The organism is Constrictibacter sp. MBR-5, assembly GCF_040549485.1.
Lineage (GTDB): Bacteria > Pseudomonadota > Alphaproteobacteria > JAJUGE01 > JAJUGE01 > Constrictibacter.
In genome coordinates this window covers 1-219,533 of the sequence record NZ_JBEPTK010000004.1, presented here as the reverse complement: position 1 = coordinate 219,533, position 219,533 = coordinate 1, and the positions used below count along the sequence as shown (strand labels likewise).

General features: G+C 64.2%; 229 protein-coding genes, 1 tRNA gene and 1 other RNA gene (1 of these 231 running past the window's edge). 95 read left to right on the top strand and 136 right to left on the bottom strand.

Going from position 1 to position 219,533, the window contains the following annotated elements; translation table 11 throughout:
• The 6 genes in view from phnL to phnG are tightly spaced (at most 3 nt apart) and all read right to left on the bottom strand, a layout consistent with a single transcriptional unit that may run on beyond the window.
• Positions 1-110: the 5' end (the start) of a phosphonate C-P lyase system protein PhnL gene (gene phnL / locus ABIE65_RS11105; RefSeq protein ID WP_354077732.1), read on the bottom strand. Its footprint begins 598 nt before the window's first position; only the first 110 of its 708 coding nucleotides appear in the window; the start codon lies at positions 108-110; its stop codon lies off the left edge, out of view.
• A complete protein-coding gene (gene phnK / locus ABIE65_RS11100; protein ID WP_354077730.1) occupies positions 107-898 on the bottom strand; it encodes a phosphonate C-P lyase system protein PhnK in 792 nt (263 codons plus the stop codon). The genes phnL and phnK overlap by 4 nt, the downstream gene beginning before the upstream one ends.
• Positions 895-1,806: an alpha-D-ribose 1-methylphosphonate 5-phosphate C-P-lyase PhnJ gene (locus ABIE65_RS11095; protein WP_354077729.1), complete on the bottom strand. Its 912-nt coding sequence runs from the start codon at positions 1,804-1,806 to the stop codon at positions 895-897. Before ABIE65_RS11095 ends, phnK begins: the two co-directional genes overlap by 4 nt.
• Positions 1,803-2,903 (bottom strand): carbon-phosphorus lyase complex subunit, encoded by a 1,101-nt coding sequence (locus ABIE65_RS11090; protein ID WP_354077728.1) that lies wholly within the window; start codon positions 2,901-2,903, stop codon positions 1,803-1,805. Before ABIE65_RS11090 ends, ABIE65_RS11095 begins: the two co-directional genes overlap by 4 nt.
• A 1-nt stretch (position 2,904) precedes the next feature.
• On the bottom strand, positions 2,905-3,513 hold the full coding sequence (gene phnH, locus ABIE65_RS11085) for a phosphonate C-P lyase system protein PhnH (protein WP_354077726.1): 609 nt from the start codon (positions 3,511-3,513) through the stop codon (positions 2,905-2,907).
• A gap of 3 nt (positions 3,514-3,516) precedes the next feature.
• Complete coding sequence (gene phnG / locus ABIE65_RS11080; protein WP_354077725.1) at positions 3,517-3,993, bottom strand: phosphonate C-P lyase system protein PhnG; 477 nt, start codon at positions 3,991-3,993, stop codon at positions 3,517-3,519.
• Between the two features lie 91 nt (positions 3,994-4,084).
• Between phnG and phnF the strand changes: the two genes are divergently transcribed.
• From phnF to ABIE65_RS11065, 3 genes are read left to right on the top strand one after another with little or no spacing between them, the layout of a single operon-like run.
• A complete protein-coding gene (gene phnF / locus ABIE65_RS11075; RefSeq protein ID WP_354077723.1) occupies positions 4,085-4,870 on the top strand; it encodes a phosphonate metabolism transcriptional regulator PhnF in 786 nt (261 codons plus the stop codon).
• A gap of 26 nt (positions 4,871-4,896) precedes the next feature.
• Entirely contained in the window at positions 4,897-6,039 is a 1,143-nt protein-coding gene (locus ABIE65_RS11070) for an alpha-D-ribose 1-methylphosphonate 5-triphosphate diphosphatase (RefSeq protein ID WP_354077721.1), read from the top strand.
• The gene (locus tag ABIE65_RS11065) at positions 6,032-6,616 is read left to right on the top strand and encodes a SixA phosphatase family protein (protein WP_354077719.1); all 585 of its coding nucleotides are present in this window, start codon (positions 6,032-6,034) and stop codon (positions 6,614-6,616) included. The genes ABIE65_RS11070 and ABIE65_RS11065 overlap by 8 nt, the downstream gene beginning before the upstream one ends.
• Here ABIE65_RS11065 and ABIE65_RS11060 read toward each other — a convergent pair.
• Entirely contained in the window at positions 6,586-8,040 is a 1,455-nt protein-coding gene (locus tag ABIE65_RS11060) for a CHAD domain-containing protein (RefSeq protein ID WP_354077717.1), read from the bottom strand. The two genes, ABIE65_RS11065 and ABIE65_RS11060, sit on opposite strands and share 31 nt — an antisense overlap.
• A 273-nt stretch (positions 8,041-8,313) precedes the next feature.
• Here ABIE65_RS11060 and ABIE65_RS11055 point away from each other — a divergent pair, with 273 nt between their 5' ends.
• Positions 8,314-9,345 carry an OmpA family protein gene (locus ABIE65_RS11055; protein ID WP_354077716.1) on the top strand — a complete coding sequence of 344 codons (1,032 nt, stop codon included), beginning with the start codon at positions 8,314-8,316 and terminating at the stop codon, positions 9,343-9,345.
• A 106-nt stretch (positions 9,346-9,451) separates the two neighbouring features.
• On the opposite strand, the gene ABIE65_RS11050 is transcribed toward ABIE65_RS11055, so the two are convergent.
• On the bottom strand, positions 9,452-10,162 hold the full coding sequence (locus ABIE65_RS11050; protein ID WP_354077715.1) for a hypothetical protein: 711 nt from the start codon (positions 10,160-10,162) through the stop codon (positions 9,452-9,454).
• A gap of 194 nt (positions 10,163-10,356) precedes the next feature.
• Here ABIE65_RS11050 and ABIE65_RS11045 point away from each other — a divergent pair, with 194 nt between their 5' ends.
• Entirely contained in the window at positions 10,357-11,409 is a 1,053-nt protein-coding gene (locus ABIE65_RS11045; protein ID WP_354077714.1) for an OmpA family protein, read from the top strand.
• A 102-nt stretch (positions 11,410-11,511) separates the two neighbouring features.
• Here the strand turns inward: ABIE65_RS11045 and cysQ are convergent, their stop codons facing one another.
• Both cysQ and ABIE65_RS11035 read right to left on the bottom strand, forming a co-directional pair.
• Complete coding sequence (gene cysQ / locus ABIE65_RS11040; protein WP_354077713.1) at positions 11,512-12,309, bottom strand: 3'(2'),5'-bisphosphate nucleotidase CysQ; 798 nt, start codon at positions 12,307-12,309, stop codon at positions 11,512-11,514.
• The gene (locus ABIE65_RS11035) at positions 12,306-14,642 is read right to left on the bottom strand and encodes a xanthine dehydrogenase family protein molybdopterin-binding subunit (RefSeq protein WP_354077711.1); all 2,337 of its coding nucleotides are present in this window, start codon (positions 14,640-14,642) and stop codon (positions 12,306-12,308) included. Before ABIE65_RS11035 ends, cysQ begins: the two co-directional genes overlap by 4 nt.
• Before the next feature lie 206 nt (positions 14,643-14,848).
• On the opposite strand from ABIE65_RS11035, the gene ABIE65_RS11030 reads away from it, so the two are divergent.
• From ABIE65_RS11030 to ABIE65_RS11020, 3 genes are all read left to right on the top strand, one after another.
• The gene (locus ABIE65_RS11030; RefSeq protein ID WP_354077709.1) at positions 14,849-15,499 is read left to right on the top strand and encodes a flavin reductase family protein; all 651 of its coding nucleotides are present in this window, start codon (positions 14,849-14,851) and stop codon (positions 15,497-15,499) included.
• A gap of 55 nt (positions 15,500-15,554) precedes the next feature.
• Complete coding sequence (locus ABIE65_RS11025; protein ID WP_354077707.1) at positions 15,555-16,694, top strand: mandelate racemase/muconate lactonizing enzyme family protein; 1,140 nt, start codon at positions 15,555-15,557, stop codon at positions 16,692-16,694.
• A gap of 291 nt (positions 16,695-16,985) precedes the next feature.
• Positions 16,986-17,723, top strand: coding sequence for a PhoH family protein (locus tag ABIE65_RS11020; protein ID WP_354077706.1), 738 nt, complete (start codon positions 16,986-16,988; stop codon positions 17,721-17,723).
• Positions 17,724-17,754: 31 nt separating this feature from the next.
• Here the strand turns inward: ABIE65_RS11020 and ABIE65_RS11015 are convergent, their stop codons facing one another.
• The 3 genes from ABIE65_RS11015 to ABIE65_RS11005 are packed head-to-tail and all read right to left on the bottom strand — an operon-like array spanning position 17,755 to position 19,430.
• Complete coding sequence (locus tag ABIE65_RS11015) at positions 17,755-18,555, bottom strand: sulfite exporter TauE/SafE family protein (RefSeq protein WP_354077704.1); 801 nt, start codon at positions 18,553-18,555, stop codon at positions 17,755-17,757.
• Between the two features lie 6 nt (positions 18,556-18,561).
• Entirely contained in the window at positions 18,562-19,074 is a 513-nt protein-coding gene (locus tag ABIE65_RS11010; protein WP_354077702.1) for a rhodanese family protein, read from the bottom strand.
• On the bottom strand, positions 19,062-19,430 hold the full coding sequence (locus ABIE65_RS11005) for an ArsR/SmtB family transcription factor (protein WP_354077700.1): 369 nt from the start codon (positions 19,428-19,430) through the stop codon (positions 19,062-19,064). Before ABIE65_RS11005 ends, ABIE65_RS11010 begins: the two co-directional genes overlap by 13 nt.
• A gap of 78 nt (positions 19,431-19,508) precedes the next feature.
• Between ABIE65_RS11005 and ABIE65_RS11000 the strand changes: the two genes are divergently transcribed.
• Together ABIE65_RS11000 and ABIE65_RS10995 are read left to right on the top strand one after the other, a co-directional pair.
• Entirely contained in the window at positions 19,509-20,417 is a 909-nt protein-coding gene (locus tag ABIE65_RS11000) for an MBL fold metallo-hydrolase (RefSeq protein ID WP_354077698.1), read from the top strand.
• Between the two features lie 72 nt (positions 20,418-20,489).
• Positions 20,490-21,719 carry a winged helix-turn-helix domain-containing protein gene (locus tag ABIE65_RS10995; protein WP_354077696.1) on the top strand — a complete coding sequence of 410 codons (1,230 nt, stop codon included), beginning with the start codon at positions 20,490-20,492 and terminating at the stop codon, positions 21,717-21,719.
• On the opposite strand, the gene ABIE65_RS10990 is transcribed toward ABIE65_RS10995, so the two are convergent.
• The 10 genes from ABIE65_RS10990 to ABIE65_RS10945 all read right to left on the bottom strand — a co-directional run bounded on the left by ABIE65_RS10990 (position 21,720) and on the right by ABIE65_RS10945 (position 30,741).
• Positions 21,720-22,433, bottom strand: coding sequence for a M48 family metallopeptidase (locus tag ABIE65_RS10990; protein ID WP_354077695.1), 714 nt, complete (start codon positions 22,431-22,433; stop codon positions 21,720-21,722).
• Entirely contained in the window at positions 22,417-22,890 is a 474-nt protein-coding gene (locus ABIE65_RS10985; protein WP_354077693.1) for a YcgN family cysteine cluster protein, read from the bottom strand. Before ABIE65_RS10985 ends, ABIE65_RS10990 begins: the two co-directional genes overlap by 17 nt.
• Positions 22,877-23,161, bottom strand: a complete 285-nt coding sequence (locus ABIE65_RS10980) for a DUF983 domain-containing protein (protein ID WP_354077691.1) — start codon at positions 23,159-23,161, stop codon at positions 22,877-22,879. Before ABIE65_RS10980 ends, ABIE65_RS10985 begins: the two co-directional genes overlap by 14 nt.
• Before the next feature lie 179 nt (positions 23,162-23,340).
• Positions 23,341-23,772 carry a gamma-glutamylcyclotransferase family protein gene (locus tag ABIE65_RS10975; RefSeq protein WP_354077689.1) on the bottom strand — a complete coding sequence of 144 codons (432 nt, stop codon included), beginning with the start codon at positions 23,770-23,772 and terminating at the stop codon, positions 23,341-23,343.
• Positions 23,773-23,783: 11 nt separating this feature from the next.
• Entirely contained in the window at positions 23,784-25,172 is a 1,389-nt protein-coding gene (gene pgmG, locus ABIE65_RS10970; protein ID WP_354077687.1) for a phosphoglucomutase/phosphomannomutase PgmG, read from the bottom strand.
• A gap of 40 nt (positions 25,173-25,212) precedes the next feature.
• On the bottom strand, positions 25,213-26,085 hold the full coding sequence (gene galU / locus ABIE65_RS10965) for a UTP--glucose-1-phosphate uridylyltransferase GalU (RefSeq protein ID WP_354077685.1): 873 nt from the start codon (positions 26,083-26,085) through the stop codon (positions 25,213-25,215).
• A gap of 102 nt (positions 26,086-26,187) precedes the next feature.
• Positions 26,188-26,895, bottom strand: a complete 708-nt coding sequence (locus ABIE65_RS10960; RefSeq protein ID WP_354077683.1) for a DnaJ domain-containing protein — start codon at positions 26,893-26,895, stop codon at positions 26,188-26,190.
• Between the two features lie 40 nt (positions 26,896-26,935).
• Positions 26,936-27,676, bottom strand: coding sequence for a vWA domain-containing protein (locus ABIE65_RS10955; protein ID WP_354077681.1), 741 nt, complete (start codon positions 27,674-27,676; stop codon positions 26,936-26,938).
• 110 nt (positions 27,677-27,786) lie between these two features.
• Positions 27,787-29,661 (bottom strand): TRAP transporter permease, encoded by a 1,875-nt coding sequence (locus ABIE65_RS10950; protein WP_354077679.1) that lies wholly within the window; start codon positions 29,659-29,661, stop codon positions 27,787-27,789.
• A gap of 123 nt (positions 29,662-29,784) precedes the next feature.
• Positions 29,785-30,741, bottom strand: coding sequence for a TAXI family TRAP transporter solute-binding subunit (locus tag ABIE65_RS10945; RefSeq protein ID WP_354077677.1), 957 nt, complete (start codon positions 30,739-30,741; stop codon positions 29,785-29,787).
• Positions 30,742-30,962: 221 nt separating this feature from the next.
• Between ABIE65_RS10945 and ABIE65_RS10940 the strand changes: the two genes are divergently transcribed.
• From ABIE65_RS10940 to ABIE65_RS10915, 6 genes are all read left to right on the top strand, one after another.
• Positions 30,963-32,078 (top strand): NAD(P)/FAD-dependent oxidoreductase, encoded by a 1,116-nt coding sequence (locus tag ABIE65_RS10940; RefSeq protein WP_354077675.1) that lies wholly within the window; start codon positions 30,963-30,965, stop codon positions 32,076-32,078.
• A gap of 136 nt (positions 32,079-32,214) precedes the next feature.
• Positions 32,215-33,861 carry an acyl-CoA synthetase gene (locus ABIE65_RS10935; protein ID WP_354077673.1) on the top strand — a complete coding sequence of 549 codons (1,647 nt, stop codon included), beginning with the start codon at positions 32,215-32,217 and terminating at the stop codon, positions 33,859-33,861.
• Positions 33,862-33,875: 14 nt separating this feature from the next.
• Positions 33,876-34,502 (top strand): 2-hydroxychromene-2-carboxylate isomerase, encoded by a 627-nt coding sequence (locus tag ABIE65_RS10930; protein WP_354077672.1) that lies wholly within the window; start codon positions 33,876-33,878, stop codon positions 34,500-34,502.
• Between the two features lie 26 nt (positions 34,503-34,528).
• Positions 34,529-35,131 (top strand): 2-hydroxychromene-2-carboxylate isomerase, encoded by a 603-nt coding sequence (locus ABIE65_RS10925; RefSeq protein ID WP_354077671.1) that lies wholly within the window; start codon positions 34,529-34,531, stop codon positions 35,129-35,131.
• Positions 35,132-35,156: 25 nt separating this feature from the next.
• Entirely contained in the window at positions 35,157-35,498 is a 342-nt protein-coding gene (locus ABIE65_RS10920) for a carboxymuconolactone decarboxylase family protein (RefSeq protein ID WP_354077669.1), read from the top strand.
• 133 nt (positions 35,499-35,631) lie between these two features.
• On the top strand, positions 35,632-36,660 hold the full coding sequence (locus ABIE65_RS10915) for a uroporphyrinogen decarboxylase family protein (RefSeq protein WP_354077668.1): 1,029 nt from the start codon (positions 35,632-35,634) through the stop codon (positions 36,658-36,660).
• A gap of 36 nt (positions 36,661-36,696) precedes the next feature.
• On the opposite strand, the gene ABIE65_RS10910 is transcribed toward ABIE65_RS10915, so the two are convergent.
• The 5 genes from ABIE65_RS10910 to ABIE65_RS10890 form a co-directional block, all read right to left on the bottom strand.
• Positions 36,697-37,527, bottom strand: a complete 831-nt coding sequence (locus tag ABIE65_RS10910) for a TIGR00282 family metallophosphoesterase (RefSeq protein WP_354077666.1) — start codon at positions 37,525-37,527, stop codon at positions 36,697-36,699.
• On the bottom strand, positions 37,524-38,096 hold the full coding sequence (locus tag ABIE65_RS10905; protein WP_354077665.1) for a 5-formyltetrahydrofolate cyclo-ligase: 573 nt from the start codon (positions 38,094-38,096) through the stop codon (positions 37,524-37,526). The genes ABIE65_RS10910 and ABIE65_RS10905 overlap by 4 nt, the downstream gene beginning before the upstream one ends.
• A 76-nt stretch (positions 38,097-38,172) precedes the next feature.
• Positions 38,173-38,330, bottom strand: a non-coding RNA gene (ssrS, locus tag ABIE65_RS10900) — 6S RNA.
• A gap of 8 nt (positions 38,331-38,338) precedes the next feature.
• Positions 38,339-38,668, bottom strand: a complete 330-nt coding sequence (locus ABIE65_RS10895) for a cell division protein ZapA (protein WP_354077663.1) — start codon at positions 38,666-38,668, stop codon at positions 38,339-38,341.
• Entirely contained in the window at positions 38,669-38,911 is a 243-nt protein-coding gene (locus tag ABIE65_RS10890) for a hypothetical protein (RefSeq protein ID WP_354077662.1), read from the bottom strand.
• Positions 38,912-39,106: 195 nt separating this feature from the next.
• Here ABIE65_RS10890 and ABIE65_RS10885 point away from each other — a divergent pair, with 195 nt between their 5' ends.
• Together ABIE65_RS10885 and ABIE65_RS10880 are read left to right on the top strand one after the other, a co-directional pair.
• Entirely contained in the window at positions 39,107-39,412 is a 306-nt protein-coding gene (locus ABIE65_RS10885; protein WP_354077661.1) for a hypothetical protein, read from the top strand.
• A 136-nt stretch (positions 39,413-39,548) separates the two neighbouring features.
• A complete protein-coding gene (locus ABIE65_RS10880) occupies positions 39,549-40,688 on the top strand; it encodes a TAXI family TRAP transporter solute-binding subunit (protein WP_354077660.1) in 1,140 nt (379 codons plus the stop codon).
• Between the two features lie 173 nt (positions 40,689-40,861).
• Here ABIE65_RS10880 and ABIE65_RS10875 read toward each other — a convergent pair whose 3' ends face one another.
• Positions 40,862-42,892, bottom strand: a complete 2,031-nt coding sequence (locus ABIE65_RS10875) for a TRAP transporter permease (protein WP_354077659.1) — start codon at positions 42,890-42,892, stop codon at positions 40,862-40,864.
• 405 nt (positions 42,893-43,297) lie between these two features.
• On the opposite strand from ABIE65_RS10875, the gene ABIE65_RS10870 reads away from it, so the two are divergent.
• Positions 43,298-43,783, top strand: a complete 486-nt coding sequence (locus ABIE65_RS10870) for a cupin domain-containing protein (RefSeq protein ID WP_354077657.1) — start codon at positions 43,298-43,300, stop codon at positions 43,781-43,783.
• On the opposite strand, the gene ABIE65_RS10865 is transcribed toward ABIE65_RS10870, so the two are convergent.
• Positions 43,774-44,454 carry a COQ9 family protein gene (locus tag ABIE65_RS10865; protein WP_354077656.1) on the bottom strand — a complete coding sequence of 227 codons (681 nt, stop codon included), beginning with the start codon at positions 44,452-44,454 and terminating at the stop codon, positions 43,774-43,776. The two genes, ABIE65_RS10870 and ABIE65_RS10865, sit on opposite strands and share 10 nt — an antisense overlap.
• A complete protein-coding gene (def, locus tag ABIE65_RS10860) occupies positions 44,451-45,017 on the bottom strand; it encodes a peptide deformylase (protein ID WP_354077655.1) in 567 nt (188 codons plus the stop codon). The genes ABIE65_RS10865 and def overlap by 4 nt, the downstream gene beginning before the upstream one ends.
• A 141-nt stretch (positions 45,018-45,158) precedes the next feature.
• Here def and rpsU point away from each other — a divergent pair, with 141 nt between their 5' ends.
• Positions 45,159-45,362 (top strand): 30S ribosomal protein S21, encoded by a 204-nt coding sequence (gene rpsU, locus ABIE65_RS10855; protein WP_354077653.1) that lies wholly within the window; start codon positions 45,159-45,161, stop codon positions 45,360-45,362.
• A 72-nt stretch (positions 45,363-45,434) separates the two neighbouring features.
• On the opposite strand, the gene ABIE65_RS10850 is transcribed toward rpsU, so the two are convergent.
• The 3 genes from ABIE65_RS10850 to ABIE65_RS10840 are packed head-to-tail and all read right to left on the bottom strand — an operon-like array spanning position 45,435 to position 47,497.
• Positions 45,435-46,064, bottom strand: a complete 630-nt coding sequence (locus ABIE65_RS10850) for a flavin reductase family protein (RefSeq protein WP_354077651.1) — start codon at positions 46,062-46,064, stop codon at positions 45,435-45,437.
• 9 nt (positions 46,065-46,073) lie between these two features.
• On the bottom strand, positions 46,074-47,105 hold the full coding sequence (locus tag ABIE65_RS10845) for a dienelactone hydrolase family protein (protein ID WP_354077649.1): 1,032 nt from the start codon (positions 47,103-47,105) through the stop codon (positions 46,074-46,076).
• Positions 47,105-47,497 carry a RidA family protein gene (locus tag ABIE65_RS10840; protein WP_354077647.1) on the bottom strand — a complete coding sequence of 131 codons (393 nt, stop codon included), beginning with the start codon at positions 47,495-47,497 and terminating at the stop codon, positions 47,105-47,107. Before ABIE65_RS10840 ends, ABIE65_RS10845 begins: the two co-directional genes overlap by 1 nt.
• Before the next feature lie 121 nt (positions 47,498-47,618).
• On the opposite strand from ABIE65_RS10840, the gene mscL reads away from it, so the two are divergent.
• On the top strand, positions 47,619-48,053 hold the full coding sequence (gene mscL, locus ABIE65_RS10835) for a large conductance mechanosensitive channel protein MscL (RefSeq protein ID WP_354077645.1): 435 nt from the start codon (positions 47,619-47,621) through the stop codon (positions 48,051-48,053).
• Between the two features lie 18 nt (positions 48,054-48,071).
• Here mscL and ABIE65_RS10830 read toward each other — a convergent pair whose 3' ends face one another.
• Together ABIE65_RS10830 and ABIE65_RS10825 are read right to left on the bottom strand one after the other, a co-directional pair.
• The gene (locus tag ABIE65_RS10830) at positions 48,072-49,085 is read right to left on the bottom strand and encodes a TAXI family TRAP transporter solute-binding subunit (RefSeq protein ID WP_354077644.1); all 1,014 of its coding nucleotides are present in this window, start codon (positions 49,083-49,085) and stop codon (positions 48,072-48,074) included.
• A gap of 120 nt (positions 49,086-49,205) precedes the next feature.
• The gene (locus ABIE65_RS10825) at positions 49,206-50,237 is read right to left on the bottom strand and encodes a glycosyltransferase (protein WP_354077642.1); all 1,032 of its coding nucleotides are present in this window, start codon (positions 50,235-50,237) and stop codon (positions 49,206-49,208) included.
• A gap of 148 nt (positions 50,238-50,385) precedes the next feature.
• Here ABIE65_RS10825 and ABIE65_RS10820 point away from each other — a divergent pair, with 148 nt between their 5' ends.
• Positions 50,386-52,152: a hypothetical protein gene (locus ABIE65_RS10820; RefSeq protein ID WP_354077641.1), complete on the top strand. Its 1,767-nt coding sequence runs from the start codon at positions 50,386-50,388 to the stop codon at positions 52,150-52,152.
• Between the two features lie 14 nt (positions 52,153-52,166).
• Here the strand turns inward: ABIE65_RS10820 and ABIE65_RS10815 are convergent, their stop codons facing one another.
• From ABIE65_RS10815 to ABIE65_RS10800, 4 genes are all read right to left on the bottom strand, one after another.
• Positions 52,167-52,964, bottom strand: a complete 798-nt coding sequence (locus ABIE65_RS10815; protein ID WP_354077640.1) for an enoyl-CoA hydratase-related protein — start codon at positions 52,962-52,964, stop codon at positions 52,167-52,169.
• 93 nt (positions 52,965-53,057) lie between these two features.
• Positions 53,058-53,777 (bottom strand): SCO family protein, encoded by a 720-nt coding sequence (locus tag ABIE65_RS10810; RefSeq protein WP_354077639.1) that lies wholly within the window; start codon positions 53,775-53,777, stop codon positions 53,058-53,060.
• A gap of 2 nt (positions 53,778-53,779) precedes the next feature.
• Positions 53,780-55,093: a methanethiol oxidase gene (mtoX, locus tag ABIE65_RS10805; RefSeq protein ID WP_354077638.1), complete on the bottom strand. Its 1,314-nt coding sequence runs from the start codon at positions 55,091-55,093 to the stop codon at positions 53,780-53,782.
• Position 55,094: 1 nt separating this feature from the next.
• A complete protein-coding gene (locus tag ABIE65_RS10800) occupies positions 55,095-55,394 on the bottom strand; it encodes a DUF4242 domain-containing protein (RefSeq protein WP_354077636.1) in 300 nt (99 codons plus the stop codon).
• Between the two features lie 109 nt (positions 55,395-55,503).
• Between ABIE65_RS10800 and ABIE65_RS10795 the strand changes: the two genes are divergently transcribed.
• Positions 55,504-56,580, top strand: a complete 1,077-nt coding sequence (locus ABIE65_RS10795; protein WP_354077635.1) for a GlxA family transcriptional regulator — start codon at positions 55,504-55,506, stop codon at positions 56,578-56,580.
• Here the strand turns inward: ABIE65_RS10795 and ABIE65_RS10790 are convergent.
• Both ABIE65_RS10790 and ABIE65_RS10785 read right to left on the bottom strand, forming a co-directional pair.
• A complete protein-coding gene (locus ABIE65_RS10790) occupies positions 56,544-57,614 on the bottom strand; it encodes an adenylate/guanylate cyclase domain-containing protein (RefSeq protein WP_354077634.1) in 1,071 nt (356 codons plus the stop codon). The two genes, ABIE65_RS10795 and ABIE65_RS10790, sit on opposite strands and share 37 nt — an antisense overlap.
• A 7-nt stretch (positions 57,615-57,621) precedes the next feature.
• A complete protein-coding gene (locus ABIE65_RS10785) occupies positions 57,622-57,984 on the bottom strand; it encodes a group I truncated hemoglobin (protein ID WP_354077632.1) in 363 nt (120 codons plus the stop codon).
• Positions 57,985-58,180: 196 nt separating this feature from the next.
• Between ABIE65_RS10785 and ABIE65_RS10780 the strand changes: the two genes are divergently transcribed.
• Positions 58,181-59,362: an LLM class flavin-dependent oxidoreductase gene (locus ABIE65_RS10780; RefSeq protein ID WP_354077631.1), complete on the top strand. Its 1,182-nt coding sequence runs from the start codon at positions 58,181-58,183 to the stop codon at positions 59,360-59,362.
• A 117-nt stretch (positions 59,363-59,479) separates the two neighbouring features.
• Positions 59,480-61,087 carry an inorganic phosphate transporter gene (locus ABIE65_RS10775; protein ID WP_354077630.1) on the top strand — a complete coding sequence of 536 codons (1,608 nt, stop codon included), beginning with the start codon at positions 59,480-59,482 and terminating at the stop codon, positions 61,085-61,087.
• Between the two features lie 6 nt (positions 61,088-61,093).
• Here ABIE65_RS10775 and ABIE65_RS10770 read toward each other — a convergent pair whose 3' ends face one another.
• Positions 61,094-61,810 (bottom strand): acetoacetate decarboxylase family protein, encoded by a 717-nt coding sequence (locus tag ABIE65_RS10770; protein WP_354077628.1) that lies wholly within the window; start codon positions 61,808-61,810, stop codon positions 61,094-61,096.
• A gap of 22 nt (positions 61,811-61,832) precedes the next feature.
• Positions 61,833-62,456, bottom strand: a complete 624-nt coding sequence (locus tag ABIE65_RS10765) for a HupE/UreJ family protein (protein WP_354077627.1) — start codon at positions 62,454-62,456, stop codon at positions 61,833-61,835.
• 244 nt (positions 62,457-62,700) lie between these two features.
• On the opposite strand from ABIE65_RS10765, the gene ABIE65_RS10760 reads away from it, so the two are divergent.
• The 5 genes from ABIE65_RS10760 to ABIE65_RS10740 all read left to right on the top strand — a co-directional run bounded on the left by ABIE65_RS10760 (position 62,701) and on the right by ABIE65_RS10740 (position 66,838).
• Complete coding sequence (locus tag ABIE65_RS10760) at positions 62,701-63,201, top strand: YciE/YciF ferroxidase family protein (RefSeq protein WP_354077626.1); 501 nt, start codon at positions 62,701-62,703, stop codon at positions 63,199-63,201.
• A 150-nt stretch (positions 63,202-63,351) separates the two neighbouring features.
• The gene (locus ABIE65_RS10755) at positions 63,352-64,587 is read left to right on the top strand and encodes a molybdopterin-dependent oxidoreductase (protein WP_354077624.1); all 1,236 of its coding nucleotides are present in this window, start codon (positions 63,352-63,354) and stop codon (positions 64,585-64,587) included.
• Between the two features lie 30 nt (positions 64,588-64,617).
• The gene (locus ABIE65_RS10750; protein ID WP_354077622.1) at positions 64,618-65,670 is read left to right on the top strand and encodes a molybdopterin dinucleotide binding domain-containing protein; all 1,053 of its coding nucleotides are present in this window, start codon (positions 64,618-64,620) and stop codon (positions 65,668-65,670) included.
• Positions 65,667-66,500, top strand: coding sequence for a formate dehydrogenase accessory sulfurtransferase FdhD (gene fdhD / locus ABIE65_RS10745; protein WP_354077621.1), 834 nt, complete (start codon positions 65,667-65,669; stop codon positions 66,498-66,500). Before ABIE65_RS10750 ends, fdhD begins: the two co-directional genes overlap by 4 nt.
• 149 nt (positions 66,501-66,649) lie before the next feature.
• Complete coding sequence (locus tag ABIE65_RS10740) at positions 66,650-66,838, top strand: DUF3008 family protein (protein ID WP_354077620.1); 189 nt, start codon at positions 66,650-66,652, stop codon at positions 66,836-66,838.
• Between the two features lie 94 nt (positions 66,839-66,932).
• Here the strand turns inward: ABIE65_RS10740 and ABIE65_RS10735 are convergent, their stop codons facing one another.
• The gene (locus ABIE65_RS10735; RefSeq protein WP_354077619.1) at positions 66,933-67,322 is read right to left on the bottom strand and encodes a glyoxalase superfamily protein; all 390 of its coding nucleotides are present in this window, start codon (positions 67,320-67,322) and stop codon (positions 66,933-66,935) included.
• Positions 67,323-67,449: 127 nt separating this feature from the next.
• Between ABIE65_RS10735 and dusA the strand changes: the two genes are divergently transcribed.
• The gene (gene dusA / locus ABIE65_RS10730; RefSeq protein WP_354077617.1) at positions 67,450-68,436 is read left to right on the top strand and encodes a tRNA dihydrouridine(20/20a) synthase DusA; all 987 of its coding nucleotides are present in this window, start codon (positions 67,450-67,452) and stop codon (positions 68,434-68,436) included.
• On the opposite strand, the gene ABIE65_RS10725 is transcribed toward dusA, so the two are convergent.
• The 6 genes from ABIE65_RS10725 to ABIE65_RS10700 form a co-directional block, all read right to left on the bottom strand.
• The gene (locus ABIE65_RS10725) at positions 68,437-69,420 is read right to left on the bottom strand and encodes a radical SAM/SPASM domain-containing protein (RefSeq protein ID WP_354077615.1); all 984 of its coding nucleotides are present in this window, start codon (positions 69,418-69,420) and stop codon (positions 68,437-68,439) included. It lies immediately after the preceding gene.
• Positions 69,413-70,609: a glycosyltransferase gene (locus tag ABIE65_RS10720; RefSeq protein ID WP_354077614.1), complete on the bottom strand. Its 1,197-nt coding sequence runs from the start codon at positions 70,607-70,609 to the stop codon at positions 69,413-69,415. The genes ABIE65_RS10725 and ABIE65_RS10720 overlap by 8 nt, the downstream gene beginning before the upstream one ends.
• 36 nt (positions 70,610-70,645) lie before the next feature.
• Complete coding sequence (locus ABIE65_RS10715) at positions 70,646-70,786, bottom strand: hypothetical protein (protein ID WP_354077612.1); 141 nt, start codon at positions 70,784-70,786, stop codon at positions 70,646-70,648.
• Positions 70,787-70,865: 79 nt separating this feature from the next.
• A complete protein-coding gene (locus tag ABIE65_RS10710) occupies positions 70,866-71,180 on the bottom strand; it encodes a PqqD family peptide modification chaperone (protein WP_354077611.1) in 315 nt (104 codons plus the stop codon).
• On the bottom strand, positions 71,177-71,914 hold the full coding sequence (locus ABIE65_RS10705) for a putative GTPase (protein ID WP_354077610.1): 738 nt from the start codon (positions 71,912-71,914) through the stop codon (positions 71,177-71,179). Before ABIE65_RS10705 ends, ABIE65_RS10710 begins: the two co-directional genes overlap by 4 nt.
• 176 nt (positions 71,915-72,090) lie before the next feature.
• The gene (locus ABIE65_RS10700; RefSeq protein WP_354077609.1) at positions 72,091-72,795 is read right to left on the bottom strand and encodes a hypothetical protein; all 705 of its coding nucleotides are present in this window, start codon (positions 72,793-72,795) and stop codon (positions 72,091-72,093) included.
• Between the two features lie 172 nt (positions 72,796-72,967).
• Here ABIE65_RS10700 and aspS point away from each other — a divergent pair, with 172 nt between their 5' ends.
• The gene (gene aspS / locus ABIE65_RS10695; protein ID WP_354077608.1) at positions 72,968-74,752 is read left to right on the top strand and encodes an aspartate--tRNA ligase; all 1,785 of its coding nucleotides are present in this window, start codon (positions 72,968-72,970) and stop codon (positions 74,750-74,752) included.
• A gap of 2 nt (positions 74,753-74,754) precedes the next feature.
• Here the strand turns inward: aspS and ABIE65_RS10690 are convergent, their stop codons facing one another.
• The 9 genes from ABIE65_RS10690 to rph form a co-directional block, all read right to left on the bottom strand.
• Positions 74,755-75,549, bottom strand: a complete 795-nt coding sequence (locus tag ABIE65_RS10690; RefSeq protein ID WP_354077607.1) for a hypothetical protein — start codon at positions 75,547-75,549, stop codon at positions 74,755-74,757.
• Entirely contained in the window at positions 75,546-76,262 is a 717-nt protein-coding gene (locus ABIE65_RS10685) for an ABC transporter ATP-binding protein (protein WP_354077605.1), read from the bottom strand. The genes ABIE65_RS10690 and ABIE65_RS10685 overlap by 4 nt, the downstream gene beginning before the upstream one ends.
• Complete coding sequence (locus tag ABIE65_RS10680; RefSeq protein WP_354077604.1) at positions 76,259-77,440, bottom strand: FtsX-like permease family protein; 1,182 nt, start codon at positions 77,438-77,440, stop codon at positions 76,259-76,261. Before ABIE65_RS10680 ends, ABIE65_RS10685 begins: the two co-directional genes overlap by 4 nt.
• A complete protein-coding gene (locus ABIE65_RS10675) occupies positions 77,437-78,435 on the bottom strand; it encodes an efflux RND transporter periplasmic adaptor subunit (protein WP_354077603.1) in 999 nt (332 codons plus the stop codon). The genes ABIE65_RS10680 and ABIE65_RS10675 overlap by 4 nt, the downstream gene beginning before the upstream one ends.
• A 37-nt stretch (positions 78,436-78,472) precedes the next feature.
• Positions 78,473-79,108 (bottom strand): hypothetical protein, encoded by a 636-nt coding sequence (locus ABIE65_RS10670; protein WP_354077601.1) that lies wholly within the window; start codon positions 79,106-79,108, stop codon positions 78,473-78,475.
• Positions 79,105-80,469, bottom strand: a complete 1,365-nt coding sequence (locus tag ABIE65_RS10665) for a cytochrome P450 (RefSeq protein WP_354077599.1) — start codon at positions 80,467-80,469, stop codon at positions 79,105-79,107. Before ABIE65_RS10665 ends, ABIE65_RS10670 begins: the two co-directional genes overlap by 4 nt.
• Positions 80,470-80,597: 128 nt before the next feature.
• Positions 80,598-81,767, bottom strand: a complete 1,170-nt coding sequence (gene hemW / locus ABIE65_RS10660; RefSeq protein ID WP_354077597.1) for a radical SAM family heme chaperone HemW — start codon at positions 81,765-81,767, stop codon at positions 80,598-80,600.
• 5 nt (positions 81,768-81,772) lie between these two features.
• Complete coding sequence (gene rdgB, locus ABIE65_RS10655) at positions 81,773-82,372, bottom strand: RdgB/HAM1 family non-canonical purine NTP pyrophosphatase (RefSeq protein WP_354077595.1); 600 nt, start codon at positions 82,370-82,372, stop codon at positions 81,773-81,775.
• A gap of 57 nt (positions 82,373-82,429) precedes the next feature.
• Complete coding sequence (rph, locus tag ABIE65_RS10650; protein WP_354077593.1) at positions 82,430-83,149, bottom strand: ribonuclease PH; 720 nt, start codon at positions 83,147-83,149, stop codon at positions 82,430-82,432.
• A gap of 145 nt (positions 83,150-83,294) precedes the next feature.
• Here rph and hrcA point away from each other — a divergent pair, with 145 nt between their 5' ends.
• Complete coding sequence (gene hrcA / locus ABIE65_RS10645) at positions 83,295-84,350, top strand: heat-inducible transcriptional repressor HrcA (protein WP_354077591.1); 1,056 nt, start codon at positions 83,295-83,297, stop codon at positions 84,348-84,350.
• 21 nt (positions 84,351-84,371) lie between these two features.
• Positions 84,372-85,001, top strand: a complete 630-nt coding sequence (grpE, locus tag ABIE65_RS10640) for a nucleotide exchange factor GrpE (protein WP_354077589.1) — start codon at positions 84,372-84,374, stop codon at positions 84,999-85,001.
• Positions 85,002-85,031: 30 nt separating this feature from the next.
• On the opposite strand, the gene ABIE65_RS10635 is transcribed toward grpE, so the two are convergent.
• The gene (locus ABIE65_RS10635) at positions 85,032-85,253 is read right to left on the bottom strand and encodes a carbon storage regulator (protein ID WP_354077588.1); all 222 of its coding nucleotides are present in this window, start codon (positions 85,251-85,253) and stop codon (positions 85,032-85,034) included.
• A gap of 166 nt (positions 85,254-85,419) precedes the next feature.
• On the opposite strand from ABIE65_RS10635, the gene flgB reads away from it, so the two are divergent.
• From flgB to ABIE65_RS10600, 7 genes are read left to right on the top strand one after another with little or no spacing between them, the layout of a single operon-like run.
• On the top strand, positions 85,420-85,821 hold the full coding sequence (flgB, locus tag ABIE65_RS10630; RefSeq protein ID WP_354077586.1) for a flagellar basal body rod protein FlgB: 402 nt from the start codon (positions 85,420-85,422) through the stop codon (positions 85,819-85,821).
• Between the two features lie 14 nt (positions 85,822-85,835).
• Positions 85,836-86,246, top strand: a complete 411-nt coding sequence (flgC, locus tag ABIE65_RS10625) for a flagellar basal body rod protein FlgC (protein ID WP_354077585.1) — start codon at positions 85,836-85,838, stop codon at positions 86,244-86,246.
• Between the two features lie 14 nt (positions 86,247-86,260).
• The gene (gene fliE, locus ABIE65_RS10620) at positions 86,261-86,566 is read left to right on the top strand and encodes a flagellar hook-basal body complex protein FliE (RefSeq protein WP_354077584.1); all 306 of its coding nucleotides are present in this window, start codon (positions 86,261-86,263) and stop codon (positions 86,564-86,566) included.
• 60 nt (positions 86,567-86,626) lie between these two features.
• Positions 86,627-86,893 (top strand): flagellar biosynthesis protein FliQ, encoded by a 267-nt coding sequence (fliQ, locus tag ABIE65_RS10615; protein WP_354077583.1) that lies wholly within the window; start codon positions 86,627-86,629, stop codon positions 86,891-86,893.
• Positions 86,894-86,897: 4 nt separating this feature from the next.
• Complete coding sequence (gene fliR, locus ABIE65_RS10610) at positions 86,898-87,653, top strand: flagellar biosynthetic protein FliR (protein ID WP_354077581.1); 756 nt, start codon at positions 86,898-86,900, stop codon at positions 87,651-87,653.
• Between the two features lie 3 nt (positions 87,654-87,656).
• Positions 87,657-88,721, top strand: coding sequence for a flagellar biosynthesis protein FlhB (flhB, locus tag ABIE65_RS10605; RefSeq protein WP_354077579.1), 1,065 nt, complete (start codon positions 87,657-87,659; stop codon positions 88,719-88,721).
• The gene (locus ABIE65_RS10600; RefSeq protein WP_354077577.1) at positions 88,718-91,288 is read left to right on the top strand and encodes a PAS domain-containing protein; all 2,571 of its coding nucleotides are present in this window, start codon (positions 88,718-88,720) and stop codon (positions 91,286-91,288) included. Before flhB ends, ABIE65_RS10600 begins: the two co-directional genes overlap by 4 nt.
• 9 nt (positions 91,289-91,297) lie before the next feature.
• Here ABIE65_RS10600 and ABIE65_RS10595 read toward each other — a convergent pair whose 3' ends face one another.
• Positions 91,298-91,624 (bottom strand): DUF1491 family protein, encoded by a 327-nt coding sequence (locus tag ABIE65_RS10595; protein ID WP_354077575.1) that lies wholly within the window; start codon positions 91,622-91,624, stop codon positions 91,298-91,300.
• A 156-nt stretch (positions 91,625-91,780) separates the two neighbouring features.
• Here ABIE65_RS10595 and ABIE65_RS10590 point away from each other — a divergent pair, with 156 nt between their 5' ends.
• Both ABIE65_RS10590 and ABIE65_RS10585 read left to right on the top strand, forming a co-directional pair.
• Positions 91,781-91,987 (top strand): cold-shock protein, encoded by a 207-nt coding sequence (locus tag ABIE65_RS10590; protein WP_354077573.1) that lies wholly within the window; start codon positions 91,781-91,783, stop codon positions 91,985-91,987.
• A gap of 210 nt (positions 91,988-92,197) precedes the next feature.
• Positions 92,198-95,005 carry a PAS domain S-box protein gene (locus tag ABIE65_RS10585; protein WP_354077571.1) on the top strand — a complete coding sequence of 936 codons (2,808 nt, stop codon included), beginning with the start codon at positions 92,198-92,200 and terminating at the stop codon, positions 95,003-95,005.
• Here the strand turns inward: ABIE65_RS10585 and ABIE65_RS10580 are convergent.
• Complete coding sequence (locus ABIE65_RS10580) at positions 94,986-95,402, bottom strand: HPr kinase/phosphorylase (RefSeq protein WP_354077570.1); 417 nt, start codon at positions 95,400-95,402, stop codon at positions 94,986-94,988. The genes ABIE65_RS10585 and ABIE65_RS10580 overlap by 20 nt on opposite strands.
• 126 nt (positions 95,403-95,528) lie before the next feature.
• Between ABIE65_RS10580 and ABIE65_RS10575 the strand changes: the two genes are divergently transcribed.
• The gene (locus tag ABIE65_RS10575; RefSeq protein ID WP_354077569.1) at positions 95,529-95,804 is read left to right on the top strand and encodes a hypothetical protein; all 276 of its coding nucleotides are present in this window, start codon (positions 95,529-95,531) and stop codon (positions 95,802-95,804) included.
• A gap of 18 nt (positions 95,805-95,822) precedes the next feature.
• Here the strand turns inward: ABIE65_RS10575 and polA are convergent, their stop codons facing one another.
• From polA to ABIE65_RS10545, 6 genes are all read right to left on the bottom strand, one after another.
• Positions 95,823-98,654: a DNA polymerase I gene (gene polA / locus ABIE65_RS10570; protein WP_354077568.1), complete on the bottom strand. Its 2,832-nt coding sequence runs from the start codon at positions 98,652-98,654 to the stop codon at positions 95,823-95,825.
• Positions 98,651-98,830 (bottom strand): zinc-finger domain-containing protein, encoded by a 180-nt coding sequence (locus ABIE65_RS10565; protein WP_354077567.1) that lies wholly within the window; start codon positions 98,828-98,830, stop codon positions 98,651-98,653. The genes polA and ABIE65_RS10565 overlap by 4 nt, the downstream gene beginning before the upstream one ends.
• 166 nt (positions 98,831-98,996) lie before the next feature.
• Entirely contained in the window at positions 98,997-99,146 is a 150-nt protein-coding gene (locus ABIE65_RS10560; RefSeq protein WP_354077565.1) for a hypothetical protein, read from the bottom strand.
• 116 nt (positions 99,147-99,262) lie between these two features.
• Positions 99,263-99,712, bottom strand: coding sequence for a host attachment protein (locus tag ABIE65_RS10555; protein WP_354077564.1), 450 nt, complete (start codon positions 99,710-99,712; stop codon positions 99,263-99,265).
• Positions 99,713-99,769: 57 nt separating this feature from the next.
• The gene (locus tag ABIE65_RS10550) at positions 99,770-100,465 is read right to left on the bottom strand and encodes a CBS domain-containing protein (RefSeq protein ID WP_354077563.1); all 696 of its coding nucleotides are present in this window, start codon (positions 100,463-100,465) and stop codon (positions 99,770-99,772) included.
• A gap of 281 nt (positions 100,466-100,746) precedes the next feature.
• Entirely contained in the window at positions 100,747-101,058 is a 312-nt protein-coding gene (locus ABIE65_RS10545; RefSeq protein WP_354077562.1) for a c-type cytochrome, read from the bottom strand.
• Positions 101,059-101,292: 234 nt separating this feature from the next.
• Between ABIE65_RS10545 and ABIE65_RS10540 the strand changes: the two genes are divergently transcribed.
• The 3 genes from ABIE65_RS10540 (at position 101,293) to ABIE65_RS10530 (ending at position 104,132) form a co-directional block, all read left to right on the top strand.
• A complete protein-coding gene (locus ABIE65_RS10540; RefSeq protein WP_354077560.1) occupies positions 101,293-102,939 on the top strand; it encodes a GMC family oxidoreductase in 1,647 nt (548 codons plus the stop codon).
• A 206-nt stretch (positions 102,940-103,145) separates the two neighbouring features.
• Entirely contained in the window at positions 103,146-103,457 is a 312-nt protein-coding gene (locus ABIE65_RS10535; RefSeq protein ID WP_354077559.1) for an NIPSNAP family protein, read from the top strand.
• A 78-nt stretch (positions 103,458-103,535) separates the two neighbouring features.
• Entirely contained in the window at positions 103,536-104,132 is a 597-nt protein-coding gene (locus tag ABIE65_RS10530) for a peroxidase-related enzyme (protein ID WP_354077558.1), read from the top strand.
• Positions 104,133-104,823: 691 nt separating this feature from the next.
• On the opposite strand, the gene rutA is transcribed toward ABIE65_RS10530, so the two are convergent.
• The 11 genes from rutA to ABIE65_RS10475 form a co-directional block, all read right to left on the bottom strand.
• Positions 104,824-105,894 (bottom strand): pyrimidine utilization protein A, encoded by a 1,071-nt coding sequence (rutA, locus tag ABIE65_RS10525; RefSeq protein WP_354077557.1) that lies wholly within the window; start codon positions 105,892-105,894, stop codon positions 104,824-104,826.
• Between the two features lie 71 nt (positions 105,895-105,965).
• The gene (locus ABIE65_RS10520; RefSeq protein ID WP_354077556.1) at positions 105,966-106,760 is read right to left on the bottom strand and encodes a methyltransferase domain-containing protein; all 795 of its coding nucleotides are present in this window, start codon (positions 106,758-106,760) and stop codon (positions 105,966-105,968) included.
• Between the two features lie 112 nt (positions 106,761-106,872).
• Positions 106,873-107,652: an enoyl-CoA hydratase-related protein gene (locus ABIE65_RS10515; protein ID WP_354077555.1), complete on the bottom strand. Its 780-nt coding sequence runs from the start codon at positions 107,650-107,652 to the stop codon at positions 106,873-106,875.
• 10 nt (positions 107,653-107,662) lie between these two features.
• Complete coding sequence (locus ABIE65_RS10510; protein ID WP_354077554.1) at positions 107,663-108,196, bottom strand: NADH-quinone oxidoreductase subunit B family protein; 534 nt, start codon at positions 108,194-108,196, stop codon at positions 107,663-107,665.
• 17 nt (positions 108,197-108,213) lie between these two features.
• Positions 108,214-109,743, bottom strand: coding sequence for a hydrogenase large subunit (locus tag ABIE65_RS10505; RefSeq protein WP_354077553.1), 1,530 nt, complete (start codon positions 109,741-109,743; stop codon positions 108,214-108,216).
• A 60-nt stretch (positions 109,744-109,803) separates the two neighbouring features.
• Entirely contained in the window at positions 109,804-111,258 is a 1,455-nt protein-coding gene (locus ABIE65_RS10500; protein ID WP_502918521.1) for a hydrogenase 4 subunit F, read from the bottom strand.
• The gene (locus ABIE65_RS10495; RefSeq protein ID WP_354077551.1) at positions 111,255-111,917 is read right to left on the bottom strand and encodes a hydrogenase-4 component E; all 663 of its coding nucleotides are present in this window, start codon (positions 111,915-111,917) and stop codon (positions 111,255-111,257) included. The genes ABIE65_RS10500 and ABIE65_RS10495 overlap by 4 nt, the downstream gene beginning before the upstream one ends.
• Positions 111,917-112,873, bottom strand: coding sequence for a respiratory chain complex I subunit 1 family protein (locus tag ABIE65_RS10490; RefSeq protein WP_354077550.1), 957 nt, complete (start codon positions 112,871-112,873; stop codon positions 111,917-111,919). Before ABIE65_RS10490 ends, ABIE65_RS10495 begins: the two co-directional genes overlap by 1 nt.
• 4 nt (positions 112,874-112,877) lie before the next feature.
• Positions 112,878-114,890 carry a hydrogenase 4 subunit B gene (gene hyfB, locus ABIE65_RS10485; protein ID WP_354077549.1) on the bottom strand — a complete coding sequence of 671 codons (2,013 nt, stop codon included), beginning with the start codon at positions 114,888-114,890 and terminating at the stop codon, positions 112,878-112,880.
• 115 nt (positions 114,891-115,005) lie between these two features.
• Positions 115,006-116,988, bottom strand: a complete 1,983-nt coding sequence (locus ABIE65_RS10480; protein WP_354077548.1) for a sensor histidine kinase — start codon at positions 116,986-116,988, stop codon at positions 115,006-115,008.
• A gap of 7 nt (positions 116,989-116,995) precedes the next feature.
• Positions 116,996-117,748, bottom strand: a complete 753-nt coding sequence (locus ABIE65_RS10475) for a rhomboid family intramembrane serine protease (protein ID WP_354077546.1) — start codon at positions 117,746-117,748, stop codon at positions 116,996-116,998.
• Between ABIE65_RS10475 and dapA the strand changes: the two genes are divergently transcribed.
• Positions 117,747-118,964, top strand: a complete 1,218-nt coding sequence (gene dapA, locus ABIE65_RS10470; protein ID WP_354077544.1) for a 4-hydroxy-tetrahydrodipicolinate synthase — start codon at positions 117,747-117,749, stop codon at positions 118,962-118,964. The two genes, ABIE65_RS10475 and dapA, sit on opposite strands and share 2 nt — an antisense overlap.
• A gap of 9 nt (positions 118,965-118,973) precedes the next feature.
• On the opposite strand, the gene ABIE65_RS10465 is transcribed toward dapA, so the two are convergent.
• From ABIE65_RS10465 to ABIE65_RS10445, 5 genes are all read right to left on the bottom strand, one after another.
• The gene (locus tag ABIE65_RS10465) at positions 118,974-119,747 is read right to left on the bottom strand and encodes an ABC transporter permease (RefSeq protein ID WP_354077543.1); all 774 of its coding nucleotides are present in this window, start codon (positions 119,745-119,747) and stop codon (positions 118,974-118,976) included.
• Between the two features lie 4 nt (positions 119,748-119,751).
• Complete coding sequence (locus tag ABIE65_RS10460) at positions 119,752-120,648, bottom strand: ATP-binding cassette domain-containing protein (protein WP_354077542.1); 897 nt, start codon at positions 120,646-120,648, stop codon at positions 119,752-119,754.
• A gap of 136 nt (positions 120,649-120,784) precedes the next feature.
• The gene (locus ABIE65_RS10455; RefSeq protein WP_354077541.1) at positions 120,785-121,906 is read right to left on the bottom strand and encodes a C4-dicarboxylate TRAP transporter substrate-binding protein; all 1,122 of its coding nucleotides are present in this window, start codon (positions 121,904-121,906) and stop codon (positions 120,785-120,787) included.
• Between the two features lie 75 nt (positions 121,907-121,981).
• A complete protein-coding gene (locus ABIE65_RS10450; protein ID WP_354077540.1) occupies positions 121,982-123,289 on the bottom strand; it encodes a TRAP transporter large permease in 1,308 nt (435 codons plus the stop codon).
• 62 nt (positions 123,290-123,351) lie between these two features.
• Positions 123,352-123,870 (bottom strand): TRAP transporter small permease, encoded by a 519-nt coding sequence (locus ABIE65_RS10445; RefSeq protein WP_354077539.1) that lies wholly within the window; start codon positions 123,868-123,870, stop codon positions 123,352-123,354.
• A 185-nt stretch (positions 123,871-124,055) separates the two neighbouring features.
• Between ABIE65_RS10445 and ABIE65_RS10440 the strand changes: the two genes are divergently transcribed.
• A complete protein-coding gene (locus tag ABIE65_RS10440; protein ID WP_354077538.1) occupies positions 124,056-125,693 on the top strand; it encodes an acyl-CoA synthetase in 1,638 nt (545 codons plus the stop codon).
• Between the two features lie 2 nt (positions 125,694-125,695).
• Positions 125,696-126,298, top strand: coding sequence for a UbiX family flavin prenyltransferase (locus ABIE65_RS10435; protein ID WP_354077537.1), 603 nt, complete (start codon positions 125,696-125,698; stop codon positions 126,296-126,298).
• 83 nt (positions 126,299-126,381) lie between these two features.
• Here ABIE65_RS10435 and ABIE65_RS10430 read toward each other — a convergent pair whose 3' ends face one another.
• Both ABIE65_RS10430 and ABIE65_RS10425 read right to left on the bottom strand, forming a co-directional pair.
• Entirely contained in the window at positions 126,382-126,852 is a 471-nt protein-coding gene (locus tag ABIE65_RS10430) for a MaoC family dehydratase (RefSeq protein ID WP_354077536.1), read from the bottom strand.
• Positions 126,853-126,881: 29 nt separating this feature from the next.
• Positions 126,882-128,030, bottom strand: coding sequence for an acyl-CoA dehydrogenase family protein (locus ABIE65_RS10425; RefSeq protein WP_354077535.1), 1,149 nt, complete (start codon positions 128,028-128,030; stop codon positions 126,882-126,884).
• A 182-nt stretch (positions 128,031-128,212) separates the two neighbouring features.
• On the opposite strand from ABIE65_RS10425, the gene ABIE65_RS10420 reads away from it, so the two are divergent.
• The 5 genes from ABIE65_RS10420 (at position 128,213) to fliP (ending at position 130,784) form a co-directional block, all read left to right on the top strand.
• Complete coding sequence (locus ABIE65_RS10420) at positions 128,213-129,022, top strand: enoyl-CoA hydratase/isomerase family protein (RefSeq protein WP_354077534.1); 810 nt, start codon at positions 128,213-128,215, stop codon at positions 129,020-129,022.
• A gap of 77 nt (positions 129,023-129,099) precedes the next feature.
• Entirely contained in the window at positions 129,100-129,396 is a 297-nt protein-coding gene (locus ABIE65_RS10415) for an EscU/YscU/HrcU family type III secretion system export apparatus switch protein (protein ID WP_354077533.1), read from the top strand.
• Positions 129,396-129,716: a hypothetical protein gene (locus ABIE65_RS10410; RefSeq protein WP_354077532.1), complete on the top strand. Its 321-nt coding sequence runs from the start codon at positions 129,396-129,398 to the stop codon at positions 129,714-129,716. The genes ABIE65_RS10415 and ABIE65_RS10410 overlap by 1 nt, the downstream gene beginning before the upstream one ends.
• Before the next feature lie 7 nt (positions 129,717-129,723).
• Positions 129,724-130,038 (top strand): flagellar biosynthetic protein FliO, encoded by a 315-nt coding sequence (locus ABIE65_RS10405; RefSeq protein ID WP_354077531.1) that lies wholly within the window; start codon positions 129,724-129,726, stop codon positions 130,036-130,038.
• Positions 130,035-130,784 (top strand): flagellar type III secretion system pore protein FliP, encoded by a 750-nt coding sequence (fliP, locus tag ABIE65_RS10400; protein WP_354077530.1) that lies wholly within the window; start codon positions 130,035-130,037, stop codon positions 130,782-130,784. Before ABIE65_RS10405 ends, fliP begins: the two co-directional genes overlap by 4 nt.
• A 12-nt stretch (positions 130,785-130,796) precedes the next feature.
• Here the strand turns inward: fliP and ABIE65_RS10395 are convergent, their stop codons facing one another.
• On the bottom strand, positions 130,797-131,222 hold the full coding sequence (locus ABIE65_RS10395) for a hypothetical protein (protein WP_354077529.1): 426 nt from the start codon (positions 131,220-131,222) through the stop codon (positions 130,797-130,799).
• A gap of 253 nt (positions 131,223-131,475) precedes the next feature.
• On the opposite strand from ABIE65_RS10395, the gene ABIE65_RS10390 reads away from it, so the two are divergent.
• Positions 131,476-131,784: a hypothetical protein gene (locus ABIE65_RS10390; protein ID WP_354077528.1), complete on the top strand. Its 309-nt coding sequence runs from the start codon at positions 131,476-131,478 to the stop codon at positions 131,782-131,784.
• A 10-nt stretch (positions 131,785-131,794) separates the two neighbouring features.
• On the opposite strand, the gene ABIE65_RS10385 is transcribed toward ABIE65_RS10390, so the two are convergent.
• Both ABIE65_RS10385 and ABIE65_RS10380 read right to left on the bottom strand, forming a co-directional pair.
• Positions 131,795-133,117, bottom strand: coding sequence for a DUF2254 domain-containing protein (locus ABIE65_RS10385; protein ID WP_354077527.1), 1,323 nt, complete (start codon positions 133,115-133,117; stop codon positions 131,795-131,797).
• Positions 133,118-133,187: 70 nt separating this feature from the next.
• Entirely contained in the window at positions 133,188-133,946 is a 759-nt protein-coding gene (locus ABIE65_RS10380) for an SDR family oxidoreductase (protein WP_354077526.1), read from the bottom strand.
• Positions 133,947-134,165: 219 nt separating this feature from the next.
• On the opposite strand from ABIE65_RS10380, the gene ABIE65_RS10375 reads away from it, so the two are divergent.
• The 5 genes from ABIE65_RS10375 (at position 134,166) to ABIE65_RS10355 (ending at position 138,724) form a co-directional block, all read left to right on the top strand.
• Positions 134,166-134,474, top strand: a complete 309-nt coding sequence (locus ABIE65_RS10375) for a hypothetical protein (RefSeq protein WP_354077525.1) — start codon at positions 134,166-134,168, stop codon at positions 134,472-134,474.
• Between the two features lie 21 nt (positions 134,475-134,495).
• Complete coding sequence (locus ABIE65_RS10370) at positions 134,496-135,806, top strand: pilus assembly protein TadG-related protein (protein WP_354077524.1); 1,311 nt, start codon at positions 134,496-134,498, stop codon at positions 135,804-135,806.
• Positions 135,807-136,303: 497 nt separating this feature from the next.
• Positions 136,304-136,657 (top strand): iron-sulfur cluster insertion protein ErpA, encoded by a 354-nt coding sequence (gene erpA / locus ABIE65_RS10365; RefSeq protein ID WP_354077523.1) that lies wholly within the window; start codon positions 136,304-136,306, stop codon positions 136,655-136,657.
• A 16-nt stretch (positions 136,658-136,673) separates the two neighbouring features.
• Positions 136,674-137,471, top strand: a complete 798-nt coding sequence (gene xth / locus ABIE65_RS10360; protein WP_354077522.1) for an exodeoxyribonuclease III — start codon at positions 136,674-136,676, stop codon at positions 137,469-137,471.
• A 179-nt stretch (positions 137,472-137,650) separates the two neighbouring features.
• Positions 137,651-138,724, top strand: a complete 1,074-nt coding sequence (locus tag ABIE65_RS10355; RefSeq protein ID WP_354077520.1) for a calcium-binding protein — start codon at positions 137,651-137,653, stop codon at positions 138,722-138,724.
• A gap of 75 nt (positions 138,725-138,799) precedes the next feature.
• On the opposite strand, the gene ABIE65_RS10350 is transcribed toward ABIE65_RS10355, so the two are convergent.
• The gene (locus ABIE65_RS10350; RefSeq protein ID WP_354077519.1) at positions 138,800-139,714 is read right to left on the bottom strand and encodes a glycosyltransferase family 2 protein; all 915 of its coding nucleotides are present in this window, start codon (positions 139,712-139,714) and stop codon (positions 138,800-138,802) included.
• Between the two features lie 148 nt (positions 139,715-139,862).
• Here ABIE65_RS10350 and ABIE65_RS10345 point away from each other — a divergent pair, with 148 nt between their 5' ends.
• Positions 139,863-141,914: a PhoX family protein gene (locus ABIE65_RS10345; protein WP_354077518.1), complete on the top strand. Its 2,052-nt coding sequence runs from the start codon at positions 139,863-139,865 to the stop codon at positions 141,912-141,914.
• Between the two features lie 87 nt (positions 141,915-142,001).
• Here the strand turns inward: ABIE65_RS10345 and ABIE65_RS10340 are convergent, their stop codons facing one another.
• From ABIE65_RS10340 to ABIE65_RS10315, 6 genes are all read right to left on the bottom strand, one after another.
• The gene (locus ABIE65_RS10340) at positions 142,002-142,574 is read right to left on the bottom strand and encodes a DJ-1/PfpI family protein (RefSeq protein ID WP_354077517.1); all 573 of its coding nucleotides are present in this window, start codon (positions 142,572-142,574) and stop codon (positions 142,002-142,004) included.
• Between the two features lie 239 nt (positions 142,575-142,813).
• Positions 142,814-144,019 (bottom strand): argininosuccinate synthase, encoded by a 1,206-nt coding sequence (locus ABIE65_RS10335; RefSeq protein WP_354077516.1) that lies wholly within the window; start codon positions 144,017-144,019, stop codon positions 142,814-142,816.
• Between the two features lie 101 nt (positions 144,020-144,120).
• A complete protein-coding gene (gene tatC / locus ABIE65_RS10330; RefSeq protein ID WP_354077515.1) occupies positions 144,121-144,927 on the bottom strand; it encodes a twin-arginine translocase subunit TatC in 807 nt (268 codons plus the stop codon).
• Positions 144,924-145,325: a Sec-independent protein translocase protein TatB gene (tatB, locus tag ABIE65_RS10325; RefSeq protein WP_354077513.1), complete on the bottom strand. Its 402-nt coding sequence runs from the start codon at positions 145,323-145,325 to the stop codon at positions 144,924-144,926. Before tatB ends, tatC begins: the two co-directional genes overlap by 4 nt.
• A 43-nt stretch (positions 145,326-145,368) precedes the next feature.
• The gene (tatA, locus tag ABIE65_RS10320; protein WP_354077512.1) at positions 145,369-145,599 is read right to left on the bottom strand and encodes a twin-arginine translocase TatA/TatE family subunit; all 231 of its coding nucleotides are present in this window, start codon (positions 145,597-145,599) and stop codon (positions 145,369-145,371) included.
• 111 nt (positions 145,600-145,710) lie between these two features.
• Entirely contained in the window at positions 145,711-146,829 is a 1,119-nt protein-coding gene (locus ABIE65_RS10315) for an ABC transporter ATP-binding protein (protein WP_354077511.1), read from the bottom strand.
• Positions 146,830-147,001: 172 nt separating this feature from the next.
• On the opposite strand from ABIE65_RS10315, the gene ABIE65_RS10310 reads away from it, so the two are divergent.
• Positions 147,002-147,769, top strand: a complete 768-nt coding sequence (locus tag ABIE65_RS10310; RefSeq protein WP_354077510.1) for an RMD1 family protein — start codon at positions 147,002-147,004, stop codon at positions 147,767-147,769.
• 17 nt (positions 147,770-147,786) lie between these two features.
• Here ABIE65_RS10310 and ABIE65_RS10305 read toward each other — a convergent pair whose 3' ends face one another.
• From ABIE65_RS10305 to ABIE65_RS10295, 3 genes are read right to left on the bottom strand one after another with little or no spacing between them, the layout of a single operon-like run.
• Positions 147,787-148,629: an SMP-30/gluconolactonase/LRE family protein gene (locus tag ABIE65_RS10305; protein ID WP_354077509.1), complete on the bottom strand. Its 843-nt coding sequence runs from the start codon at positions 148,627-148,629 to the stop codon at positions 147,787-147,789.
• Positions 148,630-148,680: 51 nt separating this feature from the next.
• Positions 148,681-149,715, bottom strand: coding sequence for an LLM class F420-dependent oxidoreductase (locus ABIE65_RS10300; protein WP_354077508.1), 1,035 nt, complete (start codon positions 149,713-149,715; stop codon positions 148,681-148,683).
• 45 nt (positions 149,716-149,760) lie between these two features.
• The gene (locus ABIE65_RS10295) at positions 149,761-150,183 is read right to left on the bottom strand and encodes a PaaI family thioesterase (RefSeq protein ID WP_354077507.1); all 423 of its coding nucleotides are present in this window, start codon (positions 150,181-150,183) and stop codon (positions 149,761-149,763) included.
• A 94-nt stretch (positions 150,184-150,277) separates the two neighbouring features.
• Here ABIE65_RS10295 and ABIE65_RS10290 point away from each other — a divergent pair, with 94 nt between their 5' ends.
• On the top strand, positions 150,278-150,868 hold the full coding sequence (locus ABIE65_RS10290) for an exopolysaccharide biosynthesis protein (protein WP_354077506.1): 591 nt from the start codon (positions 150,278-150,280) through the stop codon (positions 150,866-150,868).
• A 60-nt stretch (positions 150,869-150,928) separates the two neighbouring features.
• On the opposite strand, the gene ABIE65_RS10285 is transcribed toward ABIE65_RS10290, so the two are convergent.
• Entirely contained in the window at positions 150,929-151,198 is a 270-nt protein-coding gene (locus ABIE65_RS10285; protein ID WP_354077505.1) for a hypothetical protein, read from the bottom strand.
• Positions 151,199-151,356: 158 nt separating this feature from the next.
• Here ABIE65_RS10285 and ABIE65_RS10280 point away from each other — a divergent pair, with 158 nt between their 5' ends.
• A complete protein-coding gene (locus ABIE65_RS10280) occupies positions 151,357-152,061 on the top strand; it encodes a glutathione S-transferase family protein (RefSeq protein ID WP_354077504.1) in 705 nt (234 codons plus the stop codon).
• A gap of 10 nt (positions 152,062-152,071) precedes the next feature.
• Here the strand turns inward: ABIE65_RS10280 and ABIE65_RS10275 are convergent, their stop codons facing one another.
• Positions 152,072-154,144 (bottom strand): ABC transporter ATP-binding protein/permease, encoded by a 2,073-nt coding sequence (locus ABIE65_RS10275; RefSeq protein ID WP_354077503.1) that lies wholly within the window; start codon positions 154,142-154,144, stop codon positions 152,072-152,074.
• 168 nt (positions 154,145-154,312) lie between these two features.
• Between ABIE65_RS10275 and ABIE65_RS10270 the strand changes: the two genes are divergently transcribed.
• Positions 154,313-155,797 (top strand): M81 family metallopeptidase, encoded by a 1,485-nt coding sequence (locus tag ABIE65_RS10270; RefSeq protein WP_354077502.1) that lies wholly within the window; start codon positions 154,313-154,315, stop codon positions 155,795-155,797.
• On the opposite strand, the gene ABIE65_RS10265 is transcribed toward ABIE65_RS10270, so the two are convergent.
• Both ABIE65_RS10265 and ABIE65_RS10260 read right to left on the bottom strand, forming a co-directional pair.
• On the bottom strand, positions 155,781-156,425 hold the full coding sequence (locus tag ABIE65_RS10265; protein ID WP_354077501.1) for a 2-hydroxychromene-2-carboxylate isomerase: 645 nt from the start codon (positions 156,423-156,425) through the stop codon (positions 155,781-155,783). The genes ABIE65_RS10270 and ABIE65_RS10265 overlap by 17 nt on opposite strands.
• The gene (locus tag ABIE65_RS10260; RefSeq protein WP_354077500.1) at positions 156,422-157,393 is read right to left on the bottom strand and encodes a sugar kinase; all 972 of its coding nucleotides are present in this window, start codon (positions 157,391-157,393) and stop codon (positions 156,422-156,424) included. Before ABIE65_RS10260 ends, ABIE65_RS10265 begins: the two co-directional genes overlap by 4 nt.
• Here ABIE65_RS10260 and eda point away from each other — a divergent pair.
• On the top strand, positions 157,392-158,051 hold the full coding sequence (gene eda, locus ABIE65_RS10255) for a bifunctional 4-hydroxy-2-oxoglutarate aldolase/2-dehydro-3-deoxy-phosphogluconate aldolase (protein WP_354077499.1): 660 nt from the start codon (positions 157,392-157,394) through the stop codon (positions 158,049-158,051). The genes ABIE65_RS10260 and eda overlap by 2 nt on opposite strands.
• A gap of 30 nt (positions 158,052-158,081) precedes the next feature.
• Positions 158,082-158,648, top strand: coding sequence for a septation protein A (locus ABIE65_RS10250; RefSeq protein ID WP_354077498.1), 567 nt, complete (start codon positions 158,082-158,084; stop codon positions 158,646-158,648).
• A 52-nt stretch (positions 158,649-158,700) separates the two neighbouring features.
• Here ABIE65_RS10250 and ABIE65_RS10245 read toward each other — a convergent pair whose 3' ends face one another.
• From ABIE65_RS10245 to proV, 4 genes are all read right to left on the bottom strand, one after another.
• Positions 158,701-159,756 carry an energy transducer TonB family protein gene (locus ABIE65_RS10245; RefSeq protein WP_354077497.1) on the bottom strand — a complete coding sequence of 352 codons (1,056 nt, stop codon included), beginning with the start codon at positions 159,754-159,756 and terminating at the stop codon, positions 158,701-158,703.
• A gap of 101 nt (positions 159,757-159,857) precedes the next feature.
• Positions 159,858-160,745, bottom strand: coding sequence for a glycine betaine ABC transporter substrate-binding protein (locus ABIE65_RS10240; RefSeq protein ID WP_354077495.1), 888 nt, complete (start codon positions 160,743-160,745; stop codon positions 159,858-159,860).
• A 91-nt stretch (positions 160,746-160,836) separates the two neighbouring features.
• The gene (locus ABIE65_RS10235) at positions 160,837-161,772 is read right to left on the bottom strand and encodes an ABC transporter permease (RefSeq protein ID WP_354077494.1); all 936 of its coding nucleotides are present in this window, start codon (positions 161,770-161,772) and stop codon (positions 160,837-160,839) included.
• A gap of 3 nt (positions 161,773-161,775) precedes the next feature.
• Entirely contained in the window at positions 161,776-162,969 is a 1,194-nt protein-coding gene (proV, locus tag ABIE65_RS10230; protein WP_354077493.1) for a glycine betaine/L-proline ABC transporter ATP-binding protein ProV, read from the bottom strand.
• Between the two features lie 519 nt (positions 162,970-163,488).
• Here proV and pepN point away from each other — a divergent pair.
• Positions 163,489-166,140, top strand: coding sequence for an aminopeptidase N (gene pepN / locus ABIE65_RS10225; protein ID WP_354077492.1), 2,652 nt, complete (start codon positions 163,489-163,491; stop codon positions 166,138-166,140).
• Positions 166,141-166,293: 153 nt separating this feature from the next.
• Here the strand turns inward: pepN and ABIE65_RS10220 are convergent, their stop codons facing one another.
• Positions 166,294-167,574 carry a DEAD/DEAH box helicase gene (locus ABIE65_RS10220; protein ID WP_354077491.1) on the bottom strand — a complete coding sequence of 427 codons (1,281 nt, stop codon included), beginning with the start codon at positions 167,572-167,574 and terminating at the stop codon, positions 166,294-166,296.
• Positions 167,575-167,968: 394 nt separating this feature from the next.
• Here ABIE65_RS10220 and ABIE65_RS10215 point away from each other — a divergent pair, with 394 nt between their 5' ends.
• Positions 167,969-168,388, top strand: a complete 420-nt coding sequence (locus tag ABIE65_RS10215; protein WP_354077490.1) for a hypothetical protein — start codon at positions 167,969-167,971, stop codon at positions 168,386-168,388.
• 4 nt (positions 168,389-168,392) lie between these two features.
• Here ABIE65_RS10215 and ABIE65_RS10210 read toward each other — a convergent pair whose 3' ends face one another.
• On the bottom strand, positions 168,393-168,755 hold the full coding sequence (locus ABIE65_RS10210; RefSeq protein ID WP_354077489.1) for a nitrile hydratase accessory protein: 363 nt from the start codon (positions 168,753-168,755) through the stop codon (positions 168,393-168,395).
• A 149-nt stretch (positions 168,756-168,904) separates the two neighbouring features.
• Here ABIE65_RS10210 and ABIE65_RS10205 point away from each other — a divergent pair, with 149 nt between their 5' ends.
• The 4 genes from ABIE65_RS10205 to ABIE65_RS10190 all read left to right on the top strand — a co-directional run bounded on the left by ABIE65_RS10205 (position 168,905) and on the right by ABIE65_RS10190 (position 172,142).
• Positions 168,905-170,101 (top strand): acyl-CoA dehydrogenase family protein, encoded by a 1,197-nt coding sequence (locus tag ABIE65_RS10205; RefSeq protein WP_354077488.1) that lies wholly within the window; start codon positions 168,905-168,907, stop codon positions 170,099-170,101.
• 127 nt (positions 170,102-170,228) lie between these two features.
• Positions 170,229-170,915 (top strand): tRNA (guanine(46)-N(7))-methyltransferase TrmB, encoded by a 687-nt coding sequence (gene trmB / locus ABIE65_RS10200; RefSeq protein ID WP_354077487.1) that lies wholly within the window; start codon positions 170,229-170,231, stop codon positions 170,913-170,915.
• Between the two features lie 54 nt (positions 170,916-170,969).
• Positions 170,970-171,638 carry a UdgX family uracil-DNA binding protein gene (locus ABIE65_RS10195; protein WP_354077486.1) on the top strand — a complete coding sequence of 223 codons (669 nt, stop codon included), beginning with the start codon at positions 170,970-170,972 and terminating at the stop codon, positions 171,636-171,638.
• 63 nt (positions 171,639-171,701) lie between these two features.
• The gene (locus ABIE65_RS10190; RefSeq protein WP_354077485.1) at positions 171,702-172,142 is read left to right on the top strand and encodes an MmcB family DNA repair protein; all 441 of its coding nucleotides are present in this window, start codon (positions 171,702-171,704) and stop codon (positions 172,140-172,142) included.
• A 10-nt stretch (positions 172,143-172,152) separates the two neighbouring features.
• Here the strand turns inward: ABIE65_RS10190 and ABIE65_RS10185 are convergent, their stop codons facing one another.
• The 4 genes from ABIE65_RS10185 to ABIE65_RS10170 all read right to left on the bottom strand — a co-directional run bounded on the left by ABIE65_RS10185 (position 172,153) and on the right by ABIE65_RS10170 (position 177,533).
• Positions 172,153-172,920 (bottom strand): metallophosphoesterase, encoded by a 768-nt coding sequence (locus ABIE65_RS10185; protein WP_354077484.1) that lies wholly within the window; start codon positions 172,918-172,920, stop codon positions 172,153-172,155.
• A gap of 42 nt (positions 172,921-172,962) precedes the next feature.
• Positions 172,963-173,520 (bottom strand): ActR/PrrA/RegA family redox response regulator transcription factor, encoded by a 558-nt coding sequence (locus tag ABIE65_RS10180; protein ID WP_354077483.1) that lies wholly within the window; start codon positions 173,518-173,520, stop codon positions 172,963-172,965.
• Entirely contained in the window at positions 173,517-174,830 is a 1,314-nt protein-coding gene (locus ABIE65_RS10175; protein ID WP_354077482.1) for an ActS/PrrB/RegB family redox-sensitive histidine kinase, read from the bottom strand. Before ABIE65_RS10175 ends, ABIE65_RS10180 begins: the two co-directional genes overlap by 4 nt.
• Before the next feature lie 78 nt (positions 174,831-174,908).
• The gene (locus ABIE65_RS10170) at positions 174,909-177,533 is read right to left on the bottom strand and encodes a PAS domain S-box protein (RefSeq protein WP_354077481.1); all 2,625 of its coding nucleotides are present in this window, start codon (positions 177,531-177,533) and stop codon (positions 174,909-174,911) included.
• Positions 177,534-177,751: 218 nt separating this feature from the next.
• Between ABIE65_RS10170 and ABIE65_RS10165 the strand changes: the two genes are divergently transcribed.
• Positions 177,752-179,152: an amidase gene (locus tag ABIE65_RS10165; protein ID WP_354077480.1), complete on the top strand. Its 1,401-nt coding sequence runs from the start codon at positions 177,752-177,754 to the stop codon at positions 179,150-179,152.
• Between the two features lie 16 nt (positions 179,153-179,168).
• Here the strand turns inward: ABIE65_RS10165 and ABIE65_RS10160 are convergent, their stop codons facing one another.
• From ABIE65_RS10160 to ABIE65_RS10110, 11 genes are all read right to left on the bottom strand, one after another.
• Entirely contained in the window at positions 179,169-179,351 is a 183-nt protein-coding gene (locus ABIE65_RS10160; RefSeq protein WP_354077479.1) for a hypothetical protein, read from the bottom strand.
• A gap of 610 nt (positions 179,352-179,961) precedes the next feature.
• A complete protein-coding gene (locus ABIE65_RS10155; RefSeq protein WP_354077478.1) occupies positions 179,962-180,777 on the bottom strand; it encodes a capsid assembly protein in 816 nt (271 codons plus the stop codon).
• Positions 180,774-181,010 (bottom strand): hypothetical protein, encoded by a 237-nt coding sequence (locus ABIE65_RS10150; RefSeq protein ID WP_354077477.1) that lies wholly within the window; start codon positions 181,008-181,010, stop codon positions 180,774-180,776. The genes ABIE65_RS10155 and ABIE65_RS10150 overlap by 4 nt, the downstream gene beginning before the upstream one ends.
• Positions 181,011-181,026: 16 nt before the next feature.
• On the bottom strand, positions 181,027-182,622 hold the full coding sequence (locus tag ABIE65_RS10145; RefSeq protein ID WP_354077475.1) for a portal protein: 1,596 nt from the start codon (positions 182,620-182,622) through the stop codon (positions 181,027-181,029).
• Between the two features lie 240 nt (positions 182,623-182,862).
• The gene (locus ABIE65_RS10140) at positions 182,863-183,303 is read right to left on the bottom strand and encodes a hypothetical protein (protein ID WP_354077474.1); all 441 of its coding nucleotides are present in this window, start codon (positions 183,301-183,303) and stop codon (positions 182,863-182,865) included.
• A complete protein-coding gene (locus ABIE65_RS10135) occupies positions 183,300-185,279 on the bottom strand; it encodes a phage tail protein (protein ID WP_354077472.1) in 1,980 nt (659 codons plus the stop codon). Before ABIE65_RS10135 ends, ABIE65_RS10140 begins: the two co-directional genes overlap by 4 nt.
• A gap of 12 nt (positions 185,280-185,291) precedes the next feature.
• Positions 185,292-185,870 (bottom strand): phage connector family protein, encoded by a 579-nt coding sequence (locus ABIE65_RS10130; RefSeq protein ID WP_354077471.1) that lies wholly within the window; start codon positions 185,868-185,870, stop codon positions 185,292-185,294.
• Positions 185,871-185,964: 94 nt separating this feature from the next.
• Positions 185,965-186,780, bottom strand: a complete 816-nt coding sequence (locus ABIE65_RS10125; protein WP_354077470.1) for a phage capsid protein — start codon at positions 186,778-186,780, stop codon at positions 185,965-185,967.
• A 1,455-nt stretch (positions 186,781-188,235) separates the two neighbouring features.
• Entirely contained in the window at positions 188,236-188,688 is a 453-nt protein-coding gene (locus ABIE65_RS10120) for a hypothetical protein (protein WP_354077469.1), read from the bottom strand.
• Positions 188,689-188,731: 43 nt separating this feature from the next.
• Positions 188,732-188,947: an Acb2/Tad1 domain-containing protein gene (locus ABIE65_RS10115; RefSeq protein ID WP_354077468.1), complete on the bottom strand. Its 216-nt coding sequence runs from the start codon at positions 188,945-188,947 to the stop codon at positions 188,732-188,734.
• A gap of 351 nt (positions 188,948-189,298) precedes the next feature.
• Positions 189,299-189,838, bottom strand: coding sequence for a glycoside hydrolase family 108 protein (locus tag ABIE65_RS10110; protein ID WP_354077467.1), 540 nt, complete (start codon positions 189,836-189,838; stop codon positions 189,299-189,301).
• 1,045 nt (positions 189,839-190,883) lie between these two features.
• On the opposite strand from ABIE65_RS10110, the gene ABIE65_RS10105 reads away from it, so the two are divergent.
• Entirely contained in the window at positions 190,884-191,222 is a 339-nt protein-coding gene (locus tag ABIE65_RS10105; protein WP_354077466.1) for a Rap1a/Tai family immunity protein, read from the top strand.
• A 141-nt stretch (positions 191,223-191,363) separates the two neighbouring features.
• Here ABIE65_RS10105 and ABIE65_RS10100 read toward each other — a convergent pair whose 3' ends face one another.
• From ABIE65_RS10100 to ABIE65_RS10090, 3 genes are all read right to left on the bottom strand, one after another.
• Positions 191,364-194,099, bottom strand: a complete 2,736-nt coding sequence (locus tag ABIE65_RS10100) for a hypothetical protein (protein WP_354077465.1) — start codon at positions 194,097-194,099, stop codon at positions 191,364-191,366.
• Positions 194,100-194,297: 198 nt separating this feature from the next.
• The gene (locus ABIE65_RS10095; protein WP_354077464.1) at positions 194,298-194,789 is read right to left on the bottom strand and encodes a hypothetical protein; all 492 of its coding nucleotides are present in this window, start codon (positions 194,787-194,789) and stop codon (positions 194,298-194,300) included.
• Positions 194,786-194,944 carry a hypothetical protein gene (locus tag ABIE65_RS10090; RefSeq protein ID WP_354077463.1) on the bottom strand — a complete coding sequence of 53 codons (159 nt, stop codon included), beginning with the start codon at positions 194,942-194,944 and terminating at the stop codon, positions 194,786-194,788. The genes ABIE65_RS10095 and ABIE65_RS10090 overlap by 4 nt, the downstream gene beginning before the upstream one ends.
• A gap of 437 nt (positions 194,945-195,381) precedes the next feature.
• On the opposite strand from ABIE65_RS10090, the gene ABIE65_RS10085 reads away from it, so the two are divergent.
• The 6 genes from ABIE65_RS10085 to ABIE65_RS10060 are packed head-to-tail and all read left to right on the top strand — an operon-like array spanning position 195,382 to position 206,113.
• Positions 195,382-195,903, top strand: a complete 522-nt coding sequence (locus tag ABIE65_RS10085) for an HNH endonuclease (protein WP_354077462.1) — start codon at positions 195,382-195,384, stop codon at positions 195,901-195,903.
• Positions 195,904-195,950: 47 nt separating this feature from the next.
• Complete coding sequence (locus ABIE65_RS10080; protein ID WP_354077461.1) at positions 195,951-196,445, top strand: hypothetical protein; 495 nt, start codon at positions 195,951-195,953, stop codon at positions 196,443-196,445.
• Positions 196,446-196,466: 21 nt separating this feature from the next.
• A complete protein-coding gene (locus ABIE65_RS10075) occupies positions 196,467-199,223 on the top strand; it encodes a lysozyme family protein (RefSeq protein WP_354077459.1) in 2,757 nt (918 codons plus the stop codon).
• A gap of 3 nt (positions 199,224-199,226) precedes the next feature.
• Positions 199,227-201,023, top strand: coding sequence for a hypothetical protein (locus ABIE65_RS10070; protein WP_354077458.1), 1,797 nt, complete (start codon positions 199,227-199,229; stop codon positions 201,021-201,023).
• 2 nt (positions 201,024-201,025) lie between these two features.
• Entirely contained in the window at positions 201,026-203,509 is a 2,484-nt protein-coding gene (locus tag ABIE65_RS10065; RefSeq protein ID WP_354077457.1) for a hypothetical protein, read from the top strand.
• Positions 203,510-203,545: 36 nt separating this feature from the next.
• A complete protein-coding gene (locus ABIE65_RS10060) occupies positions 203,546-206,113 on the top strand; it encodes a hypothetical protein (protein WP_354077455.1) in 2,568 nt (855 codons plus the stop codon).
• 187 nt (positions 206,114-206,300) lie between these two features.
• On the opposite strand, the gene ABIE65_RS10055 is transcribed toward ABIE65_RS10060, so the two are convergent.
• The 4 genes from ABIE65_RS10055 to ABIE65_RS10040 all read right to left on the bottom strand — a co-directional run bounded on the left by ABIE65_RS10055 (position 206,301) and on the right by ABIE65_RS10040 (position 210,862).
• Positions 206,301-206,738 (bottom strand): hypothetical protein, encoded by a 438-nt coding sequence (locus ABIE65_RS10055; RefSeq protein WP_354077453.1) that lies wholly within the window; start codon positions 206,736-206,738, stop codon positions 206,301-206,303.
• 78 nt (positions 206,739-206,816) lie between these two features.
• Positions 206,817-208,376, bottom strand: a complete 1,560-nt coding sequence (gene terL / locus ABIE65_RS10050; protein ID WP_354077452.1) for a phage terminase large subunit — start codon at positions 208,374-208,376, stop codon at positions 206,817-206,819.
• Positions 208,369-208,827, bottom strand: coding sequence for a hypothetical protein (locus tag ABIE65_RS10045; protein WP_354077451.1), 459 nt, complete (start codon positions 208,825-208,827; stop codon positions 208,369-208,371). The genes terL and ABIE65_RS10045 overlap by 8 nt, the downstream gene beginning before the upstream one ends.
• 535 nt (positions 208,828-209,362) lie before the next feature.
• Positions 209,363-210,862: a DUF6538 domain-containing protein gene (locus tag ABIE65_RS10040; protein ID WP_354077450.1), complete on the bottom strand. Its 1,500-nt coding sequence runs from the start codon at positions 210,860-210,862 to the stop codon at positions 209,363-209,365.
• A gap of 76 nt (positions 210,863-210,938) precedes the next feature.
• On the opposite strand from ABIE65_RS10040, the gene ABIE65_RS10035 reads away from it, so the two are divergent.
• Complete coding sequence (locus ABIE65_RS10035; RefSeq protein ID WP_354077449.1) at positions 210,939-211,385, top strand: HNH endonuclease; 447 nt, start codon at positions 210,939-210,941, stop codon at positions 211,383-211,385.
• Between the two features lie 107 nt (positions 211,386-211,492).
• On the opposite strand, the gene ABIE65_RS10030 is transcribed toward ABIE65_RS10035, so the two are convergent.
• The 4 genes from ABIE65_RS10030 to ABIE65_RS10015 form a co-directional block, all read right to left on the bottom strand.
• Positions 211,493-211,590: transfer RNA gene (locus ABIE65_RS10030), tRNA-Sec, on the bottom strand.
• A 72-nt stretch (positions 211,591-211,662) separates the two neighbouring features.
• A complete protein-coding gene (locus tag ABIE65_RS10025; protein WP_354077448.1) occupies positions 211,663-212,112 on the bottom strand; it encodes a hypothetical protein in 450 nt (149 codons plus the stop codon).
• Positions 212,113-212,155: 43 nt separating this feature from the next.
• On the bottom strand, positions 212,156-213,310 hold the full coding sequence (locus tag ABIE65_RS10020) for a site-specific integrase (RefSeq protein WP_354077446.1): 1,155 nt from the start codon (positions 213,308-213,310) through the stop codon (positions 212,156-212,158).
• Positions 213,303-213,926: a hypothetical protein gene (locus ABIE65_RS10015; RefSeq protein WP_354077445.1), complete on the bottom strand. Its 624-nt coding sequence runs from the start codon at positions 213,924-213,926 to the stop codon at positions 213,303-213,305. The genes ABIE65_RS10020 and ABIE65_RS10015 overlap by 8 nt, the downstream gene beginning before the upstream one ends.
• A 125-nt stretch (positions 213,927-214,051) precedes the next feature.
• On the opposite strand from ABIE65_RS10015, the gene ABIE65_RS10010 reads away from it, so the two are divergent.
• The 12 genes from ABIE65_RS10010 to ABIE65_RS09955 all read left to right on the top strand — a co-directional run.
• Entirely contained in the window at positions 214,052-214,240 is a 189-nt protein-coding gene (locus ABIE65_RS10010; protein ID WP_354077443.1) for a helix-turn-helix domain-containing protein, read from the top strand.
• Between the two features lie 172 nt (positions 214,241-214,412).
• Complete coding sequence (locus tag ABIE65_RS10005; protein ID WP_354077441.1) at positions 214,413-215,174, top strand: hypothetical protein; 762 nt, start codon at positions 214,413-214,415, stop codon at positions 215,172-215,174.
• Complete coding sequence (locus tag ABIE65_RS10000) at positions 215,083-215,931, top strand: hypothetical protein (protein ID WP_354077440.1); 849 nt, start codon at positions 215,083-215,085, stop codon at positions 215,929-215,931. The genes ABIE65_RS10005 and ABIE65_RS10000 overlap by 92 nt, the downstream gene beginning before the upstream one ends.
• Before the next feature lie 10 nt (positions 215,932-215,941).
• Positions 215,942-216,139 carry a hypothetical protein gene (locus ABIE65_RS09995; protein ID WP_354077439.1) on the top strand — a complete coding sequence of 66 codons (198 nt, stop codon included), beginning with the start codon at positions 215,942-215,944 and terminating at the stop codon, positions 216,137-216,139.
• 499 nt (positions 216,140-216,638) lie between these two features.
• Entirely contained in the window at positions 216,639-216,935 is a 297-nt protein-coding gene (locus tag ABIE65_RS09990) for a P27 family phage terminase small subunit (RefSeq protein WP_354077438.1), read from the top strand.
• Between the two features lie 4 nt (positions 216,936-216,939).
• Positions 216,940-217,149 (top strand): hypothetical protein, encoded by a 210-nt coding sequence (locus ABIE65_RS09985; RefSeq protein ID WP_354077437.1) that lies wholly within the window; start codon positions 216,940-216,942, stop codon positions 217,147-217,149.
• 61 nt (positions 217,150-217,210) lie between these two features.
• Entirely contained in the window at positions 217,211-217,744 is a 534-nt protein-coding gene (locus ABIE65_RS09980) for a hypothetical protein (protein ID WP_354077436.1), read from the top strand.
• Positions 217,741-218,421, top strand: a complete 681-nt coding sequence (locus ABIE65_RS09975; protein WP_354077435.1) for an ATP-dependent Clp protease proteolytic subunit — start codon at positions 217,741-217,743, stop codon at positions 218,419-218,421. Before ABIE65_RS09980 ends, ABIE65_RS09975 begins: the two co-directional genes overlap by 4 nt.
• Positions 218,418-218,597, top strand: coding sequence for a hypothetical protein (locus ABIE65_RS09970; protein WP_354077434.1), 180 nt, complete (start codon positions 218,418-218,420; stop codon positions 218,595-218,597). Before ABIE65_RS09975 ends, ABIE65_RS09970 begins: the two co-directional genes overlap by 4 nt.
• Entirely contained in the window at positions 218,587-218,790 is a 204-nt protein-coding gene (locus ABIE65_RS09965) for a hypothetical protein (RefSeq protein ID WP_354077433.1), read from the top strand. The genes ABIE65_RS09970 and ABIE65_RS09965 overlap by 11 nt, the downstream gene beginning before the upstream one ends.
• Complete coding sequence (locus tag ABIE65_RS09960; RefSeq protein WP_354077432.1) at positions 218,787-219,149, top strand: hypothetical protein; 363 nt, start codon at positions 218,787-218,789, stop codon at positions 219,147-219,149. Before ABIE65_RS09965 ends, ABIE65_RS09960 begins: the two co-directional genes overlap by 4 nt.
• Before the next feature lie 13 nt (positions 219,150-219,162).
• Positions 219,163-219,533: hypothetical protein (locus ABIE65_RS09955; RefSeq protein WP_354077431.1), on the top strand; the 371-nt coding region annotated here is incomplete at its 3' end.

Genomic DNA, 219,533 nt, shown 5'->3' with positions numbered 1-219,533 from the left:
GGCGCGATGGTGAGGTCGATGTCGCGCAGCACGGGCAGGGTCGTGCCCTGGATGTGCAGCGTGAAGGTCTTGCTCAGTTCCCGGACGATGAGGGAAGGGGGCAGGGTCATGGCTGGAGCACCGAGGAGACGAGAAGCTGGGTGTAGGCGTGATGCGGATCGTCGAGGACCTGGTCGGTCAGGCCGGTCTCGACGACCTCGCCGCGATGCATGACGAGCATCCGGTGCGACAGCATCCGCGCCACCGCGAGGTCGTGCGTCACGATGATCGCCGACAGGCCGAAGTCGGCGATGAGTTCGCGCAGCAGGTCGAGCAGTCGCGCCTGGACCGAGACGTCGAGCCCACCGGTCGGCTCGTCCATGAAGATCAGGCGCGGCTTGGTGACGAGGTTGCGGGCGATCTGCAGCCGCTGGAGCATGCCGCCGGAGAAGGTGCGCGGCATGTCGTCGATGCGGCCCACGTCGATCTCGACCTTGCCCAGCCAGTCGGTCGCCTCGCCGCGGATGTCGCCATAGTGCCGGGCGCCGAGCGCCATCAGCCGTTCGCCCACATTGGCGCCGGCCGAGACCCGCATCCGCAGGCCCTGGCGCGCGTCCTGATGGACGAAGCCCCAGTCGGTGCGCATCAGCATGCGGCGCGATGCCTCCGACATCCGATAGATGTCCTGCAGCCCGTCGGTGCGGCTGTTGTAGCGCACCGTGCCGGCCGTCGGCTCGAGCTGGGCGGACAGGCAGTTCAGCAGGGTGGTCTTGCCGGAGCCGGATTCGCCGACGACCGCGATCACCTCGCCGGGCCAGAGGTCGAAGGATATGTTGCGGCAGCCGAGGTTGGCGCCGTGGTAGCGCGCCACCTCGCGCACCCGCAGCAGCGGAAGTTCGCGCGCGTCCATGCCGCTCATTCCGCCGCTCCCTTCCAGGGTGCTGCCGTTTCCGTCTGCTGCGCGGCCTGCCGTTCGCCGCAATGGTGGCTGTCGGAGCAGACGAACATCCGCCCGCCCCTGTCGTCGACGACGACCTCGTCGAGATAGGTGTCGGTGGCGCCGCACAGCGTGCAGGCCTCGTCCCATTTCTGCACGGTGAAGGGATGGTCCTCGAAGTCGAGGCTGGTCACCGTCGTGTAGGGCGGGATGGCGTAGATGCGCTTCTCGCGGCCGGCGCCGAACAGCTGGATCGCCGGGTTCATGTGCATCTTCGGATTGTCGAACTTCGGGATCGGCGACGGTGCGGTCACGTAGCGGCCGTTCACCTTGACCGGATAGTCGTAGGAGGTCGCGATGCGGCCGTGCTTGGCGATGTCCTCGTAGAGCCGGACGTGCATGGCGCCATATTCCTGCAGCGCATGCATCTTGCGCGTCTCGGCCTCGCGCGGCTCCAGCCAGCGCAGCGGCTCCGGGATCGGCACCTGGTAGACCAGGATCTGCCCCTCGCGCAGCGGCTTCTCCGGGATGCGATGGCGGGTCTGGATGACGGTCGCCTCGTCCGTCGCCTCCGTGGTGGCGACGCCGGCGGTGCGGGCGAAGAAGCGGCGGATGCTGACGGCGTTGGTGGTGTCGTCGGCGCCCTGGTCGATGACCTTCAGGACGTCGTCGGGGCCGATGACGCTCGCCGTCACCTGGATGCCGCCGGTCCCCCAGCCGTAGGGCAAGGGCATCTCGCGGCTGGCGAACGGTACTTGGTAGCCGGGGATGGCGACCGCCTTCAGGATGCAGCGGCGGATCATCCGCTTCGTCTGCTCGTCCAGATAGGCGAAATTGTAGCCGGGATCGGTCGTGGTCGTGGGCGCGGACGATGTGGTCGCGGCGCTCATTCCGCTGCCTCCTTCGCGCTGTTCTCGCGTTCGGCGATTTCCCGGCGCATGCCGCGGATCATCTCCAGCTCGCCCTGGAAATCGACATAGTGGGGCAGCTTCAGATGCTGGACGAAGCCCGAGGCCTCGACATTGTCGCTGTGGGACATGACGAACTCCTGGTCCTGCGCCGGCGCCGTCGGTTCCTCGTCGAGTTCGGCGGCGCGCAGCGCGCGGTCGACCAGGGCCATCGCCATCGCCTTGCGCTCGCAGTGGCCGAAGGTCAGGCCGTAGCCGCGGGTGAACTGCGGCGGCTGGGTCTTCGAGCCCTTGAAGTGATTGACCATCTGGCACTCGGTCACGGTGATCTCGCCGATCTCGATGGCGAAGCCCAGTTCCTCCGGCACGAACTCGACCGCCACCTCGCCCAGGCGAACCTCGCCGACGAAGGGATGGTTGCGGCCATAGCCGCGCTGGGTCGAGTAGCCGAGGCTGAGCAGGAAGCCCTCGTCGCCACGCGCCAGGTTCTGCAGCCGCGCGCCGCGCGGCGCCGGGAAGCGCAGTGGGTCGCGGGTGATGTCCGGCACGTCCCGCTCGTCGGGTTCGGGACGTTCGGATTCGATCAGGCTCTGGCTGTCGAGGATATCGGTCACGCGCGGCATCGCGTCTTCGATGGGCGTCGGTGCGGTCGGCGCGGCGGCCCGATCGGCGGTGCCGGCCAGGCCGAAGTCGAGCAGGCGGTGGGTGTAGTCGAAGGTCGGTCCCAGCACCTGTCCGCCAGGAAGATCCTTGAACGTCGCCGAGATCCGCCGGCGGATCGCCATGTGGCCGGTGTCGACCGGCTCGGAGGCGCCGAAGCGGGGCAGGGTCGTGCGGTAGGCGCGGAGCAGGAACACCGCCTCGATCACGTCGCCGCAGGCCTGCTTCAGCGCCAGGGCGGCGAGATCGGGATCGTAGAGCGAGCCTTCCGTCATCACCCGGTCGACCGCGAGGCCGAGCTGTTCGCGGATCTGCGCCAGGGTGAGTTCGGGATGGGCGGTGTCGCCCCGCCGGGTCTCCTCCAGCAGGCTGTGGCTGTTCAGGATGGCGCGCTCGCCGCCCTTTACCGCGACATACATGTCAGATCTCCACCTTCACGGTGCGGGGCAGTGCGGCGAGCCGGTCACCGCAGGTGAGGATCAAATCGACCCCGCCCGGAAACAGGACGCGGTTTTCGCGCCACTGATCCCAGATCCGCGCCGGCAAACCGTCCACCGCGAGGTGTGCTTCGCCCAGGATGCCGGGACCGACGAGACGCACGCCGCCAGTAGACTCCAGACCGGCGACCTCGATCACCAAGGTGGTCGAGCGATCGGGATACTCGTCGGTGCCAGGGTCGAAGGCGGACAGCGGCAGCATCGCGGTCGGGTCGGCGACCAGTGCGAAGCGGGCCGCGGCCGGATCGGCGACGACTGGGCAGCCGCAGTGGAAGCGCAGCCAGTCGCGGGCCGGACGCCCCGTGGCGTCGAGCCAGACGGGCGTCTCGTAGTCGGCGAGTGCCAGGAACGCGGCGGCCGCGGCTCGCGACAGCGGTGCGGGCGCGGCCGCGAGCGTGCCGGCGCCGACGATCCGGCCGGGATAGCTCATCGCCTCCAGCAGGCGGCGGAACATGTCCTGGCTGTCGAAGACCGGGTTCGCGAACCCCGGGGCCATCGCCGGAGCAGCGAGGGGGGAGGCGGTGGGACCCATGGATCAATCCTCGCCGCGGACCATGGTGAAGAAGTCGACGCGCGTCGCCGCGGCCTTGGTCGATGCGGTGCGGCGCCGGTCGCCCTGGGCGGTCCGGAGCGGCTCGATCACCGAGGCAATGAGGGCGTCCCGCCGGGTCTCGTCCTGCAGCATGGCGTCGAGCACCGCCGCGAGTTCGGCATGGCGCTTGTCGCGGCCAGCGACGTAGCCGTAGCCGATGCCGCCGTCTGCGACCTGCACGGCGCAGCGGGTCACGGTCATCTCTCCGAGATTGAAGCGCTCCCCGGTGCCGCCGGCGCGCCCGCGCACCATGACCATGCCGATCTCGGGGCGGCGCAGGAAGGCGTAGGCGGGCGGGGCATCGATCCCGGCGAAGGCCGTTTCGACCTCGGCCGGCAGCGCCTTGGCGAGGACTCCGATCCAGTCGGCCCGTCCGGGCGGTGCCTCCGCCGGGAACGCCCCCGCTGCCATGTCCAGCATCTCGCACCTCAAATTCGTCTAGACATCCGAATGTCTGGTGAGCTAGAAACTAGGGCAGGGACAGCCGGGATGTAAAGCGGAGTTCGGTGACATGTTCGTGACGGAAGCCGGCGCTCTCGCCGATGCGGCGGCGGACGGTGCCGACGAGGCCGGGCGCGGCCTCGAGCGTGGCGGCGGCTTCGCGCTCTGGCGGCAGATCGCCCGCACCCTGGAGGAGGAGATCGCGCGCGGCGACCATGCGCCCGGGGCGCGCCTGCCGACCGAGGCGGATCTCGCTGCGCGGTTCCGCGTGAACCGGCACACGCTGCGCCGGGCGGTCGCCGAACTGGCGGCGCGCGCCCTCGTCCGCGTGGAACAGGGCCGCGGCACCTTCGTCCAGGAGAACGTCATCGACTATGCCGTCGGACGGCGGACGCGATTCAGCGAGAATGTCGCGCGCGTCGGTGGCGCACCCGGCGGACGCCTGCTGCGCGCCGCGACGATGCCGGCACCCGCACCGGTCGCTGCCGCGCTCGACCTCAAGCCGGGCCGGCCGGTGACGCTGATCGAGCGGGTCGGCGAGGTGGACGGCCGGCCGGTCAATATCGGGCTGCATTATTTCTGCGCCGAACGCTTTCCGGCGATGATCGATTCCTACCGTGCGACCCAGTCGATCACCGCCTCGCTGGCGCGGCTGGGCGTCGCCGACTATGTCCGCCGGGTGACGCGGGTGACGGCGCGGATGCCGAGCCAGGACGAGGCCCATATCCTGCAGCAGCCGGCGACCCGGCCGCTGCTTCAGACGGAATCGATCAACACGGATACCGACGGAAGCCCGGTCGAATACGGCATCTGCCGCTTCGCGGGCGATCGCATGCAACTCGTCTTCGAGCCTTGAGCCGGACGGACAAGAGGGAGCATCGGATGCGGCAGAGACTCGTCGGCGGGCGCGTGCTCGTCGCAGGCGGCGGCCTGGAGGAAACGAGCGTCGAAGTGCAGGACGGTCAGATCGCTGGGGTCGGCGGTTCGGGTGACGGCGCTGCCGCCGAGATCGACGTTGGCGGCGCCCTGGTCCTCCCGGGCATCGTCGACTTCCACGGCGACGCCTTCGAGCGTCAGGTCATGCCGCGGCCCGGCGTCCGGGTGCCGATCGACATCGCGCTGCTCGACACCGATGCGCAGCTCGCGGCCGCCGGCATCACCACGGCGTTCCACGGCATCACCTGCTCGTGGGAGCCGGGGCTGCGCAGCGTCGCGACCATGCGCGAGCTGTTCGACGGCTTCGCGCGGCTGGCGCCGACCGTTCTGGTCGATCACCGCGTGCACCTGCGCTACGAGGCCGACAATCTCGATGCGGTCGACGAGGTCGCCGAGGGGATGAGGGCGGGCCGCATCCACCTGCTGGCGCTCAACGATCACACCCCGGCGATCGCGTCGCGGCTCGACCGGCCTGATGCGCTGGCGAAGTACACCGACCGGGCCTGCGTCTCCGCCGAGCGGTTCCGGGAGCTCTGCCTCGCAGCGATGGAGCGGCGGCGCGAGGTGCCGGCGGCGATCGAGACGCTGACGGGCGTTGCGCGCGAGGCGGGGGTGCCGATCGCGGCGCACGACGAGACCTCCGTCGCCCAGCGGCGGCACAATCGCGCCCTCGGGGCGATGGTCTGCGAGTTCCCCATGGACCGCGGCGCCGCGGTGGATGCCGCGGGCGCCGGGGAGTTCGTCGTGATGGGCGCTCCCAACGTCGTCCGCGGCGGCAGCCATCTCGGCAATGGCGGGGCCGCGGACTATGTCGCCGAGGGGCTCTGCGGCATCCTCGCCTCCGACTATCACTACCCGTCGCTGTTCAATGCGCCGTTCAAGCTCGCGACGACCGGCAAGGTGAGCTTCGCGGACGCATGGCGGCTCGTTTCGGCGGCGCCGGCCGCTGCGGTCGGGCTGCACGACCGGGGCGAGATCAGGCCGGGCGCGCGGGCCGACATCCTGGTCGTCCGCGACGGCGGCGTGGTGCCCCGGCTCGCGCGCGTCATGGTCGGCGGGTCTACCGTCTACGCGACCGGCCATGGCTGAGGGCCCCCGCAGACTCTGCCTTCTGCGTCACGCCAAGTCGAGTTGGGAGGATGCGAGCCTGCCGGATTTCGACCGGCCGCTGGCGCCGCGCGGGCGGCAGGCGGCGCCGCTGGTCGCCGCCTGGCTTGCGGACGCAGGCCTGCGCCCGGACGTGGTGCTGTGCTCGCCCGCGCTGCGCACCCGGCAGACATGGGACATCGTGGCGCCTTTCCTGGACGGGCCGCCGGAGGCGCACTATCCGCGGAGTATTTACGAGGCCCCGTGGGTCCGGTTGCTGAAGGTGCTGCGCGACCTTCCGGAGACGGCCGGAACGGCGATGCTGATCGGGCACAATCCGGGGATGGAGGATCTGGCCTGCCGACTGGCGCGTGGGGATTCGGACGCCGACGCGCTCGCCCGCCTGCGCCGGAAATTTCCGACGGCGGCGCTGGCGGTGTTCGAGTGCAGCGAGGGCGCCTGGGCCGATCTCGGCACCGGCGCGGCGCGTCTCACGGCGTTCGTTCGCCCGAAGGATCTCGCACGCTTCGCGGACCTTGCCGACCCGGATCAGGTCCAGAAGCGCGACAGGCCGGCATAATCCTTCCAGACGCCCGCGAAACGCGTGCGCTCGCTTCCGGTCTTCGCCAGCTGCCAGCCCCGGATCAGGCCGGCGGCCTCGCCGACCAGCGCCGGATCGACGTTCGCCTCGCGCAGGCGATGCGTGAGGACCGCGACATGGTCGGCAGCGACGGCGGCATCGTTCACCACGCCCAGGGCATCCTGTACCGCCTTCACCCGCTTCAGGAAGCGCTTCTGCTTCTTGCGCGGGTGCAGACTGCCGAAGAATTCGATGGCGTAGCGGAGCTTCTTCGCCTGGATGCGGACGTTGTGCAGCACCTCCGGCGCCGCTTCGGCGTGCTCGCGACCGCGCCGTTTGAGCTTGCGGTGCTGCTTCGAGAGGATCCGCGCGGCGAACGGGCCGATCGGCTCTTCGGCCTCAGGCAAGTAGGAGCCGGGTGCGAGGATCCATGCGGCCGTGTCGAGGATGAGGGCAGCGAATGAGGGCGCCTGAACCGCCGCCGCCGCCGCCGCATGCGCGACCTCCCGCTCGGCGAGTGCCGCATCGCGGGCGTGATCGAGGGCGTCCGCCTCGGGTACCTGCTGAGCGAGAGGTTCCAGCAGTTCGGCGATGAACACGTCCCATTCGCGCATGGGGCCGAGCAGCTTCTGGAAGTCGGACAGCGACTCCTTCTTTTCCGCGTGCGCGATCGGCTCGAAGACGGGCGCGAAGAGGCTGAGCAGTGCCCGCAGGCGGCGCACGCCGACTCGCATCTGGTGCACGCCCTCTGCCGCGCCCTCCACCACGCCCGCACGATTGGCGACGATCTGGTGCAGGCAGGAGAGTGCCATCGCACGGAAGGCGTCGGCGGAAGTCTCTGCCTCGTCGAGATCGATGGGCGAGGAGACGGCCGTCTCGTCGGTCGGCCATGCGATCGGGAGGCCGACCGCCTCATGGAGGCGGAGGCCGAAGCGCAGCAGCATGTCGGCATGCGCGACGTCGGCCATCAGTTCGATGCGGCGGCGACCGTCCACCAGCGGGTGCGTGACGCAGACCATGGCCACGCCTTCGTAGGTAAAGGCTGTTTCGGTGCGCGTCGTGGCGAACGGCACGCCGTCGGTCATCGCTGCGGGCAGGTCGTCGATCGCATGCGCGACCTTCAGGCCGGCGAGCATGAAGGGCCAGTCCAGATCCGCGCTGCCGGCGGGCGCCGACATCCGTCGCTCCTGGACGAGCGGAAACCTTCCGGCTTCACGCAGTATGAGGAGGGTCGCCCGCTGGCGCGAGACGACGCCGATTTCCACCGGGGCACCCTTCGGCTGCGGCAGGCGGACAAGATGCCCCTCCCGGCGGCGCCGTCGGGGGCTGTCTGCGGCAGCGATAGCCTGCAGCGCGGCGTTCACCTGCGCGGCTTCCGCGCGGCTGGCGTCGAACCCGAGGATCGCCGATTCTTCGAAGGGCACGATGACTGTTTCCCGCTGTCTGTCGGTGTCAGGCCTACGACACGTCCGCGGCCGGCATCCACCGCGCCGCAGCACAATCGGCACACCTGTGTCGGTTGGGCCACAAAGGGTATCCCCGCCGCCGACATCGACGATTTTAGGGGTGCGTGCCCAATGGTCGCCGCGTATCGTGTGATCGTCGCCGGGGGGCGTGCGCGACTGGCACGGCGACGCGACCTTGAATGAAATGGGGCCTCCGCCAGTTTCCCCGCTCAATTTTAGGAATCGCGCTCGATGATCCGAAAGGCAGGCCTTCTTCTCGGGGCAGCGGTGGTCGTGCTGCCCGCTGCGGCGGCACTCGCGCAGCAGGCCGAGAACAGCGGCTTCTACGTCGGTGCCGGCGGCGCCTACAACTTCAAGCCCGATGCCGACGTCAAAGGTGATGTCGACGGCAAGATCGAGTACGGCTCCGGCTGGGGCGCCACCGTGACCGCGGGATACGCCTTCGGCGGCCCCCGTCTCGAGCTCGAAGGCGGCTACCGCGAGAACAAGGGCGACGACTGCCCTGTGGCCGGCTGCGACAAGGGCACGATGACGAACTGGAGCGCGATGGTGAACGCGCTCTACGACTTCAACACGGGTACGCCGATCACGCCCTACGCCGGCGTCGGCGTGGGTGCCGCCCGGACCAAAGTGAAGGACGTCGACAGCAAGACGGTGTTCGCCTACCAGGGGATCCTCGGCGTCGCATACGACGTGACCCCCGAACTGAAGGCTTTCGCCGACTACCGCTACTTCGCCACCGAAGACATGAAGGGCACCACGGACGGTGGTCTCGACGTGGAGGTGGAGAACGAGAACCACACCGGCATGATCGGCGTGCGCTACATGTTCGGTGCGCCGCGGCCGGCCGAGCCCGAGATGGTGCGCCCCGCGCCGCCGCCGCCGCCGCCGCCGCGGATCAGCGACACGCCGGCACCCGCGCCCGAGCCGGTGGTGCGCTCCTATCTCGTGTTCTTCGAGTTCGACAAGACGGCTCTCACCCCGGACGCCCGCCGTATCGTCGAGACGGCAGCCCGGAGCGCGGCCAGCGTCGACGTGACGCGCATCGACGTGACCGGTCATACCGACCGCGCCGGTTCGGCTGCCTACAACACCAAGCTGTCGCGCCGCCGGGCTGAGACGGTGCGCAACGAACTGATCCGCAACGGCGTGAAGGCCGACGACATCGCGATCTACGCCAAGGGTGAGAACGAGTTGCTCGTTCCCACCAGCGACGGGGTGCGCGAGGCGCAGAACCGCCGGGTCGAGATCGTCATCCAGTAGGCGCTGCGGCGCATCTGCGGCACGGAAAAGGGCCGGGAGATCTGATCTCCCGGCCCTTCTCACGTTTGCCGCACTTTTCCGACGACCCGCGCTTCCCGCGGCGAGGCTATTTTTTCGTGGATGCCATCTGCGCCGGCTCGCAACTCTCATAGCCGTGGAGCTTTGCGAAATCCTGTGTGGCGGCGAAGGTGGAAAGCTCGCGCGGCGGCAGTTGCAGCACCGCGTCGAACCGCTTCACGGCATCGCCGCAATAGTCGCCCTGGTAAGCGATCGTCCGCTGGGACGCCTCGTTTGCGAGTTCCGTCACGAAGGCGTTCAGCCGACGAGTCGAATCCTTGCCATAGATCCGCTGGAAGAACGCTTTCAGCCCCTGGCCGCCGTCGCCGATTTCCCCTTTGAAGCGGTTCACGAAGGCGTTGTATCGCGACCGTTCGTTGCAGCTGAGGGCGGCGACGACCAGGTCGGTCTGCAGCATGCGCGTCTCGAGGGCGGTGCGATCCTTCGCAGACGCGCACACCGCTGCATACGCCGGAGCGGCCCCGGTCCCCCCGAGCGCCAGGGCGAGGGCCAACGAACGCACCATGCCGAAGGACGAGTTCTTCACTTTCGCAACCCCGCGTTCCGTGAGAAAGCGCAGGCACTCTGCCACCCACGACAGGCGGCGACAAGCGCCGACGCAAGCGATTCGTGTCGCTTCGTGCACAACGTCGCGACATGTGGCATATCGAACGGATTCAGCATCGTGCAGCCAGTTCTTGATATGGTGGTTGGGCCGCGGCCGGCTCTCGCTGCTCTCGCGCCGGGCCAGCCGCGGCATGCAGATCCGTCACTATCGCTGTTGCGAAACAGCAACGGTTCGAGGCGATTCGGTTCGGTTGCAGACCCCATTCCAGTTTGCCGCGTTCTCTGCACATGCCGCGGGACTAAATTGGATGCTACACGGTCCGCGGTTAAGAATTGATAGTTTCGATGAGGGGCTGGATGGCCCCGCAACCGAAGGGGTTGAAGGCAATGAGGTTCAAGACACGCTATCTGATCGGCGCGATGGCGGTGATGCTGCCAGCCGCTGCAATGGCGCAGACGACGACGGCGCAGAACACCGGCTTCTACGTTCAGGGCGGTCTCGGTGCCGACTGGGCGATGGATGCCGACTTGAACGCGCCTCCCGGCGGAAACGAAGTCACGTTCGACAACCCCGGCTGGTTCGGCGCCCTGTCGCTCGGTTACGACTTCGGCTGGCCTCGCGTCGAACTCGAGGGCAATTTCCGCAGCAACAATCCCGACGGTGACTCCACCTGGGAGAGCGCAAACAAGCGTGCCCACCGTAACATCGACACGTACGGCCTCATGGCGAACGTGATCGTCGATCTCGACTTCGGCTTCCCGGTGGTGCCGTATGTCGGTGCCGGTGCCGGTGCCGCCTATGTCGACACCTCGTTCGGCAGCAACACCAACTTCGCCTATCAGGGCATCGCCGGCCTCGGTTATGCGATCACGCCGAACATGACTGCGTTCGTCGACTATCGCTACTTCGTCGTCGACGGCTTCAAGATGACCCAGGAGAACCCGGGTCGCGACGTTCAGATCGACGACGATCTGGAGCATCATAGCGTCCTGGCGGGTATCCGCTACACGTTCGGCGCCCCCGCCCCGGCACCGACGCGCGCTGCTGCGCCGCCGCCGCCGCCGCCGCCGCCGCCGGCCCCCGCGCCCGCGCCTGCACCGCAGCAGGTCGTCCGCTCCTACCTGGTGTTCTTCGACTTCGACCGGTCGAACCTGACCAGCGAAGCCCAGCGGATCGTCCGTACGGCCGCGCAGAACGCGCAGTCGGCTCGTGTCACCCGCCTGAACGTCACGGGTCATACCGACCGCTCCGGCTCGCCGGCCTACAACCAGCGTCTGTCGCAACGTCGCGCGCAGGCCGTTCGTGCGGAACTCATCCGCAACGGCATCAGCGAGCGTGACATCGCCGTCTTCGCCAAGGGCGAGAGCGATCCGCTCGTCCCGACGGCCGACGGTGTCCGCGAGCCGCAGAACCGCCGCGTCGAGATCGTCCTTCAGTAATCGGACGGTTCATCGAAATGAGGAAGGCCGGCGGAGTAACCCGCCGGCCTTTCTTTTTGCGCGGTCAGCGAGGACCGCCGCTCATTCGGTGAAGCTGCCGGGTCAGTCCCGTCGTCCCCAGGCGATGAAGTCCGGATTGCTGAAGCGCGGCTTCGCATAGTCCAGTTCCGCCGTATCGTCGGTGTCGGTGACCGATCCGCCGGCGGCGGTCAGGACGGCGTGTCCGGCGGCCGTATCCCATTCCGAAGAGCCGCCCCAGCGCGGATAGATGTCGGCCTCGCCCCGCGCGATGAGGCAGAACTTGATCGAACTGCCCGCCTCGATCTGGCCGGTGACCTTGTAGTGCGAGAGGAACGTCGACAGCTTCGTACCTCTGCCATAGGTGCGGCTGACGGCGACGGTGACCGCATTCGTGTCGATGCGTCGCGCGCGGATCGACCGCCGGCCTTCGCCGGCCGCCTCCATGAAGGCGCCGACGTCGATGCCGCCGCCGTACAGCTCGTCTGCCGCCGGCACGTAAACCGCCCCGAGCACCGGGCGACGGTCCTCGACGAGCGCGATGTTGACCGTGAACTCGGGGCGCTTCGCCACGAACTCCTTCGTGCCGTCGAGGGGATCGACCAGCCAGAAGCGCCCGCCGGAGACGTCGGGGATGCGGCCCGCCGCGACCTCCTCCTCGGCGACGATGGGGATGTCGGGTGTCAGCGCCGTCAGGCCGGCGAGGATGACGGCCTCGGCCTCCTCGTCGGCGACGGTGACCGGCGATGCGTCCGCCTTGCGGCGCGTCGCCAATTCCGGGTCGCGGAAGTAGGGCATGATCACCTCGCCCGCCTGTCGCGCCATGGCGCAGACCGCGTCGAGAAGCCGGGCCCGCTCGTCCGCGGTCGTGCGGATGGTCACGCCGCCTGCGCCCGACCCGCGTTCACGATCGACCAGATGCGCGCCGGCGTCGCCGGCATGTCGATGTGCGACACGCCGTAGTCCGTCAGCGCATCGACGACGGCATTGATCACCGCCGGCGGCGCGCCGATGGCACCGGCTTCGCCCGCCCCCTTCACGCCGAGCGGGTTCCGGGTGCAGGGCACCTCATTATACGAAAAGTCGATCTGCGGCAGGTTGTCGGCGCGCGGCATGCAGTAGTCCATGAAGGACCCGGTCACCATTTGGCCGTCCTCGTCGTAGATCGTCTCCTCCAGCAGGGCTTGGCCGACGCCCTGGGCGATGCCGCCATGGACCTGTCCGGCCAGCATCATCGGGTTCATGACCCGGCCGAAATCGTCGACCACGGTATAGCGGTCGATCAGGACGATGCCCGTCTCCGGGTCGATTTCGACCTCGACCAGATGGCAGCCGTTTGGATAGGTCGCCTCCGCCGGCATGAAGCGGGCGGTCTCGTCGATGCCGGGATCGATCTCGGCGATGTCGACCTTGTTCGGCATGTACGACGATTTGGCGATCTCGGTGATCTCGACCGAGCGGTCGGTGCCGGCAATGGTGAACCTGCCGTCGGCGAACTCGATGTCGGCCTCCGCCGCCTCCAGTTGCCGCGAAGCGATCTTCTTGCCGACGGCGATGACCTTCTCGGTCGCCTTCAGAACGGCCGATCCGCCGACCGGCAGGGCGCGCGACCCGCCGGTGCCGCGGCCGAAACCGTAGCGGTCGCTGTCGCCCTGGAAGACGGTGATCTGCTCCATCGGGATGCCGAGCTGGTCGGCGACGATCTGGCTGTAGGCCGTCTCGTGGCCCTGGCCGTTCGACTGGCTGCCGACATGCACGGTGACGTGGCCGCTCTCGTCGAAGGTGATGGTGGCGTTTTCGTCTGCACCGCCGCCGCAGGCCTCGATGTAGCTCGCGAGGCCGATGCCGCGCAGCTTGCCGCGCTTGGCCGAGTCCGCCTTGCGTGCTTCGAAGCCGTCCCAGTCGCCGCGGGCGAGGGCGTCCTCCATGTTCTTCAGGAAGTCGCCGCTGTCGTATTCGGAGCCGAGGCAGGTGGTGTAGGGCATCGCCTCCGGCCGGATGAAGTTCCGGCGGCGGATCTCGGCGGGCGAGAGGCCGACCTCACGCGCGGCCGCGTCGACGAGGCGCTCTACGGCATAGGCCGCTTCGGGCCGCCCGGCGCCGCGGTAGGCGTCGACGGGGACGGTGTTCGTGAAGACGCCCTTGACGTGATAGAGCACGGCCGGCGTGGTGTAGACGGCCGCGTAGAGCTTGGCGCCCGCCATCGTCGGGATGAACGGCCCGAAATTCGACAGGTAGGCGCCGAGTGCGGCGGTCGTCGAGAAGCGCATGGCGAGGAACTTGCCGGCGGCGTCCAGCGCCAGTTCCGCCGTGGTGACGTGGTCGCGGCCCTGGGTGTCGCTGGTGAAGGCCTCGGCGCGGTCGCCGGTCCACTTCACCGGGCGTCCGATCTTCTTCGCCGCCCACATGACCAGCGGCTGCTCGGGATAGAGGAAGATCTTCATGCCGAAGCCGCCGCCGACGTCGCGGGTGACGACGCGGATCCTGGCGTTTGGCACCTTAAAGATGTTGCTCGCCAGCTGGCGCTGCAGGCCGTGCACGCCCTGACTCGACGTGTAGAGCACCATCTTGTCGTCGTTGCGGTCATAGTCGCCGATCGCGTTGCGCGGCTCCATCGAGTTCACGACGATCCGGTTGTTGACCAGATCCACCTTGGTGACGTGCGCGGCGGCAGCGAAGGCGCTGTCGACGGCCGCCCGATCGCCCATCTCCCAGTCGAAGCAGAGATTGCCCTTCGCCTCGGGCCAGACCTGCGGCGCGCCGGCGGCGAGCGCCGCCGCCGTGGAGGCGACGGCGGGAAGCATCTCGTAGTCGATCTCGACCAGTTCGGACGCGTCGCGCGCCTGGTCCAGCGTCTCCGCGACGATCATCACCACCGCGTCCCCGACGTGCTTGGTCGCTCCCTTGGCCAGCAGCGGGCGCGGCGGCGCATACATGCGGCTGCCGTCGGTGCTCTTGATGGGCACCAGGCAGGGAATGCCGCCGATGCCGTCGGCCTCCAGGTCGTCGACGGTATAGACGCCGAGTACGCCCGGTGCCGCCTTCGCGGCGGACACGTCGACACTGGCGATGCGCGCATGCGCGTAGGGCGAACGCAGCATGTAGGCATAGGTCTGGCGCCCGAGCGTCATGTCGTCGGTGTAGCGCCCACGCCCCGTGACGAGCCGCACGTCCTCGACGCGACGCACCGCCTGTCCGAAACCGAACTGTCCCATGGCGACACATTCCCTAATGACCGGAGACGGCGCGCCCGAGGCGCCGACAATCTGATAGCCCGATAATAGGCGAGCCCCGGTAGCCCACCAACCCCGGCCATGCCAGTTCGGGGCCACGCGGCCATGCTCATAAGGCCGATGTCGTTGTGCTGCGGTAGCCCGTGGGGCACACTCGCGGACAATCAAACGCAGTGGACAGGTTGGGCATGTTCTACGACGATCCGAAGAAGCACGGCCTGAAGTTCAATCCGCTGAAGGCGCTGGTGGCGCCGCGGCCGATCGCCTGGGTCAGCAGCCACAGCGTCGACGGGGTGCTCAACCTCGCGCCGTACAGCTTCTTCAATGCCGTGGCCGAGTTCCCGCCGACGATCGTCTTCGCGCCGAACGGGCCGCCGCCGGCGGGTGGGGTGAAGGACACGCTGTCGAATATCGAGAAGACGAACGAGTTCGTCGTCAACCTGTGCAACTACGACCTGCGCGAGCAGATGAACCTGAGCTCGGCGCATGTCGGGCCCGAGGTGGACGAGTTCGCGCTCACCGGACTGACGCCGGTGCCCTGCGTGCACGTGAAGGTGCCGCGGGTGAAGGAAGCGCCGGTCAGCCTGGAATGCGTCTTCATGCAACGCGTCCGCCTGCCGAGCACCAGCCCGAAGGTCGAGAACAACGTCGTGTTCGGCCGTGTCGTCGGCGTTCACATCAGCGACGACATCATCGTCGACGGGCGGGTCGACATGATGAAGTACCGGCCGATCGCCCGCATGGGCTACATGGACTACACGGTCGTCGACAACGTCTTCTCGATGGACCGTCCGGACGACGACATGGACACCGTCGCGGCGCGGCATAAGGCCGTGTGACGCGCGCGGCGCCCGAAGCCGCCGGCAGTGCGGCGCGGGCAGGGGAGGAGATGCGATGAAGATCACCGACGTGGTCACGCACCAGCTGTCCGTCGACGTGGACGAACCGTTCACCTCGTCGCGCGGCTGGTACTACAAGACCAAGGGCGCCTGTCTGGTCGAGATCCGCACCGACGCCGGCATCACGGGCTGGGGCGACTGCTACGGTCCGGCCGCCGTCAACAAGACGATCGTCGACAGCCTCCTGAAGCCGTCCGTCGTCGGCCGCGACCCGTTCGACGTCGAGGTGATCTGGGAAGCGCTCTACAACAAGGTGAAGGACTATGGCCTGACCGGCATGACCATCTCCGCGATCAGCGGGGTGGACATCGCGCTCTGGGACATCATCGGCAAGGACTGCGGCAAGCCGGTGCACAAGCTGCTGGGCGGCTGCTTCCGGGACACGGTGCAGGCCTATGCGACGGGCCTCTATTTCCGCGACTTCGACAGGATCGTCGAGGAGGCGGTGGAGGAGGCGCAGGGCTACGTCGCCGACGGCTTCGGCGCGATCAAGATGAAGATCGGCCTGGGCGATCCGCGCGGCGACATCGCGCGCGTCGCCGCGGTGCGCGAGGCGATCGGCGACGACGTGCTGCTGATGGTCGACGCCAACCACTGCTTCACCGTCCCGCAGGCGATCAATATCGGACGCGAGTTGGAGAAGCTGGGCGTCCACTGGTTCGAGGAGCCGATCTCGCCGGAGGACATCGACGGCTATGTCGAGGTCTCCCGCGCACTCGACATGGCGGTTGCGGGCGGCGAAAACGAGTTCACCCGCTACAGCTTCCGCCATCTGATCGAGCGGCGGGCGATGGACGTGATCCAGCCGGACGTCTGTGCCGCGGGCGGCCTGACCGAATGCAAGAAGATCGCGGCGATGGCGCAGGCGCACTGGGTCGAACTGGTGCCGCACGCTTGGGGAACCGCCGTCGGCATGGCCGCCACGCTGCATTTCCTGGCGTCGCTGCCCGACTGCCCGCCCTGCCTGAAGCCGATCCCGCCGCTCCTCGAATACGAGCAGACGTTCAACCCCTTCCGCGATGCCCTCGCGGGTGCGCCGCTGGCCCATGATCGTGGTGTCGTCAAGATCCCGACCGGGCCGGGCCTCGGCATCGAGATCGACCGGAGCGTGATCGATCGCTACAGGGTCGCGTGAAGGCGCGCCGCATCTGGTAGGTTCAAGGAACCGTCACACAAAAACTGGTGCCAATCCCCGCATGCTGCGCTAGGCTTTCCTCGGGAGCTTATGGGGGACTGGGCAGCGGTGGCATCCGCATCATCCTTCCGAGATCAGACGGGTCGGGGCCAGGCAGGCCCCGGTTCTGCCGATGAGGCAACGGGACTGTCCGCAGCGCGGGCAGCCGGGGCCGGCTCCGACGACGGCGGCGTCTTCCCAGCGGAAGGCGCCGTTTTTTTGTCCGTTCCTTCCTCAGCGACAGAGGTCCCGATGGCAAAGCGTTCCAGCCGTGCCGGCGCAGCCGTGCGTCTCGACGACCACCGCAACCAGCTGACCCCGATCGAGGGGGGCCTCTGGAACCCGATCGACGCCCAGCGTGACCAGAGCTTCGTGCGCCATGTCCGGCCGCAGAGCATCGGCCAGAAACGCCTGATGGAGGCGATGGCGCGCAGCCATCTGACGCTGGCGCTCGGACCGGCGGGAACCGGCAAGACCTACCTCGCGGTCGCCGCCGCGGTCGAAGCGTTCGAGGCGGGCGAGGTTGCGCGCATCGTCCTGTCGCGCCCGGCGGTGGAGGCGGGCGAGAGTCTCGGCTATCTGCCGGGCACGATGGAGGAGAAGCTGCATCCCTATCTGCGGCCGCTCTACGACGCGCTGGGCGACAGGCTGGGCGGCAAGCGCCTCAAGACCCTCATGGCAGACGGGTCGATCGAGATCGCGCCGATCGCCTATATGCGCGGCCGGACGCTCAACAACTGCTTCATCGTGATCGACGAGGCGCAGAACTGCACCTACGGCCAGATCAAGATGCTGCTGACCCGACTGGGCTGGCACTCGACCATGGTGATCACGGGGGACCCGGACCAGTCCGACCTGCTGCCGGAACTGTCCGGCCTCGGCGAGATCGCGGGCCGGCTGGAGGCGATGCCCGGCATCGACGTCGTCCGCCTGGCGAAGCAGGACGTGGTCCGGCACCCGCTGGTGGCGGAGATGCTCGAAGTCCTCTGAGGCGGGGGCGCCGCCGCCGCGGCCGCCTTCGTCAGGCGGCCAGCAGCGGCGGCAGCGCGCGTGCCACCACGTAGACGCCCACGATGATCACGACGCCGGCGAAGATGAAGCCGAGGGTGCGCTTCTGCCGGGCGAGGCGGCGGCCGAGCGTCGTTCCGGCGAGACCGCCCAGGATGCCGCCCGACACGAACAGAGCCGCGACCCGCCAGTCGATCAGCCCGGAGACTGCGTAGCTCGACGCTGTGGTCGCACCGAAGCCGGTGACGCTGACCAGGGACGAGCCGATCGCGTAGCCGATGGGCATGCCCGTCGACAGCATCAGGCCCGGCACGATCAGGAACCCGCCGCCGATCCCGAAGAAGCCGGACAGGCTGCCGACGCCGAAGCCGCCGGCGGTGAGGCGCGGCAGGAGCCTGCGCGCATTCTCGCGGCAGAGCGTCACGGCCGGATCGCCGTCACCCGCTCCGCGCCGCAGCATCATGATGCCGACGACGAGCATCAGGACACCGAACAGGACCAGCAGCTTCTGTCCGTCGATCATCTTGGCGATCATGGAGCCGCCGACGGCACCGAGCGCCCCGGCGACGGTGAAGACCAGGGCGCAGCGCCACTTCACGTTCCCGGCGCGTGCGTGCATCAGCAGGTTGGCGAGGGCGCTGACCGCGACGGCGATGGCGCTCGTCCCGATCGCGACGTGGGCGGACTTGATCCCCACGACATAGACGAGCAGCGGCACCGCGAGGATCGACCCGCCGCCGCCGACCAGGCCGAGTACGAGGCCGACGAGCGACCCGGACGCCCCGGTCAGGGCGTCCACAGCAAGATGGTCCATGAAGTCTCACGCAGCCGCGGAGCGGTTCCAGGGGGCGAGCATCAGGAGGCGTGCCATGCCGCACCACCCCGTGACCCCCGCAAAGATCAGGCCAGCCCCGACGAATCCGGACAGGAGGTGGAAAAGGGGATCCACGGCGAAGCCGAGAATGGCTCCCGTCAGCGCGAGCGATCCGGCCGCGATCTGCACCTGCCGCATCAGTTCGAGCGGCCGGCGCGTGTCGACCTCAATGGGGAGGCCGGCGCGCTTCCAGGCCTCGAGGCCACCCTCGAGGAGATAGGCCTCGCCACCCGCCGCCGCCGCCAGGCGACCGGCACTGGCGGCGGTGCGCGCTCCGGAGCGGCAGAGGAAGACGAGCGGCGCGCCGGACGGCAGCGCCTGAGAGTCGATCCGCGATAGCGGTGCGAGGTGCGAGCCCGGAATGTGCTCGCGTGCATGTTCGTCGGGCTCGCGAACGTCGATCAACAAGGCGCCCTTCTGCATCAGGGCGTTCGCCTGGGCGGGTGTCACCGGCTGCATGGCTTCGATACTTCCGTTTCGGATGCGGGACGGGAGGAGGGGGTGCAGTAGAGGCGATAGAGTTCCGCCATGAGGTCGGCGATGCGCGGGTCGCCGATGCGATACCAGAGGGTCTGCGATTCGCGCCGGAAAGCGACCACGTCCTCCTGGCGCATGCGGGCGAGATGCTGGGAGAGGGCGGACTGGCTGAGCCCGATCGCCTCCGTCAACGCACCGACCGTCGACTCGCCCACCTCGGCCAGATGGCAGAGGATGGCCAAGCGGTGCGGGTTGGCCAGCGCCTTCAGGACGCCCGCCACCTGCGACGCTTTGGCAGCGAATTCGGCCGGCGAGAGATCGTGTGCGATCTTGCGCATCACCTTCCTATAAATTAGATTTCACTAAATTAGGTTCGCCTAATGTAATCGTCAAGCTTCGAGCACAGGAGACGATCGATGTCGGTTCAGTCCGGTCCCGCGTCCCGTCCAGAGATCCGCGCCTTCTTCGACGAGCCCACCAACACGGTGAGCTATCTCGTCGCCGACCCCGAAACGCGGGAGGCGGCGGTCATCGATCCGGTGCTCGACTACGATCACAAGGCGGGCGAGGTCGACACACGGTCGGTGGAGGCCATTCTTCGCGCGGCGGCCGCGGAGGGATGGCGGATCGTCTGGGCGCTGGAGACCCATGCGCATGCCGACCATCTCTCCGGCGCCCCCTACATCAAGGGCAGGACGGGCGCGCGTGTCGGCATCGGCGCGCATATCCGCGACGTGCAGCGGATCTTCAGGCCGATCTTCAACATGCCGGAAGGGGAGGCCGAGGCCAGCGACTTCGATGCCCTGTTCGACGACTGTCAGCGGTTCCACATCGGTGCGCTCGAGGTCGAGGTGCTGCACACGCCCGGGCATACGCCGGCCGACATCAGCTACAGGATCGGCGATGCCGTCTTCGTCGGCGATACGCTCTTCATGCCCGACTACGGGACAGCGCGCGCCGACTTTCCCGGCGGCGATGCGCACCAGCTCTTCCGTTCGATCCGGCGCCTGCTGAGCCTGCCGCCCGAGACGCGGCTGTTCATGTGCCACGACTACAAGGCGCCGGGCCGCGACGCCTATGCCTGGGAGACGACAGTGGCGGCACAGCGCGCCGGCAACGTGCATGTCCGCGACGGCGTGGACGAGGACGCGTTCGTCGCCATGCGGACCAAGCGCGACGCGACGCTTTCGGCTCCGACGCTGCTGCTGCCCTCGATCCAGGTGAACATCCGCGCCGGTCATTTCCCGAAGGCGGAAGCGAACGGCGTCCACTATCTGAAGATCCCGGTCCGTGCAAAGGCCGGCGCGGAGGCAGCGCTCGCCTGAGGCGGAAGCCGGGTTGCGCGGGAAGTCGGCAGCCGGCGAAGATGTCCGCCCTGCCTCTTCCCGACCGAGCCCATGGACAGCGGATACGACACGGCCCGCCGCATCGCGCCCGAGACGATCTCGGCCGCCGAGGCGCGGCGGGTCGCCCTGGCGGCACAGGGCTTCGCCGACCGGCGGCCCCCCGCGCCGTCGGCGCGGCACATCCGGCGTGTGTTCGATCGGGTCGGCCTGATCCAGATCGATTCGGTCAACGTGCTGGTGCGGTCGCACTACCTGCCGGGCTTCTCGCGACTCGGCGCCTACGATCCGGCGCTGCTGGACGGTGCCGCATATGGGCGGCGGCGGCAGCTGTTCGAGTATTGGGGGCACGAGGCGTCGCTGATTCCGCTCGACCTGCAGCCGTCGCTGCGCTGGCGGATGGAGCGGGCGGTGCGCGGCGAGGGCATCTATGGCGGGCTGGCGCGGTTCGGGCGGGAGCGGGCCGACTTCATCGAGACGGTCTACGAGGAGTTCGTCCAGCGCGGGCCCATGGGGGCGGGCGAGATCACCGAGGGCGGCAAGGGCGAGGGCGGCTGGTGGGGCTGGAGCGAGGGCAAGCGCGCGGCGGAGTTTCTGTTCTGGGCCGGCCGGATCACGACGGCGACGCGCCGCGGCTTCGAACGCGTCTACGACCTGACCGAGCGGGTGCTGCCGGCCGAGATCGTCGATCGCCCGACACCGCCGGTCGACGAGGCGCAGCGCAGCCTGCTGAAGGTCGCCGCCGCGGCGCTGGGCGTCGCGACCGAGCGCGACCTGCGCGACTATTTCCGCCTCGACGTGGCGGAGACGAAGCTGCGGCTGGCCGAGCTGGAAGAGGCCGGCGAACTGATCCCCGTGACCGTGAAGGGCTGGGAGCGGCCGGCGTGGATGGCGCCCGACGCGCGGGTGCCGCGGCGGATACGCGCGCAGGCCCTGCTGTCGCCGTTCGATTCGCTGGTCTGGGAGCGTGACCGGGCCGAGCGGCTCTTCGGCTTCCGCTATCGGCTGGAGATCTACACGCCGGCCGAGAAGCGGGTGCACGGCTACTACGTGCTGCCATTCCTGCTCGGCGACGGGCTCGTGGCCCGGGTCGACCTCAAGGCGGATAGGGCAGCGGGGCTGCTGCGTGTCATGGGCGCGCACCCGGAGGCGAAGGCGGATCAGGGCGCGGTCGCGGAGGCCCTCGCAGAAGAACTGCGGTCGATGGCCGTCTGGCTGGGATTGCGGGATGTGGCGGTGCAGGAGCGCGGCGCCCTCAGCACGCGCCTCGCCGCGCTGTTCTGATCAGCCGTATCGGTGGAGCGCCGCGCCGTTCGCCTTGAGCCAGCGGCGGGCGGGGGCGTGATCCGGCATCAATTCGGCCACCAGCCGCCAGAAGCGGGGGCCGTGATTGAGTTCGCGCAGATGCGCCACCTCGTGCACGACGACATAGTCGAGCACATGCTCCGGTGCGAGGACGAGGCGCCAGCTGTAGGAGAGGGCGCCGGTTGAAGAGCAACTGCCCCAGCGGCTGCGCGTGTCGCGAACCGTAACCTTGGCGACGGTGCTGCCGATGCGGGCGGCGGCGGCCTCGCTGCGCGGCACCAGCATGCGACGCGCCTCGGCCCGCAGCCAAGTCGTCACTTGCCGTTCGAGCAGATGCACTGGCCCGCCGACACGGATCTCGCCGTCGGCGACCGCAAGGAGACTGCGGCCGGCCGGGAGATGGCGCAGGGTATGCGGGGTGCCGCGGACGGGTATGACGGCGCCGTCGGCGAAAGAGACGCGGTCGGGCACGCGCGCGACGCGACTGAGGATCCAGCCGGCGCGGCTCTCGGCGAAGCGCAGCCCCTCGGCGCGCATGCGCCGCGATGGCAGAACCAGGATTACCCCGCCGCGGACGGGATCGACGCGCAGGCTGAGGCGGCGGGCGCGGGCGCTGATTTGGACAGCGATCTCGACCGAACGCCCGCCGCCTGCGTCGATACGGACGAGATCCGGCTCAGAGCTTCCAGTCAACGATCCAGTCCTGGAGTTCGTCGCCCGCTTCGTCCTCGGAGATGGTGCGTTGGCGAATGGAAATGCCCGCTTCGTGCACTGTCTCTGCGCTGCCGGAAACGAGCGGATGCCACCAGGCCAGCGCCTTGCCCTCGGACAGCAGGCGATATGCGCAGGTCGAAGGCAGCCAGGAGAGATTGTCGACCATCGCCGCGGTGAGCTGGATGCAGTCGGGGACGTGGCGCTTGCGGTCGGCATAGTCCGAGCAGCGGCAGGTGTCGCGGTCGAGCAGCTTGCACGAGACGCTGGTCGGGAAGACCTCGCCGGTGTCCTCGTACTCGACCTTCAGCAGACAGCACTTGCCGCAGCCGTCGCAGAGCGATTCCCACTCCGCCGCCGTCATCTCCGCCAGGGACTTGTGCCGCCAGAACGGCTCGTCGATGTCGGCGGTCGCCTTCCGGCGCTTACTGATGCTCATCCCCGCGCAGCCGCAGTGCCCAGAAGATGCCGATGGCGGCACCCTTCACGTAGGGCAGCATAGCGAGCGACAGGATCGCGGTCACCGTCGGCCAGAGCGTCATCTGCATCCACAGCGGCGGCGACGACGCCTTCTCGAGCATCAGCGCGAGCGGCACGACGATGTGGCCGACGATGAAGATCGTGAGATAGGGCGGCAGGTCGTCCGCCCGGATGCTGCCGAGCGCCTCGCCGCAGACCTCGCAGTCCTTGGGCTTCAGATAGCCGCGCATGCTGTGGCCCTCGCCGCATGCGGGGCAGCGGCGCCTTAGGCCGCGCATGATGGCGGGCCACAAGGCGCGGGGCGCGGAGGCGCCGGTAACCGGGGCAGCGGCTCGGACGATATGGGGCACGGACGGCGCTCCTCGGAGGACCTGGGCGACTTCTGTATCTAGCAATGGGGGCGGCGGGCTCACCTGTCCAGGGGAGCGCGACCGCGCGCCGCGGCAACCAACCCGTCGCGGCGCAGGTAGGGGCGCTTGTGCCGCACCCGCCAGGAGGCGAGCGTCCATGGCCCGCCCGTCGCGACACCGGCGTCCTTCGGCACGAACACCGCGGCACTGACAATGCCGCCGTCGGCACCGCGGACGGTCAGACGACGCTCGCGGTAGGACGGCCCCTCGTATTGCCGCAGCAAGCGCGCGCCCTCGAGATTCACCCCAGCGAACACCATGCCGTCCACGGTGGAACCTCGGGCGGGCCGGATGACCGGATAGCAGTCGCCGCGAACGAAGACGCGGCGCCAGCCGTCCAGCGCGGCCGGCATGCCAGCCTCTGTTGCGGTACCGAGCACGGCGCGGCGGACGTCCGGGTCGAGCAGGGTCCCGTAGAAGAAGAACCGCAACGATGACCGGGTCAGAAGGCCGGTACCGCCACACCCGTCGCCGCGAGTTCGTTCGCCAGGGCCGTCTTCAGGCGTGCCAAGCCCGCTTCGTCCTTCGCCTCGCAGCGGGCGACCAGGACGGCCTGGGTGTTGGAAGCGCGCAGGAGCCACCATCCGTCGGCCGTCTTCACCCGCACGCCGTCGATCCCGTCGACATCCGCCCCCTCGGCCGCCAGATGATCGCGCACCTCGGCGACGACGGCGAACTTGCGGGCTTCCGGGCAGGGGAAGCGCAGTTCCGGCGTGTTGACGAGGGCGGGCAAGCTGTCGCGGAAGTCGGCGAAGCTGCTGTCCGTGGAGGCCAGGATGGAAAGGGTCCGGACGGCAACGTAGAGCGCGTCATCGAAACCGTACCAGCGGTCGGCGAAGAAGATGTGTCCGCTCATCTCGCCGGCGAGCGGCGACTTCGTCTCGGCCATCTTGCTTTTGATCAGGGAGTGGCCGGTCTTGTACATCAGCGGCTTGCCACCGGCGTCGGCGATCGCGTCGAACAGGATCTGGCTGGCCTTCACGTCGGAGATGATCGTCGCGCCGGGATGGTCCTTCAGCACGGAGCGCGCCAGAAGGATCAGCAGCTGATCGGCCCAGACGATACGGCCCTGGCCGTCGACGACGCCGATCCGGTCCGCGTCGCCGTCGAAGGCGATGCCGATGTCGCAGCCGTTCTTCGTGACCGCCTCCTGGATCTGCTCCAGGTTCTCGGCGACGGTCGGATCCGGGTGGTGCGCCGGGAAGGTGCCGTCGATCGTCTCGTTCAGCAGGATGTGCTCGCCGGGGAGGCGCGCCACCATCGCCTGCAGAACCTCGCCGGCGGAGCCGTTGCCGTTGTCCCACGCGACCTTGAGCGGCTTCTTGCCGGCATAGGCCTCGATCAGCTTGTCGAGATAGGGGTCGACGACGGCGACGCTCTCCTCGCCGCCCTTGCCGTCGACAAAGTCGCCTTCGGCGGCGATGCGGCCAATCTCCTGGATCTGCTCGCCGTAGAACGGCTTCTTGCCGAGCATCATCTTGAAGCCGTTCTGGTCGGGCGGATTGTGCGAGCCGGTGATCATGATTCCGGCGTCTGCACCCAGGTGCCAGACGGCGAAGTACAGCATCGGCGTCGGTCCCCGGCCGATCCGGAGCACTTCGCAACCGCTCTTCACCAAGCCGTCGACCAGCGCCAGCTCCAGTTCGGGGGAAGAGACGCGGCCGTCATAGCCGACGGCGACGCGCCTGCCCCCGGTGCGCGACAGCACCTTTGCGAAGGCCCGGCCGATGGCGCGCGCGTCGACCGCGCTCAATGTCTCGCCGATCGTGCCGCGAATGTCGTACTCGCGCAGGACGGTCGGGTCGAAGCGGTGGGCGTCGAGCTTGCTCATCTTATCCTCGTGATGGTCGGCCGCGGCAGGGTCGAGACGGTCAGCGCGCGTAGCGGGGCAGGAACGAGCGCACGGAATCGCCCAGGTCGGGCCGCTCCAGTGCCAGTGCGAGGTTGGCCTCGAGCCATCCGGCCTTGTCGCCGCAGTCGAAGCGGCGGCCCTCGAAGCGCAGGCCGTGGAAGGGCTTCTGTCCGATCATCCGCGCCATGCCGTCGGTCAGCTGGATCTCGCCGCCGGCGCCGCGCTCCTTGCGTGCCAGATGCTCGAACACCTCGGGCAGCAGGACATAGCGTCCGATGATGGCGAGGGTGGACGGCGCCTTGTCGGGCGACGGTTTCTCCACCATGCCTTTCGCCTCGAACAACGGGCCCTCGCCGTCGCCGGTGTCGAGGATGCCGTAGCGCGACGTGTGCTCGCGCGGGACGTCCATCACCGAGATGACGTTGCCGCCGGTCTGCTCGTGGGCGCCGATCAGCCCGGCCATGCAGGACGGCTCCGACAGGGTCAGTTCGTCCGGCAACATGACCGCGAAGGGCTCGTCGCCGACCAGATCGCGGGCGCACCAGACCGCATGGCCGAGACCCAGCGGCTCCTGCTGGCGCACCGAGGAAATGGCACCGGGCGGCAGGGTCGCCGCGTCCGCGACCTTGAGTAGGTCCATCTTGTCGCGCGCCCTCAGCGCCGCGTTAAGCTCGTAGGCCATGTCGAAATGGTCTTCGAGCATGCTCTTGCCTCGCCCGTTGACGAAGACGAAGCGTTCGATGCCCGCGGACCGGGCCTCCTCGATGGCATACTGGATGATCGGCTTGTCGACGACCGGCAGCATCTCCTTCGGCATGACCTTCGTCGCCGGCAGGAAACGGGTGCCGAGGCCGGCGACGGGGAGAACCGCTGTGCGGACACGACGTCTCATTGGCCAGACCTTCGCGGTGGACGGTTTCGTTGTGCCATGCCCCCGTAGGGTCGACAAGACACGGCGTTACCGCATGAACGCTGCAGTACGATGAACGGTTTCTCAGCCGCCGAGAAGTAGTGCTTTCGCTTCGTTCACGCGCGCCGCCAGCCATGTGGAGCCGCCGCGATCGGGGTGGAGCCTCTGCATCAGCGCGCGGTGGGCAGCCTTGATCTGTTCCGGTGAAGCCCCCGGCTCCAGCCCGAGGATGCGGAAGGCTTCCTCGCGCGTCATGGTGCCGTCCGAGGCAGGCCGTTCCCGGGATTCACCGCCCGTTCCGCCGGCTGCCTGCCGCCATTCGGGCCTGATGCGGTCCAGGTAGGCCTCGAGCAGCGCGGCCGACTCGGCATCTTCCACCCGCAGGGCGTGCAGCAGATCGATCTGCTCGGCCTCGGTGAGCTCCTCCAGGCTGCGGCCCCGGTACTCGCCTTCCAGCACGGTGCCGGACATGGCCCCGGTGTCGTGGTCCAGCGTCATGCGCAGGCAGCGCGTGCTGACTTCGGAGCGCTGCCCGGAGGACGGGCCTGTGGCATTGCGCCACATCTGCCGCAGGTTCCGCAGCCGCAGGAAAAGCGGGAGCAGCGCGCCGACGAGCATGGTGGCATAGGCCAGGCGCCCGGTGACCGCCAGCACCAGCACGACGCTGCCGCCGACGATCAGCGCGAGCACCCGGAGCACCGTCGCCGCCTGCGCCGGCGTCGCCTGGACGAACCAACGCGTGAGCAGCAGGCCGCCGAACAGGAGCAGAATGCCGAGCAGGAACCAGGGCATCAGCTGGGCTCTGTGTCGTACAGGTCGACCGGGCCAGCTGTCACCGGCGACCCGGCAGGGCGCGCAGCTGCCCGGAGAGCCGCGCGGCCTCTCCGCCCGCGCGGTGGCCATAGTCTTCGAGCGCCTTCATGCCGCCGGCCGCGAAGACCGCGACCGCGGCGAGCAGCGCCTTGAGCTGCTCGGCGCTCGACCCATCGAAGCTGCAGCAGGCGCCGCCGGACAGCCGTGCCACCTGCTCGAAGGCGTTGCGCGCGACCGGATCCGGTCCCTCGTGGAACATGAAGGCCGGCATGCCGAGGAGGCCGAGTTCGCCGGCCTGGGCGCAGACGGCATCGATGTCCTCTTCGAACGCATCGCCCACGAACACCAGGGCGTTCACGCGCTTCGCCCGGCACTCCTTCGCCGCGTGAGCGAGAACGCGGCCGATCTGCGTCCTGCCGCCGAGACAGGAGACGCCGGTCATCTTGCGCGCGAGCGTGGCGGCGTCGGAAACCCAGGGGCTGGCCTTGCACTCGCCATAGCCCCGGTAGAAGACCAGTTGCACGTCGAGGCCGCCGATCGTGCTCGTCGCGTGAAACATTTCCGACTGAATGTGACAGGCGCGGTCCCAGGCGGGCTGGCGGCTGGCGGTCGCATCCATGGCGAACATCAGCCTCCCGCGCGAGCCGCCGGCCGCCGGGGCCGGCGCCGCTGCCACCTTCCGGAGGAAGGCCTGAACATCGCCCGAGGTCTTCGCCGTCTCTACCGGACGAACCGGTCTGTCGTTCCGCGTTGCGGCCATCTCGCCCTCCAGATCATCAGATAGGCTGAAGGTGGCTGGCTGACAAACCCCAGGTACCGCGTCGCCGCCCGCCCGCTCCGGCGGGCGGCTCACGCAGGTCAGGCAGGCGGCTATTGGCCGGCGACCGCCGGCTGCGGCTCGGGCGCGCGCAGGTACTTCTGCGAGACGATGACGAAGACGAGTAGGGCGAGCCCGATGCCGTCGGTGAGCAGGCCCGGCTTGATCAGCACGAACGCCGCGGCGACCATCAGCAGCCGCTCCCACCAGGTCGACGTCCGGATGAAATAGCCGTGCAGCCCGGCTGCAAGCAGGATCACACCGAGCAGGGCCGTCAGGCTCGTCGTGACGATCGCGTCCCACTCGCCGATGAGCAGGAGCGAGGGGCCGTAGACGAACATGAAGGGGATGATGTAGCCGGTCGCGCCCAGCTTGATCGCCGCGATGCCGCCGTTCCAGAGGCCGGCCCCCGACAGGCTGTTTGCCGCGTAGAGGGTGATCGCGACGGGCGGCGTGATGGCCGACAGGCAGGCGAAGTAGAGCACGAACATGTGCGCCGCCTCGACCGTCACGCCCAGCTTCACCAGGGCCGGGACGAGGAGCGCGACCTGAACGATATATGCCGGCGTCGTCGGCAGGCCCATGCCGAGGACGATACCGGCGAGGGCCGTCAGGATGAGCGCCAGGATCAGGCTGCTCTGCGAGAGGCCGATCACGAAGGCCGAGAAGACGACGCCGACGCCCGTCAGCGAGATGACGCCGATCACGATGCCGGCGCACGCCGTGGCGGCGACGACCTGGAGAGAATTCTGGATGCCGGAGATGAGGCCGTCCAGCACGGCGGCCGGGGTCACTTCCTCCCGGGTGGACTTCCGCAGCATCGCGATCGGCACCACCGAGAGCAACCCGATCGTCGCCGCATAGGCGGCGCTGAAACCCGCGACGAGGACGCCGACGATGATGAACAGCGGCAGGAACAGGTGTCCGCGCTGGAGCAGCACCTCCTTCATCCGCGGGAGGTCCGCTTTCGGCAGGCCCTTCAGGCCGAGCCGCTTCGCCTCGAAATGCACGGCGACGAAGACCGCGATGAAGTAGAGCAGCGCGGGCAGAAGCGCGATGAGGATGACGGTGAGGTAGCTGACCGCCAGGAATTCGGCCATGACGAAGGCGGCCGCGCCCATGATCGGCGGCAGGATCTGGCCGCCCGTCGAGGCGACGGCCTCGACGGCACCGGCGAAGGGCGGCTTGTAACCGAGCCGCTTCATCAGCGGGATCGTGAAGGCCCCCGTGGTCATCACGTTCGCGGTCGAACTGCCGGAGACCGTGCCGAACAGGGCGCTGGTCATCACGGCGACCTTGGCCGGACCGCCGGCGGCGGATCCGGTGAGCGCCAGGGCGAAATCCATGAAGAGGCGCCCGGTGCCGGTGCGTTCGACCAGCGATCCGAACAGGATGAACAGCACGACGTAGGTCGCGGACACCGCGATCGGGATGCCGAACAGGCCCTCGGTCGTCAGGTACATCTGGTCGAGGAGTTCGCCCGGCCGCACGCCGGCCCCGAACCATGCATAGAGCAGGAACAGCAGGGCGGTGATCGGCAGGGCCGTCCCGACGATGCGGCGCGTTCCCTCGAGCACCGCGATGATGAGGCCGATGCCGAGCACGTAGTCGATCACCCGCGGCTCGTCGATGTAGGCGAACCGGTCGAGGATGTAGTCGTGCTCGACGAACAGGTAGCCGATGGCGCAGAGGGAGACGACGAGAAGGGTGGCGTCGACGATGCCGCCGATCAGCCGCTTGCTTCCCTGCGCGTCGGTGAACGTCCGGTACCAAAGGAAGGTCAGGACGAGGCCGAAGCCGAGATGCGTGCCGCGGAAGTGGAACACTTCCGGCGCGCCGGTGAAAACGACCCATAAATGAAATGCGACCATCGCGAGTGCGATGACCGTCGGTACGAACACGGCTGGACGCTGCCAATCCGCAATCATCTGACGCCGGCTCCCATCCCTGACCTGTACCGGCCCTGCTTCCGGTACAGCGTTGACCCCGCTCTACGCCGCCACTGCGGCCGCGCCGGCCCTATACGGCCGGCGCGGCCCGCTGCGGTTGGTTCAGAGCGCTCCGGCTTCCTTGAAATACTTGGCCGAGCCGGGATGGTGCGGCACGCCCACGTCGATGGCCATTTCCTTGGTGGTGAAGTTGGCCAGGCTCTTGTTGACGGAGCCCAGTTCCTGGACACGCTTCGCCAGGGCCTTCGTGATGTTGTAGGCGGTCTCTTCGGACATCGTCTTGCAGTTGACGATGATGTGCATCGGGAACCCGGCGATCGGCACGGGCTCGGACTGGTCGGGGTAGGCGTTCGCGCGGATGTTCACGCGGCCCCAGCCGGCATTCGCCTCCTTGATCTTGGCGAACTGCTCGTCGGTGATGCGCACATGATGCGTGGTGCGCGAGTTCGACAGGTCGAGATAGCCGCCGGCGGGGACGGCGGTGATGTTGAAGATCGCGTCGACCTGGCCGTCCTTCGCCATGTTCACCTGGTCGGTGATCGACGCGAAGTTGACGAGGGCGAGATCGTCGTAGGTCAAGCCGGCAGCCTTGAGAAGCTGCTGGGCCGCGACTTCCGTCGTATTGCCGCGCGGCAAGGTGGCGAACTTCTTGCCCTTCAGGTCGGCCCAGGTCTTGATCGACGGGTCGACCGCCGCGAGCTGCGCGTACTGCTGGTACATCGCGGCGAGATTGCAGAGCCCCTCGACCTTCTTCTCGAACGGCGGGTTGCCGTTGATCGCGTCGACGGTGGAGATGACGTTGCCCATCCCGAGGTCGGCCTTGCCTTCCGACACGCCGCGGATGTTGATCAGGCCGGCACCGGGCCGGATGTCGACGGTGGTGCCCGGAACCTCCTGCTCGACGATGTTCTTGATCGCGGCACCCAGCGGGTACCACGACCCTCCGGCCGGGCCGGTCATGAACACTAGGCGTTCCGCTGCGGCGGAGCCGGCGATGCCGATCGTCAGGGCGCAGGCGACGCCTGCCGCGGCCGCGATTCTGCTGACTGTATTGCGCATGTCGTTCCCTCTCCCGAGCATGAAGCGTTCTTTTTGCCGGCCACCGGCGCGTCGCGCCCGACCGGCCATTGTCCCGGATTTGCTCCGTGGATCTGCTCCGACGCTAGCGGAACTGCCGCTCCGACGGAACCCTCTATCTGGCCATGTCCGACTGCGGCGCGCCTTGACCGGCCTTCCCCCTGGCGCAAGAGTGGCCGCCGTCGCGGAGGAGGCGGAGAGGGATGGCCGAGAGGGTCGACTGTGTGGTGATCGGCGCCGGCGTCGTCGGACTGGCGGTGGCGCGGCGCCTGGCGATGGCCGGGCGCGAGGTGATCCTGCTGGAAAGCGCCGACATGATCGGCACCGGCACGAGCTCGCGGAACAGCGAGGTCATCCATGCCGGCATCTACTATCCGACCGGCAGCTTCAAGGCGCGCGCCTGCGTGGCGGGCAAGCACGCGCTCTACGACTATTGCGCAGCGCATGGCGTGCCGCACAAGCGTATCGGCAAGATCGTGGTGGCCAGCGCCGAGAGCGAGATCCCGAAGCTGAAGGCGCTGCAGCAGATCGCGGCCGCCAATGGCGTGCCCGACCTGGAATGGCTCGACAAGGCGGCGGTCGAACGCATGGAACCGGCCGTGCGGGCCGTGGCGGGGCTGCTCTCGCCGTCGACGGGCATCGTCGACAGCCACGGGCTGATGCTGGCCTATCAGGGCGACGCCGAGGAACACGGCGCGATGATCGCCTACAACAGTCCGGTGATCGGCGGAAAGGTGACGGGGGAGGGCGTCCTGCTGCATGTCGGCGGCGACGATCCGATGGATCTGCTCTGCCGCACCGTCGTGAACAGCGCCAGCCTCCATGCGCCCGACCTGTCGCGGTCGATCGAAGGCATTCCGCCGGAGACGATCCCGAAAGCCTATTATGCCAAGGGCAACTACTTCTCTGTCCTGGGCAAACAGCCTTTTACCCACCTCGTCTATCCCATGCCGGAGGCGTCCGTCCTCGGCGTGCACGTGACGCTCGACCTCGGGGGCCAGTGCAAGTTCGGCCCGGACCTCGAGTGGGTCGACGAACTGAACTACGACGTCGATCCCAGCCGGGCCGAGAAGTTCTACGCGGCGATCCGCGCCTACTACCCCGATCTGAAGGACGGATCGCTGCAGCCGGCCTATGCCGGCATCCGGCCGAAGATCCATGGGCCGGGCGAGCCGCAGCCTGACTTCCTGGTGCAGGGCCGGGACGCGCACGGCGTGCCGGGGCTGATCAATCTCTACGGCATCGAATCGCCAGGGCTCACCGCCTCGCTCGCGGTCGCCGACGAGGTGCTGCGGCGTACGCAGGCGGGCAACGGCTGACGCGACATGGCCATTGGGTGACGCGGCCGCCGCATCGGCCATCGCGGCGTGCCGTGGGCCGGGGCGTGCGGTCTGCCGCCATGCACCGCTATCGGCGTCCGCCGTCTCGCTCTATCCTCCCGGCGGGAGGAATTCGATGCTGCCCCGCGCGAACAGCTACGATGAGCTGCGCCGGGCGTTCCGATGGGACGTGCCGGCGCGCTGCAACATCGCCGTGGACTGCTGCGACCGTCACGCGGAGGGCGGTGCGGCCGACCGCGTCGCGCTGATCGAGCCGGAAGCGGGTGGCGGCGCGCGGCGCTGGACCTTCGGCATGCTGAGGCGGCAGTCGAACAGGCTGGCCAACGTGCTGCAGGCGCACGGTGTCGCGCGCGGCGACCGGATCGGCATCCTCCTGGGCCAGCAGGTCGAAACGGCGCTGAGCCATTTGGCCGCCTACAAGCTGGGTGCGGTCGCGCTGCCGCTGTTCGGGCTGTTCGGCGAGGATGCGCTGGAGTACCGACTGCGCGACAGCGGCGCGCGGGCGGCCGTCACCAACGCGGCCAACCTGCCCAAGCTGCTCGCCATCCGCGACCGCCTGCCGGACCTTCGGGCGCTGATCGTTACCGACGGGGACACAGGCGGGCTGCCCTCGTTCCACGAGACGTTGGAGCGAGCATCCGATGCGTTCGTGCCGGTCGATACGGCGGCGGACGATCCGGCCCTGCTGATCTACACGTCCGGGACGACCGGGCCGCCGAAGGGGGCGCTGCACGGGCAGCGGATCGTGCGCGGGCACCTGCCCGGCGTGGAGTTTCCGCACGAGTTCTTCCCGCAGCCCGGCGACCTGATGTGGACGCCGGCGGACTGGGCCTGGGCCGGCGGGCTGCTCGACATCCTGCTGCCGGCGCTGCATCACGGCGTGCCCGTGCTCGCCAGCCGCACGGGCAAGTTCGACCCCGAAGAGGCCTTTGCGCTGATGGCGGCGCACGGGGTACGCAATGCCTTCCTGCCGCCGACGGCGCTGAAGATGATGCGTCAGGTCCCGGACCCGCGGAGCCGGCACGCGCATGCCCTGCGCAGCATCGGATCGGGCGGCGAGAGCCTGGGAGCCGACCTGCTCGACTGGGGCCGTGAGGCTTTCGGCCTGACGATCAACGAGTTCTACGGCCAGACCGAGTGCAACCTCGTGCTGGCGAGTTGCGCTGGCCTAATGCCCTCGAAGCCGGGTTGGATCGGACGCGCCGTGCCGGGCCACGTGGTCGCCATCGTCGATGCGGACGGCAACGAACTGCCTGCCGATACGCCGGGCGAGATCGCGGTGCGGCGGCCCGACCCGGTGATGTTCCTGGAATACTGGAACAATCCCGAGGCGACGGCGGCCAAGTTCGCCGGCGACTGGCTGCTGACCGGCGACAGCGGCGTGCGCGATGCCGAGGGCAATTTCCGCTTCGTCGGCCGCGGCGACGACATCATCACCAGCTCCGGCTATCGCATCGGCCCCGGCGAGATCGAGGAGTGCCTGATGCGCCACCCGGCCGTCGCGATGGCGGCGGCGGTGGGCATTCCCGATCCCGTGCGCACCGAGATCGTGAAGGCCTTCGTGGTGCTGCGCGAGGGGCAGCGGCCGAGCGCGACGCTGGAGGACGAGATCCGCGCCTTCGTGCGGACCCGGCTCGCGGCGCACGAATATCCGCGCGCCATCGCCTTCGTGGACGACTTGCCGATGACCGCCACCGGCAAGATACGCCGCCGCGACCTGCGCGACGCGGAAGTCGCGCAACAGCAGGCCCAACAGCAGTAAGGATCCGCAGAACGATGACCGAGAAGACCGTCGACTATTTCTACACCCTGGTGTCGCCCTGGACGTATCTGGGCCACGCGCCCTTCGTCGCGATCGCGCGCCGGCACGGCGTGCGGATCGTCCACAAGCCCTGCGACCTGGGTGCGGTCTTTGCCGTTTCCGGCGGTCTGCCGCTCGGCAAGCGGCCGATCCAGCGCCAGAACTATCGCTGGTACGAACTGCAGCGCTGGCGGGACTTCCGCGGCGTGCCGCTGAACCTAAAGCCAAAGTTCTTCCCGGCCGACGCGACGCTGCCCGGTCGGATGACCGTGGCGGCGCAGTCCCAGGGGCTTGATGCCGACACGCTCGCCGGCGCCTTCCTGAAGGCCGTTTGGGCCGAGGAGCGCGACATCGCCGACGCCGATACGGCCCGGGCGATCGCGACCGAGTGCGGGCTGGACGGTGCGGCGCTGCTCGAGGCGGCGAAGGGCGAGGCGGCGGTCGCCGGGTTCGACGCGAACACCGAAGAGGCGAAGCGGCGCGAGGTCTTCGGGGCGCCCTTCTACGTCTATCGCGACGAGCCGTTCTGGGGCCAGGATCGGCTCGACCTGCTGGAGCGGGCGATGAGCGGCACCGTGGAACCGTATCGCCTGCCGGCGTGAGGTAGAGTGGCGTAAGGGAGAGCCGCATGGGCAAGACCGTCGACTATTACTTCTGCCTCAACTCACCCTGGGTCTACCTCTCGCATCGGCGGCTGGTGGCGATCTGCGAGGCGGCCGGGGCGGAGATCCGCTACAAGCCGGTCGACCTCAAGGAGATGATGCTGCGGCTGATCGGCGATGACGATCCGCCGGAGCGCTCGGAGTCGCACCGCAAGTACGGCAAGGCCGAGATGAAGCGCTGGGCGGCGTTCTACGACCTGCCGCTGAGCGAGAAGCCGCGCTACTACCCGGTGGCGCAGCATCGGGCGGCGCGCCTGACCATCGCCGCCGGCCGGCTCGGTGCCGATGCGGGCGTGCTGGCCTTCGCCCTGCCGAAGGCCGTCTGGGCCGACGACCGCAACATCAACGATCCGAAGACGCTGGCGGCGATCGCCGAGGAGAACGGCCTGCCGGGCGACATCCTGCTGCAGGCCTCGGACGACCCCGGCGTGCACGAGGCGTTCGAGCGGAACACCGAGGAGGCGCTGGCGCGCGACGTGTTCGGCATCCCGAGCTACGTCTACGGCGACCTGCTGCTCTGGGGGCAGGACCGGCTCGATTTCCTGGAACGGGCATTGAAGGCGGGCTGAACCGCCGCGATCACTGGAGGAAACGATGGCGAAGATCCCGACTTCGGCGAGCCGCGACGCGGTGCGCGACGTGGCGCCGAAGCTGATCGACCTGACCGAGAAGGTCATCTACGGCGACGTCTGGGAGCGCCCGGAACTGCCGAAGCGCGACCGCAGCCTGATCACCGTGGCGGCCCTGATGGCGATGGGCCGCGAGGAGCAGATGCGCGGCCACATGGGTCGTGCGCTCGACAACGGCGTCACGCCGGCGGAATTGATCGAGGCGATCACGCACCTCGCCTTCTACTCCGGCTGGCCGACCGCGATGACCGCGGCGCGGGTGGCGAAGGAGGTGTTCGAGGCGCGTGGCGTGGCGCCGGGGGACTGAGCAGGCGAGGCCGCCGCGCTACCAGCGACGACTTACTTCTTCGGCCGCTCTGTCTTGTACCGCTACGGTGGCCGCACGATCGTATCGGGCGTAGCCTGTCCCGATCGCCGGCCCGACTGAATCGGAAGCCCTCATGATCGACAAACTCCTCCCCACCACCCTCGTCGGCAGCTATCCGCAGGCGGGGTGGCTGGTCGACCGCGACGTGCTGCTCGGCAGCGGACCGCCGCGGGTGCGGATGAAGACGGTCTGGCGCCCCGCCGAGGACAGCCTGGAGGAGGCGCAGGACGACGCCACCATCGTCGCGCTGCACGACCAGGAGCGCGCCGGCATCGACATCGTCAGCGACGGCGAGGTGCGCCGCGAGAGCTATTTCAACCTCTTCGCCAACGCGCTCGACGGCATCGACCTCGATAACCCGGCCGAGGTCCCGAGCCGCACCGGCCGGCCGACCAAGGTGCCGCGGGTGGTCGGCCCGATCCGGCGCACCCGGCCGGTGCAGGTGCGCGACGTCGCCTTCCTGCGCGCGCACACGGATCGCCCGATCAAGATCACCATCCCCGGCGCCTTCACCATGGCGCGGCTGGCGAAGGACGAGCATTACGGCGACCAGGAAGCGCTGATCATGGCCTATGCCGCCGCGCTCAACGCCGAACTGCGCGAGATGAAGGCGGCCGGCGCCGACGTGCTGCAGATCGACGAGCCCTACATGCAGGCGAATCCCGAGGATGCCGAGAAGTACGGGGTCGCCGCGATCGACGCCGCGCTCGAGGGGATCGAGGGGCCGACCGTGGTGCATCTCTGCTTCGGCTATGCCCACTCGGTGAAGGACAAGCCGGCCGGCTATTCCTACCTGCCGCAGCTCGACGCGTGCCGCGCCGACGCGATCTCGATCGAGGCGGCTCAGCCGCGGCTGGACCCGTCGGTCCTGCGCAGCCTTCCCAACAAGAAGGTACTCTACGGGGTGCTCGACCTCGGCGACCAGACGGTCGAGACGCCGGAGATGGTGGCCGACAGGATTCGCGGCGCGCTCAAACATGCCGACGCCGCGCGCATCGTCGTGGCACCGGATTGCGGAATGAAATACCTGCCGCGCAGCGTCGCGTTCGGGAAGCTGAAGGCGATGGTTGAGGGTGCGTCCCTGGTGCGGGCAGAGCTGTAGTCCCGCGCGATCGGGGACTGGAACGGCGGCGCGTCATCAGGCCGGCGCGTCGCCCTCGCCCGGCCAGGCCGGCGCCAAGCGGCCGCCGAGGCGAAGCGCGGCGCACGACGTGGCGAGGCCGGTGCGGTCGTCCGTCTCCACCACGACGCCGCAGACCGTCGCCTCGCCGTCGGCCGGCGTGAGCCGTTCGCCCGGCATCTTGCGCACGAAGCGCGCGACGGCCGGCGCCTTCTTCATGCCGATGACGGAATCATAGTCGCCGCACATGCCGGCGTCGGTCATGTAGGCGGTGCCGCCGACCAGCACGTGCGCGTCGGCTGTCGGGATGTGGCTGTGCGTGCCGACGACGAGCGAGGTGCGGCCGTCGAGGAAATGACCCATCGACATCTTCTCGCTGGTCGCCTCGCCGTGCACGTCGACGACGATCGCCTGCACCGACCCGCCGAGCGGGTAGGGGCCAAGCGCCTTCTCCATCGCCGCGAACGGGTCGTCGAGCGGGTCCATGAACAGGCGCGTCATGACGTTGACCACGACGACCTTGTGGCCTGCCCGGGTCTGCATCACGGTCAGGCCGCGGCCTGGGGTGCCGGCCGGAAAGTTTATCGGCCGCAGCAGGCGCGGGTCGCTCCCGATATAGGCGATGATCTCGCGCTGGTCCCAGGTGTGGTTGCCGGTGGTCACGACGTCGGCGCCGGCCTCATAGAACTGTCGGCAGATCGCCTCGGTCAGGCCGAAACCGTGCGCGGCGTTCTCGCCGTTGACGATGGCAAAGTCGATCCCGAGACGTTCGCGGATCACCGGCAGGCGCGCGCAGACCGCATCGCGGCCCGAACGGCCGACGACGTCGCCGAGGAACAGGATCTTCATGTCGGTTTCCGTCGCTGCGGTTCGGGCGCGACGTGCAACGCCGCCTCTTCGGTGACGATCCAGTCGAGCGGCTGGTCGTGAATGTCGTGCGGGACGGCTTCCACCCGCTGCGCGGCGAAGGCGACGCCGACGGCGGTCACCGGTCCGCCTGCGCGCAGCGCTGCGAGGGTCCTGTCGTAGTAGCCGCCACCATAGCCGAGACGGCAGCCGGCGTCGTCGAAGGCGAGCAGCGGGACGAGCAGCACCCGCGGGACGATCTCCGGAGCGTCGGCGGGCGGTTCGCGGGTGCCGAAGACGCCGCTGACGAGCGTGGTCGCCGGATCCCAGCGCCGGAAGCGCAGAACGGTGCCGCGGGGTCCGGTTGCGGGCAGCCCGATGGGATGCCCTTCGCGGTGCAGGGCGAGCATCAGGGGCCGGATGTCGATTTCCTCGCCCATCGGCCAGAAGCCCGACACCGCGGCCGCCGCCGGGACAGGCACGCTGGATCCGAACAGTTCGAGCAGGCGGCGCGGCGCGTCTTCGCTCGACTGGTAGGCGGACCGGCGGCGAGAGATCGCCTCGCCGCGCATCCGTGCCTTGGCCTGTTTCAGTAGATCGGAAATGCCGGACTCCGGGGGAGAAAGCGCCCGGAAGCGCTCAGAAAGCTAAGGAGCCGCGACGGCCGTTGGTCGTTTTCGATGCCTCTGGGACCCCACGAATGAGGTGGGCGCCGTATACACGGACCTGAATCCGCGCAGTGATAGCTCCCGAGAGAATCGATATCGGCCCCGGGATCGTCGACCTGACGCGCCGCGCAGCTCCGACACGATATCTAATGGGCCTCGATGTCGTCGGCAACGTTTTCCAGGCGGCTGGCGAGCGCTTCCAGGCGGCTGGCCAGGCGGTCTTCCAACTCCCCGATCTGACGTTCCGCCTCCGCCCGCAACTCGTCGATCTCGGCACGGAGATCGGACAGTTCGTCGGCGATCAGGAGGCTCGTCATGACGAGGAGGCGAGCGTCACCGACCTGGCCGACGCTGTTGGCCAGTTCCTCGACACGGCTGCCCACCTTGTGCGAAAGGGCCAGGAGATGTTCCTCCTGACCGTCGTCGCAGGCCATCTGGTAGACGCGGCCGTTGATCGTGACGGCGACTTCGGCCATTCAGCTCTCCAGGATCTCCTCGATGCGCCTAATCGTGCGGTCGAGGCGCGTCCTCACGGTACGGGTCGTGTCTTGAAGTGCGGCATGCTCGGCACGCACGGCTTCCAGCGTCGCGCGAAGCTGCTCGTCGTCGGCGCGGTCCCGGGAGGGCGCATCGTCTCCGGAACGGCGACCTGCCACCGCCCGTTCGATACGCTCAACGGCGCGTTCGACGCGCACGCGGGCTGCATCGACTCGTCCCATTGCACGCGCACCCGGGCTGCCTGTACGGTCTTTCTGCACTTCTCGATTCGATCGGGTCCGCCGACGCGGACAAACGTGAAGATCGCGCACCATACGGGAGGGTGCTGCGGGGCGTCAACCTGCGCTTCCCGCGGGCGCCAGAGGCCCGGCGTCGGCCGGGCTCGTCATGGGATGGAACGGCTGAGGGGACGGAACATGCGCTTGGTCAGCGACTTCGGCGGGCTGGAGGCCGGCACCGTGGACCGCGAGGAGCATCCGCTCGGCGCGCGCGAGAAACGCATCGATGCGATGAAGACGCTGATGCAGCGGCACGATCCGAGGATGACCTCGGACGCGAGCCGTCGTGCCCAGGAGGACCTCCCGGCGGCACTGTATGAAGGTCTCGCCTACTACGACCGATGGCTGCTCGCCTTCCGCGCCAACCTGGTCGAGCGCGGCCATCTCGATCCCGCGGAGATCGAGCGCCGCGTCGCGGAGATCGCCGCTCGAGGCGCCGACTGATCCGCGCCCGTTCCGGGATCCGCGTGCCGGCCGGTTGACGACCCGCCGCGCGGAGGCCGAGACTTCCTCCACACCCTATCGAGAAATGAGGGTTGGGCTTGCGGTCGAGCCGCAAGACAGAATGGGAGGGAGGAGCATGAAGTCTTTGACGGGATTGGCCGCCGGCATTGCCGGTCTGGCCCTCGCGGCGCCTGCCGGTGCCGCGGAACTGCCGAAGACGCTGGCCTGGACGGCCTACGACGTCGGTTCCGCGGGTTACAATCAGTCGGTCGCGGTGGGCGCTGCCCTGAAGAACAAGATGAACGTCACCCTGCGGGTGTTGCCCGGCAAGAACGACGTTTCGCGCCTCGTGCCGCTGCGCGACAAGAAGGTCGACTTCTCGGCCTTCGGCATCGGCGGCTATCAGGCGCTGGAGGGTTCCTTCGTCTTCGGTCAGAAGGAATGGGGGCCGCAGGCGATCCGGCTGCTCTCCATGTCCAACTCAGGCAGCTGCAATACGCTGATGATGGCCGGCGACATCGAGATGAAGAGCTACGCCGACCTGAAGGGCAAGCGGGTCGCCCAGATCAAGGGCTCGCCGGCGATCAACAACCTGACCTATGCGTATCTCCGCTTCGGCGGCTTGAACTGGTCGGACGTGAAGATCGTGGAGTTCGGCGGCTACGGCGCTTCGATGGACGCCGTGCTCGAGAACACGACGGACGGGGCGATCACCAACACCGCTTCGGGCTTCGCCACGAAGATCGCCGCGGGGCCGCGCGGCTTCCAATATGTGCCTGCCACCCATTCCGACGCGGCCGCCTGGGCGAGGATGAAGGAGGTCGCCCCCTGGTTCTACCCGAAGATGTGCTCCGAGGCGCCGGGCCTGAAGGAGCCGTTCGAGGCGGCGGACTACCCTTATCCGATCCTGATCACCTACGACTGGCAGGACGCGGACAAGACCTACGCCATGACCAAGGCGATGTTCGACCTGTACCCCGACTACAAGGACAGCGCGCCGGGGGCGAGCGGCTGGGGGTTGGAACAGCAGGTGATGGAGTGGGTGATCCCGTATCACGAGGGCGCCATCCGCTATTACAAGGAGGTCGGCAAATGGTCGCCGGAACTCCAGAAGCACGCCGAGACGCTGCTGGCGCGCGACAAGATCATCAACGACGCCTGGGCGTCGTACCTGCCGGGCGGCGGCGAGGGCGAGGCCTTCGACAAGGGTTGGATGAAGGTGCGCTACGAGGCGCTGAAGCAGGCCGGTCTCAATCCGATCTGGCAGGAATGGTGATCCTGCGGGCCGGTTGACCGGCCCGATCGGGTGAAGCCGAAAGCGGCCGGCGCAGACAGCGTCGGCCGCTCTTTTTGTGCCCGAAGCCCAGACATGCGAATGCCCGGGGCTCGGCCCCGGGCATTCGGCGGCTTCGGCTGTGTAAGCGGAGCGGCAGTACCGCCCCGCCGCATTCATGCCTTCTGGGAGGCCCTTACCCGGACGCCGGGCATGAGCTTGCGCCCGGCCTTCGCCAGCAGGATCCCGGGGATCAGCAGCACGATGCCCGCGACCAGCAACTCCAGATAGCTGTGACCGAGCGTGCCGTCCGGCGCCATGATGAACAGGCCGGCAAAGAAGATGCACGCGCGCCCGAGCATCGAGATTGGGTTGGCGCCGAGTTTGCCCACGACCAGCAGGTATCCCTGCATGGCCGCAGCGAGGAACACGATGCCGACCATCGCGGTGCCGCCGTTGAGCAACACCTCGAAGACCGTGCCCTGCATCAGCAGCGCCGGATTGAAGACGAAGAAAAACGGGACGAAGTAGATCACGATGCCGATCCGCATCGCCTCGATGCCCGTGGCCATCGGCGGAGCCTTGGCCAGAGACGCCGCGGCGAAGGCGCCGATCGCGACGGGCGGAGTGATGAAGGAGATCATGCCCCAGTAGAGCATGAACATGTGCACGCCCATCGGGTCGAGGCCGGCGCGGATCAGTGCGGGCGCCAGGACGACCGCGAGGAAGATGTAGGCCGCGGTCACGGTCATCCCGATGCCGAGGATGAAGCTGGTGATGGCGCCCATGATCAGCAGGAGCAGCGTGTTGCCGCCGGCGAGGAAGACGAGGTCGTTGGTCAGCGTGCCCGCCATGCCGGTGAGCGACAGGGAGCCGATGATCAGGCCGATGGCCCCCAGGAGTCCGGCGAGTTCGGCCAGGAGCATGCCCAGGCCGAGGAAGAACTTCTTGAACTTCGTCCAGTCCATCCGGTGCTTGGCGGAGAACTGGTTGATCACCAGCAGCAGGACGGTCGCGTAGAAGGGCGCGGTCTGCTCGCGCTGCATGACCAGCAGCATATAGCAGAGCAGCGCGAAGACGAAGATGTAGTACCAGCCCTCCTTGATGGTCTGCATGACCGACGGCAGTTCGTGCCGTGGCAGGCCTTTCATGTCGTGGCGGCCGGAGTAGGAGTCGATCTGCATGAACAGACCGAAATAGTAGAGCAGCGACGGGATGACCGCCGCGATGACCACCTCGACGTAGGGCACGTTCAGGAACGAGGCCATGACGAAGGCGGTGGCACCCATGATCGGCGGCATCAGCGTGCCGCCCGTGGATGCGCAGGCCTCGACGCCGGCCGCGTAGGTGCTGCGGAAGCCGATCCGCTTCATCGCCGGGATCGACATGGCGCCGGTGGTGATGACGTTGGTCACGACGCTGCCGCTCATCGAGCCCATCAGGCCGGAAGCGAAGATCGCGACCTTCGCCGGGCCGCCGCGGACATGGCCGAGGAGCGCGAAGGCGAAATTGATGAAGAAGGCGCCGGCGCCGGTGTACTGCAGGGCGGCACCGAAGATGAGGAAGCCGAAGACCAGCGTGCCGAAGGCGCGCATCGGAATGCCGAGCAGGCTCTCGACGCTCATCATGTGGAAGGCTGCCGTATCGCCCAGCGTCTGCGGCACGCCGGAGATGATGTTCGGGACCATGTCGGCATAGGTCGGGAACAGCGAGATCACGATCGTGATGATGAAGATCGCGATGCCGCCGGTCCGCCGCCCGATCTCGATCAGCAGGGCCCACATGAGGAGGCTGACATAGACCGCCGTCTCAGGGGCCACATACTCCCATGCCTCGTCCAGGATCGCGTTGGAATTCCAGACGAAATACATCGCGACGACGAAGGTCAGCACGGCGAGAAAGGCGTCGTACCAGGGGACGCGGTCGAGCGGCGATCCCTTGAACGGTGGAAACACCAGGAAGACCAGCGGGAACAGCAGGCCCACCATCAGGTAGAGATAGCGGTTGTCGATCAGAACGAAGCCGACGAAGAAACCGAGATTGAACATCTGGTTGACGGCCAGGATCACGGCCGCGGCGACCATAGCGGCGAAGACCGCCGCCCAGAAGCCGCCGATCACGCGGTAGCGCGCCAGTTCCGACGCTTCGGCCTTCTCGAGTTCTTCCTCGACACTCATCCGGTCGACCGACCGGGCTTCCGTGGTCATAGCCTCCTCCGTGGCGGGGTTTTCCCGCACCCTTATCAGAACCGATCCTGCCACGCTTCCAGCGGCCGGGGCGGTCGTTTCCCGAATTTTCGACTGGGGTCGGCGGATCCGCGCGTCACCGGACTCCCGGATCGCTACGGCGCTCGCCCAGCCGGGAGGGGCGACGGCCCTCCTCCCTAAAACCTGCGGATGCGCGACCTGACCAGGAGGCCGAGCCGAACGCCGGGCGAGAGTAGGTTTTGGCCGCGCGGCATGTCAACCGCCGGTCCGGACATTGGGTGCATGTATGGCGAGTGTTTCTGCGGCTTCCAGCCGGAATCGAGAGACCCGCGGCCGGCCCTCGGCAGCCGACCCGCAATGCTGCATCATCGGCTTACCGGAAATGAGCGAGGGAGGGCATCTGCGATGACGACTGCTGTCACGCCTTCAGCCGTAGGCCAGGGCGACCTGCCGCCGCTGCAATCGCGATTCGTCGACGTCGCGGGCATGGCCTGGGAGCCGAGCCGCTTCCCTGGGGTCGAGACAAAGACCCTGCTCGTCGACCGGGCCTCGGGCCTGTTGACCGTGCTGATGCGCATGGCTCCCGGCGCCAGACTGCCCGATCACGAGCACGTGCTGATCGAGCAGACCTGGGTCATCGAGGGTCGACTGGTGGATCCGGACGGCGAGGCGCAGGCGGGAAGCTTCGTCTGGCGGCCGGCCGGCAGCCGCCATGAGGCCTGGGCACCGGAGGGCGCGGTAATGCTCGCGGTCTTCACCGCGCCGAACAAGTTCTTCGAGGCCGACGGCAGCGTCGTCGACTTCATGGGCCAGGACTGGGAAACGGCGTGGGGCCCCGCGGTGCAGCGAACCGCGGCCGCTGCACCGGAAGGACCGCCCGTTCAGCGGTAGCGCGCGCGTCCGACGTCGCGGAAGATGCGGCTGGGGCGATAGCGCATCGGGTTCGGAAGACGGCCCATCAGGCGGGAAAGCCCGGCCTGCGCCTGGGGGATCTTCATGATCCCGGCGATGCGCCGGTCGAGGAAACCCCGCGTATCGGCGAAGTCCTCAGAGGCATCGTCGAGCCAGTAGAGCAGCGTCGCCGCATAGACGCCGGCGAGCAGGCCGCGCTTGGTGTAGTAGTTGTAGTCGGTCGCGGTGTCGCCGCAGGCATACCAGATCGCGTCGACGGTGCGGTAGAGCAGCCGGGCCGCGAGCGGAGCGTTCTGCGGCAGCGAGAGAAGCGAGAGACCGCGCCGGATCGCCTCGCGGTCCGCGGCATTCTGCTCCAGGCGGATCATGACCGCTGCCGCCACCTTCTCGCGCACCTTCATGAGCGCGAGGTCGCGTCGGCCGAGTTCGTCGACCATCCGTCGGTCGGCACTCTGCGAATGACAGGCAACCGCCTCGGCCGGCCCGCCGGGAAAGGCGCGCATCACGTCGGCCGGGTCCATTCCGGCATCCCGGGCTCCGGCCCGCAGCGCGGCCATCGTCCACCCGTCGAACGGAACGTGCGGCAGCGTCGCCGCCACCAGTTCTTCGCGCATCGCCTCGATCTCTGGATCGAAGACCGTGTCGCTCATTCGCCCGTCTCCTCGATGTGCCGCCCCCGCAGGTCGGCTTCGGCCATATAGCGCTGCCACTCCTCATTATACGCGAACAGGGACAGGTCGTTCATCCGCATGGGGTAGAGAATGCCGTCCAGGTGGTCGACCTCGTGCTGCAGGACGCGGGCGTGGAAGCCCTCCGCCACCAGGTCGATCTCGCTGCCGTCCAGCGCCCGCCCCGTCAGCCGTACGCGCCGCCAACGAGGCACGGCGCCCCGCATGCCGGGGATCGAGAGGCAGCCTTCCCATCCCAGTTCCCGCTCTTCACCGAGCGGCTCGAGGATCGGGTTCAGGACGGCCGTCAACGGCACCTCTTCCAGGTCGGCATCACCCATGCGGCTCGCCGGCACGAGGTAGATGATGACGCGCGACGGGACGTGGACCTGCGGTGCGGCGAGGCCGACGCCGCCCGCGTCGTCGAGTGTCTCGACCATGTCGCGCACCAGACGATGCAGTTGCGGATCGGCGGGTTCGGACACGGGGGTCGCGGCCTGCAATAGAACGGGGTGGCCGAGACGCGCGATCTTCAGGATGGACAAAAGGCCTCTCCTTTCACATTTCGAAAGCCGGACTCTCCTGTACAGCCGGCAGACCTTGTGCTATTCCGCCGCCAGCTTAGATGAGCAATCCATCCGGCGCGGCACGAAAGGCCGTGCGTTCAAGAGGAGGTTCGAGCCACCGTGCACGTGTCCGTCCGTGACAACAATGTCGATCAGGCCCTGCGCGCGCTGAAGAAGAAGATGCAGCGCGAGGGGATCTTCCGCGAGATGAAACTGCGCCGGGCTTTCGAGAAGCCGTCCGAGCGCCGTGCACGCGAGCGTGCCGAGGCGGTCCGCCGCCACCGCAAGCTTCTGCGCAAGCGGATGGAGCGCGAGGGCTACTAAGCCCTCGGCGCCTTTCCGGCGACGGACGAGCCGCACTCTGGCAGGGGTGCGGCTTTTTGCCGTTTCGCCGGTTCAGCCTTTCATCGCGGCATACTGCTCCAACGTGAGACGCGGCATCTCGAACCGATCGTGCAGGCGCACGTACCATGCGCCGCCCGCACGCCCGACTGCGTTCAACGTTCCGGGATCGGCGAGCAGCGTCGCAGGATCGACGATGCCCTCGCGCACGCCGATATGCACGACCTCTCCAATCACGATCTGACGCAGCCGGCCCAACTCCAGCGTCACATGGCGCCGGCATTCCAGTGCGACGGGCGCTTCGGCGATTCGTGGCGGCTTGACCTGCACCGACGGCATGGTCGTCAGGCCGGCCTCGGCCAGTTCGTCGACCTCCGGCGGAAAGTCGACCGAGCAGATGTTCATGCGCTCCGCCAGCGGCTCGTCGACGATATGGACGACGAACTCGTTGGTATCGCGGATGTTCTGGCCGGTGTCCTTGTGTCCGCCGTCGGCGTCCGGCTCGATCCCCAGCACCACCATGCAGGGATCGTATGAGATGGCGTTGAAGAAGGCGAAAGGCGCGGCGTTCACGATGCCGGTCCGGCTGACCGTCGTGACCAGGGCTATCGGCCGGGGGCAGACGACGTTCGTCATCAGCCTGTAGGCATCCCGCGGCGCCATGCGCGAGAAATCGAACTCCATGAAAGACCCCTAGCCCTGTTTCTGCGGAGCCAGCACTCTCGCAAGAAACCTGCCGACCTCGGCGTTCGAACGGGCGCGCACCGCCTCGTCGCGTCCGATCAGGTAGCCACCGTCGTCGACGCAGAGGGCGAGGATGATCTTGCGGCTGAGGGGGCCCGTCATGGGCAGGTAGGTTCGTCCGTCGCTCACGGTACCGTCGCTGTCGACCGTCAGCCTGCAGGCGGCGAGGTTGTATCGTGCCCGCCAGCGACCGAATCCACCGTCCCATTGGTGGACCGCGCCCGGAAACGTGCGGGTTTCCACCTCCGAACCGCCGGCACGCAGGTCCGCCGCGGTCTGGGCGCAGCGCTCCGGATCGGTGATCTCGTCGGCGCCGCCCATCATCATCAGGATCGGCGCGCCCGTCGTGTCGCGCCGCTCGAACCGGGCGATGCAGGGCGCGTAGTAGGCGACGTGGGCGGCGAAGCGGCCGCCGCCGGGGGCGAATGCCTCTGCCATCTGCGCGTGCGCGGCATAGAGGCTGGCCATGCCGCCGTAGGAGAAGCCGACGAGCGCGATCCTGTCTGCATCGATATCGTCCCGCGCCGCCAGCCACCTGAGCGCGGCATAGGCATCGGCGACGAGCATGCTTTCGGTGATGTTCAGCAGACGGTCGACGAAACCGGTGGCGCCGCGCTCGCGGCGGGCGGCGAAGGCGTCGACGACGAGGGCGGCCGCGCCCATTGCCGCATATTGGCGGGCATAGGTGATTTCGCGTGCCTCCCGGACGCCCCCGGCGCCGTGCAGCAGCACGACCGCCGGTACCGGGGTCGCGGCGGTCGCTCCCTCGGGAAGAAACAGCCGTCCCGTGCCCTCCACCGGCGGCGCGTCCGCGGCGTCGGCGGGTGTGAACGGGCTGCTGCTCGGAAAGGCGATCGAGACGCCGGCGGTCCGATCGAGTTCACCCTCCGCCGGCCAAGAGCCGCCGAGTTCGGCCTTCGCCGTGCCGCCGACCAGCATCAGCGCGCCGATAGCCGCGGCGGCGCAGTGCCGGCCGAGCATCAGGGGACGACGGCCGTGGTCGAGATCTCGACCTTCGCTTCCGGGTCGAGCAGCCCGCCGACCTGCACCAGCGTGATCGCCGGAAAGTTCTTGCCCAGCGTCTCCTTCCAGGCCTCGCCGATCTCGCGGCCGGCGGCGCGGTATTCCGCGATGTCGGTCACGAACCAGTGCATCTCGGCGATATGTTCGGGACCCGCACCGGCCTCCTTGAGCACCGTGAGCGTGTTGAGGAGCGCTTGCCTGAGCTGCGGCCCGAAGCCGCCTTCTGCCAGAGTCTGGGTTTCCGGGACGGTCCCGACCTGTCCTGCGACGAAGACGCAGCTGCCTTCGGCCTGGATCCCATTGGAAAAGCCGCGCGGGCGCGGCCAAGCGGCGGGCTGGAGGACCTTCATCCTGACTTGCTCCATTTCTCGTTCGCGCTGAGTATCTTAGGCGATTCGCACGCCGGGGCGAGGGCCATGCTCGGGTTTCGGACTGTTCCGCGATCACGCCTGTCGCGGGGAAGGGGTGAAGATGCTCAAGGAATATCGGGAATTCATCGCGCGCGGCAACGTGGTCGACCTCGCCGTCGGCATCATCATGGGAGCCGCTTTCACGGGCATCGTGAACTCGCTGGTCAAGGACGTGATCATGCCGCCGATCGGGCGGCTCACCGGCGGTGTCGATTTCCGGGACATGTTCATCAACCTCGGCTCCGGCGACTATCCGTCACTGGACGCTGCGACGAAGGCCGGCGCTGCCACGATCAACTACGGCGTCTTCATCAACACGGTGATCAACTTCATCATCGTGTCGATCGCCGTGTTTTTCCTCGTCCGCGCTGTGAACAGGCTGCGGCGCATTCAGGAGCAGCCGGAGGCGGTGAAAGCCGTTGCGCCGCCGCCGCCACCGCCGCGCAACGAGCAACTCCTGGAAGAGATTCGCGACCTGCTGAAGACGCGCGCCTGATCGCGGCCGGGTTGCCCGTCACTCCAGGAGCCCGGCCTCGCGGTAGTACCGGGCGGCGCCGGGATGGAGATCGATGGACATGCCGTCGAGGGCCGTCTCGCGGTGTATGGAGCGGGCGGCGGCGTGTCCGGATTTCAGCAGGACGGCCGTGGTTTCGGACCACAGCGCCTGGGTGATGCGGTAGATCCGCTCCTCGGGCTGATCGGCGCTCGTGAGCCACAGCGCCATCACCACCACGGTCTGCGTGTCGGTGTCGACGCCCGCATAGGTGCCGGCCGGAATGACTCCGGCAGCGAAGAACGGATTCTCCGCCAGGATCCGGTCGCGAATCTTGCCTTCGATCGGTACGAGCTTGGCGCCGGCCGTTTCGGCCAGACGCGAGACGGCCGACTGCGGATAGCCGGTCACCGTGACCATGGCATCGAGCGATCCGTCGACCAGCTTCGCCATGGTGTCGGCGCTGTTGAGGTAGGAGGGCTTGTAGCCCGTCTTCTCCTTCAGCCCGGCTGCTTCCAGGACGATCCGTGCATCGACGAGGACGCCGGATCCGGGCAGCCCGACGCCGATCCGCTTTCCCTTCAGGTCCTTGAGCGATTTGACCCCGCTGCCGGCCGTGGCGACGGCGTGCACATGCTCGGGATAGAGGCTGGCGATCCCGCGCAGCTTCGCGAGCGGCGGCTTGCGGTCGAAAACGCCGGTGCCGGTGGCGGCCCAGTAGGCGACGTCGGACTGGGCGAGCGCCGATTCGACCTGTCCGGCATCGATCGACGCGACATTGGCGACGGATCCCTGCGCCGACTGCGCTATGCCGATAAGCCCGGGCACGCCGCACGATCCGCCTTTGTCGCAGGCGGTCGAACCGGGCGGATTGCTGATCGCCTGGGCGAGCATGCCGGCGACGGGAAAATAGGTTCCGCCGGCGCTACCGCTGGCGATCCGGAAAAAGCTGAGATCCTGCGCCTGGCCGATCCGGCTGGTGAACTGGCCGGCGATCAACATCGCGGCGATCGCCGCCAGGAGGGTCCGCATCATCGTCCGTCTCCGCTGGAGCGCCGCTTCGCGTCCGCCCGGATGGTCCGACAAGCGAACCGTCGGCGCAACCGTCAGGTAGCGTGAGGGACGATGCGGCGGAACGGTCGTACCCGCCGCCCTTCAGCGCGGTCGCGGCGCCGCCAGCGTCAGATATTGCAGGCGCTTCACCTCGAGATGGCTGCGACTGACGCTGTGCAGGATCAGACCGCAGGCGAGACTGAGGAATGCCACGATCATCATGCCGGTCGAGAGCATGGCCGTCGGGATGCGCGGTACGAGCCCCGTCTGCAGGAACTCGATGAGGATCGGCCAGGCCAGGCCGATCGACGTCAGGGAAAGGATGGCTGCCGCCGCCCCGAAGAGCAGGAACGGCCGCACCTGCTTGAACAGCAGCAGCATGGCCCAGAGGATGCTGAACCCGTCGCGGAAGGTCCGCAGTTTGCTGGTCGATCCGGCCGGGCGTTCGGCATAGTGGGTGTCCATCTCCGCCACGGGCAGACGGAGTTCCAACGCGTGCACGGTCATTTCCGTCTCGATGTCGAAACCGTTGGTGACGGCCGGGAACGACTTGACGAAGCGCCGCGAGAAGACCCGATAGCCGGAGAATATGTCCCGGAACTCGCGGCCGAACACGTGCGCGACCAGCGTGTTGAACATATGGTTGCCGAACCGGTGCCCCGGCGGGAAGGCGCGGCCGGGGGGCGCCACCCGGGTCCCGACGATCATGTCGAGATTCTCGGCCGTCAGATGCTCGATCATGCGCGGCGCCATGCGGGCGTCGTAGGTGCCGTCGCCGTCGGCCAGCACGTACACGTCGGCCTCGACGTCGGCGAACATGCGCCGTACGACATTGCCCTTGCCCTGGCGCATCTCGCTGCGGACGATCGCGCCGGCGGCAGCGGCCACGGCCCGCGTATCGTCGGTCGAGCGGTTGTCGAAGACATAGACGCGCGCCGTCGGGAGCACGGTGCGGAAGGCGCGCACCACGTCGCCGATGGCGGCCTCCTCGTTGAAGCAGGGCAGGATGACCGCGATGGCCGGTGCGTGGGCCGGCCGAACGACTTCGACGGTGCCGCCATCGGCCTGCGTCTGCCCGCCCTCATACTGTTTCGCCGCCAGCATGCCCGCCTCGTTCAGCCCGATGTCCAGCACCGGCAGATTGACGGGATGATGACGAACGAGCGGTTAACGCGGTCGGGGTTAATCCATTGTTGCGGCTTCCGGCCGAAACTCGGGCATCACCGGGCCGCGGCGTCTGCGGCGCGGGTGCGAAGCGACGGTCGATGGTGAAGCGACGACGATGAACGGACGCCCGGCCCGCCTTCGGCTTCGTCACGCCGTGCTTCTGGGATGGCTGCTCGCCCTGGGTATGGTCGCGGCCATCGTGGGCGCCGGCGAGCCGCGGCCGCTGCTGCGCGACACGGACGACACCATGCGGGCGGTGCAGGTACTGCGCTGGCTCGACGGTGCGGGCTGGCTAGACCTTTCGGAGCCCCGCCTGTCGCCGCCGGAGGGCGTGATCACCCATTGGTCGCGGCTGCCCGACATGCCGATCGCCGCCGTGATCGTGGCGGTGGAGCCGTTCCTCGGCCGGGACAAGGCGCTCACCGTCGCGGCCTATGCCGTGCCGGCGGGCCTGCTGCTCGCGGCGCTGGCGGCGGTCGCCTGGGCGGCGCTGCCGTTCGGGTCGGCGACGGCGCGCGCGGCGCCGGTGCTGGCGGCGTTCTGTCCACCCTTCCTGAACAAGTTCTTCCCCGGGGCGCTCGACCACCACAACTGGCAACTGATCCTGTCCGCGATCCTCGCCGGCGCGGTGCTGCGCATCGCCGCCCGACGGGGAGGCGGCTCGGCCCTCGCCGCGGCGGCTTTGGCGGGCGCCGGCGGATTGTGGATCGGCGGCGAGATGCTACCTTGGTTGGCGGTGGCGTATGCCGCGCTGGCATCGCGCTGGTGCCTCGACCCGGCATGGTCCGCCCGACGCGGGGTGGAGACGGCGCTGGCGATCACGGCGCTGGCGGTGCCGCTGCTCTGGCTCGTCATGCCCGCCGGACTGGGTGCCGGTCACTGCGACGCCTTTTCGCCCGCTTACGCCGCCTATGCCGCCGCCGGCGTGCCGTTCTGGTTGCTGCTCGCCGCGGCCGAGGGGCGGGTGGGTGGCGTGCCGGGCAGGGTGGGGGTGGCGGTCATCGTCGCCGCCACCGTCGCCGCAGTTTTTGTGCTGCTGTTCCCGGAATGCCGCGCCGGGCCGCTGGGCGCCATTCCATCGGAGTTGCGCGAAGCCTGGCTCGCCCGTGTCAGCGAGGCCCGCGGGTTCGCCGAGCTTGCCGCACGCACCCCCGGGCTCGCGGTGCAGTTGGCACTCCTCCCGGCGATGGGGCTCGCCTGCAGCGTCCTGCTGGCAACGAGCCGGCGGGCCGATGCGCCGCTGTGGCGCGTGCAGGCGGGCTTTCTTCTGGTGGCCGCGGCGCTCTGCTTCGCCCAAGTCAGGCTCCTCCCGTTCGCCAACCTGTTCGCACTGGCGCCGGCGGCCTGGCTGCTGCTGTGGGTCTGGGCTCGCCTCGCCGCACTGCCGACGGCGGGAAGGCTGCTCGCGCGCCCCATGCTCCTGCTCGCCTTTACGCCGCTTCCCTACGCGGCCACCCTACCGCACGGCGGGCCCGTCAAGGCGCCTCGCATCTGCGACGCGCGCCCCGTCGGAGACGCTATCGCGGACTATGCCGGCGCGGACGCGCCGCTGATCGCCGCACCCATCGACATGGGGCCGGACCTGCTGTTGCGGACGTCGGCCGCGGTGCTGGCGGCACCCTATCACCGCAATGTCGCGGGCAACTTGGATCTCGTCGGCATCATGCGCGCGCCGCAGGACGAGGCGCGCGCGATCGCACGGCGTCGCGGCGTCGACTTCGTCGCGGTCTGCCGCTCTCTCTCCGAGACGGACCTCTATGCCCGCGCCAATCCGGAAGGGCTCGCGGCACGGCTGTCGGCGGGCGATCCGCCGGCGTGGCTGGTGCCGATAGCGACCCCGGCCGACCCCGAGATGCGGCTCTACGGGGTGGTGCCGGACTGACCGGTCACGCGGCCTTACTTGTCGCCGGTGTACCAGTTCGGCTTGCGCTTCTCCAGGAAGCTGTTCAGGCCTTCCGCGGCCTCGGCCGTGCCACGCTTGGCGGCGTGCTGCCGCGCGAGCCGGTCGGCGAGGGCGTCGTCCACGACCTGCCCCGCCATCTCCAGGGCGCAGGCCTTGGTCTCGGCGATCGCGTCGGGTCCGCACATCAGCAGCGCGTCGATGATCGGTGCCGCGGCCTCGTCGAGCTTGCCCGTCGCGCACATCTCGCTCGCGAGGCCGAGTTCGACGGCGCGGCGCGCATCGAAGCGTTCCGAGGTGAGCGCGTAGCGGCGGACGTTGGCCAGGCCCATCCGGGCGTTCAGCTGCGGGATGATGGGTGCCGCCATCAGGCCCCATCGCGACTCCGTGATGGCGAAGATCGCGTCCTCCGACGCCAGCACGATGTCGCAGGCCGCGATCATGCCGGTACCGCCGCCGAAGCAGCCGCCGTGCACGAGGGCGATCGTCGGCTTCGGGAACTCGTTCAGCCCGCGGATCGCATTCGTCGTGTTCATCGAGATCCGCAGATTCTCCTCCGCGGACAGATGGCTGACCGACTGGATCCACTTCAGGTCCGCGCCGGCCTGAAAGTGCCGGCCGTTGCCACGGATCGTCACGACCCGCACCGCCGGGTCGGCACCCAGCTTCTGGAACGCCGCGATCAGGCCCAGGATCATGTCGCCGTTGTAGGCGTTGTTCACCTCCGGCCGGTTCAGGGTCACCGTGGCGACACCTCGGCCGTCAATTTCGGTCAGTACGACATCTTCCGCCATCTTCGCCTCTGCCCTGCCCGTTATTGCATCCGCGCTCTTACTAGCATCGCCCCGACGGGGGCGAAACGGGCGGTGCGCCGGGTGGGCGCGCGTCTAGCGGAGCCGGGCTTCGGGGGCCGGACTGCGGCCTTCCTGCAGGAGAAGCGTGCGCACGTCGTTCAGCACCAGTTGGGGGTCGAGGAAGTCGATGCTGTAGATGTTGCGCACCATGCCGGAGCGATCGACCAGGAAGACCCGCAGAATGTGGGCCAGCAGGTTCGGCCCACCGGGCGGCCCCGGCTGGGGCATGACCGACTGGCCGTAGGCCGACAGGATCGGTGCCAGCCGCTCCCGGTCAGGCGCCGTGACGAACAGCCAGCGCGGCCCCCTGCCGCCGTCGCGCCACTGCCGGGCGTGCTCCGCCATGACCGTCGGCGTATCGTGGTCCGGATCGAAGCTCATCGAGATCAGCTGCAGCCGATCGGCGCCGCGGAGATCCCGGCCCGCGATGTCGCGCAACGCCGCGAGCTGCATGCTCGCTGTCGGACAAACGTCGCCGCATCGCGTGTAGATGAAGGCGAGGACCGTAATCCGGCCACGGAGGATGTCCGCGAGGTCGCGGCGATGTCCCTGTTCGTCCAGGACGCTCCCGCCGGCCGCCCGCTTGATCGCTGGCAAGGCGTAGGTGCCGGGTCGGGCGAGCGGATAGGCATAGCCGGTGCTCGGCGCCGGTTGTGGTGAGCCGTGGGCGTGCCCGTCGTGCGCGGCCACCATCCCCGGTGCCCAAGCCAGGCTCGCGATGAGCAAGCCGGCCCGAAGCGCGTGTCGGTACATCGTCAGTTCGTGTAGAGGCTGGCGGAACCGAACCGCATGAGATGCGGTCGTCCCAGCTTCTCGGCGCGGAAGTCGATCTCGAAGCGCGGCGTCAGTTCGCTGCCCGTCCAGTGATAGGCCTTCAGGAACTGCTCGTCGTCGCTGCCGGTCTTGTCCCAGTTGGCCAGGAGCGAACTGGTGAAGTAAACCCGTCGGCCGTCCCAGCTCTGCGATACCATGTTCACCTGGCTGCCGATCTTCTTTTCGTAGATCTGCTTCGGCTTGTGCGGGTCGGATACGTCGAACACCCGCGTCATGCCGTCCATGAAGGTGTCGACGAACAGCATCCTGTCGTCGGCGCTGAGGCTGATGTCCACGGGAAGGGGCAGCTTGGACGGATCGCCGATGTCCGCGACCTCCTTCGCCTTCCAGGTACCTGCGTCCTCGTAGACCAGCCACAGCTTCGAGGTGAGCGCGGTCGACGTGAAGGCATAGTTGTTGTGCGGCCCCCAGGCCCAGCGTACCTCCAGCGGAACGCCCGGGACGTGAAACACCTTCTTCGGCTTGCGGGCGTGAAAATCCCACAGCACCATCGTCTGCCCGAACCGCTTCATCGCCTCGGCGTCCTGCACCAACTCACCGAGCGGGCGCATATAGTTGTCGAAGCCGGTGAAGGACGAGGTGAGCATGACGTTCTTGCGGGGCAGGACACGCGCGTCGTAGCCGTAGCCGTCGGCGATCTTCTCCACCTCGGCGCCCTGCGTGCTCTCCGCCGTCGGCATCCAGTGGGTCGCGATGTACTCGCCCTCGTTAGAGTATTCGACGAGACCTGTCCGGCCGTCGCGGGCCGTGTTCGACAGGCCCGAAATCATCACCCGCCCCGGCAGGGCATACGCCCCGTGTGGTCCCACGATGCCGCCGCTCTTCTCGGTGAAATCGTCGATCGTCTTGACCAGCTTCGGATTCGAGGGATCTGTCGCCACGTCGAAGATGAAGATCTTGCTGTCCGACAGGCCCGCGACCCAGAAGTGCCGCCGGTCGTCCGTGAAGCCGCCATGGTGCGCCTCGTGGCGTCCGCCGACGGAATCGACATCGACCACCTTGCCAAAGGTCGGCGAGTCCTTGCGGACGTCGATCGTGACGACCTTGTCGAAGCCGTCGCCGAGGCCCTTGATGCCCAGGGTCCAGACATAGACGAACTCTTCTTCGCCGGTGATTTTCGGCATGTAGGGCGACTGACAGGTTTCGTCGGCCCGGGTATCCGAGGCGCCGAACGCGACGACGGCGCAGGCGACGAAGAGGGGCAGGGCGGTCCTGCCGAGCATGTGGGCGGGCATGTCAGCCTCCTGTGCGCGTGACGGCGCAGTGCGCTTCGGTGGCGGGGTCGATCACGGTCGTTAGTTCCGTGATACGCGTGGCGGGAAAGCCCGACAGGCGCGCATGGTCACGGATGACCGCCTCGTCCTCCGCCAGGTAGATGCAGAAGGTCTTGTCGGCCGCGACGTAGGACTGTACCCACTGAATGCCCGCCAAGGCGGCGAGTGCGCCGTTCGAGGTCTTCGCGGCTTCACCCAACTCGGACAGCGACATCGCACCGACGCGCGGAATGTCTCGCTCGATCATGAAGCGTCTGAGCATTTCGCCGGTTCTCCTCTCGATGAAGCCGGAGGATGCCCGACGCCTTACTTGTTCATAAGAGGGTGTTCATGACATTGTTCATGGGCTAACCGGCCATGGCGGGTGACGCATGTTCCATGTGACCGTCCTGTTCCTGAACGGCGGGTGCGCATCGACAGCCATCCTGCCGACCGAGATATTCCGGTTTGCCGGCGTGTTCTGGAACCTGTTGCGCGAGACTCGCGTCGAGCCGGCGTTCCGCGTCACGACGGCTTCGGCGGACGGCCGGGCGGCGGTCATGGATCGTCTCGTGTCGATTTCGCCGGCCTGTGCCGTCGCGGATGTCGAGCGCCCGGATCTGGTGTTCGTGCCCGCCGGCGGTCTCCCGGTCGAGGATCTGGTCGAGACCGGCTATCTGATCGACGAGGTGATCGCGCGCAACGCGGCCATCGTGCCGTGGCTGCGGCGCTGGGCTGACGACGGGGCACGCATCGCCGGCGTCTGCTCCGGCGTCGCACTGATCGCTCAGGCGGGCCTTCTCGACGGAAAGCAGGCGACGACGCACTGGGCTCTGGACGCGGTCTACCGCGACCGCTTTCCGAACGTGGATTGGCAGACCGACCGGTTGATCACCGACGCCGGAGACGTCTACTGCGGCGGCGGCATCAATGCGGCCGCCGATCTCGCGCTCTATCTCGTCGAGAAGTTCGGCTCGCGTGCGATTGCGCTGGAATGCGCGAAGTCCCTGCTGATCGAAATGCCGCGAGCGCTGCAACTCACATTCGCCCAGGGCGGCCTGCGCCGGCCGCACGGGGATGCTGCCATCGCCAGTGCGGAGGACTGGCTCCACGCCAACTTCACGCAACCGGTAAACCTGGAGGCGCTGGCGGCGCAACTGGCGATGAGCCCGCGGAACTTCGTCAGGCGCTTCAAGACTGCCACCGGCCACACGCCGCGCGAGTACCTTCAAGGGCTACGTGTCGCTGCGGCAAAGCATCATCTGGAAACCGGCCGGCGCACCGTGCAGCAGGTCTGCGATGCCGTCGGCTACCGCGATCCCATCTTCTTTCGCAATCTCTTTCGGCGCTATACGGGCCTGTGTCCGGCGCGCTATCGGGAGCGTTTCGGCGCATGGGCGCCCATCGCTCCGGCGGCGGGGCGAGCCAAGGCTCAACGGGAGCGGGCGAGCTCGCGTTCGATGCTGTAGAGCGTGCTGGCGCCAAAGCCCTTCAGGTCGACCTCGGCCTGCGCGCGACAGTCGAAGTCGTTGGCGATCAGCGCGTGCGTGGCTGCACAGCAGAGGATCTGCATCGGTTCGCACACCGCTTCGATCCGTGACGCCAAGTTCACGCCCGGTCCGAAGATGTCATAGACGTACTTCTGGATGCCGACGATCGATCCCACCACGGGTCCCGTGCCGACGCCGATGCGGCAATGCCACGTCTCCGGATGGGCGTCGTTGCGGCGCTCGATGTAGCGCTTCATGCGCAGGGCGGCACGGGCGACGTTGTGAGCGTGTTCCAGGCTGGCTTCGGGCAGCCCGGAAACCGCCATGTAGGCGTCGCCGATGGTCTTGATCCGCTCGCAGCCGAACAGTTCGACGATGCGGTCGAAGGCCGTGAAGATGTCGTTGAGCTCGGTGATCATCGCCGCGGGTTCGCGCGAGATCGCCATCTCCGTAAAGCCCACGAAATCGAGCATCAGGATCGAGGCATGGTCGAACCGCTGCGGCGTCACCGTGCCGTAGTCCTTCATCTCCTCGTAGACCGAACGGGGCATGATGTTGAGCAGCAGTTTCTCGACGCGGTCCTTCTCCCGCTGCAGCTCCCGCGTGTGCTTCTCCGACATGTGCGAGTAGGATTCGAGCATGTATTCGGCTTGCTTCTGCTTCGAGATGTCGCGGCATTCCACCAGCATCCGCCCTTCGCCGTCCTGCGGCAGCGCGCGGATGTCCGCTACCACGGGCACCGGGCGGGCGTTGCGAGTTTCGACCTCGAGTGCAAGGGAGCGGCCCGCGCGGATCCGCTCCGCCGCCATCGCCGCGTCGAAGCCGGGCAGGCGATCCTGCAACGTTCCAGGGTCGGCAGGACTCGGCGGAAACCACTGGAAGAACTTGGCGTTCTCGAACGTCACACGCCAGTCGGCATCGACAACCGCCACGCCGGTGCCCAGCCCCTGCAGCAGGCGCGCCAGGACGGCAGAATCAGTAGGAGTGCTGGCGCAACCGGCATCGTCGGCCATGACACCCTCAGCGCCGTGCGACAATGAAGTTCTTGCGCCGGACGATCTCGGCAATGACGGTGCTCACGTCTCCCTCTGCTAGCCCGAACTCCTCGAGCGTTTCCTTCAAGAGGCTGACCGCCTCCAGGAAAGCCTCCTCGGTGATTCCGAGCCGGGCGTGCACCTTCTCCAGTACTTCGTCGTCGTAACTTGCCGGACCACCTGTGACCGTGGCGACGAACTTCGTCTGGTGGTCGATCAGCATGCGCATGTCCGTATGCGCGAAGTACGGGGCGGTTACCGGTGACTCGAGCATCTTGTCGTAGAAGGCGGTTACGATCCGGTTGATCTTGGCGAACCCGCCGTAGCGCTCGAAGATCGTCCTCGCCATTGCGCCCTCCCGCAAAGGACTTTTCGTTAACGCCCACGCATGATGGCCGACGCACGAGCGCTCTGGATCGTGTCATAGCATAATGCCGTCGCGATAGAGCCTCGTATGTCCGGTCAGCTTCCGCTGGGACCCCTGGCGCGGTATCGTGCGGTATCCGTACAGGTGCAACCGGGGGCGTTCCATGGGTCATCGCGGCATGAAGTTCGGCATCTTCCTCGCCCCTTTCCACCGCCTGGGCGAGAACCCGACCCTGGCCATGGCGCGCGATGTCGAGCTGCTCGAGTGGCTGGACTATCTGGGCTACGACGAGGCCTGGATCGGCGAGCATCATTCGGCCGGCTGGGAGATCATCGCGTCGCCGGAACTGATCATCGCGGCGGCGGCAGAGCGCACCAAGCACATCAAGCTGGGCTCCGGCGTCACCTCGCTGCCCTACCACAACCCGCTGCTGGTGGCGCAGCGCTTCGTCCAGCTCGATCATATGACCCGTGGCCGGGTGATGCTCGGCTGCGGTCCCGGTGCGCTCACGTCCGACGCCTACATGCTGGGCATCGAGCCGTCGACCCAGCGGCCGCGCATGGAGGAGGCGCTCGGCGTCATCCTCGAACTGCTGCGCTGCGAGGAGCCGGTCACGAAGAAGACCGACTGGTTCGAACTGCGCGACGCGCGCCTGCATCTGGCGCCCTGGTCCGACCCGCGCTTCGACATCGCCGTCGCCAGCACCATCACGCCGTCGGGCATGATGGCGGCCGGCAAGTTCGGCGTCGGCGTGCTCTCGATCGGCGCCGGTCTGCCGGGCGGGCCGCAGAAGATGGCCGAGCAGTGGAAGATCGCCGAGGAGACCGCGGCGAAGCACGGCCAGACGGTCAGCCGCAAGGACTGGCGCATCGTCGTCACGGCGCACCTGGCCGAAGACGACGAACAGGCCCTGCGCGAGGTCAACAAGGGCGAGCGGCTGGAGACGGTCACCTATTTCGAGGACACGCTGGGCCGCCCGCCGGGCCGCTCGGACGATCCGCTGCGCGAGGGGGTGGCGATGGGCTCGACCCTGGTCGGCACGCCGGAGACGGTGATCAAGGGAATCGAGCGGCTGATCGGCTACAGCCAGGGCGGGTTCGGCGGGATCATGTTCCGCGCGCACGAATGGGCGACGCGCGAGCAGACGATGCGCAGCTACGAACTCTTCGCGCGCTACGTCATGCCGCGGTTCCAGGGATCGCTCGACATGCCCGCCGCGTCGAACGCCTGGGCGATGGAGAACCGCAAGCAGGTGTTCGGCCCCTATGTCGCCGCCGTGAAGCGGGCCTTCACCGATGTCGGCCGCGAGGTCCCGGAAGGCTTCGCAGCCCGAACCGCCGGCGCCCGCGACGTGGAATAGCCGGGAGCGGAGTAGGCGGGGCCGGGAAGCAGCCATAGGGCAGAATCTCCCGCTAGCGGTTGAACGGTCGGCCGCCCGTAGGCATTGTCCGCCGTGACGATTTTGTGACGGTGGCGGATGCCGAACGGCGATAGGACGGGCGGCGGCAGGCTGCAGGGCGAGGGTTGGGACAGGCCGCTCCCCGAGCGCCCGCTGGCGCGCAAGGCGACGCCGCTCGACAAGGACCTGAAGAAGATCGCGCGCCTGGAACGGGCGACGGTCGAGACGGCGCGGTCGAGCACGCGCATCGGCATCGCGCTGCTCTTCATCCTCGCCGTCTGCGCCTACGTCGCACTGAAGGGCGACGCGTTCGACAACACCGCCATCGTGCTGGTGGCAGGTGTCGTCGGCGCGTACATGGCGCTGAACATCGGCGCCAACGACGTCGCCAACAATGTCGGCCCGGCGGTCGGCGCCCAGGCGCTGACCCTCTCGGGCGCGCTCGTCATCGCGGGGATCTGCGAGACGGCGGGCGCGCTGATCGCCGGCGGCGACGTGGTCGCGACGGTGTCGCGCGGCATCGTCGATCCGGCGGGCTTCGCCGATCCCGATGCGCTGATCCTCGGCATGCTGTGCGCTCTGCTGGCGGCCGCCCTGTGGCTCAATCTCGCCACGTGGCTCGGCGCTCCCGTCTCGACCACCCATGCCATCGTCGGCGCAGTGGCCGGCAGCGGCATCGCGGCGGCCGGAATGGATGCCGTCAACTGGCCGGCGATGGGCAAGATCGCGGCGAGTTGGGTGATCTCGCCGGTGCTCGGCGGCCTGATCGCGGCGGGGATCCTGCTGATCATCAAGTTCACCATTCTCTACCGGCCCGACCGCGTGGCGGCGGCGAAGCGCTGGGTGCCGATCCTCGTCGCCGTCATGGCGTCTGCCTTTTCGGTCTACCTGGTGATGAAGGGGCTCCAGCGACTCTGGAAGCCCGGCCCCGCCGCCCTCGGCCTCATCGGCCTCGGCGCCTTCGGCCTCGCCTGGGGGGCCGTTCACCCGATGGTGACGCGCGCTGCGGTCGGCCTGGACAACCGACGCAAGTCGGTGATGCAGCTTTTCACCGTGCCGCTGATCTGCTCGGCCGCGCTGCTGTCCTTCGCCCACGGGGCGAACGACGTCGCCAACGCCGTGGGGCCCCTGGCCGCCATCGTCGGCGTCTCATCGTCCGGTACGGTGGCGATGCAGGTCGCCATACCTTTCTGGGTGATGCTGGTGGGCGCGGCGGGGATCACGCTCGGCCTCGCCCTGTTCGGGCCGCGGCTGATCCGCACCGTGGGCACGAAGATCACCAGGCTCGACCGGGCTCGTGCATTTGCGATCGCGCTGTCGGCGGCGATCACCGTCATCGCCGCCTCCTGGCTCGGTCTGCCGGTCAGTTCGACCCACATCGCGCTCGGCGCGCTGTTCGGGGTGGGGTTCCTGCGCGAGTGGCTGGACCGGCGCCGCAAGCGCGGCCGGATCCGGCGGGCACAGCCCCTGCCGCAATGGGCCGCCGACGGTCTCGCCCGGGCCGAGGGTGCTGCCGGACTGGAGGACATGCTGCGGGCGGAGAAGGTCAAGAAGGCGCGGAAGCGGCGCCTCGTCCGGCGCAGCCACCTGCTGTCGATCGCGGCGGCATGGGTGATCACCGTTCCGATGACGGCGGTCCTGGCGGCCGGCCTGTACGCCTTCGCCCGTGCCGCCTGGGCCGGTTAGACGGGGTCAGCCGATACCGAAGCGCAGGACGCTGCGTTCGAGGCGGGCGCTGAGCCACGGGCGCAGGCCGTGCAGGAAGCCGAGCGGCCCTGCCGCGTCGAAGCGCCAGTCGGCTCGTGCGAGACCCAGGCGGCCCGTCGCCCGCAGGCGCGCAATGACCGGGGCTCCGCCGCCGGCATCGAGACTGCGCTGGACCGTCCGGAGGGAGAAGCCCTGCCGCCAGGGCAGGGTACGCCCCGGTAGAATATGCAGGGCGGCAATTGGCTGTCCCTGCGCGTCTGTGACCTCGGCGCCGGTTTCCGGTGTGCCCGAGAAGCGGCCGGCCTTCTTGGGAATGCTCCACAGCGCCCGGCCACCGGCGATCGACGCCGGATGATCGACCCAGATGTGCGTGATCGCGATCGCCGGAACGCGTGGCGCGCGCAGCACCACGCCGCACAGGGCCTCTCGATAGGCCAGGACGCCACTGGGCGCATAGAGCGCCCAGCCCGTTACGACCAATGCGCGCCCGGCGATCGTCGCTGGGATGGCGTCGGCGGCAAGGAGCGGGACCGTCGCCCGCGGCACCAGCCAGATCGAAGCGTAGAGGTCACCTACCAGCCGCCAGGGCGGCGGCGGGTAGGGCGGGCCCTCGGCATCCCGCAGCCAGCCGGCGGGCCTCGGCGCTCCGCCGTCCGGCGGGTTCTCTTGCCCGGTACCGCGACCCGGACCGAGGTTCGACATCCTCGACCGGCGGCGCCGGGCGTCAGCCGGGAATCAGCTGGCCGGCGAGCGCGCTGATGCCGATGCCGAAGACGGCGGCACCGGCCAGACGCGGGGCCAGGGCGGGCATCGTCCAGTGAGAGCGCGAGGCGAGCAGGGCGACGCCGACGCCGATCGCCGACTGCACGGCGGCGAGGCCGGCCAGATAGGCCCACAGCGCCGTGGGCTCGGCTCCGACGATCGATTCGCCGTAGGCGTAGCCGTGGAAGAGGCCTGCCACGGCCAGGATCGGCAGCCAAAGGCTCCGACCGGCGTGTGCACCGCCGCGTGCGAGCAGCACGCCGGCGAGCACGACGCTGGCAGCGACGACGAGTTCCACCAGCGGCAGGTCGAAGGCCTGAAGATGCAGCACGACGCCGCCGATCGAGGCCGCCACGAAGAGAATCGGAAGCCAGAGCCCGAGCCCGGCCGCGCCGGCGACGATACCGGCCGCGAGGATGAAGGCGAGATGATCGAGACCGATGACCGGATGGGCGAGGCCCGACAGCAGCCCCTGAGCCATCGTCGAGGGCAGCATCCCGTCCATCGCATGGTGCGCCTGGGCGGCAGTGGCCGTCAGACTGAAGGCCGCAGTGGCCGTCAGAAGGCGGGAGGTCTGTCGGAGCATGGGCTTCCTTTCCGGCAAGGTCTGCGACGGCGACCGAGGGCCGTCTCCCGTTCTTTTTGTCACGGCAGGCGCCGCACCGGAAGGACCATCCGTCCCTGCGAAGGCGCCCCGGGGGCGGCTATCGCTGCATCCAGCTACGGCGGTTCGGCGCCTGGAGAAAGAATTGTCGCAGCGGACTGCGTCGGCCGGAACCCCTCCGTGGTTCGGCGGTTGTGCGGGTATCGAATCACACGGAGGAAAGACGATGGCCGTCAAGACGATCGACGACATGTTCCTGAGCGAACTGCAGGACATCTATCACGCCGAGAAGCAGCTGACGCGCGCCCTTCCGAAGATGGCGAAGGCAGCATCGTCGTCCGACCTGAAGCAGGCGTTCGAGAGCCACCTCGAGGAGACGAAGGGGCAGATCGAGCGCCTCGAGAAGGTCTTCGAACTTCTCGACAAGCGTAGCCGCGGGAAGAAGTGCGAGGCGATGGAAGGCCTGGTGGAAGAGGCCAAGGAGCAGATGGAGGAAATCCAGGATCCGGATGTCCTCGACTGCGCGCTGGTCGTCGCCGCCCAGAAGGTCGAACACTACGAGATCGCCGGCTACGGGTCGCTGCATGCTCTGGCCAAGGCGCTCGGCCAGTCGGAGATCGCCGATCTTCTCGCCGAAACTCTCTCCGAGGAGAAGGCGGCCGACGAGAAGCTGAACAAGATCGCGACGTCTTCGGTCAACAAGAAGGCGATGAAGAAGGCCGCGTGAGAGCGGCGTGACCACCGGTCACGGTCCAGGGGCTGCACCGCGGGGTGCAGCCCCTCTTCGTTTGGCCGATGCGCACGGTCCCCACGCGGAACCGCACATCGGCAGCTGCGGTTACGTCCCCTGTAGGTCGCAGACGGCAGGGGAAAGACCATGGGCCAGGGGACGGACCACCGAAGCTACGAGGGCCCGGCCGGTGGATGGGGCTCCGTGCGCTCGCTCGCGCGCAAATCGACGGACGAGCATGCGGTTTCCGCTGCCGTGCACGAGTTGCCGCGGCAGAACAAGCCGGGCGGGTTCATGTGCGTCAGCTGCGCCTGGGCGAAACCGGTCCCGCCGCGGCCGGCGGAGTTCTGCGAGAACGGCGCGAAGGCGACCTTTGCCGAGTTGACCGGCCGGCGCGTCGAGCGGGCCTTCTTCGAGAAGCACACCGTCTCGGAGCTGCTCGGCTGGGCCGACTACGACCTTGAGCATGAAGGCCGACTGACCGAGCCCATGCGCTACGACCCCGCGAGCGACAGATACGTCCCCGTGGAATGGTCGGAGGCCTTCGCCGCGATCGGCGCGCAGTTGAAGAGCCTCGATCCGGAATCGGTGGTGTTCTACGCCTCCGGGCGCGCGTCGCTCGAAACCTCTTACATGTACCAGCTGTTCGCCCGGCTGTACGGGTCGAACAACCTGCCCGACAGTTCCAACATGTGCCACGAGTCGACCTCGGTGGCGCTGCCCGAGAGCATCGGCGTTCCGATCGGAACCGTCAGGCTCGACGATTTCGCCGCAAGCGACGGCATCTTCTTCTTCGGCCAGAACGTCGGCACCAACAGCCCGCGGATGCTCCACCAGCTTCAGGAGGCGCGGGAGCGGGGGGTGCCCATCGTCACCTTCAATCCGCTGCGCGAGCGCGGGCTGGAGGCGTTCGTCAATCCGCAGAGCCCGCTGCAGATGCTGACGAACCGGCCGACGACGATCAGTTCCCAATATCATCAGGTGCGTGCCGGCGGCGACATCGCCGCGCTGATGGGCATGTGCAAGGCGGTCATCGCCGCAGACGACGCGGTGGTGGCGGCGGGCGGCCGCCGGATCCTCGATACGGCCTTCATCGAAGAGCACACGCACGGCTTCGAGGATTTCGCCGCGATGGTGCGCGACGCCGACTGGGCGGAGATCGAACGCGAGTCCGGACTGGCACGATCTGCCCTGGAGGAGGCTGCCGCCACCTACATGGCCTGCGACCGTGTCATCGGCATCTACGGCATGGGGCTGACGCAGCATCGACTGGGCGTCGACAACGTCCAGATGTTCGTCAACCTGCTGCTGCTGCGCGGCAATATCGGCCGTCCCGGCGCGGGTATCTGCCCCGTCCGCGGCCACTCGAACGTGCAGGGCTAGCGGACGGTCGGCATCTCGGAGAAGCCGGAGATGGTACCTCTCGACAAGATGGCGGAGCAGTTCGGCTTCGAACCGCCGCGGAAGAAGGGTTTGAACACGGTGGAAGCCTGCGAGGGCATCGTCGCCGGAGAGGTGCGGGCGTTCGTCGGCCTCGGTGGCAACTTCGTCCGGGCCATCCCCGACCGCGAGGTGATGGAGCAGGCCTGGCGCGGGCTGGACCTGACGGTTCAGATCGCCACGAAGCTCAATCGCAGCCATCTGGTCGTCGGCAAGACGGCGTTTCTGCTGCCGTGCCTCGGCCGTATCGAACGCGACGAACAGGCCACCGGCCCCCAGACCGTCAGCACGGAGGACAGCACGGGCGTGATGCACGGAAGCATCGGCCGTCGTCCCCCCGCCAGCCCCCATCTCCTGTCGGAGCCTGCGATCGTCGCCGGAATCGCCAAGGCGACGCTGCCACCGAATCCGCGGCTCGACTGGGATGCGTGGGTGGGTGACTACGCCCTCGTACGCGATGCGATCGCGACCTCCTATCCGTCGATATTCCACGACTTCAACCGGCGCATCGCACAGCCGGAAGGCTTTCCCCGCCCCAACGCCGCACGGGAGCGGACGTGGACGACGAAGACCGGCAAGGCCAACTTCATCCTGCCGCAGTCGCTTTGCGCCAGCTTCGACATGTCGGGCGATCCGGACGTGCTTCGCCTCATCACCCTGCGGAGCAACGATCAGTTCAACACGACGATCTACGGCTATCGCGACCGGTTTCGCGGCGTGATCGGCACGCGCATGGTGGTCCTGATGAACAAGGCGGACATGGCGCGGCTCGGCCTGCGGGAGGATCAGCAGGTGACCATGGAGACGGTGGCGGACGACGACCGCGTGCGCCGGATGAGCGGCTTCGCGGTGCGGCCCTACAATATCCCGCCCGGCTGCATCGGCGCCTACTACCCCGAGTGCAACGCATTGATCCCGCTGGCGCAGCATGCCCAGGTCAGCAAGGTACCCGCGGCGAAGTCGGTGCCGGTGAAGGTCACCGCCACCTTGGCTGCCACCGCCACCGCAGGGATGGCTGCGGAATGAGCGGCCGGGCAGCCCACCGGCCGGTGAAGGCGGACGCATGGCGCCACGGCACGATGTCGGCTGCGCAGCGGAATCTTCCCGAGGAGACGCCCGTCGCGATCGTCTATGACGGTGCGACCTACGCTGTGATGATGGCGACGCCCTGCGATCTCGCCGACTTCGCGCGCGGCTTCAGTCTCACCGAAGGCGTCGTCACCGATACCTCCGAGATCCTCGACCTGGAGATCGCAGAGCACGAACTCGGCATGCAGGTGCGTCTCTGGCTGTCGGAGGGCTGTTCGGAGGCCTTGGGACGGCGCTCCCGGCGCCTCGCCGGCCCCGTCGGCTGCGGCCTGTGCGGGATCGAGAGCCTGGCGGAGGCATCGCGGCCGGTGCGGCCCGTGTCGCTCGACGTACGACTGGAAGCCGATGGCCTCATGGCCGGAATGGCGGCGCTGGCGCCCAACCAGCCGACGAACATCGCGACCCGTGCGACGCACGCCGCAGGGTTCTGGCATCCGCGCGATGGACTGGTGGCCGTGCGGGAGGATGTCGGACGGCACAATGCGCTCGACAAGCTGGTCGGGGCGCTGGCGGAGCGGCCGCCGGCCGAGCGCGACGGCGCCGTCCTGCTGACCAGCCGCGTCTCGGTCGAAATGGTCCAGAAGACGGCGGCCGCCGGCATTCCGGTCATCGCCGCCGTCTCGGCGCCGACGACGCTCGCGGTCCGGGTGGCGGAAGCCGCCGGAATCACGCTCGTCGCGGTCGCACGGGCCGATGGGTTCGAAGTGTTCGCGCATCCGCGGCGGATCGTCGACGAGGGAACGTCCACGCTGCGCGCCAGCGGCTGAGGCTCGTTTCTGCGCCTTTCGCCTTGCCGACGACGCCGGCCGGCAGTGTCCGCAGTCTCGGCAGGACGGGAACCCGGACAGTCTGCCGCTGTTGCGAAGACGGCGCCCGAACTGTCGACATGGCGCCGTTCAGGGCTACGGAGGATGGGATGCCTGCGAAATCGAAGGCTCAGCAGAAGGCTGCCGGTGCGGCGCTGTCCGCCAAGCGCGGTGAAACGAAGAAGAGCGACCTGAAGGGTGCATCGAAATCGATGGTCGACTCGATGACCGAACAGCAGCTCGAGGATTTCGCGTCGACGAAGCGCAAGGGCAAGCCGGAGCACGCGAGCAAGTCCTGACGGAGGCGAGCGAAGCCGCACGAGACCGGGGCGCGTTTCCACGGCGTAACGACCGGAGCCGTGATGCCGGAAAGCGTCCTGCCTGCTTGGTCGGCTATCGGCTGGCTGGGCCCTCGCAGAAACGGATGGTGTTGTGGAACGGGTCCGTGACGCTCATGACTGCGCCCCACGGCAGATCCTCGACCGCCGGCCTCAAGTAGCGGTAGTTCTTCGCCGACAGCTCCGCGTGATAGGCGCGCACGCCGCGCATGCGGACGAAGACGGCGGCACCGGGGCAGCCGTCGCCGTGATGCTCCGACAGATGCAGGATCAGCCCGGCGCGCGAGATCTGGGCATACAGAGGGAAATCGTCGCCGAACCGGTGCTCCCAGTCGAGCCCGAAGCCGAGATAGTCGAGGTAGAAGGACATCGCTTTCGCCACGTCGAAGATCCTGAGGATCGGGCAGGTGGCGTCGAAGGCGATATTCGGCAGGGATTGCGGCATCGGCATCGCTTCTCGGGATGGTGTAGCGTGCGCGCCGTACCTGCCGAGGGGGTGGGGCTGGCGAACCGCCCGGATCTTCCCATATCGGCCAAGCCGCAGCCACACGAGAGTGCCGAGCCGACCGAGGATGAACGCACCGACGATTTCCGTAGCGCCGATGATGGACTGGACGGACCGGCATTGCCGGTTCTTCCATCGCCGTCTCAGCCGGCATGCGGTGCTTTATACCGAGATGGTGACGACCGGCGCCGTGCTTCACGGCGACCGCGACCGGCTGCTCGGCCGGCACGCCGAGGAGCAGCCGGTGGTGCTGCAGCTGGGCGGCAGCGATCCGGCGGATCTGGCCGAGGCGGTGCGGATCGGCGAAGGCTACGGCTATGACGGCTTCAACCTGAACTGCGGCTGTCCGTCCGACCGGGTGCAGCGCGGGACGTTCGGCGCCTGCCTGATGGGCGAGCCGGACTTGGTGGCGCGCGGCATAGCCGCGATGCGCGCCGTCACGGCGCTGCCCGTCACCGTGAAGTGCCGCATCGGCATCGACGACCGCGACGCTTACGAGGACCTGCGCCGTTTCGTCGACATCGTCGCGGAAGCCGGCTGCGATCATTTCGTCGTGCATGCGCGCAAGGCGTGGCTGCAGGGCCTGAGCCCCAAGCAGAACCGCGAGGTGCCGCCGCTGCGCTATGCCGACGTGCACCGGCTGAAGGCGGAGCGGCCGGACCTGCGGATCGACATCAACGGCGGCGTCCTCGACCTGGACGCGGCCGAGGCGCAGGCGGCGCACGTCGACGGGGTGATGATCGGCCGTGCCGCCTATCAGAACCCGTACATCCTGGCGGGCGTCGACCAGCGTTTTCACGGCGAGCCGGCGCCGGCGCCGGAACGGGAGGCTGTGGTGGAGGCGATGCTCCCCTACATCGCGGCGGAACTGTCCGCGGGGACCCGGCTCTCGGCGATCACCCGGCACATGCTGGGCCTGTTCCAGGGACGGCCCGGCGCGCGCGCTTGGCGCCGTCACCTGTCGGAGAACGCACACCGCCCGGGTGCCGGCGTGGACGTGGTGACGGATGCGCTGGCGAAGGCTGTGCGCGGCCAGGAGCGGATGGCGGCCTGATCAGGCCCAGACGCCCTCGGCGCCTTGGGCGACGTCCTCGTCGGTGAGATAGCGTCCGTCGGCCGTCATCGCGGCATATACGCCGCACCGCCGGCAGGGCGTGTCCTCGCGCGGTGCCGCCCGACCGCGGACGACGTCCCGGGCATGGGCGATTGCCGCGCCGTTGAAGGCGTCCTGGAATCGTGGCCCGAGCGCATCGTCGGCGAATGCTCCCCAGCGATTGCGTCCGCAGCCGAGCAGCTTGCCGTCCCAGTTGATCTGCGGCGCGTGCCACAGGTGAAGGCACTGGGAGGCGGAATAGTGGCGGCCCGTCCTGCTGCGGTGCTCCGCGCGGTCGGCGGCGCCTATACGGGCGCGCAGCGCGTCGCGGTCCGAGACGGGAAACATCTCCGTCGACCAGTTCAGCCGCAGTTCCAGGCGCATCCCCAAGGCGCGCGCCATCAGTTCGATCGCGTCCAACTCGTGCTCGTTGTGGCCGAAGACGATGAACTGCAGCACCAGTTCCGGCGTGGTCGATCCGTGCTGCCGCTTGAAGCCGTTCAGGATCTGGACGTGTCGCAGGACCCGCCTGAGATCGCCCCGCACGCGATAGCGCCCGTAGGTCGCCTGGGTGGCGCCGTCGATGGACACCCGGACGCGGTCGGTGCCGCAGGTGACCATGGCCTCCAGCGCGTCCGCCGCGACATGGTTCAGGTTGACGCCCTGGTCGAAGCGGGTGGTGACGCCGCGGTCCCGGGCGATGCGGAGGATCTCGGGCAGGGCCGTGTTCAGCACCGCCTCACCGCTGTTCGCCAGTTCGACCAGTCGCACGGAAGGGTTCGCGTCGAGAAATGATTCGAAGGCCTGCGCCTTCAAGGCGCCGGTGCCGATCACCGCATGGGTGGCGCCGGTGGTCACGGGGCAGAGCGGACAGCGCAGCTGGCAGCCCGCGGCGGCATCGATCCGCACGGCGGTCGGCGGCGGCAGCGGCGGTTCCTCAGGCATATGCGGCGGTCCGGGCCTCCGCCGGCACTGCGCCCAGCACGCGCGCGGCGATGTCGGCAGCGACGTTCCGCGGCGGACGCCGGTTCGCGAACGCCTTCACCGCTTCGGCCATCGCATCGTCCGCCAGCGCGGCGGCCAGACCTTCGGCGCAGTGAGGTGCGGCGGTCGTGAAGTTGAAGGTTCGCGCCAGTCCGCGCGTCGCCAACTGCCAGGCGAGGCATGCCTGCTCAAGCCATCCCGGGCAGCAGAGCAGCGGCACGCCCGCCGCCAGGAAGAACGCCGCGGTGTTGAACCCGCCGTCGGTGACGGCGAGCCTGCACGACGGCGCCACGGTCGAGAGATCGACAGGCTGCTCCGAGATCGTCAGCGTGGCGGAGGCATGCCGCGCACGATCGGCCGGCTGCATCCCGGGGATGTGGGCGAGCGCCGGGCGGCCCGTCGCGGCGACGGCGGTCAACATCGGTTCGAGAAAGCGGTTCCCGGCCTTGAGGTAGACGAAGATGTCGGGCGCCGTCTGCGCGGCTGCGCCCGTTGCGCCCTCCAGGACGGGGCCCATCCAGGACGAGCGTTGGGCGGCGGCGTAGTGATCTGTCTCCGGATCGCAGCACGCGAGGCGGTCGGCACGGCGGAAGAGGTCGGACGCAGTCCGCGGCGGCGCGAAGCCGTACGTGGCACAGAGCGGGGCGATTGCGTCGAGAAAGTCGTGCTCTGTCCGTTCCAGGACCGATGTCGGAACCGCGAGCCACGGATGTAGGCTCGGTAACGGCGAGGCCTCCGGCGGCACGGTGAACCCGGTGCCGACCATCGTGCAGGGCAGCCCGGCGATCCGCGCCGCGACGACCGCCGCCGGCGCGTGCTCGGCGATCAAGCGGTCAGGGCGCGCCGTCTCGAACAGGTCGAGCCACCCGCGCACGGCGCCGATCAGCGTATCCGAATGCCACCAGCCATTGCGCAGCAGGTTGCCGGCATAGGACAGTGAGAGGGGAAAGCGGCGCGGCGGCGGCACCATCACCGGTGCCTCTAGGACCGGATGGTCCTCGCCCATCGGCTCCAGCCGTCGACTGCCGCCGACTGCCGCGATCGCCGCCGACGCACCCATGCGCCGGCAGGCGTCCGCCAAAGCCGTTATCCGGTAGTGGTGGCCGTATCCGCCACCCAGTTCCCAGGCGATCAGAACCGACGGGCTCACCGGTCGGTCCGCCTTACCGCCGGTCGAAGACGCAGACTAGCTGTATATTCCGCCGTCGGCGCCGCCCGCCACGAACGTGGCGTCCGACACCTCGGCGATGAGATACTCGGTCACGGCCGGCGGCTCCCACTCTTCGAGCGCTTCGGTTGTCGTGCTCGTCGGCGAAACCTGCTGCATGACCCGACTCCAGAAGGAAGCTTTTGTTCAGTACGGGGGCTGCGACGGCGCTGTCAAGCGCCGTGTGCGAGGTGCGATCTCATGCTTCGATCTGTGGGTCGAGGGCGACGATGCCGCGTCCCGAAAGATCGAGCAGGAAGCTGCGCACGTCACGCTCGCAGGCTTCCCGGTCGATCGCATACCGGGTCGTGAGCGCGCCGCAGAGATCCCCGAACCGCACGGGTTCGGCGATCAGGTCGAGGATGCGCGTGCCGGTTCGGTTGACGTTCAGATACTTCCCGCCGTCGGTATCGATGATCACGGCCTCGCCGTCGATCACGCCGAAGACGAACCTGTCGTTCCGAACGATGCGCGTGTCCGCGTCCAACGAACCCTCCGCGTCTGTCCCCGTCATGCGACCGCCTCCCGCCTCGCCGGCCATGCGGCGGAAAGCCTGTCCGCCAGGTCCGCTGCCCCGAGGCCGTCCGGAATCCTCACTCGCACGACCGGTGTCCGATCGGCAAGCGCGATCAGCGCGTTTGTAATCGCTGCCGAGGCGCCGGTTCCGGGCAGGAAATGCGGGCAGAAGACCTGTTGCCGCAGCATGGCGTAGCGCGCCGCGCCGCGCACCGGTTCCACCGCGAAGCACGGGGCGCCGCGCTGGAGCACATGGACGGTCGCGAGCGGCAGCGCCGTTTCCTGAATGCGGTCCGCCGGGGGCATCATCGTGAACTTGCGCTCGGTATTGGGAACGCTTTCACGGCCTTCCCATGCCGACGGATAGGCCTCTATGGCGTCGTCCCACAGCCGCAGGCTGCGCACTCCCGGCTCAACCCGGGCGCGACCTGCCGCCTGGGACAGCGCGGCTATGTTGTCATCGAGAATCGGATAGCCCCGCGCCGCGAACAGGTGCGCGAGCGTCGACTTGCCGGTCCCCGACGGACCACAGAACACCTGCGCACCGTGCGGCGTGGCGACGGCACTGCCGTGCAGGCCGACCCGCCCGCGCTGCTGCAGCACGGCCCCCATTGCCCAACCCAGCATGAAGGCACGGACATGCGCCGGTACGGCCGCCGGCTTCGGCATCACCCGCATCTCGCGACCGCCGGTGAGGAGGAAGTCGGCGATCCGGATGGTCTTCAGCAGCATCGTCTGGCCGACAGCCTCGAACTTGTGGCCGTGCACCGCCGCGGGACCGAGTTTGGCGGGAACCTCTCCGAGGGAAATGGTGAGGTCGGCCGGACCGGCATCGCCGTCCGGGAGTTCGGGACACTCGATGGCGCTCGCGATGTCGAGGCCGAAGGCGCGGTATCGGTACATGTTGCTCAAGCTGCCCGGTGCAGTTCCACGGCGAACCAGCAGGCGCCTTCCGGGCCTTCGCACCGTATATCGTGAAGGCTTCCCGCCCGATGCAGCAGGATCGCCGGCGCGGCGATGCGCCGGGTCATGCTGACGACTGTACCCCGTACCAGGACGATGGCGAGGTCGTGGTCGTCCTCGTGCCAGCCGTAGCCGCACCCCGCGGCCATCTCGGTCCGGTGGACGCGGAGGCGCGAGAGGAAGCGTGTCGGCCGGTCGATCAGGACTGTCCGGAGCCAGCCAGGTGCCACCGGGTCGGGCGTTGCCGCAGCCGCATCGGTGACCATGCTCCCGTCGTCGGCCGGCGCTCCTTCGGCATGCTCCTTCCGCCATCGCAGCACGACATAGGTGGCCCGCCGTTCGCCGGCCTGCAGCGTGTGCAGGCATTCGGAGGGATGGAAGGCCGCGTCGCCCGGCTGCAAAAGCAGGACATCCGCCTCGCGGACGATATCGAGCGGCGCGCACAGCGGGACGATCAGCTCCTCGTCGGGATGGCGGTGCCGCGGATGCGGCACGGCGCCGGCGGCGAGGGACGAAACGTGCCAATGCAACCGCCAACCCCCGGGCATCGGCAGGTCGAAGGCGCTGCCGATCGTCCACGCGGTGCCGTGACACGGCGACGGCACGTCCAACGGTGCCAGATGGAACTGCCAGGCGGTTTCCTGCGGCACGACCGTGTCTCCCTCTCGCCGCGAAGCCTATGAAGGAAGCCGCCTTGCGTCGAGCACGGCAGCCGCGGCCGGACGCATCCATTGCCGCGGCTTGACAATCGCCGCGTGCGCATGCCCTTTGCCGCGTTTTCCGGGATAGACTACAGCGCCGACGCTGTCCGAGGCAGAAACGATGCACGCCTATCGCTCGCACACCTGCGGAGCCCTTCGTCCGGCCGATGTCGGCCAGACCGTGCGGGTCTCCGGCTGGATTCACCGCAAGCGCGACCACGGGCACCTGCTGTTCGTCGACCTGCGCGATCATTACGGCCTGACCCAGTGCGTCGTCGACAGTTCCAAGGTCGAGGCGTTCCGGCCGCTCGACGAGGCGCGGAACGAGAGCGTCGTCACGATCACCGGCACGTGCACCGCGCGTTCGCCGGAGACGGTGAACGCGAAGCTGCCGACCGGCGGCATCGAGATCCAGGTCGAGCACGTCTCGGTCATCTCGCTGGCCGATCCGCTGCCGCTGCAGGTGAATTCGGACGAGGACTATGGCGAGGAGGTGCGGCTGCGCTACCGCTTCCTCGACCTGCGCCGCGAGAAGATGCAGCGCAACATCGCGCTGCGTAGCGACGTGATCACGAGCATCCGCCGGCGGATGACGGACCAGGGCTTCCGCGAGTTCCAGACGCCGATCCTGACCGCGACCAGCCCGGAGGGTGCGCGCGACTTCCTGGTGCCGTCGCGCCTGCACCCCGGCAAGTTCTACGCGCTGCCCCAGGCGCCGCAGCAGTTCAAGCAGCTGCTGATGGTCGCCGGCTTCGACCGCTATTTCCAGATCGCGCCCTGCTTCCGCGACGAGGACGCCCGCGCCGATCGCTCGCCGGGCGAGTTCTACCAGCTCGACCTGGAGATGTCGTTCGTCACCCAGGAGGATGTGTTCGCCGCCGTCGAACCCGTGCTGCACGGCGTGTTCGAGGAGTTCGGGCGGGGCCGCACGGTCACCCCGTGCCCGTTCCCGCGCATCCCGTTCGACGAATCGATGCTGAAATACGGCAACGACAAGCCGGACCTGCGCAACCCGATCGTCATCGCCGACGTCAGCGACGTGTTCCGCGGCTCCGGCTTCTCGGTCTTCGCCAACGCGGTGGAGAAGGGCTCGGTCGTGCGCGCCATTCCCGCACCCGGCGCCGGCGCGCGGCCGCGCAGCTTCTTCGACAAGCTGAACGACTGGGCGCGCGGCGAGGGGGCGCCCGGCCTCGGCTACGTCATCCTGGCCGAGAACGAGGCACGCGGCCCGATCGCGAAGTTCCTGGACGAAGACCGCCTGGCGGCGCTGCGCACCGCCACGGGCGCGGGGGCGGGCGACGCCGTCTTCTTCGCCTGCGACAAGGCGCCGGCGGCGGCGAAGCTGGCCGGACTGGCGCGCGACCGCATCGGCCGTGAGCTCGACCTGCTGGAGAAGGACACGTTCCGCTTCTGCTGGATCACCGACTTCCCGATGTACGAGCTGGACGACAAGACGGGGAAGATCGAGTTCAGCCACAATCCGTTCTCGATGCCGCAGGGCGGGCTGGAGGCGCTGAATACCAAGGATCCGCTCACGATCAAGGCCTTCCAGTACGACATCGTCTGCAACGGCGTGGAACTCTCGTCGGGCGCCATCCGGAACCACCTGCCGGAGGTCATGTACAAGGCCTTCGAGATCGCCGGTTACGGCGCGCAGGAGGTCGAGGAGCGGTTCGGCGGCATGCTGGCGGCGTTCAAGCTGGGCGCGCCGCCGCACGGCGGCTCGGCGCCGGGCATCGACCGCATCGTCATGCTGCTGGCCGACGAGCCGAACATCCGCGAGGTCATCACCTTCCCGATGACCCAGAGGGCCGAGGACCTGATGATGGGCGCCCCGGCCACGGTGGACGAGGCGCGGATGCGCGAGCTGCACATCCGGCAGGCGCTGCCGCCGAAGAAGGACTGAGCCTAGAGCTCGGCCCCGAAGGTCTCGTCGAGGCCGAGCGCGCTTTCCAGGTTGCCGATCAGCGCGATCGAGAAGCGCGTCGCGGCCATGCCGTCCATGATCGCGTGGTCCATGCCCATCGCGAGGCACAGGATGCGCCGCGGCGTGCCGTCGGGATCGTGGCGCGTGAACTGGCCGCCGGCGGCGATCGTCACGGTGAAGAGGTTCGGCGGAAAGGCGAAGAACGGGCGGGTCATCATCGGGTGGCGCAGGCTCGTGACGCCGATCGTGCCCATGAAGCGTTGCGCCATGAACGGGTCGCGCCGCATCCGCCAGTAGGTGAGGGCACGCACCACGGCGGGCATCGCGGCGAAGCGCCGGCGCCTCCGCACGTCGGGGTCGTCCATCGGATCGCGTCGCATCGCTGCGCGCAGTTCGGCGTCGATCTGGGCGAGGCTCTTCGCCTGGGCGCCCCGCACCGTACAGCCGACGGCGACACGCCCGGCGCCCGCCACCGACCGGTCCAGCGCCGTCGCCACGTCCGCATCGCGGAAGGTGATCAGCTTGCCGCCACGCCGCACGGTGATGGCGTCCGGCTGCGCCGCGGCCGCCCGGGCGACGCAGTGGAGGACGAATGCGTGGAACGAGACCGGCACTTTCGTGCGGCGCCGGATCGCCGCGATGGCGGCGGTCGCCCTGGTCACGTCGACCTCGGTGGTGCCGTAGGCGGTATGTGGCCGATGCATCGACAGGCTGCCGACCACGGCGTTGCGGATGGGCGGCCACGGACGCTCGGTGAAGGCGGGCCTGTCGGTCACGTCTGGGCTCCTGCGTGGGTGGCGAGCGGCACGATCCGGCCGTCTTCCAGATGGATGCGGCGGTCGGCGAACGCGTAGAGACGGTCGTCGTGGGTGGTCATCACCACGCTGCAGCCGACCTGCGCGGACAGGCTCTTCATCCGGTCCACGACCAGCCGTCCGGCGGCGTGGTCGAGGGAGGCTGTGGGTTCGTCGGCGATGACGAGGGCGGGACGGCGGACCAACGCGCGCGCAACGGCGACGCGCTGCTGCTCGCCGCCGGACAGGCGGTCGGGCATGGCGTGGGCGTGTGCCGCGAGGCCGACCGCCTCCAGCATCGCGAGCGCCCGCGCGCGGATGCCGCCGTTTCCGCCTCTGCCGTTTCCGTCGGCGTCGGCCGCGTGCAGGCCGGCCTCGACATTCTCGACCACCGTCAGCGGCCGCAGCAGGTTGTGGCGCTGAAACACGAAGCCGATGCGCCGCCGCAGCCGGGCGATCTCCGCACGCCGCGCCGTGCCGACCGGGACGCCCAGGATTTCGACGCGGCCGGCGGTCGGCGTGCGCAGGCCGCCGAGGATGGTCAACAGCGTGGTCTTGCCCGAGCCGGACGGTCCGGTGACCAGCACGAACGTTCCGGCCGCGACGGTCAGGTCGAGACCGTCGAGCACCCGGCGGGCGTGGGGGCCCTCGCCGAACCGATGGGTCAGGCCCTCGGCCAGGATGGGCGGCGTCATTCGAACAGGCTCAGTGGATCGACGCGACCGAGTCGCCGTACGGCGACGAAGGCCGCGAGCGCCGCCATCAGCAGCACGAGGCCGAACACCGCCGCGACGTCGGCCGGCTCCATCTCCAGCCGCAGGCTCGTCGCGTCCGCGGCAAGGTTGAAGACGCCGAGCGCGATCAGGGTCGCCGGCAGGAAGGTGCCGGCCACGATCGCCGCGGCGATCAGCAGCACCAGTGCGGCGAAGAAGGCGGGGCGGTAGCCCAGCGCTACCAGTACCGCATACTCGCCGACGTTGGCGCTGACCATCGCGTGCAGCGCCTGGACGACGAACACCATGCCGACGATCACGCCGACGCCCAGGCCGATGTTGAAGATCACGCCGATCGGCGTGCGCGTCGCGTAGTAGGCGCGCTCGTGTTCGAGGAAGTCCGCGCGCGCGAATGCGCGGCCGCGTCCGGCGAGGCGCTCCTCGATCATGCGCGCCAGGGCGACCGGATCGGTACCGGGCTCGGCGCGCACGACGCCGACCGAGACACGGTCGAGCGGAATGCCGGCGAGGCGGTAGAGATTGAGGTCGCTGGTGACGATCATGCCGTCGATGGTGAAGGACGGCCCCATGGCGAAGGTGCCGACCAGATCGATCACCGGCGCCAGCGTCGCCGTCGGCGCATGCAGCAGGACCTCGGCCGATCCCTCGTGCCGGATCGCCTCCGCCACGCGGCGATAGTCGTGGCGCGACAGCCTGTCGAGCAGCGCGGCCCGCGGCAGGCCGAGCGCCGGCAGGGCCGCCTCGATCTCGGGGAGGCGCAGGACGGGACGGGCGGGATCGAAGGCGACGATGGTGACCGACAGATGCCGACCGTTTTCCGGCAGCCGCACCTGCGCCGTGAACAGGTGCATCGCCCGGGCATCGCGCACCCCCGGCACCGCCTCGGCCTCGTGCAGGAGGGTGCGGGCGAACCAGGGCGGGGTGAAGGTCATCGAGGCGTAGTATGGGCTGACGACGAACACGTCGCCGTCCAGGTTGGCGGGGATCTGCAGGGCGCTGTCGTAGAGTGCGTTGCGGAAGCCGACCTGGGTGAACATCAGCACGATGGCCACCGTCACGCCGGCCAGCGCCCCCAGCGCGGTCCCGATCCGGAAGCGGAGCTGGCGGCGCGCCAGCAGGAACGGGAAGGCGGCACTCATCGGCGGGCGGGCGGCGTCGGCCGCAGCCGCACGGTGACCTCGGCGCCGATCACCGGCGGCAGCGTCCCGTCGACCGCGATCTCGACCTCGACGATGCGCGCGTCGCGCCCGACCAGGATGTCCGAGCTCGGCCGCCGCTGGCGGTACATCTCGGCCTCGACGCGCTCGACCCGTCCCGGAAGCGGCGACGGCAGGAAGGGGGCAGACACCTGTGCGGCATCGCCTGCCGCGAGTTGCGATACGCGCGTCTCGTCGACCTCGGCGATCACCATCAGCCGGCGCAGGTCGCCGAGCCTGAGCAGCCCCTCGTCGGCGGCCTCGCCGGGGCGGGCCTGGATCGACAGGATGCTGCCGTCCGTCGGCGCCCGGACCAGGGCGCGATCGAGGATCGCTTCGGCGCGGCGCACCGCAGCCGCTTCCACGGCGATGCGCGCGCGGGCGGCGGCCTCGTCCACCGGCCGCACCTCGGACAGCGCCGCCGTCTCGTGGCGTGCCTGCCGCAGCGCCTGGTCCGCCCGATCGACGTCGGCCCGGCGCGTCTCGAGCTGGGAGACGGAGACGGCGCTGGTCCGTGCCAGGGACGATGCCCGTGCCAGTTCCCGCCGGGCCTGGGCCAGTTCCACCTCGCGCGCCGCGATCAGCGCCGCCTGCGCCGCCGCAACACTCGTCTTCGGTCCGGCGAGCAGCTGTTCCAGTTCGGCCCGGGCGAGACGGAGGCGCGCGCCGGCCAGCTCCGCCTCGACCGTCGCCTGCTCGTAACCATCGAGCCGCGCCAGGACGGCGCCCGCGGCGACCCGCTGGCCCTCCGTCACGTTCAGTTCGCGCACGATGGTCCCGGGCGGGCCGCGGACCGCCCGAACCCGGCCGTGCGGCTCTATCCGACCCCGCGCGACGATCTCGCTCGCGCCGGGTGCCTGCGCGGCGGCGACGGCCGGCTGCCAGAGCAGTGCGACGCATACGCCGACTAAGGCGAGGGCGCGAAGTTCAGTCCACACGGACATCGCGTCCGAGAACAGGCGGCAACACCTTGCCTCAGCCTTCGCCGGTCCGTCGCACGAACCAGGTCTTCCGTAGGTCGAAACGCAGGAGGAAGCGGATCTCGCCGTCGATCTCGGCGCGCTCGACGATCTGCGCGCCGAAGCGCCGATAGACCGGCAGCGGACGCCGCGCCGCCGTGCCGTAGCCGGTGACGATGCCGCGGCTCTGCAGGTCGCGGCAGCAGCGGCCCCAGAAGGCGATCAGGTGTGCCAGTTCGTGATCGCCGTCGGCAAAGAAGGTCAGCATCTCCGTGCTGCCCGGCTCCTCCAGCGGCAGCACGAAGCCGAAAGTCGCCGCCTGCTGCATCCGCCCGCCGATATTGACCGCGAGGCCGCGGCGCACGGATCCGTCGTTTCCCCGGTCGGCGTACACGATCTGGTCTTCATAGGGGACGGGCGACCGGAGCCGCCCCGCCTCGTCATCCCAGATCCACAGCTTTCGCAACAGTCCGTCCGGCCGGATCGCTGCAAAGGCTTCATAGAAGGCGCGTTCGTACGCCGCGACCGCCCGCGGGTCGCCGGTGTCGAGGACCACTGCGGAATCCGACGCCACGGCGGCGGGCCTCGCCTGGAGGAGAAGGGCGGGATGAGGCGGCTCGCCCTCGGGAAGCTCGACCGTTCCGATGGTCATGAACGTACCTCCATGAGCAATTGGACCGGGCGGTCCGGTACCAGGGTCGTTCGCGCCGCCATCCCCACGGGCACCTCGTCGCGGGGCGAGAGGCGGAAGCGCTGGACGATCCGAGCCAGAACGAGAAGCAGTTCGATGTTGGCGAAATGGCTGCCGATGCATTGATGCTTGCCGACCGCGTAGGGCAGGGCTGCCCGGCGCTGCGCCGCATCCGCCGTGAGGAAACGCTCGGGCCGGAAGGTCTCCGGCGCCTCCCACCAGTCGGGGCTGCGCTGGATCGCGAAGATCGAGATCAGCATCGAGGTGCCTTTCGGCACCGCCCAGCCGTCGATCTCGTCGTCTTCGGTACATTCCCGGCCGATATTGTAGACCGGCGGATAGAGGCGCATGGCCTCTTCCACGACGGCCGCGCCATAGGGCAGGCGCGGCAGGTCCGTCATTTCCGGGTGCCGCCCGCCGAGTGCCGCTTCGATCTCGGCGTGCATCGCCTCGGCCACCGCCGGATGCGCCGCCAGGAGGTGAAGCGTCCAGGTCAGCGCCGTCGCGGTCGTCTCGAAGCCGGCGACGAACAGCGTCTTGGCCTCGTTCACCAGCGCCGCGCGCGTCCAGGGCTCGGCCCCGCCGCGGTCGGCGAGCAACGCGGTCAGCATGTCGTCGGGCCGATAGGCCGGGTCGTCGAGCCGCCGCGACACCTCCGCACCGATGAAGGCGTCGAGCGTGCGCCGCGTCCGGTTGAGCGCGCGGTTGATCGGCACGGGCACCCACAGCGGCAGCTGGAGCAGCGACCAGTTCCGGCGGACCAGCTGGATCAGGCTGGCATCCACCGCCGCGGCGAAGGCGCCGGCGCTGCCGGTATCGATGTCGAGCGACAGGAGGGCGCGCCCGATGACGCGCATGGCGATGCGCTTGGCCTCGCGCATGGCGTCGATGCTGCCGTGCGCGCGTGCGGTGTCGGTCCAGCCGTCGAGGATCGGATCCAGGACCCGGTTCACCGACCGCACGAGCGCCTGCAGCCGCTCGGGCCGGAAGGCCGGCTGTATCCGGCGCCTGCGGGCCAGCCAGAGATCCCCCTCGGTCGCCAGCAGCCCGTCGCCGATCACCGTGCCCAGATTGCGGTTGATCCGCCCGCGCGGGTAGCGCTCGTGATGTGTCACCAGCACGTGCCGTGCATAGTCCGGCCGTCCCAGCGCCACGATGCGGCGTGGCCCTGCACGCATGCCGACGATACCGCCGTGCGCGGCGAGCGCCCGCGCCGGGAAGGTATGGGGAGCCGCCGCCATGTCGCGCAGATTCCCCAATAGGGCACGTCCTGCGAGCATCGGCACGGGCCTGGCGGTCTGCGCCCGGTGCGACAGGGTCATGCGGCGGCCTTCCTGACCAAGATCCGCGGCGGTGCGGGGGAGGCGCCATCCTTCATCGCAGCGGAGGAATCCGCAACTGGAAACAGACCCCCGTTCGTCCCAAGGGACGCCCGGCTACGCTATAGACGTCAGGCGGATCCCAGCAGGTGCGCCAGCACAGCGTTGAGGCGTTGGCGGCCGGCGGCGGTGCAGCGGAGGCCGGCGGCGTCGAGGGTGATCAGATCCTCCTCGGTCAGGGCGTTCAACCGGGCGGCATCGAGCCGCTCCTCCAGGTCGACACCGGCGGTGCGGCGGTAATCGTCCCGCGACACGCCACGGGCGAGGCGCAGGCCCATCATCAGCAGTTCCTCGGCGGCGTCGCCGCGTTCGATCGCGCTGCGCTCCACCGTGGCATGGCCCTCCGCTTCGACACGGGCGAGCCAGGTATCGGGGGCCCTTGCCTGCCGGGTCGCGATGCGGCCGCCGTCGGATCCGGTGAGACGACCGTGGGCGCCGGGCCCGACGCCGAGCCAGTCGCCGCCGCTCCAGTAGATGAGATTATGCCGGCACTCGCCGCCGGGCCGTGCGTGGTTGGAGATCTCGTAGGCCGGCAGGCCCGCCGCATCGAGCAGCGCGTGCGTCTCCTCGTAGAAGGCCGCGCCCATGTCCTCGTCGGGCATGGCGAGTTCGCCGCGGGCGTGACGAGCGGCGAAGGCGGTGCCGGGCTCGATGGTCAGCTGGTAGATCGAGAGATGGTCGCCGACATGCTCCAGCGCGCGGGCGAGTTCGGCCTTCCAGGCGGCGAGCGACTGCTCCGGGCGGGCGTAGATCAGGTCGAACGACCAGCGTGCGAAATGACGGCGGGCGGTCTCGACCGCCGCCAGCGCTTCGGCCGAACCGTGTTCGCGGCCGAGGAAGCGCAGGGCATCGTCGTCGAGCGCCTGGACGCCCAGCGAGACCCGGTTCACGCCGGCCTGGGCGAGGGCGGCGAAGCGCGCCGCCTCGACCGAGGTCGGGTTCGCCTCCAGCGTGATCTCGATGTCGGGTGCCGTCGTCCAGCGCGCGGCGATGCGCTCCAGCACCGCAGCGGTGGTCTCCGGCGCCATGAGAGACGGCGTGCCGCCGCCGAAGAACACGGTGTCGACCGTGCGGCCCGCCGTCTCGTTCGCGAAGTGGTCTAGTTCGCGCAGCAGGCCGTCGCGCCAGCGCGCCTCGTCGATGCCGCCGCGGACGTGGCTGTTGAAGTCGCAATAGGGGCACTTGGCCCGGCAGAACGGCCAATGGACGTAGATGCCGAAGCTGGGGGAGCCTGCGGCCATGCGCCTCAATCCGCGAAGCAGCCGGCGATCAGCTTGGCGAAGGCGTCGGCACGGTGGCTGATCGCGTGTTTCTCGTCCGGTTCCATCTCGCCGAAGGTGAGCGTGCGGCCGTCGGCCACGAACATCGGGTCGTAGCCGAAGCCGCGGCTGCCGCGCGGCGGCCAGACGAGGGTGCCGTCGACCCGGCCCTCGAACGTCTCGCAATGGCCGTCCGGCCAGGCGAGCGCCAGGGCGCTGACGAAATGCGCCGATCGGTCGGCCGTGCCGCCCAGCTCGCGATGCACACGGGCCATCGCTGCGGCGAAGTCCTTGCTCGGCCCGCCCCACCGGGCGGAGTAGATGCCGGGCTGTCCGCCGAGCGCATGCACGGCGAGGCCGCTGTCGTCGGCGAGGGCGGGCAGGCCGGATCGCAGTGAGGCGTCCCGCGCCTTCAGTTCGGCATTGGCGACGAAGGTGGTGCCCGTCTCCTCGGGCTCCGGCAGGCCGAGTTCGCCGGAGGAGCGCACCTGAACGGACCAGGGCTTCAGCAGGTCGCGGATTTCCACGACCTTGCCGGGATTGTGGCTGGCGATGACGAGGTCGTTGCCGGTGAAGCGGCGCCGCATGCGGGTCCCCTGGCTGCGATCCGCCGCATATGGGGTGCGGCGGCGGCCGAAACCGCCTCAGGCGAGGCCGAGTGCCCGGCGCTGATGCTGGACCAGGTCGGCGACGCCGGCGCCAGCGAGATCGAGCAGCGCCAGGAAGGCCGCGTGCGAGAAGGGCTTCTGCTCGGCCGTGCCCTGGACCTCGACGATGCCGCCGCTGCCGGTGAGCACGAAGTTGGCGTCGGCCTCGGCGTTGCTGTCCTCGTCGTAGTCGAGGTCGAGCACCGCCTCGCCCTGATAGATGCCGCACGACACGGCCGCGACCTCGTCGGTCAGCGGCATCGCCTTGATGGCGCCGATCTTCATCATGTGCTGGAAGGCGAGATGCAGCGCGACGTAGCTGCCGGTGATCGCCGCGGTGCGGGTGCCGCCGTCGGCCTGGAGCACGTCGCAGTCGATGCGCACCTGGATCTCGCCCAGCGTCTCCATGTTCGTCACGGCGCGCAGCGACCGGCCGATCAGGCGCTGGATCTCCTGGGTGCGGCCGCTCTGCGACCCCTTCGCCGCCTCGCGGGCGCCGCGGGTGTGCGTGGCGCGCGGCAGCATCCCGTATTCCGCCGTCACCCAGCCCTTGCCGGTGTTGCGCAGGAAGGGCGGCACGCGGTCCTCGACCGACGCAGTGCACAGAACCTTGGTATGACCGAACGCGACCAGGCAGGAGCCCTCCGCATAGCGGTTCACGCCGGTTTCGAGCGATACCTGTCGCAACTGGTCGGTTGCGCGTCCGGAGGGCCGCATGGCGTCTATCCTGTGTCTCGATGTCGGGCGGGCGCGGACCCTAGCCCGCGGGCGCCGACGCGTCCATCCGCATTCGTTGACGACGCCGACGGGGCCACCTACATTCGACACCGGCCAGGGACAAGCCGTTTCCCTCCAACAGCAGATGCCGCTGAATCAGTCGCCCAGCATCGCAACCCTGAACGACCGGTCGCGCGAAATCTTTCGCATGGTCGTCGACGCCTATGTCGACACTGGCGAGCCGGTCGGATCTCGGACTCTTTCGAAGCGGCTGGGGACGACGCTCTCCGCGGCGACCATCCGCAATGTGATGGCGGACCTCCAGGATCTGGGATTGCTGTACTCGCCGCACACGTCGGCCGGGCGTCTGCCGACGGAGGCCGGGCTGCGGCTCTTCGTCGACGGTCTTCTCGAACTCGGCAGCCTGACCGAGCAGGAGCGCGGCGACATCGAAGCGCGTTGCGCCACGACGGGACGGAGCTTCGCGCAGACGTTGGAGCAGGCGGGATCGCTGCTGGCGGGCCTGTCGCGGCATGCGGGCCTTGTCGTGGCGCCGAAGGCCGGCACGCAGATGAGCCACATCGAGTTCGTGAACATCGGCAACGGCCGCGCCCTCGTCATCCTGGTGGACAGGGGCGGCAACGTCGAGAATCGGGTGATCGACCTGCCGCCGGGCCTGCCGGCCGAGACGCTGATTCAGGCGACCAACTATCTCCAGGCGCGGCTGGTCGGGCGCACCCTCGACGAGGCGCGGGGCGACATTTCGCGCGAGCTGGAGCAGCACCGCGCGGCCATCGACGCCCTGACGCAGACGGTGGTCGAGCGGGGGCTTGCGGTATGGGCTGGCGACGCCGCTCACGGTACCCTGATCGTTCGGGGCCAGGCACAGCTCCTCGACGACGTCACCGCGATCGAGGACCTCGAACGGATCCGTTCGCTGTTCGATGCGTTGGAGACCAAGGAAAGCCTCCTGCGCCTCGTCGATGCCGCCGAGCAGGGGCAGGGGGTGCAGATCTTCATCGGGGCCGAGAACGAGCTGTTCGGCCATGCCGGCTGGTCGATGATCCTGGCGCCGTACAGCGACGAGCAACGCCGCGTCGTCGGTGCGATCGGCGTGATCGGCCCGACGCGATTGAATTACGCCCGTATCGTCCCTGTCGTGGACTATACGGCGAAGGTGGTCGGGCGGTTGCTCGGCTGACGCCAGTCCAAGGAAGAGAAGATGTCGAAAGAGCAGATGAATCCGGATCCGGCGGAACCGGTGGCGAACACGGCGCAGGGCGACGTCCGCGAGGATGGCGCTGCGACGGCGGAGCGTCAGGACGGGCAGCCCGATGCGCCGGAAGGGTCGCGCATCGCCGAACTGGAAGCCGAGATCGCCGGGCTGAAGGATCAGCATCTGCGGGCCTTGGCCGAGATCGAGAATGTCCGCCGGCGTGGCCAGCGCGACCGCGACGAGGCGGCGAAATACGGCGCCGCCGGGTTCGCGCGCGACATGCTCGCCGTGGCCGACAACCTGCGCCGCGGCATCGACAGCGTGCCGGCCGAGGCGCGTCGTGACGACCAGCACGTGGCCAATCTCATCGCCGGCGTCGAACTGGTCGAGAAGGATCTGCTGTCCGCGTTCGAGAAGCACGGCGTCCAGCGCGTCGACCCGAAGCCGGGCGAGCGGTTCGACGCCAACGTGCATCAGGCGATGTTCGAGGTGGAGAACAGCGGCCAGCCGGCGGGCACCGTCGCCCAGGTGCTTCAGCCCGGTTACGTCCTCAACGGCAGGCTGCTTCGGGCCGCCATGGTCGGCGTCGCGAAGGGTGAGGCCGTTCAGGGGCAGAAGGTGGACACGACCGTCTGAGGTGTGCCGGTGCGCGTTTCGGCGCGCACGTCACTCCTGATCGTCGAGGGATTCGAGAAGCGCGCGGCCGGCGTCTGCCGCGGCGCGGTTCTCCGCCTCGACGCGATCGAAGATTTCACGCCGCAATACGGTCGCTTCCGGCGGAAAGGTGAAGCCCAGGCGGACGGAGCGCCCGCGGACCTCCACCACCGTGACCTCGATATCGCCGTTGATCACGACTGAGTCGCCGATCTTGCGGGTCAGGTAGAGCATCCTGCCGCCCCTGCCATGCTGTGCCGCCTCCCCCCGAACCAGGCAGTCCTGCGGCGAGGACCACGGATAACACCCTAGCAGGCTCCTCGCGGTGCGTTAACGTTTTCTTTAGCGCGAATGCGGCACACTGCAACCTCTGCTCCGGGAAACAGGTGTTCATCGGTCCATGGACCTCGGCGGCTTCAAGCTCTTCGGCATGCTGGAACGGCGGATGGACTGGCTGGGCGACCGCCAGCGCGTTCTGGCGCAGAACGTCGCGAACGCCGACACCCCCAACTATGCCGCCCAGGACCTGAAGCCGCTTCGATTCGACGATGCGATGCGATCGGCCGGTCCCGTCGGCGTGGAACGGACGGACCCCAAGCATATAACCGGGCATCCGCCGGCCAGCCGTTACGGCGAGCGGCGGACGAAGGACGGGGAGGCAGTGACGCTGTCGGGCAACGCCGTCGACCTCGAAGGCGAACTGCGCAAGGTGTCCGAGACGAGCATGGACTATCAGGCGATGGTCAATCTCTACCGCAAGCACGTCTCGATGCTCCGCACGGCGATCGGCCGGAACGGCTAAGGGAGAGGCCGCCCATGGACCTGGTCAAGTCGCTCCAGATCTCCGCCTCGGGCATGCGCGCTCAGGGCACGCGTCTGCGCGTGATCGCGGAGAACCTCGCCAACGCGCAGTCGACCGCACAAGTCCCCGGCGGTCAGCCCTATCAGCGCAAGGTGGTCAGTTTCAGCAACGACCTCAATCGGGCATCGGGTGTCGAGGAGGTCAAGGCCGACCGCGTTCGGCTCGACTCCTCGGAGTTCGAACGGCGCTACGATCCAGGGCACCCGGCAGCGGACGCCGATGGATACATGCTCCTGCCGAACGTGAATCCGATGGTCGAACTCATGGATATGCGCGAGGCTCAGCGCAGCTACGAGGCGAACCTGAACGTGCTCAGCGCGTCGCGCTCCATGCTGATGCGCACGATCGACATGCTCCGGACCTGATCGAGGGAACCCCGATGGCCATCAATCCCCTCAGCGCTGCGGGCGCATACGCGAACGCATCGAAAGTCGGTACGTCGCCGGGCATGGAAGCCCGGGGCGGCGGCAGCAGCTTCGCGGAGATGATCAAGGACGCTGGCCGCAGCACGGCGCAGGAACTGCGCGGCGCCGAGCAGCTGTCCGCGAAGGCGGCGGCCAAGGAAGCCGACCTGCTGCAGGTGGTGAACGCCGTCACCAATGCCGAGGTCAGCCTCCAGACCGTCGTGGCCGTGCGCGACCGGGTCATCCAGGCTTACCAGGACATCATCCGCATGCCGATCTGACGCCTCGCGGCCGCTGGTCGCGAGGTATTTTTTTATCCGGCGAGTTATGGTGAAGATCCGATGAATGCCGCCGACGTGCTCGACGTCTCCCGCGATGCGATCATCGTCACGATGCAGGTGTCGGCGCCGCTCATGGTGATCGCCCTCGTCGTCGGCGTGACCATCTCGCTGTTTCAGGCACTGACCCAGATCCAGGAGATGACCCTGGTGTTCGTGCCGAAGATCCTGGCCGTGTTCGCGGGAACGCTGGCGTTGATCCCCTTCATGCTCTCGTCGATGACCGGGCTGATGGAGCGGATCGCCGATCGCATCGTGAACCAGGGTTAGGCTGGTGCTGGAGCGTCTGGTCCTCGTCGACGTCCTGACGTTCTTCCTCGTGTTCTGCCGCGTGGGATCGGCGGTGATGGTGCTGCCCGGTTTCGGCGAAGCGATGGTCTCGCCCCAGGTGCGCCTGCTCCTGGCGCTGGCCGTGACGCTGGTGGTCGCTCCAGTCGTCGGACCGACGCTCGCCGGCGTGCCGGGCGGGCTCGAGGTGCTGCTGATCACGGAGATCGGGGTCGGACTGTTCGTCGGCGCTGCCGCGCGGATGATGATGTCGGCGCTGCAGGTCGCCGGCAACGTGATCGCCTTCCAGACGAGCCTCGCCGGAGCGATGGCCTTCGATCCCATGTCCAACACGCAGACGCCGGTGACGGGCACGTTCCTCAGCACGCTCGGGCTCGTGCTCGTCTTCGTCGCGGACCTGCATCACCTGATGCTCGCGGGCATCGTCGAAAGCTATCGCCTGTTCGTTCCGGGGCAGCTGCCGCCGATCGGCGACTTCGCCGAGGCGGCGACGCGGATCGTCGGCGATTCCTTCCGCATCGGCATGCAGCTGTCGGCGCCGTTCCTGCTGGTGGGCATCCTCGTCACCGTCGGGATGGGGCTGCTGTCGCGCCTGATGCCCCAGGTCCAGGTTTTCTTCCTCGCGGTGCCGGTACAGATAATGATCGGCCTGCTCGTCCTGGCGCTGACGCTCAGCTTCGGCATGACCTGGTTCCTGGAAGGCTACGAGCAGAGCCTCCGTACGCTGTATTTCGGAGGCTGAGCCGTGGCGGACGAGAGCGATTCTTCCGAGAAGACAGAAGACCCTACGCAAAAGAAGCTCGATGATGCGCGCGAGAAGGGGCAGGTCCCGTCGTCGCGCGAATTGAACCACTGGTTCATCATCCTCGGCGGGACGCTGTTCGTCATAATGTCGCTGCCGTCGCTCGCCACGGGGCTGGCGGCGGCCATGCAGAAATTTTTGGAACAGCCTCACGCGCTCGCCGTGGAGGGGGACGACGCCCGGGCGATGCTTCTCGACATGGCGGGCAGCGTGGGTCTGCTGCTGGCGCTGCCTTGCGTCCTGATGATCGCGGCAGCGATCGCCCCCGGCCTGTTGCAGACGGGCTTCCTGCTGTCGACGGAATCGCTCAAGCCGAAGCTCGAGAAGATCTCGCCGATGGGCGGCTTCAAGCGCCTCTTCTCGCTGAAGTCGGTGCTCGAGTTCATCAAGGGCCTGCTCAAGCTGGCGATCGTGACGGCGGTCGCGACGATGCTGCTGCTCCCCGAGTTCGACCGTATCGAACTCACGGCCGGAATGGAGATCGAGGATCTCCTCGTCATGCTGCAGACCCTGACGCTGAAGCTGCTCGTCGGCGTGCTCGCGGTGATGTTCCTGATCGCTGCTGCCGACATCCTCTACCAGCGTTTCGACCACATCAAAAAGCTGCGCATGTCGCGGCAGGAGATGAAGGAGGAGTTCAAGCAGTCCGAAGGCGACCCGATGATCAAGCAGCGGCTGCGGCAGCTCCGGATGGAGCGTTCGCGCCGCCGCATGATGGCGGCGGTGCCGACAGCCGACGTCGTCGTGACGAACCCCACTCACTTCGCCGTCGCCTTGAAGTATGATCCGGATACGATGTCCGCGCCGCGCTGCGTGGCGAAGGGCGGTGACAATCTCGCGTTGCGGATCCGCGAGGTGGCACGCGAACATGGCGTGGCCACGGTCGAGAATCCGCCGTTGGCGAGGGCGCTTTTCGCGTCTGTCGAGATCGATCAGGAGGTTCCGACGGAACATTATCGCGCCGTCGCTGAAGTCATCAGCTTTGTGTGGAAACTGAAGAAGCGATGACCGATCGGACCGTACCCCGATCGCTGCGACCGCCCGCCGCGCGGCACGTGACCGTTCCGGAAGGACGACGCGAGACTGCCGCGCCGCCGATCGATGCGCACGGCCGCCCGTCTTCGCTCTGGCGGACCTTGCTGCTGCTCCTGGTCGGTGCGATGGCCGGATCGGCGCTGACCCTGTCCATGCGTCAGATTTCCGGGGGAAGGGCAGATACCGCGACCGTGACGGCGGTCGGCATCACGGTCCTGGTCCTTGTCCTGATCGGCGGCGGCTGGCTGGCCGTCTTCGCGCTCAGGGCCCGCCGCGACCGGCGAACGGCGGAAATTCTCGCCGCCGCCGGCGATGCCCGCCCCGATGCGCAGGTCATCGTCGACGGGCGCGGTAACGAAGTCTTCGCGAACAGGGCGTTCAACGACCTGGTTGGTGCGGAGGGCGGCTCGGCCCAGTCGCGTCTGCGCGCCTGGCTGTGCAGGTCGTCCAAGGCTGTCGAAGCTTTCAACGATCTGGATGCGCAGGCGAAAGGCGGAGTGGCAAGCACGCGTGACGTTTTCCGGCCCGACGAGGCGGGGCATCGGCACGCTTACGAGGTGTCCGCCCTGCCGGTGCCCGGCGACGAACCGCGGGTCGTCTGGACGTTTCGCGATGCGACGTCACACCATGCGCTGGTCGAAGCCATGCTCGCCGACCAGCGCAAACTCGCGGACTTTCTGGAGAGCGCCCCTCTAGGGTTCTACTCCGTGGACGCCGATGGCCGTTTCCTCTTCGTCAACGGCGCCTTGGCGGGTCTTCTCGGCGTCGCTGCGGAAGATTTGATGGGCGGCAACTGGCGCCTGCACGATTTCCTCGTCGAGGTTCCGGTGCCGGGTACGCCCGGGCACTCGCCTTTCGCAAATCCCGCGGCAGCGGAACGGGGGGAAACCGTGCTTCGCGGGGTCGGTGGGCGGCCGATCCAGGCGCAGATCACGCAGAGCATCGTGCCCGGCGAAGCGACCGGCACGCTCATGACCCGCTCCGTCGTCCGGGATCTCCGGCCCGAACGCGAGTGGGAGCAGGCGCTCAAGGCTTCGGAACTGCGCTTCCAGCGGTTCTTCGAGGAGGCGCCCGTCGGCGTGGCGCTTCTGGATCACGATCTGCGGATCTCCGAGGCCAACCCCACCTTCGCGACCCTCATCGGGCATGATCGTGCGGAACTCGGGGGCATGCCGTTCGTCGACCTCGTGCGCGTGCCGGAACGAGCCGACGTCGCGGCGAAGCTGGTCGCAGCCCGGGAGGGCGGCGGGGCCACCCCGATCGAGGTACCGCTGGCGGGGGGCGGAGACCGGACATGGGCGCTCTACGCGCGTCCCCTCGAAGACGCTGCAGGCACCGGCCTGATGCTCCACCTCGTGGAGACGACGCACCAGAAGCGCCTCGAGGTGCAGTTCGCCCAGTCCCAGAAGATGCTCGCCGTCGGGCAGCTGGCCGGAGGCATTGCCCACGATTTCAACAACCTGCTGACGGCGATGATCGGATTCTGCGACCTGCTGCTGCTGCGGCATCAGCCGGGCGACGCGTCGTTCGCCGACATCATGCAGATCAAGCAGAACGCCAACCGGGCGGCCAACCTCGTTCGCCAGCTGCTCGCCTTTTCGCGTCAGCAGACCCTGCAGCCGCGCATCCTGAATTTGACGGACACGCTCGCCGAGCTCTCTAACCTGTTGCGGCGGCTGATCGGCGCCGGCATCGACCTCAGCATGCAGCACGGCCGCAACCTCGGGCTCGTCCGGGTCGATCAGATCCAGTTCGAGCAGGTCATCATGAACCTCGCTGTGAACGGCCGGGACGCGATGCCGAACGGCGGCGTGCTGACGATACGCACCTCGAACGCGAGCTTTCCCGTCGACCGCGTCGTGGGACGCGAGACCATCTTGGCGGGCGAGTACGTGCTCATCGAGGTGATCGATACCGGCATGGGGATCCCGAAGGAGAACCTCGACCGGATCTTCGAGCCCTTCTTCTCGACCAAGGAAGTCGGCTCCGGAACCGGTCTCGGCCTCTCGACCGTGTACGGAATCGTCAAGCAGACGGACGGCTACGTCTTCGTCGACAGCGAGCCGGACAGCGGCGCACATTTCTCGATATACCTGCCCCAGTACAAGGGCGAGGCTACCGTGGCCCATCCCGCCCGCATGGACTCCGCGTCGGCGGACCTGACGGGCAACGGCACGGTCCTGCTGGTCGAGGACGAGGACCCCGTCCGCCTGTTCAGTGCGCGGGCTTTGCGGAACAAGGGCTACAAGGTCCTGGAGGCTCGCTCCGGCGACATGGCACTGCAGGTTCTGGATACCGCGCCGGACCATGTGGACGTCGTGGTGACGGATGTCGTCATGCCTCGAATGGACGGTCCCACCCTGATCGGAAAGCTCCGCGAGCAGCGGCCCGATCTCAAGATCATCTGCATCTCGGGCTACGCCGAAGGGGCCTTCCGCCAGAAGCTCGAGACGTTCCCGGACGTCCATTTCCTGCCGAAGCCGTTCAGCCTTCAGCAATTGGCGAGCAAGGTGAAAGAGGTGCTGGCGGCGGACCGCTGAATCGCGCCGTCAGAGGATCCTTTCGCCGAGGGGATGCCGGCCGGCTCTGTCCTCGACTTCCACCACCCAGAGATCGGGGTCGCGTGCAACCTGGCGGTCGATATAGGCGTCGGCTTCGGCGGACGGCACCGGGTTGGCGCCGGTGCCGCGCATCCACGCCGCTTCTCCTTCGGCGTCGCGCGTCTGCGTGAGAACGACGGCAGTCCCGTCCAGGAGGTCCAGCCTGATCAGGATCGCCCCCGCATCCTCGTACCCCCGTCGCAGCAGTGTCGCGGCGCGTCCGGCAGCCGCGCTCGCGCGAAGGCAGGCCTGGACCAGTAGTTTCGCCTTCAGCATCTGTACGTTCCGTCTTCGTCCGGCGGCGGTGCCGCGGTTCGCGCCCATCTTCTCACGCGGGCGCCGGAACTACATGGTCGCCGGTCGCGTTTGAAGAAGACGCCAGCCGCCCGCTCGGCTGGCGACACGCTAAACGACAGAGCGAGAGAGATCCCTATGGCCGTCGGTACAGTCAAATGGTTCAACGCCACGAAGGGCTATGGCTTCATCCAGCCGGAGAGCGGCGGCAACGACGTGTTCGTGCACATTTCCGCGGTGGAGCGGGCCGGACTGGGTTCCTTGTCGGAGGGGCAGAAGGTCAGTTACGAACTGGCGAAGGACCGCAACGGCAAGATGGCGGCCGCGAATCTGGAAGAGGTGTAGGCGCCTCTGTCATGTGTCGGTCGCGGGTCGGTCGGCACTTTCTTGAATTTTAACGGCTGTTCAACGCAACGCCCCTAGCGTTGCAGGCTCGACGGAGCGAAGACGCGCGCCGCCGATCTGTTTCGCGGGGGCGTGCTTTGAGGGGTCTGCCAGAAGCGGCTTTGGGCGTCCGGTCACGGGTCTGGCTGTCGAGCGGTTCGCCGAGCAGCCATGCGGCCTGATCGTGCATGGAACTCGGCTCCGCACGCTGCTGCGAAACGGCGGGCGATAGGCTTCGCTGGCGTCGCGATCCTGGCCGTCCTCGGATACATGTTCGTCGGCCTTCTCCAGGCGCGCCAGGAGAACCGCACCCATGCCCTGAGGCTGGCCCACAACCTCTCCGCACTTCTGGCCACCCATCTCCAAGAGCTGTTCGGGGTCGTCGCTTCTCAACTCGATTTGGCGGCCGATGGCGTCCGCGACGCATCGTCGGCGACCGAGGCGCGAGCGATCCTCCGACGTTCGTCATTCCACAGCCCGATCATTGCGGGAATGGCGGTCTACGACCGGTCCGGCCGCTTGTTGCACACGGTGGGACGGCGCGGCCCGCTACTCGCGGTGACGGACGAGCCGATCGACCTCGGGATCAAGGTCGAGCCCGTGTCGCCAGGCGACCTCCTGCCGGTGTGGAAGGCTCGCTTCGACCGATCCGGGGTACGATTGGGGGCGATCGTCGCCTTCATCGATGTTCTGGAACTCCGCCGCCTCATCGGGTCGCTGAACATCGGCGGTATGGGAAGCGCCGCCATCTGGCGCAACGATGCCGTTCTTCTCGTCCGTTCACCACACGATCCGAGCGCGATCGGGCGAACGTTCCCCGGCGGACCGGCCTGGACGGCGCTGCACCACGGCAGCACGCCCGCGGCGGCCACGCGGATCTCGCCGATCGATGGCGAAGGCCGGATGCATGCCATTGCACGGCTGGCCAACGTGCCCATCGCCGTATCCGTCGGCTTGAGCGAAGGCGATCATCTGATCAGCTGGTGGTCGCGTGCTTTGGAAACGGCGGTGATCACCCTGGCGGTGGCGCTGATCATCGCTCTCCTCGGCGTGACGCTGCTCCGCCGGATATCGGCGCAGGAGGCCGCGGAACTGGCACTTCGTGCCAGCGAGCGGCGCCTGAGCGAGGCGCTGGAAGGCGTTCGCGACGCCGTGTGGGAATGGGATCTGGCGACCGGCGAATTCTTCCTATCCTCGGTGTGGGACCGGATCGTGGGTCGTTCCGAGCCACGTCCCATCCGCGCGGAGGCGCTGCGTGCGCTCGTCCATCCTGCCGATCTCGCGATGGTGAGGGCGCGGATGCGCGACCATGTGAAAGGCCAAACCGATGCTTTCGAGGCGACACATCGCGTCCGGCACGCGTCCGGCGATTGGATCTGGGTGCAGGTCCGCGGGCGCGCCATGCGGGACGAGGCGGGGCGCGTGCTGCGGGTGGTCGGGACGCTGAGCGACGTGTCCGAGCGCGTCTCGACGGAACAGCGTCTGGCCGCCAGCGAGCAACGCCTCCGCGACATCGTCACGGCCATGGCCGACTGGGCGTGGGAGACCGACCGGACTCACCGGATCGTCTGGATGTCGGACTCCGTCGAGCGCGTCATCGGGGTGGCGGCGGATTGGCACATCGGCAAGCGGTGGAGGGAGTTCGACATCGTCGCAATCGATGCCAAGGCCCGCGAAGCCTTGGAGGAAGCGATTTCGTCGCGGCGTCCGTTCCGCGACATCGAATATGCTCGCCGCACGCCGCGGGGCGTGCGCTGGATCCAGGGCAGCGCCGTGCCGAAGTTCGACGAGAACGGCGAATTCGCCGGGTATCGTGGCACCGGGCGTGACGTCACGGACCTGCGCAGCGCACAGCGACTGCTGCGGGACGCCCTCGAGACCATGCCCGCGGGCGTGGTCCTGTTCGATGCGGACGACAGGCTGGTCCTGTCCAGCGAGCAGAACAAGAGCCTTCTACCGGGTCACCCCGACCTTCACAGGGAAGGGGTGACGTTCGAGGAGGTGATCCGCCTATCGGTCGCGCGGGGGCTGCTGCCGGATGCGATGCAGGATCCCGAGCGTTGGATCAAGGCACGGCTCGACAGGCACCGCGCAGCCAACGGCGCCATCCTCGTCCACTACGAGGACCGTGTTCTGGAAGTCTTCGAGCACCGCACGCACGACGGCGGGTGCCTGATGCTGCGCTTCGACGTCACGGAGCGGGAGCGGCTCGGCGAGCGCCTGCGACAGGCCAAGGACGCCGCGGAGGCGGCCAACACCGCCAAGTCCCAGTTCCTGGCGAACATGAGCCACGAGCTGCGCACGCCGCTGAACGCGATCATCGGGTTCTCGCAACTCCTCGAAAGCGAGCTGCTGGGGCCGTTGGGCAACGAACGCTATCGTGAATATGCAGGCGACATTCGCGACAGCGGCGAGCACCTGCTCACCATCATCAGCGACATTCTCGATCTGTCGCGCGTCGAGGCCGGACGCATGGTCCTCGAACCCGTGGACACGGACATCGTCGAGCTGTTGCGGACCGGCGAGCGCTGGGAGAATGAGCGGGCGACGCTGGAGGGGGTCGAGTTGCGGCTGGACGTCCCGGAACGCGGCCTGCGGTGGACGGTGGATCCGACCCGGCTGAAGCAGGCGATCGTCAATCTCGTCTCGAACGCGGTGAAATTTACCCCGCGCGGGGGGATCGTCACCCTGTCGGCTGCCGAGGAGGGCGGGCGCCTCGTTCTGCGGGTCACCGACACCGGCGTGGGCATGACCGCCGCACAGGTTCATCAGGCGCTCCAGCCGTTCGGCCAGGTCCAGAACGCGATGTCGCGCAAGCATGCCGGGACGGGCCTCGGCCTGCCACTGACGAAGGCGCTGGTCGAACTTCATGGCGGTACGCTGGAGATCGACAGCCGCACCGGGCAGGGGACGGTGGTCGAGGCGTCGATTCCGGCGCGGAGCGCTCAGAAGCGGCAGGTCAGCGAGGCTGCCGCCTGACGGCGAGCCTTATCTTCGCCGCAGCCGATGCCTCGAAGGGCGTGAGCGCGAGGGCTGGAACCTCGAACCGGCCGAGGCGGCAGAAGGATGGCTCCGGCATCCGCTCGACGACTTCGGGACGGACCAGATCGACCAGCAGGACGATCTCGGCGCTCGGCAGATAGGGCATCGGGATCACGCCGATTCCGCGGACCTCCATGCGGCCCGCAATAGCCGCCGGCGAAGCCGCCCGCAGCACACCGTCGACATCGAACAGGTCCACCCGATCGTCGGCCACCAGGTCGGCCCCTTGGTCGATCAGGCGCAGTGCGAGGTCCGACTTGCCGGCGCCCGATGCGCCTCGAAGCAGGACACCCCGGCCATCGATCGCAACGCATGTGGCGTGAAGCCTCGGCATGGAGGGACGCTGCGGCCCCTGCGTCGGCTGTGTCAACGGTCCGGTCCCGCCTGCGCACGATGGGGCTGGCCCGGCCGAGCCGAAGCCGGCACATTGCGGGCCTCTGCCAACTCCGAGGTGCACGTCGTGTCAGAATCGTTCCGGTTCGCGCAGATCGTCTGCTGGGTCCTTCCCGCCACGGTGGCCGGGTGGAACTGGGGAATGGGCATCGCACTGCTGACCTTCGGCGCGCAGATGTTCTCCGCACCGTCGCTCACGCGGATGTACGCCTTGTGGAAGGCGCGCCGCGGCGACGTGCAGGCGGAAGATGTCCAGCGGTTCAATCTCGTGGCCAACCTGCTCGCCGGAATCGCCTTCGCTCTGCTCGCCCGCGCCGTGGTCGGTCCGGACGCCGCCGTCTGAGCGCAGGCCGGGCCGTGGTCAGTGGGCTTCGCCCCAATGCCGGCCCGTGCCGGTATCGACGACCAGCGGCACACTGAGCGATGCGGCGCGCTCCATCACCCCCTGGACCAACGCCGCGGTGCGCTCCGCCTCCGCTTCCGGCACCTCGAACAGCAGTTCGTCATGCACCTGCAGAAGCATGCGCGCCCTCAGCCCCGCATCGCCGAGCGCCTTCGGGATACGTACCATCGCCCGCTTGATGATGTCGGCCGCCGAGCCCTGGAGCGGCGCGTTGATCGCGGCGCGCTCGCCGAAGCTGCGCTTCGCCGGGTTCTTGTCACGGATGTAGGGCGTATAGCACTTGCGGCCGAAGATCGTCGTGATGTGGCCGTGCTCGCGCGCGAACGACTTGGCCCGCTCCATATAGTCGCGGATACCGGGATAGCGTTCGAAATAGGCATCGATGTAGGCGCGCGCCTCGCCCTGCGGGATGCCGAGCTGGCGGCCCAGGCCGAATGCGCTGATGCCGTAGATGATGCCGAAATTGATCGCCTTGGCCTTGCGCCGCACCTGCGGGTCCATGCCCTCGACCGGCGTCCCGAACACCTGGCTCGCGGTCATCGCGTGGATGTCGTAGCCCTCGCGGAAGGCCGTGCGCAGCGACTCGATCTCCGCGACATGGGCGAGCAGGCGCAGTTCGATCTGCGAGTAGTCGGCCGACAACAGGACGTGGCCGGGTGACGCGACGAAGGCCTGCCGGATCTTGCGGCCCTCCTCGGTGCGGACGGGGATGTTCTGCAGGTTCGGGTCGTTCGAAGACAGCCGGCCCGTCGTGGTCACCGCCATCGCGAAGGTCGTGTGGACGCGGCCGGTGTCGGGGTTGATCTCGTCCAGCAGGGCGTCGCTGTAGGTACTCTTCAGCTTCGAGATCTGGCGCCAGTCGAGCACCTTCTGGGCGAGCTGGCCGGCCTGTCCCGTGTCCTGGCCGGCCAGATCCTCCAGCACGTCGGCGCCGGTCGTGAAGGCGCCCGTCTTCGACTTGCGGCCCCCGGCGACGCCCAGTTCGCCGAAGATGATGTCCGAGATCTGCTTCGGCGACCCGATGTTGAATTCGTGCCCGACGATTTCGTAGGCGTCGGTCTCGATGGTGGCCATCCGCTCGCCGAAATCCTTCGACAGCGCGCGGAGCTGGTCCGGGTCGACCAGCACCCCGGCCTCCTCCATGTCGGCCAGCACCTGCACCAGCGGGCGTTCGATGGTCTCGTACACCGCCGTCATCCGCTCCAGCACCAGCCGGCCGCGAAAGAGCGCGTGCAGGCGGGCGGCATAGTCGACTTCCTCGGCCGCATGGGCCAGCGCACGGTCATGCGGCGCCTGGTCGAAGGTGATCGCCGCCTTGCCCTTGCCGATCACGCTCTCCAGGGATACGCAGGCATGGCCGAAATGCCGCTCGGCCAGTTCGCCGACCGTCAGTCCGCCCGAGCCGTCGAGCACGTAGGCCAGCAGGGTCATGTCGTCGACCGGCGTCACCCTGGCATCGAAGCGCTTCAGGGCGCGGATGTCGAACTTCAGGTTCTGCCCGATCTTCAGCACCGACGGGTCGGCGAGAAGCGGTTTCAGCAGGTCCATCGCCCGCTCGGCGGTGAGGGCGGCCGGCGCGTCGCCCGAAGCGGAAAAGTCCAGCTGCCCGTTCGCAATCGGCGCTGCGGCGAACGGAACGTAGCAGGCGCTGCCGGCTTCCAGCGCAAGGGCGATGCCGCAGACCGTTCCGCGCGACGGATCGGAATGGGTCGTCTTCACCGACAGCGCCACCGCGCCGGCTTCGATCGCCCGGTCGATCCAGGTTCGCAGCGTGGCCTCGTCCAGGACGAGCGTGTAGGCCACCTCGGCGGGCGGGGGCGGTGCTGCGTCCGCGGCGGGAGCGGCGACGGGCGCGCCGCTGCCGGCGAGCTGCCGCTCGGCGCGCGCGGTGATCGAGCGGAAGCCCTGCTCGCGCAGGAAGCCCAGCAGCGTGTCCGGGTCGGGCTGCCGCACGACGAAGTCGTCTATGCCCTCCTCGGTCGGCACGTCGGCGCGCAGGCGTACCAGATCGCGCGACAGGCGGGCCTGATCGGCGAAGGCGATCAGGTTCTCGCGCCGCTTCGGCTGTTTGATTTCGTGCGCGCGCTCGAGCAGTGCATCGAGGCCGCCATATTCGAGCACGAGCTGCGCGCCGGTCTTCACGCCGATGCCCGGCACGCCCGGCACGTTGTCGACCGAGTCACCGGCGAGCGCCTGCACGTCGACCACCAGTTCGGGGCCTACGCCGAAACGCTCGCGGACTTCTTCCGGGCCGATGCTGCGCTGCTTCATCGGGTCCCACATGCGGACGTGATCGCCGACCAGCTGCATCAGGTCCTTGTCGGACGACACGATGGTCACGTCCATTCCCGCCTCGGTGGCGATGCGGGCGTATGTTGCGATGATGTCGTCCGCCTCGAAGCCCTCGGTCTCGATGCAGGGCAGCGCGAAGGCGCGGGTCGCGTCGCGGATCAGGCCGAACTGCGGCTTGAGCTCGTCCGGCGGCTCGTCGCGGTTCGCCTTGTAGGCGTCGTAGAGGTCGTTGCGGAAGCTGGTCGCGCCCTTGTCGAAGATCACCGCGACATGGTCGGCGTGCATGTCGTCCAGCAGCTTGATGACCATGCTGCAGAAGCCGAACACGGCATTGACCGGCGTCCCGTCCGGCCGCGTCATCGGCGGCAGTGCGTGGAAGGCGCGGAAGATGTAGCCGGAGCCGTCGATCAGCCAGAGCGTGGGCCGTTCAGACGCCGCCGCCCCGGTCTCGCTCTTCCGCGTCTTGCTTTCCTGCGTCTCTGCCGCCGTGTCGGTCAATGCCCGCCGCCCGCTGCCGCCTTCTCTTCCTGGATGTATCGCCGCCCGCAATAGGGGCAGGTCACCTCGCCGGCATCGGTCATATGGAGATAGACGCGCGGATGCCCCAACGCGTCGCCGCCGCCGTCGCAAGCGACGACGTCCGTATCGACGAACAGAATCTCCACCGGCTCCATCCCAACGCCCCGCTGTGTTCCGGCCCCGGTCACCGCCTGGGGCGGATCACGGCGCGACCGGCATGGCAATCATCGCAGGCGCCGGATGATAGCGATTGCTGCGCGCGCTTCAACGATGCCGACACAGCGGGGGTACAGGGTGCTGCGCCGGTTGCGGCCCCGAAGGCTACGACCTGCCGGAGCCGTCCCCACCGGCGCCGGGACTCTCTTCCGCCACGTCGACGGACGCGACCGTCAGCACGGGGGTGACCCAGACACGCCGCGCCTGCGGGCGGGTGACCGTCTGAGCATTTTCGGTCTTCTCAGGGTCGGCCATAACCTGCTCTCCTTCTGATGCGGAGCGGACACTTTTGACTCTTTGAGCGAGGCTGTCGACATCCTATCGCTGCGGAGCTGGCGTCGGTCTCGGCCGGTTACCTCGGCCACGGCGCCTCAGGTCACGATCACGGCGTCAAGATGCCTTTTCAACTCCCGGTCGTCCGCCTTGGTCAGATCCTTGTCGATCTCGGCGGCGACCAGCGCACGCGCTCGCTCCGTGAGGACGTCGCGCAGGTCGCCGAGCATCTGCGGCGGCGCGACCAGGATCAGGCGCGTGTACGCACCTTCGCCTGCGGCACGGTCGAGCCGGTCGGCCAGTTCCTGCGCGAACCGCCGTTTCTGGTCGCGATGCGGGTCGGTGCGCGGTTCGATCGCATGACGGGCACCGCCGACGCTTTCGCTGACCCGGCCGGGCCTATCCGTGCCCAGGTTGCGCGAGGGCGGGTCGGAATTGACCAGCGGTTCCGGCGTCACGGGCTGGAGGCCCTTTCCGGGCCCTCCGTTCTCGACGATGCGTGCGCGCTGGCCGTCGGCGACCAGGATCCAGGTTATGGTGGGGTGCATTGTTCCTACTCTGCTGCCGGGGACGGGAGCGAGCGCTGGAGCGCGCCCGACACCCCGTTACATTCCGCCATAGGCCGGCAGCGACGGCTTGAGGTGGTTCTCGACTCTCCTCACCCCCGGGATCTCCTCGACGAGGACGCGGATCGCGGTCCGCCGCGCCTCCGAGTCGGCGAAGCCCCAGAGATGGACCACGCCTTCGCTGACGCTGACGCCGATGGGAAACGTGCCCGTCCAGCCAGCGGCGCGCAGGGCGGTGTCGACCTGCTCGCGCAGCGTCTCGTCGTCGGGGCTCGGCATCGGACCGAGCGGTTCGGCGGCCGATGCGAGCGCCCTCACCAGGTCCGCCCGCGAGATGATGCCGGCCAACCGGCCATCGCTCAGGACCGGCACACGCTTGATGTGCCGTTCTTCGAGAATCCGTGCGACCTCGGCGATCGGAGCGGCCTCGTCGACGGTTACGACGTTCCGGGTCATTACGTCGGCAACCGAGCGGGCGTGAGCCTTCACGAAGTCGGTGGCCAACCCGTCGGCGGAGGAGAAGAGGGACAGCCACCATGAGCGTGGGCGCTCCGTTCCCGTCTCCACGCGGAACATGAGATCGCCCTCGCTGACGATGCCGTCGATCTGTCCCTTCGCATTCACGACCGGCACAGCGCTTACGCGCCGTTCGGTCATGAGGCGCGCGACTTCGCGGACCGATGCGTCGGACGATACGGTCGCGACGTCTCTCGTCATGATGTGCTTGGCCTGCATCGGTACCTCCCGCATTCGCATTGTTATGATACTTAGAGGACTTCGGTGCGCCCGCGATTGATTCAAGTCAAATCACCGGGCTGCCGGCGACTGCATGACTCGTAAGAGATCGTGTCCCGTCGATTTGCCGTGCAGCGGCGTTTATTTCAGAACCCGAACCTGGCTGCGAGGGCGGCGGGTAAGCGAAGACCGCGGCAGGAATCGGAACACGCGTCGAGGCCAGTCGGGCATTTTGCCTTCCTCGTTGCCGGGCGTCGGACCCGGCTCTTCCGGCCGTCACATCAGGGCTGCTTCGAGAGCGTGGCGAGGTAGGCCATCAGATCCGCGATCTGGCGGTTCGAGAGGTCGAGCCGCGGCATCGGCGGATGCGGATCCGTCAGCCATGCATAAAGATACGCCTGCGTCCGGCCGGGCCGCGCGGCGATCTCGCGCAGCGGCGGCGCGACATCGGCACCGCTCGCCCCAGCCGCATGGCAGCCGCTGCACCATGTCTGGGTCAGCCTGGCGCCGTTGTCGGGATCGCCGGCAGCCTGCACGGGTGAGACGGCCAGAAGAAGCAGCGGCAGTAGAACGAGACGAACCGAGACCTGCATCCCATCGCTCCCTTGTGTGCCAGAGGCGCCCCGCACATCCTGCGCCGGAGTCCTGCAGATGCCAACGGTTCCGAAAGCGACAAGGGCAGCCTCGCACCGGCCCTGCTCGATAAGGACGACTGCCGGGACTGGCCCGTCGGGCGAGCGATCCGGGCGCATTGACCGGGCCCAGGCGCGCCAGCATCATTCCTCGGGCGGCAGCGGACCGCCGGTCTATGCGGCGAAGGATGGATGATGGCCAACGGGGCTGCGGACGCGTTCGACTATGTCATCGTCGGTGCCGGGTCGGCGGGTTCGGTGGTCGCGGCCCGGCTCAGCGAGGATGCGAACGTGACCGTCTGCGTGCTGGAGGCGGGTCCGCGCGACTGGAACCCGTTCATCCACATCCCGGCGGGCTTCATGAAGACGCTGGTGAACCCGGCGGTGAACTGGCTCTACCAGACCGAGCCCGGTGCCGGCATCGACGGTCGGTCCATCCATGCGCCGCGCGGCAAGGTGCTGGGCGGGTCGAGTTCGATCAACGGCCACATCTACAACCGCGGCCAGCGCATGGACTATGACGGCTGGGCGCAGATGGGCAATCGCGGCTGGGGATATGCCGACGTGCTGCCCTATTTCAAGCGCACCGAGCGTCGTGTCGGCGCGGCCGACGACGCCTATCGCGGCCGCGACGGCGCGCTGACCATCGAGGATCTGGCCTGGAAGCACCCGCTCTGCGACGCGTTCATCGACGGGGCGGTCAGCATCGGGATTCCGCGCAACCCGGACTACAACGGGGCCACCCAGGAGGGCGTGGGCTTCTTTCAGCGCGCGGTCCAGGGCGGCCGGCGGATGAGTGCGGCACGGGCCTTTCTGCGCCCCGCGATGAAGCGCCCCAATCTCGACGTCCGCACCAAGGCGCACGCGACCCGCATCCTGTTCGAGGGCAAGCGCGCCGTCGGCATCCGCTACCGCCAGGGCGGGACCGAGCGCGAGGTGCGGGCGCGGCGCGAGATCGTGCTCAGCGGCGGCTCGGTCAACTCGCCGCAGCTTCTCCAGGTTTCCGGCGTCGGATCGCCGAAGCTGCTCGGCGAGATCGGCGTTCCCGTCGTTCACGCACTGCCGGGCGTCGGCGAGAACCTGCGCGACCATTATCCGGTGCGCGTCGTCGGCCGGGTGAAGAACATCGCCTCGATCAACGAGAGTACCCGCGGCATCCGGCTCGTGAAGGAGGTGATGGACTATGTCGTCCGGCGCCAGGGCATCCTGACGCTGCAGCCGACGCTGGTGCACTGCTTCTGGAAGTCGCACGAGGCGCTCGACAAGGCCGACCTGCAGATGACCTTCACCCCGGCGAGCTACAAGGAAGGCGTCCAGTCGCAACTCGACGACTTCCCCGGCATGACGGTCGCCGCATGGCAGCATCGTCCGGAAAGTCTCGGCTATGTCCGCGCGAAGACCTCGGACGCGCTCCAGGCGCCGGCGATCCAGCCGAACTACCTGGCGCACGAGATGGACCGGCAGGTGCTGCTCGGCGGCATCCGGCTCGCCCGCCGCCTGCTGCGGACGACGCCGCTCGCACCCTATTTCGACGGCGAGGAGCTGCCGGGCGATGCGGCGATGAGCGACGACGAGCTGCTCTCCTTCGCGCGCCAGCGCGGCACCACCGCCTTCCACCTGATGGGCACCTGCCGGATGGGCCCGGCGACCGACCCCGCCGCCGTGGTCGACGATCAGTTGCGGGTGCATGGCCTCGAGGGGCTGCGCGTCGCCGACGCGTCGATCATGCCGACGATGCCGTCGGCCAACACGAACGCCGGCACGCTGATGATCGGCGAGAAAGCCTCCGACATGATCCGCGGACGGGCGCCGCTGCCAGCGGCAGAGCTGGTCGAGGCGTGACTCAGATGGCTTACGGAGCCATTGCAGGCGGAAGGATTAGGTCATCCCCTCCCTGAGGAGGCCCGCAGGGCCGTCTCGAAGGGCGGGGATGACCGGGCCACCGGCTGCCGAGCATTCTCGGTCCGCCCTCGTGCTTCGAGACACGACCTTCGGCCGCTCCTCAGCATGAGGGCTACTTGCATGACCATAATGGAAGGAAGAGGCAAATGCCCCTGTACGAACTGCGCACCTATACGCTCTACGTCGGCAAGATGGCGGAAGCCGTCGCCGTCTATCAGGAGTATCCCTGGTACGACAAATACTCCGACAAACTTATCGGCTATTTCCAGAGCGACATCGGCACGCTCAACCAGCTCGTCCACCTGTGGAAATACGACGACGACGCCGACCGGCGCCGACACTGGGCGGCGGTGTTCGCCGACCCGGTGTTCACCGAGTTCGGCAAGCGCATCCGGCCGCTGATCATGACCCAGGAGAACAGGCTGCTGCAGGCGGCACCCTGGGGGCCGCATCCCTGAGCGTGCTGCGGCTTGGCCCAGCCGGCCGGGGGCTGTAGGACTCCACGGCCCGATCCTCCGGCAGCAGGAGTGCCATCCGTGACCGAGTCCCCGTCCGCGCTTCCGATCTCGCGGTTCGCCGTGCCGTCCCTGGAGGACATGCCGGCCGACATTCGCGAGCGCATCCTGGCGGTGCAGGAGAAGTCGGGCTTCATCCCGACCATCTTCCTGGCCCTCGCCCATCGTCCCGACGAGTTCCGCGCCTTCTTCGCCTATCACGACGCGCTGATGGAGCGGGGCGGCAACCTCACCAAGGGCGAGCGCGAGATGATCGTGGTCGCGACCAGCGGCGCCAACCAGTGCCTCTACTGCGTCGTGGCGCATGGGGCGATCCTGCGCATCCGCGAGAAGAACCCGACGATCGCCGACCAGATCGCCACCAACTACCGCAAGGCCGACATCACGCCGCGCCAGCGCGCGATGCTCGACTATGCGATGAAGGTGTCGAAGCGCGCGGAGGAGGTCGACGACGCCGATTTCGCCGCCCTGCGGGCGCACGGCTTCGACGACGACGACATCTGGGACATCGGCGGCATCGCGGCCTTCTTCGCCATGTCGAACCGCCTCGCCAACATGATGAGCCTGCGCCCCAACCCGGAATTCCACATGCTGGGGCGCCAGCCGAAGGCGAAGTAGGGCCCACCGACCGAGTCCCCTCTTCAGTGTCGTCCCCGGACGTAGCGAAGCGGAGATCCGGGGATCCAGGGCAGGCGCTCAGGCTGCCGCTCTGGATGCCGGGTCGGTGGGGCTACGCCCCTTGCCCGGGGACGACATGCAAGGGAACACGCGCCGTCCCGGAAGCCGCACGTCCCCTTGTTTCGTAATGACGGTGAGGAGCTCACGCGTCGATGCACTCGACATTAGGACTATTTGCCGGTACACTGCGGCTCCGCTCCGGCGGCGCGCTGATGAACATCGTACAGAAGACCTGACGCCACGCCCTTCGGCGTGTGCCTAAGAGCGCTTGCGCGGCCAACCCATGAAAGGGAATGAAACCCCATCCCTCTCCGCCGCGCGCCTCCGTGCAACACTTACCGAAAACTGTTCCACAATGTTGCACGGCGACCGGGCTCCGCGCTGGGCACCCCCATAAAACCCCATAAATACCTATCGCCGCCCCCTTCAGTGTCGTCCCCGGACGCAGCGAAGCGGAGATCCGGGGATCCAGGGCGAGCGCTCAGGCTAGCCGCCTGGATCCCCGGGTCGGCGGGGCTACGCCCCTTGCCCGGGGACGACATGCAAGAGAACGCCTGCGATACCGGAAGCCGCACCTCGGCTTGTTCCGCAATGGCGGAGGGTGAAGGCATCGCGATCGGCGCGAGTGGTGTCACGCCGCGACCTTCACGTTGCTGCGGCTCTGCATCAGCGGCTGGATGCGCTGGCCGAACTGCTCCATGCCGATCAGGAAGTCGTCGAAGGTCAGCATCAGCCCCTTCGTGCCCGGCACGGTCGCGGCCTCGTCGAGCATGCGCGCGACGTTGGCGTAGGAGCCGACGATGGTGCCCATGTTGAAGTTGATGGCACCGTCCGGCACCAGGAACGCCTTGGCCGATGACCCGTCCGTCGCCGTGTGGTCGGCGCCGGCTTCGGAGAACATCCAGGCGATGGCGTCCTTGTCGAGGCCGTCGAGATAGTGCCGCCACTTGGCGTGCGCGGCCTCGTCGGCGATCACCATGAACAGGATGTAGCCGCCGACGTCGCGGCCCGTCTTGGCCGCCGCCTCCATCAGCCGCTCGGTGTGCGGCGCGAAGGCGGTCGGCGTGTTCACGCCGGCGCCCAGGAAGAAGTTGTAGTCGCCATACTCGGCGGCGAAGGCCATGCCGCGGTCGCTCTGGCCGGCGGCGACGATCTTCACCCGCTGCGACGGCTTGGGGCTGAGCTTGCAGTCTTCCATCTGGAAGTACTCGCCCTTGAAGTCGGAACGGCCCGTCTCCCAGAGCTCCTGCATCACGCGGACATATTCGGTGCTGTAGTCGTAGCGTTTGGCGAAATGCTCCTGGCCCGGCCACAGGCCCATCTGCTCGTACTCCGCCTTCGCCCAGCCGGAGACGATGTTGACGCCGAAGCGGCCGCCCGAGATGGAATCGATCGTCGAGGCCATGCGTGCGACGATTGCCGGCGGAATGGTCAGCACCGCGACCGAGGCGTAGAGGCGGATCTTCTCGGTGACGGCGGCGAGCCCGGCCATCAGCGTGAAGGACTCAAGGTTGTGGTCCCAGAACTCGCTCTTGCCGCCGAAGCCGCGCAGCTTGATCATCGAGAGCGCGAAGTCCATGCCGTAATGCTCGGCGCGCTGGACGATCTGCCGATTGAGTTCGAACGTCGGCATATACTGCGGCGAGGTCGTCGAGATCAGCCAGCCATTGTTGCCGATCGGGATGAAGACGCCGATTTCCATGACCTATGCCTCCAGGGCGTGTGTGTTGTGCCCCGGAATCAGCAAGTGTCATGCCATGGAGTGTCTGCCGATTAGGCGTTCTTCGCGACGATGAAGAGGCGCGGGAAGGGGAAGAGCGTCTCGCCGCCCTCCTGGGGCGGATAGAGCTTGCGCAGGCGCGCGCCGTATTCGTCGAGGAAGCGCGTCTGCTCGTCCGGCGTCAGGACGTCGAGGACGGGCCGCAGCGCGCTGCCCTTGACCCATTCGAGCACCGGATTCTCGCCGTGCAGGACCTGCAGGTAGCGCGTCTCCCAGATGTCGATCACCGACGCGAGGGGCTGCAGCAGGCCGTAATAGAAGCCGGTCGGCTGCACCCAGCGGCGATCGACCGAGGCGTGCAGTTCCGGCGTGCCGAGATCGAGGTCCTTCAGGACCTCGCGCAGCGCCTGGTGCGACGGTTCGGGCCAGCTCAGCGGCATCTGGACGGCCAGGACGCCGCCGGGCGCCAGCATCTCGAAGAGCCGCGGGAAGAGGGTGCCGTGCCCGGCCACCCAGTGCAGCATCGCGTTGGAGAACAGCACGTCGGCGGGCCGGGGCGGCTGCCATTCCGTGACGTCGGCTTGGCACCACTGCACGCTGGACGGCACCTTGCTGGCCTTGGCCAGCATCTCCGGCGACGAGTCCATGCCGATCACCGCCGCGTCCGGCCAGCGCTCCGTCATCACCCGGGCGATCTCGCCGCCGCCGCAGCCCAGGTCGACGGCCAGCTTCGGCGCGTCGTGGTCGATGCGGGCGAAGAGTTCGAGTGCGGGACGCAGGCGATGATCGCCGAAGCGGGCGTACTGCCCCGGATCCCAGGTGCCGCTGGCGCGCTTCTCTTCGGTCATGGCCGGCCTCGTCGGTTGTCGGAGCGCGGGCGTCTCGCCCGCCCCGTTTCACCGGTCCCGCGGCGGGGACGGGAGCGGGCGGGACGCCCGCGCTCCGGGATAAAGCGTGATCTTACCGATTCTTCCAATTCGGCTTGCGCTTCTCGGCGAAGGCCTTCGGGCCCTCGATATAGTCCTCGCTCTCGATCATCGCGGCCTGCGACGTGTAGACGTTGCGCACCGCACCCTCGAGGTTGCCCATGTCGAGGCCGTTGTAGACCGCCTGCTTGGAGGCGCGGATCGACATCGGCGAGCATCCGAGGACGAGCTTGGCCCAGCGCTTGGCGCCCTCCAGCGCCTGGCCGGCCGGGACAACCTCGTTGACGAAGCCGAGTTCCTTGCCCTCGGCCGCCGGCACGTGGCGGCCGGTCAGGATCATGCCCATGGCCTGCTTCAGCGGGATCTGGCGCGGCAGGCGATGGACGCCGCCCGCGCCGGCCATCAGGCCGACGCGCGGCTCGGGCAGGGCGAATTTCGCGTTCTCGGACGCCACGATGATGTCGCAGGCGAGCGCGATCTCGAAGCCGCCGCCCATCGCGACGCCATTCACGGCGGCGATCACCGGCTTGTCGAGATCATAGCGGTTGGTCAGGCCGGCGAACCCGGTCTTGGCGCGGCGGATCTTGTTGCCGGCGGCCTGGAACTTCAGGTCGTTGCCCGCGGAGAAGGCGCGGTCGCCGGCACCGGTGACGATGGCGACCCACTGGTCTGCATCGGCGGCGAAATCGTCCCAGACCTTCTCGAGTTCGAAGTGCGCCGGCCAATGCAGCGCGTTCATCACCTCCGGACGGTTGAGGGTGACGATCGTGATCGGCCCTTCCTTCTCGACCTTGCAAAACTCGTATTCGGCCATTGCGGCTCTCCTATTTTCGGGTCCGGACATTATCGGGCGTCGCTTCGAGCAGCGCCAGCAGGCCGCGCAGGAGCTGCGTCGGCGTCGGCGGGCAGCCGCCGATATGAAGGTCGACCGGTACCACATCGGCGACGCCGCCCGCCACGGCGTAGCTGTCGGCGAACAGGCCGCCACCGGCTGCGCAGTCACCGGCGGCCACCACCCATTTTGGTTCGGGTGTCGCCGTCCAGGTCCGCTCCAGCGCCTCGCGCATCGCCGTGGTCACCGGCCCGGTTACCAGAAGCACGTCGGCGTGACGCGGCGAGGCGACGAAGCGGACGCCGTAGCGCTCCAGGTCGTAGACGGCGTTGTTCAAAGCGTGGATCTCCAGCTCGCAGCCGTTGCAGGAGCCGGCGTCGACCTGCCTGATCGACAGGCTGCGCCCGAGGCGCCGCTTGGCGGCGAGGTCGACCGACTCGGCGAGTTCCGCCAGCGCACTCTCGGATGCCGCCGGCCGCGGCAGGGTGACGGGCCGGCGCAGCGCCTGCCAGAGGAGCCTACGCATGACGCGGATGCCTGCTGCTAGAGGTCATGGCCGGCATAGGAGCAGTTGAAGGATTTATTGCACAGGGGAAAGTCGGCAACGATATTGCCCTCGATCGCCGTCTCGAGCAGCGGCCACTGGAACCAGGACGGGTCGCGCGGCCGGCAGCGTTCGACGCGCTGGTCGGCACCGATACGCAGCCAGACCATCACGTCGCCGCGGAAGCCCTCGACGAGGCCGACGCCTTCGCCGGAGGAGGGGCCGAGTTCCGTCCGGTGCTGCCCGCGCGGCAGCCCGGCGAGGATCTGCTCGATCAGCTGCAGTGACTGCTCCACCTCGCGGATGCGGATCCAGACGCGGGCGTTGACGTCACCGTCGCGGCGGACCGGCACGTCGAAGCGCAGCCGGTCGTAGGGCGGATAGGGCGCATCCCGGCGCGCATCGAAAGAGCGGCCGGAAGCGCGACCGACGAACCCTCCGGCGGCGTAGAGCGCCACATAGTCGGGGCGCACGATCCCGGTCGAAACGGTGCGGTCCTGGAGCGATGCGGTCTGGTCGTAGAGGCGGACCAGACCCGGGAAACGCTTGCCGATCTCGGCCGCCGCATCGCGTATCGCCTGGATGCCGGCGGCGTCGAGGTCGCCGGCGGTGCCGCCGGGGACGATACGGTCCATCATCAGCCGGTGGCCGAACGCCGCCTCGGCGGCCTGCAGCATGCGCTCGCGCAGAATGCCGGTGTGGGCGTGCATGAGGGCGAAGGCGGCGTCGTTGCAGATGGCGCCGATGTCGCCGAGATGGTTCGCCAGCCGCTCCATCTCGGCCATCAGCGCCCGCAGCCAGACGGCGCGCGGCGGCGGTTCGGTTCCGGTGGCCGCTTCGGCGGCGCGGGCGAAGGCATAGGCGTAGGCGACGGTGCTGTCGCCGGATACGCGGCCGATCAGGCGTGCGGCACGGGCTAGATCGGTGCCGGCGAGCAGGCCCTCGATCCCGCGATGGACATAGCCCAGCCGCGCCTCCAGGCGGACCACGGTCTCGCCGCTGGCGTGAAAGCGAAAATGGCCGGGCTCGATGATGCCGGCGTGAACGGGGCCCACGGGAATCTGGTGCAGGCCGTCGCCCTCGACGGGCAGGAAGGGATAGGGCGGTGGGCCGTCCGGCGTCTCGGACGCCTGTTCCATGCGCTCGCCACCGGGCTCGCCGCCGAGCGGCGCGGCCTGCGGCCAGCGGCCGTGGTCGAGCCAGGGCCGGGCGTCGGCAGAACCGACGGGCTCGTAGCCGAACAAGTCGCGGATGGCGCGCTCCAGCCGGATGGCGCCCGGCCTGACTGCGGCGATGGAGGCGAACCGTCCTTTGGGACAGGGTACGGAGGCGACCGCGAAGGCGCCCGAGGCGGGATCGCGCAGGGCCGCATGGACGACGCCCGCATCGGCCCAGAGGTCGAACAGCTCCGCGTCGGATGCCGCCAGAAAGGCCGGCAGCGCGGGCTGGTCGTAGCGATCGAGGACCTGCCGCGGCCAGGGCCGGTGATGCGGCACCATCGTCCCGCGGAGCGTGTGCCCGCCGGTCATGCGCATGCTCCCACGGACGGGCAATCACGATCGGATGGGATGCGAGGCTGCGGCATGGCGTTATCCCAGCATCGCTGCGACGGCCTGGAACCACGCGACCAGCGGTCCCGGCAGCCAGACGCCGGCGACCGCCACCAGTGCGAGATGGGAGAACAGCGGGAGGTAGGACGCCTCGACCGCCGCGGTGCCGGGCGACGGCTCGCCAAAGATCATGCCGTGCAGCCGCATCGCGAGCGCGCCGAAGGCCACGAGCACGCCCGCGACGAGCGGAATGGCCAGAAGCGGTTCGCGCGCGAAGGTCGACGATACCACCAGGAACTCGCTCATGAAGATGCCGAAGGGCGGCATTCCGGCGATCGCCAGCACCGCCACGGCGAGGCCGACGGCCAGGGTCGGATGCGTGCTGCCGAGGCCGGTGATGCCGTCGATGCGCTGGGTGCCCTTCACCTGCGTCGCATGGCCGACGGCGAAGAACACGGCGGACTTGCCCAGGCTGTGCATCGCCATGTGCAGCAGGCCGGCGAAGTTGGCGAGCGGGCCGCCCATGCCGAAGGCGAAGGTGACGATGCCCATATGTTCGATCGAGGAGTAGGCGAACAGCCGCTTCGCATCATTGCGCCGGTACAGCATGAAGGCGGCGAACAGCAGCGACGACAGTCCCATCGCGATCATGATCGGTCCGGGCGCCAGAGCCTCGCCGTTGGCCGAGAGCAGCATCTTGAACCGCAGGATCGCGTAGATGGCGACGTTCAGCAGCAGGCCCGAGAGCACCGCGGAGATCGGCGTCGGCCCCTCCGCGTGTGCATCCGGCAGCCACGCATGGAAGGGCACGAGCCCCGCCTTGGTGCCGTAGCCGACGAGGATGAAGACGAACGCGAGGTCGAGCAGCCGCGGGTCGAGGTCCGATGCCCGCGCGAGCAGCGTGTCCCACGCCATCGCAGGCAGGCCTTCGCCCATCGCCTGCTGCGCGGCGAAATAGACGAGGATCGTGCCGAATAGCGCGAAGGCGATGCCGACGCTGCCGAGGATGAAATACTTCCAGGCGGCCTCGATGGCGGCATGCGTGCGGTAGATGCCGACCATCAGCACGGTGGCGATGGTCGCCGCCTCGACGGCCACCCACAGCAGGCCGAGATTGTTCGCGACCAGCGCCAGGTTCATCGCGAGCATCATCGTCTGATACATCGCATGGTAGAAGCGGAGATAGGCCGGGGTCAGCCGGCCAGTGCGCAGTTCGTGGCCGATATAGGTCGCGCTGAAGACGCTGGTGGTGAAGCCGACGAACGTGTTGAGGACGACGAGATAGATGTTGAAATCGTCGACCCGCAGATAGGGTCCCGGCTCCGGCCGCGAACCGAGCAGGATCAGGCCGCCGACGAGGGTCGTCAGCGACGCGGCGACGTTCAGCGCCGCCGTCGTCCGATAGCCCGGCAGCATGGCCAGGATCGCTGCTGCGGCGGCGGGGGTGCCGAGAACCAGCCAGAGCGCGATCTCGCCGTAGGACATGGCGTTCATCGCCGCTCGCCGCGGAACTCGCCCAGGGCCTGGACGTCGAGGGTGTCGAAGCGTTCACGGATCCGGAAGAAGAACACGCCAAACACGACGAAGGCGGCAAGCACCGAGAAGGCGACGCTGATCTCCACGACCAGGGGCATGCCACGCACCCCGACGGCGGCCAGGATCAGCCCGTTCTCGAGCGACAGGAAGCCGATCACCTGCGTGATGGCGTTCCGCCGGGTGATCATCGTCAGCAGGCCGAGCAGGATGACTGACAGGGCCAGCGCCAGGTCTTCCCGGGCGAAGGCGTCGGCCGACTCGGTGACCGGGAAGATCAGCAGGATCGACAGGGCGACGAGACCGACGCCCAGCAGCATCGTCGGCCCGATCCCGAGTACGGTCTCGACCGAGCGGTGGATGTCGAGCCGCCGCATGATCCGTCGCAGCGCGATCGGGATGATCAGCGTCTTGAAGACCAGGGCGATGGCGGCGGTCACGTAGAGGTGCGGCGCATCCTGGATGTATGCCTGCCAGCCTGCCGCGACGGTGAGGATCAGCGAGTGGACGACATAGGTGTCCACGATGCCGGACATGCGGCGCTGGTAGAGCAGGGCGAAGCTCGCCACGAGCATCGCGCCGGCGAACATGTGGGCGATGTCGAAGGCGAGACTGTGCATCACAGGTTCCGCGACACGAAGAGGAGCAGGGTCCCGAGCAACCCGAGGAGCAGGGCGGCGCCCAGGAACTCGCCGACCCGGAAGACACGCATCTTCGCGATCGACGTCTCGAACAGTCCCAGCAGAAGCCCTGCGACCGCGAGCTTGCCGACCCACGCCCCGATGCCGATGGCCAGCGCCTGCGGGCCGGCCCCGAACTGGGCGATACCCCACGGGGCGAACAGCGTGCCCAGCAGCGACACGTAGAGGACGAGCTTCACGGCGGCCGCCAGCTCGATCATCGCGAGATGGCGGCCCGCATATTCCAGCACCATCGCCTCGTGCACCATGGTCAGTTCCAGGTGCGTGGCGGGATTGTCCACCGGGATACGGCCGTTCTCGGCGACCGCGACGATCACGAGGCCGATGAGGGCCAGTCCGAGTGTGACCCGCAGGCCGACGTCGCCGGTCAGCATGTGTTCGGCGACCGCCGACAGCGACGTGGTCCCGGCCACGAGCGCCAGGCTGAACACCAGCATGATCATGGCCGGCTCGGCCAGGGCGGCGATCATCATTTCCCGCGAGGCGCCGATGCCGCCGAAGCTGGTTCCGGCGTCGAGCGCCGCTAGCGCCAGGAAGAATCGTGCCGAGCCGAGCAGTGCCACGATGACGATCAGGTCGGCCGCCTCGCTGAAGGCGAGGCTGGTGGCGTAGGTGGGGACCAGGGCTGCCGCGACCCAGATGGCCGCGAACACCAGGTAGGGCGCGACGCGGAACAGCCACGAGGCGTTGTCCGCCAGCACCGCTTCCTTGTGCAGGAGCCGGAAGATGTCCCGATACGGCTGCAGCACCGACGCGCCGCGCCGACGGGTCAACCGTGCCTTGACCTTGCGAACCCAGCCGACCAGCAGGGGCGCCAGGGCGAGCACCAGCGCCATCTGCAGGCCCTGCAGCAGCAGGCCGACCAGCATGCTCATCGCCTCACCGCCATAGCGCAACGAGGATAAGCAGTGCGACGAGGCCGGCGAACATCATGGCCAGATAGCGGCGGATCGATAGGAACTGCAGGCCGTCGATCCGGTCCGCGATCGCCGCCACGACCCCCGCCACCGGGGTGAAGATCAGGTCCCACGCGGGATCGCGCTGCGTCGTGCAGTAGCGGGCCGGTTCGACGCTTCCCGGCGGCGGCATTTCCACGGTTTCCGTCGCCCGGAACACCACGGTGCCGAAGATCCGGCGCAGTGGCTGGGCCATGCTGCCTGCGCCGTACTGGAAGGCGGGATGGTTCAGCGCAAACCCGCAATCCCACGCGGGCGACCGGCGGGTGGCACGCGACGCGCCGCGATGGATGGCAAGCGCGGCGCCCCATCCGGACATCGCGACGAACAGGAAGACGAAGAAGCCGCTGTAGGACCCGCCGCCGACACCGGTCGGTGCGACGAAGGCGATGTCCGCGATACCGAAGCCGGGCACGGCGGGCCGCTCGACGATCGCCGCAACCGCCGGCTGGATGACGTGCAGGACGGGACCGGTGAAGATCCCGGCCAGAACGCAGAGCACGACCAGCATCGTCATGGCGGCGCCGGCGAGGCGGTTGGTCTCCTGTGCCGCCTCCGCCTCCGCGGACCTCGGCCTACCGAGGAAGGCGATGCCGAAGGCCTTCACGAAGACCGCCCCGGCCAGGGCTGCCGCCAGCACCATCAGGGCGCCGACCGCGGGCACCAGAAAGCGCAGCAGCCATTGGGGCAGGTCGGGACTGAGCAGGATCGCCTGCAGGGTGAGCCACTCCGACGCAAAGGCGTTGAGCGGCGGAAGCGAGGCGATCGCCGCCGACCCGACAAGAAAGCAGAAGGCGGTGTAGGGCATCCTGCGGATCAGCCCGCCGAGTGCGTCGAGACGGCGCTCGTGCGTCGCGTGCAGAACGGCGCCGGCGCCGAGAAAGAGCAAGCTTTTGATCCAGGAGTGGTTCAGGACATGGAACAGCGCTGCGCTGTAGGCGAGCGCCGCCGCGGCGTTCATGCCGTTCGCCTGGAAGGCCATCCCCAGGCCGATGCCGATGAAGATGAAGCCGACATTCTCTACGGTGCTGTAGGCGAGCAGGCGTTTCAGATCCGATTCCATCAGCGCGTACAGGACGCCGAGCACCGCGGTCAGGGCGCCGAGCGTCATCAGCAGCGCGCCCCACCACCACTGCACGCCGCCGAGCAGGTCGAGCAGGATCCGCAGCAGCGCGTAGATGGCAACCTTGGTCATGACGCCGCTCATCAGCGCGGACACGTGCGAGGGGGCTGCGGGATGCGCCAGCGGCAGCCAGACGTGCAGCGGTGCCAGGCCCCCCTTCGATCCGGCGCCGATCAGGACGAGCAGCAGGACGACCACGCCGAGGCCTGCGTCGGGCCCGGCTTGGCGCAGTTGCGAGAACGCGTAGTTGCCGCCGGCCCCAGCCAGCAGGCCGAAAGCCAGCAGGAGCGCCAGGGTTCCGAAGGCTGCCATCACGATGTAGACGAATCCGGCGCGTTGGGTTTCGCTCTGCCGATGGTGTGCCATCACCAGCGCCCACGACGCGAGCGACATCGATTCCCACGACAGCAGGAACGTGAACGCATCGGCGGCGAGCAGCACGAGGTTCATGCCGGCGAGGAACAGGGGATAGAAGGGCAGGATCCGCCCGGCCTCTGGCTCGGAGCGGCCCGTTCCCATGCCGTAGATGCTGGCGGCGAGGGCACCGAGGTTGATCACCAGGAGAAAGAAGGCACTCAGCGCGTCGATCTCAAAATGCGCCTGAAGCCAGGGAACGCCCATCGGAAGAACGGCGCCGGCTGTCTCGCCGGGTCGGACGAGGACGCCCAGGGCGGTCCCCGCCATCACAGCGGCAACGGCTGCACACACGCTGTAGATCAGCGCGGATCCCCCCGGACGCCGCGCCGCCCAGATGCCGGCCGGACATCCGGACAGCAGGACGAAAATCGCGAACAGACAGACGTGCACGCTCACGCGGGGGCTCCGGACGATGCCGTGTCGGGACAGCCGCCGTCCCGCACCGCACTGTCATTAGAGCAGGTCGCGATTCCGCATACGAGGATGTCGGAGGGGCTGAAGCGCCACTGCGTCACTGCGGCGCGTCCTTCACGTCCGAAGCGTCGATGAAACCCAGCGGGATGCGCAGCCGGCATTCGGCGCCTGCCGGTGGAAAGGTCAGGCTGGCATCGCCGCCCAGTTCGTGGCCGACGCTGCGTGTGATCAGCGTCGTGCCGAAGCCCGGCACGGTCGAGGGTTGTGGTGGCGGCCCGCCTCGCTCGACCCAGGACAGCTCGAGCTGCGCTCCATCCTCGACGATGGTCCAGCTGATGGAGACTCTGCCGTCGGGTACGGACAGGGCGCCGTACTTCGCGGCATTGGTGGCGAGTTCGTGAAGGACGAGGGTCAGCGTGATGGCAGTGCGTGGGGCCACCGAGTATTCCGGTCCCTCAATGCTGAAGGTCGCTCCCTGGCCGCGCCGGAACGGCGCAAGCGCCTCCTCGACGACCTCGCGCAGCCCCGATCCCTCCCATCGCGTTCGGGTGAGCAGCGTGTGGGCGCGCGCGAGCGCCTGCAAACGCCCGTCGAACGCCACAGCGAATTCTTCCTTCGAGGCCGTCTGCATCATGGTGCGGCGGGCGATTGACGTCACCACAGCCAGGGTGTTCTTGACCCGGTGACTCAGTTCCTGCACCAGCAGGTCCTGACGCTGCTCCGCTTTCTTCGTCTCAGTCACGTCGAGGATGACCCCGTCCCAGACGATCGCGCCGTCCTTTCGGCGGCGCGGGTGGCCGATCGACCGAACCCAGCGGATGCTTCCGTCGCTGCCGAGTGCGCGCGCGTCGAAGCGGTAAGGCCGCATCGTCCTGGCCGACGTCATGACTTGCTTCTGCCAGAAGGCGCGGTCGTCGGGATGGACGTACGGGGCCCAATCGACCAGGGATCCGGCGCTGCGTGCCTCGTCGACCGCCATGCCCATCACGTCGGCGATCCGCTCGCTGACGTAGGGATAGGTGATGGTGCCGTCCGGATGCAGCACGCGCCGGATGATCGCACCCGGCAGGTTCGCGGCGATGTCGGTTACGCGCTGCTCGGTTTCCTTCTCGCCGGCGAGCGCGAGGAGCCGGCGTTCTGCGCGGTTTCGGGAGGCGAAGGTTCGAGCGAGGACCGTTCCGATCAGTACGGCGAGCGCGAGGGCGCCGATACCGCCGATGCCGACTGCGACCATCGTGCGGATCACGGGCGCCCGAACGATCGCCTCCGGGACGCCCACGGCCATGATCCATCCCGTGAGCGGTGACCGGAACAGTGCGGTATAGACGCGTGCGCCCTCTTGATTGTGCGAGAAGAAGAACCGCTCGGTGCCCGATTCGATCTCGGTTCGCAGCGATTCGGTGGCGCTGGCACCGACGAACTCTTCGGGGGCGCGCGAGCGCCCGACGATCGTCAGGTTGCGATCGAGGGCCGCTGCGGTCCAGTCCTGAGGGATCCCCGATTCGACCAGCGCCTGACTATAGATCGTCGGCTTGATGAAGGCCGTCAGGATCGCGATGGCATTACCGTTCCTGACCACCGGGACGGCGAGCCGGACATAGCGCAGCGGTCCGTTCTGGCCCTCTATCGTTTCCATGTTGCCGATCCAGACGCCACGCTCGACCGCCGTTTGGACCGCATCCTCGGAAAGTGGGGGCACCGACGGCATCTGCAGCGGTGACGACCTGCTGGCGACGGCCAGTGTCTGCTGGTCCGGCAGGCTGCGAAGCCTGACCGATAGCCAGTGCGGGTCGGCGGTGATCACCCGCCGGAGTTCGATGAAGAACGCCTCTGGCTGATCGGTCGGCGTGGCATGAGCGAGGGCGTGCATGGCCTTGAGGTCCGCGGCCATGTAGCGATCGACCGACTGCAGCGCCGCAAACGTGTGCTGCGACAGGAGGCGCTCGGCGGTACGTCCCTGCTCGCGGTCGAAGAGCGCGACCATGATGACGGCGAACGCGAGCAGCGGCAGCGCGACGCCGGCGCCGATCGCCAGTGCCTGACGCAGTCCGTCGCCATTGTCCTGTCCGCGCGCTTTCATTGCGCGTTCAGCCCCAGGGTCCACGCCGCCGCGGCGGTGGCATGGGCCGTGAACGGCCCTCGAAGAGCGGTATCCCGCGGCGGCGTATGAACAGGATCAGGACTGCGCCGGCGATGAACCCGCCGATATGCGCCCAATAGGCGACGCCCCCTTCGCCCGCAGGTGTGGCCGCGTAGGATACGAACTGGATGACGAACCAGAGGCCGAGAACGAGAAGGGCCGGGATCCGCGCGACGTGCATGTAGAAGAAAATCGGAATCAGGACCAGGACGCGCGCATGCGGGTGCAGCAAAAGATAGGCCCCCAGTACGCCGCCGATGGCACCGCTCGCCCCGACCATCGGCAGTGTCGATGACGGATCCTGAAAAGCCTGAGCGAGTGCGGCGGCAACGCCGCATGCGAGATAGAAGACGAGGAAGCGGCCATGGCCGCATGCATCCTCGACATTGTTACCGAAAATCCAGAGATAGAGCATGTTTCCAAGCAGGTGCATCCACCCGCCGTGCATGAACATCGACGTCACCACCGTCAGCACGGGCGGCGTCCCCGCGATCTCCGGCGGCAAGGTCACGCCCTGCAGCAGGACGGCCGGAATCATGCCGAAGGCGTAGATCGCCATTTCCTGCTGGCTGGGCGTGAGCGTCAATTGCCACAGGAATACCAGGGCGTTGACCGCGATCAGTCCGATCGTGACCACGGGCCTTGTCGCCGTCGGGTTGTCGTCGTGGATCGGGATCATACCGAAAGGAGCGACTCGCATGCGTGATGTCGATGTCAGCATAGGCGAACGCAGCGGTGTTGCCACGCGATGCGGCGCGAATGTTGTGCTTGACCTGCCTTCGATCGTGGCGGTACTCATTGGCTATGCGTCATATTCGCCGAACCCAAGTCGCCGTCCCGGCGAAAAAGCTCTGGTCCTGGGGACCCGAGGGTTCACGCATGCGCTGACGTTCAGCACGCATACAGTTCCCGAAGGGCTCCGCCGGACATGGACGGAGCCTTTTTTATGTCCGTCCTCCGGCTGCGAACGCAGGAGATGGACCATGTTCACCGAGTCGACAGCAGAGACTACCGCAAGAGAAAGCATATCCGGCGGCCCCGCCCTCTCCGGGGTCTGGGTGCCGCTCATCACACCGTTCGCCGAGGGCGCCGTCGACCACGAGTCGGTCTTCCGCCTCGTGCGTCACTACGTCGAAGCCGGCGTCGACGGCCTCATCATGGCCGCGACCACGGGCGAGGGGCTGACGCTCGACGACGACGAGGTCGCGGCGCTCGCGGCCTCGGCCGCGACGGCGGCGGCCGGAAGGGTGCCGGTCTACCTGGGACTTTCCGGCAGTCACACCGATAAGATGATCGGCACGCTCGGGAGGCTCGCCTCGCTCCCGGTCGACGGCTATCTCGTGGCCTGTCCCTACTACACGCGGCCGTCGCAGGAAGGCCTGTACCGGCATTTCAGCGCCCTGGCCGATGCGACCGAGAGGCCGCTCGTCCTCTACAACATCCCGTATCGGACGGGCGTCAATCTCGCGAACGCGACACTGCTGCGGTTGGCCGAGCGCGCGAACATCGTCGGCGTGAAGGACTGCTGCGCCGAAGTCGCCCAGTCGTCCGAACTGCTCAGGCGTCGGCCGAAGGACTTCGCGGTCATGACGGGGGAAGATGTGCAGTTCCATCTGGCGGTCGCGCAAGGTGCGTCCGGCGGGATCCTGGCAGCCGCGCATGTGGATACAGCGGCCTTCATCGCGGTGCGCCGGTCCTTGATGAGCGGCGATCGTGCGCTCGCCCTGCGTCAATGGAACTGCCTGATCGATACGGTGCGGCTTCTTTTTTCCGAGCCGTCGCCGTCGCCGATCAAGCACTGGCTGTGGCGCCAGGGCCTGATCCGCTCGCCGGAGGTGCGCCTGCCGATGATGCCGGTGACGGACGCTCTGGCAGCGGAGATCAACCGGCGCGTCGCCGCCCGCCCTGCGGCATGACCGGTCGCGTCAGTCGAACATCCGTTTGCCGATCCTGTAGTGCGCCAGGGCGAACGCGGCCGCGGACATCGCCGCCAGATAGGCGAGATGGCCCGCCGCCGCGACCGGATCGAGGGGCTGGGACGCCGTCAGCGGCCGGACCACCGCGATCAGGTGCGTCGCCGGGAGCAGCCATGCGCCGGCTTGCACGAACCAGGGGAAGCGGTCCACTTCGAAGAAAGTGCCTGAGAACACGAACATCGGCGTGACCCAGAAGGTGAAGTAGTAGCTGAAGAACTCCCACGACTTGGCGTGGCCCGTCGCGGCGAGGCCGCAGCAGGCGAAGCACAGGCCGCCGAGAAACAGGATGGGGTAGGTCAGCAGCGCGGTGCCCAGGTCCGGCACGCCGCCCCACAACGTCCCGATCACCAGGACGCAGGTCGCCGACAGGATCCCCTTGAGGGCAGCCCAGATCGCCTCGCCCGCCAGCAGTTCGCCGAGCGACACCGGCGTCGCCAGGATCGCGTCCCAGGTGCGCTGCATCTGGAAGCGCGCATAGGCGTGGATCGAAGTCTCGAAGCTGGCCGCGAACATCGCGCCGTAACACATCATTCCGGGAACGACGAAGACCAGATAGTCCATGTCGTCGATCTGATCGATCACCGCGCCTAGCCCATAGCCGAAGGCGAAGAGGAAGATCAGCGGCTCGAGCACGTTGGTGACGACGGAGGATATCCAGAGCCGTCGCCAGACCATGAACTGGCGCCGTCCGACGGCGAGCGTGAAGCGGTTCAGCAGCCGCATCGGGTCAACCTTCGCGCAGGCGGCGCCCGGTCAGGCGCAGGAACACGTCTTCGAGGTTCGCCTCGCGGCGCAGGTAGGTCGCCGTCAACGGCAGGCGGTGGAGCATGTCGTCCGGGTCGGCGACGTAGAACAGGACCGCGTCGCCGATGTCCTCGTGCTCGACCCCCTCCGGTGGAAAGCCGTCCGGAAGCGGCTTCGGCAACTCGAACACGTGGCCGCGGACATGGCGGCCGATAAGGCCCGCCGGCGTATCCTCGTCGAGCACGCGCCCGGCGTCGATGATGACGATGCGGTCGCAGAGACGCTGGGCCTCGTCCATGTAGTGGGTGGTGAGCAGCAGGGTCTTGCCCAGCTTCTTCAGGTCGAGCAGGCGGCGCCAGATCAGGACGCGCGCCTGGGGATCCAGGCCTGTCGTGGGTTCGTCGAGCACGACCAGTTCCGGATCGGCGATCAACGCCCGCGCGATGACGAGACGGCGTTTCATGCCCCCGGACAGCTGAATCACCTTGGCGTGGCCGCGCTCGCTCAGCTGCATGAAATCGAGGAGTTCCGGCACGCGGGTCGCCAGAACCGCCGACCCGATGCCGAAATATCGGCCGTAGACCTCGAGATTCTGACGCACCGTGAGATCCGGGTCGAGATTGTCCTCCTGTGGGACGAGCCCGATGCGGGCGCGATAGGCGCGGCCGAGCGACTCGGGACGGGCCCCGAATACCGAGAGGCTGCCACCAGTCGGGCGGGTCAGGCCCATCAGCATCCGCATCGTCGTGGTCTTTCCGGCTCCGTTGGGACCGAGCAGACCGATGCAGGCGCCGCATGGGATGGCGAAGCTCACGCCACGGACCGCCTCGACCTCGCCGTAGCGTTTCGCCAGATCTTTCGCTTCGATGACTGCGGCCATGTCCCGCTCCGAGCGTGCGGGCGGGACCTTAGTCGACTTCCGCGGCAAACCAAGGACGAAACGGCCGGCGACGGATCTGGTGATCCGCGCCGGCCGGGTCACAGGCGCCGGGTGTCGCCCGACGCCTTTAGGGGCGTCAGTTGACGCCGAAGGTCTTCGGATCGAGCTTCGCGTAGACCTCGCTGTAGAGGGCTTCGCTGAGCTTCGCCTGGTCGCCCTGCATCGGCGCGAGCATCTTCTCGTACTTTGCGTAGATCTCGCGATACTTCGCGACGAAGTCGCCGGCGTCGGCAATGCCGAGGCGGGTCTTGGCGTTCTCGATGATGCCGGGCAGGTCCTTCTCGACGAACTCGTCCCGCAGTTTCTGGAGAGCGGGGTCGGGCGCGACGACGGGAATGTTCTTCGCCTTGGCGACCTCCAGGGCCTCCTGATCGCCCTTGCCGTATTCGATCACGGTACGGACGACGGCGACGGAGAGGGCCTTGAAGACGGCGGTCCGCTGCTCGGGCGTCAGGTCCTTCCACACCTCGCGGTTGAACGAAAACAGGTTGCCGGCGCGGAACGAGCCAAGGTTGAGGGTGATGACCTGGGTTGCGACATCGCCGAGGCCATGCGTCTTGAGACCGCCGACGGCGTACATCGCCCCGTCGAGAATGCCGCGCGACAGCGCCTCGTACATCTCCGAGGTCGGGATGTTCACGCCGGTGGCGCCGACGGAGCTGGCGAAACGGTCCCAGAGCGAGCCGCCGGCCCGCAGCTTCATCCCCTTGATCTTCTCCGGGGAGTTCATGTCGACCTTGTTCACGAGCACGTATGGCGCGGTACTCATCCCGGAGGTGAAGACTTGGTTCTGCTTGGCGAACTCGTCGAGGCACGCCTTGCAGTGCTGGGTGAACAGCTCGGTGATGGCGAAGGCTGCCGCCATGTCGTTCTCGCCGACCATGGCGAGGTCGTTCAGGAGCACGCCGTGCGGATAGTAGGACGGCGTGTAGGTCAGGGTGTCGAACCCGATGTCGGCCACGCCGTCGCGCACGCCGTCCGAGATCGCCTTGGCGCCGAGCAGCGCCTCGCCCGGGAAGATGCGCAGGGTGATATCGCCGTTCGTGTTCTTCTTCAGTTCGTCGGCGAAGGTCTGGTAGCCGACACCCACCGGGTGCTTCGTGCTCAGATAGTGGGCTGCCTTGAGGGTTTCGGCGGATGCCGTGCCCGCGATGCCGAGTGCGAGGGCCAGCGCCGTGCCGAGCAATAGCTTCTTCATTTCACGTCTCCTCCAAATCGATGATTGCCGTTTCTTGTTGGGCGACGCGCCTTCGCCCGCCGCCGGATGCCGGCCTCAGTCGATGAGGCTCGGCAGGTAGAGCGAGATTTCGGGGAACCCGATCATCAGCGCGACGGTGATGAGGTCCGCCACGATGAACCAGAGAATCCCCTTGAAGATGGCCTCGGTCGACATGAGGTCGCCGACGATGCCCTTGATCACGAACACGTTCAGCCCGACCGGCGGCGTGATCAGCGCGATCTCCAGCAGCTTCGTCATCAGGATGCCGTACCAGATCAGGTCGATGCCCAGATGCTCGATGGCGGGCAGAAAGATCGGCAGGGTCAGCAGCATGATGCCGATCGGATCGAGGAAGCAGCCAAGGAACAGCATGCTCGCCATCGTCCCGATCACCAGCATCGTCGAACTGACCTGACCCTCGACGACGATCTCGGAGATGAAGTCCGTCATGCCGGACAGGGCGAGGAACCGCGTGAACAGCACCGCGCCGACGGCGATCACGAATATCGAGGACGTGCTGACCAGCGTTTCCATGACCGCCAGCTTGATCTTCTCGATCGTCAGCGTGCGCTGGGCGAAGCCGATGATGAAGGCGAGGAAGGCGCCGATGCCGCCGGCCTCGGTCGGCGTGAAAACGCCGCCGAACAGACCGCCAAACACCCCGATGATCAGTGCGATGACCGGCCAGGTTCCCCGGAAGGAGTTGAAGCGATCGGCCCACGTCACCGCTTCCGCGTCGCGCGGCGCCAGGGCGGGATTGAGCCTCACGCGGCCCATGATCATGATGCTGTACATGACCGCCGTGAGCAGTCCCGGGCCGATGCCGGCGATGAAGAGCTTGCTGATCGGCACCTCGGCGAAGATGCCGTAGAGCAGCAGCAGAATGCTGGGCGGGATCATCGAGCCGATCGTCCCGGCGGCGGCGACCGTGCCGGCCGACAGGCCCTTGTCGTAGCCGCGCCGCAGCATCTCGGGGATCGCGATGCGCCCCATCGCGGCCGCACAGGCGACGGACGAGCCGGTGACGGCGGAGAAGCCTGCCGCGGCCCCGACCGAGGCGACCGCCAGGCCGCCGGGCATCCACGACAGCCAGGCGCGTGCGACGCGGAACAGGCCGTCCGTCAGCTGCGAGTGGTAGCAGATGTATCCCATGAGCAGGAACATCGGCACCGAACTCAACGTCCAATGCGCGACGAAGTCATAGGGTACGGCGGTCAGGATGCCCCACGCCGAACGCGGGCCGAGCATCAGCCAGATCCCTGCGAACGAGATGCCACCCAATGCCACGCCCACGGGTACGCGCAGCAGCAGCAGCACGATCAGCAGGACGAGAGCACCGCCGCTCAGCGTTAGGTCATCCATGGCGAGTATCGCTTTTCGGCGGCGGGGAGGTGGGCTGGCGGATGCAAGGGAGCGCGCGTCGCTCACTCATGCAGATCGATCGACTCGCGTGCGATGACGGAGTTGTCCCCGATGAACAGGCGGATCGCCTTGTGGATGAGAACCAGCATGATCAGCGCACAGCCGATCGGCAGGTAGAAGCGCGTCGGCCACACCGTGACCGGGACGTTGCCCAGACTGACTTCGCCGACTGCCATCTTCTGCAGGGCGTCGTTCCAGGTCCGCCACGCGAATGCGCCGAAATACGCGGCGGAGACCAGGGCGACGAGGCCGATCTGCCACTCCTGCACGCGCGCGGGGAAGTGCTGGGATACCAGTTCGACGACGATGTGGCCGTTCCGGAGTTCGATCAGCGCCAGCGGGAGGAAGACGACCGCGACCATGTAATAGGTCGACACGATCTCGACCGTGCCGTGCAGCGGCGCGGAGAAGACGTAGCGTAGCGTCACATCCGCCGCGATGTGGAGCATCATCAGGAGCAGTGCCGCACCGCTCACCCAGGCGACTAGCATCGACGTATAGTTGAGCACCCTGTGAACCATGAGCGTCCCTGACCTTTTGTCGTTACGCGCACTGTATCAAGGCATTAATGAGGCTGCATGATTTTCTTGAAATGCCAGTAGATTTGCGGTGGCAGCGCTAATGATTGCGCCTCCGGCCGTTGCCGCGCTAGCCGTGGCCGCGAGGCGCAGGCGCTCCTAGATTGTCTGCTCGACCGGAGGACCCCATGACCGCATCCGACGCCAGCCCCTACGAGCAGCATCTCGATCGCAATGCCGCCAACCATACGGCGCTGACACCGCTCGGTTTCCTGGAGCGCGCCGCGGCGGTGTTTCCGCAGCGGATTTCGGCAATCCACGGCGCGCGGCGCTACACCTGGTCCGAAACCTACGTGCGAGCGCGACGGTTGGCCTCGGCGCTGGCGCGGCGGGGCATTGGAGCCGGCGATACGGTTGCTTTCATGGCGCCGAACATACCGGAACTCATGGAGGCGCATTTCGGCGTTCCGATGTGCGGCGCCGTCCTCAATGCCCTCAATACGCGGCTCGATGCGGCAACCGTAGCGTTCATCCTGGAGCATGGCGAGGCCAAGGTCCTCGTCACCGATCGGGAGTTCGCACCCACCGTCCGCAGCGCGCTCGGCATGCTCCAGCGGTCCATCCTGGTCGTCGACATCGACGACCCGGAGTATGGGGGCGATGGCGAGAGGCTCGGCACGCTCGACTACGAGGTGCTGCTGGCGGAGGGAGACGGGAGTTACGCGTGGACGCCGCCCAGGGACGAATGGCAGGCGATCGCGCTCAACTACACCTCCGGCACCACCGGCAATCCGAAGGGCGTCGTCTACCATCATCGCGGCGCCTACCTGACGGCCCTCGGCAACGTCCTCACCTGGGACGTGCCGCACAACCCGGTCTATCTGTGGACCCTGCCGATGTTCCACTGCAACGGCTGGTGCTTCCCCTGGACCATCGCCGAACGAGCGGGCACGCATGTCTGCCTGCGGCGCGTCGAGGCGAAGGCGATCTTCGACGCGATCGCCGAGCACAAGGTCGATCACTTCTGCGGTGCGCCGATCGTCCTCAACATGCTGATCAACGCGGCGCCGGAGCAGCGCCGGCCGTTCGACCACATCGTCAAGGTGATGACGGCCGCCGCACCGCCGCCGCCGTCCACGCTGCAGCGGATGGAGGAGGACGGCTTCCGCGTCACCCACGTCTACGGCCTCACCGAGGTCTATGGCCCCGCCGTCGTCTGCGATTGGAACGAGGCGTGGAACGCCCTGTCGCCCGAGGAGCAGGCGGCGAAGAAATCGCGGCAGGGCGTGCGCTATCCGGTGCTGGACGGGCTGATGGTGGCCGACCCGAAGACGCTGGAGCCGGTGCCGGCCGACGGCGAGACGATGGGCGAGGTCTTCATGCGCGGCAACGTCGTCATGAAGGGCTATCTCAAAAATCCGAGCGCCACCGACGCGGCCTTCGCCGGCGGCTGGTTCCACACCGGCGATCTCGGCGTGATGCACCCGGACGGCTATATCGACCTGAAAGACCGCTCGAAGGACATCATCATTTCCGGCGGCGAGAACATCTCCTCGGTCGAGGTGGAGCAGGTCCTGTACCGGCACCCGGCGGTCATGGAAGCGGCCGTGGTCGCGAAACCTGACGAGAAATGGGGGGAGACGCCCTGTGCATTCGTCGAACTGAAGCCGGGCAAGACCGCGACGGTAGAGGAGATCGTCGCCTTCTGCCGGGCCAACATGGCGCACTACAAGGCGCCCCGAACCGTGATCTTCGGCGCGCTGCCGAAGACCTCGACGGGCAAGATCCAGAAGTTCGCGCTGCGCGATCGCGCGAGGGAGGCCTGAGGGTGGCTTCCGGCGCAGACCTTCATCGCCTGATCGTCGGGATCAGCGGCGCGTCTGGTGCCGTCTATGGCATTCGGATGCTGCAGGCGTTGAAGGGGCTCGGCGTCGAGAGCCATCTGGTCATGTCGAAGGCGGCGGAGATGACCATCGCCTACGAGACCGACTGGAAGATCGCCGACGTGAAGGCGCTCGCCGACGTCTGCTATCCGGCCCGGGATGTCGGCGCCGCGATCTCCAGCGGGTCGTTCCAGACGCTCGGCATGGTGGTGGCGCCGTGTTCGGTACGGTCGATGTCGGAGATCGCGACGGGCGTCACGTCGAACCTCCTCACCCGTGCCGCCGACGTGGTTCTCAAGGAACGCCGGCGCCTCGTCCTGATGGTGCGGGAGACGCCGTTCCATCTCGGGCATCTCCGCACGATGGTGTCGCTGGCGGAGATGGGCGCCGTGGTGGCGCCGCCACTGCCCGCCTTCTATAGCCGCCCGGAGAGGGTCGACGACCTGGTCGACCATTCGGTCGGGCGTGTGCTCGACCTGTTCGGCCTCGACACCGGCGCGGTGCGACGCTGGGGCGAGACGAGCGGTCCCCGCCGGATCAAGCCGTAGTCGCGCCTACCGTGCCGCGATGCCGGCGGTAAGCGCGTGATCTTCCGCTTCCGGACAATCGAGTTCAGAGGGCATCGTGCTCGTCAATGACCGCCTTCGCTGCGGCACTTGATCATGCGCAGCGGGTTATAGGTGAGGGCGACCGCGCCGTCCTGCTTCACCACCTTGTTGAAGGTCCGAACGAGACCGCGCCCAGGCCGGCTCCTGCTTAGGCGCGCCTCGACCACCTCGCACTCCACATGGATCGTATCGCCGGAGAAGACCGGGTTCTCGATCTTCAACTCCATGCCGAGGAAGGCGAAGCCGGTATGCTGCATGGTGCCCTGGACGAGCAGCCCCTCGGCGAAGCAGTAAGCGAGGGCGCCGGGTGCGACGCGGCCCTTGATGTCGGATTCCTCGCGCAGGAACTCGATGTTGGTGAACAGCACCTCGACCATGCCGGTCGCGTTGACGAAGTTTGTGATGTCCGCGTCCGTTACCGTCCTCCCGATGGTCTTGAACGTGCGCCCGACGGGCAGGTCCTCGAAGTGAAAGCCGAGGCCGATCGTTTCCATGTGCTGTCTCACTCTCGCGATGGGTTGGTTCAGTCCGCGACCAGGTTGCGCGCGATAATGTTGCGTTGGATCTGGTTGGTGCCTTCGACAATCTGCAGGACCTTGGCGTCGCGGAAATAGCGGTTGATCGGGTACTCGTTGGAGATGCCGGCGGCACCGAAGAGCTGCACCGCGTCGGTGGCGACCCTCATGGCGGTGTCGCTGGAAAAGCACTTTGCCGCCGCGGCGAGGCTGGCGAGTTCCCTGCCGCGGATGCCGTCGTCGACCGCAGCCGCCGCACGGTAGACGATGCCGCGGGCCGCCTCCGTCTGGATCGCCATGTCGGCCAGCATCCAGCGGATGCCCTGATAGTCCGCCACGCGGTTGCCGAAGGCTTGGCGGTCCTTCACGAAGGCGATCGACTTGTCGAGGGCGCCCTGGGCGAGGCCGACGCCGCGGGCGCCGATCAGCGGGCGCGAGGCGTTGAGCGCCTCCATGACGATCTTGAAGCCTTTGCCTTCCTCGCCGAGGCGGTTCTCCTCCGGCACGAACACGTCCTCGAAGAAGATCGCGTGGGACGGGACGCCGCGCGCGCCGAGCTTGTCTTCCTTGCGGCCGACGGCGAAGCCCGGCGTTCCAGCTTCGACGATGAAGAAGTTGATGGCGCCCGGCGTGTCGTCGTCGCCCGTCTTCGCCGCGACCAGGAAGAAGTCCGACTGTCCGGCGTTTGTGCACCAGATCTTGCCGCCGTTGATGACATAGCCGCTGTCCGTGCGCCTCGCCCGGGTGCGGATTCGCGCCACGTCGGAGCCGCTCTGCGGCTCGGTCAGCGAGAAGGCGGCACGCCGGCTGCCGTCGGCGAGGCCGGGCAGGTAGCGCCGCTTCTGTTCGTCGGTGCCACCCGCGAGGATCGCGCCGATCGGCGTCCACTGGACGAGCAGCAGGTAGGCCGTGTTGTAGCAGACGCGCCCAAACTCCTCGATCGCGACGCAGGAGGACAGCAGACTGCCGCTGCCGCCGAATTCGGGCGGGAACGGCAGCGTGAACAGGCCAAGTTCGCGCAGCAGGTCGAACATGTCCTGCGGGTATTCGGCCGTCCGGTCGATCTCGTCCGCCCGGAGGGCGACGCGCTCGCGGGCGACGCGGCGCACCAGCTCCTGGACGCGGGATTGGTCCTCGTCGAGGGCAAAGGCGGGCACCGCTTCCTCCGGGACGATTATTGTTGTTGCGGCTCAGTGTGAGGGTTGCCCGCCGGCCGTCAAGGCGACCTCGTGGAAATCACTGCGGCCGACAGCGAGACGGCACGCCGTTGACGCCCCGGGCAGGGCTCATCATCGTCGGCGATGAAGATCCGATCACAGAACAAGTCCGGAGGCGCCCCGTGTCAGACCGCTATGCCGCATACACCCAGCTCGAGTTCGACCGTCCGGCCGAGCGCGTGCTGCGCATCACGTTCAACAGGCCGGAGCGGCTGAATGCGGTGAACGCCGACGGCCATCGCGAACTGTGCGACGTTTGGCGGGACGTCGACCGCGATCCGACCGTTAACGCCGTCATCCTGCGCGGCCTCGGGCGAGCCTTCTCCGCTGGCGGCGATTTCGAGATGATCGAGCAGATCATCGAGGATCCGAAGTATCGCTGGCAGGCGCTGAAGGAGGCGCGCGACCTCGTCTACAACGTCATCAACTGCTCGAAGCCGATCGTCTCCGCGATTCACGGTCCCGCGGTCGGCGCCGGTCTTGTGGCCGCGCTCCTCTCGGACGTGTCGATTGCGGCGCGCAACGCACGGATCATCGACGGCCATACGCGACTCGGGGTTGCCGCCGGAGATGTGGCGGCGATTATCTGGCCGCTGCTCTGCGGCATGGCCAAGGCGAAGTATCACCTGCTGCTGTGCGAGCCGATGAGCGGCGAGGAGGCCGAGCGCATCGGTCTCGTGTCGCTGTGCGTCGACGAAGCCGACCTCCAGGACAAGGCGTTGGAGATCGCGCAGCGGCTGGCGACCGGTGCACCCGCCGCGATCCGGCTGACCAAGTACGCGCTGAACAACTGGCTGCGCACGATGGGACCGAGCTTCGACGCTTCGACGGCCTACGAGATGCTCGGCTTCGCGAGCGGCGAAGCGCGGGAGGGTCTGGCCTCGCACCGGGAGAAGCGGACACCGAAGTTCGACCCGGACTGCGCCCTGTGATCGGACCGCGGCAGCGCGTAACGTCGCGTTAACCATGCCCCGCGCATCTTCCCTCCGTCATGAAGGGAACGGGCGCAGTGGGTGAAGACGATAAGGAGACGGGCAGGCGCCGTCAGGTCGCCGTCGCCCTTCGCGGCGACGGTGTTGCCGGGGCGCGTGTCGTCGCCTCCGGGCGCGGCGCACTCGCCGAGGATATCCTGCGCCTCGCCTTCGATGCGGGGATCAAGGTGCGCGAGGACGCGGATCTCGCCGAAACGCTGGCGGCGCTGGAGATCGATGCGGACATGCCCGTCGATGCCCTGGCCGCGGTCGCGGAGATCCTGGCGCGTCTGTATGCGCTGAACGGTGCGCCCACAACGACGGAGCCGCAGTGATGAATGCAGCCGAGCAGCTCGACCGTCTGGGCGACAGGCTGGCGGCGGAGATCGGAAGGATCCGCGAGGCGCTGCACGCCGGCGCGCCGGTCGACACCGATCGTCTCGCCGGCATCGTCGACGAGATCCACCCGCTCTCCGAACAGCTCGATCCCGATCAGGCGCGGCGCGCGAAGCCGCGGCTCCTAAGCCTTCTCGCCGATCTCGATGCGGTCGAGGCGGAGATGACGGCCGCCCACGAGGCACTCCAGGCGCGGCTCAAGGGAACCACCACGATGCATCGGGCCGTAACGGCCTACAACCGGCCGCCGAAGCGCTAGCGGCACGATGGACCTGACGACCTATCTGCGATTTCTGCTGGCGCTCGTCGCGGTTCTGGCACTGATCGGCGTCCTGGCATGGCTCGCCCGCCGCTATGGCTTCGGCGGTGTCGCTGGCACGAGGCCGGGCGGCCGCATCCGCCGGCTGGGCATCGTGGAAGTACTGCCGATCGACGCGCGTCGCCGGCTCGTGCTCATCCGCCGCGACGGCGTCGAACATCTCATCCTCACGGGTGCTACGGACGACATCGTCGTGGAGACGGGCATTCCTGCTCCGCCGCCGACGGAAACAGAACAATCGCCTGGAATCCCGTACCGATGAACCTGCGCAAGGCTTCTCGCGTCGCCGCTACCGGATTGCTGGCTGTCGTCCTGCTGTCCGGTCCGGTGCTGGCGCAGAACGTCAGCATCGACCTGGGCGGCGACGGCGAGGGGTCGACGACCGCGCGCATCATTCAGCTCGTCGCGCTGCTGACGGTCCTCAGCGTCGCGCCGTCGATCCTGGTGATGGTGACGTCGTTCACCCGCATTGTCGTCGTGCTGTCCTTCCTGCGAACCGCCATCGGCACGCAGCAGGCGCCGCCTAACATGGTGATGATCAGTCTGGCCCTGTTCCTGACGGCCTTCGTCATGGCACCGACGATGGAGCGTGCCTACGAAGAGGGCGTCGCCCCCCTGATCGCCGAGCAGATCGACGAGGAACAGGCCTTCACGCGGACGGTCGGGCCGTTCCGCGACTTCATGCTTCGCCATGTCCGGGAGAAGGACCTGGAGCTGTTCGTCAATCTGTCCAGGACCGAGCCGATCGCCGCACCGGCCGAGACTCCGCTTCAGGTGCTCGTGCCCGCCTTCATGATCAGCGAGCTTCGCCGTGCATTCGAGATCGGCTTTCTTTTGTTCGTGCCGTTCCTCGTCATCGACATGGTGGTGGCCAGCATCCTCATGTCGATGGGCATGATGATGCTGCCGCCGGTCATGATCTCGCTGCCGTTCAAGCTGATCTTCTTCGTGCTCGTCGACGGCTGGTACCTGGTGGCCGGAAGCCTCGTGCAGAGCTACGGCACCTGACGAGCGGCGGAATCAGTAGCAGCGCGTCCGGTCGCCGTACTGGATGCTGCCGTCCGGCAGATAGCGGTAGACCTCGTCGGTCTCGCAGTTCGAGGCCCGCCGCGGTGCATCCGACCACTGGATGTCCGGCTCGCGCGGGCTGGAGGCGATCATGCTGCCGGCGACGATGGCCAGGCCGACGATGCCCGCGCCGATCAGGATCTCGTCGCTGTAGTCGCGCGACTTCCCGTTGTGCCGATGCTTCGACCCGCGCCGGTCGCGGTCATACCCGCGATATCCGTGCCGGCCGTCGCGGCGCCCGTCGTGCCAGCCGCGGTCATGGTGTGAACCGCGATAGTCGTGGCCGCCGCGATAGCCGTCCCGAGCCTGTGCCGCCGGTACCATCCCCGCGGTGAGGGATGCCGCCACGAGAATTGCCGCGAGCCCACGCCTGATCATCGACCGCTCCATTGTCCTGGGTGATGGCCACTGGTGGCATCGCACCCGATCGTCCCCATTCTGTCGAAGCGTGACTGAACCCCGAATGAACGCCCGGGGCGTGGGTTTGCTTCCGGCGGGAGCGCCGCGGAGCGCGTTTCTCCAACCATGCCATCCGGCGGAGTCGTCATACTCTCGGTAGACGATGGGCAGCCGGACGATCGGACCTCCGTCGAAACCGCAGGGAGAAGGCCACGACATGAGCGGAGACGTAATGGATCCCGTCGCATTTCGAGATTCCCTGGCCGCCCATGCTCCGCCGACGGGGTTGTCGGTGCCGCTGCAGGCACTGTGGTGGAGCGGCAAAGGGCGCTGGGAACAGGCGCACGAGCTCGCCCAAAACGCGGAAGACCGCGACGGCGCGTGGGTGCATGCCCATCTCCACCGCGTCGAGGGCGACCTCGCGAATGCCGCCTACTGGTATCGCCGCGCCGGCCGCGACGTCTGTACCACGACGATCGACGAGGAATGGCGTGCACTGAGTGTTGCGATGCTTTCGTCGGCGGCGGACTCGGAGGAGTGATCGTTGGCCGTTAGACGTCACCCGGGGGAAGGCCGGCATCCCGAAGTTCGGCGGCTACCTCGTCGTAAGCGGCTTCTACCGCCTCGAGATCCCGCGGTTCGGCAATGCACCGTCGTCCCGCTGCAAGGATCATCGCGGCGTGCACGGCGCATTCCCGGCGATGCTCGTCGGTCGGGGTGAGCGTGGCGAGTGCGGCGATCGCCTCGAGCTGGCGGATCAGGATGGACGGCTTCGACTCGCCCGCCTGCCGGATCTGGTTGAACGCGGCGTCCATGAGCCCGGCGAACGTCGAGACGGGTCGAACCACGCGCAGTCGGCCGGCAGCATCCCTGATCGTTTCCGGCAGCGTACGCCGCGTCATGACCAGGGCCATCGATCGGCCCAGCCTGTCGATGGCGGCGATCGCGGTGTTCGGGTCATTGATGCCGGGCGAGAGCGCGCGAAGCGCCACTTCGACCAACTGGCGCATGCAGTATTCGATGTCCTGGACCGGCGTGCGTTCCAGGCCGACGGTGACCGCGCGTGCGATGCGGGCGGCAAAGGCCTCGTCGAACTTTTCGGCCGGATCCACTTTGCCGTGGATGCCACCGGGCAACAGATGGTGCCCCGGCCGGAAGTTCAACAGGACAACCACGTCGCTTTCTTCGGCACAGTGCGTGATGGCAGCGAAGTCGACCGCCTGGACGTAGCCGCCGTGCGGCAGGCGCAGCGTCGCGGGCGCCGTCGGCGTGAACACCGTATCGGCGGGCGGTGTCTCCTCCCACCGCGGCAGAATGCGATCGATGGACTGGTCGAGTTCGGCGCCGACCCGCTGGACCACCGAGTCTGCGACGACCGACCTTCCGAGGTGATGCACGAAGAAGAACAGGAGGCCCAGACAGCCCATGGCGCTCATCGTGCCGAGAGTGACGGCGAGCTGTGGAATCTCGTCGTCCGGGAGTTTGCCGTCGACCTGCCGCAGTACGAGCAGGACGTACACGATCGCGGCCAGGAAGATCCCCAGCACCACTTGCGTCCGCCGATCGCCCATGAACGCACGGATCAGTCTTGGCCCGAGCTGGCTGGCAGCGAGGCTGAGCACGACCATCGTGATCGATATGGCGAGCGTCGTCAGGGTGATGAGCGAACTGAGGAGGGTCTCCAGAAGATCGCGCGCCTCGGAGGCCGAACCGTTGTAGAGCCAGTCCGGCGGGTCGACATCGTCGCCGCCGGGGAACGCGCGGATGTTCGTCATGACGGACGCCAAGACGAACGCGCAGCCGGTCAGGATGGCCGGCACGAACCAGAGGCTGGTCGACAGATTCTGCCAGAAGGCGAGTAGGCGCGTCTTCATCCGCTACCCTCGCGGCCTCCGCTGGCCATCGGACGGGCGGCGTTGCGGCCGCCGTATGTCCCCGGCGCCGTCACCCGCGTCCGACGAAGGGCATCTTCGTGGCCATCACGGTGATGAACTGGACGTTCGCGTCGAGCGGCATCTGCGCCATGTAGACGATCGCGTCCGCGACGTTCCGGACATCCATCGTCGGCTCGACCATCGTCGTTCCGTTGGCCTGCGGGACGCCCTTGGTCATGCGTTCGGTCATCTCGGTATGAGCGTTGCCGATGTCGATCTGGCCGACGGCGATGTCGTATTTGCGGCCGTCGAGGGAGGCCGACTTCGTGAGCCCTGTGACGGCGTGCTTGGTGGAGGTGTAGGGCGCCGAGTTGGGCCGGGGCGCGTGCGCCGAAATCGAGCCGTTGTTGACGATCCGGCCGCCCCGCGGGGTCTGGTCCTTCATGATCCGGAACGCCTCCTGGGTACACAGGAAGACGCCCGTCAGATTGGCATCGACCACCGACTTCCATTGCTCGTAGGTCAAGTCCTCGAGGGGAACGGGTGGCGCGCCTCGGCCGGCGTTGTTGAAGACGAAATCGAGGCGGCCGAACGTCTCCCGCGTTTTCACGAACAACGCGCGCACCGCTTCCGGATCGCCGACGTCGGTCGGGGCGGCGAGCGCCCGACGGCCCATCTCGGCGATTTCCGCTGCGACGGCCTCGAGCGGCTCGGGACGTCGGCCTGCGAGCACCACCGACCAGCCGTTGCGCGCAAGTGCGAGTGCGGAGGCTTTGCCGATGCCGCTGCCAGCGCCGGTGACGAGCGCGATCTTCGGTTCCGTGGTCATGGCGGCGAGCCTCCTGTTTTTGCGTTCGGTCGTCGCCATCGTGTGGCGCGTACCGGGGGATAGTCGACCGGACTGCGGTCTGGGGCAACAGCATCCGGAGCGGCGACCGGGATCGCGCGGTCAGCTTAAGCGCGCGGTAAAGCAGGGGTTAACCAACCCGATTCATCGGAGGTTAGGAAAGATCCGCGAAAACTCTTGGTAATCAAGGAGTTTCCAGCCATGCGCTCGCGGATCGGCCTTCTCTCCCTCTGTCTGATCGGCTCCGTCGCTGCCCCCGTCTTTGCGGCCGATGTGAGTGACCTCATGACCGTGGAGCATGCCACGGCCCTCAATGCCGAGACCCCCACCTATGTCACCAAGCTAGAGGCGATTCTCCAGCAGCACGGCCAGTCCTGCGGCGCGATCGATCATATCAACGCCTTCTCGACCGGATCCGGTCTCAGGACGGCCGTGGCCTGCGACGGCGGCTCGAAACGCTACGAGATCGTCTTCGAAGGCGAGTTGGTCACCGTCAGCTCCGCAAACTGATCCAGCGAACACTCCGCCTTCATGATGGGGGCGGGGCCCAGGAGATACAGCATGCTCTCCCGCAAGCCGGCGGTCGCCACCTCTGACGAGCAGACCTCCAAGGTGCGCACCAGGTGGCGCCTCTGGAAGGACAGCAAGGGTGGCGTCGCTGCCATCGTCGCCTTCTCGACCATCCCGATGATCGCCGCTGCAGGACTGGCGGCGGACGGTCTGTTGGCAATGCTGGCGAGGGCGGAACTCTCCAGCGCCGTCGACGCGGGTGCGCTTGCCGGTGCTCGGGCATTCAAGCAGGCCGATCTGCAGGCGCAGGCGCGCAAGTACGTCTATGGCAACTTCAACCGAGGCGAGATCCAGGAACCGCCGTCGGTCATCGTCGGACAGGCCGATGGCACCGTGGCCGTGTCGGCGACTGCGGTGGTGCCGACGAACTTCATGAAGCTGTTCGGCGTCGACACGATGACCGTCACGGCCGCTGCCACCGCACAGGCCCTTGGCGCTGGCGGCATGGAACTGTCGCTCGTCCTCGACATCACGGGATCGATGAAGGGGACGAAACTGTCGACGCTCAAGACGTCGGCGAACAACCTGCTGAACGTGCTCTACAAGGATCAGGACACGGTCGAGAATCTCGCGGTCGCCGTCGTGCCTTTTGCCGGGCGCGTCAACATCAAGCCGCGCCGCGAATGGATGACCACCCAGCCTTTCCTGTGGCAGTGGTGGTGGACCGGTTGCGCAAATGAGCGTAGCGGGAATGCGGCGTACGACGACACGCCGCCGGCGACCACCAAGTTCCCCGACTTCGCTCCCGGTGGCAGCGTGATGAACGCCGGCAGCTACTGTCCGCCCAACGCGGCCCTGCCGCTGACGGCATCGAAGGCGACCGTCAAGGCGCTGATCGACGGTTTCCAGGCCTCCGGCAACACGCGAACGGACATCGGCATGTCGTGGGGTTGGCGGACGCTCTCGCCGAAATGGCGTGGTGTCTGGACGTCCGGCTCAACGACGCCGGTCGACTACGACGACCCCAAGGTGCGCAAGATCGCGGTGTTGATGACCGATGGAGAGAACACGCCATGGCAGTCGGGTGACAACGAAAGCGAAGCGCAGACCTATGCGAAACTCGGGAATACCTGTCAGGGTATGAAGGACAACGGGATCATCATCTATACGATAACGTTCCAGGCGCCGGCGAATATCGACCCATATTACTCGGCGTGCGCCACGACACCCGACCATCACTTCTTCAGCGCGCCCACCGAAGCCGACCTGGAGGAGGCCTTCGGCCGGATCGGCAGCGAGATCACCCGCGACAACGTCCGGCTGGTGCGGTGACGGTCGGAGGGACGATCAACTGGGTCTGATTCAGGCGTACAGGCTCAAGCGGGCGCGGGAACGCGCATAGGTCTCCCGCGCGTCATAGACCGCTGCCGCCCGGGCAGCGGCCTTCGCGTTCTCGCAAGGTGCAGACCCGGAGCAGTGCGCGACAAGCTGCACGATCCAGGCGTCGGGAGAGAGCCGGGGCCGGGGCGACGCTGCGTCGATGGCGATCCGTTCGCTGACGAGAGTGCCGTGCTGCGATGTCTGGATGCCCGCATGATGTCGGGCGACCGCCCGTTCGGTCCGCCGGACCGGGACGAGGGCGGTGGTTCCTTCATGTCGGCGGGGCGGTTGCATGCGAGACAGTAAAGGATCCGTTAGCGGACAATTCAACTAAAATGCCGATGATTACCCGGCCCGGCTTACGACGATCGCCGCTGGCGCCGGCCGGCTCGATTGAAAATCCGCGGCGCATGCTTAAGTTCCGGGAAGCCGATTCGAGGGAGAACGGGATGTCCGAGGCCGCCGTCATGTCGGTGCCGCGACTGGTGATCACCGACAGCGCCGCAGCCCGTATCGCAAGGCTGGCGGAGCAGGAGAACAATCCCGAGACGATGCTGCGGATCACGATCTCCGGCGGCGGCTGCTCCGGCTTCCAGTACGGCTTCAGCCTCGACTCCACGGCCTCCGACGACGACCGCGTCTTCGCCCATGCCGGCAGCCGGGTCGTCGTCGACGAGGTCTCTTTCGATCTGCTCGGCGGCGCGGTGATCGATTTCGTCGAGGATCTCTCGGGCGCCGCTTTCCAGATCCGCAACCCGAACGCCAGTTCGTCGTGCGGATGCGGCACGTCGTTCGCCATCTGATGGGCCGGCGCCGCCTGTGAAGATCGCCACCTGGAACGTCAATTCGATCAAGGTCCGGCTCGGCGCCGTCTGCGAATGGATCGAGAAGGAGCGGCCGGACGCCTTGCTCCTTCAGGAGATCAAGACCACGACGGACGCATTCCCCCGGTTCGAGATCGAATCGTTGGGGTACCGGTGCGCGGTGCTCGGTCAGCGGGCCTACAACGGCGTCGCCATCCTGTCGCCGCATCCGATCGAGGATGTGATGGAAGGCTTGCCGGGTGAGCCCGCGGACGACCATGCGCGCTATCTCGAGGCGAGCATCGGCGGCGTCCGGGTGGCGTCGATCTATCTGCCGAACGGCAACCCGGCGGACAGCGAGAAGTATCCCTACAAGCTGCGCTGGATGGCGCGGTTGCGGGAGCGTGTGGAGACCCTGCTCGCCGATGACGTTACGTTCGTGCTGGGCGGGGACTACAACGTCATCCCGGAGCCGCGGGACGCGTATGATCCGGCTGCCTGGGTGGACGACGCGCTGTTCAAGCTGGACACGCGCCGCGCCTGGCGCAGCATCGTCAATCTCGGACTGACCGATGCCTTCCGGGCGCTGGAGCCCACAGCGACGCACGCCTACACCTTCTGGGACTATCAGGCCGGTGCGTGGCAGCGCGATCTGGGGATCCGGATCGATCACCTCCTGCTCTCTCCCGACGCCGCCGACAGATTGATCGGGTGCCAGATCGACAAGGGGCCGCGCGGGGCGCCCAAGGCGTCCGACCACACGCCGATCTGGTGCGAACTGTCGGACAAGGTCCCCGCCGACCGCTTCGCCTGAGGATGTCTGGGGGCGCCTGATGCCCCGCAGTCTCAGCGCGATGGCAATCGATCACATATCCAGGGCTTAAGTCGCTCTCGCGATTGCGTTTCCCCGTCTCGGGCTGTTATCGAAAATGCCAGATATTGGGCGCCGGTTTCTCTTGATGGTGCGGCGCCGGCAGCGGTCAGGGGGAAGGCATGGCGTTCCGGGGTTTCAACTTCTTCAATCTCGTTCGTACCTACTACGGCGACAACAGCGACAGCTCGTATGACGGCGGGTCGCGCGGCGCCATCGACATCATCTTTGGTGGGCGGGGGTCCGAGACCATCCGCGGCGGCAACGGCAACGATCTGCTTTACGGCAACGGCGGCGACGATCGCCTGTTCGGCGACGGCGGCCACGACAGGCTCGAGGGCGGCAGCGGCCAGGACATACTTGACGGCGGTATCGGCAACGACACCCTGAGCGGTGGCGACGGGCGTGACGAGATCTACGGCGGTGTCGGCAACGACTTGATCTACGGCGGTTCCGGCGGAGGCGCCGTGCGGCCCGACGAGCCGATCTACGATCCCGACCCGGAGAACACCCAGCTGCTGTTCGGCGGCGACGGCAACGACCGCATCTATGGCGGCGAGGGCGAGGACGACATCTTCGGCGACGCTGGCAACGACGTCCTCTACGGCGGCGCCGGCCATGACTATCTCGAAGGCGGTGACGGCAACGACATCATCGAGGGCGGCGACGGGCTCGACCAGATGTATGGCGGCGCCGGCGACGACATCATCACCGACACCAAGGGCGCCGACGGTGCCCCGCACGGCGACGGCTTCTTCGGCGAGGACGGCAACGACGTCCTCACCGCCGGCACCGACGGCGACGCGAACGTCATGGTCGGCGGCAACGGTGCCGACGTGATCTATGGCGGCACCGGCGACGACGTTCTCGTCGGCGGCGTCGAGGTCCGCGAGTATACCGGGGTCGACTATGTCATCACCGACGCATCGCGTGACGGTGAGACGGATCGCTTCATCTTCGCCGAGAAGGAAGGCAACGACACCGTCTGGGGCTTCGAGGGCGGCCAGGGCGGCGACATCCTCGACCTGTCGCAGATCGGCACGATCGACGGCCGGGAAGACATCTTCATCGGCCAGGACGGTGCCGACGCGATCATCGGCCTCTACTCCGACGCCGACGCCCAGGAATACCACTCGATCCGGCTGATGAACTTCGCGGCGACCGACCTCGACATCTCGCACAACTTCATCTTCTGATCGCGGCGTGCCCGCAGGCACGGCTTTCGAGAATGCCCGGGGTTCGCCCCGGGCATTCTGCGTTTCGGCGATCGATCAGCCGCCATAGTCGGCTGGACGGAACGGCTGCATCCAGAGGAGCTTCCCGGCGCCCTCGATCGCCCGTCGTGCCTGATCCAGGGCCCCGCGCGACCGGAAAGCGGAGAGGGCGACGGCGATCAGGCCGTGCACCACGAACTGTCCGGCACCGATCGCCATCCAGCGGGCGACGCCGAGCCGGTCCGGCGGGTCCGCCATCGCGCACGCCATGCTGGGACTCTGGCCGCGCCGGAAGCTGCGCTTGGCGAGATACGACAAGCCCACGCGGCTGCCGTCGACATGCTCCAGCACCGGCGCCTCCGCGCACCACGCGAACGTGCGGCCGCTGCGCTTCAGGCTCTCGAACAGCATCGTGTCCTCGCCTCCGGTGCGCGTCATGCGCGGATCGAACGGTTCGTCGCCATCGATGCAGCGCGCCCGCACCAGAAGCGAGTTGCCGCTGCCGTAGTAGGTGTCGATCAGGCGGCTCGGCCCAGGGTCAGACCGGCTGAAGAACAGGCCGACGAAATCCGCGTCGAGCGGCGGGGGGCGCTCGAAATGCGCGATCACAGGGCCGAACACCAGATCGGCGCCGAAGCGCGCCTGCGTGGCGAGGAGGGCCGCCAGCCACCCTTCCAGCGCTTCCTCGTCGTCGTCGAGGAACACGAGCAGGTCGGCGCGCGCCGCGTATACGCCCGCGTTGCGGGCGTGGGAGACACCCGAGCGCGGTTCGTGCACATAGCGGATCGGCATCGCAGCGCCGTCGGCGGCCGCTGCCACCGTATCCGCCGCCGATCCCTGAGGACAGTTGTCGACCACTACCACCTCGACGGTGGCCGGGTCGACGCCCTCCTGGCGCAGGCAGCTCGCCAGCGTCCGCCGGAGCGAATCCCGTCGGCGAAAGGTGGGGACGATGATGCTGACGGTGACCATGCCGGCTCCAGGCGCGAAGCGGGGGAGGGGTGAAGGCCGCACTCTATCGCGCGAGAATGAACGATCGGTAGCGCGGTGGCTGTCATCCGTCTGTCGCGGCGGCATGCTACCTATCCACGACGGTATGTACCCGACGGGAGGGCCGGATATGGACGCGTGGCGCGACGAACAGATCAGCCGGGGCGAAGCCTACGACAGGTCTCAGGACACCCCGATCAATCCTTCCGACACGCCGGTGTTCGGCGAGATCGTTCGGCGCCGCTTCGGCCGGCGCGCGTTCCTGGGCGGGGGCCTCGCGGCAGCCGCGCTTGCCGCCGCCGGACCGGCACTCCTCGCCGGCTCGCGCCGCGCCGCCGCGGCTGCGCTGCCGGCTTTCGTCTTCGACGAGATCGCGCACGGCGTGGACGAAACGCACCACGTCGCCCCCGGCTACGATGCGGACATCCTTATCCGCTGGGGCGATCCGGTGATGCCGGGCGCACCGCCCTTCGATCCGCTCAAGCAGACGGCGTCGGCGCAAGCGCTGCAGTTCGGCTACAACAACGACTTCGTCGGCTTCATGCCACTGCCGCAAAATGCGCCGGCGGGCGAGCGGTCGGCGCGTGGGCTGCTCTTCGTGAATCACGAGTACACGAACGAGGAGGTCATGTTCCCGGGCCTGCCGCCCGTGGCCAAGGGTGAGGATCCGCTCGCCCGGATGACGGCCGATCATGTCGGCATCGAGATGGCGGCCCACGGCGCCTCGATCGTGGAAGTCATGCGCGACGGTGCCGGCAAATGGAAAGTCGTTCCGGACGGCCAACTGAACCGTCGGATCACCACGGCCGATACCGAGATGACCATCGCCGGTCCGGCTGCAGGGCATGAGCGGATGCGCACCAAGGCGGATCCGAACGGTATGCTGGCCGTCGGTACGCTGAACAACTGCGCGGGTGGCGTCACGCCCTGGGGGACGGTTCTGACCGCCGAAGAGAATTTCCACGGCTACTTCGTCGCGTCGGTCAAGGCGCCGGCGTCCGGCGACAAGAAGGCAGATTATCTCGCCGGCAACCCCGAGGCACGCAACCACAAGCGCTACGGTGTGCCGGGCCTCTGGTACGCATGGGGTCGGTTCCACGACCGCTTCGACATCGACAAGGAGCCGAACGAGCCGAACCGCTTCGGCTGGCTGGTCGAGGTCGATCCGTACGATCCCGAGTCTCGGCCCGTGAAGCGGACGGCGCTCGGGCGTTTCAAGCACGAGGGTGCCGGTGCGGTCATCGCCGCCGACGGCCGGGTGGTTGTCTATTCCGGCGACGACGAGCGGTTCGAGTACCTCTACAAGTTCGTCAGCGAAGGCCGGTTCGACCCGAAGGACCGCAAGGCCAACATGTCGCTTCTCGATCGCGGCACGCTCTATGTCGCCCGCTTCGAGGCGGATGGGAGCGTCGCGTGGCTGCCGCTGGTGTTCGGTGAGGGGAAACTCACCGCCGAGAACGGCTTCGCCAGTCAGGCTGACGTCGTGATCGAGGCGCGGCGCGCCGCCGACCTGTTGGGGGCGACCCCGATGGACCGTCCCGAGGACGTCGAGGTGAACCCGATCACGGGCCGCGTCTACGTCATGCTGACCAACAATACGCGCCGCAAGCCGGAACAGGTCGACGGCCCGAACCCGCGTGCCGACAACGTTTTCGGTCAGGTCCTCGAGATGGTTCCGGCCAACGGCGATCACGCCGCGGCGACGTCTCGTTGGGAACTGCTGGTGCGGTGCGGCGATCCGGCGGCGGGCGCCGTCGGTGCGATGTGGAACCCGGCGACCAGTAGCAACGGCTGGTTCGCCTCGCCGGACAACTGCGCCATCGACGCGCGGGGCCGGCTCTGGGTCACCACCGATCAGGGAAGCGCCTGGCCGAAGAGCGGCACCGCCGACGGCATGTGGGGCTTGGCGACCGACGGCGAGGGGCGTGGAACCGGCCGAATGTTCTTCAGGGTCCCCGTCGGCGCCGAACTGTGCGGTCCGTGCTTCACCCCCGACGACGAGACGCTCTTCCTGGCGGTGCAGCATCCGGCGACCGACGGAGTCGCGCACTACGCGCCGTTCGGGCGGAACTCAACTTTCGAAGACCCGGCGACACGGTGGCCCGATTTCCAGTCGGGGATGCCGCCGCGCCCGTCAATTGTCGTGGTCACGAAGACCGCTGGCGGCAAGGTCGGCGGCTGACGCTTCCGCCGGCGCCGCCGCCGCGCACGAAAAGGGCCCCCATCCAGCGGATGGGGGCCCTTCACGATTCCGATAGGCGCCGAAAGATCAGGCCGCTTCGCGGGCCTTTTCGGCGTTCTGCTCGATCGCGTCGAGGAAGGTGGCGGTGAACTCGGTCAGCGTCTCGCCGCCGATCGAGGTGATCAGCGCGCCGTCGCTGACGACACCGGACTCGCTCCAGATGCCGCCCGCAGCCTCGACGGCCTCACGGAACTCGGGCCGGCTCGTAACCGTGCGGCCGGCCAGCGTCTCGGTGCCGATCAGCAACTGGATGGCGTCGGTCACGACGGCGACCGGCTTGCCGGCGTCCATCATGCCCTTCACGATCCGGCGGGCGTGTGCGCTCTCGAGCAACGTCTTCGCGCCACGGTCGCCGCCGGGGAGCAGCAGCGCGTCGTACTGGCTCGGTAGAACGTCCTTGGGCTTCACTTCGACGTAGAAGTTGTGTCCCCAGGTGCCTTCATGCCAACCATTGACGAGACCGACCTCGGTCGACACCACGCGGGGAATAGCACCCTCGCTCGCGAGCGCCTTCTGGGTTTCCGTCATGTCCTCTTCGTGGAAGCCGTTGGCCACGAGGATCGCGACGGTCTTGCCGCTGAGGCGCTTGTCCATTTGCATGAAATCTGTCTCCCGGAGCTGTTGTCGCTTTTCCGTCGACCCAAGGCACGCGCCGCATACGGGCGGCTGCGTCAGACCTGCCGCGGGGGAAAAAATCCCCGCGCCCCGGGAAGTGAGAGTCCCAGGCCGAGTCACCCCAATCGACGGGAAGTCCTGCAGATGCAGGCGGGAAAATAGAACCGCGATGGTCCGGTTTCAAGGGCGCGGGCTGACCTCTTTGTCGCACCTGCGAAGAGAGGTCAGCGTACCATCTTCGCCAGACGCAGGCGCAGGGCGTTCAGCTTGATGAAGCCTTGGGCGTCCCGCTGGTCGTAGACGGTGTCCGCCTCGAAGGTCACGTAATCGTGACGGTAGAGGCTGTCGTCGGACTTCCGGCCGGCCACGATGACGCTGCCGCGGTAGAGCTTCAGACGGGCGACACCGTTCACGCGCTTCTGGCTTTCGTCGATCAGCGCCTGGATCATCTGGCGCTCGGGCGAGAACCAGAAGCCGTTGTAGATGAGCTCCGCGTAGCGCGGCATCATCTCGTCCTTCAGGTGCATCGCACCGCGATCGAGCGTGAGGCTCTCCACGGCGCGCCGCGCATGGAGCAGGACGGTCCCGCCGGGGGTCTCGTAGACGCCGCGCGACTTCATGCCCACGAAGCGGTTCTCGACGAGATCGAGCCGGCCGACGCCGTTGCGGCCGCCGATCTCGTTCAGCTTCGTCAGCAGGGCGGCCGGCGAGAGCGCCTCGCCGTTGACTGCGACCGGATCGCCCTTTTCGAAGGCGATCTCGACATATTCCGGCGTGTCGGGCGCCTTCTCCGGCGCGACCGAGCGGGTGAACATCTCCTCGTCGGGCTCGACCCAGGGGTCTTCGAGCGCCCGGCCCTCGTAGGAGATGTGCAGCAGGTTGGCGTCGGTGGAGTAGGGCGGCTCGCCCTGCTTGCCGCGCGGGATCGGGATCTGGTGTTGTTCGGCATATTCGATCAGGCGCGTGCGCGAATTCAGGTCCCACTCGCGCCAGGGGGCGATCACCTTGATGTCCGGCTTCAGCGCGTAGTAGCCGAGTTCGAAGCGAACCTGGTCGTTGCCCTTGCCGGTCGCTCCGTGCGCGACTGCGTCGGCACCGACTTCCTCGGCGATCTCGATCTGGCGCTTGGCGATCAGCGGCCGTGCGATCGAGGTGCCGAGCAGGTAGACGCCCTCGTACAGGGCATTGGCGCGGAACATCGGAAACACGAAGTCGCGGACGAACTCCTCGCGCAGGTCGTCGACGTAGATCTTCGTCGCGCCCATCATCTCCGCCTTCTTGCGGGCGGGCTCGAGTTCCTCGCCCTGGCCGAGATCAGCGGTGAAGGTCACGACCTCGCAGCGATAGGTGTCCTGCAGCCAGCGCAGGATGATGGAGGTGTCGAGGCCGCCCGAATAGGCGAGGACGACGCGCTTGATCTTATCGGACATGGCCAACCACCCGGCTGTCGGAGCGGTGCAGGGGATACCGGAAAGGCGGCCGGCTTTCCAGCCGAAACCGCGGCGGCGACGACGCCGGCACCGCAGCGGGATCAGACGCCCTCGTCTTCCTCGTCTTCCGCCTCTGCGCGCTTCTTCTCCATCATCCGCACCAGGACGACGGATATTTCGTAGAGTAACATGCCCGGTACGGCGAGGCCGATCTGGCTGATGAGATCCGGCGGCGTCAGCACGGCGGCAAAGATGAAGATGACGACGATCGCGATCCTGCGCTTCGCGACCAGCATCGCCGACGTGATCAGCCCGGCGCGTGCCAGGAGGGTGAGGACGACCGGCATCTCGAAGAACAGGCCGAACGCGAAGATCAGCTTCATCACCAGCGAGAGATACTCGCTGACCCGGGCTTCCAGCTGTATCGGCAGAGTGGTGTCGCTGCCCATGCTTTCGAAGCCGACGAAGAACTGCCAGGCGAGCGGCATGATGAAGTAGTAGACGAAGGCGCCGCCCATGAAGAACAGCACCGGTGTCGCGACCAGGAAGGGCAGGAAGGCCTTCCGCTCGTTGCGGTAGAGTCCCGGTGCTACGAACTTCCAGAGCTGGTTGGCGATGATCGGGAACGACAGGAAGGTGCCTGCGAAAAAGGCGACCTTGATGTAGGTGAAGAACGTTTCGGCCAGCCCGGTATAGATCAGCCTGCGTCCGGTCTGGCCCTCGAACGCATGCGCTAGCGGCCTGACGAGGAAGCCGAAAATCTGCTCGGAGAAGTAATAGCAGCCGGCGAAGGCGACCATCACCGCGACGGTCGCGTAGAGAAGCCTGTTCCGCAGTTCGAGAAGATGATCGAGCAGGGGCATCTTCGCCTGCTCGTCTTCCTCGTCGTGGACGTCGCGCGGACTCATGGGCGCACCGGCGGCGGGTCGTCGGACTGCGGTGCTTCTGCAGGCTCCGGCGGCTCGACGGCCGATGCCGAAGTCTGTGTATCGGCTGGGGCTGCTGCCGGCCGTCGCTCCACATCCGTATCGAACGCCGCCTCGATCTCGCCCTTGGGGTCGATCGAATTGCGGATCTGCTTATGGAGGTCGACGTCGCGGACGGACTCGATCTTCTTGCGCATGTCCTCGAGTTCGGCCTCGCGGCCGATGTCCTCAATGCTCTGCTGGACCTCGCGGAGCATAGCGCGCGCCTTCCCGGCCATCTTTCCCGCCGTATAGAGCACGCGCGGAAGGTCGCGCGGCCCGATCACGATCAGCGCCACGACCGCGATGACCGCGAGTTCAGACCAGCCTATGTCGAACATGCCGTTTCAGCCGCGCCGGCGGAACGCGCCGGCGACCGGTCCTTCAGCTGCGCGCCGTTTCGTCGTGATGCACCTTGCCCGCCTGCGGATCGTTGCGGCCTTCGAGCGCGCGCGGGGCCTGCTCTGTGTCACCCTCGCCGTCGTCCTTCAGCCCGGACTTGAAGCTCTTCACGCCCTTGGCGATGTCGCCCATCACTCGCGGCAGCTTGCCTGCGCCGAAGAGGATGAGAACGATCAGCAGAATCACCAGGATCTGCCAGACGCTGATACCCATAGGAAAACTCCCAGGAACGACGGTCGGGAAACCCTGGCCATCGAGGCGGATCATCGCAAAAAGCCGGCCGCGCCGCAACGCGGCTGAGCCTTCAGCTGGGCATATGGCGACTCACTTCGGGAAAACGAAGGTCTGTTCGGGGTCGAGCGAGATCGACAACGTCTGTGCGTCGCAGGGCAGGAAGCGCCCGGGTACCCGGGCGTGCAGGTGCACGTCGTCCCCCGTTCCGGCCAATGAAAGATGCACCAGGCTGCTGCGGCCGAGCATGCGCGCAGCCATGACGTGCGCCGCGGGACCCGAGCCGCTCGCCGTCAGCTTCACGCCCTCCGGCCGGACCAGCACCTGGACCGCCATGCCGTCGGGCAGGCCATCGGCCCGGACGCGACCGAGTGGGGTCTCCACCAGTCCGTCGGCGACGTGGCCCTCCATTCGGTTGACCTCGCTGAAGAACTCGGCGACGAACGCGCTCGCCGGCCGGTAATAGATCTCGGCGGGTGCGCCGATCTGCTCGATCCTGCCGGCACGCATCACTGCGATCCGGTCGGCCATGAACATGGCCTCTTCGGGATCGTGCGTGACCAGCATGGTGGCCGCACCGCTTTGCTTCAGCAGATGCATCGTGTCGTCGCGGACCTGGTTTCGCAACTGCCGGTCGAGTCCGGAGAAGGGCTCGTCGAGCAGCATCAGCGCCGGCTTCGGCGCGAGCGCGCGGGCGAGGGCGACGCGCTGCTGCTGTCCGCCCGACAGGACATGCGGATGGGCGCCGGCATACTGCCCCAGATTCACCTCGTTCAGCGCCGCTTGCGCCCGGGCACGGCGTTCGCTCCTCGGCACGCCGCGGATGCCGAAGGCGACGTTGTCGAGGACGGTCATGTGCGGGAACAACGCGTAGTCCTGGAACATTAGGCCGACGTTCCGCTCCTCCGCCGGCTTGTATATGCCTGGGGCGGACGCCGTGACGCCGGCGATGTCGATCCGCCCCGCCTCGATCGGCTCCAGACCCGCGACCAGCCTCAGCGTGGTCGATTTCCCGCATCCCGACGGGCCGACGAGGCACAGGATCTCGCCGCGCGCGACCGTCAGGTCGACATCGTCGAGAACACGCATCGTGCCGTAACGGTGTGACAGCCCCTCGACGGTGAGCGCAGGCACCGCCGTCTGCCGCGGCACTCGGAGCAGGACTGGTTTGGCGGCGTCGATGGCGGAGGCGTGTGTGCGGGCGGTCTGCATCAGACTGTCATGTACCGGTTCGCGAACGCTATTGAAAGTGAGACGCAGGTTCAACGAATTTCCGCCGCGCGCGGTTGTTCTCGCATCTATCCGTCATGCAGTGTCGTCACAGGATCGTAGGCGGCCTCCTTTTCGACGGTCATGGATCGACATTCGTGAAACCCGGTGACGCATGAACGTATGGGCAGTTCTTCTGAGCGAGCGTCTCGACACGCGGCGACTGGAGGGAGCGACGGCGCTCGCCACGCTGCCCCTCACGGTCCGCGCCGGCGCATCCGGGCACGCGGTGCTCTTCCGTTATGGTGTCGCGGTGCTCTTCGATCTCGATGCGGAGGAGCAGCAGGACTTTCTCGCCGGCCTCGCTGCCGTTGCCGGAGGACCGGTCGAAAAGGCGATGCCCGAAGAGGCGACGATCGTCGTCGATCCGGCGGCCGATGAGACCGTCCTGGCGTCCGGCGCGATTCGCATACAGGCCGTCACGGTCGAGCGCATGCAGGTGATCGCCGACGTCCTGGCGAAGAGCCTCGTCCTCGACTACTACGAGAAGAGCCTCGCGCGGACGTTCGACCGGATCGATCCGGTCGCCGAGGAACTGAAGCGCTCGGGGCGAAACCGATCCCGCCCGGTCGATCTGCTGAAGCATATCGGCGACGTCCTCATCGCGCAGCATCGCACCGTCGGCCGCGTCGAGGTGACGGAGAAGCCGGAAGTGCTTTGGGAATTCCCGGCGCTCGAGCGGCTCTACCTCCGGCTCGAAGACGAATACGAATTGAGGGAGCGCGACATCGCGCTACGCCGGAAGCTGGACGTGATTTCGGGAACGGTCGAGGCGCTGCTCGATCTCGTCCATCACAAGCACAGCCTGCGGGTCGAGTGGTACATCGTTATCCTGATCATCTTCGAGATCGGGCTGACGCTGTACGAACTGTTTCACGCATGACACGGCATACGTCGGCTCTACGGCAGGCCTGCACCCGGCACGTCGACGCGGATCTGCTCGATGCGCCCGGATCGGATCTCCGCCGCACCGGGACCGGACATTTTCGCGGTGCACACGAACAGCGTGCGCCCGTCCTCCCCGCCCAGCATGCAGGCGAAGGCGCCCAGATCGCCCGTGGAGACGGTATCGGTCACTTCTCCACCTTCGCGTACCCGGATCACCATATTGTTACGGGGATCGGCCACCCATATCGCGCCTTCGGCGTCCAGGCAGATCCCGTCAGGATAGTTGTCGCCGAGGTCGGCCCAGACGCGCTTGTTCGACAGGCCGCCGTCGGGCGCCCGGTCGAAGGCCGTTAGTCGCCTGCCTCGGGTCTCGCCGACGATCAGCGTGCCGCCGTCGGGCGTGATCACCGTCCCGTTGGGGAACATCAGGCCTTCGGCTGCGATCGATGTCGACCCGTCCGGATCGACCCTGATCAGCGGCGCCGGCGCCGGCTTCTCGCCGACATAGTGGTTGAACCCGAAGTTCCCGACATAGGCCCGGCCATCGGCATCGACCACCATGTCGTTGCAGTTGAAAGCCGCGAGATGCCAGAGATCGGCGTGGACCTTCAGGCCGTCCGGATCGAGCCGCATCACCTTGCGGTCCTTCATCGAGACGACGAGGAGCCGGCCGTCGGGCAGCCATCCCAGACCCGACGGCTGCTCCGGGACGCACACGATCGTCTCACGCCGGCCCTGCAGATCGACCGCGACGACCTCGTGCGCGTAGAAGTCGGAGAACCAGAGCCGACCGTCGTGCCAGCGCGGGCCTTCGGGAAAATGCAGTCCGTCGAGCAATACGGTCAGGCCGGTCATGGGCGCTCCTCCAACGATTGTTGTTGTTTGTGGCTCAGGCGCAGATGCGCTTCAGAGCACCGATTCCGCGCAGACGCGCAGCGCCTCCACTGAAGCGCCGCCCAGCAGGACGGTGCCGACCGAGCCGTCCTTCGCAGCGGCCTTCCAGGCCTGCAGCCGGTCTTTGATCCGGTCGGCACTGCCCACCAGGCAGAGTTCGTCGACCAGTTCGTCCGGTACCGCGGCGACGGCCTCGGGCCGGCGGCCCCCCAGGAATGCGTCCTGGATCTTCGTCGCCGCGTCCTCGTAGCCGTGCCGCTTGGCGAAGTCGTTGTAGAAGTTCTTCTCCCGCGCGCCCATGCCGCCGATATAGAGCGCCAGTTCCGGCTTGATGGCGTCGCGGCAGGCCTGCAGGTCGTCGCCCATGCGGATGCGGACGTAGGGCGCGATATCGAAGCTCTTCAGCGACTTGCCGCCGCCGGCCTTCGCCATCCCTTCTCCCACCGCGTCGGTGACGACCTTCGGCTGGTCCGGGGACATGAAGATCGGCAGGACTCCGTCGGCGATCTCACCGGCCGTGCGCAGGCCGGCAGGCGTGATCGACGCCGTATAGATCGGCATCGTCGGATCGCCCTGGCCGATCGTCTTGAGAGGCTTGCCGAGGCCGGTGGCACCCGGCCCCTTGTACGGCACCTGGTACATCTCGCCGTCGAACTCCAGCGGTGCCTCGCGCTTCAGGATGCGGCGGACGATCTCGACATATTCGCGGGTCCGGGTCATCGGCTTGCCGAACGGCTCGCCGTGCCAGCCCTCGACCACCTGCGGTCCCGACGGGCCGACGCCCATCAGGAAGCGGTTGCCCGACAGCATCTGCAGCGTCATCGCGGTCATGCCGGCGCAGGCCGGCGTGCGGGCCGGCATCTGCATGATGCTGGTGCCTGCCTTGATCTTCGTCGTTCGGGCCAGGACCCAGGCCGTAGGGGTCACGGCATCGGTCCCGTAAGATTCGCCGCTCCAGACGGAGTGGTAGCCGAGGCGTTCCGCCTCCAGCACGGCATCGAGGTTGATCGGCCCACCGGAGTAGCGCAGTAGCATTCCGAGACGCATGGCAGTTTCCTTCGTTCTGAGCGTTCGTTCGTCGGCCGGAGCCTATCAGGCCTTGGCGAGACCCGAGAAGTAGACCCCGCGGCCGCTGGCCAGGAGCGTGCCCTTGGTGTCATAGATGAAGGCCTCCGCGGTCGAGAAGGTGCCTCCGGCGCGCACCACCTGGCCGCGGGCGCGCAGGTCGCCCTTGCCGGCGCCGCGGTGGTAGTCGACGCGCATGTCGACGGTCGGGTAGGGGCGGCCGAGCTTCGCCGCGAGCGCGAAGTCGGCGGTCGTGTCGACCAGTGCGGCGAGGATGCCGCCGTGCACGAATCCGCGTTCCGGATTCGACACCCATTCGGGCCGCCACGTCGCCGCGATCTCCACACTGTCGGCGCCCATCTCCAGGAGTTCCAGCCCGAGCCACTGGTGGAAGGGGTTGAGTTTCAGCCGTGCGGCCAGATCGTCGAAACTGATCGGAAGGTCGGACATTCGGGCTCCTGTGAAGTCGTTGCCGGCGCATCGACGGCCCCGAGGGCTTCTTAATCTGGACCGGCGGGCGAGGGGTAGGGCGGACGCGATGCAAATGGACGGCGGAACCCGCAGCTTCGAGGCTCTCTCCGAGCCGCTCGCGGCGGTGCGCGAGCGGAGCGCCGATGGTGGGCTGGCGGTTGCCGCGCTTCAGGAAATGGCGGGAGCGCGGTCATTCGCGCCGCTCGTCCTGCTGCCGGCGCTCCTGGCGGTGACCCCGCTTTCGGGCATTCCCACAGTCCCCTCGATCCTGGGCACGCTGATCATGCTTGTGTCGGCGCAGGCCGTTCTCGGGCGACGCTCCCTGTGGCTGCCGCGACGCCTGTCGAGCGCGTCGGTAGACCGGGGACGCGTGGAGACGGCGCTGGGCTATGTCGAGCCGGTCGCCCGTTGCATCGATCGGGTCGTGCGGCGCCGGCTGATCTCCGCGACCGAAGGGATCGGGCTGCGGCTGGCGGCGATGGTCTGCTTCGTCACCGCGGCCACCATGCCGCCGCTCGAAATCCTGGTTTTCGCGGCGACCAGTGCCGGTTCGGTGACCGCGATCTTCGGCCTTGCGGTCACGCTGCACGACAGATTGCTGATGTTGGTCGTAGGATTCCTGCTGGCGCTACTGTCGGTTGCTGGCTACATGCTGCTGGTCTGAGCGGGGTCAGAAACGCGTAACGGCCCCGAGAGGGGCCGCAACGCAAGAAACGCGACGATGTCAGCCGCAGCTGCGGCGGAAGATGTAGCAGACGGTGCCTTCGTCCATCCGGCGCTGGATGAGAATGCCGTGACCCTTGGCCGCGGCGTCGAAGAAACCCTGAGCCCAACCGTCGATGGTCGGGTCTCTCTGGCGGTCTTTCACCAGGATGCCCTGGTGATATTCGAGTTCGGCTCCGCAAGGTGCGGCCATCACTTCCCGCCACGCGTTATCGTAGGCGGACGAGGATGGGATCAGGACTGGTGCGTGCGTATGTTCTTGTATTTGCATGGCTTGTTTCCCCCTGAGCGGGCAAGTACGGACATTATAGACCCCGACCTGCCGCCGGAGGCAAACCAAAACGGCATGGCACGACGCCGTTATCGGCATTGGACCTGTCCGCACATTCCGCTGTAGGCTCTCCGGCTTCAATCGGGAGGGGCCGGACCATGACCATCATCATGCACGACCTCTGCGGCGCCGACGGACGCCGGTTCAGCCCCTATTGCTGGCGGGTGCGGATGGCCCTCGCGCACAAGGGGCTCGACCACGAGACGAGGCCCGCGGGCTTCCTCGACATTCCGAAGATCGCCGGTGGCGCTTTCAGGACGGTGCCGGTCCTCGAGCACGGCGACACCGTCCTTGCGGAGAGCTGGGACATCGCCGTCTATCTGGAGAAGGCGTTTCCGGACCGGCCGAGCCTGTTCGGCGGCGAAGGCGGAGTCGCCGTTTCCCGCTTCGTCCAGGGGTGGGCCGACGGGGTTCTGCAGCCGGCGGTCGCCGGGCTGGTCGTTCGCGACATCGCCGAGCATCTCGGTCCGGAGGACCGGAAATATTTCATCGAGAGCCGGGAGGCACGCTACGGTCGCTCCCTCGACGAGGTCGTCGCCGGCCGGGCGGAACGGGTGCAGGGTTTTCGTGCCGGTCTGATCCCGTTGCGCCGGCTGCTCGCCCATCAGCCGTTCCTCGGCGGCGAGGCGCCGCTGTATGCCGACTACGTCGTCTTCGGGGCCTTCATGTGGGCGCGCACGATCAGCCCATTCCTGCTGATCGCCGACGACGACGCCATCCGGCCCTGGCTCGACCGTTGTCTCGACCTCCATGACGGCCTCGCGCGAAACGCCACGGGGTTTTACTGGAAGGCGGCGGCCTGAGCCGCTGCCTTCACACCGGTGGCCTCGGGTTCAACGAGGAGTGCCGGCCGAGCCAGTTGCGGCTCCGCAGTACCCGGGTCAGGAGGCGGTCCGCGGTACCCAGGATCGGACCCGGGCGGACGGGCGGACGCTCCAGATGCGCGCCGTGGTCGGTGTGCGTCAGCATCAGCTTGCGGGTATGGAACGCCTCCAGTCCCGGACGGTGGCCGATACTGACGATCGTCGTATCCGGCAGTTCCCGATCGAAGATCGACATGACCGTCCGCTGGTTCTCCTCGTCGAGCGCGGCGGTCGCCTCGTCGAGGAAGACCCAGCGCGGCTTGTGCAGGAGCAGCCGCGCGAAGGCCAGCCGCTGCTGCTGGCCGAGCGACAGGATCTTGTCCCAACGGTCGTCCTTGTCGAGCATCGGCGCGAACTGGCCGATGCCGACGCGCTCCAGCGCGGTTCGCACGTCGGCGTCCTGGAAGGCGTCCGGTGCGGCGGGGTAGGCGAGGGCTGCCCGCAGCGTCCCGAGCGGCATGTAGGGCCGCTGCGGCATGAACATCATCGTGCCGCGCGGCGGCAGGAGGATCCGGCCGGTGCCCCAGGGCCAAAGCCCCGCCATGGCCCGGAACAGGGTGCTCTTGCCGGTGCCGGACTCGCCGACGATCAGCACCCGCTCGCCGGCTTTGATCTCCGCCGTCGCCTCCTCGATCACGACCTTGCCGTCCGCGACGTGAACACCCGCATGGTCGAAGGCGAGGCCGCCCTCGGGGTGGTCGACGAGCGCAATGCGCGTGCCTTCCGCGCTCAGTTCGTCGACCGTCTCCAGCCCCGTCTGGAAGGCGGAGACGCGCTGCACCGTGGCGCGCCAGTCGGCGATGCGCGGGAAGGTGTCCACGAACCACCGCAGCGAGGCCTGCACCTGATTGAAGGCGCCGACGACCATCATGAGGCCGCCGAGCGTGAGGTCGCCGCTGAAATAGCCGGGCGAGGCCACGATCAGCGGAAAGACGATCGCCACCCAGCCATAGCCGGAGGTGATCCAGGTGAGACGCGAGAGTGCGCCGGACAGGCGGCGCATGGCTTCGATGACGGTGCCGGCCGTCTTGTCGAGGGCACGGCGCTCGTCGGGCTCGCCGCCATAGAGGGCGACGCTCTCGGCGGATTCGCTGACCCTGACCAGCGCGAAGCGGAACTCGGCCTCGCGCTGGTAGCGGTGGGCGTTCAGCTGGATCAGCGGCGCCCCGACCTTCCAGGTCAGCCACGAGCCGAGGCCGGCATAGCCGATCGCGCACCACACCATGTAGCCGGGAATGACGACCTTCTCGCCCCCGATCGTGAACGCGATGTTGCTCGACAGCGCCCACAGCACGCCGATGAAGCTGACGAGCAGCATGGTGGCCTGCAGCAGGCCGACGCCCAACTCCGTCGTCATCTCGGTCAGTTGGCGCGTGTCCTCCTGGATGCGCTGATCGGGATTGACGCCGAGTTCGCTGGCCATCCCGAGACGATAGGCGCGACCCGGCGCCAGCCACCCGTTGAGCAGGTGCTTGGTCAGCCAGCCGCGAAGCCGAACCTTCAGCATTTCCTGCAGCCAGGTCTGGCTGACCACCAGGCCGAGCAGCACGGCGATGATCGCCAGGAAGACCAGGAGCTGCTCGCCGAACGCGCCGAAATCCTTGGCCTCGATGGCGTCGTAGAAATCGCCGTTCCAGTTGTTGAGGCGGACCTGCCCGATCATGTTGCCGATGAGGACGACGACGATCCCGGCGGCGAGCATGAGGATGCCCGTGCGCTCCGGTGCACGCTTCAGCGTCCCGAACAGGTGTTTCAGTTCGGTCCAGACACCGGGGGCCCTGGGGGTGTGCGAGGGCTCGACCACGCGAGGCGCACGCGTCCGGGCTACCGCGACCGGCTGCGCCTGCGCCGGCCGGTGGGCCAGCTGGTCGCGAATGATGTCCCTGGCATCCTCGATGCCGACCTCGCGGGCCAGCGCTTCAACGACGCTTTCGATGTCGCCGAAGCTGCCAAGCGCCTCGTCGTGGCCGACCTCGCGACGGCCTTCCGCGGACCTGACCTCGTCTTTGCGGTTATCCTGCATGCGCCTGTGCCCCCACCGGTACGGGGGAATGATAGCCGCGTCCGCGCGACGCCTGCATTACCTGCATCACACCTACGCCACTTGCGCGCGGCTTGCGGCACGACTCATGCTTTGGGCAGGTCGCGGACCACCGGCCTGTGGCGGACCGCACTTCGAGGAGACTGATGCATGCGCGTCGTGATCGCGATGATGAAGCACGAGACGAACACCTTCTCCCCGGTGCCGACGCCGCTCGCGCGCTTCGCCAAAGGGCAGGCGGAGCCCTACTACGGCCGCGAGGCGTTCGACGCCTTCAAGGGTACGGGCACGGCGATGGGCGCCTTCATCGAGCTGGCCGAGGCCGCCGGCGCGGAGATCGTGACGCCGGTCGCCGCCAGCGCGCCGCCGTCGAAAGAGGTCGAGGACAAGGCTTACGAACACATCGCGAAGCTGATCTGCGACGCGGTCGCCGAGGGCTGCGATGCCGTTCTGCTCGACCTGCACGGTGCCATGGTCACGGAGAGCTTGGAGGACGGCGAGGGGACGCTGCTGAAGCGCCTGCGCGCGATAAATCCGACGGTGCCGATCGGCGTGTCGTTCGACATGCACACCAACCTCTACCCGGAGATCGCCGCGCACGCGACGGTGCTGGCCGGCTACCAGACCTATCCGCACATCGACAATTACGAGACCGGGATGCGGGCCGGAAAGCCGATCTTCGCGATGCTGAAGGGCGAGGTGAAGCCGGTGATCGCCTGGGACAACCGGCCGATGCTGCCGCACGTCATGCGCCAGGGCACCGACGATTTCCCCAACAAGGAGATCCAGGCGCGCTGCAAGGAGATGGAGCGGCAGGGTGCCCTGACCGCGACCTTCTTCGTCGGCTTCCCGCACGCCGACATCAGCCTCGCCGGCTCGAGCGCCATCGTCGTGACGGACAACGATCCGGCGCTGGCGAAAAAGTATGTGGACGAACTGCTCGACATGGCGTGGCAGAACCGCGAAGCCTTCGTCTACAAGATTGAGCCGCTGGCCGAGTCGCTGGCGCGCGCGAAGGCGATCAAGGACGGGCCGGTCGTCCTGCTCGACCATTTCGACAATTCCGCGTCCGGCGGCACCATGGACACGACGACCGTGCTACGCGGCATCATCGAGGCCGGACTGGAGAGCGTGGCGGCGTTCGCGATCTTCGACCCGGCATCGGTACAGGAGATGATCGCCGCCGGCGTCGGCGCAAAGGTCACGCTGAAGCTCGGCGGCAAAATGGACATGCCGTCGATCGGCAAGACCGGCGAGCCCCTGGAGGTGAGCGGCACCGTCCGGGTCATCACCAACGGCCAGTACCGGAACCGCGGGCCGGCATCGAAGGGCGTGCTGATGGACATGGGCCCGACCGTGGTGCTCGACACCGGAAAGGTCGAGATCGTCGTCGTCTCGCGCCACCAGGAGCCCAACGACCTCAACGCCTTCTACAGTGTCGGTATCGACCCGCTGGCGAAGCGCTACCTGATGTTGAAGAGCCGCATCCACTATCGCGCCGGCTTCAAGCCGATCGCCAAGGCGATCATCGAGTGTGCGGGTACCGGCGTCTGCACCTCGGACTATTCGCAGCTCACCTTCAAGCGGGTGCGCCGGCCGGTCTATCCGCTCGACCTGATCAACGAGCCGGGCTGACCGCAGCCGCCTCCGCCCGCAGCCGCCAGAGGTGGTGGCGGAGCAGCGGCAGCCGGTCGTTGCCCCAGAAGACGGCGTCGCCGACGCAGAAGGTCGGCACGCCGAAGGCACCGCGGGCGCGGGCTTCGGCGAGCCGCGCATCGTGCAGCGCCGCGGTGGCCGGCTCGTCGGTGAGTGCCCGGAACCGCGCGGCATCGATCCCCAGGTCGCGCGCCGCCTCGTCGCAGGCGTCCTGGCCGATCACCGTCCGGTCGCTGGCGAAGATCGCGGCGAACAACCTGCGGCTGAACGGTTCGGCGAGCCCGAGCCGGCCGGCGGCGACGCAGGCGAGCGCCAGGCGTTCGGCATCCATCCGGCGGCCGCGCGCTTCGTGGAACGGTACGCCGTAGAAGGATGCCCAGGCTTCGGCGTCGCGTTGGCGGTAGGCCCAGTCGTACTGGCCGGAGACCGGGGCGCCGGCGAACGGGTCGGTGCCGTCGGCGGCGATCAGCCGGCCGCTGAACAGCGGAAGCCAGCGAAACCGGCAGGCATAGCTGCGGGCGATCCCGTCCAGCTGCGTCGACGCGAGATAGGAATAGCGGCTGCCGATGCCGTAGTAGAAGTCGATCTCGATGGCCGGCGGATTCACTGCGGGCTCCAATCGAAATGGGGCATCGCATCGCGCGGGATGATCGCGCCGGCATGGCCGATGACGGCGGTGGCGAGGCGGTGGCCCGACAGTGCCGCGGTGGCCGGATCGAGTCCGGCCAGGCGTGCCATCAGGTAGGCGGCATTGAACGAGTCGCCGGCGGCGGTCGTGTCGACCGGCAGTTCCACGGGCGTCGCCGGAATGCGCTCGCTGTAGCCGTCATGGGCGAGGATGCAGCCGTCAGCGCCGTTCTTCACGACCACCTCCGCGATGCCGAGGCCGGTCAGGCGGGCGACCGTACCTTCCGGCGTCGCGTCGCCGAAGAGAGCCACGTCGTCCTCGGCGCTCGGCAGCGCGATATCGGCATGAGCGAACAGGCGCGCCGTCCAGTGCCGGCCGGCCTCGATGTCCGGCCAGTTGCGCGGTCGCCAGTTGGTATCGGCCGCGATGCGTGCGCCTTCGGCCCGCGCCGCGGCGACGGCCGCGAGCAGCCGCTCGCGTCCCGGATCGTCGAGGATCGACAGGGTTATGCCCGACACGTACACGAGGTCGTCCCGCGCGAGCGAGCCGAGGGCGGCGTCGCCGTGCGGCGGAGCGGTCAGGTCGCGCGCCGCGGATGCGGAGCGCCAGTACCAGAAGCTGCGCTCGCCGCTCGAATCGGTCTTGATCAGGTAAAGCCCCGGCAGGCGCCCCGGCAGGCGCGCCACCCTCTCGGTACCGACGCCCTCGGCCTGCCAGCAGGCGAGCATCTCGTCGCTCAGAGGGTCGTCGCCGAGCGCGGTCACGTAGTCGACGGCGATGCCGAGGCCGGCGCCGAGCCGCGCCATATAGACGGCGGTGTTCAAGGTGTCTCCGCCATAGCGGCGGCGCATCGTGCCGGGACCGGTCTCGGTCAGCTCGATCATGCATTCGCCGACCGCGGCGACCCGTTTAGACTGACCGTTCATCGCCGCGGAGCGTAACACCATGCCTCCACCGGACCATAGCATCTCCGGTATCGAGCGGGTCTGGAACGGCGAACGGGTCGTTCCGGTTCTGACGATCGCCGACCGGTCGACAGCGATCCCGCTGGCGCGCGCGCTGGTTCGCGGCGGGATCCGCGTTCTGGAGATCACGTTCCGGACGGCCGCAGCCGCCGACGCCTTGAGGATGATCGCCGACTCGGTGCCCGAGGCGATCCTCGGGGCGGGCACGGTCCTGGACCCGCGACAGGCGATGCGCGCCGCCGAATCCGGGGCTCGGTTCATCGTATCGCCGGGATTCGGTGCCGACGTCGCCGGCGCCAGTGCGGACGCGTCGTTGCCCTATCTGCCGGGGGTCGCCACGGCGACCGAGATCATGGGGGCACTTTCGCTGGGTTTCGACAGGCTGAAGCTGTTTCCGGCCGCGCAGGTGGGCGGGGTCGCGGCCATACGCGCGCTGTCGGCGCCGTTCCCGGACGTGCGCTTCTGTCCGACCGGTGGTGTCGACCGGCGCTCGAGCCTGGAGTATCTCGCGCTGCCGCAGGTCTTCGCGGTCGGCGGCTCCTGGATGGTGCCGCCCGATGCCGTGGCCGCCGGGGACTGGCAGAGGATCGAGGCGCTGGCGCGAGCCGCGACCGGCGGACCGGAAACCGCCTTTGCCTAGCGGGCACGCTCACCCCATATCCGACGCGCCATGAAGAATGCCGAACCCTCCTGGCTGCGCCCGGCCGTCGATTACGGTCCGCTCGCCGCCTTCTTCGCCGTCTATCTCGTCGGCGGCCTGCTGCCTGCGACCGCCGCGTTGATGGCGGCCACGGCCGTCGGTCTGGCCCTGTCGCTGGCGGTCACCCGTCGTGTTCCCGTCATGCCCCTGGTGACGGCGGGCGTGGTCGTGGTCTTCGGCGGACTGACGCTGTGGCTGAACGACGATACCTTCATCAAGATGAAGCCGACCATCGTGCAGATGCTGTTCGCCTGCGTGCTGCTCGGCGGCCTGCTGTTCAACCGGATGCTGCTGAAGCCGCTCTTCCATACGGTGTGGTCGATCGACGATGACGGCTGGCGCCGCCTTACCCTCCGGTTCGGCCTGTTCTTCGTCGCGATGGCGGTGCTCAACGAGATCGTCTGGCGCACCCAGTCCACGGACGTCTGGGTCAGCTTCAAGGTCTTCGGAATCCTGGTGCTGACGTTCGCGTTCGCGATGGCCCAGGTTCCTCTCCTCAACCGGCACCGGCTTCCCGAACGCGACGCCACGGGCTGATCGCGGCCCGGCCACGGGTATCGCCTGGCACCGCCGCAATGGACTCCGCTACTCAGAAGAGGCGATTGAGGACGCTGAGCGAGTAGGTGATCGGCAGGGAGACGGTCGCGCTGCGGCCGGTGAAGGTCTCGGGCAGTGCCGGGACGGGATCGGCGGCCCGCAACAGATCGAGCGCCGCCTCGTCCAGCGCCGCGGCGCCGGCACTTCGCTCGATAGCCGCTCCGCTCACGCTGCCGTCGCGGCCGATGGTGAAGGTCACCACCGCCGTGCCCTCCTGCTTTCTGTCGCGTGCCTCCCGGGGATAATTCTTGTAGCGCGCGAGATGCCTGAGCAGGCGGTCGAGATAGTCGTCGCCCGGGTTCTCGCGCGCGCCGTCGCCGAGCACCGCGCGGCCGCCGCCGGACGAGCCCCGTCCCCCGCCGCCTTCACCCGGTGCGCCGCCCTGGCCGGTCGAGCCGTTCGCCACGCGCGGGGCGAGCAGGTCGATGGGCGGGCCGGGCGCTGCGTCGGCCGGCTCGTTCCGTGCCGGCGGCAGGATGTCGGGCGGTGCCGGCTGCGATAGCGATGGTGAGGGTGGGGGCGGCGGCGGGGTCGGCGACGGCGGATGCGGCCGGTAAGGGCGAGGCGTGGGGAGTGGCGGCGGCTCACGAAGGTCGGCGCGCGTCGCGGCAGCGGGCGGCTGCGCTGCATCGGGAGCTGCATCGGTCGTCTCGGCAGGGGGGCGCGAAGGTTCGGCGGGCGTGCCGACCGACGATCCTGTCGGGCGCGGCTCCGGCGGCTCGGCGGGTGCTGCAGCGGTCGCTACGCCGGGATCGCCCGCGGCCGCGGGCGATCCCGCTTCACCAGTACCGCCACCGCCGCTGCGGCTCGACTGTCCGCCGCCCTGGGCGCCGGACCGCCCGTCCCCCAGCACGAGACGCACGGTCTGCGGCGCCGGCTCCTCGATGACGCGGCCCGGCCACTGGAAGAAGAACAGTGCCGCCACGACGAAGGCGTGGACACTCAGCGAGAGGGTCAGCGCCCGCCATGGCCGGCCGGCGGCGCTCGGCGGCGTGGCGTGCGGGCCGTTTTCCGGCGGCATCGCAAAGCCCGGACGGTCGGCTTTCACAGCTGGCTCCGACGGCTGGCCTTACCGTTCACAAACGAAGAACGCCCGGCGTGGGCCGGGCGTTCTGTTCGACCGTCGGACGGCCGGGATGACGGCGAGCGTCAGCCCATCTTGCCGGTGAGCCAGTAGTCGATCCGCTTCGGATTGGCTTCGATGTACTTGTCGATCGCCTTCTCGTAGGAGGTCTCCTGGGCGTCGTACATCAGCGCCTGGAGTTCATCGAGCGGCAGGTACATCCGCGCCAGGAACGCGCCGACCTCGGGATTGTCCTGGTAGAAGCCTTCGCGCGCGATGACGTGAACGCGCTCCTGGCCGCCGAGGACGCCTTCCGGATCCGTCAGGTAGCGCAGCTTGTGCGCGCCGAACATCCAGTGCGGGCTCCAGCCGGTGACGACGATCCACTCGTTGCGCTTTACCGCACGCTCCAGCGCGGCCGTCATTGCGGCACCGCTGGCCGAGACGAGCTCGTAGTCGTCGAGGTCGTACTTGTCGACCGCTTCGTTCGACAGGCGCATCAGGCCGGCTCCGGGGTCGATGCCCTGGATCTTACCGTCGAGCTTCTCCTTGACCGCGTCCTTCTTGAGGTCGGTGATGGAGGAGAGCTGGTCGCTCGGAACGTAGGCCGGAACCACCCAGCCGAGCTTGGCGCCGGTGTAGATCGGGCCGAGATCGATCACATCTCCGGCGACCTTCTCCATGTAGTCGCCGTGCGTGCCGGGCAGCCACGCCATCATCATCATGTCGAGATCGCCCTTGGCGACGCCCTGATACTGGACGGCGATATCGGCCAGGGTGAGCTTGACCTCGTAGCCGTCGTAGTTCTCCTCGATCAGCTTCTTGGCCATCTTCGTGACGGCCTCGGCGTCGGACCATGCGGTCCAGCCGATGTTGATTTCCTTGTCGGCCGCCACCGAACTTCCGGCGAATCCGGCGACCGATGCGGTCGCGATCGCGGCCCCCATCAGCAGAGCCTTCGCTGTTCGAATCATGCGGTTCTCCTTTTCGTCTCTCGTTTCAGGTCGTCCGCCGGCGCAGCCGTCGGAGGCGGAACGCTTCGAGCGGCGTTCCTTGTTGCCGCGCCTAGTGCCGAGCTTCGGCCGGCGCGGGGTGAACGGTTGAACTCTCGGCCGACCCCGCCGTGGCGTGGCCGCGGCGGAACAGCGACCGGAAGGCTGCGGCGAGGCCTCCGTCCGTCCGTCGCGTGCCGACAGTCTGTGTGATGCGGTCGAGGATGATCGCCAGGATCACGACGCCGAGGCCGCCCTCGAAGCCGAGGCCGACATTCAGGCGCTGGATGCCGGTCAGCACGGTGTTGCCGAGGCCGCCGGCACCGATCATCGAGGCGATGACCACCATGGACAGGGCCAGCATGATCGTCTGGTTGACGCCCGCCATGATCGACGGCATCGCCAGAGGCAACTGCACCTTGAACAGCAGTTGCCGCTCGGTGCAGCCGAAGGCGATGCCTGCCTCGACGTTCTCCTTGCTGACGTGGCGGATGCCGAGATTCGTCAGGCGGACCGCGGGCGGCATCGCGAACACGACCGTCGCGATCGTGCCCGGCACGGCGCCCAGACCGAAGAACATCACGGCGGGAATCAGGTAGACGAACGGCGGCATCGTCTGCATCAGGTCGAGAACCGGCCGGATGACCTTCTCGACCGTGTCGTTGCGCGCCATCGCGATGCCGATCGGAATGCCGATCGCCAGCGCAACCGCCGTCGCCGACAGGACGAGTGCCAGGGTCGACACTGTCTCCCGCCAGAGACCCATGCCCACCACCAGCAGCAATGCGACGATGGTGAAGAGTGCGAACCGCCAGCCGAGGCGCCAGAGGGCCAGGACTGCCACTCCGGCTATGAAGGCCCACCAGGGGATCCAGCGCAGCCCGTCCTCGAGGCCGTTCGCCAGCAGGCCGATGGCCCACGCGATCGCGTCGAAGGCCGGGGTGAAATTGTCGATCAGGAATTCGACGATGGCCTCGACCCAGGAGCCGATCTCGATCTCGAAACCCATGGCTCAGGCTCCCCTGTCCAAGAGCTTCAGCAGCGTCGTCTTCGAGATCGCGCCGACATAGCGGCCCTTGTCGTCGATCACCGGGACGGGATAGCGGCTCTCGGCCACCGGGCCGATCAGGTCGGCCAGCGGCGTGTCGTTGCGGATGGGCATGCAGCCCTCGACGAATGCGTTGGCGTAGCGAGGTTCGGCACTGCGCTTCAGCTCCTCGCGCAGCGTGTCCGTCGTCACCATGCCCTGGACCCGGCGGTCTCGGTCGATGACGAGGCCGTAGTCGCGGTCGTGCTCGTCGAGGCGGTCGATGGCGGCGCGGATGCCGACGCCGGGCCGTTCGATCACCGTGACGAGGTTGCGGCGGGCCGCGTCGCCCGCAGTGAAGACCCGCGTGACGTCGACGCCGTAGAAGAACGAGCGGACATAGTCGTTCGCCGGCTTCTGGACGATCTCCTCGGGCGTGCCGATCTGGACGATGGCGCCGCCCTCCATGATCGCGATTCGGTCGCCGATGCGCATCGCCTCGTCCAGGTCGTGCGTGATGAACACGATCGTCCGGGCATGCTCGCGCTGGAGCCGCAGCAGTTCGTCCTGCATCTCGGTGCGGATCAGCGGGTCGAGGGCCGAGAAGGCCTCGTCCATCAACAGGATCTCGGGATCGGTGGCCAGGGCACGCGCGAGGCCGACGCGCTGGCGCATGCCGCCCGACAGTTCGTCCGGCAGGCTCTGGGCATAGGGCGCCAAGCCGACGGCCTCGATCGATTCCATCGCCCGCCGGGTCTGCTCCGCCGCCGGCACGCCCGCGACCTCCAAGCCGAAGCACACGTTGCTCAGGACCGTGCGGTTCGGCAGCAGGGCAAAGCTCTGGAACACCATGCTGATCTTGCGCCGGCGGACCTCGATGAGCGCGTTCTTGCCCATCTTCGTGATGTCTTCGCCGTCGATGAGGACGGATCCGGCGGTCGGCTCGATCAGGCGGTTGAGCAGCCGGACCAGCGTCGACTTGCCCGAGCCCGAGAGGCCCATGACCACGAAGATCTCGCCTGCGGTCACCGAGAAGCTGGCGGAATGGACGCCGACGACGTTCCCGGTCTCCTGCTGGATCGTGTTCTTGTCCTTGCCGGCCTCGATCAGCGCGAGGGCACGCTCCGGCTTGTTGCCGAAGATCTTGAACAGGTCGCTCGCGACGAGCTTTTCGGTCATCGACCTTCCGGGTTTGTTTCAACGAGAGGGCGGCCGGCAAAAGCTGCGCACACCGCAACGGCGACCGAAAGCGGCGGCCGCAACAATCAGCGCATACCGGCGCCGAGCATCTCCATATATCCGCCATAATCCCGGGAATCAACCCTGGCGGTCGATATGAGCATCAGATAAGAAAAAGGTCCGCTGCGAACAGCGTTGTGTCAGCGGATTCCTGGCCGTTTGTCGGTCCGCGGTGAAGTATTGCGCTTGTATAGTGTCGGCGGCTTTCGGTGGCCGCCAAAGCGGTTCGGAAATATTCGTTCTGACTGTACTTTCGCGTCGCGCCCGGTTCGTCAGTCGCCGATCCGGAACGCGTTTCGACCGTCGCACGTTCCAAAACGGGGAAGCCGGACGGAGGGGGGCGGCGGGAATGGCAGCGCCGCTCCGCCCGGATGTCCAACAGAGACCTTTCGGCCCACCTACCATGAGGGTTACTTTCGCTTCGAAACGCTCCAGCAAAACGCCAACCGGAGGCGACCGATGGCTGCCGAAACGCCGAAGACGATCCGTCTCGCGGACTATCGCGCGCCGGACTTCCTCGTCGAGACGATCGACCTCACGTTCGATCTCGAACCGAAGGCGACACGCGTCACCGCGAAGTCCGCGTTCCGGCGCAATCCAGCGCACAAGAAGGACGAGAAGCGCCCTCTGGTCCTGGATGGCGAGGACATGAAGCTCATCTCGGTCGCGCTCGACGGACGTGCGCTGGAGAAGGCGGACTACGTGGTCGGCGACGAGACGCTGACCGTCGCCGACGTGCCCGACGACTTCGAACTCACCGTCGTCACGGAGATCGCCCCGGAGGACAACACGCGCCTGGAGGGTCTCTACCGCTCCAGCGGCGTCTACACCACCCAGTGCGAGGCCGAGGGGTTCCGGCGGATCACCTATTTCCCCGACCGGCCCGACGTGATGGCGAAGTATCGCGTGACGATCCGGGCCGAGAAGGAGGCGTGCCCGTTCCTCCTGTCGAACGGCAACCTCGTCGCCGAGAAGGAACTCCCCGAGGGCCGGCACGAGGCCGTCTGGGAAGATCCCTACCCGAAGCCGTCATACCTGTTCGCGCTGGTGGCCGGCGACCTCGCCAAGGTCGAGGACGACTTCACCACCGAGACCGGCCGTGAGGTGAAGCTGCGCATCTTCGTCGAGCACGGCAACGAGGGGCGCTGCGGCTTCGCCATGGACGCGCTCAAGCGCTCGATGCGCTGGGACGAGGAGACGTACGGCCTCGCCTACGACCTCGACCAGTTCAGCATCGTCGCCGTCAGCGACTTCAACATGGGCGCGATGGAGAACAAGAGCCTCAACGTCTTCAACGCCAAGTACATCCTGGCCGACCCCGAGACGGCGACCGACGCCGACTACAGCTTCATCGACACCATCGTCGCGCACGAATATTTCCACAACTGGACCGGCAACCGGGTCACCTGCCGCGACTGGTTCCAACTGAGCCTGAAGGAAGGCCTTACCGTCTTCCGCGACCAGCAGTTCTCCGAGACGACCCGCTCGCCGGCGGTGGAACGGATCAACCAGGTGCGCTCGCTGCGCGCCCGGCAGTTTCCCGAGGACGCGGGTCCGACGGCACACCCCGTGCGCCCGGCGGAATATATCGAAATCAACAACTTCTACACGCCCACGGTCTACGACAAGGGCGCCGAAGTCATCCGGATGATGCACACGCTGCTCGGCCGCGACGGCTTCCGCAAAGGCATGGACCTCTATTTCGAACGGCACGACGGGCAGGCGGTCACCTGCGACGACTTCGTCGCCGCGATGGAGGACGCCAACGACCAGAAGCTGACCCTTTTCCGCCGCTGGTACAGCCAGGCGGGCACGCCGACGGTCACGGTCACCGGCAAATACGACGACCTCGCCCGCGCCTACGAGATGACGGTCACGCAGGAGACCAAGCCGACGCCCGGCCAGCCGACGAAGGAGCCGCTGCACATTCCGCTCGCGGTGGGGCTGATGGACCGGCGCGGCCGGGAGATGCCGCTGCGCTTCGAGGGCGAGAGCGTCGGCAAGGAGGCCTATACCCGCGTCGTCGAGCTTACCGAAGATAGGCAAACCTTCCGTTTCCTGGGGGTGGTTGGACGGCCGGTGCCGTCGGTGAACCGCGCCTTCTCCGCGCCCGTGCGGATCGACCTCGCCTATTCCGACGAGGATCTGGCCTTCCTGATGGCCAGCGACCCCGACCGGTTCAACCGGTGGGAAGCGGGTCAGCGCTATGCGACGAAGCTTCTGCTGAAGATGGTCGAGGAGGCCCGCGCCGGCAGGGAGCCGGAGGCCGACTCGCGTTTCGTCGACGCGATCCACGCCGGCCTGCGCGAGGAGGACCCCGATCGCAGCTTCATGGCGCAGATGCTGGTGCTGCCGAGCGAGGACTTCCTGGCCGAGCAGATGGCGGTGGCCGACGTCGACGCAATCCACAAGGCCCGCCAGGCCCTGCGCCGGGCCATCGCCACGCGCCTGACCCACGACCTGCTGGTGATCTATCGCGGCAACCGGAGCAACCGACCCTATGCTTTCGAACCGGAGGCGGCGGGCCGCCGGGCGCTGAAGAACGCGGCACTCGGCTATCTGACGGCGCTGGGCGACGAGGCGATGATCGACCTCGCGACCGAACAGTATGACGGCGCCGACAACATGACCGACCGCATGGCGGCGCTGGCGGCGCTCAACGATCTCGACGTGCCAGCACGCCGGAAGACGCTCGACGACTTCTACGCGAGGTTCGAGAAGAACGGGCTGGTCATCGACAAATGGCTGGGCCTGGAGGCGATGTCGGCGCTGCCGGGTACCCTCGACAGGGTCAAGGAACTGACCGGCCACAAGGCCTTCTCGATCAAGAATCCGAACAAGGTGCGCGCCCTGATCGGCGCGTTCGCCAGCGGGAATGCCATTCGCTTCCACGCCAAGGACGGCTCTGGCTATGCCTTCCTGGCCGACAAGGTGATCGAGCTCGACACGCTCAACCCGCAGGTGGCGGCGCGGATGGTGGCGCCAATGCGCCGCTTGAAGAAGTTCGACAAGGACAGGCAGGCGAAGATGCGCGCCGAACTGGAGCGGATCCTCGCCGTGCCGAAGCTGTCGCGCGACGTCTACGAGATCGTCTCGAAGTCGCTGGCGTAGCGCGCGTGGGGGCGGAAAGGCCCGCCCTTCGAGATGGCCCTGCGGGCCGCCTCAGGACGGTTTTTTCCTACTCGTTTGCCATAGAAGGCCTCGGGCTGAGGAGGCCGCGCGAGCGGCCGTCTCGAAGCATGAGGTCGGTCCCGCAGTGGCCCGTCAGGCGGCGCGGCGGCGCCCGCCGCCGTTGAAGCCGCCGCCGTTGCCGCTGCCGCCGCTGCGCCGTCCGCGACCGGCGCCACCCGGCGCCTGACCCGGCCGGCCGGCCGGCTTGCGCCGAGACGTTACCGCTGCGGCGGCCGCTTCGTCGTGCCAGGGATGCGCCGGGTCGACGGGCACCTGCTTGCCGATCACCTTCTCGATGTCGCGCAGCCAGGGGGCTTCCTCGCTGTCGCAGAAGGAAATCGCCGCGCCGTCGGCACCGGCACGGGCCGTGCGGCCGATCCGATGGACATAGCTTTCCGGCTCGTTCGGCAGGTCGAAGTTGATGACGTGCGTGACGCCGTCGACGTCGATGCCGCGTGCCGCGATGTCGGTCGCGACCAGCACCCGCAGATCGCCGGAGCGGAAGCCGTCGAGCGCCCGCTGCCGGGCGTTCTGCGACTTGTTGCCGTGAATCGCGTCGGCGCGGACGCCGCCCTTCGCCAGCTGCTCGGCGACTTTGTTGGCGCCGTGCTTGGTGCGGGTGAAGACGAGCGCGCGCGCGATGCCGCGATCGCGCAGCAGGTCGGCCAGCAGGGCGCGCTTGTTCGTCTTCTCGACGAAGAGCACGCGCTGATTGATGCGGTCGACGGTCGACGACACGGGCGTCACCGCGACGCGGGCCGGATCGCGCAGCAGGCCGCCGGCCAACTTCTCGATCTCGGTCGGCATGGTGGCGGAGAACAACGCGGTCTGCCGGTCGGTCGGCAGGGCGGCGACGATGCGCCGCACGGCGGGCAGGAAGCCCATGTCCAGCATCCGGTCGGCCTCGTCGAGGACGAAATGCTCGACGGCGTCGAGGCGCAGGTGACCCTGCTCCATCAGGTCGAGCAGGCGGCCGGGGGTCGCGACGACCAGGTCGACGCCGCGCGCCAGCGCCTGGGTCTGCGGGTTCTGGCCGACGCCGCCGAAGATGGTGGCGCGGGTCAGCTTCAGGTTGCGGCCGTAGCTGCGGGCGGAATCGGCGATCTGCACCGCCAGTTCGCGCGTTGGGGTCAGCACGAGGGCCCGGATGGTGCGGGACTTCGGCCGGACGTTGCCGGCGGCGAGGCGCTGCAGGATCGGCAGGACGAAGGCGGCGGTCTTGCCGGTGCCCGTCTGGGCGATACCCAGCAGGTCGCGGCCTTCGGCGAGCGGCGGAATTGCGCCGACCTGGATCGGGGTCGGGGTCTCGTAACCTTCGGAGGCGACGGCACGGAGGAGGGGTTCGATCAGACCGAGATCGGTAAACGACGTCATACGGTGGAGACTCTTTCAATGCGTGCGCAGCCGCGCCCGCGGGCTGTGCCCCGGGTGCTGCGCGGTGATGGACAGCGAGGAACGATTAACGGCCCGTGCATACCCGCCACGGCAGATCCCTGAGGACCGGTGGCGGGTCGCGCGATGGCCTGCTCGGAAGGCGGCTGGCGCGCGGAGCGTAGAGACGAGGTCGTTGGCCTCGCCTCCTGAGATGGCCGTTCGTTGCCACGAAGTCAACGCGCGCGTCACTGTATGCGACGGTTCCACCCAAGCGAATTGCGGAAATTCTTGGATTTAGGGTTCCGCTCGTCGGACACCGCTACGACATAGTCCGGAAGAATGACCGGGCACAACGCCGGTTGCCTTCGTTCCTGCCGCGTGTAAGGAGAAATCCATGACCACCTACGCAATCTTCGTCGCCGCGGCCGAGAGCGACTGGAAGGGACCGCCGGTCGCGACATGGGACGCCGCGCTGGTGCAGGACGAGAACCTGGTGCTCAAGGACGCCGCCAACACCGAGAAGCTGGTCGGCTGCGCGCTCGGCGACCTGGAGAAGGTGCGCTGGTGCACGCTGGCGGAGGCGAACGGCAGCGGGTCCTGCCTGCAGCTGGACGTGACGATCCGCAGCACCGGCAAGATCTTCGCCTATGCGTCGGACGGCTGTCTGCGCCATCTCGCCGATAAGGGCGTCGATACGGAGGAGATGGACGAGCACGACAAGGGCGTCTTCCAGCCTCTCTGGCAGAAACTGGACAACGAGAATGCCGATTTCACCGCCGAGATCATCTCGCTGGTGAACGAGGAACTGACCTGAGCCTCTAGGGCTCATCCTCGGGTCTGAGTACGATCGGGCTGCCGTGCGGTGTGCGGGCGGCGGCCCTTTCCCAGGCGTGTCTGCGGCGGGCGAGGATGTCGTGCGATGCGATCCGCTTCTCGATGACAATCCGCTCCAGCGCCGCCAGCCAGTGCAGATAGTAGGTCTCGCCGGTATCGGGGTCGCCGCGTCGGACGGCGGCCTCGATCTCTGCGGCGAGTGTCGTCGCCCACTCGGGCCAGGTGAAGGCGCCGGCCTCGTGCAGCTTCACCGTCATCGCGAACGCCTGGGCCTCCCACGGCTCGCGGAAGACGGGGCCGTCTTCGTCCCGTGGCAGCCCCGGGACGTCGGGCAGGCGTGGCGACATCGGCGACAGCTTCCATCGGCGGGTGTGCGAGACGCCGACGATAGCGGTGCGCCGCCATCGGCGGCAACGTCCGCTTGAAAAGGGGCAGGGTCCCGCCTAGCCTCCGCTTCAGGAGTTCGGACCAGAGACAGCAGCCGGGAGGCACCGCCATGGATTTGTCATTCGACCCTCAGGACGAGGCCTTCCGCGCCGAGGCGCGCGCCTTTCTAAAGGCGAAGCTGCCGGCGTCCACGGCGGAAAAGGTGAAGAAGGGCTACGAGCTCACACGGCCCGAGATCATGCATTGGCACCGGACGCTGCACGCGCAGGGCTGGGTCGCGCCGAACTGGCCGAAGGAACATGGCGGCCCCGGCTGGACCGTGACGCAGAAGTACATCTACGACGAGGAGGCCTCCCTCGCCGGTGCGCCGCGGCTGATCGCCTTCGGCATCACCATGTGCGGCCCCGTGCTGATGCGCTTCGGCACCGACGCGCAGAAGCAGGAGTTCCTGCCGAAGATCCTCTCCGGCGACATCATCTTCTGCCAGGGCTATTCCGAGCCCGGCTCCGGCTCCGACCTCGCGTCGCTGAAGACGCGCTGCGAGGTGCATGACGACCATTTCCTGATCAACGGCCAGAAGACCTGGACGACGTCGGCGCACATGGCCGACTGGATCTTCTGCCTCGTGCGGACCAACAACGAGGGTAAGCGGCAGGAGGGCATCTCCTTCCTGCTGATCGACATGAAGACCCCCGGCGTGACGGTGCGGCCGCTGATCACCATCGAGGGCAGCCACGAGGTCAACGAGGTCTTCTTCGACAACGTCAAGGTGCCGAGGGAGAACCTGGTCGGCGAGATCGACAAGGGCTGGACGGTCGCCAAGTACCTGCTCGGCCACGAGCGCATGGGCGGCGGCGCCCTTGGCGGCCAAAAGCGCCTGCTCGCCGAATTGAAGAAGGTCTCGTCGGAGGAGACCGTCGACGGCGCGCCGCTGAGCGAGAGCCCGGCCTTCGCGCGCAAGGTCGCAGAGGTCGAGATCGAGCTGCAGACGCTGGAGATGCTGATGCTGCGCCAACTGGCGGCCGTCTCGGCGGACCGCGAGATGGGCTTCGAGGCGTCGATGATCAAGATTCGCCGCAGCGAGATCCAGCAGCGCCTCTCCGAACTGAAGATGGAGGCGATCGGCTATTACGGCGTGCCGTTCGAGCTGAAGGCGCTGAAGGAAGGCTGGAACGAGGAGCCCGTGGGTCCGGATTACGCGAACGCGCTGGCGGCGCACTATTTCAACGATCGCAAGCACTCGATCTTCGCCGGCTCCAACGAGATCCAGCACAACATCATCTCCAAGGGCATGCTCGGGCTCTGACCCGGCGTAAGGCTCCGGCCGCAAGGCCGGGGCCGGACCTGCCGCCCCGACGCGGCTTTTGTTCGATCGCCGGTCATGCCGGCGATCTTTCTTTTCCGGCAGGGCACCGGCCCTCCGACGGCGCGGAATGACAGACGCCCCAAAGCATCGCTTCTATGGCCGCCGCAAGGGCCGCCCGCTTCGTCCGACGCGCCAGTCGCTGCTCGACACGATGCTGCCTGCGCTGTCGATGCCGGAAGGCGAGGGGCCGTTCGAGCCGGCCTCGCTCTTCGATCCCGCGCCGCGCGAGGTGTGGCTCGAAATCGGCTTCGGCAACGGCGAGCACCTGGTCTGGCAGGCCGACGCGAACCCGGATGTCGGCATCATCGGCGCCGAGCCGTTCCTCTCCGGGGTTGGGCGGCTGCTCTCCTATCTCGACGAGCGACCGCGACCGAACGTGCGCATCCACGCGGACGACGTGCGCCCGTTGCTCGACCGCCTGACGCCGGGCAGCCTGTCGCGTGTCTTCATCCTGTTCGCCGACCCCTGGCCGAAGACGCGCCACCACGAGCGCCGCATCGTCTCGACGGCGACGCTCGACCGGCTCGCCGTGCTGATGCGCGACGGCGCGGAACTGCGCCTGGCGACCGACGACATGGGTTATCTGCGCTGGATGCTGGAGCACACCCTGCGGCATCCGGCGTTCGAATGGACGGCGAGGCGGCCGGGCGACTGGCGCGAGCGGCCGGCCGACTGGCCGCCGACCCGCTACGAGCAGAAGGCGATCACGGGCCGCAAGCCGATCTACCTCTCCTTCGTGCGCCGCCCGCGCTGAGAACCGGCCGAGCCTGCCGCGTGTTTCGTCCAGCGACACGACGGGAGAGGCGAAATGGCCGAGAGTGCGGCGGACTTCATCCCAGAGAACCCGACGATGCCGCGGCTGCGCAAGGCGGCGGCGGGCTGCAGGGGCTGCGATCTCTACGAGCGCGGCACGCAGACGGTCTTCGGCGAAGGCGCCGGCGGCGCGCTTCTGATGCTCGTGGGCGAGCAGCCTGGCGACCAGGAGGACCTCCAGGGGCGGCCCTTCGTCGGCCCCGCGGGAAAGCTGCTCGACCGGGCCCTCGCCGATGCCGGCATCGACCGGTCGGGAACCTACGTCACCAATGCGGTGAAGCACTTCAAATGGGTGCCGCGCGGCAAGCGGCGCATACACAGCAAGCCGTCGTCCTACGAAATCCGGGCCTGCGCGCCGTGGCTTGGGGCGGAGATCGCGGCGGTCTCGCCGACGCTGGTGGTCTGCCTCGGTGCGACGGCGGCCCAGGCCTTGCTGGGCACGGGTTTCCGCGTCACGAAGAGCCGGGGGCAGGTCCTGAAGGCGGAGGGCGGCTACCCCGTCCTCGCCACGCTCCACCCCTCCGCCATCCTGCGCGGCCCGTCCGACGCCCGCGAGCGCGCCTATGGCGACCTCGTCGCGGACCTCCGCCATGCACGGGAAACGGCGGAAGCGGGTGGCGTGGGCGAGGCGGCGCGTCGCGGACCGGCGGGTGCCGCCGGTTGACTCCGGCGTCCCGTTTGCAGAGGATGAGCATCTGGAACAAACAGGAAACACGGGCGGCGGACGATGCTCGACGGCAGCACCGCGCCGGAGCGCACACTGCAGGTCACGCGCGGCACCGGGCGACTACTGCGGGCGATGGGGTACGGGGTCGTCCAGGAGTTTTCGCTCCGCACCGGCCGGCGCGTCGACCTGTTCGCGCTGGCGAGCGACGGGACGATGATCGCGGTGGAGGTGAAGACGTCGATCGTCGACTTCCGCGGCGACGGGAAGTGGCCGGAGTATCTGGAGTGGTGCGACGCCTTCTATTTCGCCGTGCCGGCCGATTTTCCGCAGGAGCTGGTGCCCGACAGCTGCGGGCTGATCGTCGCCGACGCCTGGGACGGGGCGATCCTGCGGGTGTCGCCGTCGCTTCGTCTGGCGCCGGCGCGGCGGCGCCACCTGCTGCTGCGCTTCGCGCTGTCGGCGAGCGGTCGGCTGCACCGATTGCTCGATCCGGAAGGGTGAGGAAGGTCGCTCAGGTTTGCAGGAAGCGGTGGTCGGCGCCCTCCAGCACCAGACAGGTCAGTCGCCCGGTGGCGAAGGCGCCGGTATCGATGCCGATGCGGTTGTCGAAGACTTCGGGTCTCTCGGCGATGGTGTGGCCGTGCACCACGACGAGGCCGTGGTCGCGATCGTCATCGAGGAACGGCTCGCGGATCCAGAGCAGGTCGTCCGGCTCCTGATCGTCGAGTGCGACGCCAGGGCGGATGCCGGCATGGACGAAGACATAGTCTCCCTCGCGGTGCGTCCGTTGCAGGTTGCGCAGGAAGTCGAGATGCGCTGCCGGCAGGGCGGCCGCGAGGTCGCGGCTCATCCGGGCATGCCGTTCGTCCGGCGCGGCGTCCGCCGCCCGCCCCACGCCGTAGCTCAGGAGCGTCTCCAGCCCGCCGTTGGCCAGCCAGGCCGGTGCGATGGCAGGGTCGTCGAGGAATCTCAGCATCCAGGCGTCGTGGTTGCCGATCAGGTCGACGCGTTCGAAGGCGGGCATCGCATCGCCCGCCAGCATCTCCAGGACCTGGCGGGACTGCAGGCCGCGGTCGACATAGTCGCCGACATGGATGAGGACGTTGCGCTCCGCTGCGGATGCGGCGGCGTCGCGGCGGATCAGCGCGTGCAGCCGGGCGAGCAGGTCGGCCCGGCCGTGGATGTCGCCGACCGCGTAGACCCGCGTGCCGGGCGGCAGCGCGTATTGCGGGCGGCGGCGACCATGCCTGGAGGCTGGCCTGAAGAAACGCGCGATCATCGCCGCGGAACGGACCGCGTCAGCCGGCCCGTCGTGCAAGCGTCATTCGCGGGGCGCATGCTTGGCGAGGATGCGCTGGAGCGTGCGCCGGTGCATGCGAAGCTGGCGTGCCGTCTCAGAGACGTTGCGGTCGCACTGCTCGAACACGCGCTGGATGTGTTCCCAGCGTACGCGGTCGGCGGACATCGGCCGTTCGGGCGTCGGCGGCGGGCCGTCCGTCTTCTGCAGCAGCGCCGCCTCGATGGCGTCGGCGTCGGCCGGCTTGCTGAGATAGTCGACCGCACCGGCCTTCACGGCCGCGACGGCGGTGGCGATGTTGCCGTAGCCGGTCAGGACGATGATGCGGATGTCGGGCTTCACCTCCCGCAGCGTGGTGACGACGTCGAGGCCGCTGCCGTCGCCGAGCCGCAGATCGACGATCGCAAAATTCGGCGCGTCCTCCCGCGCCGCGACCACGCCGTCGGCGACGCTCTCCGCGGTGCGGACGGTGAAGCCGCGCCGTTCCATCGCGCGTGCCAGGCGCGTGAGAAAGACCTGATCGTCCTCGACGATCAGCAGCGTGCGGGCCTTTTCCCCGTGAGTGGCGGCGTCCTGCATCATCCCCCCTCGTTCGATGTATCGAATATGGCGCGCGGCCACGTGACCGCAACTTCCGCCCCGCCTTCGGGCGCGTTCGTGAACGAGACCCGCGCTCCGGTCCGCTCCAGCAAGGTCTGCGCGATGAAGATGCCCAGGCCCATATGCTCGGTATCGCCGCTGCGGCTGGAAAGATACGGTTCGCCCAGCCGGCCGAGGAGCTGAAGCGGAAAGCCCGGGCCGTCGTCCGCGATGCGCACGGTCACCTCTCGCGCGGTCCAGGTCACGTCGACCGTCACCTCGCTGTAGGCGAATTGTTGTGCATTGGCGAGGAAGTTTCCCAATCCGTGGACGATTTCGGGTGTGCGGGCCAGATGCGGTTCGGGCGAATCGTCCGGCGTCTCGCGCAGCACCGCGAGTTCCACGTCCGGCCGGCGATGCGGTGCGGCGGCCTCCTCGATCAGGTCGCCCAGCGCCATGCGCAGGAACGTCTCGGCCGTGTCGGGGCGTCGCGCCAGTTCGGCGAGGATGTCGCGGCAGCGCGCCGTCTGGCTGAGGAGCAGTTCCGCATCCTCGCGTTGCGGGCTGTCCTCCGGCAGGTCGCTCGCGAGTTCGCGGGCGACGACGGCGATGGTCGCGAGCGGCGTGCCCAGTTCGTGTGCAGCCGCAGCCGCCAGCGTCCCGAGCGACGATACGCGCTGTTCGCGGGACAGGGCGAGCTGCGTGGCGGCCAGGGCGTCCGACATGCGCCGGGCGTCCGTCGCAACGCGCGCGACGTAGGTCGCGATGAAACCGATCCCGCAGACGAGCGCCGCCCACACTCCGGTCACGTAGGGCAGCGGCAGTTCCGGCGGCGGACCGTCCCAGGGCAGCGGCCAGTGTTCGACGGCGAGCAGCGACGCGGCCGCGATCGCGAGCGCGCAGAGGGCGATCGTACTCCGGCCCGACAGGATGCTGGCCGAAACCGTCACCGGCGCCAGCAGCAGGGGGCAGAAGGGATTGCGCAATCCGCCCGTCAGATAGAGGAGGGCAGCAAGTTGCAGCACGTCGAAGGCGAGGTGCCAGGTCGCCGCCCGCTCGCCCAGCCGCCCGCCGTTGCCGAAGCGCAGGATGACCGCAAGGTTCATCGCCACCGACGCGCCGACGATGCCGAGCGCCGGGACGAGCGGCACGTCGAAGTCGAGGCCCAGGTCGACGAGGAGCAGCGTCAGCGCTTGGCCGGCGATGGCGATCCACCGGATCAGGACGAGCGTCCGCAACTGGATGCGCCGGGTGGGGGCCGGTTTGGCGGAGTGCGGGTGGGGCGGGGGCTTGATGCTCTGCGCGCTGATCATGCGCCGTTTTAGCAGGAAGCTGCGGGTCTCACAGGGGCAACCCACCATGGCCACGACCGTCTGCGTCGGCGATGCGGTTCAGGCGTCGACGTGCGCGGTTTGCGAAAGACGTCCGTCGAGAGCATCGCGGATCAGGCGTGCCAGCTCGGCTTTCCGATAGGGCTTGAGCAGCACCGCAACGTTCGGTTCTTCCCCCGTGGCGTCGGCAATGGTGCTGGTCGGATAGCCGGACGTGAAGAGAACGGGAAGGGTCGGGCGCAGATCGCGCGCGCGCCGTGCGACCGCGAGCCCGCTGACGCCGCCCGGCATCACCAGGTCGGTGAACAGAAGATCGATCGGATCGTCGGCCGCGAGGCGCTGGAGAGCGGCGTTGCCGTCCGACGCCTCGATGACCCGGTAGCCCAGCGCGACGAGCTTGTCGACCGCCTGCCGCCGGACGCCCGGATCGTCTTCGACCACGAGGACGGTTTCGCCGCTGCCGGCGGCGTCGCCGGACGGGCCGGGCCGTTCGCGCTCCGGCTGTTCGGCGGACCGGGCGCGCGGCATGTAGATGGTCACTGTCGCGCCCCTTTGCGGCGCCGAGTCGATCGTCACATGTCCGCCGGACTGCTTGACGAAGCCGTAGACCATGCTCAAGCCCAGGCCGGTGCCCTTGCCGACGTCTTTCGTAGTGAAGAACGGCTCGAACGCCCGTGCGGCGACGTCGCGACTCATGCCCGTTCCGGTATCGGACACGGCGAGGGCGACATAGTCGCCGGGTGCGATCTCGTCCTGCGGTCTCGCCGGGTCCTCGGCGATGGTGGCATTCCGGGCCGTGATCGTCAGCCTGCCGCCCTGCGCCATCGCGTCCCGGGCATTCAGCGCCAGGTTCAGCACCGCCGTCTCGAACTGGGCCCGGTCGACCGAGGTCGACCACAGGTCGGGCTGGGCGTCGAACCTGATCTCGATATTGCCGCCCAGGGTGCGGCGGAGCATGTCCGTCATAGCGACCATCGTCTCCCGGAGGTCGATTCGCGCCGGCTGGAGCGTCTGCCTGCGGGAGAAGGCGAGGAGGCGGCGGGTCAGGCTGGCGCCGCGCTCCGCCGCCTGCAGCACCTGATCCGCCATGTCGTGCAGACCGCGGTCGTGGGCCAATGCGTCCGCCAGAAGTTCGGCATTGCCGACGATGACGGTCAGGAGATTGTTGAAATCATGGGCGATGCCGCCGGTGAGCTGTCCGACCGCATCCATTTTCTGCGCCTGGCGGAGCTGGTCCTCTGCCGCATGCCGCTGTGAAACGTCGCGAATGGTCAGTATGGCGCGGCGCTCGCCGCCGAGCCTGACGACACCCGCCGACAGCTCCACCGGAAAGCGGATCGCGTCGGCGCGCAGGCCGACTGTGTCGGCGTTGAGGCCGGTTGCCCGGCCGTCCATGCCGTCCACGAAGTCCGGGTCGCACTCCGGAAGGATCCGGGAGATGCGGCTGCCGCAGAGCGAGCCCCCGGTATGGCCGAATATCGTTTCGGCGGCGGCGTTGACCTGCTCGATGCACCCGCTCCCGTCGAGCGTTACGATCGCGTCCGCCGTCGTGTCTAGGATGCCCTGGAGCCTTACCCTCTCGTCCTTCAGCGCTTCGGCGTCCCTGCAGCGGCTGATCGCCGTCGCCAGGACATAGGCCATTGCCTGGACGAAGGTGGCGTCCCCCTTGGAGAACCGGGACGGTCGAAGGCTATGGCAGCCGATGACGCCGAAGACGCCTTCGTTCAGGCGTATCACGGCGACCAGGCTCGACCGGATGCCGCGCTCCAGCAGGTCGTCGACGCTCTTCAGGCTGTCGTCGCGGCGGAGGTCGTCGACGATCAGCGGCTCCCTCTGGTCCAGGGCGCGGGCGGACAGCGAATAGCCGCGTGCCGATACGGACTGCCGGGCCGGCACTCCGTCGGGCCATCCCACCCTTGCCTGGATCTCCAGGCTGTCCTGGTCGGCGGCCATCCTGTAAATGTTGCAGAGATCGAGCCCGAGCGCGTCGAAGGTCGCCCGGGCAGCCGCGGGAAAAAGCCGATCCAGGCTGCGGTCCTCCAGCGCGATCTGGGCGACCGTCGCGATGGCATGCTGCTCGCCGTTGCGCAGCGCGCTCTGGCGCTCGTCCGCGATCGCCTGTTTCGTGGCGTCGACCACCGTCACCAGCGTGCCGCGAAACGTGCCGTCCGCTGCCACCCGTGGGCTGGCGCTGATGTTCGCGAGGAAGTGTCCGCCGTCCTTCTTCGGGACCCGCAACTCGTAGTTTTCGCGTTTTCCCTGGGCGCGTGCGGCGAGTCGCGCAGCGACGAACGCCCGATCTTCGGGGTCCACGAAGGTCGCGATCGAGCGTCCGATCACCTCGTCACGCTCGCGGCCGGTCATCTCGAGCAGGCGATCGTTGACGAATTCCACGTTGAAGGCGGCGTCGGTCAGGAATATGCCTTCCTGGACCGTCTCGAAGAGCGCGGCATACAGAAGTTCGCTATGGCGCAGACTTTCGCGCACCTCCTCGACCCGGACGTGCCGCCGCCAGAGCAGTATGAAGACCGTCACCGCCGTCGCCTGTCCGGCCAGGGCGAGCAGCCAGCCCAGGTCGCCTGATCTCCACCATGATGCGAGAAGTCCGAGCCCCGTCGCTCCCGCCAGCGCAATCGCACAGCCGGCGACGATGATCTCACGGAAGCGCGGACTCTTGAGCCGCACGGTCATTCCGGGCCAGCGTACCGTGACTGGTTGCGACCACGATCCGGGTCGACGCCGACCGTCGGGTATCCGCGCATTGGCTAAGGTCCTCCGAGGGTGCAGAATAACCAGCTGCCGCTCGTATGTGTGAATTTCCGCCTGATTCACGCAGTGTTGATCCGCCTCTCGCGGCCCGCGCGCGTCGGGAGCGGTCGGTCTCTCTCCATGGAGAAGTACGCATGCCAGCTTCCCTCTCGCCGTTCGCCCCGATTCACCAGATCTCGGCGGCCTTCGCCTCCGGTGCGGCGTCGCCGGTGGCGCTCACCGAGACGTATCTCGATCGTATCGGCGCGCTGGACGGCAAGCTGGGGGCTTTCGTCGACGTCTATGCCGATCAGGCGCGTCAGGCGGCGGAGGGTGCGGAGAAGGCGATCCGGTCCGGCCATCGCATCGGTCCGCTCCACGGCGTGCCGATCGCGCTCAAGGATCTGGTCGAGATGGAAGGCCGCGTCACCACCGGCGGATCGGCGGCATGGCGCGACCGGCGTTCCCAGGTCACGGCGACCATCGTCCACCGGCTGATTGCCGCCGGCATGATCGTGATCGGCAAGGTGCTGACCGTCGAGTTCGCCTATGGCGGCTGGGGAACCAACCAGCATATGGGAACGCCCTGGAACCCGTGGGACATGGACGAGCACAGGGTTCCGGGCGGGTCGAGCTGCGGTTCGGGTGTCGCGGTCGCCGCCGGCCTGACGGCGGCGGCCATCGGCACGGATACCGGCGGGTCCGTGCGGCTCCCGGCCAGCTTCTGCGGCATCGTCGGCCTGAAGACCACCGTCGGCAGGATCTCGACCTGGGGGGTGCTGCCCCTGTCCGAGACGCTCGACACCATCGGCCCGATGACGCGCTCGGTCGAGGATGCGGCGCTTCTGTTCGACGCCCTGCAGGGACCGGACCCGAAGGACCCGAACACGTTGCGGCGCGACAATGCCGATGTGCTGGCGCCCCTGCGCCGCGGCGTTGCGGGACTTCGTCTCGCCGCACTGCCGGCCGCCGAACGCGAAGGCATCGATCCGGAGGTCCTGGCGAACTACGACGAATCGCTCCGTCGCCTGGAATCGCTCGGCGCGACGATCGTTCCGATCGAACTGCCGCTGCACATCGCCGCCTATGCCGCCCCCGTGGCCACCATCATCGCCTCGGAGGGGTATGCCAACCTGCGCGAGACGGTGGAGCACGGCAACCTGGCGCTCGACCGGCACGTCCGCGAGCGCGTGCTCGCCGGGAAGTCCTTCAGCGCGCAGGACTATGTCCTGACCCTGCGGCTGCAGCGGCGCCTGCGGCAGGCCATGCTGGAGGCGATGGAAGGTATCGACGCCCTGCTGACCCCGACGACCACCTCGGCCGCGCTGCCAGTGGCCGGAATCGACGAGGGAAAGACGCCGGCGACGCTGACGCGCATGGGCAACTTCGTCGAGATGTGCGGCCTCTCGCTGCCGAACGGCTTTACCGCCGGCGGGTTGCCGACGTCGCTGCAGATCCTCTGCCGCGGCTACGACGAAGCGACGGCGCTGCGGATCGGCTGGGCATACGAACAGGCGACCGAATGGCACCGCCACACGCCGCCGGGCGTCTCCTGACCGGAGACGCCGCGCTTCAGTCCCGGCTGCGGGCGAGGTAGGTCCGGAAGAGGTGGAGGCTGACCCAACTGGAGGCGGCCGACACCAGGAGGAACCAGAACCGCTGGCCCGCGCCGGCCTGGAACAGGAGATAGCCCGCCGCGGCGAGGTTGAGCCACATCCAGGCCGTCAGTAGCGGCAGCAGCGAGGCTGGCGACACGTCGCATCTCCACGAAAATCGAGATTCCGGTCCCGGACGCTCGGCGTCTCGGGTTGCGACCAAGCTACGCACGCCTCGTGACGAGGTCGCAACGCGCCAAGTGCCGCAGCGTGACCGGTTACCGTGGCGGAAGGGAGTGGGGGTCGAATGTACACCATGAAAAAAAGCCTGTTTTACCCTGTTGAATCAATCGCTTAGAAGAAAGTTCAGCCTGTGGATAAAGTGGCAGGTGGATGCGGAATTTGGATGCATGGGCATGGCGAAAGGGAGGGTATCAGCGGGCCAACCTTACGAAATCTTCCCATGACATGACGACAAGGGGAGGCTTCCGGTTAGACCGTAGGACGACTATAGGCGTTCCCTCATGCTTATGGGCTTCCGCCTGGGCATAGGCTCGATAGACGTTGGCGTACCCCTCTTGCCGCTTGGCTTCTACGGTGTAGGGGAACCGCTCCCTAGCTGCCTTGGTGATCAGCTTGATATCGGCTCCCGTTTCGCCACCTACTGCCGTTCGTATCTCGTCCGGTTCAATCCCGAATTCATCAACGATTGTTTCACGAATCCAATTCTGGAACAATACGCCTTTTGATTTAGCAGAACGTCTTAGCAATTATCTTCGGCCTTTCTTAATCGCTACAATTCGTGTAGCTAATTCAGTGGCTTTGGCTTGTAAGCTTTTGCTTTTAAGGTAATCAGGGTTCCTATTAACTTCCTGTAATTCATTCTGTAGGCTTTCTAATGTGTTTGCAGAATCCGCGTTAGATAATGTGTTAGATAAAACACCGTTAGAATTGCTATTCATATATGATTCAAGGAACTTCATACCGGCTGCGGTTCTGCCCAATGGTTCATATACATCAGGTTCAAGATTGGCTTTAGCAAACTTCGTAACTGCATCAACCTTGCCTTTGAATTCCGCTCCCCATTCCTTTTCTAATGCGGCTTGTTCGGCTGGAATGTCGATAGATGGGCCAACGTTAGCGACATGTTCTGCAAGCCATGTGCTACCTAATTTGAAAACATTGTTAATCTGTTCCTGAGTAGTGAAACCTTTATCTTTCAATTCACCAATGAACTTTTCGTAAACTTCTGGGTTTTCATCCGCTGGTAAAGCTTCCCATCCGGCTTCATCCATTGCAGTTTTAAGAATGTCAGGTGTAATTTCTTCAAGAGGTTGTGGACCTTTTTCAGCTAACTTCTTAACAAGGTTCTTATAACCTTCCTCTAAAGCTTCCGGTGTCTTGTACTTACCTGCTAATAGCTTAGGTGCTTCCTCTGTTGTTTCCTTAACCTCATTGGTTTCAGTGGAACTTTCTTCCGTTTTATCATTGGTTTCGGTATTCGATAACAAGGAATTAGGAGATTCTACAGGTGCCTTAGTTTCTTCGGTTACGGTTGTGTTTGTGGTTTCAGTTGTGGTTGTCATTTACGTTTTTCCTCTAATAGGTTTTCAATTCTTCTAATTACATCTAATTGAGCTACCTTATAGATAGCTGTCTCAGGACTGATATTATTTGCATCAATCTTTGTCTTCATAATGTTGCGCTTGATATCGTCTAACACTTTAGCGCCAACTGCATTATGTTTAAAAACTACCTTATAAAGTTCTGGCCAATCGGTGTATTCAAGTTCAGGTTTCTTATCGTCGTTATAATTCATGTTATGGTTCCTCTAATTATCGTTCTGTTATTTGACCTAATGCCTCCCCTAATGGTCCGTTAAGTGCATTATTGATTGAGCCGCCAGCATCGCCCGCTTGTTGCGCCATGCTCATAGCCTGTTGTGCTTGTTGTAGTTGTGCTAGTTGTGCTTTCATTTCTTCAACTTCTTCATCTGAATTTGTTAATTCGTCTGAGAACCCAAAGCCTCTTAATAATTTGATAGCGAACTTATCCTTGTTAACTCGCATTGAAACTTCTTCCGGCAATACCTGTATCGCCTGGGCATAAGCCATTAAATCTTGCTGTGCCTGTTGCTGATTGATTACCTGTTTCACAGCCGCATTAACTTCAACTTCAAAGATATCTTCTGCGGTTTCAACGTCAAAACCTAACTCACGAACAATGGCAATATGTTCCTTAGTAAGTTTAGGAATATCGCCTCTATCTGAAAGACGGCTAACAATCTGAGTAGCAATAGGTTTCAAGGCTTCATCTTGAAGTCTTCTAGCTGGCGCACCGATGGAAGCTAGGAACATTTCCTGTTCTGCTAAGATTTCGGTAGCGGTCTTATAGGTGTTTTTGTTCTGTTGTAATCCGCGATTCATAAGGATTGAACGGATTTCAAACTTTGTTTTCTCGATTAGATCGGACGTGATTGGGTAGTTGCCTGGGAATGCGATTGGTTGCAACGGTTCCGCAGATGGAACGATTCCGCCTGGGGTTAGCAATCGGGAAAGCAACTCAATATTTACGCCTTCATCGGAAGTTTGCCATGCGCCTAGGCTCGCAAACTCGGCTGCGGCCATAAGGGTTTTCTGCATGACGTTGATTACACGAATGGTAGGAAGTGCCGCACGAACGGGGGAATCTCCCCAAGGCGTATTGCTCTTACTCCAACGCCATACAATGAATGGAAGATATTTCATCTTCTTTTCAGAAAGCTTCGTCCAATCCTTAGTAAGATTAATGGAATAATGAACCTGTTTCTTATGAGTGATAGCAGCTTCAACGATTGTGAATGTCTGAGTTTCCTTAGCTTCCGTCACGTATGAAGGTAGGTTATTAAACTTCGCCATAAGCTGGCGTGCCGTCCAATCATGTTCCCTGAATACGCAATCAACGTTACCTTGTTTGTTCTCAATGAATGAAATTTGTTTAAGAGGTACACATTCATAAGTGATCGGTTCAAACGGATCATCATGAATAGCCATGCAAGCGGTACCTGCAATGATTGTGTCCAAAACACAATTACCGATTTCGAGATAGAAACGGGAATTAAGAAAGTGATTTGTAATCGTACTGTTGGATTCCGCTAAGTGTTCCGCGATCAAGGAATTAAGTTCGTTCTTTAGGTTATCATTCTTGAACGTTACGTTAACCCAAGGGCGAGATTGAGGAATCAACATGTTTTGAATTGAGGTTTGTAACTCTCTTACGCCTTCATATGCAGTGGTGTCAAAGATGTTGCTGCGATCTGGTGGAACATCGCCAATGAATAATTGACGACTAGGGAATACGTACTTGTACGCTTCATCTATTTCGCCAGCATGAATAGACTTCAATGACTTGGCATGTTCTAGGAGTAATTTAATATCTGTAATATCTTTCATTCATTATTGTTCTCATTAAAGTTTTTTAGTAGAGACTCCTAACTGGCCAGTTTCCTCACTGAATAATGAACCGAAACCGGTAGCTCTACGTCTCTTAGCTTCTTCGGCTTTCCTTGAAGCTTCTAACTGTCTTTCCTTTTCTTGTTTCGCAATATCTTCATCATTTACCTTTACAGGTTTTGGCGCTTTCGGGGCGAGTAACGATCCACACATATGATTATCCTCTCAATTCTCAGTTATTTATCTGTTTTCATACAAACGGAACAACTCATTGTTCATAAACATTGTATGTTTGGTAGGGGTAAAACCTAAAGCCTTAACCCATTTCTTGGATCGTTCATATTTTTCCCATAAGCAAATCATGCATCTGTAGCCGAATAGCTCTTCTTTAAAGATATCAACGATACCTTTTGCAAATAGATGAAACACAAATGGACGCTTATTGATTTCAGGAGTTGCGAAGAATCCTATTATGGCGCAATGCGTAGTTTTCTGAGCAAAAATGTAACAAAGCGGAACACCTTCATAATAAACAACCAATCCCATATCGACATTAATAAGCCTGTCAATGTAGTTGGCATCGGTATAGCCCATATGAGTAAGTTCCGTCTTATCTTGCTTCCTCATATTCTGCCAGATATACGCTAAGTTTTCTTCTGTAGCATCCTTACATTCTATCATGCATCAGGTACCAATATGTCTGTTACGATATTCAAGATTGTACAAGGCAACGGTTCGCTTACAGATACAGTCAAAGTAGGAGAACTACCGGAACCGGAAAGTGCAATCGTCTTTACACCGGTAAATGTGGGTAACGGCTGATCTAATAAGTTGTCGCCTAACTGTCTGAATGGAACTCTGTACTGATCAACATTAAGGGCTTTTGTATCCAGGCAATGAACACGAGCCTTAACCTTCGTTATACGTTCGCCTTTCTTCACAATGCTTTCAATGCTCACAACGAATTCCATCGTCTCGGCAAAAGAGGTGTACGGTAATCCGATATGCACGTCCGTAACTTCTTGTTCCGTCACGAATGAGCCATCACTAGCTACGGTTACAGGGGTTTCCACTAAGCCCCCTGCTAGGACGTGGCAGGTTTCATCGGCTAAGGCGGTTGCTCCGGTCCAAGCGGTCTTAGCGGTGCCGCTGGTTAGGACGTAGTGAGAATCTAGATAAACGTCTTCTTCCTCTAATCGCTCAATGAATGTGCCGTTTTCCCTATCGACAACCACATAAAGTGTTTCACGCAAACCATTCCCGTTATCAGAACTGAGAACCATAACTCTCTTGAAATCGCCTTGGGTTGTGAACCTAGACCAACCTAGAACTTCCTTATTAGTGTTAATGGTGCAAACCGCTAATTGTCCGTCCGTTCTAGGGATGAATACGAAATTTGATTGTGTGTCTCGATATCCAGATAACAAAGCCATATCAACCGGTTTGTTATTGGAAGTGAAAATATGATGGGCAAGCAATGTGCTGTTATCGGATTTGAAACTGTCTGTATTGAGATCATAAGCCATCTTTCTGATTTCACGATTGTTTCGAGTGGCAAACATTAATTCGCCTTCCACATCCAAAACAGGAACCTTGGCACTACCGAAGAATGATTGAGTTAAAACGTTTCGATTGGTTGGCGTTATGGCTTGTCCGGTTCCGCCGGTTACGATTGATTCCGCTTCCGTTGAAAAAACATGTAGGTTTCTGGAAGCTTTAAGCTCTGTGATAATCTGTTGTTCGCCAGTCGTGATTTGATAAATGAAACCTGAATCGTCGGTAACAATTCTGTTCTCTGTTTCTCCGGGTGCAACCTCTACACCGTCCCATTGCTTATCAATGAAGTTATAGAAATCGCCAACCACTGAGAACATTAACAAGGAAGGTGCGGATTTAACGCCACCTAGCACTAATCTGTTCTGATAAAAAACACCGCTTCTAGGATAGCCTCTAACTACGGAAAATGCTTCTTCCTCAAATGCGCTGTTAGCGACGGTATCAATTAAATCTTCGTCAATATCAACTGTGATTACTGTTGGACTGGTATAACCGGTAACGGTAGCCAATCCCTGACTTATACGGATTTTTAAACCAACCCAATCAGAACTAAAATAATCGTCGGAAGCCGTGAATGTGATACCGGTTCCGGTAGCTGCGGAAGGTGTAATAGTTACCGTATAATTATAACGATAGAATGGCGTGTTAGTGAATGTGACAGACTCGAATGACCAATCATCATCGGCACCGTTACGACGCAAAACCTTAACCGGGTGATCTTCATGGAATATCAACATGGTGTCACCGGCTGTTGTAAATCTCAAATCCGTTAAATCAGAGAAAGGGTAAGTAGTCGTCTCAGTCGATACCAGAACGTTATCTCGAAAAATACGTAAGGCATTATTCGTGAAGCATAGTAAGTATTGCTGTTCTGTGTTGAAACTGAATCTTGCTAATCGTGTATTGTCTCCAGATACAGGAAGTTCATAAACGAATTTGAATCCCGGTCTTCGCTGGATAGGGCCATGCGGGAGAACCAACCAATTCTCTACGGTTTTCCCTGATCGTTGGTAATCTTCCAAATCATAACGACCGTACATATATGGCCCGAATTCACCGGAACCGAATGATATCTGAGGTAAGCTAATAGGTTTCTTCACATATCTAATTCCTTAATAGTTTGCACCATAATGGGCTTTCACGAATGTTGAACTGGAATATACAGAACGCGGAATAGATGAAGACATATCATCAAAGCGGGCTTTCTTAATTCTATCCGTATATTCTCCCCATAATGATTTAGCTAATTCTCTATCGCCTTGCATCGGTGTGCAGAACGAATAGGCAAGCTTAGAAATCAACGCTTCCGCAAAGAGGGGAGGGAATAAGTTTTCATCGCAATCAGATTGATATTTCAATGTGGCTGATTCCGTGTTCGTGTATATGAATGAACTTTCTGATAGGAAGTCAATGTGTCTTCCACTGGAATCATAAACTGCAACAATCTTCAAACAATCAGAAGGTTTCTGATATTTCGCTGTATATCTCTTATCGGTAGGTGCATCTACATGACGTGACAGAATGCAGTTAACCGCGTTGAAACTCCATGTATGTGTAAGTTCTGCACGTTTAATGGATTGATAAAGAGAAACGGCTACTTCTGATTCTCTAGAACCATCATTGAAAGAGTTTATGCTACTAGAGCCTATTTTAATTAATGCGGCGGAACATAAATCAATTGCTGTTGTCATTCATGGAAACCTCTTGTTTCCTATATTTACAAAAAAAAGAGAGAAGCGGTTAAGCCTCTCTCTTTCATGTTACGTTATCTAAAGCCGATTAGTCTCAATCCGCAATTGCCGCCCATTTTACTTTATCTTGTACTAAGCCAGCGTTGATCATACCGGAAGCCAATACAACCCAACTGTCTTTATCAGGGGAATAGTTTACTTTCACCGTAAGCGGTGCAGGTTCATAAAGAGCAATCATATCTTTATGGAATGCATAAACTTCACGTCCTGTAGGTGTGGCAGTTACTTTAGTTTCGGTGTGAGGAATAACCTTGAAACCAAGAACGTTTGTAAAGTAACCGTCTGCAATAGCTTTGTCTTTCATATAGTCAGAGCTTGTAAGCGTAGTATCTGCAATCATATCTTCCCATGCGCCAACGGAAACGACCAATGTTCTATTAGCCATTGGAACCTTGTCAGCCATCAAAAGAGAAGCAAGTTTTGCGATACCGGCTTTGTTAAGCGTGTTGGCGGTTGGCATGGTTACAGCGGAACTTGCTGTTGCGTCTAACGCGGTAAGAATGAAATCATCAACTTCTCTCATTGCTGCGGCAACAACTGCTTTAGCTAAGTTTTCACGATAGCTTACGTTTGTAGTGAACTGATCCAAACTATCGAAATAAGCTGGTACGTGAATCTTGTTAGCAGTTACAGCTACTTGTGCGGCTGGTACTTCACTATCTGTTAATGCGGCATTTGCAGCTTTGTTAACAGTGGCGGTTACAGAACCGAACGTAGGAATGTTCATTGTAAGACCGTTGCCGCTGTAATATGTGCAGGAATCTCTAAGTAAAGAGGTTTCCTGTTGGTAAAGGGTAGTTACTCGTGCGCTGAATTCTTCTACAGCTACATCATCTAATGTATAAGCCATTCATTATATTCTCCATGAAATTGAAATTTGGTTTTTCCAACGTCAAGGTGTTCTCTACAATTCGTTGCCGGGCTGCTATGCAGGTATCCAGAACTTTTCAAGGCTTTCAGTTGTACAAAGCTATTTATGTGATTTTGCAAAACGTGATTTCTGACAATAAAAAAGGGAAGCCTAAGCCTCCCTCTGATACTCGATATGATGAAATGCGTTACATGATCGCGGCAAACACCCAAGCGATATGAGCGAACGCGGTACAGGCAATCATTCCATATGAGAATTCAGCCTGATATTCTTCTAGGAAGCCGGTTGCTTGTGAGTTGCTAAGAAAGTATGAGAAACCGACACTAGACAAAGCGAACACCGCTCCTAACAAGGAACCGAATAATCCGCTAAGTACCAATGCCGATAGAACTAAAAACCATCCGCATAACAATGTATTATTGTAAGAATCCATATTATATATCTCCTGTTAAATGATTGTGAATAATAAGAACATTCCTAATGCGAACATCGGTATTGAAATGTAATCGTAATATTTAAGTTCTGTGTTCATGTTATAGTTCTCCCTTTTAATGTTCTGTTTTATTTGGTAAATCTATTAAGTTAAGTTTGTTTGGTTATTTTGGCTATAAGCCATTTGATTGTGAGATATAGAAACATTGCGACGAGAAGTGCAATATAACCCCCTACAAACACCATGATTGGAAGCCAGCAAAAAATTGATGAACACGCTCCCCCCGCTGCGGCTACTACTGCTGCTGCTGCTACTACGCCCATTTAATAATTCTCCTTAATGTTCTGTTTCATATTGTGGTTCTGTAAATTCTACAAACGGTTCTTCGCCATCATAAGGCAAATGAACCTTGATAGGCGGATGACCTGGGTGAACGATCAATAAACACCCATCATCATAAGCGAATGATGCTCTATCAAAGTATGACATTAATCATAATGCCTTGCCTGTGGTGGAACTTCCGTAAGGCAATCGCCAGAGCAAAGAACGGCTAATGTAGTTGGTCTATGATAAACGCATGGTGTGTACTCTACACGAAATGTACTGAGGTCGCGGCTAATCGATCCAATAAGACGGCTTACGTATGCAATCCTTGAATCTGTTCCTAATTCCCTAGACATTTCCTCCGCTATCAATATTGCCATTTGTTTTCTATATGACGTTTCGACTATGCGGGAAAAGTCACCGGACAAGATAATGAAATTGTATAATGCGCCAACAGAATAGCGTTCTGGATTTTCCTTAATATCTTCATCAGGCACAACGTAAATTGATGGACAGCGAAAATTAGAACGTTCTCCGTTCCAAGCGAGAGTTGATGTTAGCGTGCTGATAAAGTTTTGAGCCTGTGTGAGTCTCTGTTGTCGTCCTACCAAATCATAAATCATATTCATATTCTCCTATTAAAACTTATTTGTGTTATGCTCTATCAAAGTATGACATTAAGCCTTTCCACTAATCTCGAACGGATCAATGGAAAAAACCGTCTTCACGATGAACGTTAACTTATTCTTTTTGTAAGCGACGCCTAATCCAACTTTGGAATTCTTCAAAATGAAATCTGGATGAAGGCCCCTAACAAATCCTGTTCCTTCAAATGTTTCCAGAATGGCTTTAGTCAATGCATGTGCTGTGGCGTTTTGTACTAAATCAGAGTCAAGACAACCTATAATGTCGGAATCGGGAGCCGTAATAGTACCCTCAAATATAGTATCTTTTCCGATGAACCCGGAGAAGTCATCCAAGCTAACTACGTCTCTGAAAGAAGGCACTAAATCCTTAATCATCTTAATCATCGAATCAAGAAACACATATAATGATGCATCTAGTTTCTGTTGGCCAACCTTATCGCTTTTAGTCAATAAGTACTGGCGTGCTATGTCATTGGAATTCATTGTCATATTCTCCTATTAAAATTTGTTTGTGTTCCGATTGCACTCAGAACTTTGAGGGCGAACTGATAGCTCTATTCACTTCCATAAACGCTCTTTGAAAATCAGTTCTGGCAATCGCTAACCATCGCTGGTCAACAGTGGGCCAATCCTTCAATTCATCCAACATTTCTTGTAATATAGTGCCGATATCTGTAAGAGCATTGATAGTATCAATCTCTTCATCCGTTAACTGTCTGTATCCTGTAAGCGTTTTAGTCATTTCCCGTTTCTCCTATTGCAATTTCGTATGAAATCGTATCATTTATATTTACTGCAAACAGTAGAATTTCGTGTAATCTTTCGCATTTCGTCATAAATTCTCTGAATACGCACGCAATATTTTCCAGCTATAACTTTCGGTTTGTAACCGGTAGCAAGCATAACAGCAATATCATCCATATCAGAATCGCTTAATTGCGGTCCTTTAGGTGTCTGGTTAGATTTCCTAAGAACGATCATACACGATGAACAAATATTCTGATAACCGGCCGCACCATATCTTGTATTATTATAAGCGAATTCATTAATAGACTTTAACAAGTCACATCGCTCACATGATTTCTTAACAATCTTACAATCTGAAACTTTCTGCACGATTCAACCATCCTCTAATATACGTTCTTTGACTGGCATCATTTCTAACTATCGCTTTGTACAAATTGATACGCTCTTCAACAATCGCATTCTGTAAATAATTACCCATTTCCGATTGAGCCTTAATAGTCGCATTCCTTGTCTGTGGCCCCATGATGCCATCAGTATCAACAGGACCAAAACCCGCCTTGTTTAAAACTCTCTGCAACATCATGATTGCCGTTTTCTGCCCATGATTAACAGCCATATCAAGAATCAACGTCTGAGGCGGATTAGGTAACGTATGAATCCTAGGGCCAGTAAGATAACGTATCTCATAAATCTCTCTAGCTTCTTCTTCTGTAAGGTTCTTAACATCATCCTTAGTGACACTTCTGCCTAACCATGAAGCTAATGTAGCTCCCGTAATGCCATACTTTGTACCAACTAACTTACCACGAAGCCAATTTCCCTTATCTTTGGGATTATCCGTATATTCTCCTTCGTGTCTCAATACCTCATCAATAGGATCTATCATTCATATTATTCTCCATCATTAACTGATGGTATTTAAGAATGATGATTGTTGTGATTATGGGTTTAATTCAGAGTGTATGAAAGTTTGCATTAAGGTTTGCATGAATGGAGACATGAAAGTTTGCATGAATGGAGACATGAAAGGTTATTTGAAAATGGTATGCATATAATTTTCCGAACTATAAAGAACACGCCGCGCCCACATTTTGGGGGCCACCCTTCGCCAACCCCCCACATATGGTGCAATGACCCTACCCCCCCTTGGTCGATGCCTGGGGAAATGGATAGGGGAGGGGCTTAGGAATCCTGGGGGAATGAATGAGCTATGATCGCCGCTGATAGCCACGTGGCCCGCAGGGATCGCCGCACATCAACGCCAGGACGTGACAGACTGAGACACATCAGGCACCATGAAAGCCCACCAGTGAGGCTCTATGCAGGCACATCGTGCAACGCGACATGACAAGTAATCAGCCATGGTGCATGTGCGAAATGAGGCACGCCATTACATATGAGTGTCAGTACTCGCCAACTAGGGGCAATCGGATAGTTACAGGTACTTCCTGAGTACTGATAATCACTTCACATAATGAACAATATCCGACAATATGCATCATGGAATATTGTTAGAGCTTGGGTATGGGTATCGGTTGGGCTTAGGCATGACAGTCAGGAATGAGCGAGGGTAACGGCACTGATAGTGCGCCTGGGCTTAGGCATGTGAGGCAATGGGGAGCTACAGAGAACGCCGCTGTACGGATAGGGGAGGGAACGGGGCGGGGGGGCTGCGGCACTATGCAGATAAATGACACTAAAAGATTCACTCATAAATCACCAAAAACTAAGCATTTCTCCCATTATGTGTATATGCATTCATTTCATATAACTTATGTGATAAACGTATTGTCATACATAAATGGCGGAATTCTGCCATTCTTCATCATTCCATATAACTTGATAATGTCCAATTACGATTACGATTGCTTAATTCTACTCAGTTGGTTTTCATTGATGCGTTATGTTTGTTGCGTATGGAGTAATGAGCTATGAGAAACATGATTGCCATATGTCTGTATGGTTTGTTTTCTATATCATCTGCTATGGCTAATGACGAAATGGTTAAGTATTTCTTTGACGGCAACAGGCTTCATCAGGTATGTGAGACAGATATAGTTGCCTGTTCCATGTACATTCTAGGTGTGGTCGATAGTGTGAACGTATATGGAATTGCCAATGAATTTAAGAATTGTCTTCCAGATAACGTGACAAGGAAACAGGTAGCGGACATAGTTATTAAGTTCTTGTCAGAAACACCAGAGAAGCGGCACTTCATGGCACCAAGCTTGATAGTGGCTAAAGTATCAAATGCATTCCCATGTGATTGAAAAATGCCCATCCTGCATTCAATGCCTCCCTATCCCCCTAAAATGAATGAATGAGTGATTTTGCGAACTTGTTAGCGCATCTTATTAATACTTATTATAGGAGCGAGAATAAGTCTGCAAAATTCATAATGTGAACACATCCTAGGCATTTTCCTTCATATAGCTTTCTAATTGGCGTTCAGTTGTAAGAGTCAATGCGTAACCGAATGGGTTATATGTGCAAGGGTTGAGTAGCGCATAAAGATCGGATCTCATGACAATAACGTGTTTCTTGCCTTCATTTCTGAATCCCTGATTGCGTCCAATCGCCTGATACATGTTATCGAGATAGTGAAGTCTGATAATATCGTTCATTCCTAGATATTGCCCAAGTACATTCATAACGTGATATTGTTTGTAGTTCATCCAGTGATAATAAGAAATAATATCGTTTCCGGATAATCCGTTCATTCCTTTAGCGGTCTGGTGGCTGTATCCAGTAATGAAATCATGATTGTTAGTGAAGTTACCGACAAAGACGATATTAGGATTAATGGAATGATAATGTTCCATGTGTTCATGTGTTTTCTTTGCGGTTATATCCTGACATGTAACGATTGGTATAACTGTAGGGTTCATATCAGGTAGAAGTTTGTAGGTATGGAAGCCAAGTTTCTCGGCTATGAGAGTAGGGGCGATTTCAGTAGTTAGAAGGGTAATCTTAGTGTTTCCCATCTTATGAAACCAACGCTTAGGCACAACGAAATATCTAATATCAATGTCGTCTTTATCTTTTTCGTTATACATAATATCGTTGATACGTGAGAAGTTATCGAAATCCTTTTTAACAGTTATAGGTTCTTGTTTCCGAGGAATGATAACGTTCTGTATCTTATCGAATGATACGCCATATGTGTAATACTTGTTGTATGAGCAAAAGAACGCATATTTTTCAGCGGTAGATTTAGCTTCTGCCCATTCCTTATGTTTCGATAATGATTTAATGCACCTGCCTTCATCATATGTGAATACGTCATAGAAGTCTGAGTATGCGAACTCGTCAATAGCAAGTGCACTGATATGAAGTGTGTTAGGTATGTCTCCATATTCAGGAGTATCTAGCATTTCATCTTTAAACTTATCAGATAGCCAAATCTTACTGATACTGTTTTCATTCCAGTTCATTGCGGCTTGGTGAACGGTAAAAATATAATCGTTGGCGCTAATCGGTGTGCGGTTTTCTAAGCATTTGTTATAAATTTCCGGTTCACATGCTCTGACTAGGTGAATAAGTGTAGGATATCCGTGCGTCATTGCGTCTAGGTGTGTAAGTTCTCCGCCTAGTTCCTGATATAAGCGGCTGAATGTCTTAACCACTTTCCCTTTCTTATCGTTATGCATACGGTTGAACGTTTCGCATTGTGCTTCGGCTTGTTCATAACTGAGACAAGAGAAAACCCATAAACCGCTGTTCGATCCTCTGGCATTTTTCATATAGCTGTAGCTCTTGCCTGAGCCTTGATTGCCCATGATGCAGGTAAGGCGGTTGGTTGTGAGACGTGGCAGTAAGCGGTTCTGCATCTGGCGTTTTTCATCGTTGGATTTGCCTTTTGTGCTTTCTCTGAATATCAATTCTGTTTTGTTAAGTTTGATATCCTTAACATCATCGATACGGGAGAACACGAAATCCTCAAGAGAGAAACCCAAATCACAATGTTCTAATCGTTTACCATCCATGTATACGCTGCTATTGCTGCCAATAATGACGCCAGATGGGTTCTTATCGTTTAAATCTCTGTATAGGTACAGTTTTAGTAATCCGCCTTCTATGACGAGCCTTGCAGGTTTTGGGAATTCTCCCCATTTCGCATAAGTAATTTCTGTTAATTCATCTAGTATCGCGTCGGGAAGTTCGAAATCTCCATCGCCTAATTTGTTAGTTTTCTTGTAGGTGCGATTTTTAATTGTATGGTTTTCGATAGCATCATAAACAAATGCACGATCCAATAAGAATGAACGTTCTTCTTCCTCAAAGTCTTTAGGGCAGTTGGGTTGTCTACCTAGGATCATTTCCCAAACTGGAAACTGTACGGCTTTCTTGTCACCAAATATGTTTTCTGTTGGAGAACCTTTGTAACCGTCAAAGATTCTGGTTCCGTAGGGTAATCTTCTCCATCGGTTATATTCTTTCATTCTATCATCAAACGTTACGGTGTGTCCTATGCTCACAAATTTACGGAAGTAGTCTTCTAGTGTGGCGTATAGTTTCATATGAATGGATTCTAGGTATCTGTCGTTTGGTTCGGTTATGAATTTACCTTTGCTTCTATTGGCTTGCTGTGATTGTTCTGCCGATAAGTGTTCAAGGGAAAATATAAAATGATAATGAATGGATTTGTTACCGGACCATACAGCTACGGAACCTCGATAATCATAAAACTGGCAAAGAAAATTGTGAAGTTCACCTAGTTTGCAGTTCATAGGACGATTGGAAGGGTAGGGGGTGCACCATTCTAGTTGCTCGGATAAACTTTCAATCGAGCAATCGTTTATAAATGGCTTATCAATTTCCACTGTACCGAAAATATAAGGCGATAGCTTGTGGCGGAACTTTGGGCGTTCATCGCCCGGTCTTATGGCATTCATGAAATACGAGTAACCGCCTTGATACCATGGATATTTTGAAAAGCGTTTGGATATTTCGATAGCTCTAGATGAAGAGCGGCCTTCTGTATAAAACTGAGAATCTATAGGATAATAGAATTCTGAGGGGTCTAGGTTGACCGGATGTAAGATCGTTTCATAGAAATCAGACGGTACTTGTTCACCTGATTTAATGATCTTGCGTAATTTCTTGGTTGGTTTCGTAACTAGCTTGTTCTTTAGTTCTTCAATCACTTGGCATATCCTCTAAAAAGAAAAAACCCTAACGCTATGCCGGGCGTTAAGGTTTTTGTTTTTCTTTTATTGGGGATTTCAGAAGGAGCTACCTTCCTATACCTATTTATGTATTTATACAAAAAAAACAACCAACTTTGATGCCCGGCTAACATCAGTTATTATATTTACGTTAGGTATGTAGAAAACGTGTAAGTTTCAACTTGATTCGCGTGACCATTTCTTCATGTATGCGGTAGTCTCCATCTCATTCTGTACTCGTTCAATTTCCGCAGGCGAATGGTTTCCTGGTCTAATGACATGAATACGTACCTTGCCGTTCTCAGGATTGGTAGACAAAGCGCCAAATTGTATACCATTATTTTCATCTTGTGTGATGTATCCGTTATCAACCATGTACCACAGAAGAGCCGTTGCCATTGTCACCATTTTTATGTGTGTCGTGGTGTCTGTGGTTACACCTTTTTCATATAGAATAAAGCATTCGATAAATTTCTCTAGCATATCGAAACAATTGCCCTTGCTGCTTGCCTGCATTCTTCCGCGTAGAAATTCGACATCATTAATAAATGCATTGCGTTGTTTAGCCGGGACTTTGTTATCAATGCTAAACGAAAATCCATTTTCCTTATCGGCTTGGTATGAAGCGGATATTGACGTAATTTCAAGACCATTAATTTTCATATTCATTCCCCCTCTTTCATCATTTTTTTAACAGGATACCAAAGCATTGCAATTCCCATGATAAGCATGATGAAGATTGCTTTTGGTGCAAAGAGAGCCGTAAACGTTAGCACTCCTAAGAATGCTGCGATGGTTAGTGCGAGTTTCATATATTTGTTCATGTCAGTTCCCTTTCTGTCGTTTGGCGAAAGTGCCGGTCTTAATCTATGTGCTGTTCTCAAAAAAACAAACGCCAGATGGTGAAAGGGAATAAACCATCTGGCGTAGTCAGGAGTGACAAGAAAACGATTTGGAGAATGAACAAGTTCTCACATTCTATTTATGGTTATACATCAAAAACGCAAGCAATAGTTAAATAAATGAAAGAGGAAACCGAATATGCACAACGCACTAGAACAAGTCAAAAAGCTATATGAAGAACTGGAACGTTTAAATATCGACCACGTACATATGAACCGGATATCATGACAGAGTTAAGACTGTACGACCCTGATACATATAAAAAACTGAGGGAAATCAACGGCTGAACACCATTTTTGGTGAATCTCTCTAAATAGTTTTAGGTAGGAATACCTAGAACAAAAAGGGAGATAAGAAAATGATTTGTAAAATTTGTAATAATGAGTTTGAAGCCACTTATAAAACAGCCGGTCATGTGTGCAAGCCGTGTCATATCGAATTGGTAAAGAAAAACACCAAACTAAAAAAGCTTGCTTTAGAAGCAATTCAAAATATTAAGTACGCCGAGATTGATGGCTGTCACGTTGTAAAAACTAGATATATTAAAAGAAAGGTACTAGGTGCTAATTTGTATGTTCACAGATTGATTGCACGATTTGTCAAAGGTTTAAACATTCGTGGAAAAGTGGTTTGTCATAGCTGCGATAATCCACAATGCATCAATCCAGATCATCTATTTGTTGGAAGTTATAAGGATAATTCCAAAGATGCAGCTAAAAAGGGCCATATCAGAAAGTGGGTATTGAGAGATAATATTGCTGACATTCGTAAACGTTTGAAGGCTGGTGAAACCATTGCATCGATTGCCGCTGAGTATGGGGTTTATGATACTGCGGTCTGGAAAATAAAGCATGGTGTGAGCTATGCAAACATTTCCTAAATAATAGAAATATTAGGAGATTCTGTTCCGTGTGTGGATTACCCGCCATGATTGCATTAACAGCAATATCGACAATCGCTTCCATTGCGTCCACTAACTCAGCGGCTAAGGCGGAAGCGAACGCCATCAACGATAGGGCACGTATGGAGCGTGACGCATACCACTTGCGTAGCGCGGACAGATCCAGGGAAGCCGCTAGGGCCAGAGGTTCGGCAATCGCCAACTTTGCGGCATCTGGCGGTGACGCCTTCATCGGTACAGATCCGGTTCTAGACGATCAGGAAAAAGAATATTCATACGAACAGTTCAACGATAGGTTCAATACGAGAGCAACCGTTGATAGTTTGAATACGTCCGCTAAGAACACCGTTAAAGCCGCTGGTCAAAAGAACCTGGGCACAATATTAAGTGCCGGTAAAAGCATGGCTAGTTCCGGTGTGGGGGACAGTTGGTTTAGTTCCGGTTCCAGTAATTTGGGAAGAATAGGTTACTCGTCTGGTATCGTTGACAGTAAATCAGGCCGTATGGTTGGCGGTGTTTGATAGGAAAGGAAATAAAAACATATGGCAAAAGTAGATATCAAAACAGCGCGTCCATTTCAATTAGGCAGCGTACCGTTTCCAAGACAGGTACCAGATGCATCGCCAATATTCGATGATCTTTCGAATGCATTTATGAAAGAAGCTACTGAGATTGTAGAAAAGGAATCATTTGATAGAGGTTTAGACGAGCAAACCAATTCACCTAACGCGGTCGAAGAAAAGTCCGGCTTCCTTGGTATGCGTACCAATGCGAGTGAGGCTTATAATAAGGGGGCTCGATTGGCATTCCTTAGCCAAAAGCAAGTGGAATTAGATAAGTCACTATCAGAAATTTACAGAAGCAACTTTCATAATCCTGCGGAACTCGATAAAAAAACGTTAGAATTTAGAAATCAATTCATATCATCTGTTCCTCAGAGATATAGAAGCGAAGTTCTTTTAAAAACGAATGAAAAGATTGCGGCTATCGGTAACAAGGCGAATGAAGAGAACTTCAAGCTTGATATTGAGAGACAATCAGCGGTTATCACGACACGTATAACAGATTTGAATAACGAAATTTCCTCATTGGCTTTGGATTATTCCACAAATCGTTCACGTATCGAGGAATTGAAAAGAGACAGAGACGAATTGTTAGCGCAAGCCACTGGTGAACGTGACGGTGTGCCGCTTATCAGTCCCAAGGCGGCGGCTGCGTACAAGGATAACGAAAGAGAATCCACAACTATTAATGCTGTTATGGGTGAATTCTCAAAACTCAAAACGATTGAGGAAAAAGAGGAATTTAGAAAGTCCGTTCTATCAGGTTTCTTGAAAACGCCTGATACATCGAATTCAGATACATTAGTTGATAAGATTATCGGTGTAGAGAGTGGCGGTAAGGCCGATGCTAAGAACCCTAACTCGTCTGCTACAGGAGCGGGCCAGTTCATAGAAGCCACGTGGCTTGATATGATGGGCAAATATGCACCGCAGATGGTGCAAGGCAAAAGCCGTGAAGAAATCCTAGCATTAAGGAATGACCCTGCATTATCCAGGGATATGACAATTCGTTATGCGGAAGAGAACAAAAGAAAACTTTCCGAAGCTGGTATCACTCCTACAGATAGTAACGTTTACCTAGCTCATTTCCTTGGGCCAGCCGGTGCAATCGACATTCTTAAAAAGGATGATGGGCAACAATTGAATAATGTTTTGCCGTCTACGGTTCTCAACGCAAACCCATTCCTTAAGGGTAAAAGCGTTGGTGATCTAAAGGAATGGTCTGCTAACAAGATGGGTGACGGATCTTCACAACCTGGGATATCTGAAAAGATATTGGGCAAAATGTCTGGCGGTGTTTCATATCGAGTTAGCGAAAAGATGGCTAATGAGATTGAACAGCAAATGAACCGTGAACTTGCCGCAGCTAAAGCCGCAAGGAAGGAACAGCTTTCACGATATGAAGACGACATGACGAATAAAATTGTAGCTTACGAAAAGACCGGTGTCGGTAGAGACGAAATTGTTAGAGGTATCGCAACCGGTGTGAACCTTGGTTCTGACAAGATCAATGATTTCGCAATGCGAGCGGAAGCGGCTGATATCGCTTTCGGTTTGGCTAACAGTGACGACATGACGGCAGAACGAATGCAGGTAGCACATGATGATTTACGTCAAAGAATGGTTGAAGGCGAAGTTGATCCTTATAGAGGAATGTTAATCACGGAAGCCATTCAAAAACAAATTGATGCGAGACGTAAAGCGGAAGAAGACGGAACCATACCTGAATACGAATCAGCTAGAGGGAGAACGGCTAACCCCATCGTGCCGCATGATTTCTCAAACCCGGACATGGCTAAGGATGCCAGATATTCACGTACAGCGGTAACAAGTGATCCTTCACAAATCATATCTGCGGATGACGTTAAGAGATTTAAAAATGAATGGGAAGTTGCGGACCTAGGCGAACGTAGAACTAAGGTTGAATACATTAAGAACCTTACAAACGGTGATCCTAAGTTAGTAAACTCAGTTGTTAAAAGAGTTGCTAAGGAACAGCCTTCCGTTGCTCTTATGATGAAGATGGCAGCTAGTGACAATATGGAAGAACAGAATGCGTTCAATATCATATTGGAAGGTAGAACTTGGTTGGATAATAACAAAGGTTTGATCCGTGATGAAGCTGGTATCAAGAGAGTTATCAATTCAAAGATAACTTCTATAGTTCCTGATAGAACCGGTGGAAGGGGAACCGCTGCATACAATGATTTGGTATGGTCCGCTTATGCAAAACTTTCCTTGGATGCGGGCATCGATCCAGACGAGAAAGATTACGATGAAGGCATATTAGATAGTGCGGTTGCTTTGGTATTCGGTACGGATGATATGAGTATGAGAACCGGTGTCGGTTCATTCGATATCATACCTTACAAATACGGCGCTTCTGTTTCTGAAATGGAAGATGAGTTTAAAGATTTCACTGACACTGATTTGATTGGAATGAATGGCGGTGCAAACCCGGTTGATGACAGAGGAATTGTTAGAAACGCTTCATGGATTTACAATCATTCTAAACTTGTTCCTCTTTATGACGATGGCGAAGGTATCGTTTATGGATTGGAGTACAGAGATTCGTTAGGTAATCCGAAGATTATTAAGAAACAAGAAAGCCGTGATCCATTCATTGTAAGATTCGGAACGCTTTTGGGTAAAGTGGAATATGATAGAAAGTGGTCTGCGCTTGGTTTCGTAAGTGAATCGGGTGAAAGAAAATATGATAATCAACCGGAAGAATAATGAATGTTTTGGAATAACACAGAAGAACTATTAAGACGTGACGAAACAACTAAATCAGGTGCGGCACCGGTAACAATCGGTGAAAGCTTCTCGCCTATATGGGAGAAAACGTTCATCGATACTTCTTGGTCGGAAGGCGGAAGGGTTGATAAGTTATACGGGGAACAGGCGGAAATATTAAAGGAAAGGAATATTGATATAGAATTTCCTATTGATGCATGGAAGCGTTCATTTGGTGAATATGAAGCGGTCCCATTTGCTCAAAGAGGTTTATTCAATTCACCTGAGCAAATGAGGGAAAGCGATCAACAAAGATTGAAAGAATATAATGAAAGAATTGCACAATTAAGGAACGATAATCCCGATCTATCGAATCTTAAAACCATCGATGATTTGCAACATGAAATGTACAAGGAGCAAGAACGAAAAGAAAAGGCATATAATGAGGCAACGGAAGGCGGTCATTGGTCTGGCAACCTTATCAATGAGACGATAGCCGGAACTGCTGCGATGTTCACGGAACCAACCCAAGTCATGATCATGGCAGGTGCGGCTACGCTTGCGGTTGCATCTGGCGGACTCTCGATACCTGCCACCTTGGGAATCCTGACAGCGGAAGCCGGGCTTACGGCTGCGGATCAGTACCGAATTTCTAAGGGTCTAGAACGCGGTCGTGTTCGTTCGGGCATGACCTGGGCGGAAGCGGAAGCCGCGACCACTAGCGAGGCTATAGGGGCCGGTGTGGGTACGCTTGCTCTAGGTGCCGCTCCTATCGCCTTGGGCGCGGGATTGCGTCGCCTTGGAAGGGCAGGGAGGGAGGTTATCCGAAACCGATACAGGGGATTGGACGAACCAACCGCCACCAAATTTCGTGAAGACGTAAGGGTTTCATTGGATGAACGTATTGATATAGATCCTGAAATTCGTTTGAAAGCGATTGATGATGTTATCAAGATCGCTGAAACAAGGGCACCTAGTAACCAACTAACCGAACTACAGGTGTTGCGTGAACGTGTTGAACTGGAAGCCTCTAGACCGGAAGGCATGTCACTCGAAACGCATAGAGCTAACATTCAGAAGATGGCTGCGCAAATGCAAGAGGAAGAACCTAACATTGAGAATATGATAATTACCGAAGATGAATATAAAATATCTGACGAATTCTCATTCTCGGTTTCAGAACCAAACCCATTCAAACCAATAGACGAATTAACGTTCCTTACTGATGCCGAAAAACAGGAACTAAAGACATTATTAGATAATGCAGACAATGGGATAGTTGAGCCTTTGTCATTGCGTCAACAATCGTTGAACGACAAGATATCGCGTATCCAGAAGCTAGAAGCGGAAGGAAATGAAACTCAGGTATTGCGTGAAAAATATGAAGTCAGAAGAGAGTTCCGTGATTTACCGGTTATTGATAAAGGAATATATGAAGAGTTTGCCAACGGTGACATTAAATTGCGTGAAGGTAACTTAGAAAAGAGACAGGCGTATTCGAATTTCCTTAATAAGGTGGGGGAATCTAGAGCCGCTGAAAGAATGGCAACATTCAATGAGGTAAACAATTTCGAAACCGTAAGACAAAGCGTTAGAGACTATTTCGCGAAAGCAAACAAATGGGATGAACCTATGTATACAAAGTTTGCCGAAGAATTTGCTATGAAATACAAGGGGCAGAAAGTTATTGATCCTATGACTGGTGAAGAAGTGTTAGCTGATAAATTCTTCACTGACTTAAAGGAAGACATAGATACCTTAGATGACGTATTAAGCTGCATAGTGGGGCAAGCAACATGAATATGAACTGTTTGGACAATTCCAAGGTAAGACAAAGCATAAGAGACGAAGTTAAGGAACTAACCGATCAATATATTAGAGATAATGGATTGGTTGGCGAACTTGAAATCCGCAATGCATTGAAGATTGTAACAGAGAAAGAGAAGTTTAAGCGTCTTAAACAGAGACAAGAAACCGTTGATACCATTGCGAAAACCGAAGGATGGATTGAAAGGATTAAGGCGCATCCTAAAGAATATGCAGCTAACTATCTGATTGAGCGTGACCCATTTGGAAAGCTTAATGATCAAGGTAACTATATGGATTATAAGGCGTCCATTGAACGTGACTTGGTTTCATCGATTGCGGATAACATAGCTCCGTATAGAGACAAATGGTTGCCTAGCATCCTAGAGCCGTTGACAACCTGGGGCATCAAGGAACGTAAGCGAGTAAGTAGCGAATTCATTAACGCACTATCGGGAAAAGGAACCAAAGACGTAGAGGCTTTAGCGTATGCCGAAGCTTGGAAAAAGTTAGCGGCAACTTCGCATGACATGATGACGAAAGCCGGAATAGATGTAGGTGAAATAAAGAATTACAAGATGCAGCATTTGGATTGGAATAAGCTTTATGAAGGCAAAAAGCTTATGGTGCAGAAGGATGAATTCGTTGATTACATGTTTGTAAGAATTGATAGAACAAAGAACAACCCGCTAACACAACAGCCTTGGACGGATCACGAATTACGTATGGCATTAGGTACGTATCATGAATTCCTTAAAAATGGTGCAAGGAAGTTCGACGGTAATTCATTCGGTGCAACCGGTTTGAACCATTCTCATTCACGTGTCTTTCATTACACCGACGAAGCTTGGCCCGAAATCATGGAACGTTTCGGACCTGATGACATGATTTCAGGGATATTCGGTTATCTGCATTCCGTCGCTAGTGACATTGCGGAAGTTAAGATATTCGGACCAAAGCCAGCCGCAGGAAGACGACAAATAGCAAGCTGGTTGAGAAGTCAAGGAAGGGACAAATCCGCTCAACAATTCGAACAGACATGGAATGTGGCTAGTCATTCGAACATAACTGGTCCAAGAAATATTGATGATTGGGTGAATTGGGGAAAGACAGGCAGCGTTGCCAGAACCGGAACAAGTGCTCTCCTACTTGGTTCGTCTGTGATTTCATCTGTGTTCGGTGATCCGATTAACAGCATAGCTAGAGGTTTTGCTAATGATATAAACCCGTTCAAAACAATTAGTATCGCTATGAAGACGGTAAAGAACAAAGAAGAAATGTTTGAATTCCTAGCAGATCAAAAGATAGTTCATGAATCCGCATTCAATGCTACGTCAAATATGTTGATCCGTTTAGGTGCGGAAGGCGGCGGCTTCAACAAAGTTAATCAGAAATTTTCTCAGGTGATTACCGCTACTGGTATGCCTCAGTTCTCAGAAGCTATGAGGCAAGCCTATGAAACCTCATTGCGTGCAAAACTCGGACGTGTCTGGGGTATGGATTGGGAAAGCATGGGTAAGAAAAACCCTAACTTACAAACTCAGTTGCGTGACTCAGGTATCACAGAAGATGCATGGAATAATGTTAGCGGAAAGGTACCAACGAAATCATATGACCATTTCAAAGGGGAAAAGTTCATTGATCTAGATGGATTAAAAGCAAGGGATGCAGAGTTTGCAGATAAGCTTATGGTTTATCTAACTGGTGAATCTAGACAAGCCGTTATATTTGATAATGCCCATGCTGATAGATTGATGATGCGTCATATTCAATCTGGTACCGCTGCTGGCGAGATGGTGCGATATGGCGGACAGTTCATGAAGTATGGTGCTTCCTCATATCAAGCTATCTGGAAACCGATGATAAGCTATAGAAGAGGTAACATTTCTGGCGGTGTAAAAGCGAAGATGCTTGCAACAATGGTTCTTAGTGGAATGGTTCTCGGTGTGATTAATTCATGGTCACGTGAGTTAGCAAGGGGACAAACACCTACACCGTTGGTGAATGATAAAGGGGAATTCAATTATGATTTCTTCTTAATGAGCCTTGGGAGACAGGACGTTATCCCAATCATGGGAACAGCAATCATGCATATCATGGGAATCGATAGCCCGGCTAAGGTTGCTGCATTCGTGCAAGGTGAAGAACTTGGACCAAGGGCCACTCAGTTAGCCACACTCGCTAAACTCACTCCGGTTACAAACGTAATGTATGATTTGTTGAAAGAAATTGTTGTAGATCCTATAGCTTCTGGTTTTGATACGGAAGAACTTAGCCAAGCTGGCGGAAAGATTTCTAAGTACGGAAGAAGCGTTGTAGGTCTTAATAATTTCTATGCGGAATTGGCAACACGTAAGTTGGTTGATGATACCATTGAGCGAGTTATCGATGCGAATGCATGGGAAAGAAAGCAAAGAGCAAGAAAGAGATACCTAAAGAAAGCCGGTCGTGAAGATTGGGTAGATGAATGGTTTAGGTAATTGCATAAATAATGAAAAGAACGTGAGGCAAAAAATGTGGCTATTGAAAATAATGTAACACGTGTTCAATACATAAGTTCTGGGCAAGCGTCATTCTCTTATCCGTTTGAGATATTTGAAAAAGACGACATAGTTGTTTATGTTGATGGAACACTAAAGGTTAGAGGAACAGATTATAACGTTACCGGTGAAGGTGAAGATAATGGCGGAACCGTAACATTCATAACAGATCACGTGCCATCTTCAGGTGCGGTCATTGTTATGTATCGTGAAATCCCAACGGTAAGAACTATCGATTATCAGGAAGAAGGCGCATACCGTGCGGTAAACATTAATGAAGATATCGATAGATTGTGGATGAAGCTTCAAGAGCATAACAGGGATATTGACAGATCGTTAAAGTTAGAAATCACAGATACATCCGGAGAATTGGAGATACCAACGCAGAGAGCGAACAAAATATTCGGATTTGACGCAGCCTCCGATGTTAAATTATATACACCAGCGACGATAGGACAGGGAATTACTACCGTTGAGTTGGAATCGGTTGAAGAATTAACGCTATTAGAATTAGCGGAATCGCCAAGCCATGTCTTATTAAAAGGGTATTATACACCGGGCGACGGCGGCGAAGGTATGTATTATAAGGACGGAACCGATAACTCGACGGTATCAGAGCGTTTCGACAGTACCGGAAGATTTACTGTAGTTGATAACAATGGTAATCGTTGGAAGCAGTTAAGTGGGTCGTCCTGCTATAATTTTTCCCAGATCGGTATGCGTACCGGTGCAGGGAACGCAAGTTCCAATACAACTAAACTCAATGCACTGATCGCCAGCACATCGGCATCCATCTCGCTTATGATCGGTTTCGAAACCTACTATTTCGATAGTTCAATCATCGGTAGAAGCAATGTGAGCATTGAGGGGATTGATCCGTATAGTAGTATTCTTCACTTCGGCACGCCAAGCGGATTCGTATTGATGGTATTTAACGGGACTCTTGCCAACCCATTAACTGGCGTTCGGCTTCGTAATTTTGGACTGAAGCAGACTGCACGAGCCAATAACGGAACATATGCAGGGATCTACTTTAATTCGGTCCACGATAGCCTCATTGAGAACATCGTCGGCACCAATATTGATGATCGGACGGTATGGGCACTGGATTGTGACAACACATCGTTCCGCAATATTAAGCACATCAATGAGATTGTGGTGGATTACGAAGCGGAAAGAGGCGGCGGCGTCATAAGCATGGATGGATGCAATAATTGTATACTTGATGGTGCCTACGGAGAAATGACCGGTATTGCCTACACCGTCGCCGCCAACGACGGAACTATTCCTATTACTTTCGACGGGTCGAGCGATGTTGATCCTGTAACAGATTCAATCACCCTGACGGCGCATGGGCGTGCGCAGGGCGAGGTAATGAGGTACGACAATGGAGGGGGTACTTCCATTGGAGGGCTCACCCATGATGTTTATTATTGGCTTGTAGCGTTGAACGAGAACGCGATTCGAGTGGCTTCTTCACATTATAATGCAATCAGAGGCATATATATCGATATAACAGCCGATGGCGTTGGGGCTTCTCACAAGTTTCATCTCAGCGACAACAGAAGCTCGTCGGGGCGTTTGGCGACAGAAGCGACTGGTAACGTTTTGGAGAATTTCAGTGCATATAAATTATGGAGTCATGGATTAACGTCAAATGGTTGTCATGGCAACATATATAGCAACATGCATTTTGAACTGTATGAAGGGGACGAAATAACCCGTATTGCGGTCCAGCACAAAGATGATAGTTCCGGTAACGACGCATTTTCAAATACATATAATAATATTACAGTAATTGATTTCCACACTGCGGCGGGTGCACAAGATGGTAGCAAGGCGGTATGGAATAACATTAACGCGATTCGTTGCGTAAAAGGATTCTTCTCTAATAATGGAGACGATCATCAAGTTACCAATCTTACTATTAAAGAACTGCCAACTAATGGTATTGCTGTAGATTTTAATGGTTCCGATGATTGTTCTGTTAATAATCTCAAAGTCGAAATTGCTGCGGGAGCAACTTCAACTACTATGGTGAAGCTCGTTGATAGCGATCGTTTCACTATTGACAATTATCATGTAATTGGTGCCATTGCGACTAGCTTTGATATCGCTTCGAATTGCTTAGATCCTTTTATCGGATCACGTGGGCGGACAGGTGGAGGAACGTTTACGAACGCCTCAACTTCGCTTCGAACTGGATTGCAATATACGGCGGTTCTCGATATGAGAACTGTCAATTTCGTTCCCGTATATACTGCCCGAGTTGGACAGATAGTTGCAATAATAACAGAGCAGGTAGTTGTGGTGCCAAGTGGCGGTACTCCTAGCTTAAGTAGTGGTTTTATTTCAACCGCAGCGGCAGTAAATGATGATTCAGTGGTGGCTAATCACAATCTTGCTGTGGCGACTCTGGGTGCTTTAAATACACCAACTATTGCGGCTCGTGATCCAGGAACAAACGTTCTTGTAACTGTGTCAAATAAAACAGCACTAACTACTGGTCTACTGTTCTATACGTTTCATACAATCCCACGATAAGCGTGTCGTATGAGGTGGCAGTCGGGGCAGGTCGTCCCTGTTACCCGTATTTCGAGAACGCTGTAGCCGCGCCAATCTTCAATCTGGGTAGGCTCGTGGCTGCATCGATCCTGGGACCATAGAGACAAAAAGAGAGGGGAGCCGTGATAGCTCCCCTCATTCTTGTGTGCCGAATGTGACCGCTAGGCTATGCGGCTTTCTTGCGTCCTGTACGACCCTTAAGCCGTGCACCGATAGCGTCGGCAGCTTCGGTGATCGGTTCCCTCAATTCGTTGTCCGCCGCGTTCCTGATGGCTTCAAACGCCTGTTTCACGTTCTCCAGCGTCGGGCCAGCTTCCACAGTGCCGCGACCATCGATCAGGAGGTTCGTGTTCCCGTACTTCAACGTGATGTACCAGACGCCACCCTTGCGGAAGTAGGCCAGACGCACCTTGCGTCCCTTATTCGTCATGGGCAGGGGCTTACCTGCCAACTCCAGTTCAACGAATTCTAGCTGTTTGTCGATTCCGCCTTTGAAGTTGGCGATAGGGTCTTTCTGTACCGCTGCATTCCCGATGGGCTTTGCCTCAGTGACCAGTTTGAAACCGGCAAGCATGGGCTGCGAGGAAGCGGGAGCCTTAGCCATAACCTAGAACCTCCATATGAACCGTACCGAAACGGATAGCAGCATGATTCCGGTATGAATGTCAAACAGGAATGTGGGTTATGAACCTAGGGTGTATCGGTTGATAATATTATTTCCCATTTCCGAATTTCCGAAACCGTGACGAATTGCAGGAGCCTTATGAGCTTGGCTTTTAACCCCTGGAAGATGCATGATCGCACCGGTTAAGGCGTCGATACAGTCATCTTTCGTTGAATAAGGATGATGCTTCACTTCCATAAGAAAATGCGGGTGAGAACGGACATGAGGCGGAATATATAAACGTCCAAAGCTGATAACCGGTTGTAATGTGTCAGTGATAAGTTTCTTTTTGTTTTGAGAGCTTGTTCTGTTGACAGTGTGAACCTTGATCTTCTGTTGAACCGCCTTCGCATATACCGCCAATTCGCTAGGCAATGTCTTAATGAAGTTGCTTTCTATGTAAATCTCCCGGCAATGATATCTCTTCATCGCAGCTAAGACAGAACGAAATTGCTTTTCAAATGGACGTTCCAACGTTAGATCGGCTTCCGGCAACGTGACTATATCCAATACGTAAATGTCGTTATTATCCATCATGGCAGCTATAGCTAGTACTGACCTATCCCCATAAGATTGACCTAGCGCACTATCCCAATAACCGACAATCTTTCTTACAGACAATTCACCAATGCTGATTTTCGGATTACCAAAGGCGGTTCTCTCGAAATCACTTTCTCTAAGGTCTAGCTTGTAATTCCTGATAGCGGTTGGTTCTAGTACAGAGTCCGTGACTGTTGACGGAATCAACATGTACTGAGACATGTAGAAGCCGGTACTAGAGTTTCGTCTAGTCGTCTGTAGTCGCTCGATAGATACCACTTCCGGCCAGATTGGTTCGCCAGGGTAAGCGGAGAAATCGCCATCTAACCACTTAGGCGAAGGTGGGGAGCCGTCTTTATAAGGCGTTTGTGTTAGCCAATGAAAATCAGAATGTTCACGTAGATGTTCATATAGACTTTCTTCATGATGCGGTGTGCCAACTACAAGCATTCTGTTCTGAGATACAGAAAGCAAATGAGAAAACTTACGTTTCAAATCTTCACGGCTTTTGGAAGTCTGTACGTTCTTTTCGGATTCAGCATCATCAATGATTGAAATATCAGCGTGGGCACCGGCTAAGGATGAACCGATAGAAAGAACACGGCATGTAGGAGCAAGATCAACCTTGCTTCTGATTACCGTAAAGTTGTTCTTTCGCCATGTGCTGCGTAATAGTTGGCTGGTTTCCGAACTGGCATTGTAGCGTTTTAAGTTTTCTTTTGTAGGAGCTAAGTGTTTCGTTAAAGGGTGTGTCTCAATAACTTCCTTAATGAACCTAGCTCTTTCAGTGGCCAAGTTACCTTCGGCAGATACTATAACCGCAGTGAAGTTTGCATCTAAGTAAATCTTCCAAGCGACATATAATGAAATGATATAAGATTTACCGGACTCACGAAATGCGTAAATGATTCTTCTGTCATATACACCTTCGGTAGTCTCAATAAAATTTATGAAGCGTTCATGTATTTCAGGAACATCATATCCGCATAATTCATTCCATATAAAAACGAATTCATAAAACGTGCATTTATCATCCATTATCCTTTTTTCTCAATTTTGCTCTTGCTTCTTCAATAATAGACATACCTTCTTGCTGCAATTTCATAGCGGCTTTGATATTCTCTTTACCGGAAATAATACCTCTGTCGTCTTTCTGGAAATCAGCGCAAAGGATTTTAGATAACTGGCGTATGTTCAAAGCATATTGACGTTTGGTAATCGCCATGGATTGAAGCATCTTATTGTATTGCATAACCTGTGTAGGTGTAGCGTCCGGTCCTGGGCGTGGGGGGATCTGGTTCTCTACGTCGATATAAGCCAATGCCTCACTAATGTTATCTTTCCAGAACTGCAACGCTATGGATTTTGCCTTATTCAAATTCTTCCTAAGAACTTCATTGGGATCTTGATACTTGTTTCTAAGTCCCTTACGAGTGGTTCGTTTCTTTTTCAGATGCGCTAAATGTTCCGCTTTCTCTTTATTGTCCATCATCAATCTCCTTTTCAGTTGAGTCGCGTCTACTTTTCATGAATTCATTAACCTGTTTCTTAAGTTCATTCGCATATTGCAGGTTATTATCTGCATCATTGCGTTTGGCTTCTAGGAATTTTCTTATCTCTTGGTACGTCATAGTCTCAAAATCCATAATAAAATACCCATTATTTCGTATCCTTATTTATACGATTTGTAATAAAGTGTCGCATATGTGTCGGGAATGCGAAATAAAGTTTATGTATCGATAGGGGTAAATAGTTATATGTTCTAGAAATGGGTAAGTGCTATGAGTGGTTGGGCGGATTTTTTAAAAGTGATATTCGATAATAGCGGAAAGGCAATGACGTTTGTATTGTTCGTTATGTTTATCGTTATGTTCGGATTAATGATTGTCGGATTTCTAGAAGTGAAATGCGAGAAATGTGGAACGTATATAGAAAAGGAGTATCAGCTAGAGCAATCGCTGATACCCCTTACTAATGATCCATTCGTGACAGTTATTGTTTTGCCAGATGGAAAGAAACAGGTTTCAAACGATAGGAAATCTGAGTTTGCCTATAGCCTCAGAGAGAACCGTTAAGGGGTAATCGCCATAGCTACCGCCAACGTTCGCAGGGGTATGACCGGTTAGCCTGTCATGTACCTCTGTCATGATGCCAGCTTCACGGCACCGTTCTTTGAAGGCGTGACGGAATGAGTGGAACACCTTACGGCTATCTTCAATGCCAACCGTTCGCCTAGCGTACTTGTTATACCACTTACTAAACGTAGCAGTCAGAGAACCATTCACATTAGGTTTCAGATTGGGGAACAGCTTTGTTCCGTCCAATGACTTCACGTAATCCATAAACCCTAGCTCTAGCAAATCTGCATGAAGCGGCACGAACCGCTTAGAGCTATGAGTCTTAAGACTCCTATCTTCTCCATTGTTATGGATATCAAGATATATGATGCCGTTTTGGTTCTTGATATCGGCTATATCAGATTGCCCCAATTCCTCCAATCGTGCGCCTGTATACATGGCGAGTACCGTTAGCCAATAGCGTTCGGCTGTAGCCTTGTCGTTCTTATGGACAGACACGGCAGCAATGATTTTCTGCATATCTTCCGGTGTGTAAGCGATGCGGGCTTTATCGCTACCTTTCTCACTCACTGAAAGCCGGGCAGATGGGTTGATTTCCATATAGCCATTGTTAACCCCCCAATTAAAAATGATACCGATATAACCAAGGTACTTGTTAACTGTCTTAGCTGAAACTTTCTGATAGCCGGGTGCCTGGGAAGCAATCACTTCCGACATTGACATACGCAATTGTTCGCCGCGAATAATCTTAGGCATATTAATGAGGCGGTCTTTAAACTCCCTCATTAATGCCTTATCAATATCCTTAACATTCATGTTGCCGAATTCCTTAACGAACCGTTCAACGTTCATCGTGAATTCGTGAGCCGTCTGTTTGCCTGGGTTGCGTTCGGCTTTCCACTTATTCAAAAGGTCCGTTATCGTAATAACAACCGGTGCTTTTTTCTCAATTTCAGTTTTGGGGAACGTTTGCCGATAGGTTTCCCATAGGGGAGTCTTGCCGGTAGCAGTTCCGAACACCTCGATAGCCATACGCATTGAACGCTTATGGAACCGATCATAATCAAATTCGGAAAGGGATATGCCTTTCTCTTTTATGAATGCATTGATTGAAGAAACTAATTCATCATCGGTTTTTATGAACGTACCCTTTTCGAGGTACGTATCCATATTTTCCATATCATATTGAAAATATAGCCATTCGATAGCTAGGGCGGCTATTTCTTTGTCGGTTCGTGCAGACGCTTGGCGGGCTTGCTGTAGCTGGTTCTCTACGTCCATAGCTACGGCTAGAGCCGCAATCTTCGCCTGTCCGGGTGCCTTGGTTTTGAGGCTCCTACGGATTTCAGTACGTCCTAACGTCTCCCTCAGTTCGGGAGGGATAACCTTACGATAGTAGTACATGCCGGTGCGGCGGTCTTTGTAGACGTTGGTGTATATGGACATATTTTACCTTTCTGAGTGGAATGTTAGACGAGTGGGATAAATATAATTGTTATGTTAATAATTGAGGAAAGGTTTTGTGTATGGATTTAATAACAAAATTCAGATTGATAAAGAAACTGGTTGTTGGAATTGGATTGGGTATAAGGATAAAGACGGATATGGAAAGGCAAAGGTAGATGGTAAATTCCTTAGAATGCATAGATTGTCTTATATGATGCAAAATGGAATTGAAGACCTTCCGGCTACCGTTCTCGTAAGGCATTCTTGCGACAATCCAGCGTGTTGCAACCCGGAACACTTGTTGTCAGGAGATAAACAAGACAACAGCAACGATATGAAGGAACGCAAACGACAAACATTAGGAGAACGGAACCCGAATTCTCGGCTTACCGAATCGGACGTACTAGAAATTAGGAAGCTGATTGCGGAAGGCATGAGGCAACAAGCGGTTGCGGACAGATACGGCGTTAGCAACCAAACGGTGAGCGCCATTCACAAGCGGCACCGATGGGCGCACCTATGATTCTGCCGTCCTAGACCTGCCCAAACAAGCGGCAATTTGGATGCATCAACCGGCTATGGATGCATCCAAGTGGCCTAAGCTATTGATAATCCACTCAAAAAGGGGTCTGGCGGAAGGGAGTGGGGGTCGAACCCACCAGGGAACGGCCTGCGCCCCCTCACTGGTTTTGAAGACCAGGCGCCCCACCGGGGTGCGTTTCCCTTCCGTCGTTCGGTTTCAACACCTTAGCGGAAGCGGGCAAGGTAGCAAGAGGCCGATTGCCACCCGATTGCCACCCTCAGCTTCCGGGTTGTTCTTCAGCGGCCTTTTCGGGCGGCACCGCCCTGTTCAACTCGACCATGAGAGCCCACAGACGTGCGGCGAGATCGCGCACCTGATCCACGTCCGGGCTTACTGGAGTGTCCCTATTGAGCCGCAGCTCGGCGCCGGCGCGGGTGCGGAACACGAAGCTATGGATGTAGGCGCCGCGATCCCGGCCGGCCGCCTCGATGCGGGCGAGCAGATCCTTGAACGCGGCCTCGTCGGGCTTCGCCGCGGCGGAGCCGGGGAAGATCTTCGCCGCGATCTGGCACTTCGCCTTCCATGTGTTTCGGTTCTTCTGGGCGAGCTCCATTCCGGCGTCCCAGCCGCCGCCATGCAGTCGCTTGATTACCAGGTGCAGGACATGCTCCAGCGCGGTCGACGCCGTCGCGACCTCGCCGATCGCGGCCAGCAGATCGCGGTCCAAGCCGGACGTGACGATGGTGCCTCTCTCGACCATGCGCGGCGCCTCAGCTTTCCAGGACCTTGCGCAGCGCCTCGTCTATCCGGGCGGCGGCGTCTTCCTGCATGCCTGGGATGGCGTGGCTGTAGACGTCCATCGTCACCGACACTGAGGCGTGCCCGGCGCGCTCGGATGCGATCTTCGGGTGGACGCCGGCGCGCAGCAGCTCGGTGAAGTGCGTGTGCCGCAGCGCGTGGAAGGTGACCGGCCGGACCTTCGCCCGCTCGACCAGTTCGGCGAACCGCCGCGAGAAGGTGTGCGGGTTCGTGGGCTCACCGGTGACCTGGGGGAAGACGAGGGCCGCCGCGTCGCGACCGAGGCCAAGCTGCAGCCGCTCCGCCGCCTGCCGCGCCCGGTGCGCCCGGAGCACTTCCACGACGGATCCCGACAAGGCGATCGTCCGCCGGCTGCGCTTCGTCTTCGGCGCCTTGAACCGCAAACCGGCTTCCGTTTGTTCGAGGCTCTGCGCGACCGTCATCACGCCGCGGTCGAGGTCGAGGTCCGACCAGCGCAACGCCAGTACCTCGCCGCGTCGGAGGCCGGTGGCCAGCGTGACGAAGATCGGCATATGCAGGCGCGTCCCGGCGGCCGCCTTCAGCAGCGCCGCAGCTTCCTCCGGCGCGAGGACCTCGATCTCCTGCCGCTCGACCTTGGGCGCCGACACGTCTTCCACGGGGTTTGTCGCGATCAACCGCAACGCCCTGGCGCGCTTCATGGCAACGTTGAGCGCACGGTCGTGGTGGCGGACCGTCTGGGCAGAGAGCCCACCCTTGCCATCGCGTCGGCCGGAGACGAGCGCCTCCGAGTAGTAGCTCTGGATATGCACCGGGGCGAGCTTGGCCAGCAGGTGCGACCCGAGGGCCGGGACAAGGTGTTTCGTGACGATTATGTGATAGCGCTCATAGGTGGTCGGGCTCACGGCCGCCTTGGCTTCCTTCAGCCACTCGACCAGCCACTCGGCGACCGTCATCTTGCCAGGATCGACGTGCGTCCCGGAATCGACCGTCGTCAGCAGCCGCCGCAGTTCCTTCTGCGCGTCGCGCTTCGTCCCCTTCACCGTTTTGAACTTCGTGATCCGCTTGCCCGTCTGCGGATCGCGGCCGAGGTCGTACTTGACCTCCCAGCTGCCGGGGCTGCGCTGGCGGACCGAGCCTTCAGCCATTGCTATGGCTCCCCTCCGCAATCCGATTGGCAGCCGGGCCAAGCAGGTCGCGGACCTCGCCGCCGAACTTGATCAGAGACGCCGTCGGTCCCCGGTCGGGAGAATGCACGGCGAGAAGGGCAGTGCGGGCAAAGCTTTCGCCGACGTTGAGCATCGACGACTTAATCGGATCGGGAAGCTTCGTAATAGAATGAGGTGGCGCCGGCTCGCCCTCCGGCCTTACCGCCTCGATCACTGTGACCGCAGCCTTAGCCGCCTGCTCGAAAGCCCACGGACGGTCCATCCAACCTTCTGCGGCTTCCAGTGTCGGCTCGATCGAAAAGGCGGCAGAACGGCTGCTGTCCCTCATGACCTTGCCGAGAAGCAAAAGAAGACCGGCGAGTTGGCGACCATAAATCTGCTCAAGTGTCTCAGGAAGCATTTCTTTCTGCTCGAGCAGGCGATCGAGTTGTCGCTCAATTTCTTCGCTCAGCGAGCGCCCGTGTTCCTCCGCTCGGTCCTGCAACGCTGCCTTCAATGCGTCGCTCATCCGGATGGTCACGTTGTTCCTGCGCTTCGCTGCATCGGGATTTGCGGGCCGCCCCCGTTTCCGACCGGGCTTTGCTTGGTCAACCATCTGCCATCCCTTCTTATCCGATTTAGTCACGTGATATCCCGTGAAAAAACCTTTGTCAAGGACGGGGTGGCGTGGTAACGGTGATTAAGTCACGGGTTTTCGCGTGATTAAACAGGAGATGGCAGGTGAGCGAGAACAACACCGCACTCTATACCCCGGAGGAGGCGCGCCAGATCCTCCGCCTATCTCGCAATGGCATCTATGAGGCCATCGCGCGGGGCGAGGTGCCGCATATCCGCATCGGCCGGAAAATCCTCGTGCCGCGACTTCAGCTTGAGCGAATGATCAATGGTGCCGCGCCCGCGGCTGCCTGAGGTGGGCCCAAAACAGAAAGCGCCCCCGCGGGACCGCCGTCCCCGGGAGCGCTTCGGAAAAGTCGACGCGGGCAAGCTCGACGCTCCGGAAAATGCCACCGAGGCGCGCCAACCGCAAGGCGCATGGTCGCGCCGTAGCTTCGGCCTTGGACCCGGCGGAGCGGCGTAGCCGATGGCGCACACCCTGCTCGCCCAATGGCGGTTCATTCAGCGCGTCCAGCTTGATCCGGATCTCGGCGACATAGACCGCCGCGTCGCCTTCATGCTGCTCGACAAGTACGACGCTGCGGAGGGCTTCGCCTGGCCGTCGCAGGAATGGCTTGCCCTGCAAATCGGCGTAACCGATCGCGCCGTGCGCAGTGCGGTGCAACGTCTGATAGCTGGCGGCTGGTTCAGTCAGGTGAGGCGTGGGCGCGGTCCAGGCGTCTCCAGCCACTACGTCCCGAACATGGAGAACAGGAACGACGGTTCCCTATCTTACCGCCCCCTAAACAGGAACGACGGTTCCTCATCTCCAGCAGAGAACAGGAACAGCCGTTCCAGAGAACAGGAACAGCCGTTCCGGGAGAACAGGAACAGCCGTTCCGCCAAGACCTCTTATAGTAAACCGCCTAGTAAACCGCCTATGAGAGAGGGCGCTTCCGCGCCCCGCGGCACCCGCATTCCCCCCGATATGGATTTGCCCGACGAGTGGTCCGCTTGGGCCATCGAGCAGGGCCACCGCGACCCGGGCGCAGCCTGGGACCGCTTCCGCGACCACTGGCTTGCCGCTTCCGGAGCGAAGGGCGTGAAGGCCGATTGGTCGGCGACATGGCGCAACTGGATCCGGAAGGACTTGGAAGATGCACGCACTCGCCCTGCCCGGCGGACCTCTGGCGGTACGGCCGGGCTCTTTGCCGCCTTCGGCGCAGCGGCTGCTCGCCGTCGAGATTGAGAGCACTCACTGGTCGGCGACTACGCCGACGGGCGAACTGGCGATGCGCGCATTCGGGCATCTGCCGGTGCAGCCGATCACGGAAGCGGTTCGCGCCGACGCCGAGGACGCCGCACGGTGGCTGGAGGCCAACCGGGCACCCGCCGGCCGGGAGTTCGTCGCGGCGCAGTTGGCGCGCCTCGCACTGCACTTCCCGCGCCGGGACCTTGATGAGCAGGGCATGCAGTTGGTCGCGGCTGACCTGATCGACGAGCTGCAGCGCTTCCCCACATGGGCACTCGCCGCGGCGTGCCAGTCCTGGCTGCGCACCGAGAAGTTCTGGCCGCGGCTGAGCGAGCTGCTCGAGAAGATCCACGACGAGATGTTCTCCTGGCGCGATATGACCGAGGGACTCGGCGCCAAGCTCAAGGCGATCGCCGACGCCGATGCGCTCGGCGTGACGTCGAGGGCCGAAGCGCTGGCGCGGGCCGATGCGCGGCTTGCACGGCACGTCGAGGACGCCGTGAAGCGGTGGCGGCCATACCTCGTCGGCGAGGAGAGCCCGCAGCGGACGGCATGGCAGTACGAGGCCCACGCCCGCGAGATCGGGGAGGATGAGCTACGGGCCCGGCTCGACCGGATCCGCGCCGAGCGGCTGACCGGCGCGGACCGCGCGTGCATGCTGGCCCACGGGAAGACGCAGGCGGAGTGGGATGCGGAACTTCCGCCCAAGCTCCGCGACATGAGGCGCCGGCGCGCCATGATGGCGGCCGGCTGATGGCACGCCGATGAAGGCCCGCCGCACCCTGATGGCCACGTCGAACCGCACCCGCGCGAGCCGCCGCCTGATGGCCGCATGGCGCAACGCGCAGGCGCCGATCGCGGTCCGGCCGACGACCGAGCCGACCGACGCCGAGCCGGCGCAGTTCGACATGCTCGACCAGGCCGAGCACCAGGGCAGCGACGACCAGGACCGGCGGCGATGACCGGGCCGGGGGCAGGGCAGAGTCTGGGGTGCCGAAGGGCGCGAACCGGCGGGTGGGAAATCTTCCGCAAAGCCAGATTAACATTCTGGGCTGCTCAATGTGGCTTCGGCACGCGGAATTGCAGATTGGCGCTTCGGCTTGCCCAACCTGCAATCGGCCGAGGCTGCGGAGGCCATGGGCGCCGACCGGCGGCTGCAGGGGGCCCGGGGGCGGGTGAAGACCTGGGGCCGGCTACCTTGCCAACCGGTGTGGGCTCATCCACGCATTTTATTTTCGCCGCCGATATTTTGCCGGAAATTGGTCGTTTCGGCCGAAAAACTCGGCACTTCCGGCCGCATCGAGGCGCACTCGCCCGCCGCGGAACCGCACAAATCCGCCAATCTGGCGCATGGGGCCGCATCTGCCCGCCCGTCGCGACACTGCATCGGAAATCAATCACTGCGCCGATCCGCGCCCTATGCGGCCGTCGGCGCGCCATCTCATGCCGGAGACGCACCCCATGAGCATCCGTCGCCCGAAGCCGCCCGCGCACCTCTCGCCGGCCGCTGCAGCATGGTTCGCCCGGATCTGCCGGGAGCACGACGTCCGCCCCGGCGGCGAGGCGATTCTCACGCTGGCGGCGGAGCTGCTGGACAGGATCGCCGCCGCGCGGGCCGCTCTCGCCGAGCATGGGCTGGTCCACGTCGACCGCGCTGGCAACCCAAGGCCGCGGCCGGAGATCGCGATCGAGCGCGACGCGCGGCGCGACCTGATCGCGCTATGCGACCGGCTCGGCATCGAGCAGTGGGAGCTATGACGCCATGCCGCTCACCAACGCCGAGCGGCAGGCGCGCCATCGGATGCGCGATGCCCTGGGGCTCGTCTGCATCCGCATCGAGGTGGACGAGTTCGCGCTGGCCGACTTCCTCGTGTCCACGGGGCGGCTCACCGAAGCCGAAGTCCTGCGGCCGGCGCTCGTGGCGCAGGCCGTGGCCGACCTCGTCGCGCAGGCGATCCGACACGAAAAGTAACGTCGTTACGGGCCGCTGCCGCGCGCGCGTGCTCCAATCGGCTGCATCGAAGGAGAGCCACATGATGTTCGACCGCAACCGCCTTCCCGACATCGCCGTCGACCCTGCGATCGACGCGCCGTCGCCGGCCGCCATCGCCGCAAGCGTGAAGCGGCCCGCCGCCCTGATCGAGGCCGAAGCGAATAGCCGCCGGCTTCGCGATGCGCGCGAACTGGCTCACGAAGAGGCGCGGGCACTGGTAGGCAACCGCGGCGACATGCGCACCGGCCGGGCCGCGGAAGTGCGCATCGCCGAGTTGGAAGCCGCCCGCCTCGAACTGGAGCGGCAGATCAACGCCGCCCGCCCGGCGCTGCTGGCGCTTCGTCGGGAGCATGCAGCCCGGGTGCGCAAGGCGCTGGAGCCGGCGATGCGCCAGGCTGCTACCGTCGCGGTCCGCGCCATCGCCGAATTGACGGCGGCCCTGACCACGCTGGAGGCGGCCGAAGTCGAAATCAACCGGCCGATCGGCGGCGCCCGTGATCGGCACTGGCGCATCCCGCAGGGGCTTGGCGCGCTGGAGAACGCCGCCCGCCGTGCCGCCGCGAGGGCGAAGTGACGACGCCCGCGATCATGTCGCGGCTCGCGGCGAGGATGCCGGCGGCGGCGGTGGGCGTGCCGATCGGCGGCGTGCCGGAGATCCTTGCCCGCCGCCTGGGGCTGACGTCGCCGAAGGACCGAGCCGCAGCGACGCTCGCCGCCGTCCGGTGCACGCTCGCATCGGCGCTCCCGGCATCGGCTCCGGTGCTGCGCCTGGCCGGCGAGATCGGCCCCGACTGCCCTATCAGCCTCGCGCGTGTCGAGAAGTTCTTGGCCGGCATCGGGCCGCAGGCTGGCTTCCGGATCCGGCTCACGTCCGAAGGCGGCAGCGTCGTGGAGGCCGAGCGGATCGCCGCCCGCATCCGCGCCCATCGCGGCGCCGTCGAGGCTCACGTCCCGATCAAGGCGCACTCGGCCGCGGGGCTGATCCTCGCCGCCGCCGACCGGCGCACGGCCGCACCCGGCGCGCGACTTCTCCTGCATCATGCCACGCTCGACCCGCCCCGCGGCCGGATGACCGCCGCGCGGCTCACGGCGCTCGCGAACCTGACCGCCGCCGCCGACCAGCGCATCGCCGCGGCCCTGGCGGGCACCGGCATGCCGAAATCGGCGGTGGCGCAGTGCGTGGCGCGCGGAGCCGAGCTGACTGCCGTGCAGGCGCACAATCTGGGGCTCGTGGACGAGGTGAAGGCGTGACCAAACGACTGAGCGGAGAGGCGAAGATCTGGGCGGAGATGACCGACATGGTCGTCCGCATCAAGGCGCTGGAGGAGGCCATCGGGCTCACGCCCGAATCGGCTGAAATCCTCGCCAAGCTTGAGGCGCAGCACGGCGCGGCATCCCGGCCGGCGGCGGCACCAGATGGCCGGTGACCTGAACAGCCGCCTTACGGCGCTGGTGGGAGCACTGACCGATCGCCTGCTCGACGTCGAGGCGAGGCTCGCGACCGCCGAGCGGGCCGTCGGTATCGATCCGGCCGCGGCGGCGGCAGGCGCCAAGGCGGCGCGCGAGAACGCCGCCGCCAAGCCGGCGAAGCGGATCGGGCGAAGGACGACCAAGGAATGAGCAGCAAGTCCGGTGTGCGACCCGGCGCGGTCCAGTTGGCAGGTGACCGCGGCTCATCGAACAACAGCCAACAGCGTGCGGGCGGACAACGCTCCGGGGCCGCCGTGGCGCGCACCGACGCGGCCGGCCGGGCTCCGAACCCGGCCGGCGGCGCGACATGGGCGGAGGACATGAAGGACACGCTCTTCGACCTCGCGATGGCGCATGGCGAGGAGGCGATGCAAACGGTCGGGCGGGCGCTCGACCTCCTGGCCGCGGAGCTGGGCCGCGAGGTGTACCAAGAGGAAGCCGAGATGATCATCGGCGCCGTCGCCCGGTACTTCGCGGCGCCCGATGCGCCTTCGATGAAGTTGCACTAAGAGGGCACCCAGCATGAACCAGGCCGTCGAAATTCTCGACCTGACGATCGACGCGCGAGGCGCCGAAGCGGGGGCGCAGGCCTTTACGGCCGCGGTGGACCGGGCCGCCGCCGGCGCCGAACGTGGGGCGCAGGCCGTCACGGGCTTGAACGTGGCGCTCCGCGACGAGGCCGACGCCGCCGCCAAGGCGCGGCAGGCGGCCGACCCGCTGGTGATCACCATGGAGCGCGTCGGCACCAGTTCGACCGCCGTCGAGCGGGCGCTGGAGCGGGTGAAAGCGCAGGCAGATCCGCTCTATCGGGCGCAGCAGCGATTGACGCAGCAGACCGACGTTCTGGACCGCGCCTTCCGCCAGGGACTCATTGCCGAGGAGGAGAAGTCGCG

What these genes read in the sequence shown, in the direction of transcription:
- ABIE65_RS10090 (WP_354077463.1), bottom strand. Translation starts at nt 194,944, where the DNA reads ATGAACAAATATATGAAACTCGCACTAACCATCGCAGCATTCTTAGGA.
- ABIE65_RS10175 (WP_354077482.1), bottom strand. Translation starts at nt 174,830, where the DNA reads ATGATCAGCGCGCAGAGCATCAAGCCCCCGCCCCACCCGCACTCCGCC.
- ABIE65_RS10790 (WP_354077634.1), bottom strand. Translation starts at nt 57,614, where the DNA reads ATGGCCGACGATGCCGGTTGCGCCAGCACTCCTACTGATTCTGCCGTC.
- ABIE65_RS11055 (WP_354077716.1), top strand. Translation starts at nt 8,314, where the DNA reads ATGATCCGAAAGGCAGGCCTTCTTCTCGGGGCAGCGGTGGTCGTGCTG.
- ABIE65_RS10390 (WP_354077528.1), top strand. Translation starts at nt 131,476, where the DNA reads ATGGATCCCGTCGCATTTCGAGATTCCCTGGCCGCCCATGCTCCGCCG.
- ABIE65_RS11070 (WP_354077721.1), top strand. Translation starts at nt 4,897, where the DNA reads ATGCGGCAGAGACTCGTCGGCGGGCGCGTGCTCGTCGCAGGCGGCGGC.
- tatA (WP_354077512.1), bottom strand. Translation starts at nt 145,599, where the DNA reads ATGGGTATCAGCGTCTGGCAGATCCTGGTGATTCTGCTGATCGTTCTC.
- ABIE65_RS10765 (WP_354077627.1), bottom strand. Translation starts at nt 62,456, where the DNA reads ATGCTCCGACAGACCTCCCGCCTTCTGACGGCCACTGCGGCCTTCAGT.
- pgmG (WP_354077687.1), bottom strand. Translation starts at nt 25,172, where the DNA reads ATGAGCAAGCTCGACGCCCACCGCTTCGACCCGACCGTCCTGCGCGAG.
- ABIE65_RS10905 (WP_354077665.1), bottom strand. Translation starts at nt 38,096, where the DNA reads ATGCGCGGCGAGGCGATCTCTCGCCGCCGGTCCGCCTACCAGTCGAGC.
- ABIE65_RS10495 (WP_354077551.1), bottom strand. Translation starts at nt 111,917, where the DNA reads ATGCACAGTCTCGCCTTCGACATCGCCCACATGTTCGCCGGCGCGATG.
- ABIE65_RS10945 (WP_354077677.1), bottom strand. Translation starts at nt 30,741, where the DNA reads ATGCGCAATACAGTCAGCAGAATCGCGGCCGCGGCAGGCGTCGCCTGC.
- ABIE65_RS10775 (WP_354077630.1), top strand. Translation starts at nt 59,480, where the DNA reads ATGCCGAACGGCGATAGGACGGGCGGCGGCAGGCTGCAGGGCGAGGGT.
- ABIE65_RS10935 (WP_354077673.1), top strand. Translation starts at nt 32,215, where the DNA reads ATGCTGCCCCGCGCGAACAGCTACGATGAGCTGCGCCGGGCGTTCCGA.
- phnH (WP_354077726.1), bottom strand. Translation starts at nt 3,513, where the DNA reads ATGGGTCCCACCGCCTCCCCCCTCGCTGCTCCGGCGATGGCCCCGGGG.
- ABIE65_RS10340 (WP_354077517.1), bottom strand. Translation starts at nt 142,574, where the DNA reads ATGCAAATGGACAAGCGCCTCAGCGGCAAGACCGTCGCGATCCTCGTG.
- ABIE65_RS11035 (WP_354077711.1), bottom strand. Translation starts at nt 14,642, where the DNA reads ATGGGACAGTTCGGTTTCGGACAGGCGGTGCGTCGCGTCGAGGACGTG.
- ABIE65_RS10980 (WP_354077691.1), bottom strand. Translation starts at nt 23,161, where the DNA reads ATGCGCGGCTATCTGAAGCCCAAGGACTGCGAGGTCTGCGGCGAGGCG.
- ABIE65_RS10985 (WP_354077693.1), bottom strand. Translation starts at nt 22,890, where the DNA reads ATGAGCATCAGTAAGCGCCGGAAGGCGACCGCCGACATCGACGAGCCG.
- ABIE65_RS10465 (WP_354077543.1), bottom strand. Translation starts at nt 119,747, where the DNA reads ATGCGGCTGCTGAACCGCTTCACGCTCGCCGTCGGACGGCGCCAGTTC.
- ABIE65_RS11020 (WP_354077706.1), top strand. Translation starts at nt 16,986, where the DNA reads ATGGCAAAGCGTTCCAGCCGTGCCGGCGCAGCCGTGCGTCTCGACGAC.
- ABIE65_RS10845 (WP_354077649.1), bottom strand. Translation starts at nt 47,105, where the DNA reads ATGCTCGGCCGGCACTGCGCCGCCGCGGCTATCGGCGCGCTGATGCTG.
- ABIE65_RS10520 (WP_354077556.1), bottom strand. Translation starts at nt 106,760, where the DNA reads ATGACCGAAGAGAAGCGCGCCAGCGGCACCTGGGATCCGGGGCAGTAC.
- ABIE65_RS10750 (WP_354077622.1), top strand. Translation starts at nt 64,618, where the DNA reads ATGGTACCTCTCGACAAGATGGCGGAGCAGTTCGGCTTCGAACCGCCG.
- ABIE65_RS11095 (WP_354077729.1), bottom strand. Translation starts at nt 1,806, where the DNA reads ATGAGCGCCGCGACCACATCGTCCGCGCCCACGACCACGACCGATCCC.
- ABIE65_RS10250 (WP_354077498.1), top strand. Translation starts at nt 158,082, where the DNA reads ATGAAGAATGCCGAACCCTCCTGGCTGCGCCCGGCCGTCGATTACGGT.
- ABIE65_RS09995 (WP_354077439.1), top strand. Translation starts at nt 215,942, where the DNA reads ATGAAGGCCCGCCGCACCCTGATGGCCACGTCGAACCGCACCCGCGCG.
- hemW (WP_354077597.1), bottom strand. Translation starts at nt 81,767, where the DNA reads ATGGCCGCAGGCTCCCCCAGCTTCGGCATCTACGTCCATTGGCCGTTC.
- ABIE65_RS10510 (WP_354077554.1), bottom strand. Translation starts at nt 108,196, where the DNA reads ATGCGTAGGCTCCTCTGGCAGGCGCTGCGCCGGCCCGTCACCCTGCCG.
- ABIE65_RS10110 (WP_354077467.1), bottom strand. Translation starts at nt 189,838, where the DNA reads ATGATAGATCCTATTGATGAGGTATTGAGACACGAAGGAGAATATACG.
- ABIE65_RS10065 (WP_354077457.1), top strand. Translation starts at nt 201,026, where the DNA reads ATGAACTGTTTGGACAATTCCAAGGTAAGACAAAGCATAAGAGACGAA.
- ABIE65_RS10955 (WP_354077681.1), bottom strand. Translation starts at nt 27,676, where the DNA reads ATGGCCGCAACGCGGAACGACAGACCGGTTCGTCCGGTAGAGACGGCG.
- ABIE65_RS10205 (WP_354077488.1), top strand. Translation starts at nt 168,905, where the DNA reads ATGGATTTGTCATTCGACCCTCAGGACGAGGCCTTCCGCGCCGAGGCG.
- ABIE65_RS11015 (WP_354077704.1), bottom strand. Translation starts at nt 18,555, where the DNA reads ATGGACCATCTTGCTGTGGACGCCCTGACCGGGGCGTCCGGGTCGCTC.
- ABIE65_RS10405 (WP_354077531.1), top strand. Translation starts at nt 129,724, where the DNA reads ATGGACCTGACGACCTATCTGCGATTTCTGCTGGCGCTCGTCGCGGTT.
- ABIE65_RS10080 (WP_354077461.1), top strand. Translation starts at nt 195,951, where the DNA reads ATGATTGCATTAACAGCAATATCGACAATCGCTTCCATTGCGTCCACT.
- ABIE65_RS10600 (WP_354077577.1), top strand. Translation starts at nt 88,718, where the DNA reads ATGACCGATCGGACCGTACCCCGATCGCTGCGACCGCCCGCCGCGCGG.
- ABIE65_RS10785 (WP_354077632.1), bottom strand. Translation starts at nt 57,984, where the DNA reads ATGGCGAGGACGATCTTCGAGCGCTACGGCGGGTTCGCCAAGATCAAC.
- trmB (WP_354077487.1), top strand. Translation starts at nt 170,229, where the DNA reads ATGACAGACGCCCCAAAGCATCGCTTCTATGGCCGCCGCAAGGGCCGC.
- ABIE65_RS11030 (WP_354077709.1), top strand. Translation starts at nt 14,849, where the DNA reads ATGTTCTACGACGATCCGAAGAAGCACGGCCTGAAGTTCAATCCGCTG.
- mscL (WP_354077645.1), top strand. Translation starts at nt 47,619, where the DNA reads ATGCTCAAGGAATATCGGGAATTCATCGCGCGCGGCAACGTGGTCGAC.
- galU (WP_354077685.1), bottom strand. Translation starts at nt 26,085, where the DNA reads ATGAGACGTCGTGTCCGCACAGCGGTTCTCCCCGTCGCCGGCCTCGGC.
- ABIE65_RS10215 (WP_354077490.1), top strand. Translation starts at nt 167,969, where the DNA reads ATGACCACCTACGCAATCTTCGTCGCCGCGGCCGAGAGCGACTGGAAG.
- ABIE65_RS10885 (WP_354077661.1), top strand. Translation starts at nt 39,107, where the DNA reads ATGCGCTTGGTCAGCGACTTCGGCGGGCTGGAGGCCGGCACCGTGGAC.
- ABIE65_RS10505 (WP_354077553.1), bottom strand. Translation starts at nt 109,743, where the DNA reads ATGACCGGCGGGCACACGCTCCGCGGGACGATGGTGCCGCATCACCGG.
- ABIE65_RS09965 (WP_354077433.1), top strand. Translation starts at nt 218,587, where the DNA reads ATGGCCGGTGACCTGAACAGCCGCCTTACGGCGCTGGTGGGAGCACTG.
- ABIE65_RS10355 (WP_354077520.1), top strand. Translation starts at nt 137,651, where the DNA reads ATGGCGTTCCGGGGTTTCAACTTCTTCAATCTCGTTCGTACCTACTAC.
- fliP (WP_354077530.1), top strand. Translation starts at nt 130,035, where the DNA reads ATGAACCTGCGCAAGGCTTCTCGCGTCGCCGCTACCGGATTGCTGGCT.
- ABIE65_RS10555 (WP_354077564.1), bottom strand. Translation starts at nt 99,712, where the DNA reads ATGCACCCCACCATAACCTGGATCCTGGTCGCCGACGGCCAGCGCGCA.
- ABIE65_RS10385 (WP_354077527.1), bottom strand. Translation starts at nt 133,117, where the DNA reads ATGAAGACGCGCCTACTCGCCTTCTGGCAGAATCTGTCGACCAGCCTC.
- ABIE65_RS10850 (WP_354077651.1), bottom strand. Translation starts at nt 46,064, where the DNA reads ATGGAGTTCGATTTCTCGCGCATGGCGCCGCGGGATGCCTACAGGCTG.
- ABIE65_RS10910 (WP_354077666.1), bottom strand. Translation starts at nt 37,527, where the DNA reads ATGAAGATCCTGTTCCTCGGCGACGTCGTCGGCCGTTCGGGCCGCGAT.
- ABIE65_RS10840 (WP_354077647.1), bottom strand. Translation starts at nt 47,497, where the DNA reads ATGAAGGTCCTCCAGCCCGCCGCTTGGCCGCGCCCGCGCGGCTTTTCC.
- ABIE65_RS10095 (WP_354077464.1), bottom strand. Translation starts at nt 194,789, where the DNA reads ATGAATATGAAAATTAATGGTCTTGAAATTACGTCAATATCCGCTTCA.
- fliQ (WP_354077583.1), top strand. Translation starts at nt 86,627, where the DNA reads ATGAATGCCGCCGACGTGCTCGACGTCTCCCGCGATGCGATCATCGTC.
- ABIE65_RS10315 (WP_354077511.1), bottom strand. Translation starts at nt 146,829, where the DNA reads ATGCAGACCGCCCGCACACACGCCTCCGCCATCGACGCCGCCAAACCA.
- ABIE65_RS10285 (WP_354077505.1), bottom strand. Translation starts at nt 151,198, where the DNA reads ATGCAAATACAAGAACATACGCACGCACCAGTCCTGATCCCATCCTCG.
- ABIE65_RS10820 (WP_354077641.1), top strand. Translation starts at nt 50,386, where the DNA reads ATGAACGGACGCCCGGCCCGCCTTCGGCTTCGTCACGCCGTGCTTCTG.
- ABIE65_RS10155 (WP_354077478.1), bottom strand. Translation starts at nt 180,777, where the DNA reads ATGACAACCACAACTGAAACCACAAACACAACCGTAACCGAAGAAACT.
- ABIE65_RS11050 (WP_354077715.1), bottom strand. Translation starts at nt 10,162, where the DNA reads ATGCCGCGGCTGGCCCGGCGCGAGAGCAGCGAGAGCCGGCCGCGGCCC.
- hrcA (WP_354077591.1), top strand. Translation starts at nt 83,295, where the DNA reads ATGCCGCTGAATCAGTCGCCCAGCATCGCAACCCTGAACGACCGGTCG.
- ABIE65_RS10925 (WP_354077671.1), top strand. Translation starts at nt 34,529, where the DNA reads ATGGGCAAGACCGTCGACTATTACTTCTGCCTCAACTCACCCTGGGTC.
- ABIE65_RS10220 (WP_354077491.1), bottom strand. Translation starts at nt 167,574, where the DNA reads ATGACGTCGTTTACCGATCTCGGTCTGATCGAACCCCTCCTCCGTGCC.
- ABIE65_RS10870 (WP_354077657.1), top strand. Translation starts at nt 43,298, where the DNA reads ATGACGACTGCTGTCACGCCTTCAGCCGTAGGCCAGGGCGACCTGCCG.
- tatC (WP_354077515.1), bottom strand. Translation starts at nt 144,927, where the DNA reads ATGAGTCCGCGCGACGTCCACGACGAGGAAGACGAGCAGGCGAAGATG.
- terL (WP_354077452.1), bottom strand. Translation starts at nt 208,376, where the DNA reads ATGGATGATAAATGCACGTTTTATGAATTCGTTTTTATATGGAATGAA.
- ABIE65_RS10480 (WP_354077548.1), bottom strand. Translation starts at nt 116,988, where the DNA reads ATGAAAGCGCGCGGACAGGACAATGGCGACGGACTGCGTCAGGCACTG.
- ABIE65_RS10445 (WP_354077539.1), bottom strand. Translation starts at nt 123,870, where the DNA reads ATGGTTCACAGGGTGCTCAACTATACGTCGATGCTAGTCGCCTGGGTG.
- ABIE65_RS10565 (WP_354077567.1), bottom strand. Translation starts at nt 98,830, where the DNA reads ATGGAGCCGGTGGAGATTCTGTTCGTCGATACGGACGTCGTCGCTTGC.
- ABIE65_RS10190 (WP_354077485.1), top strand. Translation starts at nt 171,702, where the DNA reads ATGCTCGACGGCAGCACCGCGCCGGAGCGCACACTGCAGGTCACGCGC.
- ABIE65_RS10710 (WP_354077611.1), bottom strand. Translation starts at nt 71,180, where the DNA reads ATGACGGGGACAGACGCGGAGGGTTCGTTGGACGCGGACACGCGCATC.
- ABIE65_RS10105 (WP_354077466.1), top strand. Translation starts at nt 190,884, where the DNA reads ATGAGAAACATGATTGCCATATGTCTGTATGGTTTGTTTTCTATATCA.
- ABIE65_RS10075 (WP_354077459.1), top strand. Translation starts at nt 196,467, where the DNA reads ATGGCAAAAGTAGATATCAAAACAGCGCGTCCATTTCAATTAGGCAGC.
- ABIE65_RS10665 (WP_354077599.1), bottom strand. Translation starts at nt 80,469, where the DNA reads ATGACCCTGTCGCACCGGGCGCAGACCGCCAGGCCCGTGCCGATGCTC.
- ABIE65_RS10380 (WP_354077526.1), bottom strand. Translation starts at nt 133,946, where the DNA reads ATGACCACGGAACCGAAGATCGCGCTCGTCACCGGCGCTGGCAGCGGC.
- ABIE65_RS10560 (WP_354077565.1), bottom strand. Translation starts at nt 99,146, where the DNA reads ATGGCCGACCCTGAGAAGACCGAAAATGCTCAGACGGTCACCCGCCCG.
- ABIE65_RS10295 (WP_354077507.1), bottom strand. Translation starts at nt 150,183, where the DNA reads ATGTCCGACCTTCCGATCAGTTTCGACGATCTGGCCGCACGGCTGAAA.
- ABIE65_RS09985 (WP_354077437.1), top strand. Translation starts at nt 216,940, where the DNA reads ATGCCGCTCACCAACGCCGAGCGGCAGGCGCGCCATCGGATGCGCGAT.
- ABIE65_RS10475 (WP_354077546.1), bottom strand. Translation starts at nt 117,748, where the DNA reads ATGCGAGTCGCTCCTTTCGGTATGATCCCGATCCACGACGACAACCCG.
- ABIE65_RS10045 (WP_354077451.1), bottom strand. Translation starts at nt 208,827, where the DNA reads ATGGACAATAAAGAGAAAGCGGAACATTTAGCGCATCTGAAAAAGAAA.
- ABIE65_RS10635 (WP_354077588.1), bottom strand. Translation starts at nt 85,253, where the DNA reads ATGCTCTACCTGACCCGCAAGATCGGCGACTCAGTCGTGATCAACGGC.
- ABIE65_RS10585 (WP_354077571.1), top strand. Translation starts at nt 92,198, where the DNA reads ATGCGGCCTGATCGTGCATGGAACTCGGCTCCGCACGCTGCTGCGAAA.
- ABIE65_RS11090 (WP_354077728.1), bottom strand. Translation starts at nt 2,903, where the DNA reads ATGTATGTCGCGGTAAAGGGCGGCGAGCGCGCCATCCTGAACAGCCAC.
- ABIE65_RS10310 (WP_354077510.1), top strand. Translation starts at nt 147,002, where the DNA reads ATGAACGTATGGGCAGTTCTTCTGAGCGAGCGTCTCGACACGCGGCGA.
- ABIE65_RS10350 (WP_354077519.1), bottom strand. Translation starts at nt 139,714, where the DNA reads ATGGTCACCGTCAGCATCATCGTCCCCACCTTTCGCCGACGGGATTCG.
- ABIE65_RS10055 (WP_354077453.1), bottom strand. Translation starts at nt 206,738, where the DNA reads ATGGCTAAGGCTCCCGCTTCCTCGCAGCCCATGCTTGCCGGTTTCAAA.
- ABIE65_RS10280 (WP_354077504.1), top strand. Translation starts at nt 151,357, where the DNA reads ATGACCATCATCATGCACGACCTCTGCGGCGCCGACGGACGCCGGTTC.
- ABIE65_RS10140 (WP_354077474.1), bottom strand. Translation starts at nt 183,303, where the DNA reads ATGATAGAATGTAAGGATGCTACAGAAGAAAACTTAGCGTATATCTGG.
- dapA (WP_354077544.1), top strand. Translation starts at nt 117,747, where the DNA reads ATGCGTGATGTCGATGTCAGCATAGGCGAACGCAGCGGTGTTGCCACG.
- erpA (WP_354077523.1), top strand. Translation starts at nt 136,304, where the DNA reads ATGTCCGAGGCCGCCGTCATGTCGGTGCCGCGACTGGTGATCACCGAC.
- ABIE65_RS10540 (WP_354077560.1), top strand. Translation starts at nt 101,293, where the DNA reads ATGGCCAACGGGGCTGCGGACGCGTTCGACTATGTCATCGTCGGTGCC.
- ABIE65_RS10995 (WP_354077696.1), top strand. Translation starts at nt 20,490, where the DNA reads ATGGACAGCGGATACGACACGGCCCGCCGCATCGCGCCCGAGACGATC.
- ABIE65_RS10800 (WP_354077636.1), bottom strand. Translation starts at nt 55,394, where the DNA reads ATGCTCAGACGCTTCATGATCGAGCGAGACATTCCGCGCGTCGGTGCG.
- ABIE65_RS10450 (WP_354077540.1), bottom strand. Translation starts at nt 123,289, where the DNA reads ATGGATGACCTAACGCTGAGCGGCGGTGCTCTCGTCCTGCTGATCGTG.
- ABIE65_RS11000 (WP_354077698.1), top strand. Translation starts at nt 19,509, where the DNA reads ATGTCGGTTCAGTCCGGTCCCGCGTCCCGTCCAGAGATCCGCGCCTTC.
- ABIE65_RS10940 (WP_354077675.1), top strand. Translation starts at nt 30,963, where the DNA reads ATGGCCGAGAGGGTCGACTGTGTGGTGATCGGCGCCGGCGTCGTCGGA.
- ABIE65_RS10460 (WP_354077542.1), bottom strand. Translation starts at nt 120,648, where the DNA reads ATGGCCGCAGTCATCGAAGCGAAAGATCTGGCGAAACGCTACGGCGAG.
- ABIE65_RS10345 (WP_354077518.1), top strand. Translation starts at nt 139,863, where the DNA reads ATGGACGCGTGGCGCGACGAACAGATCAGCCGGGGCGAAGCCTACGAC.
- ABIE65_RS10930 (WP_354077672.1), top strand. Translation starts at nt 33,876, where the DNA reads ATGACCGAGAAGACCGTCGACTATTTCTACACCCTGGTGTCGCCCTGG.
- ABIE65_RS10875 (WP_354077659.1), bottom strand. Translation starts at nt 42,892, where the DNA reads ATGACCACGGAAGCCCGGTCGGTCGACCGGATGAGTGTCGAGGAAGAA.
- ABIE65_RS10960 (WP_354077683.1), bottom strand. Translation starts at nt 26,895, where the DNA reads ATGCCCTGGTTCCTGCTCGGCATTCTGCTCCTGTTCGGCGGCCTGCTG.
- ABIE65_RS10180 (WP_354077483.1), bottom strand. Translation starts at nt 173,520, where the DNA reads ATGATGCAGGACGCCGCCACTCACGGGGAAAAGGCCCGCACGCTGCTG.
- ABIE65_RS10455 (WP_354077541.1), bottom strand. Translation starts at nt 121,906, where the DNA reads ATGAAGAAGCTATTGCTCGGCACGGCGCTGGCCCTCGCACTCGGCATC.
- ABIE65_RS10165 (WP_354077480.1), top strand. Translation starts at nt 177,752, where the DNA reads ATGCCAGCTTCCCTCTCGCCGTTCGCCCCGATTCACCAGATCTCGGCG.
- fdhD (WP_354077621.1), top strand. Translation starts at nt 65,667, where the DNA reads ATGAGCGGCCGGGCAGCCCACCGGCCGGTGAAGGCGGACGCATGGCGC.
- eda (WP_354077499.1), top strand. Translation starts at nt 157,392, where the DNA reads ATGCCTCCACCGGACCATAGCATCTCCGGTATCGAGCGGGTCTGGAAC.
- ABIE65_RS10020 (WP_354077446.1), bottom strand. Translation starts at nt 213,310, where the DNA reads ATGGCTGAAGGCTCGGTCCGCCAGCGCAGCCCCGGCAGCTGGGAGGTC.
- ABIE65_RS09960 (WP_354077432.1), top strand. Translation starts at nt 218,787, where the DNA reads ATGAGCAGCAAGTCCGGTGTGCGACCCGGCGCGGTCCAGTTGGCAGGT.
- ABIE65_RS10375 (WP_354077525.1), top strand. Translation starts at nt 134,166, where the DNA reads ATGCGCTCGCGGATCGGCCTTCTCTCCCTCTGTCTGATCGGCTCCGTC.
- ABIE65_RS10430 (WP_354077536.1), bottom strand. Translation starts at nt 126,852, where the DNA reads ATGGAAACGATCGGCCTCGGCTTTCACTTCGAGGACCTGCCCGTCGGG.
- ABIE65_RS10395 (WP_354077529.1), bottom strand. Translation starts at nt 131,222, where the DNA reads ATGATCAGGCGTGGGCTCGCGGCAATTCTCGTGGCGGCATCCCTCACC.
- ABIE65_RS10040 (WP_354077450.1), bottom strand. Translation starts at nt 210,862, where the DNA reads ATGTCCATATACACCAACGTCTACAAAGACCGCCGCACCGGCATGTAC.
- ABIE65_RS10880 (WP_354077660.1), top strand. Translation starts at nt 39,549, where the DNA reads ATGAAGTCTTTGACGGGATTGGCCGCCGGCATTGCCGGTCTGGCCCTC.
- aspS (WP_354077608.1), top strand. Translation starts at nt 72,968, where the DNA reads ATGCACGCCTATCGCTCGCACACCTGCGGAGCCCTTCGTCCGGCCGAT.
- ABIE65_RS10740 (WP_354077620.1), top strand. Translation starts at nt 66,650, where the DNA reads ATGCCTGCGAAATCGAAGGCTCAGCAGAAGGCTGCCGGTGCGGCGCTG.
- ABIE65_RS10120 (WP_354077469.1), bottom strand. Translation starts at nt 188,688, where the DNA reads ATGAATTCCAATGACATAGCACGCCAGTACTTATTGACTAAAAGCGAT.
- ABIE65_RS10300 (WP_354077508.1), bottom strand. Translation starts at nt 149,715, where the DNA reads ATGCGTCTCGGAATGCTACTGCGCTACTCCGGTGGGCCGATCAACCTC.
- ABIE65_RS10770 (WP_354077628.1), bottom strand. Translation starts at nt 61,810, where the DNA reads ATGTCGAACCTCGGTCCGGGTCGCGGTACCGGGCAAGAGAACCCGCCG.
- ABIE65_RS10275 (WP_354077503.1), bottom strand. Translation starts at nt 154,144, where the DNA reads ATGCAGGATAACCGCAAAGACGAGGTCAGGTCCGCGGAAGGCCGTCGC.
- ABIE65_RS10545 (WP_354077562.1), bottom strand. Translation starts at nt 101,058, where the DNA reads ATGCAGGTCTCGGTTCGTCTCGTTCTACTGCCGCTGCTTCTTCTGGCC.
- flgB (WP_354077586.1), top strand. Translation starts at nt 85,420, where the DNA reads ATGGACCTCGGCGGCTTCAAGCTCTTCGGCATGCTGGAACGGCGGATG.
- ABIE65_RS10715 (WP_354077612.1), bottom strand. Translation starts at nt 70,786, where the DNA reads ATGCAGCAGGTTTCGCCGACGAGCACGACAACCGAAGCGCTCGAAGAG.
- ABIE65_RS10500 (WP_502918521.1), bottom strand. Translation starts at nt 111,258, where the DNA reads ATGAACGCCATGTCCTACGGCGAGATCGCGCTCTGGCTGGTTCTCGGC.
- ABIE65_RS10590 (WP_354077573.1), top strand. Translation starts at nt 91,781, where the DNA reads ATGGCCGTCGGTACAGTCAAATGGTTCAACGCCACGAAGGGCTATGGC.
- ABIE65_RS10920 (WP_354077669.1), top strand. Translation starts at nt 35,157, where the DNA reads ATGGCGAAGATCCCGACTTCGGCGAGCCGCGACGCGGTGCGCGACGTG.
- ABIE65_RS10705 (WP_354077610.1), bottom strand. Translation starts at nt 71,914, where the DNA reads ATGCTGCTGAAGACCATCCGGATCGCCGACTTCCTCCTCACCGGCGGT.
- ABIE65_RS10195 (WP_354077486.1), top strand. Translation starts at nt 170,970, where the DNA reads ATGGCCGAGAGTGCGGCGGACTTCATCCCAGAGAACCCGACGATGCCG.
- ABIE65_RS10370 (WP_354077524.1), top strand. Translation starts at nt 134,496, where the DNA reads ATGATGGGGGCGGGGCCCAGGAGATACAGCATGCTCTCCCGCAAGCCG.
- ABIE65_RS10950 (WP_354077679.1), bottom strand. Translation starts at nt 29,661, where the DNA reads ATGATTGCGGATTGGCAGCGTCCAGCCGTGTTCGTACCGACGGTCATC.
- ABIE65_RS10210 (WP_354077489.1), bottom strand. Translation starts at nt 168,755, where the DNA reads ATGTCGCCACGCCTGCCCGACGTCCCGGGGCTGCCACGGGACGAAGAC.
- ABIE65_RS10130 (WP_354077471.1), bottom strand. Translation starts at nt 185,870, where the DNA reads ATGACAACAGCAATTGATTTATGTTCCGCCGCATTAATTAAAATAGGC.
- ABIE65_RS10735 (WP_354077619.1), bottom strand. Translation starts at nt 67,322, where the DNA reads ATGCCGCAATCCCTGCCGAATATCGCCTTCGACGCCACCTGCCCGATC.
- ABIE65_RS10240 (WP_354077495.1), bottom strand. Translation starts at nt 160,745, where the DNA reads ATGATTCGAACAGCGAAGGCTCTGCTGATGGGGGCCGCGATCGCGACC.
- ABIE65_RS10070 (WP_354077458.1), top strand. Translation starts at nt 199,227, where the DNA reads ATGTTTTGGAATAACACAGAAGAACTATTAAGACGTGACGAAACAACT.
- ABIE65_RS10760 (WP_354077626.1), top strand. Translation starts at nt 62,701, where the DNA reads ATGGCCGTCAAGACGATCGACGACATGTTCCTGAGCGAACTGCAGGAC.
- ABIE65_RS09990 (WP_354077438.1), top strand. Translation starts at nt 216,639, where the DNA reads ATGAGCATCCGTCGCCCGAAGCCGCCCGCGCACCTCTCGCCGGCCGCT.
- ABIE65_RS11065 (WP_354077719.1), top strand. Translation starts at nt 6,032, where the DNA reads ATGGCTGAGGGCCCCCGCAGACTCTGCCTTCTGCGTCACGCCAAGTCG.
- ABIE65_RS10005 (WP_354077441.1), top strand. Translation starts at nt 214,413, where the DNA reads ATGGCGCACACCCTGCTCGCCCAATGGCGGTTCATTCAGCGCGTCCAG.
- ABIE65_RS10440 (WP_354077538.1), top strand. Translation starts at nt 124,056, where the DNA reads ATGACCGCATCCGACGCCAGCCCCTACGAGCAGCATCTCGATCGCAAT.
- ABIE65_RS10685 (WP_354077605.1), bottom strand. Translation starts at nt 76,262, where the DNA reads ATGACGCCGCCCATCCTGGCCGAGGGCCTGACCCATCGGTTCGGCGAG.
- ABIE65_RS11025 (WP_354077707.1), top strand. Translation starts at nt 15,555, where the DNA reads ATGAAGATCACCGACGTGGTCACGCACCAGCTGTCCGTCGACGTGGAC.
- ABIE65_RS10815 (WP_354077640.1), bottom strand. Translation starts at nt 52,964, where the DNA reads ATGGCGGAAGATGTCGTACTGACCGAAATTGACGGCCGAGGTGTCGCC.
- ABIE65_RS10795 (WP_354077635.1), top strand. Translation starts at nt 55,504, where the DNA reads ATGTTCCATGTGACCGTCCTGTTCCTGAACGGCGGGTGCGCATCGACA.
- mtoX (WP_354077638.1), bottom strand. Translation starts at nt 55,093, where the DNA reads ATGCCCGCCCACATGCTCGGCAGGACCGCCCTGCCCCTCTTCGTCGCC.
- ABIE65_RS10580 (WP_354077570.1), bottom strand. Translation starts at nt 95,402, where the DNA reads ATGCCGAGGCTTCACGCCACATGCGTTGCGATCGATGGCCGGGGTGTC.
- ABIE65_RS10595 (WP_354077575.1), bottom strand. Translation starts at nt 91,624, where the DNA reads ATGCTGAAGGCGAAACTACTGGTCCAGGCCTGCCTTCGCGCGAGCGCG.
- proV (WP_354077493.1), bottom strand. Translation starts at nt 162,969, where the DNA reads ATGACCGAAAAGCTCGTCGCGAGCGACCTGTTCAAGATCTTCGGCAAC.
- ABIE65_RS10125 (WP_354077470.1), bottom strand. Translation starts at nt 186,780, where the DNA reads ATGGCTTATACATTAGATGATGTAGCTGTAGAAGAATTCAGCGCACGA.
- flgC (WP_354077585.1), top strand. Translation starts at nt 85,836, where the DNA reads ATGGACCTGGTCAAGTCGCTCCAGATCTCCGCCTCGGGCATGCGCGCT.
- ABIE65_RS10270 (WP_354077502.1), top strand. Translation starts at nt 154,313, where the DNA reads ATGCGCGTCGTGATCGCGATGATGAAGCACGAGACGAACACCTTCTCC.
- ABIE65_RS10150 (WP_354077477.1), bottom strand. Translation starts at nt 181,010, where the DNA reads ATGAATTATAACGACGATAAGAAACCTGAACTTGAATACACCGATTGG.
- ABIE65_RS10115 (WP_354077468.1), bottom strand. Translation starts at nt 188,947, where the DNA reads ATGACTAAAACGCTTACAGGATACAGACAGTTAACGGATGAAGAGATT.
- ABIE65_RS10895 (WP_354077663.1), bottom strand. Translation starts at nt 38,668, where the DNA reads ATGGCCGAAGTCGCCGTCACGATCAACGGCCGCGTCTACCAGATGGCC.
- ABIE65_RS10185 (WP_354077484.1), bottom strand. Translation starts at nt 172,920, where the DNA reads ATGATCGCGCGTTTCTTCAGGCCAGCCTCCAGGCATGGTCGCCGCCGC.
- fliE (WP_354077584.1), top strand. Translation starts at nt 86,261, where the DNA reads ATGGCCATCAATCCCCTCAGCGCTGCGGGCGCATACGCGAACGCATCG.
- ABIE65_RS10490 (WP_354077550.1), bottom strand. Translation starts at nt 112,873, where the DNA reads ATGAGCATGCTGGTCGGCCTGCTGCTGCAGGGCCTGCAGATGGCGCTG.
- rdgB (WP_354077595.1), bottom strand. Translation starts at nt 82,372, where the DNA reads ATGCGGCGCCGCTTCACCGGCAACGACCTCGTCATCGCCAGCCACAAT.
- phnG (WP_354077725.1), bottom strand. Translation starts at nt 3,993, where the DNA reads ATGCTGGACATGGCAGCGGGGGCGTTCCCGGCGGAGGCACCGCCCGGA.
- ABIE65_RS10680 (WP_354077604.1), bottom strand. Translation starts at nt 77,440, where the DNA reads ATGAGTGCCGCCTTCCCGTTCCTGCTGGCGCGCCGCCAGCTCCGCTTC.
- ABIE65_RS10085 (WP_354077462.1), top strand. Translation starts at nt 195,382, where the DNA reads ATGATTTGTAAAATTTGTAATAATGAGTTTGAAGCCACTTATAAAACA.
- ABIE65_RS10780 (WP_354077631.1), top strand. Translation starts at nt 58,181, where the DNA reads ATGAAGTTCGGCATCTTCCTCGCCCCTTTCCACCGCCTGGGCGAGAAC.
- ABIE65_RS10335 (WP_354077516.1), bottom strand. Translation starts at nt 144,019, where the DNA reads ATGTCCGATAAGATCAAGCGCGTCGTCCTCGCCTATTCGGGCGGCCTC.
- pepN (WP_354077492.1), top strand. Translation starts at nt 163,489, where the DNA reads ATGGCTGCCGAAACGCCGAAGACGATCCGTCTCGCGGACTATCGCGCG.
- ABIE65_RS10915 (WP_354077668.1), top strand. Translation starts at nt 35,632, where the DNA reads ATGATCGACAAACTCCTCCCCACCACCCTCGTCGGCAGCTATCCGCAG.
- ABIE65_RS10260 (WP_354077500.1), bottom strand. Translation starts at nt 157,393, where the DNA reads ATGGTGTTACGCTCCGCGGCGATGAACGGTCAGTCTAAACGGGTCGCC.
- ABIE65_RS11045 (WP_354077714.1), top strand. Translation starts at nt 10,357, where the DNA reads ATGAGGTTCAAGACACGCTATCTGATCGGCGCGATGGCGGTGATGCTG.
- dusA (WP_354077617.1), top strand. Translation starts at nt 67,450, where the DNA reads ATGAACGCACCGACGATTTCCGTAGCGCCGATGATGGACTGGACGGAC.
- grpE (WP_354077589.1), top strand. Translation starts at nt 84,372, where the DNA reads ATGTCGAAAGAGCAGATGAATCCGGATCCGGCGGAACCGGTGGCGAAC.
- ABIE65_RS10830 (WP_354077644.1), bottom strand. Translation starts at nt 49,085, where the DNA reads ATGATGCGGACCCTCCTGGCGGCGATCGCCGCGATGTTGATCGCCGGC.
- rutA (WP_354077557.1), bottom strand. Translation starts at nt 105,894, where the DNA reads ATGGAAATCGGCGTCTTCATCCCGATCGGCAACAATGGCTGGCTGATC.
- ABIE65_RS10015 (WP_354077445.1), bottom strand. Translation starts at nt 213,926, where the DNA reads ATGGTTGACCAAGCAAAGCCCGGTCGGAAACGGGGGCGGCCCGCAAAT.
- ABIE65_RS10410 (WP_354077532.1), top strand. Translation starts at nt 129,396, where the DNA reads ATGAATGCAGCCGAGCAGCTCGACCGTCTGGGCGACAGGCTGGCGGCG.
- ABIE65_RS10235 (WP_354077494.1), bottom strand. Translation starts at nt 161,772, where the DNA reads ATGGGTTTCGAGATCGAGATCGGCTCCTGGGTCGAGGCCATCGTCGAA.
- ABIE65_RS10890 (WP_354077662.1), bottom strand. Translation starts at nt 38,911, where the DNA reads ATGGGACGAGTCGATGCAGCCCGCGTGCGCGTCGAACGCGCCGTTGAG.
- ABIE65_RS10755 (WP_354077624.1), top strand. Translation starts at nt 63,352, where the DNA reads ATGGGCCAGGGGACGGACCACCGAAGCTACGAGGGCCCGGCCGGTGGA.
- phnK (WP_354077730.1), bottom strand. Translation starts at nt 898, where the DNA reads ATGAGCGGCATGGACGCGCGCGAACTTCCGCTGCTGCGGGTGCGCGAG.
- ABIE65_RS10550 (WP_354077563.1), bottom strand. Translation starts at nt 100,465, where the DNA reads ATGCAGGCCAAGCACATCATGACGAGAGACGTCGCGACCGTATCGTCC.
- ABIE65_RS10535 (WP_354077559.1), top strand. Translation starts at nt 103,146, where the DNA reads ATGCCCCTGTACGAACTGCGCACCTATACGCTCTACGTCGGCAAGATG.
- ABIE65_RS10290 (WP_354077506.1), top strand. Translation starts at nt 150,278, where the DNA reads ATGGACGGCGGAACCCGCAGCTTCGAGGCTCTCTCCGAGCCGCTCGCG.
- tatB (WP_354077513.1), bottom strand. Translation starts at nt 145,325, where the DNA reads ATGTTCGACATAGGCTGGTCTGAACTCGCGGTCATCGCGGTCGTGGCG.
- ABIE65_RS10810 (WP_354077639.1), bottom strand. Translation starts at nt 53,777, where the DNA reads ATGTACCGACACGCGCTTCGGGCCGGCTTGCTCATCGCGAGCCTGGCT.
- ABIE65_RS10865 (WP_354077656.1), bottom strand. Translation starts at nt 44,454, where the DNA reads ATGAGCGACACGGTCTTCGATCCAGAGATCGAGGCGATGCGCGAAGAA.
- rph (WP_354077593.1), bottom strand. Translation starts at nt 83,149, where the DNA reads ATGCGGCCCTCCGGACGCGCAACCGACCAGTTGCGACAGGTATCGCTC.
- ABIE65_RS10725 (WP_354077615.1), bottom strand. Translation starts at nt 69,420, where the DNA reads ATGCCTGAGGAACCGCCGCTGCCGCCGCCGACCGCCGTGCGGATCGAT.
- phnF (WP_354077723.1), top strand. Translation starts at nt 4,085, where the DNA reads ATGTTCGTGACGGAAGCCGGCGCTCTCGCCGATGCGGCGGCGGACGGT.
- ABIE65_RS09980 (WP_354077436.1), top strand. Translation starts at nt 217,211, where the DNA reads ATGATGTTCGACCGCAACCGCCTTCCCGACATCGCCGTCGACCCTGCG.
- ABIE65_RS11010 (WP_354077702.1), bottom strand. Translation starts at nt 19,074, where the DNA reads ATGCAGCCGGTGACACCCGCCCAGGCGAACGCCCTGATGCAGAAGGGC.
- ABIE65_RS11005 (WP_354077700.1), bottom strand. Translation starts at nt 19,430, where the DNA reads ATGCGCAAGATCGCACACGATCTCTCGCCGGCCGAATTCGCTGCCAAA.
- ABIE65_RS10000 (WP_354077440.1), top strand. Translation starts at nt 215,083, where the DNA reads ATGCACGCACTCGCCCTGCCCGGCGGACCTCTGGCGGTACGGCCGGGC.
- ABIE65_RS10515 (WP_354077555.1), bottom strand. Translation starts at nt 107,652, where the DNA reads ATGGCCGAATACGAGTTTTGCAAGGTCGAGAAGGAAGGGCCGATCACG.
- ABIE65_RS10305 (WP_354077509.1), bottom strand. Translation starts at nt 148,629, where the DNA reads ATGACCGGCCTGACCGTATTGCTCGACGGACTGCATTTTCCCGAAGGC.
- ABIE65_RS10670 (WP_354077601.1), bottom strand. Translation starts at nt 79,108, where the DNA reads ATGACCATCGGAACGGTCGAGCTTCCCGAGGGCGAGCCGCCTCATCCC.
- ABIE65_RS10145 (WP_354077475.1), bottom strand. Translation starts at nt 182,622, where the DNA reads ATGAAAGATATTACAGATATTAAATTACTCCTAGAACATGCCAAGTCA.